Source organism: Salimicrobium jeotgali (assembly GCF_001685435.2).
GTDB classification, from domain to species: Bacteria; Bacillota; Bacilli; order Bacillales; family Halobacillaceae; genus Salimicrobium; species Salimicrobium album.
On sequence record NZ_CP011361.2, the window covers coordinates 2187788 to 2418473 of the forward strand.

The window sequence follows — 230686 nt, forward strand, 5'->3', positions numbered from 1 at the left end:
GCTACCATTATTCGCCTGCGGGCACCGGGGCTTACGTTGTCGAGGATGCCGCTTTTCCCCTGGGCTACGCTGATTACTTCTTTCTTAATTTTGATCGCTTTTCCTGTGCTGGCGATTGCTTTACTGCTGCTTCAGTTCGACCGGCTTTACGACGCGACTTTCTTCCTCGGGGAACTCGGCCATCCGGTCTACTGGCAGCACCTGTTCTGGATATTCGGGCACCCGGAAGTTTATATTATCGCTCTTCCGGCTTTCGGAATCTTTTCGGACATCATCTCCAACTTTTCAAGAAAAAATGTGTTCGGCTATACGTCCATGGTCTTTTCCCTGACGTTAATCGGTCTGCTCGCCCTGATGGTGTGGGTGCACCATATGTTCACCGTGGGGCTCGGGGCATTTTCGAACACCTTCTTCGCAATCACTTCCATGCTTATCGCCGTGCCGACAGGAATTAAAGTGTTCAACTGGCTCTTCACGATGAGACGCGGCGTCATAAGTATGAAAGCTCCTATGATGTTCGCTTTGGGCTTCATTCCCACCTTTGTCATGGGCGGGGTGACGGGGGTCATGCTCAGTTCGGCAGCTGCGGATATGCAGTTCCATGATTCCTACTTCGTAGTCGCCCATCTGCACTACGTTATCATCGGCTCCACCATACTGGCAGCATTCGCCGCTATTTACTACTGGTATCCGATCATGACCGGGAAAATACTGGACGACACACTCGGGAAGTGGCATTTCTGGCTGTTTCTTATCGGCTTCCACCTCACTTTCTTCCTGCAGCACTTAGCCGGCCTCGACGGTATGCCGAGACGTGTCTATGAATACACCCAGGAAGACGGAGTGTGGTCCTACAATTTCATCAGCAGTATCGGAGCCTATCTTATGGCTGTATCTATGCTGTTTTTCCTTTGGAATATCATTAAGACCCATCGCAGCGGCGCCAAAGCCGGAGACGACCCGTGGGACGGGAGGACCCTGGAGTGGAGCGTCCCTTCCCCTCCTCCGGAACACCCGTTTGAAAGAATGCCGGTCATCGACCGCAGAGACATGTTCTGGTGGTCGAAAATCAATAACAAGCCGTTACCGGTGGCAAAAAACCCCCGTCCTTCTCCCATTGCGAGAAGAACGTTCCAGCCGATGTTTCTTGCCGGGAGCTTATTCATCTTAAGTTTCGGCTTCATTTACGGATGGGTGTGGGTGCAAACCCTCGGCGGCATCCTGTCGTTAAGCACTTTCGTCATCAGAGCGTTTTCCGATGAACGCACGGAGGCATATAAGAGAGAGGAGGAGGAAAATGAGCAGTAAGCTAATGTCCGAAGAGTTATTTGCCGACAAAAAAACGGGTTTCTTCATATATCTCTTTGTGGAAGCGATTATGTTCACGACACTGTTCGCCACTTACCTCATTTACACTCCACCACAGACAGGGCCGTACCCGGGTGAACTGTTCGAATGGCAGACGACACTGTTCGCTTCTCTCTTCCTGATATCGAGCAGTGGCACTCTGCTCCTCTCGGAAAAAGGACTGAAGGAGAGGAAGATGAAGCTGATAGTGGCAGGTGTGGTCATCACGTTTCTGCTCGGAGCCGGCTTCATGTACTTCGAGATAGAAGAATTCCGCAAATTCATTGCCGAAGGACACGTCGTCTCAACGAACAACTTCCTGTCTGCATACTATGTATTAGTCGGTCTTCACGCCGTCCATGTAACGTTCGGGCTGGGCTGGATGATCGTGCTGCTTGTTCAGGGCAGACTTCTGCCTTTCAACCTGTTTAAGGAGAAACATAAAATATTCAATTACTACTGGCATTTCGTAGACGCCCTCTGGATAATCATTCTGCTCGTTGTTTATATTCCCTACCTCTTCTGATCCTTAAAATGAGTACAGAAAAGCAACTAAAAAATCTTCGCCGGCTTACTATTCCCAGTAAACGGCGAAGATTTTCTTTCCTCTAAATATTCACGCCTCCCTGCCAAGGTATTCATTCTTCACTTTCTGTAACAAATTCGCTGAGCATAACAACTCGACTCCTGTCAGAGCCAACGCTTTCGCTCCTTTCAATAAGGCTGCGTCACCGTCTCCCGAGCGGGCTGCTTCCCTGAATTCCTTCGTATGAGGAACGAGGTCCTCTTCACCGATTTTGATGTAAGGATGGATAGTCGGTACCACCTGGCTGATGTTCCCGGCGTCCGTTGAGCCGAGTCCTTTCTTCAGCGGCCGATAATCTTCCCCGAGCCCTTTGATCTTTTCTTTGAAAATCTCCTCAAATGCGGGCGTCACGTTGAAGTTATCCACCCCGTTCTGAATTTTCGTCATAGTATAGGAAGAACCTGTTGTCGCAGCAGCTCCTTCAGCGACCTTTTTTACTCTGGCAGTGAGCCGGTCACAGTCCTCTCTCGTCTTCGCCCTTAAGTAAAACCGGGCCCGTGCGTATTCCGGTACTATGTTCGGGGCTTCTCCCCCATCCAGAATCACTCCGTGCATCCGTACGTCTTCAGATACGTGCTGCCTGAGAGCATTAATGCCGTTGAATAACTGAAGCACAGCGTCCAGAGCATTGATCCCATCTTCCGGGTTACTGGCAGCATGGGCAGCTGCCCCGAAAAATTCAAAATCCACCGGATCCACCGCCAGCGTCGGGGCGGAACCTGATGTAGTTCCGAGCGGATGGACCATCATACAGACGTCTATGTCCCGGAGGTACCCATGTCTTACAAACGTACCCTTAGCGCTTCCGTTCGGCCCTCCTTCCTCTGCCGGAGTTCCAAGAACTACCACTTCCCCACCTGTTTCCTCTATCACTTCTCCGAGAGCAATCGCTGCCGCTGTTGATGCCGTACCGATGATATTGTGCCCGCACGCATGCCCAAGGCCGGGAAGGGCATCGTATTCCGCTAAATATCCGATAACAGGGCCCGGCCGGCTCGATTTCTTACGTGCCAAAAAGGCGGTTTCGTGGTCCGGAATTTGCCTGTCAATAGTGAACCCGGCTTCTTCAAGGAGAGAAGTAAGCAACCCTGAAGCGAAAAATTCTTCATTTCCTATTTCCGGATTGTCATGAATCGCATGACTCGTCGTAATATAAGTTTCTTTCCTGTTTTCAATAAAACTGGCGATGTGTTCCTGTAAGTCGTGTGCTGTCGTCAAAGTCATAATTACTCTCCTTTACCATCCTATTTTTTCGAGAGGGACGAACGTCGGTATCAATGAATCATCGAACACTTCACGAATGTGTTCTGCCACATCTTCCTGCTGGTATATATCGACAATTTTCTGATACACTTCTTTATCCGCTTCCTCGGCCTGCGCTGCGATAATGTTTATATAAGGTTCAGCTGTCTCATCTTCTATGAAAATAGCGTCGTCCACCGGAACAAACCCTGCCTCTACGGCTACCCCGTTGTTGATAACAGACGCTGCTACATCAGTCAGTACACGCGGCGTCTGGGCAGCTGCGACCGGTTCAAATTGCAGATTCTTAGGATTGTCCGTTATTTTATCCAGCGAACCGTTCCCGTCAAAATCTTCCGGCAGACCGATCAGTTCTGCTTTCTCCAACAGAAGAAGGGCACGCCCCATATTTGTAGCTTCTTTCGGTAAGGCAATAGAACTCCCTTCCGGAATATTTTTTACATCTTCATATTCTTCCGAGTACACACCCATCGGCGCAATGATTGTAGTAGCGATAGGTTCGAGATCGAGGTTCCGTTCTTCAATAAAAGAGTCGAAGTAGGAAACGGTCTGAAAGGCATTCAAATCGATATCCCCGTCCGCCAGAGCCATGTTGGGACGAACGTAATCCGAAAACTCCACGAGCTCTATTTCAATTCCTTCTTCGGCTGCTTTTTCCTTCACTTTCTCCCAGATAGGTACGCCGGATCCATTCAGACCTACTTTAACGACTTCGTCACTTCCCGAAGCCCCACTTTCCTTACTGCATCCTGCGAATAATGTCCCGGCCGCTATTACCAGACCAAGTAGTACAATTAATTTTCTCATTTTAATAAATCCTCCCGCCTATTGTCTTCTCATTTTTTTGGATAACACGTTTCCCAATGTCTGCACGATTTGTACAAGCAGTACGAGCAGCAGAACCGTAACGATCATAATATCCGTTTCGAACCGCTGATATCCGTAGGCTATCGCCAGGTCTCCAAGACCTCCTCCTCCGACGAAGCCGGCCATGGCAGATGCCCCAACTAAGCCGATCGTCGCTATCGTCAGGTTCAGCACGATCGCACTCAAGGCTTCCGGTACATATACTCGTAATATAATCTGCCAAGGAGAGGCTCCCATCGCTTCTGCCGCCTCCACGACGCCGGGTTTCACTTCCATAAGACTGCTTTCCACCAGCCTTGCTATATAAGGTCCTGAAAATAGTACGAGCGGTACGACAGCCGCTGCAGTTCCAATAGACGTGCCGACCAGAAACCTTGTAAGAGGGAGGATCGCTACAAGAAGAATAATGAACGGGATGGATCGGAAGAAGTTGATCACTACGCTCAACCCTTTGAAAAATGCGCTATTTTGGAGAAGCCCGCCCTGTCTCGTAACGACAAGTGCGATTCCAAGCGGGATACCGATGAGTGCCGCTACCACCAGTGACACCCCTACCATAATCAATGTTTCGTTGATGGCCTGCAAAATCTTTGGCCAGAATTCCAGTAAATTAACCTGCATCAGCTTCCACCTCCTGGACGCTTACTGTCCGCTGTATATAATCCAGTGCTCTGACAATCTCCCTGTCTTCCCCAAGCAGTTCCACTACCAGCTGGCCAAACGGGATCCCCTGCAGTTCCGTAATTTGTCCGAAAAGAACGTTCACTTCGACCTGATAGTTTTTGGCTACCTGCGAAAAGATGGGCTGAGCAGCCTTCTCCCGGACGAATGTGACCCGGTATACGTGACGTCCTCCCCCGCGTTCTTCAATACCCGAGAGGATGGAAGGCGGGATATCGCTCTCCATCACCGACTGGATAAAGTTTTTCGTCGTCGGGTGCTGAGGATTCGAGAACAGTTCGAAAATGGACCCCTGTTCAATGACCTGGCCGTTTTCCATGACAGCGACACGGTCGCACACTTCCCGGACTGCGTTCATTTCGTGAGTAATCATCAATATCGTAAGATTATACTCGTCGCGTACTCTTTTCAGTAACTGAAGGATCGACTTCGTCGTCTCCGGATCAAGTGCCGAAGTCGCTTCGTCACATAATAAAATGTCCGGTGATGTAACAAGCGCCCGGGCAATACCTACCCGCTGTTTCTGACCACCCGAGAGTTCTTCCGGATACTGATGTGCTTTATCCGAAAGTCCTACGAAATCAAGGACCTCTTCCACTCTGGCTTTTATTTTTTTCTTGGGAGTGCCGGAAATGATCAGCGGGAAGGCGACATTATGTAAAACCGTTTTAGACTCCAGTAAGTTAAAGTGCTGGAAGATCATCCCGATACGCTTGCGCATTTTCCTGAGTCCGGGCTTGGACAACCGGGACAAATCATCCTCCTCCACTAATATATTGCCCCCGGAAGGCTGCTCCAGCAGATTCACCAACCGGACAAGCGTACTTTTCCCGGCTCCACTGAACCCGATCACTCCGAAAATTTCACCTTTCTCGATAGATATGTCTACGCCATCCACCGCCCGCAACTCTTTTCCGTTGTGCTCATACACTTTCGAAACGTTCTCGAACTGAATCATGCTCCATCCTCCTTACTTAAACGAAAAGACCCCTCTTCCAGAAAAATGGAAGAGGGGTCTTCTAATAAAATTTAGAAAACCGTCTCTTCTCATCTTTCAAGTGCGATGCACCTGCTGGAATTGGCACGGTTTCCGATGGAATTCCATCAGTTCCGCTGCCGAGGTTTCAAAGGGCCAGTCCCTCCACCTCTCTGGATAAGAAGATACGTTTATAGTTTTTTGTGATGTAGACTATATTAATATACTCGCGTCTTTACCGTCAATCATTTTTTGAAAATTATTTATTCTCTTACCATTGTAATGAAAGAGGAAGTATCGGTAAGGAAAGAACTTCTGAGCTCAAATCCTGAATTTTTGTACAGACGAATTGCCCGCTCGTTAAAAACAGCTACGGACAATCTTATACACACCTTTCCGTAATGTTCTCTTATGTATTCCACAATAAAGGACATAAACTTAAACCCGTGCCCCTTCCCTGTTTTTTCGGGCTTCATACCGACTCCGAGATCCACGCATTCCTCGTCATATACCCCGTGCTGGTGCCCCGCCGGGATGCGGGCCGACTCCCCCAGGCAAAAAAACCCAAAAACTTCTTCCGAGTATTCATCGACAACGACTTTGTATGAACCATCCAGTCTTTCATTTATCTCTTTTTCATTAAATATACAATTGTAAAAATCGTAAGGTTCTCTGTACTTCCACTTCAACGTCCGTATAGCTGATTCTTCAGTCATACTTTCTATTCCAAAATTCATAAACCGTCCCTGCTTTCATTATAAAATGCCGGTCATTCCACTCCACTTTCCAGAATGGAAAAAGTTTTTTCACTGCAATTAATTTCCGCCTGCGCTCCATAAGGAAGGAGAAATTTCGGCTCCGTATGGCCAAAATTCAAGTTATAAAGCACAGGAAGATTCTCGAGGTCATACTCTTTCATTACCCGGGAAATAACTTCTTTATATTCCTCATAATATGTCTCATCTTTCGGCTTACCGAATATGATGCCGCCGGCCTTCTGAAGAATCCCCTGGGTTGCGTAATTACGAAGCCAGCGTTTTATATCCTCAGGCGGAGTTTTTTCTTCGGAAGTTTCGAAGAAGATGATCCCTCCCGTCCACGCATCCTTCTTCGGCCAGAGTTCCGTTCCTTTTACCATTTCCAGAACATCGATACAACCGCCGATGAGTCTGCCCCGCGCTATGCCGGAGCCCTGCAGAACTTCATATCCTGAGTTTGTCTGCATTTTACGGCGGATGTTTTTGTTCGCCTCCTCCCACTCCAAATGTTCACTCGTCCACTCTTTGGCGGGAGGAATGTTACCGATAGTTTCTTCGGAGAAAAGTGTGCGGTTCAGCATATTCACTGTATATGCGTCCATCTCCACATTTTCCGCAAAGTCGGTCAAAATCGCAGGTCCATAAAACGAGGACAAGCCCGCCTTATGGCAAAAAAGATGAGAAACTGTTACATCCGAAAATCCCATAAAAACTTTAGGATTATTCCGGATGACTTCAAAGTCGATATACGGCAGCAGACGCACACTATCGTCCCCTCCGATATTGGCAATGATCCCTTTGATCGTCTCGTCTCTGAACGCCTCCATTAAATCTTCCGCACGTGCTTCCGGATGCTCGTAAATATATTCAGAGCCCTTTAGACTGTTAGGCATAGGAACGACTTCTAAATTGAACACTTCTTCAAGTCTTTTTACGCCCTGGTCATATCGCCATCGGATGTCCGGGTCACCGGCGATGCCTGAAGATGTACTTATTGTTGCCACTTTATCTCCTGCTTTCAGTTTTTGCGGTTTAATTAACAACGAAAACACTCCCTTTACCACTTTATTTCTTATCTTATCGGAGCTTCCTCTGTATTAAGAATCGAAATTTCCTTTAGGGTTATCTTTAGTGGGAAGATCCCCGACGAAAGGGAACAGTTCTTCTTCCGCTACCTGATGAATTCTGTACAGCTCCTTCACAGGGTCAGGATGCTCATCAACCCGAAGGTCGACTAAAGGGTACTCTTCAGTGTCCGAAACGCGCACGGCAGCTGACTGCCGGCCACGCTTGTCCCCTCCCTCATCCTGGCCGGCCTGCAAAGCCATAATAAGCCTTTCGGATAGTGGTTTACCTTCGGTTTCCAGAAAAGAGTCATACATCGCCTGGATCGTCTCGGGTCCGGTGAGCATATTTCCCGCTACCGCAAAATGATCTCCTTCCCGGTGTCCATACCATCCTTCGCATTAGTCTCCTGAAAAAGCGGCACTGTTTCCATCCTTGTCCACGATACAGAACTGCCGGATAGCTGGTTGTGCATCTTCTTTTAAAACCTTTTCTTTCGCTTTCTCTGCGGAAAAACCTTCCTCAAGATATCGGATACCGTTAATTCCGATGTAAGGATTGACGAAAGACTGGGTGGCTACGGCTCCGGTTTTTGGTGCGGTGAATGGACATAGAGCCCCCACCGCCGGTACTTTAGTGGATACTGCTACTCCAAACTGTCCGGTCTCTTTGCATTTTGCTGTAATAGAAAAAGTCATTTTTTTATCCTCCTTTGGATAGTGTTTTTATTTTAAATTCTACGTTATCGGATCTTTCCTGTATCCAGAAATCTTGTTTATAACCAGCAGGCATGCCTTATTTAAATGATTAGCAGACATTTTCTGCTTCTCAATTCCTGCGAGCTAAAAGGCTGTCATTTTTTAGGTTTAAGAATCGTCCTTTGGAGAGGCACACCGCCCATGGAAATATTCTGCTCCATGAAAATGTAGGACTGGCCATCTATAATAAACTTCCGGTTACCTTTATAACTGACTTGCCTTCCCTGTGAGGCGAGTTCCTGTTGTATAGCTTCTACGTACTTCTTGTGATTTACATATCTATCGTCAAAATCGATCGTGATGTTACCTTTTTTGTAACCCATCAGCCGGTTAAAACCGAAAAGTAGAAGTATTGCAAAAATTAACATCAAAAACACTTCCATATAGCCTGAGCCTCCCCTGTGAGAAAACGCTTTTCTTAGCATACGATTAAAAAGAGGACGCGTTTCAATTTATTTAAAGCTCATTATTTTCGCTTTTTATTTGCCTGTCATAATCTTTCGCGGACAACTCTACCAGAAAGTAAATGAAAAAACTTGCACATGCGCTCGCTATATTCTCCCCCCACGAAATCGCCGATTCAAAGCCCCACTGCCATATAGTGGTGACCGTAAAGAATATGATGCTGAACCGCAAACTTTTTTTCAGCATGAAAGCTCCCTCCCTGTCATCTTGCGCTCTTCAGGTTACGTTCCAATACTCTTCAACCATTGGTGCAGCTGAGCCTTCGGATAATAAATTTTATCGTTGATCGTAACGTGCGGAATATCCGGGTACTCCTGCAGCAGCGTTTTGGCATCTTCTTTTGATACACCTATGTAGTAATGTACATCTTTTTCCTTTATTAACTTGTAGTCTTCTTCCTCCCTGAAGATTTCACTGAACGAATCACCGGACTCGGGATTTTTGAAGTTTTTAAGACCTTCCCCGATAAAATATCCGGCAAAGGCTATCCCCACTGCTATCCAGAAAAAATCGAATTCCATTTTCGTTCCTCTCCTTTCTTCCTCCAGCTTTTTCATTAGTTACAATTATTTCAAATGAACAGGAGAAACTCAATTTCTTTTTCAAGAACCCCCCTGACTTTTGTAGGAATCGAAACAAAGCCCGGGATTTATTGTTTAAAATACCCATAAAAAGTAAAAACTTCTAAGTGGAAAGCGAATTATTCAATTAGAAAGGTGGAGGAATCATGCCAGAACTTAAGAATTATATGAATACCGAGGTAGTAGCTTGTGAGGCATCCGACACTTTGACAACTATAGCAAAACGCATGAAAGAAGAAGAGGTAGGCTTTGTCGTCATTACAGAGCAGGATAAGTACGCAGGTGTAATTACGGATCGTGACATCGTAGTGAACGGCCTGGCTAAAGGATCCGCGGAAAATGTAAAAGCTTCAGACATTATGACGGACAAAGTCGTTACGGCTACTTCCGATATGGAAGTACAGGAAGCGGCGCGTCTGATGCAGGATCACCAAATCCGCCGCCTTCTTGTAGTAGATGAAGATAAAGTGAGCGGTGTCGTAAGTATAGGTGATATCGGTTTGCAGGGGTCCGATGAGATTGCAGGCTATATTATGGGTGAACTATCCAAAGGCTCCGCCAACAACTGAGTTCAAACAAAAAGCTGAGACAGGGATCCCCCCTCGTCTCAGCTTTTTTACGTCTGCATCCGGCGTTTTGCTTCCCAGTACAGCATCTGAATAAATTTCTTCGTATCGACTCTTATTCTGTATCTCTTCTCTTTCTCAAGCTCCATCATTTTCTTCCGTACCTGTTCATAGTCAAAAAATGTCGAAGCGTATTTACTGAACACAGGATTGCTGAAATCATCCAGTCCGACCGAGGCGATGTGCGAAATACCCTGATGTACAGCCCGCCGGACGCGCTGTTCCGCCGCTTTCACTTCCCGCTGCAGACCTGGCTGCTTCGCTCCTTCTTTCATCTTGTCGGCAGCCGTCTTCTGATAGACATTCTTCAGGGAAGTTATTTCCTCTCCTCCCGTCATATTATTCTGATCCAGATAATAGATGATATCCAGCAGATCCCTGGAGCCGTTCTCCCCGACCATTCCGAGTTCCACCAGTACTTTGTATCCTTCTTCCTTAATGCTTCTGGAAGCAGCCGCACTCCCGGTTCCGGCGCTTTTTCCCGTTACCGCCTGCAGAGACTGCTGAATATTTTCTATGGATCGCTCCAGCACCAGTCTTTCCTTAACTTTTTTCAGAATGTTGACCACCTCGATCCGGTTCAACGGTTTCGTAATGTAGTATTCGATACCGAGTGAGTACGCTTCCCCTATCAGATCTTTACTTTCCATCTGGGATATCATCACCGTTTTTCCCGTATAGCTTCCGCTGATCTCCCGCATCGTCTCTATGCCGTCTCTTTCCTGCATCAGAAGATCAATCAGCAGAATATCCACCTGATGAGCCTCAAGCAGTGCAGTATCCACTTCCCGGCCGTCGGTTCTCTCCCCGGCCACCGTTCCGAGATCCGCATCCTCTATCATCTCGGCGAGCATGGCCCTCACCGATATATCATCATCCACGATGAAGTAATTCATTGTCACTCCCCATTTCCATTAATTTTTCCTCTGGAATCCGAATTAAAAAAGAAGCTCCCTGTACTGACGGAAGCAGCCGGATTCTCCCGTCCATTTTTTTCACGACTTCCCGTACGTAGGACAGCCCTATCCCTGTAGACGGGGCACCGGCAGAATCAAACTTGGACGTATAGCCTTCTTCAAAAACAATCTCCTCCATCCTTTCAGGAATCCCCGGACCATCATCGGAAACAGTCACTTCCAGATGTCTCCCTTTCCTTTCCACTATCAATTCCACGTTGCCTTCTGCGTCAATTGCTTCTACGGCATTAGAGATAAGGTTGTTCAGTACGGAAAGGAGTACGTAGGTCGGATAACGATTTTCCCCCGTTTTATTACGGAGAGTGAAACGTACGTCTTTCCGAAGAAGCTCAGCATAAGCTGCATTGGCCTTTTCCAGTATACTCCCTATCTCTTCCATACTCAGCCAGGAAGTGTCACTTTCCCTTGAAATCACGTTCGATAACCCGGCGTAGATCCGCTGGTTATCTTTTTTTATTTCGTGCACTTTATTCGCTATGACAAGCAGAGAGGAAGATTCCTCCCTTCCGCTTTCCTCTTTCATATTCCGGTAAAGCTCGTAACTCTCTTTCGTAACCGTTTCGGCATCCCGCATCGTTTTGGACAGATGAACGGCCTCCGTGTACAGACCGGACAGCACCATCATCATATGCTCCTTCTGCTTTTTCTGCTGCAGTTCTTCCGTTTTCGCCTGTTTATACAGCAGGATGTTGAAAAAACCAAGGACGAAAAAACTGCGGATAAAAGCGACCTCCAGCAACAGCCCTATCGTTCCGAAATTCACCGGCTGGTCCATGACTCCGCTTCGCAGCAATATCTCGGCCGTACTTGCCATAATCTCCAGGGAAACTCCTAACAGCCCGACCAGGACAGGTTTATGGTAGTACTTTGAAACCTTCAGGAAACGGAACAGCAGTCCGTAGGTGAGGTAATAAAAGAATACCGGAAAGTGGGTGGAGAACGCTTCCTCAAGCGGCACCGATCCCCCGTACACATCCAGTCCCGTCCGGAACAGCACGACCGACGTCGCTACTGCCAGTGTCAGGGTGACCTGGCGCAGATTCGCCCTCCATAGCAGAAAAAAGAAAAACAGGGGGGTGCCGAAACTTACCCGGAAGCTTCCCTCGAACGGATAAAATTTCAGCTCTCCGGCCAGCGGCACCATCACAATAACCATTATAACAATCAGCAGTTTCTTTTTAATCATCAGGGTCTCTCCTTCAAAAATTCACGGATTTATTTGTATGTATGCGTAGATTTCTGTATGTATCCGTAGGTATGCGCTTACATTGTGTATTACATATTGACTGGAGGGTTGTTATGAAAAATAATCTCGTATTCCAAATATTCATCGCTTTCTTTTTAGCAATTGTTCTCGGCATTTTCGTCGGACCTGACATACAAGTAGTACAGCCGCTCGGAGATCTTTTCCTCAGGCTTATTAAATTTATCATTGTTCCCCTCGTTCTGTCTTCCCTGGTAGTCGGAGTTGCCAGCACCGGGGATCTGAAAGAGCTCGGGAACCTGAGTTTCAAAACAGTTTCCTACTACATGGTGACGACAGCGGTCGCCATCTCCATCGGGCTTCTGAGCGGAAATCTGTTCTCTCCCGGAACCGGAGTTGATATTGAAGTTCCGGAAGGTGAACAGGTCGCTGCCCAGGAAACTCCCGGAATTAAAGAGACGCTGCTGAACATTGTGCCGACCAACCCGATTGCCGCACTTACGGAAGGTAACATGCTGCAGGTCATCTTCTTTGCCATCTTCCTCGGCATCGGTATCACGATGGCAGGTGAAAAAGCACGTACACTTTATCAAATATTCGATCAGCTGGCGGAAGTCATGTATAAAATCACCGGTGTCGTAATGAGATTCGCCCCCATCGGTATATTCGGCCTTATCGCACCTACCGTCGGGGAATACGGGGTGTCCGTACTGTGGCCTTTATTCAAGGTCATTCTCGCGCTGCTCGTCGGCTCACTCGTGCACGTTCTGCTCGTCTACTCGTTTTCCGTGAAAGTTTTCGGCAAGATGAGCCCCGTCACTTTCTTCAAGGAACTGATACCGGTCATTATGGTGGCTTTCAGTACGTCCAGCAGCTCGGGAACTTTACCTATGACGATCAAGTATTCCGAAGAAAAATTGAAAGTACCGCAAAAGATCAGCAGTTTCGTACTGCCGCTCGGCGCGACCATCAACATGAACGGTACAGCCCTGTATCAGGGGGTCTGCGTGCTGTTCGTCGCTCAGTACTTTGGAATGGAACTGACTTTCATCGATCAGCTTACCGTCGTGCTGACCGCTACACTGGCTTCCATCGGAACCGCCGGCGTCCCGAGTGCCGGACTTATTATGCTGTCGATGGTTATGACTTCCATCGGTCTGCCACTCGAAGGTATAGCACTGCTCGCAGGAATCGACCGTATTCTGGATATGATCAGAACTTCCGTGAACGTTCTCGGGGATGCATCAGCCGCAGTCGTTGTCAGCCCGTCTGACAGGAACCGCCCCGATGTTCTGGAAGACGAAGAAAACTACACAACCGCCCACTACGGGTAATAAGAATCCACAGGGAAAGGAAAGATACCATGAACCGTTTATATCGTACAGAAACAGACTCTATCGGAGAAAAAGAGATTCCCGCCGAAGCTTACTACGGCATCCAGACACTGCGTGCCAAAGAAAACTTCCCGATTACAGGGTACAACCTCGATGATTCCATGATTACGGCCGTGGCTATGGTCAAAAAAGCGGCAGCTATGGCGAACAGGGACGCCGGCCACCTCCCTCTTCACATAAGCGAAGCTATCATCGGGGCTGCCGATGAACTGCTGGAAGGCTATTACCATGACCAGTTTCTTGTAGATCCTATCCAGGGCGGAGCCGGTACTTCCGTGAATATGAATGCGAACGAAGTTATCGCAAATCGGGCTCTTGAAATCGCAGGACGGGACAAAGGCGACTACGATTATATCAATCCGAATAACCATGTGAATATGGCACAGTCGACCAACGACGTCTTCCCTACCACAATGCATATCGCTGCTGTAACCGGGATGACCCGGCTGGAACAGACGATGGAAACGATGGCTGATACATTCGGTAAAAAGGCGGCTGATTTCGATCACATCATCAAAGTCGGACGTACGCACCTGCAGGACGCCGTTCCGATCCGGCTCGGACAGGAACTGAAAAGCTACCAGCGTGTGATCGAACGCGACCTCAACCGGATTAGACGCTCCAAAGATAATCTGTTCGAAATCAACATGGGGGCAACAGCGGTCGGTACCGGTCTGAACGCCGATCCGGTATACACGAAGCTCGTAGTGGAGTATCTGGCCGACATCAGCGGACTTCCGCTCAGGGCAGCAGAGAACCTGGTAGACACTACCCAGAACACCGATGCTTACACGGAAGTTTCTTCCGCTTTGAAAAACACTATGACGAGCATGTCCAAAATAGCGAATGATTTTCGTCTGATGGCCTCCGGGCCGAGAACCGGACTGAGCGAAATCACTCTCCCGGCCCGACAGCCGGGCTCGTCCATTATGCCCGGGAAAGTGAACCCGGTCATGCCGGAAGTTATTAACCAGATCGCTTTTCAAGTTATGGGAAACGACCACACGGTGAGCATGGCTTCAGAAGCCGGACAGTTGGAGCTGAACGTCATGGAACCGGTCATGATTTTCAATCTGCTTGAATCCATCACTGTTATGAACAACGGGTTCGGCGTTTTCACGGATCTGTGCCTGAAAGATCTGCAGGCGAACGAAGAAGTACTCCGGGAGAACGTGGAGAAAAGCCTTGGAATCATTACGGCTTTAAGCCCGCACATCGGTTACGAACGCTCTTCACAAATCGCCCAGGAAGGCATAAGAACGGGCAAAACGGTGCGTACCCTCTGTATGGAGTATGAGGTTTTGAATTATGAAGACCTGGAAATTATTCTCGACAGTTATGAAATGACCTACCCGGGTATTGCAGGAGCACACCTGAAGGAAGAAATGACAGTCTGATACAGCAGCTTTAAAGGGACGCCCTTCGGCGTCCCTTTTTTTGAGAACGAAATACAGTCCTGTCTTTTCTATTTTTCGAAATTTCTAAAAAATCATTGACATTCCTTTTCTTCCCCCGGTAGAATGAACGTTAATTTCATACACATCTTATCAAGAGCGGTGGAGGAATCTGGTCCTGTGATCCCGCGGCAACCTGTTCGTAAAGAACAAGGTGCTTCTTCCAGCAGACACTATCTGTCTGAAAGATAAGAGCAGGGACGTTCAGGAGAACCCTTCTATTTTTCTTACGGAAAAGTGGAAGGGTTCTTTTTGTATGTACAGATATGTAAAGGAGGAGAGGAAATGAATTCTTACGGAGTATGGGTCATTACACTGGCGCTGTTATATACGCTCGCGTTAATCATCGTCGGCAACGTGGCAAAGCGGAAAGCCGGCCGGGGCGAGCAATATTTTATAGGGGGACGGACGTTCCGGTGGTGGACGGTCGCTTTCTGTATTACAGGTCTTTTTTCGGGTTCAACGTACATATCGATTGTGGAGCTTTCGTATCTTACGGGGATCTCAGCTATATGGTACGGGGTCGCAGAAACACTGCAGGTTCTCCTGATCGCCCTTCTGCTTATAAAATCGTTCCGGGAGAAATTGATCGTCACCATCACCGGATTGATCGGTGATCAGTTCGGCAGACGTGCCAAAGCTTTATCCGGCGCCATTACGGCCTTCGCTTTCCCGATGTGGTCGGTGGCCACGGCCATTGCATTCGCTTCTGCCTTCCACGTCTTCACCGGCGTGTCTCTGTCTTTATCCGTGGCGTTCACAGCCCTTCTTTTATTCGTCTATTTACAGTCGGGCGGCATGTAGGCGGTCGCCTTTACACAAACGATGAACACTATCATTTTCGCCCTCATGTTCATAATCGGTGCAGCAGCGTTCTTCATTAAACCCGGCATTTCCGGTCTGCAGCAGCTGGCAGTCGAACAGCCCGGGATGTTCGACTGGGACGGAGCCGGTCTTCAGGTCATTCTCGTATGGTTTGCCACATTTCTTGTGAACGTCATTTTAGCTCAGGCTGCTTTCCAGATGGCTCTGTCCTGCAGAACACCGGAAGAAGGGCAAAAAGGACTGATTGTGGCAGAAGTGATGAGCATCCCCTTCATTCTTTTCGGGATCCTCTTCGGACTCTCGGCGGCTGCGGTTGTCCCCGATGCAAGTCTCGGTCTCATAGCACTGCCCCGGTACCTGATGGGAGTCCTCCCCGCTCCGCTGGTCGGGATGTTCTTCCTCGGTATCTGGGCCTGTGCTCTCGGGTGGGGTGCCCCGTGTCAGTTCTCAGGCGCTACAAGTCTCGGAAAAGATGTGGGGAGCGCTATCTTCCCTGACGCTTCTCCCGAAAAGCTGGTCACGTATACGAAATGGTCACTGCTGCTCCTTACAGGCCTGATGATTGTCTTCGGCTTCCTGCGTACGGAACAGTCGGCCTGGTGGAACGTACTCGCCTGGACGATGAGAAATTCCGCAACCTTCGCTCCTGTAGTTGCTGCGCTGTTCTGGCCGCTCGTTACAAAAAGAGCTGTTCTCGGTTCTCTGTTCGGAGGCTTCACAGCAGGCTTGCTCTGGTATCATTTGAGCAACTGGCACCCGTCGGATTTCTTTCTCAATATCCATCCGGTCTGGGTGGGGATGAGCGTCAATATTCTTACCATGATAGTATTCACTGTCGTTTTCAGTTACGGCACCTGGAAAATATCTGCTGCCAGCCCTGTAAAAAGCAGTATAATACTCGGAACAGTCGTCGTCCTTTTGGCAGTTAACGGTTATTTTTACGAGACGCTTCACGCCGCCGGAGTCATCGGACTTACGTTATTTCTGAATGTATTAGCCGTGTTCATCGGGAGTATCATGTTCATTAAACCGAAATCGGCCACAATGGTTGCTAAGAAGGAAGTGGTATCTTAAAAATCATTGAGACCTTCGTCGTCACTAAACAGAAACATCCTCCGATACGAACAAAATCCCCGTCCCGAGTCAACGCTCCGGGCGGGGATTCTCTGTTTTCAGAAAAATGATCGTATCTAGTTCGAATTTTCGTCGAAATGGACGGTGTCTTTCAGTTTATTCTTGTCGTCCATGGAATTGCTGCTGGCCATCTTTTTCACGAATTCTTTAACGGTTTTGACGTTCACACCTGCTTCCCAGTATTCAGCAACGTCAGGAGTCACTTTTACAAGCACAACGTTCGGGTCTTCGGCCGAAGCATTCAGTACTTTTTCGACAATTTTATTCCAGTACTCTTTCTTCTTCTCCACGTCCTGCACGAATTCAGCCGTTCCACTGATAGACACGTAGGAACTGCCGGCGTAGGCCAGGTTCACCGAAGGGTTATTACCGATATCCCTGTATTTATCTGTATCTTTCTCCGTGATAAACCAGAATTCTTCCTCGTCCAGCAATACTTCCTGGGTGTGCATCGGACGGGAACTCAGTCTGCCCTCCGGAGATACGGTCGTCAGCATCGCCACTTTTTCATCTTTGATGAGTTCTTTGATCTGCTTAAGGGTTTCTTCATTTTCCGAATGTTTATCAGTCATCATATCTTCCTCCTTCTGGTGCCAGGCATGTTTTGATATCCACCCTTACTATTCCCTGTTGTAGAAGCAGTTACACTTGCTGCCCGAACTTGTACATGACGCTTTTACAGCTTCGGTATGTGAAAGCTATGAAAAACAGGAGTAACTATAAAAATGAATGTTAAAAAACACACTGTTGACAATACTTGTACAAATGTTAGAATTTACTTACAATTTAATATAAATCACTAGGGGTGCCTTTTCAAAAGGCTGAGATCAGAGTAATCGACTTTGAGACCCTCGGAACCTGATACGGTTGATACCGGCGAAGGGAAGTGTGCGGACGATATTTTTGCTATTTTTTGTTTAATCATACGTTCAAAGTCACTTTTCTTTTACCAGGAAAGTGACTTTTTTAATTTCAAAAAACGATAAAGGGGGGGTCTCAGTGAAACTTGAGCAACCAGGTCAGGACAGTATAGGAAAACTTCATGTCATCTCCACTGGTCAGCAGCCTGGTGAAGAGCTGATGAGAATAATAGGTCAGGTGCTCCCCTATGTGGATTCTGTACATCTCCGGGAAAAAGAATGGAGCGATAGACAGATGATATGTTTTACCCAGCAGCTTTATTCCGTGGGAATGCCCATGCATAAACTTATTCTTAACCACCGGGCGACCATCGCCGACAAGGTAAAGGCTAAAGGGGTACAACTCACTCATGCAAGCATGAATCAGGTGAAAGTTCGTCGCCTTTATCCGGATTTGACGATCGGCTGCTCCGTACACTCCGTACAGGAAGCCGTCAGAGCCTGGCACGATGGCGCTGATTATTTAATCTTCGGTCACGTTTTCACCAGCAGTTCGAAACCCGGATTGTCCCCTAAAGGTATAAGAGAACTGAAAAAAGTCGTGCAGCATGTAAGAGTGCCTGTTTTAGCAATTGGTGGAATTACTCCGGAAAATACCAACGTCGTGATGGAAGCCGGTGCCAGTGGAGTTGCCGTTCTGTCCGGTGTGCTGCTAGCTGATGATCCCGTTGAAAAAGCTGTGGCCTACAGAGAAGCGATACGCAAAGGAGGCGCAGGAAATGTATGACGTTATTATTGCAGGCGGAGGTGTTATCGGTAGCTCGATCGCTTTTCAACTCTCTAAAAGAAACTATCGCGTGCTCATAATAGAAAAGGAGGAAATCGGACAAAAAGCCTCCAGAGCTGCAGCCGGAATGCTGGGGGCGCAGAACGAAGTGGGTCCTGACAGCCCGCTCTCCCGGCTCGCTCGTGAAAGCAGAGAAATGTTCCCTTCTTTAGCAGAAGAACTGGAATCTGTCAGCGGCATAGACATTGAACTGATTCAGAATGGCATAGTCAGAGTCGCCCGTACCGAAGAAGAAGCGAAACAGTTAAAACGGGAGAATGAACGTCAGCAACGTTCGGGAGATTGTTCGGAATGGCTTTCACGAAGCCGGTTACAGGAGAGAGAACCCCGTCTTTCCCACCTCTCCGTTACAGGGGGACTCTACATGCCCGGAGACGGCCAGGTCAATGCCCCATCGTTAACAAAAGCACTGGCACATGCATCCGTTGAATTCAGTACAGAGATTATGGAACATACGGAAGTGCTGGATGTTCTGACCGAAAACAGACACGTAACCGGAGTCAAAACAACCTCCGGAAATATTTTGGCACAAACGGTCATTTCTGCTGGTGGGACGTGGAGCCGGGAGCTTTTCGAAAAAACGGGCTACACATTGAACATGTATCCGGTAAAAGGCGAGTGTTTCTCCGTTTATCATAAAGAACATCTGACGACGGCAAGCATATTTTCACCTGGCTGTTATATCGTACCGAAGGCCGGCGGCAGGTTCATTGTCGGAGCTACACAAAAACCTGATGACCCGAATAATTCTGTAAGCATCGGAGGTCTGCGTTCTCTGATGGAACGTGCTATCCGTTTAATTCCTGACCTGCAGCATGCGGAATGGGGCGAAGCTTGGAGCGGGCACAGGCCCAAGACACAGACAGGCCTCCCCTATATGGGGGAACACCCGGAAATCGATGGGTTGTGGGTAGCGGCCGGCCATTTTCGCAACGGTATTTTATTAGCTCCGATCACCGGGTCGCTCATGGCGGATTATATTGAAGGAAAACCTGTATATGAATCCTTTAAGATTCAGTGATAGATACGTTAAGGAGGCGATTCTATGGAACTTTTGATTAATGGTACAACGGTGCAATTATCAAATAACATTACAACTGTTTCCGACGTCATCGATTATTTCATACCCGACCGGCCGGCGGTCGTCGTTGAACACAACGGAAACATTCTGACTAAAGAAAATCACTCGACCGTAAATGTTAAAGACGGCGACAAAATAGAACTGGTTAATTTTGTAGGAGGTGGTTGACATGCTAACTATCGGTAATAAATCTTTTCACTCCCGCTTACTGCTCGGAACCGGCAAATATCCGGATGTCAATGTACAAAAACAGGCGGTAGATGCATCCGAAACAGAAATACTGACTTTCTCTGTCCGCCGAATGGATATTTTTGAATCTTCCCAACCCAATCTTTTGGAAAAAATCAGCACCAGCAACTACGACCTGTTACCGAACACGGCAGGGGCATATACAGCCGAAGAAGCTGTACGAACGGCCAAGCTGGCTTATGCCTCCGGTCTTTGCGACATGATTAAAGTGGAAGTGATCGGGGACAAAAAAACGCTGTTGCCGGACCCGGTGGAAACACTGAAAGCTACCGAAGAACTTTTGAAGGAAGGATTCATTGTCCTCCCTTATACATCCGACGATGTGGTTTTAGCCAGGAAGCTGGAAGAACTCGGGGCTCACGCTATCATGCCGGGAGCGTCACCAATCGGATCGGGGCAAGGCATTATCAACCCTCTGAACCTGAGTCTGATCATTGAGCAGTCACACGTACCGGTGATTGTGGATGCAGGTATAAGGTCTCCACAGGACGTGGTCACGGCTATGGAACTCGGAGCGGACGGTATTTTGCTGAACACAGCTGTATCTGGCTCTCCAGACCCCGTAAAAATGGCTGAGGCGATGAAACTGGCCGTGCAGTCAGGAAGACTCGGATTCGAGGCCGGAAAAATACCAAAAAAACGGTACGCTACCGCCAGCAGTCCGGAAGAGGGAATCAGTTTCTGATGGAACAGCGTTACTCGAGACAAACATTATTTTCCCCCATCGGCACTGACGGACAAAGAAAATTACAGCACGCCCATATCCTAATTATAGGGGCCGGGGCTCTCGGGACCAGTACAGCGGAAATGTTCACCCGTGCCGGTGCCGGCAAAATAACGATTGCAGATAGAGATTACGTGGAATGGAGCAATCTTCAGCGACAACAGCTGTACACTGAAGAAGATGCACAGAACCGCCTCCCGAAAGCTATTGCACTGAAGGAGAAGTTGGAAGCTATTAATCAGGATGTGAGAATCAAAGCTCACGTTACGGACGTGACGCCCTGGAATTTGGAAGAGCTCATCGGCGGAGTGGATCTGATGCTCGATGCTACAGACAATTTCGAAATCCGTATGATTATGAATGATATTTCCCAGAAGCACAATATCCCCTGGATTTATGGGGCAGTCGTCGGAAGTTACGGTATCAGTTACACAATCATCCCCGGTGAGACCTCATGCCTCCACTGCATGATGGAACAGGTTCCGCTCGGCGGTTTAACTTGTGATACGGCCGGTATCATCAGCCCCATCGTTCAACTGGTAACGGCACATCAGGGGGCAGAGGCACTGAAGATTTTAACCGGGAACCGGGATGCGTTACGTGAGAATCTCGTTTCTTTCGATCTATGGAGCAATCAGCACTCTTCTATTGATGTGCAAATGCTTAAAAACGATAATTGTTCATCGTGCGGCACCTCCCCTTCCTATCCGTTCCTGGATTATCAAAACCAGACCAGGACAGCTGTTCTGTGTGGGAGGGATACAGTCCAGATCCGTCCCTCCTCCACACGTAAACCGGATCTGAAGCGAACGGCCGAAGACCTTTCTCCATTAGGTGAGGTCGAACAAAACCCGTTTCTCCTTTCTTTCTCCACTGGTGCTAACCGGCTTGTCCTGTTTCAGGACGGACGCGTACTGGTGCATGGTACCAGTGATATTGCGGAAGCCAGGTCCCTGTATCACCGATATTTTGGTTAAAGTGGTGTAATGCCCGCTCTGTTAATCGAGTTCTTAGCAGTAACCTTACAGGTTTATCTGTAATGCTCCATGGTTTGGGGGTGTATCACCCCCCAGACTTTTTCATTTGGATAGTACGTATCGTTCTTATTATTTCAACTTTTGAATACGCAAATTCCTGTTCCGGATTACGCAAGTGGCAGATGGATTTTTCTTTCTTTGTTATAAATATCAAGCCAATTTTCTGTTTCCTCTTCGATCCAGTTCCCAAAACAATCCAGAAACTTCTTTATTTCTCCAGAATCGGATGAAGGATTTATTGCATACCAAAGAGCCGTCCTCATTTCTTTCTCTTTCTCGGGATAATGCTTCGAAAACAATTCATATGCCGGATACAAATCTCTCGTATACGCCTCTTCCTGAATTATAACAAGCGCTCCGCCGGCTCTCACTATGATCCGCATAATCCATGAACAGCAATCTTCAATATCCTCTGTATCTTCATTCCCTTCAAGCTCGTGTTTGGCTCTGTCGATCAAAGTAGACAAACGAAAGAGATGTTCATTTGCGAGTGAACTGTCAGGTTTGTAATCAGGAAGCTCACTGATAAGATTCTCCCCGTACACACAGACCCCGTAAGTTTTTAAAATGAACGGAATCATGGAGCAGTACTCGTGCTCTCTCACTTCCCCGAGAGGACTAAATCCTAATTCAACACCATTTATAAAAGAATACTTCTCATTGATGTATCGAGTCGTCTCTTCTGTCCAATCCAAATCAAGATTTTCAGGATTGAAATAGGTTACGACTATTAGGTCTACATCCGACACACCTTCCACCTCCGCCCCTCTTGGAACGGAACCTCTCAAATAAATGCTGTGGATTTCCCCCGGCAAAGCGGAGAGACAGCTTTTGTTAATGAGCTCGATGACTTCCAGAAATTTATTATCAATATATGCAGGCGCAGCCTGGTTGATGATGTACCCTTGAGTATCCAAAGGACACAACGTACCTATTTTTTTAATTTCATTCATTTGTAATTATTACCCCCATCTTTTTTTCTTCCCCATATTTCATTTATTCTTTCCTCCCCGAATACTCCTGCCCCTTTTACCTGGAAAATCATTTATTCTTCATCAAAGCGGAAAGGTATACAAACGGGTTTCAAAAGCTTAAAATATATAAGTCGTTACTTTAGAAAGAGGAGACTGGATTATACATGTTAAAGCTTATTCCTGGCTGGTTTTCTGCGTCGTCGTATGGGGCAGCAATTTCGTTTTCGGGAAAATACTGCTGCAGAGTTTCTCCCCGGCATTACTGACGTCTTTGCGGCTTTTCTTTATTGTGTTGCTGTTGCTCGGTCTGGCGTCCTTCACAAAGAAACGTGTGAATCGTTTAGGTAAAACAGAATGGATAGCGATTTCCGTCTTAGGGGTTATTGGTGTATTTATCAACCAATGGTCTTTTTTTGTTGGACTGGAAACGGCAGACCCGACAACGTCCGCTCTCATTCTTGCCACGACGCCTATTTTAGCCGGCGTTCTGGGGGCCACATTCCTGAAAGAGAGATTGACGGTCCGTATGCTGCTCGGGTCGGTAATTGCGATTACCGGTATCTTTCTCGTGGTTACGAAAGGAAGTTTTACGGTTTTACAGGTGGATAGAGGACTATTATGGATAGTAGTGACAATGATAACCTTCGCCATAATGATCATAATGACACGCGTGCTCTCGAAGCGCATAGACCCGCTCCCTATCACTCTCTATTCCAATATTATCGGCTTTCTCATATCCATCCCTTTCGTCTTTATGTGGGACGATCCGATACGATTCGGTGTCACGACTTTCGACTGGGCTTTCCTGATCGGAACCGCGATTACCGTTCACGGTATAGCTACACTCATATGGAATACGAATATCAGACAGGTGGATGCTTCCAAAGCTTCCATCTTATCGAACCTGGAACCCTTTGTGGCCATGATTACAGGACTCGTACTGCTTCACAAACCCATCACGGACGTGGAAATAGCCGGAGCTCTTCTGATAGTGGGCGGTGTTATATTCTCAACCTATCAGTGGAAGCGGCGTATCACCGGACAAAGACTTCCCACTCACTAAAACACGAAGACACCGTATACCGGGATGCCTTCGTGTTTTTTCTGTATCCATAAATATTTTTTGCAACGTTTCCCCTCTTATGTTCCCGATCTTTTCACTCTGCTCTCCAGCTCCTCCTCAACTTCGGGCTCATCCTCTCCACTCACCGGTTTCTTCGACCAGAAGGTGGCCAGAATGGGCCCTGAGATATTATGCCACACGGCCGCGACCACATTCGGTAAAGCTGCGAGAGGTCCGAAGTGTGCCGTAGCGAGCGCTACGCCGAGTCCGGAGTTTTGCATGCCCACTTCAATGGATATGGCACGCCGTTTACTTTCATCGAGTCGCATCAACACAGCCGCTCCGTAGCCGAGGATAAGGCCAATCAGATTGTGCAGCATCACAGCTGCAAAGATCTGCAGTCCGGAACTTGTAATACTCTCGACGTTTACAGCTACTACCGCACAGACGATGGTGATGATAGCCAGTACGGAAATGAGCGGCACAGCCGTGGCGCTTTTGTCCACCGTTTCCGGAAACAGTTTCCTGACGAGAAGTCCAAGCGTAATAGGAACGATGATGACCTGCACGATTGACAGAAACATGGACACAGGATCCACCGGCAGCCACTGGCCTGCAAGCATCAGTAAGATGGCAGGCGTCAGAATCGGGGCCAGCAGTGTAGAGAAAGAAGTCATCGCGACAGACAATGCCAGGTTCCCTTTGGCGAGATATACCATGACGTTCGACGCCGTGCCTCCCGGAACAGAACCGAGCAGGACCAGACCGGCCGCCAGTTCCGCAGGCAAGTTGAGCAAATAAGCGATTCCGAGTGCCGTCAGCGGCATAAGTACGTACTGGGCCGCCACACCGGCAATCACCGGGAGCGGTTTTTTCATGACCAGTTTAAAATCGACCGGCTGCATCGTAAGACCGATACCGAACATGACTACTCCAAGCAGAATGGTTATATACGCCCCGAGACCGAGAAAGACTTCCGGTACAAAAAAAGATATAAGAGCGGCTGCTATGACCCACAGCGCAAAATATTTTCCGGCGACGCGACTGACGGACTCGATCACCTTCATTGTCCGTTCCCCCTTCCGTTATGAATAAGCTTACCGGGATTCATAATTCCTTTAGGATCGAGCGCTTCTTTAATCGCCTGCATGACAGGAAGAGCTTTTCCGTGCTCTCTTTCCTGATACTTCATTTTCCCTTTTCCGACGCCGTGCTCCCCCGTACAGGTGCCTCCGCGGGCCAGGGCGTATTCCACAATCTCTTCATTGAACATTTCAGCTTTTCTGCGTTCTTCCTCTTTTTCCATATCAATCATGAGAAGAGCGTGATAGTTTCCGTCGCCGACATGACCGAGGATCCCTCCATCAAGACCCAGCTCCGTCATCTTCTCTCTGCCGTGCCGGATGGCCCCGCCGAGTTCCGATATCGGAAGACAGACGTCCGTAACCATCATCTTTTTGCCCGGGCTGTCATGGATGTAGGCATAGGCGAGATTGTGACGCGCTTCCCAGAGCTTCACGCGGGCCGCATTATCTTTCTCGAAATCAATAGCTTCACACTTATGACTCGATACGATCTCTTCCATAAAGGCGACGTCCTCCTGCAATCCTGCTTCGTTTCCGTGGAATTCAAGGAACAGCGTCGCCTTTTCTATGTAATCCGTATCATTGAACCGGTTCACCTGCCGTATCGATGCTTCATCCAGCAGTTCCACACGGGCGACCGGAACCCCTGCCTGCAACATGGAAATCACTGCTCCCACCGCATAATCGATGGTCGGGAAAGAAGCTCTCGCAGCCATGACATGTTCAGGGATGCCGTACACTCTTAGCGTAAGCTCCGTAATACAGCCAAGTGTCCCTTCGGAGCCTACATAAAGACTGGTGAGATCATAGCCGGACGAAGATTTTCTGGCAAGGCTTCCGGTATGAATGATATCTCCACCCGGTGTAACGACTTCAAGACTCTGGATCTGGTCTTTCATCACCCCATATTTCACGGAAGTCGTCCCGCTTGCGTTCGTGGCGGCCATCCCGCCGAGCGTAGCATCGGCTCCCGGGTCCACAGAGAAGAACAGCCCATATTTTTTCAGTTCTTTATTCAGCTGCGACCTCGTCACCCCGGGCTGCACTTTCACGAGGAAGTCCTTATCCCGCACTTCCGTTACTCTATTCATGGAGGAAAAGTCGATCGTAATCCCCTTATCATAAGCGATCACATTTCCCTCAAGACTCGAGCCCAGTCCGAACGGAATGACCGGGACCCCTGAAGTTTCAGCTGCTTTCATAATTTGACTAACTTCCTCCGCCTTCTCCGGAAAAACGACGAGATCAGGGGTGCTCCACTCGTGGTAAGATTCATCTTTGCTATGATTGGCGAGCACGGTATCGTTCGCACTCACCTGATCATTCCTCAAAAATTTCAGCAGCTCTTCCTGCAGCGTTGCCGGGTATGTAGTCATGTTCTCAGGCTCCTTTCACATTTTCAGATTAAACTGTTACATCAGATTATCACAATTATCTGAAAAAAGGAATGACACGATTATACTTTCCCAAGGTTTCAGTATAATGCTGGAAATTCCATAATTTTTTCCACAAAAAAACTTCCCATTCATAAAAAAATGAATGGGAAGTCTTCCTGTTCGTTTCAATAACCCACAGAACTGTATTACTTTTTACGTCTGATACCGATTACCCGTCCGGCTTCTTCGGGGGCCTCGGAAGGCGTGTGATATTCTGCGAATACCTTAAGCTGTGCAGACACCGCTTCCGGAAAAGGAGCTGGCCGTCCTTCACTCTGATCCATTCCCATCAGCATCTGCTCACTCGTAGCGGCTCTTTTGCCATTTTCCCCGTAAAGCTCAAGGAACGCATGCACACGCTTCGCATCGTAATCCAGAATATACATCTTCACCTCGTACGCTTCCTCATGATGCATTTCGTCGAGATAACATACGTGATTTTCCAGTGTATACATCGTATATTGGTGCTTCCTACGGGCTTCTTCGTCCAGCCCGATTACACTCATGAACTCATCCACACCGATACTGAAAGCACGAACGTAGTCGGCATCGTTCATGTGACCGTTGTAGTCGATCCAGTCGACAGGTACTTTTGACGTAATGAGGGGTTTGGCTTCACTCATGTCTTATCGCCTCCCTGCACGGCTTCTTTGCTGTCGCCGGTCGTTAAGTTGGCGCCCGGCCAGTATTTCTCCAGCAGCTGCTGAAGTTCCACGAGGAAGTCATCCCGACGCTCTTCCATTTTCTGCATATCCACACCCTCCGTCTGCGCTTCACAGCCGGTGATGACTTTCTCTGCCAGCTCATCCGTGAGTTCCGGCGCTTCCAGTTTGGTCCACGGTAGTTTCAAGGCCGGACCGAACTGATGCAGGAGATGACGCATACCGGCCTTACCGCCTCCCATATGGAGAGTCATGAACGGGCCCATCAGCGCCCAGCGAAGACCTGGACCGTAAACGATGGAGGCGTCCACTTCTTCGGTCGTCGCCACACCGTCATTAACGATATGCAGAGATTCACGCCAGACCGCTTCCATCAGACGATCGGCAATGTGTCCTTCAATTTCCTGATGAACGATGAGAGGTTTCATACCAAGACCTTCATAAAATTCCCGGGCTTTGTCAACGAAACTGTCCTCCGTTTTATTGCCGCCCACCAGTTCGACGAGTGGCATGAGATATACCGGGTTGAAAGGATGCCCGACGATGACCCTTTCCGGGTGATGTGCACAGTCCGCCTGAAGTACCGTCGGTAAAATCCCTGACGTGCTGGAAGAAATGACTGCATGCTTCGGTGCATGTTCGTCGATGGAGGCGATAACGCTCCTTTTCAGCTCTTCCCGTTCCGGCACGTTTTCCTGGACGAAGTCCGCATGAGCCAGAGCTTTCCCGAGATCCTCTTCAAACGTAAGGTTCTCCTCTGAAGAACCTTCTTTCAGTCCCAGCTTTCCGGCATAGTCCCAGGCACTACGCACCGCTTCCCTCGTTTTTTCCTCTGCACCGGGAGCAGGATCATAGGCCGTCACCTTATAGCCGTTAGTCAGGAAACGGGTGATCCAGCCGTTGCCGATGACACCTGTTCCTACAATTGTAATATTTGTGATCGATGACATACCCGTTACCCCCTCTTCGCATATGGATCAAGCAGATTAAGTTCTTTACGTGCTTCAGCCGGCGTCATCAAATCAGCGCCGAGTGTTTCCACGATTCCCGCTGCTTTATCGACAAGCTGTTCGTTCGTCGCAAGCTGACCCTTTTTCAAATACATATTGTCTTCCAGGCCGACACGGATGTGTCCTCCCTGCAATACAGACTCGGCGACCATAGGCATCTGCATCCGGCCAATACCAAAGGAAGCCCAGCGGCTGTTCTCCGGTATACGACTCTTCATGTACGCGAGCGTTTCCGCATCGGCTTCTGCGCCCCACGGGATACCCAGGCAGAACTGGAATAATGGATCTCCATCAATCAGTCCTTCCTTGATCAACTGGTTGGCAAAGCGCACGTGACCGGTGTCGAAACACTCAAGCTCAGGCTTCACACCGCTCTCCTGTACGAGTTTGGCCTGACGGCGCAGCCAGTCTGTCGGACCGACGTACAGCATGTTTCCGAAGTTGGTACTTCCGCAGTCCAGAGTGCACATTTCCGGAAGAAGTTTACCGATCGGCTCATGACGTTCTTCCGGCGTCTGCATGTCCGTCCCTTCTCCACCACGGGTAGGATCTGCATCACTCGGCACCCAGTCACCGCCGCCGCCGGAAGTGAGGTTGATGATAATATCCGTTTCCGATTCACGGATGCGTTCCACCGTTTCGCGGAACAGCTCCACATCATGACTGAGAGCTCCCGTTTTCGGATCACGCACGTGAATATGGGCTATAGTTGCCCCGGCTTTCGCCGATTCAATCGCCGAATCCGCAATTTCTTTTGGAGTTACGGGTACGGAAGGATTTTTCCCGGGAGTATCTCCTGCTCCTGTCAGTGCACACGACATCATAACTTTACGACTCATTTACATCGCCTCCTGTTGTTTTTGGTACATGTTTAAATATTTCGCCACTTTCGAAAAAGTAAGTAACACGACGGATCCAGTCATAATATTCGGTCCATCGATGAAGTTCTTCCAATAACTCATTGATCGCTTTTTCGTCATCTTCAGTCAGATCGGACTGCTCCCGTATTTCTTCTATCTTCCTGTTGATCCGCTCCTCAAAATGGCGGCTTCGGGTACTGGCTTTCTGCCAGGTCGATGTGAAAATCGAAATGAATGTTTCATAGTAGTCTTCTTCGACCTGATACAAATCTTTGCGTACCCCTTTCTGGAAGACCCGTTCCGCAATGTTCATGTCTATCATTTCGCGGACCACCTGACTCATCCTCGTCTTGCTCATCCCCATTTCCGCCGACAGTTCATCGAGCGTCATCGGTTCGTGATTCATATAGATAATTCCAAGCACACGGCCAAGACTTGTCGGGGCACCGAAAGCATTCATATTATCAGCTATCTTTTCTACGAACTGTGTTCTTATTTCCTCTATTTTCTTATTCTCGTTCTCCATTTTCCATCCACCCTTTTCACCTGTGTTAACTGAACAATACCACAGCCGGTGCCGTTTCCAAACAGATGCCGGTACCTGTTTAACGTTCAACAGGTAAATAGATGGCTGAAGCTCTTTCCGGCCCGCTATATATGAACTCGGTCGCCTTTTCCCCGTGGACGGCGGTCCTTGTCGTCTGACCGTTATTCAGATTTACGTCGTAATGAGGGGCGTTCGAGGCTGACAGGTCGATCCGTAACCGGTGCCCTGCCTTCACCTCATGAGCTGTGACCCCGACGCTCAGATTCATTTCGGCCGGTTCATGTGGTACGACGCGTTCCCGGTGATACGTCTCGGTGATATTCCAGGCCCGTCCTGACTCATCCACTTCGGACAGACGGATGAACACATCGAATAATTCGGAAGGTGCTTCTCCCCACAGTCGCGCTTCGACCTCTCCCATAATAAGCTTTTTCTCTTTAAGAGGTTCGCTCGTGTAAACGAGAACGTCCGGCCTTGTCTGCAGTCCGGAGATATCGAACATTCCGGACTCGTTGCCGGCAACGAGAGCACTCCCCCCGTAAGTGGGGACGGGCGCCCCGGGATCCAGAAGCATATGGTGAGGAAGGGGCTGCTGATCTTTTTCCTTACCAAGTCCGCCTCCCCCTTCAGCCGCTGACAGTTCATGAGATCCTTTCAGAAAAAATGTTTCTGCCTCTCTGCCATGCGGCATGGACGGAAAAGATTGCCACTTGTTGCTGCCCGTAATGTACAGATGTACCTTATCTTCCACTCCGGAAGGCTTCGATTTAAGCCAGTGATCGAACCATTTGATATGAAGCTCCGTCGTATCCTTAATACGCTCAGTTCCGATTTCTGTTTCCGCTCCTTCAAAAAAGACCTCACCGGCCCTTCCCGTCATCTCTTCGTGTGTCCAAGGGCCAATCCAGAACGATTTTTCTCCGTTATAGACCCGATAAGCCGAAAGAGTCGACGGAAGAAGGGCGTCATACCAGCCGCCCATGAATAAAGCGGGTACCGTAGCCGACTGCAGAGCCTGTCGCAGGTCAGCTTCCTTTACTACCCTGGACGGGACACGGCGCTGCATTATTTCAAAAAAATACGAGTCCGGATCAAGATCCTGCACAGGTCCCCATGTGTCAGCAGGGAAGTCACACAGATAATCCGGCAGGTTCTCGAGATAATGCTGAAGTTTTTCTTCATCCAGTGTACCTTTACGTTTCAGATGGTCCTCTATCATTGAACCGAGCACCCAGGTCTCGAATTTTCCGGTCGCGGACACTGTATCCGAATCATTCAGAAGCCCCTCCCAGGGATCAGCCATCGTCATGACGGGGGCTATCGCCCGCAAGGACGGAGGGTGCTGGGAAGCCGCTGCCAGTTGCGTATAACCGTGATAAGACATCCCGAACATTCCCACCCGGCCGTCGGAGAAAGGAAGGCGTGCCGCCCATTCCACCGCATCATATCCGTCTTTTCCTTCATGGACGAACGGGTAGAACTCTCCGCCGGAGGCGAATCGGCCGCGCACATCCTGCAGAATCACGACATACCCTGACTCCACCATTCGGGGTACAGACAAATATTCTTCAAAATACCTCGGCGTCTCTTTGTCATAGGGGAGGCGCATCATCAATACGGGATGCCGCTCCTCATCGTCAGGCCGGTAAACGTCGGCCCGCAGTACTTCCCCGTCCGAAAGCGTACATGCTGCGTTCTTCTCAATAATCATTGTCCGCCTCCTCACACTGCTTTTTTTCTCTATGAACCGTTCAAACTTCCGGGATCAATTGTTATTAGCCGGTTGAAGTTTCCGCTCGATTCCTCCGAGAATCAGGTCGGCTACGATGGCCATAACAGCTGTCGGTACAGCCCCGGCGAGAATGATCGCAGTGCCGTTGGTGGCGTTGGTTCCTGTAAGGATGATGGCTCCGAGGCCCCCGGCTCCTACGAAAGCTCCGATAGCTGCAATTCCGATTCCGATGATGAGAGCCGTCCGGAGACCGGCCATAATCACACTGATCGCCAGTGGCAGTTCGACCATCCGCAGCAGCTGAAAACGGGTCATACCGGAAGCATATCCGGCCTCGATGACTGTCTGATCGACATCTTTAATACCGACATATGTATTCTGGGTAATCGGCAGAATAGAATAAAGCATCAGCGTTACGATCGCAGTGTTAGTTCCAAGTCCCATAAAAATCATGAGAACCGCCATAGCCCCGAGTGCCGGAATGGTCTGGATCATACTGCCGACGGCCAGCACCCAGCTGCTGAGCCGGCCGTACCTGGCAATCAGAATACCAAGAGGGATGGAGAAAATTGCCGCAAACAGAACACCGTAGGCCGCCATCAGAAAGTGACGGTAAAACTGGGTCCAGATATATCCACTGTTCTGCAGGGTATAATTGATGAATTCAACAATCGTTTCCATATCAGTTCTCCTCCTTTGCCGCATCTTCAAAGTAATTGTTGTTTTCGAGGAACTGACGGGCAACTTTTCTCGGGTTCACGTGTTCAACGGCCGCATTAAAGTTGAGCTCCTGCATTTTTTCCGTAGTAATCTGTCCGGACAGTTTTTCCGTAATGGTCTTTATCTCCGGATACTTCTCCAGTGTATCGTTCGCGATTACCGGGGAAGCATCATAAGGCGGGAAGAACTGTTCGTTGTCCTCGAGCACTTTCAAATCGAAATCCTTGATGCGTCCGTCCGAGGAATAAGCCAGTACGACGTCCATATGACCGCTTGCAGCGGCTTCATATACGAGACCGGTGTCCATCGGGAATACATCTCCGAAGGAAAAATAGGTTTCCTGAAAACCGTCATACCCGTCCCCTTTCCGGTTGACCCAGGCGTTATCCACCCCGAAGCGCAGTTCATCGGCGTACGGCTCGAGGTCTGAGACATTTTCTATATTGTTTTCTTCCGCAAACTCTTTCGTCACAGCAACAGAGTAGCTGTTTTCAAATCCATAGCTCGGAGCCCACGTCTGATCGAAACGTTCCGGAAATTTTTCCTTCACCGTTTTCAGTGCTTTCTCCGGATCTTTGATGGGGTCCATACCGAGGGCCCCGGCAATGTCCGTCCCGGTATAACGGGTGGCAGAAATATCGATGTCCCCGCGTTCCATTCCCTGGTGCTGGACGATGGAGGAGCCCAGTTTACTGACAAGCTCCGTTCCCGCCTCCGTATTGCGTTCAATCATAATCGACAGCATCTCCGCCAGAATTTCCGATTCCGACGTAGCCAGCGAACTGATTTTAATCGTATCTTTCCCTCCGCTGGCAAGCCCGGGCAGCGTACAGCCCGTAAGCATTACCAGAACAACTGCAATCAGCAGCAGTTTGGTCGTTTTCTCCTTCACGTGCAGTCACCTCCAAAATTTAAGCAGCTTTATACGAGTCTTTCAGTCCATCCGAGGTCAATTTTCCTTCCGCAAAAGCCAGTCCACGATCAGCGATAATGGCCAGGATCGTAGCCGGAACGGTACCGGCGACAATCAGCACAGGCTGATACAGGTTCAGGCCGTCAAAGATGAAGTCACCGAGACCGCCACCGCCGATGAAGGCTGCCAGCGTAGCCCAGCCGATAAGATAGACAGTGGACAGTCGTACGCCCGCCAAAATCACGGGTACCGCCAGCGGCAGTTCCACTTTCACGATGGACTGCCAGTTACTCATACCCATCCCGGATCCGGCTTCGAGTACGTTTTTGTCGACATCACGAAGTCCGATGTATGTGTTACGCAAAATCGGCAGCAGTGAATATACGAACAAAGCAATGATCGCCGGCACTTTCCCGATACCTACGAGCGGAATGAAAAACGCCAGTATGGCGAGACTCGGAATCGTCTGCAAAACCCCGATCACCGAGATGAATTTATCCGCAAACTTAGGCATTCTCGAGAAAAGAATCCCCAGTGGAATGGCGACCAGTACCCCGAGTACGACCGCGGTGAACGATATATATAAGTGCTCCCACGTCTTCACGAGTAATTCTGTTCCGTGTTCAGTAAAAAATGTCTGCATCATTTCCTCCCCCTATCATGTAGTAGCAGTCAGACTGTCGAGCTCCTGACCTTCTCCCCAGATGGTGTCGTATACGATATTCGCCATCGTGGCCCGGGTAACGATTCCGGTAAGGTGATGATTCCCATCGGTAACGGGGATGTATTTGGCACCGCGACGCAGAATCTTATGCGTAGTATCCTTCAGAAGGCTGTCTTCGGACACGGAAAACAGGTCCGTTTCCATAACGTCCTCCACGTAAGCCGCTTTTTTATAATTGAGGTTGATCGCCTCCACATCAAGAAAGCCCTGAAGCGTACCGTCACGATCGACGACAAGCAGGGTATCGACGTGGCGCTCGCGCATCGTTGCGATAGCGTCCTTGAGGCTGGTACCGCAAGTCACCGTAATCGGATCCGTGTCCATGATCTGACCCACCGTCGTGACGTCCGGACGTGCCTGAATGAGACGATCTTTACCGAGGAACGTTTCCACGAACTCATTGGCCGGATTGCGCAGAATTTCTTCCGGTGTATCTGCCTGCACCACTTCCCCATCTTTCATAATGACTATCCGATCTCCGAGTTTCAGAGCTTCATCCATGTCGTGAGTAACGAATACGATCGTCTTATTCAATTCCTTCTGAAGTTTTTTGAACTCTTCCTGCAGGGAGTCACGCGTGATCGGGTCCAGCGCTCCGAAAGGTTCATCCATTAGAATCAACGGCGGATTGGCTGCCAGAGCACGAAGTACGCCGATCCTCTGCTGCTGCCCGCCGCTTAACTCGTGAGGGTACTTATCAAGGTACTCCTCCGGCATGTCGACGAGTGCCAGAAGTTCTTTAGCGCGTTTCTCTTTACGGTCGGAAGGCCACTTCAGGAGCGTTCCTACAAGAGAAATATTTTCCTTGATCGTCATATGCGGCATCAGCCCTACCTGCTGGATGACGTATCCGATCGAACGCCTCAGTTCCACAGCGTTCTGGGACTTTATATCTTTACCGTTTATGTAAATCGTTCCTTCCGTAATATCAATCAGTCTGTTGACCATCTTCATCGTCGTAGTCTTTCCGCAGCCACTCGGCCCGATGAAACAGACGAATTCCCCTTCCTCAATGTTCAGATTCAGATTACTGACAGCAGGCGTCCCGTCAGCGTACTTCTTCATTACACGTTCAAATTGCAACAAACTCGCCACCTCCAAATTTTTCTCTCCTTCAATCTGTGTGAAAGTATAAGCCCTGGCAGCTGATAAACAAACTTCCAAATAAACGCGTAAACTTTTGGATTTCTATACAATTTAAATTGTATAAAGTTTACGTCCGTATATCGTACAATTCCTTCGTTATAATGACTTATCTGATGGTTGCTAAATTATATTGAAGGGTCCCACGTGATTCTGCCAGGGTTACACACACTTTCTTCTTTTATCCTTTGGGCTGTATAATACTTCACATTTCACTTTCGCCGATGAGAAGATTTAATCGATTAGTTGAATGAAATATAGTAAAAAGGGTGTACGGGTTGGATATCAGAACTTTCAAAGATATCATTTATTACAAGTTCTCCCGGTTCAGTAAATATCGAAGAGCTCGGACGCAGTCGATTTGTTCTCCATAAAATCCTTAGACGCAGACCGGACTACTCATATCTTTCTTTTGCGTGAAGACTTCATTACAGAATCAGAAGAGATCGACAGGAAAGTGGCGGCTTATTGCCGGGGCCGCAGCAGAATCCGGCCGGTCGTAAAGGAAATTTTCATGCACGAATATAGATATATGAAATCCGATGCAGTTTTGAAAAGGAGAGAAGAAGCGTGGAAAAAGTTCAGGTAGGAATCAGATAAAACATTGTGCAATTTGTAATGCTCGTAATCATTAACCTGTTCGTCGGGTCCATGGTCGGTCTGGAAAGAACCGTGCTTCCGATGATAGGAGAAGAGCGTTTCGGCCTGCTGTCGACCAGTGCTGCGCTCTCCTTTATCGTCAGCTTCGGTTTCTCGAAAGCTCTGGTCAATTTATTCGCAGGAAACCTAGCGGATCGTGCCGGCAGAAAAAGAGTCCTCCTTTTCGGCTGGGGCATCGGTTTATTTGTACCGATCATGGTCATCTTCGCCCAAGCCTGGTGGATGATCATCGTCGCGAACGTCTTTCTTGGCGTTAACCAGGGGCTTACCTGGTCGATGACGGTCAATATGAAAGTAGATCTCGCAAAGTCGACGCAGCGGGGACTGGCTGTAGGTTTCAACGAATTCGCAGGGTACCTCGGACTTGCAGTTATGGCCTCGGTTTCCGGGTACGTGGCTTCCACTTACTCCCTCAGCCCGGAACCTTTTTATATAGGAATTGTACTCGTCGTCCTCGGGTTCCTCCTCTCTCTTGCCGTACGGAATACAGAAGAACACGTAAAAACGCAGTCCAGCGAACAGGGAGATGCGGAGCACGTGTCCGGGTGGGAGATTTTCAAACGTACCTCCTGGAAAAACTCTGACCTCGCAAGTGGCAGCTTCGCCGGGCTGACGACCAACTTAAAAGACGGGATGGCCTGGGGGCTATTCCCAATTTTTCTTACGGCCGGAGGATTAAGTGTCGTACAGACCGGTACGGTCGTGGCAGTATATCCGACAGCGTGGGGAATATTCCAGTTGTTCACCGGAGTGTGGAGCGATAAAATAGGACGGAAAAAACTGATCGTACCCGGCATGATTGTTCAGGCTTTATCCTTATGGTTCATCTTGCTCGTGGATACCTATCCGTTATGGATAGCCGGAGCGGCTCTGCTCGGAATAGGGACCGCCATGGTCTACCCGACCATCCTCGCTTCCATAAGCGATGTCGCTCACCCCGAATGGAGGGCGACATCCATGGGTATCTACCGGTTCTTCAGAGACAGCGGCTACGCTTTCAGGGCTCTGATTGCAGGTATTTTAGCAGATATCTTAAGCGTTACCTGGGCCATCGGTCTCGTCGCGTTCCTTCCGCTTTTGTCCGGTATCATCGTCTGGGTGAAAATGAAAGAAACCCTGCAGCCGGACCGCACTTAGGAAAGCAGAAAGCTCCCGCATCAGAATGTGCGGGAGCTTTCTTTTAATACAGATTTCCAAATTTGTGAAAATGGTATAGTATAAATTGTATCGGTTTCATAATTCAGCTGCAGAAACATGGGGTGACTGTATGATGTTAAAAGAGTTAACGTCTAACCTGGCCATTTTGATCACCTGCCTGTTCATTTACTCCCAGCTTACCAACGATTCCTCATTGAGGACCTCCTCTTCGTTAAGAAAAAAAGTTATTACCGGGGCACTCGCAGGAGTTTTAAGTAATATTTTAATGCAGTACAGTATGCATTTCGATCAGACTATCATCGACCTGAGGCATATCCCTCTCGTTCTCGTTACATACTACGGGGGTGGTATTCCGAGTCTCGTAGCCTTATTGTTTATTATAATCGGCCGCTTCTTCATCAGTTTCGGTGAATCGTCCCTGCTGGCGATCATTTTCATCGTGCTTATCGCTCTCGCTGCGCTTGGCGCGAGAAAACTTAATAGAGGGAGACGGGTCAAGATATTTCTGTCCCTCACCGCTTCCAACATACTGTTTACTATGCTGATCCTTTATCTGATCAGTGATACGGGTATCCTTCTCCCGATGATCCCTTCTTACTGGACCATTTCCTATATAGCGGGCTTCAGCTCCTTCTATGTCATTGAGTACGCCCGGGAAAATCAAAGGATGATGATTCAGTTCAAGGCCGAATCTTCCACTGATGCATTGACCGGGCTGAACAACGTCAGGAAATTTGACCAGATCTTCAATTCGGTAAGCGAAGAAGCACGAAAGAAAGACGAAAGACTTTCTTTTCTCTTCATTGATATCGACCATTTCAAAAGCATTAATGACACGTACGGTCATAAAGAAGGAGACGAGGTATTAATAGAGCTTGGCAATTTGTTGAAAAATGCGGTGCGTTCTTTTGATATCGTGAGCCGGAACGGCGGGGAGGAATTCACGGTGATTCTTCTCGACTGTCCTACCGACCGTGCCGTACAAATAGGAGAAAGAATCCGCGAAAGCGTCGAGAATCATTCCTTTTTACTGACCACCGGTGAAACCATCAGTGTAACCGTCTCTGTCGGTGTCGCCTGTTATGGAGAAACGACCAAATCACCCGAAGCGCTTCTGAACGATGCAGACGAAGCGCTTTACGAAGCTAAACGGACGGGAAGAAACAAAGTATGCGTAGCATAAAAAGAGGGAGGTCCTTCCGATTTAAACAGGACCTTCCTCTTTTTTAATAAAGCAGGATTGTGCAACCGAGTTTTAACGTGAATAGCCCCTCTACACTTATACGTAAGAAAACTCCAAACTAACGGAACAGGTTACTGTATATTCAATTTTTCTGCTTTTTTATAAAGCGTTTCTCCTTCTTTAATAGTTTCTTCCACCTGAATATCTCTTAACTCTATGGGATCAATCTCCAAAGGATTACGGTCAAGAATAACCAGATCCGCCCACTTCCCTTCTTTGATACTCCCTTTTGTGTCTTCCTCCCCGTATTGATAAGCAGCGTGAATCGTGACGGCCTGGAGTGCCTCCTTCACACTGATCCGCTGCTCCGGACCGATTATTACTCCTCCTCTTGTCTGCCGGTTCACCGCACTCCAGATCGTCTGAAGCATGTCCGGCCTGATCACTGGAGAATCCTGATGCAGATTAACCGGCAGCCCTCTGTCTATAGCGGATCTGGCAGGGCTGATTCTGCTTCCCCGCGCTTCTCCGAGATTTCTTAAGTGGACATCTCCCCAGTAATACGTATGATCGACGAATATAGAAGGAATCATCTGTATTTCCTTCATTACATCCAGCTGGTCATCACGAACTGTCTGACAGTGGATCATAACCGGACGCAACTCTTCTTTCCCGGACTGCTGTGATTCTCCCATGGATTTCTTATAATTTCTGAGCAGCTGATCCGCGGCAGCGTCTCCGTTGCAGTGGGTCAATAGTTGAACATTATTCCGAACAGCCTCATCCGTCACTTTTTTTACCTTTTCGTCTTTGTACCAGGACGTTCCTCTGTACTCCTCGTCTCCTTCGTAAGGTTCGGTGAGCCATGCCGTTTTTCCCTGAGGAGTCCCGTCCAGCAACATTTTGTATCCACCGAGTTTGAATCTGTTATGATACCGTTTTACATAAGGCGCATTCGCTTCAAATATTTTCCCCGGGTCATTATCGACTAGCGGGTATGAGATAACGTCGACATTCAGTTTCCCCTGGTCGGCCAGGGCTTTGCACAATTCCACCGTCAGCATGGAGGCCGCTCCATCCTGGACAGTCGTTATTCCATTCTGTACATATACTTTCTGACCTTCTTCCAGTAACTTTAAGTATTCATGTTCCGATCCGCCTGCTATGTACTGCTGGACGAGTGTCAGACACGTTTCTTCCAGATAGCCGTCCGGTTCCATACTGCCTGTCATTCTTCCTATCGTTCCGCCTTCCACCTCTTCCGTACGGGAGTCGATACCCGCCATGTCCAGAAGGGCATCATTAGCGCATCCCATATGGGCGGACGCATGGAACACGAAGAGAGGGCGATCCGTTATTTCGTTCAGCACCTCTTTTACAGGGTGACGCTGTTCTTTCAGCATCGTATGATCGTACCCGAATCCTAGGACCACTTCGTTTTTTTCAAACTCATTCCGTTCCACATACTTACGAAGAACGTCTGCAATCTCCTCGAAACTTCCGCATCCACTCAAGTCCGCCATACGGGACACCGGCCCTACGAAGGGGAAGTGACTGTGAGGATCAATAAAAGAAGGCATAAGCGTTTTCCCGTTCAGATGTACTTGTTCTGTGCCCTTTGTTTCGGCTGCCGCTTCCACCTCCTGCAGATTCCCCTTCTTCTTAATAACACCGTCTTCCACCAGAATGGCTTCTACGGGAACCTCCTCTCCTTCCATTGTGAGAATGTCCCCACCATAGTAGATGGTCTGCATAGTAATTACTCCCTTCATTAAAATGATTTCTGACTTCACTATGTACACATGAACCATTTTTTTCCTATTCAAAGAAAAACCTATCGTAACATTTGAAAGGAACTGCATAAAAATGTTTGCATTCCAATAGGGAATCAATTTACAAAAACGGGTCCGGGATATTGCTGAGGCACAGACTTATAACAGCAAGAATCAGGTCACATTCCGTCACAAATTTGTCTAAAATTTCCCTATGCGTTTCATGTGACATTGCACAGAACAATATGTAAGATAGATATGGTATGACCTTTACTATTACTATTTAGGAGGATATTAAATGTCTTTAATCGGAAAAGAAATAGCACCATTCAGCGCACAAGCTTTCAGAGAAGGCGATGATTTTATCGAGGTTACTGATGAGGATCTGAAAGGGAAATGGAGCATCGTCTGCTTCTATCCTGCGGACTTTTCGTTCGTATGCCCGACAGAACTTGAAGACCTGCAAAATCAGTACGCTAAACTTCAGGAGCTTGGAGTGGAAGTATACTCTGTATCTACAGATACTCATTTCGTTCACAAAGCATGGCACGATCATTCAGAAGCCATCAATAAAATTACCTACACAATGATCGGGGACCCTTCCCACGAAATTTCCCGTAACTTCGACGTTCTTATCGAAGAAAAAGGTGTAGCGGACCGCGGTACATTCATCATCGATCCTGACGGTGTCGTACAGGCTGCCGAAATCAACGCAGACGGTATCGGACGTGACGCAAGTACGCTTATCGATAAAGTGAAAGCTGCTCAGTACGTTCGTAAAAACCCTGGTGAAGTTTGCCCGGCCAAATGGGAAGAAGGCGAAGAAACGCTTAAACCAAGCCTTGATCTTGTAGGTAAAATCTAAGGAGTAGGATAAAATATGCTAGACAAAGATATTAAAGCACAGCTTGAACAATATCTTCAGCTGCTTGAAGGCGACATCGTCCTGAAAGTAAGTGCAGGCTCGGATGACGTATCCAAAGAGATGCTCGAGCTGGTGGATGAACTGTCCACCATGTCTTCCCGCATAAACGTAGAGAAGACAGAGCTGAAACGCACGCCAAGTTTCAGTGTCAATCGTCCGGATGAAGAGACCGGCATCACATTCGCCGGGGTTCCTCTCGGACACGAATTCACGTCTCTCGTCATGGCGCTCGTTCAGGTGAGCGGTCGTCCGCCGAAGGTTGAACAGAGCGTGATTGATCGCATCAAAGCGATTGATGAAGACTATCATTTCGAAACGTACGTCAGCTTAAGCTGTAACAACTGTCCTGTCGTCGTTCAGGCATTGAACATCATGAGCGTGGTCAACCCGCGTATTTCCCACACCATGATCGAAGGCGGCGCTTTCAAGGACGAAGTCGACAGCAAAAACATTATGGGCGTACCGACCGTCTTCCTGAACAATGAAGAATGGGGCGGCGGCCGCATGGAGCTGGAAGAGATTCTCTCTGCTCTCGGAAGCGGTCCCGACTCCTCTGAATTCGAAGGGAAAGACCCGTTTGATGTTCTTGTCGTAGGCGGAGGCCCGGCCGGCGGAAGTGCCGCTATCTATGCTGCACGTAAAGGCATCCGTACAGGACTGCTTACCGACCGTGTCGGCGGCCAGGTTCTCGATACGAACGCTATCGAAAACTTTATCAGCGTCCAGGAAACAGACGGACCGAAGCTTTCCTCCAATCTTCACGAACACGTCGGAGGTTACAATGTGGACGTGATGAATCAGGTAAAAGCTGCGAATATCGAACGTAAAGATAACCACATCGAAGTGGAGCTGGAAAACGGAGCTGTTCTGCAAAGTAAAACAGCCATTCTCTCCACAGGCGCCCGCTGGCGTAATATCGGCGTTCCCGGCGAACAGGAATTCAAGAACAAAGGAGTAGCCTATTGCCCGCACTGTGACGGACCGATGTTCGAAGGAAAAGACATTGCGGTCATCGGCGGCGGCAACTCCGGTGTGGAGGCAGCCATCGACCTTGCAGGCGTGGTTAAACACGTCACAGTCCTTGAGTTCTCTTCCGCATCGAAAGCGGACTCCGTACTGCTGGATCGTCTTCACAGTCTTCCGAACGTAACGTTTATTACAAACGCACAGACGACGGAAATTACAGGAGACGAGACAGTGAACGGCCTGACTTACACAGACCGCGTAAGCGGGGAAGAACGCCACTTGGAACTCGAAGGTGTCTTCGTCCAGATCGGTCTCGTACCGAACACTGAATGGCTCGATGATTCCATTGAGCGTACGAAAACCGGTGAAATCGTAGTCGATAAAAAAGGTGCAACAAACGTACCCGGAATTTTTGCGGCAGGCGACTGTACAGACAGTGCCTATAAGCAGATCATCATTTCCATGGGTCAGGGTGCAACATCTGCCCTCGGTGCTTTCGACTATCTGATTCGCAACACGGCTCCTGCCGAAAGCGAAGCAGTCACTTCATAAACATTCAAAAAAGCCGCTTTACCATTATGGTAAGGCGGCTTTTGTTATGGCAGACGAAAGCTATTGCCCGCTCTGCTGCTTATCGTATTCTTCTCCGTAATGACGTCGTGCATGGAACTCGTGGACGAGACGGATCGAAGGTCTGAGAAGAAATTGAAAACTCCCCACCACGAATAGAGTAACCCCTATTACACGCCAGGGCTCCTCAAAATAAAAACAGACACTCCCGAGGAAAAACCACAGCCCCAGCAGAAAATCGTTGATCGTATATAGGGTATGGTATATTTTCCTGAAAAATGGCGAGTGTTTCTGCATCTGGTCATTGATATACGTTTCTCTGGAAGAATTACCCTCACTACGGTTCTCCTGTTCGTTGGTATCAACGGCCATAGTTCCGCTCCTTTCTTTCCGGCAGGTATTTCGTAAAATAGGCACCTGCGATTAGTAAAATAACAGTAAGAGACCAGGATACTAGTCCCAACATATCAAACCAGTAGGCCACGAGATTCGTCACGGTAATAAGATAGAAACAAATGGAAGTTAGGGCACTTTTGATTCCGTCAGCGCCCTCTTCCCTTCTTTTCCTGATAGTAATTAGTATGGAAACAATAAGAGCTGCTGTCATAATAATAGATAAGATTGTTAACCCACTCACGTTATTTCCCTCCTTCCCCTCTTCGAAACATCGCATTCTGCTTTATATCCTCTAATGAAAAATTTTCGTTCCAGTGAACAAAATGTCCGCCCTTTACAGCATGCCAGGTCACGGGAAGACGACGGTCCCTGAGTTTTTTTACATAATGTTCCGTTCTTCTCCGTTCTCTATCATCCAGCTCGGCGAATGTTGCATAGTATACGCGGGTAGGCACAGCAATATTATTAAGGAGACCGGGGATATCAAGGTTGTAGTACCCGAACATCAAGTTCAGCCCGCGGGCGGAAAAGTCGGTTTGAGATCGTAAAGCCGTACGCACGTACCGAGTTTCTTCTACATTTACATGTGCACAAAAATTGGTAACCTGCCTATCAAAATCACCGTTTCCACTCTCTTTAAAAAATGTTTCCAGTCTTTTTAACAGACGCTCTCCGAACAGCTTCACTCCCGCATTCAGTAATGGAAAAGCGTAAGCGAAAATTCCGAATTCCGAAGTCGGCACTTTCGGGAAAGGTTTGTGTCCCTGATCCAATAAAATCAGGGTACGCACCCGCTCTGGATAGTGTCTGGCGAAAGACAGAGCGACAGCCCCGCCTAACGAGTGTCCGATTACCACCGCGTTCTTCATTTCCCTCCGGTCCATGTATTCTTTCACCCAGTCCGCCAGCACAATGGATGTCACCTTTCCACTGATGCCGCTACTTCTGCCGATATCCGGCAAATCAATCATATGAGTCTCAAAATCAACCTGTAGGTATTCGGCTATATTCAAACCTTCATTACCGGAAAATCCTCCGGCAGGAAGAAAAATCACCGATTCCCCTGCCCCGACTTTTTCTGCGAAGTATTCATAAGTAGTGCTGAGCATTTTACTCACCTCTTTGCTGCAGACAATTTAAAAAGACGTACCTTCTGTTCAGTCTCTATTGACTAATCCTCTTAGTTGATTCCTGCTAAGCACAGTTTTTTTCTTATGAACTATATTATCACATTACATTTTTTGATTTTTTGAGCTTTTCAAAAAATACTTCAAAAAGACACAAAATTACTATCAGCTAACATGACCTGATATGAAACAAATAAGGCTTCATGTTAAAATATGGTTGTGCTATTCGCGAACTATTTGGAAAATACCTACTGCGATTTTTTTCAGCAGCAAAGGAGGTCAGCATTATGAAACGAAGAGTGGTCATTACAGGAACAGGGACCATCTCCCCTCTCGGAAATGATACGGAGACCCTGTGGAATAACATTAAACGCGGAAATTCCGGGATTCAACAACTTACTTCGAGCGATTTCGATCAGGTAAACACACGTATTGCAGGCTGTGTAGAAGATTTCCGGGGTGAGGAATATCTTGAACCCAAAGAAACGAAGCGACACGATTTATTCGTTCAGTATGCCTACGCGGCAGCCGTACAGGCCCTGGAAGAGTCGGACCTTCCGCTTAAAAAGTTGGATAAGGACCGCGCGGGCATCTACATAGGCTCCGGTGCCGGCGGATTGAATACTTTAATGGAGAACTATCAAACGATGCTTGATAAGGGAGCGAAACGCGTCTCCCCTTTCATGCTGCCCACTTCCATCACTAATATGGCGAGCGGTCTGACTGCAATCAAAACAGGCTTTACAGGGCCAAGTTTCTCCCCGTCCTCCGCCTGCGCCACAGGTAACCATGCCATTGGAGAGGCTTACCACACCATTGCTCACGGCTATGCGGACGTTATGATTGCTGGTGGATCAGAGGCACCGATCAACCCGCTTTATTTTGCCGGTTTTGCAAAAATGGGGGCCATGTCCACGAAAAACGAAACACCCGGACAGGCTTCTCAGCCGTTCAACCGGGACCGGGACGGATTCGTTATGGCTGAAGGAGCCGGGGTATTGCTCCTGGAAGATTACGACTACGCTAAACAGCGCGGCGCAGAAATTGTCGGCGAAATCATCGGGTACGGAAGTACAACAGATGCTTACCATATGACCAGCCCTTCTCCACTCGGTGCACAAAAAGCTATGAAACTTGCACTGGAGCGGTCCGGTCTCTCTACAAAAGATGTCGATTACATCAACGCCCACGGAACGGGGACTCCTACGGGTGACATATCTGAAACAGAAGCTATCCAGGGGCTCTTCGGTAACGATGCAGGCGGGTTGAAAGTAAGCTCTACCAAATCGATGACTGGACACTTGTTCGGAGCGGCTGGTGGTGTTGAGAGTATCATCACACTAAAAAGTCTGCAGAACGATACTTTTCCTCCCACAATTAATCTGCATCACCCCGATCCCGACTGTACGTTGGATTATGTATCGAACGAAGCAGAGAAAGGATCAGTGGAAGTGGCTTTATCCAACGGTTTTGGTTTCGGTGGTCATAATGCCGTATTAACTTTTAAAAAATATCATTAACGGAGCACTTCGGACAGAGGAAGGAGAATCATTTTGGCAAATTCTATAGCGGAACGTGTGGAAGAACGCAGAAATCGAATCGAAGAACAATTCCCTGTATGGCCCCGGGACACCGTAGCCCGCCATTTTGAGAAAGCGGTTCATACCTATGCCGACCGTCCCTACCTGTACATTCACGATAATGAATATACATACCGGGAGATATGGGAGCAGGCACTCACTTATGCGAAAGGGTTCCTGAACCTGGGAGTCAAACGAAGAGAGCATATAGCTGTTTTAATGGACAATAATGAACACTTTCCTTCGCTTATGATCGCCACATCCATGATTGGTGCTGTACTTATCCCGATCAATTCTATGTTAACCAAAAACGAACTGGGGTACATTTTAACACAGTCGGACTCCCATTATTTAATTGTTCAGGAGCAGATTAAAGACAAGCACCACGGCGAGGCCGTGAAAGAACTATTCTCCACTCCTTCTTTTAAAAAACAGAGCAGTCTTAAACAAGTCATCAGTTTCGGCCCGGAACGAGAAGAACCGGTCGATGAACACTTCCTGTCCTGGGGTGGTTTTTTGGAAGGCGCCGGGACGGTGACCACTTCGGCACTGAGTAAACAGCGGGCGTTATCCCTCTATCCCGAGGAAGTAGCTATTATTATGTACACCTCAGGGTCCACTGGGAATCCTAAAGGAGTTATGCTGACAGATGACATGCTCCTCCGGTGTTCCTACGGCACTGTTTTAAGTCGGGCCATTGAGAATGGAAGAGTTACTTTTGCTCCCCTGCCTTTCTATCATTGTTTTGCGATTATCGAAGCTTTGTTCGCTATGTCTTTTGTCGGCGGCTCTATTGTTTCCGCATTAGGGGCTTCCCCTTTACGTTCACTGGAATTAATGGAAAGGTACAGGGCCAACGATTATCTCTGCGTTCCTTCGATGCTGACACCCGTATTGAACCATCCACAGGTGGAAGAATTTGATCTGTCTTCATTGTTTGCTATGTGGTGTGGAGCAGCCGCTGCTCCCGTGTCGACGTGGCAACAAGCCGTGGATGTACTCGATATCACTGAAATAATTACGGGTTACGGTCAGACGGAAGTCGTCTCTTCAGGCGTAACTACTGAAATCGGAGACCCTCTGGAGCGTGTTGCCACTCGCGTCGGCCGTCCCAAACTAAACGGTGTGAGCGGACTTCCCGAATTTAACGGGAGCAGCGTTCAGTATAAAACCGTTCACCGGGACACGGGGGAAGATTTACCCCACGGGGAAATGGGAGAACTGGCGGTCAGAGGCGCCACCGTGACCCACGGCTATTACAAGAAACCCGAGGAAACAGCACAGGCCATCGACAAAGACGGCTGGCTGAAAACGGGGGACGTCGGAAGGATCGACGAGAACGGTTATATCCAAATGCTTGGCAGAAGCAAGGAAATGTTTAAAGTCTCCGGGGAACTCGTTTCTCCGAGAGAAGTGGAAATTGCAATTTCCCATCTATCGGAAGTGAAAGAAGTACAGGTCGTCGGCGTTAAAGATAAACTCACAACGGAAGCCGGAGCGGCTTTCGTCGAATTAAAGGAAGGGGCAACATTGAGAAGGAAAGATATTACCCGCTGGTGTGCCGAACGACTCGCTAAATTTAAAGTACCGCGACACGTCTTTTTTATCGATTCGTCGGAATGGCCTATGACCAGTACGGGGAAAGTCCAGAAATTCCGCCTTCAGGAATTGGCAAAAGAGCGGTTGGATCATAAGTAGCGAGGCACAAATAAAGGAAGGGGGTCATCCATTGACCGCGCAATGGCATAAAACAAATTACCGTGTCCCTTACAAGGACACAGACCGGATGGGAATAGTCCATCACGGAAATTACATCAACTGGTTTGAAATCGCCCGCACTGAATTCATGCGACATTACGGCATCGCCTATAAAGAAATTGAATCCAAAGGCTTCTCGCTACCTGTGGCAAATGTGGACTGCCGATATAAAAGTTCCGCTACTTTTGATGATTGTATTGTCCTTTTCACTAAAATTGCGGACTATTCCCCGCTGAAACTGAAATTCGTCTACGAAGCGCGGAAATTATCGGAAGAAGCAGAGAGTGATCACCTGGACAAAATTGTTTCCCGGCCCAGCGGTGAACTCATTGCCTCCGGGAGCACGGAACATACGTGGGTCAACGAAAACTTTAAGCCGATCCGCCTTAACCGATCAGCTCCCGAGATTTATGAAATCATCAGGGAGTACGGGGAACAGGCATAAGAAGAAACCCCGGCAATCCAAAGATGAACGTTTCCATAACCCGTAACCTTTGCGGGAGCTGGAAACGTTTTTCAAAGTGCCGGAGGCTTTTGTATATTATCGGTTATATCACTTAGATACTGTCCCCTGGTGAAAATACAGTTGCCATCTGTTGTTTATCCGTTTCCATATTGAACTTCTCAAGGTGTTTCTTTCCCTCGTTTCATCCTTAATATAGTAAGTGGCAAGTACAATGTCAGGGGCTAACTGTTCCACCTCATAATTATGTATACTCATTTCTGACAAAACTACACCGTCCACCAGACAATCTTCTTTATTAAGCATTATTCCTGAACTGCCTATTTCTCGAAAATCATCAGCCAGAATTTCACCAAGTCTTTCTGCAGATGCTCTTACTTCGATATTCACATGTGCTTGTTCCAACTCTTTCAGTTCTGCTTTAAGATCTTCAATCATATTCTTCCTTCCCCTCTGAAGTCGTTTCATCTATATATTCCTCCGGGTTTTTATCTACTTTTAAATTAATTACTTGTAAGGATTACTGTATATTAAGATTCTATTTCCAACTCTAATAAAATACTATTCACCAGATCAGCAATCGGTAAAGTCCCATCCACAATGAGATCCGCATCTGATTTTATCGTATTTTCCATTTCCACGTAGGCTTCTCTGCCATACTCTAGATAGAATCTTAAAGCACTCAAAATTTCGCTTGACGTTTCTACGGAATAGTCCCTGGTCAGCCGCCTTGCCATAGCTATATCCAAAGGAGTATCGATGTATATCGAAAAATCGATGTAACCTTTAATCACATCGTGCTTATAGGAAAACGGGTAATCTAATATTATGTACTCAGGAGAATGCACGTCTTTTATTAGCAAATTCAAATCTTCGGCTAAAGGTTTTAAGTTCCATCGATTGTAATCAGTTCCTTCCTTCACCCACTGAACCACGTCACTTGGACTTCCAGGAAAATCATAGTTATCAAAAGACAGAATTTCAGCTGAACTCACCCTGGCTTTTAGTGCTCTGGCTACCGCTGTTTTTCCTCCCCCTGAAACTGAACTGACGGCCATTACTACTGGTTTATACAAGTGACCATCCCCCTTCCTTTTTAGATATAATAGGTGGTCTTTCCACTGATAGCAAGTCTGATTCACTCGTTATTGAAAACGGTTTCCATTCCTGCTATGGTAATAAAAACTGCAGAATACATATTGAGAGGTGATATATTTGCAAACGTCATTAATATCCCCGGATAATACGTGGGCCCTCTGGGCGTTTCTTACGGGCTGGGCAGCCATAAGTATTTATCTGGAACAGAAATATACGTGGGCATCGAAAATCTCCGGTGCCATCATCGCCCTGATTGGAGCAATGGCTCTCGCTAACTTCAACGTAATCCCTCTGGAATCGAGTGTATATGATGCGGTCTGGGGCTACGTAGTGCCTCTTGCCATCCCCCTCTTGTTGTTTCAGGCCAATATCAAAAAAATCTGGCAGGAAAGCAGACGGATGCTGGCAATATTCCTCCTCAGCACTATCGGTACAGTAGCTGGCGCAATTCTCTCATTTATGCTGCTGAAAGACATAATTCCGCACCTGGATAAAATTGGTGCGATGATGGCCGGCTCCTACACAGGTGGTGGCGTCAATTTTGCAGCAATGTCCGCTAAATTCGAAGCTCCCGGTGATCTTGTCTCGGCCACAGTCGTGGCTGATAATGCCATGATGGCTCTTTTCTTCTTTGTCCTGATGGGAATCCCTGCCGTCAATTTCTTTCGGAAAAATTATAAAACGCCGCACATGGAAGAAGTCGAAAAAAATGCCGCCGGAGACGACGAAACCCAGGCAGCTTCCTTCTGGAAACGAAAGGAGATTTCTTTGAAAGACATCGCTTCCAGTATTGCGACGGCATTCACCCTCGTCGCCGTCTCGTTCCAGCTGGCGGACTTCTTTGCCGGCGTTATCCCGAGCGGGGAAAATGCAAATATATTTTATGATCTGCTCAGAGGCATTATTGGTGATCAGTATCTCATGCTTACTACGTTGACCGTCATCGCCGTGCTTCTGGCTCCTGATTATTTCGAAAATCTGCAGGGGACCCAGGAGCTCGGAACGTTCCTGATTTATTTATTTTTCGTAGTTATCGGGGTCCCGGCTTCTATTGCACTGGTAGTCACCACCTCGCCGCTCCTGCTCGTTTTTGTGCTCATTATTGTATTAATGAACCTGTTCTTCTCCCTGACACTTGGTAAACTGTTCAGATTTAACCTGGAGGAAATCCTGCTTGCCAGCAATGCCAACCTCGGTGGTCCTACAACAGCTGCCGCGATGGCGATTGCCAAAGGATGGAACAGACTGATCGTTCCCATTCTGCTCGTCGGTACTCTCGGGTATATTATCGGGAACTACATCGGAACAGGTCTCGGCGCCTGGTTCCAGACACTGCTGTAACAGGGAGAGGGGCTTAACAGGATACGTCCCTGCCCCCTCTCCATGCTTCAACAGTTTTTCTCACGAATTCTTCAAGCCTGCTTTTATCCAGATCGACCGACTTCTTAATGCGGATACACCCTTTTCCATAATCCAAACCTTTCAGCAATTCCTCGTCTCCCGTGATTTTTTCGATATCTCCTACATAGAGACTTACATAAGATTTCTGGGCATTTAAATGAAAAACGATGGATGAGTCCGATCCGAAGCTCAGCATTTTGTACTGAATACCCTCTTTCAGTTCCGGTCCATGTGTCAAAATATATTCTCTGACTTTCAACAACCTTTCTTTTCTCCAATCTTCCTCCATCGCTTTGTAATAGTCCTCCGGAGTTTCGACATCATATTGCATGATTGTTCCTCCTATCTATTCATGATCAATCGATTCATTTGTTTATGTAATACGCTCTCACAGATGCTTGAGGTTTATAGTGAACTTCCTTAATTTCCTCTTTTACAGGACCAAAATTCTGAGCTGATTTTTCCATTGTTAAGACTTATCATGCCCTATTCCTTCTTTAACAGCTTCAAAGCTTATTTTTATAAGCAAAGGAAAACATGGTGATCACAACTACGGTCGAAGTTATTTAAATTAAGATATTTATCAAAGTTACCTCCTTTTACCACGTCCTTGTCACCTATCTGTTTAATCAGCTGATCTTTTTAAGTATTTTTCACTAAATCCATTATTAAACTGAATATTCCTGCAACTGAAAAAAATACTCCAAATATATACAAATCAGGATAATCAGCTATTACTAAATACCCTCCATATATAATAATCACAATTGATAAAAATACATTTAAGTAATCTATTTCCTGCATGCTCACCTCTCCCCAATAAAAACAACTGTAAGACCCTAGCCTGCAAATAGGAAGTGAATCCGATATAAAATCCAGTGTTTTATGCTGACGTACCCTTCCATTCCACTCTATGCATTGAATATATCCCCTTATATAAATCCTTAGCCCTATTGGACTCTTTTTATTACCTACGATTCCAACTTAGTTCCGTTTCGAAATAGTACAGAATGTTTCGATTTCTTTTTCTGCATTCACTTCTTATAATAAAAAGAGCGATCGCTCGCAGTTGAACAATCGCCCTATCCGCATTATACAGTTGTCATAAATAAAATGTGCCCCGCCGGCCCTCTATACAATCAATATTCGTTTCATACGGAAGCGGCAAACCTTCAATAATTACGCTCCATCCTTCTGCTTTTTAGCTGCCTTCTCACGTGAAGGCTTCATGTACTTAATATTATAGTATCTGTCGGCACCCAGACCCCCTTCACTGATCATCATTGAAATCTCTTTAGTCCGGGTCTGCTTTTTCTTGTTTACAGTGAATTTCTCCTGCTTTTCCATTAGCCCTCCCTCCCTTCCAGTCTATTTACTCACTTATATAATAGCATGATTCAGCAAATATGTCTGATTATTTGATTTATTCAGATAAATTTTTCTTTTGTTTAATTCATAAAAAAACCCTTTCCTCAGGCAAACTAAGCCACAGAGACAGGGTTTTCTATAGTTTCGCGGGAAAGATTTATCTACCTTTAAACATCTCCTCTACCTTTTGATGCCTATACCTGAAAATTTCCTCCAGCTTCTTCCTTATATTCAAGCGATGAGCTATTCTTCCGACCTTAGAGAAAGGGAGTGCGTAGTGAACAATATCCGTCATCTCCACGCCGTTTTCCACTTCTTTAAAATGATGCTGGTGATGCCAGAACCGAAATGGACCGTGACGCTGTTCGTCGACGAACATCTTATTCTCCTCCACGTGAGTGATTTCCGTCATCCAGCTCAGTGTAATCCCGAGCACCGGCTGCAGATGATAAGTGGCAATCATTCCGGGATACATGTGTTCAGGGAGCTCTCCGGTAACTTCGAATTTCATCCATGGGGGCGTAATTCTGGATAAGTTCCCTGCACTCGAAAAAAACGACCACGCTTCATCTAAGCTTATTGGAAGCTGCTGGGTTCTTTCAATTTTATATATTTTCAATTGCTTTCACCTCTGAGTAGTCCTTACCACTTTTCATCGCAAGTTAATCCCTCTTTGTATTTTTTCAGGTACCATGGTCAGCTGTCATTCACGTTAAATGGTTTCTGCACTTCTCTCCTGAATTAATTACTTTCCAGCAGAATATGCGATTGCGAATCGTTTCCACATGGAAATTAACGTATGTTCCCGTACCACCGAAGCGCTTTTCTTTCTAACTCTTTAACAAACTTATCTTTTCCATCCGCATAACCGCTGATATTTTCAGGGAATTTCTTTGCGAGTCTTTCTTTTAAATCTCCATAACGCTCTGCTTCTTCCTTGTGCGCACAGAGATAGTCTCTTACGGCTAAATGACGTTTAATGTCCTGTTCATTATCTGCCTGGAAGATGTGCACCTGATGTGTTCTGTGCTCTCTGCCTTTTCTGAAATATCGTCTGCCCTCTATACCGAACTCCCCCATGGGTTCATAACCGATCCTTTCCATCTGTTCATTGAAAATCGCTACTTTTTCAATATTTCCTACTACCGGCATAATATCTATGATCGGCTTGGCTTTTAAACCGAAGACGGAAGTACTGCCGATGTGATGAATGTTGAAAAGTTCTTCCCCAAAAATAGCTTCAATCCTCCGTGCTTCCTCTTCGAACAGTTCCTTCCATCGTCCTTCGTATCTTCTCACTTCGACTCTCATACCAATTCCACCTTTTCGAACGTTATATAACCTCATAATACTATCCCTAAGTTCCCTATGAACAGCACAACTGATCCAATTTCTTCTTTGGAATGTATTCTGAATAACTCATGAAAATGAGGTGTTACTTATGAATAAAAGAATGGAATGGGGCCTGCTCGCAGGAAGAATGGTTCTCGGTGTTATTATGCTAGCACATGGTCTCCAGAAAGCTGGAGCGATAGATAATACAATCGCTACGTTCGATAAAATCGGCCAGCCGGCGCTGCTTGCCTATATTACTGTATTGATTGAAATTGGGGGAGGTCTGGCCCTGATACTCGGGATATTCGTCGTGCCATCCTCTATTCTGCTCGGATTAACGATGATAGGAGCTATTGTATTAGCGAAACTGCCTGCAGGACTCATCGGAGGTTTTGAATTCCCTCTTTCCCTGCTCGCTCTATCCATCGTACTGGCCGCTACAGGAAGCAGAAAACTGGCGATCTCCGAAGTGATTACGAAATATAGAAAGAACGAGAACTAAATTGCGGAAGGATTACGTGGATTAGCTCGGAAACGCCGCACAAAAAAGACGTTACCCATCTACTTCAGAATTTGAGTAAATTTTTAATTTTTTAAAATGAAAAATTACAGCCACCACCATCTTGCACATAAAGAAAACAGCAATGGTCACCCATTACTGCTCTCCATCAGATTATTATTCAAGATTAGCGTGTTTGCCGTACATCTTATCCGTGTCCAGCCCCTTTTTCTCCATGACTCTAAGAATTATAGCGTCGTAAAAGAGGAGCAGGGTCTGCTCAAACAGGGAGCCCATCGGCTGGATAGTCGAATGGTTGCTATCGCTTCTGTCCTTTGTGGCACCAGGAAGAGTAACCGTGAAGTCAGCGATTTTGCCGATTGTGGAGTCCGGAACCAGCGTAACAGCAGCGATGACTCCACCGATACTTCTTGCTTTTTCGGCGACAGAAACCAGTCCCTTCGTCTCCCCCGAACCTGAACCGATGAGCAGAATGTCATCAGCTTCAAAATTCGGTGTCACCGTCTCTCCTAAAACGTAAGCATCGATTCCCATGTGCATAAGCCGCATAGCGAAGGATTTCGCCATAAATCCGGATCTTCCGGCTCCGGTTACAAAGACTTTTCCGGCTGCCAGAATCTCTTCTGCTGCTCTTTCCGCTTCCTCATCCGGAATTACATCGGCGGAGTGCTGTAATTCCTGGATAATCTGTTGCAAAAATTCTACAGTTCTCAAGCTGTAGACCCCTGACGGATCATTTCCTGCATTTTTGCAGCGACAGCTTTTTTATCTTCCTGACCGGCAATTCCGCTGCCTACGATGACGAGATCCGGCTGAACTTTGATTACCTCTTCCAGCTGATCCAGTTTAATTCCGCCGGCGATAGCTGTTTTCGCATTTTTAACTACGTTTTTGATCGTCTGCAGGTCTTCGAAAGAGTTCTTTCCGACAGCCTGAAGATCGTAGCCCGTGTGTACGCAGATGTAGTCCACGTCCAGTTCATCAAGTTCTTTGGCACGCGTTTCTATATCCTTCACCGCAATCAGATCGACTAGTACTTCTTTCCCCTGGTTCCGCGCTTCTTCCACGGCCCCTTTGATGGACTCGTCTTCAGCCGCACCGAGTACTGTTACGATATCAGCATTCGCTTCGGATGCTTTTTGTACTTCATATGCTGCCGCATCCATCGTTTTCAGGTCAGCCAGCACCTCAAGATTCGGAAACGCTTCTTTCATTTCCCGTACTGCTTTCAGTCCTTCTATTTTTATGATCGGGGTGCCGATTTCCACCACATCAATGTGGTCTTCTACTTCTTTCACCAATTCCTTCGCTTCCGGGATATTTACAAGGTCCAGTGCTAATTGTAATTTCATTAAAAGTTCCTCCTGCTGTTAGTCTGATTTTTCTCCTGTGTACAGAGAATGAATCTTTCTGCTTCACCCGTAATAGTAAAGGGGAATCCTATTTTATGTAAGTAGGCACTTTTTTCTGATATAGTATCCTAAAACAGACTAATGCGTGAAAGAGGGATAGAATGATCAATAAAAATCTCAAAGGATTTTATCCTGAAAAAGAAATAACGCTGGCCGTGCTCGAAGGAAAGTGGAAGCTCACTCTTTTATGTCACCTCGGGTTACAGGGAACGAAACGCTTTGGGGAGCTGAAACAACTGACCCCCGGGATCACCCAGCAGATGCTGACGAACCAGCTCAAAGAATTGGAAGAAACCGGGCTTGTGCACCGGGAAGTGTATCGTGTAGTGCCGCCGAAAGTGGAATACTCCCTGACCGCGGAAGGGGAAAGTCTCTTGCCTATTCTGGATATGCTGTATGAGTGGGGGAGTAACCATCCGGTACATGCGGACGCAGAGCAGAGTATGTATGCGGAGAAACTTCGGACCCTTTCTGTAATCGAAGGGAAATGGAAGCTCATTATTTTGTGCCACGTCGGTCTGAAAGGGACGAAGCGGTTCGGGGAACTGAGAAAACTGATCCCGTCCATCACGAAAAAAATGCTGGCGGCTCAGCTCAGAGAAATGGAAGAAGACGGGCTTATGCACCGGGAAGTGTATCCGGTCGTCCCTCCCAAAGTGGAGTATTCACTGACGGACCAGGGGATGAGCTTATTTCCAATCTTAACAGCCCTGGAAGAATGGGGTAGCCGCTATATAGCCCGGCATGGTGAAGTATAGAAATTGTCGCTTCGAGCGATAGGATTATTCATTTCCAAGAGAATAAAATAGTAAAGCGTCTAACAATTCAAACATAAACTCCAAAAAACCTGTCGCTTCAGTAAACAACAGGTTCTTTTAAAAAGTTTTCTTTTTTTACGCTTATGCTATTATTATTCCAAACATTTTCCAACGAAACGAACATTTAAAAAAAGGCCTACCAACGTTCACGGTAGGCCATTACGTATATTCCCCTGTTAATTAGTTTGGTAATTGTGTCAAAGTATTGCTAACAGAAATTAACGTAACAACTATGGCAATAATTATTCCTCCTAGGTAAGGATTCAAGCTTGCTTTGAAAATCTTCCTTGAGATTATCGCAGCCACAGGTAATATGACTAGAAAACTAATCAGCCAAATACCTACAATAGCGGATACGTTTTCAAAAAATACATGTCCCGTAACAAAGAAATTGGTGTATTGGATAGCGAGCACCACTATCGGCCCGAGTGCGTTAAAAAGAGCTAGCAAAGCAGTGTTTACCCACTCTTTTTTTCCGTTCCTATAATAGTTGAAACTGTTTACTACTATGGAATTAGCCACGAAATATATTAAGAAAAACGGCAGGTATTTTAATCCAATAATGAGTTTGTCCGGCGTAAAGTCCGTAACCGCCAGGAACCAGATTCGAAAGTCTGTATTAAATAAATAGTCGCTGACAAAAACCAAACCAAATGCAGCAGCACTTACAATGAGAGCCAACAACGCCGTTTTACCAAGCGTTCTCAGGCTAACAGATACTCCTACATCCTTTAACTTGGATTTGTGCTCACTATCTGTAAATTTGCGGGACAGGAACACTAACAATATAGCAAATAATCCATTTAATGCTGCCCATGTCCCCACATAAAATGTATATGCCTGAGGAAAGAAATCCGGGCGATTCACCGCCGTCCAGTTAAACAAGGCGATATAAGAAACTCCTGAAAAGATTGCACTGGCTACAAGCCCTCCCCAAAACCACGCTTTTTGCTTCTTCGTTGCTAATTCAGCTGGTGATGGCTCTTGTGGTGCACGTAGTTCTGAAAATGGTCCTGTAAACAATAGCGTCTTCGTAAAACTTACGAGGAACATTCCAAAACCGATAAGGCCTAATAAGTTAAAAAATTCTTTGAACTGCCACACTTGTTCCTCTGCTGGTATATCTTCCGGATTCCCCAATGTTTCATCAAAAAAGTTTATACTCTGTGTCGCTACATGACCAGAAAAATGGTTCCACGGATGTGTCTGAGACGGATTGTAAATTACACGTGTAGTCGATTCTCCATTAATTTCTTTTTCATACATTTCATAACTGGAACGAGTGGATTCAATATTTTCAGGTGATTCACCGAAATGTAGAAACGACTGGGCGTTATCCGTATCTATAAAATCTCTCGGGGCAGTCATTGTACCATCAGGATTTTCAGTTCGGAAAAAGAATTCATCATATTGAGCTGCCACGATCCCCACGTCTCTGTTCCCGTATTTATTATAGTATTCCTCAGTGTCCGGATTTATATAGTCCGCGTCGTTTGCTACCAATAGTACTGAATCTATCAATTGGTTCTCTTTTTCATTGTCCAGGTCAATAGACCAATTGGCAGCTCGAGCGCCGTTAGAATGACCTGTTATTCCAATCCTGGAAGTGTCTATGTATGGTAGGTCTGTCATTAGTTCTACAGCATCATACATGCCTGTCCCTCGTTCTGGCCACTCATCGGGACTGACAGCTTCAGATTCTCCATGGCCATACATATCTATGGACATAACAACATATCCTCTTCTGGAATATTCAACGAAGTTCATATCCTGCATTTCTTTGTTATTATACCAGCCATGACTAGTAACTATACCTGGCGCAGGGTTATCTTCAGACACACCTTCAGGCGTAAATAAAAACGCACTCATCCTATGCCCGGAAGGCGTCTCCCACTTCATTTCTTTAACCTCCACTTCACCACCAGAAGTCTGGACCAAAGATGCACCGATAACACCACCAACTACTAATATTAACGATATTATTAAATATAATTTAGATTTTCTTTTTGTATTTTTCATCTTACTCTTTTACCTCCCATTTGTAATTAATCCCATAATCCCTCCACCATTCGAACGTGAACCACCTCCGTTTCATTTAATTGCTATATAATCAAACAGGTATGTAAAAACACAAAAACCCACACTGTAATAGACATACTTCACTGAAGAAGTACTATTCCAGCATGGGTCTCCATTTCTCCACCACTACTTTAACTTGTTAAATCGATTATAATGGTTCATGAAAGCGTTGTCAAATTATAGTAAAATTAAGCGTTATATTTTATAATTCAATAATGTTTCTTTTCGCATCACTAAGCATTATGTATGTATCAGTTATCTTCGGTTGATAGACATTTATCAAGGTTTCTTCCGGTGCCCCTTCGATCAAAAGCTCTTCCTCCAAGGATTTACCGTTTGAATAATAAATGTTTTCTCCCCATTGGTAAACCGCTCCATTTTCAAGAGGGATGATTTCTGTCCATTTAGTATAGGGAATGTCATAGTTTCTTTAATCAACTAACTCTAAAGAATTACTGTAATCCCTACTCTCTAACCCGTCAGCAGTAAAATAAGAAAAATCATAGTCTCCGTTAGCCCTTCGTTTCGATAGAATATCGGATTGAACAGGTGTAGTAGCAAGCTCTATCTCTCTAGCCCACGAATCAGAAGGCACAGCTTTTGCATCTTTATAGTTGTTAAATACAAGTATAGAAAGCCCTACCATTATCATTATTGCTGGAAGTATCCAGTAAGCTTTTTTCAGGATTAATCTCCTCCTTCACCACACACTATCATTTCAAAATTCTTAATTTAAAACAATCTTTTTTAAACTACATCAACCACCAGAAATCTGCCTCTATACCATAGGTATACATTCCGCCACTCCTTTAGTAATAGAATTCAAATACGTGAAACAGGTCACCGTTTTTTCCGAAATTCAGTGACCATCCTTCCTTTTTTTCAGAACAGAAGTGTAAACGCTTTCCGTGCTGAGTAGATTTATCGAACTAACAAGTTCTTTTGATTAAGTAAAAGGAATATCTGGCGAAAACAATCGATATCTCTATCACATATTCAGCCGCTTATTCGCCGTGTTGTTATATCGCTTGAGCAATCTTCCGAACGTCTCCTGTTCCTCTTCCGTCCATCCCTCGAGCATCTCGTTCAGACGCTGGAACCGTTCACGCCGATTGCTTTCGAGTTCTTCCGATCCGAGTTCCGTGATTTTGTAAAAATACGACCGTTTATCATCCGGATTCGGAAGTTTCTCTACGTAATTTTTCTCCACTAAGGAAGAAGCCTGGCGACTCACAGTAGAAATGTCCAACTGAAGGTGATTTGCCAGTGCTTTCACTCCGGCCGGACCGTATGTGTAGAGCTGTCTCAATAAAATATAAGCCGAGCGCTCCATTCGCCCTTCTCTCTGTTCCGTCATCACTATTCTTCGTACAAAATCTGTTATTTGTCTCTCGATTAATTCAACAGAGTCTTCCTTCATTCTGTACACCTCCCTCTGCCTGCTTTTTCGTTCAAGCATAACATATTCCCGCACTCGTCTTGACATGAAAAAGATTATAGTTGTATTATACAAGTTATTAATTGTACAATACAAACAGTTTAAAGGAGAATGCCTGATGTCTACAAAACCGAACCCGGTTCCTCCGATTACGATTACTGAAGAACCGGGTATTTTAAAACAACCGAAAGCCGTTTGGGCGGTCTTTTTCGCCTGTATCATCGCCTTTATGGGGCTCGGCCTGGTAGATCCGATCCTTCCAGCCATTGCCACCCAGCTTGATGCGGCTCCAAGCGAAGTGACACTCCTGTTCACCAGCTACAATGCCGTCATGGCCGTGGCGATGCTCGTGACTGGAGTAATCACATCCCGGATCGGTATGAAAAAAACACTTCTATCCGGTATTGTGATCATCGCCCTGTTTTCCGGACTCGGCGGACTGTCGAATGGCATCTGGGAGCTGATCTTCCTCCGTGGAGGCTGGGGTCTCGGCAACGCCTTGTTCGTAGCGACTGCCCTCACTGCCATCGTCACGCTTTCCAACAGCGGTAATGCTAAAGCAATTATTTTATACGAAGCAGCAATCGGCCTCGGCATCTCCGTCGGCCCACTTCTCGGTGGGTGGCTCGGTGCTTTCTCCTGGAGAGGACCCTTTCTCGGTGTGGCCGTTCTCATGGTGATCGCTTTCGTCGGTCTTATGACAATGATGCCAAAAGCACCGGCGAGCAGTCAGGTAAACAATAAGAAAGCCTCACTCGTCGACCCGTTCCGTGCTTTAAAACACCGACCTTTATTCGTACTGGGCTTCACAGCTGCTCTCTATAATTACGGATTTTTCACCCTGTTGGCCTTTTCCCCGTTCGTCCTCGGACTGGACGAACACGGACTCGGAGTGGTTTTCCTCGGCTGGGGGATTTTACTTGCAGTTACATCCGTCTTTACAGCACCGAAACTTCAGAAGTGGTTCGGTACGGTCAAAGCTATAGCTCTAATGCTAGTACTTTTCGCACTAGCCTTGGCCGCAATGGGCATCTGGACATCTACCCAGTGGGTCGTCATCACTGCCGTCGTCATCGCCGGAGCTTTACTTGGCAACAACAACACGCTGATTACGACAGCCGTCATGAATTCCACCCCCGTCAACAGATCGACAGCATCCGCCGCCTACAGTTTTCTGCGCTTCCTTGGTGGTGCACTTGCCCCCTTCCTCGCAGGGAAATTGTCCGAAATCTATAATCCAAGCGTCCCTTTCTATACGGGTGCTACGGTTGTTCTTCTATCCGTGGTGTTTATACTGATGAATCAGAAGCATATTCATCATGTGGATGAAGCAGAAGGTCACTGAAGCTGATATTATCTGATGGCGAACGGATGCGTCATTTTTTTCACAAAACAGAGAGAAAATTCGTAGTGATAAGTTATAATAATGTTATCTCTGAAGCATTATATTTATTCTTCATTCTGTGCTTTATATAAACAATGACGGAAGGTGGGTTCTAGTGAACAGCATTTTTGAAGTCGCACATGCAGATAAAATACTAAACCGTATAGATAAGTTAACCACTAATTCACAACCACTATGGGGAAAGATGAATGTATCGCAGATGCTCGCCCATTGCTCCTATTTTCAGGATGTAGCAATGGGTTACTCAACCCCCTCAAGAAGCTGGTCAGGTATATTCTTCGGCAGATTTGCAAAACCCCTTTTTTATAACGACAAACCTTTGAGCCGAAATATGCCTACAATTCCTGATATATTGATCACCAGTCAAAAAGATTTTGAAACGGAGAAGGAAAATCTTAAAGCAAAACTGATAACATTTCAGAAAAAGGGCCCAACGCCTTGTACAGAGCGACCGCACCCTTTTTTCGGAAAGCTCACACCCGAGCAATGGGGGAAAGGGATATACAAGCATCTGGACCACCACTTGCAACAATTTGGTGTATAAGTACTTAGTTTATCAATAGCACGTACAAGCTATGGTTCGTTCTCTATCCGCCCGACTACATCAGCCCCCAGAAATTCGTCGTCGCTAATGTGACGTATAATATTATAGCGAACACGGTATTACTGATTGTCACTTTATACGCGTTATGATTTTCGGCATACTTATACTGCATGAAAGCTCTCACTATTTCCCCGATAAAAAGAAAGAATAAACCGATAAACCACGGCTGCAGAAACCAATACCACTCTGAAGGAGGTCTCGTTGAATTTATCGCAAACCCTGCCAATATGCTGAAGATAGATAAACTTCTGAGGAACCAATCGATCTTTTTATGTCTTTCATTAACATAGGTATTGGTTAAGATTTTACCCCTTTTAACCCTCCACCATTTTCTCGCCACTGTACCGAAAGCGAATAACAGCAGGGAAAAGATAACTATCAAAAGAAGTAATCTCCACCAGAAATCTGCCTCCAGGCCATAGTTATACATCCCGCCACTCCTTCAATAATTCAGTTAGATTGCGTGTAAGAATAACTATATTATTTCAAAATTCACAATTCAAAACAATCTTTCCTTTTTTTAGAACAGGAAGCTAATTACACAAAATAAATTATAAATCAGATGCTGCATAGCCTAAGAAGACCGCCAGCCCTTTTCCAAACGACAAAAAACTCCGACCATCTTTTGTGATGATCGGAATTTTTGATGAAGCCGCAGGACATAACCATTCAGTATCCGGTTGGTTCCTTAATAATGGATAGGAGAACCTGGTCCGAGGTCTATGCCAAGCAGCATCCAGACGATTAGCATGATAGTCCACGATACAAGGAAGAAGATCGTGTACGGGAACATAACAGAAATGAGCGTCCCGATTCCCATGTTTTTATCGTATTTCTGAGCGAATGCAATAATGATGGCAAAATAAGTCATCAGAGGCGTAATGATATTCGTTGTGGAATCTGCCACACGATAGGCCATCTGCGTCAATTCAGGTGAATAGCCGAGCTGCATCAGGATCGGTACAAATACCGGTGCCATCATTGCCCATTTTGCAGATGCACTTCCTATGAATAGGTTGATAAAAGCGGCTACCAGAATAAATCCTAAGATTAGCGGAATCCCTGATAAGTTGGCCGATCCCAATAACTCCGCTCCGTACACACCGATCACAAGCCCCATATTCGTTTCCGAAAAGTAGGCTACGAATTGACCGGCAGTGAAAGCAAGTACAATGAACATCCCCATGGAAGCCATCGTTTCGGACAGCTGATTGGCGACGTCTTTATCATTCTTGATGTTTTTGACGGCAATACCGTAAAAGACTCCGGGAATAAAGAACAGAATAGTGATGACCGGCACGAGTGAGCTCATGAACGGTGACTGTATAATGCCCCCGTCTTCCCCTCTTAAAGGAGCTCCGGATGGAAGAATCAATAGAGCGATAAGTACGGTCGCTATAACGACAGAGATACCTGCCCAAAGAAGCCCTTTCTTTTCTGCAGCATCCAGTCCTTCCAATTTTTCGCGGAACTCGCCTTTATACTCTCCGAGTCGAGGTTCGACGATTTTCTCCGTAACCCATCCCCCTACAAATGTCAGCAGGAATACGGAAACGAAGATGAAGTAGTAGTTCATCGCTATGTTCATAGTCTCCGCGTAAGCAGGGTCGATAATAGCAGCAGCATCAATCGTCAACTCTCCCAGTAAGGGATCTGTCGCCGATAAGAACAGGTTGGCGCTGAATCCTGCAGAAACACCCGCAAATGCACCGGCAAGCCCTGCTAACGGGTGACGGCCAAGCGCTGCGAAAATGACGGCACCTAACGGCGGTAACACGACATAACCGGCATCAGAAGCGACACTTGACATGATACCTGCGAATACAAGTCCGTATGTAATTAATGATTTAGGAACTGAGAGCACAAAGCCGCGTAAGCATGCACTGATCAGCCCTGTTCTTTCGGCTACTCCGATTCCGAGCATCGTTACCAGCACTACACCTAACGGAGCGAATCCGATAAAGTTCTCAGTCATACTGGAGAAGATATATTCAATGCCATCCGCACTGAGAAGGTTGTTTACTTCAACTATCTTCCCTTCTTCTCCGGGATGCTCAACACTCAATCCGAAACTGGAAACGATTGCGGACAGCACGACCACCAGTAGTGCCAGAATCGCAAACAGCGTAATCGGATGGGGCAGCTTGTTTCCTATGTATTCAATACCATCTAAACCTTTTTGAAACATTCCTTTGCGTTTTTCAGCCAATTCTATTTCCCCCTCTCTTGTTATATAGATAAAACCGGGAGTGAGCACTCCTGCTGAAAACGTTTTTATCTATTGCCATAGTTTTCAGTATAAAGCATCTCGGACAAAATTGAAGATGCTTCCGAAAATACGTAAAATTACTATTATTCTTAATCTTTTAACAAAAAACAGGCGCCATGAATGGTCGCCTGTTTTCGACAGTAACATTTTCATATTTCCTTGTTGAAACAGCTCAATCGATCTCCACGAAGGAATCCACTTTCAGCTCATCGTCTTCTTCTATGACTGTATAGGTCGCCTCCAGGTTCGGTTCCTTGTAGTCCCCGTCCGAGTAATTGATAATATAATCTTCACTCATCGTTACTTCGTATTTATCATCGCTCACTTCTTTCAGATCTATCAGCGTCCCATCAAGCAGCGTCTCGTTATTCACCCGACCTGATTCAATAAAATCACGGGATTCTTCCTTGCCGGTACCATACGTACTGAAATATGGTTCCACAATCGAAAAATCTTTGGCGTTCAAAGCGGCTACGCTCTGCCATAGGAACTGCATCATAAACGCTTCCACTGTCTCTTCGTTGAACAGCTCATCCTCACTGCTTTCCGTATCTGCGGAAGTATATGCAGCGGTATCGGTTTCAGGCTCTTCGAAATACAAAGATACGGAGCTCCATGGCTCGGAATGTGCCTCCACCTTGTCCGTCTTATGCGTCTTGCCTTCCTCGTCTTTCCATTCAGCGTGAACCGTCACTTCTTCTCCTTCAGGAAATGGGCCGATTTCCGCGTATTCGGACAGAGGTTTACCGGTGCTTTTCCCATTGAGAAACAGGATAGCCTCTTCTTCATTCGTATCAATCGTGTAGGAGTCCCCCGGGAAATCGATCGCCCATTCGGATTCATTGGATTCGTTCGGCTGCACGCTCAATATATCTTTGGACTCGAAAGATCCGAACTCGGATTTGGCCTTCGCCTCTACCTCGTACTCTCCCGGATAAGCCAGAGTGAGATCTTCGTATTCAGGCTCCCCCTTCATTTTCTTCGTTTTACCTTCAACGGAAATACTCGTATTTTCCATATTTGAAGAAGCTGTCACCTGATGAGGCACCGCTTCAATCTCGTAATCAGAATACAAGCCGAACAGGACAGGATTCTCTTTTACGGTGAACGCTTCACCGCCGCTATCATCGTATATAGCGAAATCGAACATTTGACCTTCCTCATTTTCGAATTCTTCGGTCAGCTTGACTCGCATGTTTTCCCAGCCCGAAGAGTGAATGTAAGCCAAATAGCCCTTCTCATCAAGTAAGGCTTCTTCGTTTACGCCGACTTCATTGAAGAAAGCTTTCTCATCCTGCTCCGTTACAGCCCGGTCCATAGCCTGTACCGTTTTTAACGGATCGTTCATCGATGAAAAAATAAAGTGCGCCCCCGTCGCAACTACGAAGAGGGTCACAAGAGAGAGTACTCCCGCCTTTTTCTTCTTCGACATCGGTTTCCTCGAAGTCCGATGCTGACCGGGGGGCTGACTTGCTTCCTGCTTCGCTCCACAGGAAGTACAGAATGTCTGATTTTCTCCAAGACTCTCGCCACATTTCGTACAATATTTCAATAGTATTCCTCCTTTACTCTATGAGCAGTGATTTCCTGATATCAGAAATAAGACAGAAACGAATCCAGTTCCTCCCACATATCCGAAAGCATAATGTTCCAAAGTAAGTATGAAATGAACATAATCAGCAGACCGGTGCCTATGCTCCAGTAGAACACATTCCGCTCCGGCATGAGCGCAAGTCCCAAATGGTAAATGTATAAAACCGGCACCACCATAAGCACGAAAGCACCGGAAATGCCGAGCAGTAAAAACGTCATAACTACTGCTCCGCTGAGACCGGTGACGATAGCAAGTACGTTAACAACAGCAAAAGGAGTAACCAGATTGCCATATTGGGCGACCAGCTGCTTTATGCTTAATTGTAGTTTCATTGCCTTTGCTATAATAAACAGGGAAACGAAACAAATAGCCATCCCCACCAGGGAAGCTGCAAACAATCTCGAATTGACGCTGAAGAACGGCAGGGAAGAAGGTTCACCATAACCCAGACCCATCAGTTGAAATAGGGAATTAGCAAGAAAATATATACTTAAGGAAAAAGCTGCCATGTATACGATCAGCGTGATAAGACCCTGGACGAAATCCGATTCCCCGGCACGGAAAGCCAGCGAAGGCTGCTTCAGAAAACGGAGAGCTCCCTGCCCGTAGTCTCCGGACATTTTTTTGACTCTTTCCACCGAGTGCTTTCCAGATTCTGCTGAAGGATTTTCTGTAGCGATTGTTGCGGTTTCGCCGGTATTTTCTATCGAAGCAGCTGATTGCTCCATTGGTGCTCCGCAGTTTCCGCAGAACTTCCCGGTTACCTGTTCATGGTCACATTGTGGACATTTCATTGAACCACCCTTTTTATTTAATTTTTATTTACTGTAATAATTTGAATATGTAGGCAGTAAGCTTCAGACGATTAGAATGTTATAAGTACTTTTTTCTGGTTTATACTCCTTTCCAAGGATGAATAACTATTTTCTTTTTACTAATAAAAATTTCTAGTCCTATTATAGCAAAAAAATCAATAAGTCTAGTCATTTTTACTTATATTTTTTACATTCCCATCATAATATGTAAAATGAAGAAGTGACTCCTTAAAAAAACCGTACGATTTGAAATCGTACGGCTGGACAACAGGTTCTCTTCCCTTAGGTTTATATGATTTTTTCATTACAGCAAATGTATTTATTTAATCAGGAGGCATGATGAATCGTGACGAGGAAGGTATTTTTCACCGCAGGTATGTTCTTATTTATACTCTTCCTCATTGTTTCGGTAATTCCTTTACTGACGGGAATCAAGAATTTCAACTATAATAGTTTACTGTTCTTGTCACTATCCGCCTTGTCTTTTTCGCAGTATCAGCTGTATCCCCAGTTAAAGGAGAAAGACGAACGGGCGAAAACAATACACTCAAAATCCGTTTTCTACTCCAGTTTCGCTTTTATTCTTATGAGGGGAGTATTATTGGTAACAGTTTCATTGAACCCGGCTTCACTTAATACGGTGAACCTTCTTAAAGTGCTTGTAACGTTGTTTATTGTATTTTATTCACTTGCACTGATAATAGCAGCTAAAAAATTTGAGGGGTGATGGCCGAATCGGTTTCGGCGCTCATCCTTCAGTCCGTTTCAATCGCTGTTCGGGACTTGAACCCTAGAATCTATATCTATGTCGACCACACTAAAACGAGGAGGAACTGCTTAGAAACAGTTTCTCCTCGTTTTGTTTCAATTATACATATTTTCACTACAGCACATGATTATAACTTGCCATACATCGGTTCAATAAAGTCATATAGCTCTTCCAGTAGCAAATCAATACATTCATTCGTCTTAAACTTATCGTCTGTAGCAACGTAAACGGCGAAATCCTCAGCTTGATTATTGGAGAAAGCAAGCTCGTAGCCATTCATGTTCAAATAAGTCTCAAGAACCGTAAGAGCAGTCCTTTTGTTTCCATTATGGAAAATATGACCACCTCTCACAATTGAATGAAAGTAACAGCAAGCCTTTTGAAAGATAGTAGGGAATTGTTCTTTACCGAATAATTCCGTTTTTGGTCTTTCCACCATTGCTTTAAAGGCTTCGATTGATTTTACACCAGCCTGCTCAGAGTCTTCGTAATACTCCATAATAGTGTAATGTAAGAACTCTATTTCTTCTTCATTTAAATAGCTCATTCTTTAAACAAAACCACCTTACCTGTCTTTTAAGTTACGAAGTGCCTGATCATATTTACCGACGGCTCTGTTCATAGCTTTCAACATTTCTGGACGAATCCCCTCTGGAACCCAGTTAGCTTTTTTAACTACGATTTCACCTTCATCTTCATTATAAGTTATTTGAAGTTCCTCCCCTTTTGTAATCTCAAGCAAGTCTGTGAGTTCTTTAGGAAGGTTAAGGGAAAGGCTATTTCCAACTTGGCTCACTTTACGGGTGTAATTTTTCTTATCTATTTTCTTTACGCTCATTTCCTCAGCACTCCTTCCTACGTTAGACAAGAAAAGAAATACCTTAACCTCTTGTCAATATAGTTATTATTGTTATTACTATATTAACACAACTTTCTTTATACATCTATATATCGAACTAAACAGAATTCATTTCCTTCTATCTATTTCATTTTCAATTGAGTTAATTAGAGACTATGAAGACCACCACTTTAGATAAATTTGAAGACCGCAAAAAAAGACGAATAGTAAAGATATTGCTTTAAACTGGGCACTTTATTTCCATTTAGCAACCTTGCATACTTCCATTAAAGGACGTGGTTATCTAATAAACCAATAGCGACTGCTGCCCTTCTTATTTGAAGATGGGAAAGTATGAAATTTTAGCTTTGGTGAACGTGCATCATTCGCTTAAGGGCGCGGATATTCCGGAAGAGACGCTGGAGAAACTCAGTGAACAAGCTCATGCAAAATGGCCTAAACCGTGGGTATCTGCAACACTACAAGCTATTCGAACGCGTGATCTCACCGGCATACCAATAAAAGAATACATCCCCGACAATCTTGTCAAGGAACGGATTGCTTTGATTGGCGATGCTGCTCATGTGCCGGCACCGATAACCGCCAGTGGCTTTAACGAATCACTGCAGGATGCTGCTGAATTAGGTAAGTGTGTTGCGAAAGGTGTAAAGGGAGATGCGGCAGTGGAGGCCCTGGATAAATATGAGTCGCTTCGTTTAAATAACGTACGGCAAATGGTTCAATCCGGAAAATCGTTCAGCTACTCTTATGGACGCTCGTGATACTGATATTGTGTATCTGGATGGGGCAGTCTGTTATTTATACAGTACCAGGAAGCCTGCTACTGATTAGCTTTCAGCCGCGCCCTGATTTTTAGAGTGCGCTTTTTTATTCTCGGAGTTCCAATAAACCTAAAAGATATAGTACAGGCTGAAAAACAGGAAAACTATGACCAACAAAACATTTCCGAGGCCCTACCCTTTTTCCTGAATATATGTTATGCTAAATTTCGCGATGAGCTGATTTGCATAGGACAAGATTGACACGCCTTTTGGCAAAGCACTATGTGGAGTGCTGTCTCTTGCCGCAAATATACGAAAAGACGTCCTTTTGAGGACGTCTCAGGCTGTCGAGAAAGTCTCGGCAGCTTTTATTTTTTCTGTTTTTTTAATAGATCACCGCGTTAATTTGTTATAATAGCTGTAACTTATCAACGAAAGGTGATTGGATGTTTCAATCTAAAACTGAACGACAAAATGAAATCGAAATGGTTACCATTGAAGAGCTTGTCCCTGAAGATCATCTCCTACGCAAAATTGACCAATACATAGATTTTTCTTTCATTCCTGAAAAAGTCCGTCCTTACTATTCAGAAGATAATGGCCGTCCCTCTTTGGATCCTCTTGTTTTATTCAAAATGATGTTCATTGGTTATATTTATGGCGTTCGTTCCGAACGCGAATTGGAGCGACAAATTCAAACGAATGTTGCTTATCGTTGGTTCTTAGGGTTGAATCTTACAGACAAAGTCCCCCATCATTCCACTATTAGTTGGAACCGCCGCACTCGTTTCAAAGACACGGATATCTTTCAAGAAGTTTTTGATGAAATCGTGCTCCAAGCGATGAACCACCGTATGGTCTCCGGCCGTGTATTATTCACAGATTCCACGCACTTGAAAGCCAACGCTAATAAGAAGAAATTCTCAAAACAAGAAGTTGAAGTAGAAACGGTAGACTACCTCAAAGATTTGGAAGAAACCGTAAGAAAAGATCGTGAAGATCATGAAAAAAAGCCTCTGAAGGAAAAGGAGGGGGTAAAAAAGACAAAGGAAATTAAGGTTAGCGACACGGATAGCGAGAGTGGTTATCTTTACCGGGAGAATAAGCCGGAAGGCTTCTTTTATCTTGATCACCGTACCACAGATTTAAAACATAACATCATTACTGATGTTCATGTAACGCCAGGAAATATTCATGATTCCAGACCTTACTTACAACGTTTGGACCGCCAAATCGAACGATTCGGCTTTGAGGTGGAAGCTGTAGGTCTAGATGCCGGCTATCTGACGAACCCTATATGTCATGGGCTTATAATGGAAAGAGGAATATTTGGAGTTATTGCTCATCGAAGGTACCAGTCAAAGAAAGGGCTTCTTCCGAAATGGAAATATGCATATGATGAAGAGCGGGATGAATATGTGTGCCCCCAGGGTGAAGTTTTAAGCTATTCGACCACCGATCGTGAGGGGTATCGGCATTACAAATCAAACCCTGAAAATTGTGCAGATTGCCCTCTTCTAGCGAAGTGTACCCAAAATAAGAAGTATCAAAAAACGATCACTCGCCATGTATGGGAAAGCTCGAAGGAGAAGGTTCGGTTGAACCGGCTTTCTAATGAAGGCAAGTGGATCTATCGCATGAGAAAAGAGAAAGTTGAACGTAGCTTCGCAGATTCAAAAGAACTGCACGGGCTGCGTTATTGTCGCTTGCGCGGAAAAGAGAATGTACGCGAACAAGCGTTACTGACGGCGGCCTGCCAAAACATGAAAAAGATTGCCCTCCACCTATCCAGGGTGAGATAGGTGAAGGAGAGTCTTTTTCGGTGAGGGGAAGGCGAATACCAGGAGACTCCTGCGGAAAAACGGGCGATTCGAGACCCCGGAGTGTGGGTTTTCACGAGGGAGGCTCGGGCGTTCGTCCGCGGAAAGCGAGTGGTATTCGCCCGCACGAACTGCACAAAAAAAGCTTGCAGAAAAACACGGGGTTTCTCTACAAGCTGAGACGTCCTTTTGAGGACGTCTTTTTCAGTTTGTTGAGAAAGATAGATAATTGATTTGTTCAAACCACCGTGGAACGTGTCTTTCTTACCTATGTAGATATTTGTAAGGAAAAATGAGCTTTCTTACGCTCGTTTTTTCTCCAGGGTAGTGATTTTTTTGATATTTTGAGCCGTAGCGGTCATGTATGCCTGTTCCTGGACACACGTATGCCCTCGGCCTCTTGCGTATCGATAGCCATGTCGTTCCTTGGCATCCGCGAAACTTCGTTCCACGGTCCAGCTCCGGGATTTATAGAGACGTTTGCCGGTAGCTGTTCGCTTATTCGCTTTGAGTTTTTCTTTCTCTTCCTCCCAGACATGCCGGGTAATGGTTCGCCGGTCGGCTTTTGCGGAAAAACAGTCGCCCCGTAAGGGGCACCCCTGACAGTCTTCAGGACGACTTTTGTACTGACGATATCCCTGACGATCGGTGGTTACATAGGAAAGTTTACAGCCCATCGGGCAGGCGTAAACATCCAGGGTGTCCACGTACGAAAACTTACGTTTCGGTACTTTCACATTGCCACCCTTAAAACGCCGATAGCCAACAACGGCAAAGATTTTTTCTTTATTCAACGTTTTTGCGATATGGCCGGTGGCGTACCCGGCATCCAAAGCGACAGCTTCTACGCAGAAACCGAACGTCCGGGTCTGCGCCCGAAGTCGGTCCAGATAGGGCACGGAATCATGAACATTGGCGGGAGTAATATACGTATCCGTAATGATATTGTACTTAGCATCCACGGTACGGTGATCAAGATAGAAAAACCCTCGAGGCTTATGATCACGCATAAGAAAACCGCTATCGGGATCGGTGATGCTCTCCCTGGTCATCGCGATTTTCTTTGAAGCTGTTCCGCGAGCCTTTTTGGATTTTAAAGCTTTTTTCCGTGGGTTCTCCCATCTTCCTGAACATCTTCTTCCAGCTCTTCAAGATAATGAGCAATCTTTTCCTGTTTAACCTTACGGACATAGCGGTTCTTATTGGCATTCGCTTTGATATGGGTGGAATCCGTGATCAGGATACGGCCGTCCACCAGACGCTTTTCCTGGGCCTGACGTACGATTTCCTGAAAAATTTCTTCAAAAACGGTCGTATCCTTGAATCGTTTGTGACGATTGAAACTGATGGTAGAGTGATCGGGGATAGGGTCCCGAAGGGAAAAACCGAGAAACCAGCGATACACGATGTTCGCTTTCAGCTCTTTCTCCAGCTGGCGTTCGGAACGAACGCCATAAAAGAAACCGATGAAAAGCATCTTGAATAGGGTGATAGGAGGGATGGAGGTTCGACCATTATCGTGGCAATAGTAAGGGGAAACAATGGTTTCGATAAAGGAAAAATCAATGATTTCATCCACAGCTCGAAGAAAATGATCAGAAGGAACGAATTCTTCTGTAGAGACAGAAACGACGTCACGACGATGATTCACAGGGGTACCCATCATGAGAAATCTCTCCCTTATTCCTTTTCTTTATTATACAACGAAACCATCAAAGAAAGTAGAAAAAAACAAGCTGTCGAGGATAGTTCCTCAACAGCCTGAAAATAGGGTCTACTATAAGTAGACCCTATTAACCTAATTAATAAAAAAAGAGAGGAAAACATATGCCTGTATGCAAAAACTGTAGAAATAAATGGACTTGGACACAATCAGTAATGAAACAATTCACCCTTCGTAATGGTATGATTTGCGATTATTGTAAGGAAAGACAGTACCTTTCTAGTAAATCACGTTATAAAAATTCAATTCTCACAGCTCTTATAGCTATTTTATTAATAGTGACTATCAGTCTCTTTAACCTTGCTATATTCCCAATTTTTATATTAATTGCAATGGGTGTGCTGTTAACTTTAATAATCACTCCCTTTACCATGGAACTTTATGAACAGTATCCAGTCATAATCCAGTCCTCTATAGTGGAATAATAGACGCAATTCAATACCTTTGAATTATGCAGTTTTTGAATAGGCGGTAAAATTATTTTTTAGAATAAAAATAAGAATTTTATTTTATGACCAACACACTTCGTCGATCTCATAATCTTCTGAGCCATCCGCTTCCCCAGTTATACAAGAAAAACACCCCTGGTAAGCAATTGCACTACCAATAGCCCAAGTTTCCTGACCACAGTTGAAGCAGCTCGCCCCATTTTTCTTATTATTAACCGCCTCTTTAAGCCTTTTCTTTAATTTGTTTGGTTCTTCACCAGGATTACTCTTACAATGCTTATTCACGTAGGAGTCTATAGAAATAGGTACCATAAATGATTTCCTTTCTTATACTTTTTTATTATTTTATCGTAATTCTTTTATTCACTAAAGGGCTATAATTTCTTTTCAATACTTACTGAGGAATGTTTTAATCTTTTGTAAGGAATGGTAGACTCTTCGATTTGCTTAATCAGTTCATTCAGTTCATTCCATTTAAAAGGAGAGATCGAGGGATTTTGAAATTCATTCATGTATGTTAAAATCAATCCCACCCACTATATATTCTATCAAAATAACTTCATCTGCTGCCCGCTGCTATTTTCTTCACCACCTTGAACTTTATAACCCATCGATTTATATCCCTGCATGCGCTTTTCATACATGTTCTTCAACTCGGGAACCTGATAATCAACATAATCGTATACTTTTACAACATTCTTATCTGTATGAACGCGATGTATTCTACCGACATATTGCTGGAGCGTGCCTTTCCAGGCGATTGGCATGGCAAGAAACAGAGTGTCCAGCCTAGCATTGTCAAATCCTTCTCCTATATACTTACCGGTGGCAATAATAAGCCTCTCTTCATTATCTGGAAGATTTTCTAATAGCTTTAATCGGTCTTTCTCTTCTTGCTTACTCAGCTTGCCTGTTAATACGATTATATTCTTTGCAAATCCTTCAAAGAGTTTCTTCAATTCATTCACATGTTCTATACGCTCTGTCAAAATAATTGGATATGCATTATTCTCAAGTTCTCTTAATACATCATTGAATATCAGCTTGTTCCGTTGTTCATTAATAGCCAAATTTGTATAAACCTTCTGAATGCTGTCATCGTTATTTTTAAAACTAGTAAACCGGGTAATAAGCACATGGTCAAACGGATGGAGTTTTGCCTGGCTTTTGGCAGTAACTTTATAACAAATTTCCCCGCATTGCATAGCAACTATCTTTTGCAGCCCGTCTTTTCTAGTTGGGGTTGCAGTTAGTCCGTGAACGTAAGCAGCCTCTACTTCCCTTAGTACTTTTTCGAAACCTACCGCTGAAATATGGTGGCATTCATCGACAATCACCTGTCCATAGCCTTTGGCTTTTTCGCGCATATCCTCTGATCTGCTCAAAGTTTGAATCATAGCAATGTCTACTTTACCTGTTGGTTTCTTTTTACCTCCACCGATTTGACCAACCTGGTTTCCATCCAACTTAAGAAAGGACTTCAAACTTTCTTTCCACTGGGTAAGTAGCTGCTTGGTGTGCACGATGATTAATGTGTTGATATTTCTCTCTGCAATCAGTGCTGCCGCCACCACAGTTTTACCAAAACCAGTTGCCGCTGATAGGACACCACAACTACTTATCTTCATAGCGTAGACCGCTTCATTTTGTTTCGGCAGAAGACTTCCAAGAAAATGAATATTGTGACTGCTACCTTTGTTGGTTTGATCATCAATGTAGAATTTAATTTTGTTCCTAGATAATATAGCTTTTATATCTCCCAGACAGCCGCGCGGGATAACCACCGAGTCATCCATCTCATAACTACAATCAATTTTTCTAGGTATCCTGTGTGTAGACAGCCTTTTGGATTGTGCTTTATAAAATTCAGGGTTATTGATGACGGCTAGCTTGATTAACTCGTTCATAATATTTGATGGAAGCTTATTTTTGGGAATATATATGCCGTTTTTTCTTATGAGGGTTATTTCAGAAGGTATATTTACGTCATATGATGTTGGTTCACTTTTCACAGTGAAATTGCTGGAATTATTGTGCTCTACCAGAATTGATTCAACCTTTTTTTTACTGACTTTTTTTACAGACTCCAGATACGTCCATTGATCCATATATGGCTCAAATTTTTCATTAACAAAGACGCTATAGCCATTTTTCCTGGGGAATTGCTGTAAAGGTAGTGCAATCAGGTTTCCAAACCCGCCTTTTGGCATTGTATCCTGATTGGGAAAAAACCGATCAAACGAGTCAACACCTGTCTCATAACGCTTTTCCAGGGTTCGGTTCATAAGAAGATTCCCTAATCTACGAGCAATTTTCGCCTCGATTTTATCACTGAAAAAAATCCAGACATGACAGCCATCTCCGGATCTGGAGATTTCCATGCTTGCAGGTACACCTACATCGTTACAAACACCAATGAACGTGATAGCGTCCTTTTGCCAGTCTTTTTTATCAAAATCAACGGCCAAAAACCAGCACGTTTCATCTTTTAATAAAGGATAGATGCCAATAGTTTTATTGCCACGCAAGTGATCCTCAATGACATTGTCCGTTAGTGGCAACAACTCACGCTCTTTATATAATTTTCTGGGTTCATAAATACGTGCCGGTGCATAGTTTGACTCTCCATTCTCCCCCCAATGTACCGCATATACATCTGTTCGTCCTTTAAACAGACTTCTGAAGATAGTGATACGTTTCTGTAAAATTTCACTTCTCGCCATAGGTTGAATATGTTTGTCTTGATTGTTAGAGACCGGAATTTTATGCTTTGCCAGCAATTCTTTCAATTTTTGATTTTCATCTTTTAGTCGGGTGATTTCCTTTAATGCACTTTCCAATTTTCGTTCTAAATTGTTCATGAATTATCCCTCTTCATGCAGTTTGTTCTCAGTTTTAAAATATATTGCTGTGCCTAACAAATCGTCTAACATCACCAATTTGCTTATGGATTACTATCCCTAAATACTTCTAAATCATATTTCGACCTTAATGATAGTTCCTAAATTTATGTAATAATGGAGAATATTCTTCAAGCATTACCCCCTCATACATTTTTAATTTCTAGATATTATAAAAACTGCCTTAGTTTTAGACAGTTTTATGAGGTTCAGTATTTATCTTTTCAATTGTTCTTTAATGGGAAGAACCCATTTAGGTAGCTCACTGCTTTCATATGCAATGTAGTTATCATAAGCCTCTAAGACGATTTCACCATTAAAGTTACTATTGTCCATTACTACTAAATTATCTATGAATGGCAAGTTTTTAATCAAATTTTCTTTTGACTTCACATGCCTATTAAGGATGTCTTCCGTGGGAATATGATGTCCTCCGTTTTTCACTCGCAAAGCAACTCGTTCAATATTCTGTTGAACATCTTCTAATCCAAGATAAAACATCGTTATTTCGAAACCATTTTCTCGAGCTGTTTTGATTCTTTGCAGAAATGTCCTTCCTGAAAGTGTCGTTTCTATAGAGAAACTCCTCTTATTTTTGATACAATCTTTGGCTAATTTAATGGCTGACCGGCCTGCTTCTGCCCTCTTGGACTCCGGATTAGATAGATCTAAATGTCTTGCAATGCCGTCTGGATCTATATTCGTCTCAATACCAATCTTATCTATAATTAGATTTCGTATTGTGCTTTTCCCGCTTCCATTATTACCTGCAAAGACGTACATTATTGGTTTGTCACTAGAGCTCATTTGATTTTTCCTGTCCCTCTTCAATATATGGCTTTACTTCACCATTAGGGAACTCTTTGACTAAACCGTCTTTTGTAGCATAAACAATGTAGGTATTATTTACTTTAGCATCTATTTTGGCTCTTTCGCCCGTCATTTTAGCCCATTGATTAACCCAACCATACTTTCTTTTAATTGAGTGTTCATTGTTTTCAAGCATAATAAATCCACCACCTAAATCAAGGTTATTCTTATTTGTATTATATCATACGATAAAGCAATACATTTAACCCCCATTAACATAAATAAGAGCATATTTTCACACTTTATCTCGAAACTAACCCTTCCAGATAACTCCCTTTACTTGAAGACTCAGTTTTGAGATTAATCTTCCTGTCACTTAATAACCATTATTACAAAACCATCCCTTTGCCACATACTCCTCTTACAATTTAAGAATAAAAAAAGCCTCTCAAGAGTTTTTTGAAACTCTTGAGAGGCTTTTAGATTTAGTGAACGATTTTAAAAACCAGTCAAAATCCAGTCAATTTGGTCTCAAACCCTATGATGAAAGGTTTTTGGGCGCTATCACATCATGCCGCCCATACCCTTTTTGATAAAAATAGCTATGAATATAAAATGAACCCCCCTATATATAAGCCTTTTCAGCTAAAACATGTTAATTTTTTGATAAATAACACATGGATGGATATGAGTGTTATCCAGTCAAAATCCAGTCATTTAAACAGTTGCCTTTTAGAATTTTGGAGTTTAGTTATATGACCTCTACACTGCCAGTCACGATTACCTACTTGGATTAACTATGATCAATCCTTATAGACACTAATAGTATAGGCTTTTCTGAATTCGTTATATGATTAAAGATGATGCAAATGTATGATTGTTGACGAGTTTGGTCAACAATAGATATCTATCCATCAAACTCCTTTGAAGGTTTTATTGCGTTTCCAAAATGTGTTTACTAACTTTACGAATAAAATTAAGACGATTCTTATAATTGAAAAATCGTCCCAATAGGTGAAGGCTTAGGTCCACGATATTATAGAATTAGATTCAAGATTTTATTTGATCTCTTACAAGGTATCATATTCACTATTAATTGACTGTCAATGAGCTGTCTCAGACTTTAATTATCAGCAACTAGATTTTTCTCAAAGCGACTTATATCTTTATCAGATCCGATTACAATTAAAATGTCAGTTTCTTCTATTTTTTCGTTTGCTTTTGGAGATACAATAACGTCTTTATTCCTTTTTATGGCTACTACATTACACCCGTAATTTGCTCGGATATCTAGATCGATCAGTGTTTGATTCTTCATTTTTCTGCCTGCTTTAACTTCAACCACACTATGATCATCTGATAATTCAATGTAATCAAGAATGTTATTTGAAATAATGTGGTGCGCTATTCGTTTCCCCATATCTCTTTCAGGGTGGATGACATGGTCTGCCCCTATTCTATTCAGAATCTTCTCATGATAGTCATTTTGCGCTTTAACCGTTACGGTTTTAATTCCTAATTCTTTCAAAATTAAAGTGGTCAACATGCTGGCTTGAATATTGTCTCCAATCGCCACGATGACGTGATCAATATTACGTAATCCCAGTTCTCTTAATACGTTTTCATCCGTAGAGTCAGCCATCACTGTATGCGCAGCGATATCTCTGTACTCACTAACTTTTTGTTCATCAATATCTAAAGCAATGACCTGCATACCTTCACGACTTAACTCTCTACATATACTTCCACCAAACCTGCCTAAGCCAATGACTGCGAATTCTTTTTTCATAAAATTGCCTCCATAAATGTTGTGATATCTACCTTTATACTACCAAGCCGTTTAGGCAATACTCAAGAAGAGGAAAGATAAATTAATATAACCATACCCTCCTACGCTAAGAACTACGATGACGAAAAATAAAAGCTTTAGAAAACTCGGTAAGTGCTATAAAATATACACATCTGAATGAACTCTCTAAGATTGGTGGACTTTTGATGAATACTAATAAGCTAAACCCTCCGCAGATCATTATTTCCATATTCATAGGGTTGATAGCCATAGGTACTCTACTCCTATCCCTCCCTATTGCAAACACGGAGGGTATATCGTTCATTGACGCTTTATTTACAGCGACCTCAGCTATGACTGTTACAGGGTTAATTGTGGTAGATACGGGTACGGCTTATACCCTTTTTGGACAAATCGTTATTTTGGCACTCATTCAACTTGGCGGCCTTGGGATTATGACCTTTGCCGTATTAATCTATGTGGCTGTCGGTAAGAAAATAGGCATTAAACAGCGTCTTCTTCTTAAACAAGCGTTAAATCAATCAGCTATAGGAGGAGTCGTACGACTGGCGATAAGGTTACTCATCTTTTCCATTATTGTCGAAACGATTGCTGTAATTTTCCTTTCTCTTAAATGGATTCCTGAGATGGGATTGGGTCAAGGCATATACGCTAGTATCTTTCATTCAATATCCGCCTTTAACAATGCAGGGTTCTCTATTTGGTCAGATAGTTTATCTGCCTATGCAGTGAGTCCTGTAGTCAATATTGTAATATCCTTTCTTTTTATTATAGGAGGAATCGGATTTACTGTTGTATTTGATATGTGGAACAGTAAGGAGTTTACCCATTTAGCTTTACAAACAAAATTGATGATTGTAGGGACTTTAACCATAAACGTATTGAGTTTCTTCATCATATTCTTTTTAGAGTATAATAATCCAAATACACTTGCTAACCTTTCCAGTTTAGGAAAAATTCAGGCTGCCTATTTTCAGGCTGTTACACCACGAACAGCTGGATTCAACACGTTAGATATAGGGCAAATGGAAGAAGCTTCTCTATTCTTTATTATTACTCTTATGTTTATTGGAGGAGGCAGTGCTTCTACAGCTGGCGGGATAAAGTTAACCACTGCTTTAGCTATTCTTCTCGCTACGATATCTTTCTTCAAAGACAAAGAACGCGTGACAATCTACAGAAGAAGTTTAACTTACCATGTGATCCTAAAAGCGTTAGCGTTAACCGTCGGAAGTATGTGCGTGGTGATTATCACAATTTTCATTTTAGATTTAACGGAAAACGCACCTTTTTTAATGATTGTGTTCGAGAGTGTATCAGCCTTTGGGACAGTAGGACTTTCCATGGGCTTAACAGGTAGCTTGACCACTATAGGTAAATTCGTCATCATTCTTACTATGTTAATCGGCAAGCTAGGTCCATTAACATTTGCTTTTGCTTTTGCGAAGCAATCCCCCGATCCAATTAAATACCCTAGTGAAGAAATACTCACAGGATAATGCCCGCATTCGCGGGCTATTTTCTTGTCTTTGGAACAGACCTTACTCTAAATAAAAGACCTCTCACGATAAGATCTACAAAACATTCACGTCGCAAATAACGTCCAACTTAATAGTAATATCTTCCTTATTCTTTTGATCATATAATTCTCCCTTTACCATGGAACTTAGTAACCATAAAGAAACCATTTAGCTGTTGCACTCTAAATAAAATAAATTATTGTTATTCCACACTTATTAAAACAATACCATATCATTTATTTATACTAGTTGAGCGCACTGCACATGCTATAGCTTCTGCTCTAGTAACCGTTTCATTCGGTCTGAAAGTATCATCTGGAAAACCTTCTGTGATACCTAGCTTTTTACCCTTTCTGATTTCCTTAACTAGTTTACTTTCCGGATTCACATTTTCAAAACCTGTATTCTTCATATTGATGACCTCCTCTAATTTCGTTAGTGTACTTTGCCCTGCAATGCCATCGACCGCTAGATCATACCGATTTTGGAATATGTGAACAGCATTTTCCGTCTCTCTCCCGTAGTCTCCATCAGCACCGTACTTGTCTAAGTTCCGACCAGCTGCAAGGAGTTTCTCCTGCAGGGATTTAACGGCCTCCCCGCCTTCTCCCGGCTCCAGAATATCATCGGTAGTGCCAACGCCTTTGACCGCTGTGAGCAAATGATGGGGACGTTTGCCGGCTTTAAGTTCACGCGATCCTAATCCCCCGGTAAGCTCTAAACGTGAGTAGTCTCTAAAGCTCGTCCAGTCTCCGCCCCACGAAAAGTCTAATCCTTTTGGGACATCTGCTACCCGGCACCAGTCAGAGTTAACCGTCCCTATCGAATCATTACCATCGTAAGACACGAGGAAGTTATCAACAGTCAATCCATAATTTTACACTGATTAAAAGATGAACAGGCGAAAACGATATAGTCAAAATCAGTGTTCTACTCCAGTCACGCTTTTATTCTTGTAATAGAAATATTATTAGTATCAATTTCATTGAACCCCGCTTCACTCAACACAGCGAGCCTTCGGTCTGTTTCATTACACAGAAGAACTCTCCTGTATTTCTTTAATACCTTTTCCACTTAAAAAAGCGTGGCCCGTCTGCATAGTAAGAATCGTTTCGAAATTGCAGCGACGATATACTTTCTCCACGTCTTCGTTGATCGGGTGCACCCAAAGCTTTTCCAAGTGCAGGCCTTTGGCTTCCTTTTGTACATGTTGCAATATGTGGCCGATCAGTGCTTTTCCTCTGTACTCCTCAATCGTGGCCACACTCTCCACTCTCCCTTGAGTACCGTGCACGAACAGGCAAGCTGTAGAACAAGGCGTCCCTTCGTATTTCAGCAAATAATGGGTGTAACGCTGATCATTAAATTCAGATTGTAACGCCTTCTCGCGGACTTCTTTTCCACCGAATTCCTTGATCCGGCTCTCCACTTCCAGGGCTTCATGATAATTCTCTCCGGTCACTTCCTCAATGACGACATCTTCATCTGGTGGTAATTGCAGAAGCTCTTCGTTCCACAACTGAACCGGCTGAGAATAGCTTTCGTACCTGAACCCTCTCTTCTTCAACAGACCAACGAAGTTCTCCAATCGCTCGGCATTATCCAAATAAAACCTGGGAACAATATTCATGGTTCCGTAAAAGGATGTAACTTCATCGATTACCTGTTCAGGGTGATCCGGCTCTTCTTTCACATGAGCGTGATTCGCGTCATAATAATCCGGCTGGTCTTCGTTCCAGAACAAACTCCCCCACGGGCAATCCCGTTTATGTGAGAAGGACTGTAAGAGAGCAAATTCAAGTTCTTCTATCTGTTCCTTTAATTCCATCTATTTTCACCCATTCTTTGTTTCTTTTTTAAATCTCTGAATTGCATATAGCCTATTCCCCTGTTTTTATATCAATGATTTCAGGGAATTCTTTTTCTAATTCCTCCCATTCCTTTGTAATATCGTCTTCGGTAAGTATAAGAGTCTCGGATAAGGTAGCTGCGAGCCGCTTGCCCATCGGCTTCATCGTATAGTAAGTTACCCCTCCGGATACTACCCCGCCGAGAACCGGAACCACTTTGGACACACCTTTGGCAAAAGAGTTCTTAGTAACTTTCACCCCTATATAACCTGAAACTTTTTTTATAATAGGGTAATAAAGGGTGCGAGTCAGTGCTTTTTGAGGCAGTTTTTTTAATACTTGTTTTGATAAACCCGATGTGGTCACTTTGATAACTGACGCAGAGCCGCTGGCGCCGAACATCACACCTAAGTATAAAATCATGTTATCTCTGGCTTTTTCCGTATCAAGATGTTCCTCCAGCCATAAATTTTCATGACCATACAGGTAGGCTAATTCCTGGGCCAGCCTTAGAGCAAGACCGAAAAACTGGATAGTATCTGCCGGGATGGTTCCCGCCATAGCGAGTCCTCCAGGCAAACCTGTCCCGAATGATATGGAAGTACTCGTCAACGTTCTTTTCAATATGTACGAATTGGCAAGGTTATCAATTTCCTTTTTCTTTACTCCTGCATGATAAGGACCTTTTTCGATTATCTCCGCTAACTGTTCAGAACTTTTTCGCCCAGCGAAGATATTGGTTAAAAATTCGTCCCGAGAAACTTTTACTCCTGGAATTTGCATAGCTGTTTCTAAAATATTTTCAACGTTGCCCTGTTGTTTTAATTCTCCCAAAATCTCGTCCCCCACCTGTATAAGTTTAATTCGTACGTTTGTTATCTTCTGTGAACTTCCCGGAAAAATACAGCTTTTTCCCTTTCAGGCAGCCTAAATTCTATGCTTAGGTAAGTGAAAGGAAAGTGTGTCCCTGCGCTACCTTTCTCTTATTATACTTCAACTTGCTTATTTTCCAATCTTAACCGGAAACTTTTAAGTGGTAGTTATATAAGAGATGGAGGGAAGAAATGGAAAGGTGAATTTTCCTTTATCAATTCGCTTAGCCGAATTTTATTAGTGCCTCTCTGGGCTTCTGTATAAGGGATTAGGGGATCATCTGAAATATTAAAATATCCCTTGGCTATCAGATATTGACCAAAATGTGTGGCCAGTATGTACCCTTTTTCCTAAATATAATGCTAAGTTTCGCGATGAGCTGATTTGCATAAGACAAGATTGACACGCCTTTTGGCAAAGCACTATGTGGAGTGCTGTCTCTTGCCGCAAATATACGAAAAGACGTCCTTTTAAAGGCGTCTTTTTTATTGGTTTCATTTCAATTATGGAAGTGGAGGATCTTTTTCTACGTTCCTGTACTCTTTCATTACGTAGAAGAATTCTCTTGTATTTCTTTAATACCTTTTCCGCTTAAAAAAGCGTGGCCTGTCTGCATAGTAAAGATCGTGTCGAAATTGCAGCGACGATATACTTTCTCCACGTCTTCGCTGATCGGATGTACCCAAAGTTTTTCCAACTGCAAGCCTTTGGCTTCCTTTTGTACATGTTGCAATAACCTGCCGATTAGTCCGTTGCCCCTGTACTCCTCAATCATAGCTACGCTTTCTACTCTCCCTTGCATACCGTGCACGAACAGACAAGCCGTGGAACAAGGAGTTCCTTTGTATTTCAACAAATAATGTGTGTAGCGCTGGTTTTTGAATTCAGATTGTAACGCCTTCTCGCGGACTTCTTTTCCACCGAACTCCTTGATCTGGCACTCCACTTCCAGGGCTTCGTGATAATTCTCCCCGGTCACTTCCTCAATGACGTCTTCATTCGGTGGAAACTGCAGAAGTTCTTCGTTCCATAACTGAACCGGCTGAGAATAGCTTTCGTACCTGAACCCCCTCTTCTTCAACAGATCAACGAAGTTCGATAAACGTGATCATGATAACAAGAAGGGGAATAATCAGAGTAAATAAAAAATGACCCCGGAACAACACCGAGGTCTTCTGCCAGTATAGACGTTCTTTATAAACTCCTTTTTCTAAGTTTCATTTTGATTTTACTTTAATATAAATAGTTAACTTTAATAGATTATTAGTATCCAACGGTAGCCATTCCGAAAATCGTACCGAATATACCACAGGCTACTGCCGCAATCATTATAATAGTACCATGAGTTTGATCATTCTTCCTATGTAAGTAACCAAAAATAACCCCACCGGCTGCGAATAATATTGGAATAAACAGCAAAGAAATAACAGAGAAAACCCAGCCTAAAATTAAATATAAGTTTGAACTTTCATTGCTTACGTTATTGGTAGAAATATCATTAGCAGATGAAGTTGAATTGTTATCATTTTCAACTCTTGTGGCTTGATTTAATGAATTACCACATGAAACACAAAAATTAGCTTCTTGGTTATTTTCTGCTCCGCAAGCACTACAATAAATAATATCCTCCCCTTTTAAAATTATTTACAAAATAAGTATATCATATTTTAGGATAAATTACACTCATCTTAAATACCACAGTACGAACTTGAAATGCAGATGTGGAAACAAAAAAGAAAAATAGTCCAATCGGACGTTTATATACTCATCGAACATATTACCCGAGAACAATCATCATATGATTAATGATTATAATCTTTCCAATCCAGCTGTTATCGATTAGTTGTCGCATGAAAATTTCGTATTGAGCTTTAGAAAAAATTTACAGTCGAATTATGTCTTTGGCTAAACCTAATTGATTAATCTAAGGAAGGAGAGTTTATGATAAAGAAAGGAGTTCATTCAGAGGTACCGTCAATAAGTTTGTGTAAAACAGTAGGGTGATCTTCGGAGGAGGGGTTAGCTTTTCTCCTCTGTCTCAGTTTGAGACCCATACCATTCTTCGAACATGGTGTGCAGTTCAGGGCTTGCTTCCTTGAAGCCATGGAGTCTGCGTGTAGACCATTCGGTGTTGCATTCATCTGAAACCATATAGATCACCTTTTCTACGGCTTCTTCGGACGGCAGGCTGTTCATCGTCTTCAGCCGTTTCTTGAATTCCTTCATGATGCGCTCGATGATGTTTGTCGTGTAGATCATCGGGCGAATGGAGGAAGGATAGTTCAGGAACGTGGTCAGGACGTTGAAGTCTTCTCTCCAGGATTTAGCGATCTTCGTATACTTCTTCTGCCACGTGTCACAGAAAACCTCCAGTTGCTTTTCAGCTTCTTCGTTACTGTTGGACTGGTAGATAGCTTTCATATCTTCACTGATGGCGGAACGATCCTTCTTCCGGACCTTGTTCAGTGTGTTCCGTACTTTATGGATGACACAACGCTGGACATCAGCCTTCGGATAGACGGCTTTCATCGCTTCTTCCAGACCGGGAAGTCCGTCGAAGATTCCGAGAAGAACCTCCTCACAACCACGGCGGTAGATGTCCGAGAGAATTTCCTCCCAGCCAAGGGAGCTTTCCTGACCACCGACATAGAAACCGAGAATCTCGCGATACCCGTCTTCCGTAACGCCGATGACGACGTAGACGACCTCATTCGCCACATCGTCCCGGCGCAATTTCAGGTACGTGCCGTCGAGATAAAGAACGGCATATCTTTTCTGGAGAAGGCGCTCCTGCCAGGCACGGATATCTTCCATCACCACATCGGTGATGTTACTGATCGTGCCAGGGGCGTAAGCATGACCTAGGATGTGCTCGAGGAAGTTTCCGATTTCACGCGTGCTCATGCCTTTGTGATACATGGTGACAATCGTTTCCCCCAACCACTGTTCGTATCGCTGATAGGGCTGGAACATTTCTGTCTGAAATGCATTGTCCCGATCTCTCGGTACCTGGAGGTCTTCGATACGTCCGTACTTTGTATCCAATTGGCGGCCATAACTACCGTTTTTATAATTTTTCAGTTCCGGATTCTCTTCGAAGAACTGGTTCATTTCTTCCTTCATGACAGTCTCCAGCTTTTCCTGAACGAAGGAACGGACCATGTCCTCTAATTGATTTTCAAAGTTGTTTTGTCCTATACTTGTAGACATAGGTAGGGGATCCCCTTTCATGAGTTGATTTGGTCGTTAACTATGAGGATACCCTACCTCTTTTTTTGTCTTCAAGAGCTTTACACAAACTATTGTACGTCATCAGCTATGGTGTACGACAATGATTAACGTCTCCAAATTAGATATACAGTTACATATTTATAAATTTGAAGATTACATTTTCTATTAATGACACCAAATCAAAAATAATAATTTTTCCAACATCAGCCTCCCTCTTTTCTCAAACAAGCAATAAGACTTAGGTAAAAATACCTTTAAAAGTATTATGTAATCGTTAAATTATAGTATATTACTCTTAAGTTGCAGGTTTGAAAACAAATGTTGGTCATAGAAGTAAATATTGGAAATTATATCCAAAATCATCCGCCCGATGATTTTGTGGGTCAGGCCACGCGGTAGGCGTCATACACGCTTTCCAGGGTCGCGCCCGCCCGGGCGCGCTGATAAATATCCGCGATCTCTCGTCGCCGGTGGTCCAGATGACTGGCATGAAAGGCCTCGCTGATGGTGCCGGTAAATGCCCAGGCAAGCAGGAGCCAGGCCGTTTGAAGGAGAAGCAGATAGCGTCGGATGGCCGAGGCGCTCCGCAGTCGGTACCCGCCCATCGACAGTTTGCCCTTGGCTTCCTGGAAAAAGGTTTCAATGGCCCATCGATGCTGATACCAGGATAAGACCTCCCCGGCGGTCATCGAGGAATCGGTGGAAAAGAAAAACCGATACGCTTCGTTGGAAGCAGAAGCTCGGGAACCAACGACCACGCCGGACAGGCCCCCTTTCAACTGCCCCTGAAACCGAACCATCTCATAGGTGGTGGTCCGGACGGTCCCAAGGTCCGGATCTTCCGCCTGCCGGGCCCGTTGGGCCCAGTCTCTGGCCGGTAACGGCATGGGCGCCGTATGGAGCACGCGGTTGCTTTTGATCGCGCCAATAAAATGCCAGCCCCGGTCCCGAACGGCCCGGATCAGTTTTTCCGACGCATACCAGCTGTCGGCCAGGATATAGACGGGCCGATTCCCCACATCGATCGTCCAAAGCTGCTGAAGGGCCAGATCGATTTTGCTGGGGCCCTCCTTATCATATCGTTCGATATGATAAGGATACAGACGCTCGCTCGTCCCTGCCATGATGGTGAGCCATTGATGCCCGTAAACGGTCGTCCCGGTCTGATGATCAAAATGATATCCGCCGTCTTCGATCGGGTGGTGCGCCTGTGACGAAGGCTTCGATTTGGGAACGACGGTATCATCGATGGCAATAAGAACCGGATGGGTGCCGGAAGCCTGCCGCCGGACATGCTGCAGCACCAATCGCTGGAGCTTCCGCTCCAGGGCATCGTCGTCCACCCGGGAGGTGCGAAAAAACCGGGTGACCGATGAGTGGTGGGCGGAATGATTCGCAGCTTCTTGGAGGGCTTTCACGCTCCCATTGCGGTGCTCCCGGGTCCAGCCTTCCAGCAGCTGTTGCATGTGCCGGGCGGCCGGGGCCGACATAAAGAACCGGAGGTTCCATTGGTGAAAGATATTGGCGATCCAGGAGGAATATGATACGGTAGACATGAGGAAGAATCCTTTCTCGATGGTGTTTTCGTCGATGTCATCGTACCGTATCTACGGGGATTCTGTCTCTTTTTTATCGTTAATGGAAATAATTGTTAGTAAACCCGCAACAAAAGAGTTATATTATTATATATAAACCATGTACTGGAAAATAAGGGGGATTATATGAAGAAGATAGCGGCATTAATGGGGATTATGCTTACAGTTATTTTTCTTTCTGCATGCGGCAAATCTGATTTCTATGGAGAATACAGCTATGATGGGGAACCGCGGTATCAAATAAAAATCATGAACAATGACACCATGACTATCGATATCGATGGCTACATGAGCTTAGACTATGAGAAACAGGGCGATCAGCTTCATATCAGTCAGGATGATCTGCACTTCTACTATATTGATAGCATCACTGCCGCCTATGTGGAATTTAATGAGGCCGGCAACCTTTCCTACAATGTTTCCCGCGGGGGAGAAATTACAGAAATAGGCGAGTTTCAATATATTGAAGGTACAGACGGGGACAGTGGCACTCCCAATGTATTTTGGATGACGGTCCGTTATATGTTCTTTGGCTTTCTTATTTTTATCGGCATGTTTGCTTTTCAAGCAATGATACAGCGTCGCTAACATACTATTCTTTTATTGGGGGGGATTAGATGGAATGGAATAACTAGAAAACATGGAGCGGTATCGGAGTATTTTTTTGGTTCATCCTCTTTAGCTCTAGCTGCGGAATTATCACCAACATGAACAACGTTCCTCCGAATGGCCTCACACAAGACGAATACGATAACTCACTTGCCTGGTACAATCATTACCGGGATTTGGTGGCAGATGGCGATAATATCCATTACGCCAGCTCTTTAGATAATTCTTCCGAGCACATGGGATTCTTGGATGAAAAGTTAAACGGTGGCGACCTTACTGATAGCGGCCACGATGTGACCATTGCAGTGAAAACTATTGGCTATAACATTATATATGCTAGTGAAGACTTACAAGCTGAAAAGGGAGGGTTTACAGAGCAAGCTAAAACAGGGATGTATGAAGCTGAACAAACTATCATCGACACTCTCGAATTAGATGTGGAACCAGTTGCTTATAATATTGAAAGTTGGTGAAAGATAAGAACGTTGCTTATTTCATTTATTTGAAATTAATCCTTAGCCCTTTTTTGAAGGCCCGCTTTACTCCAATAAGGTTATTTCTATTTCAAAATAAAACCCTCGAGAAGCCATTTATGTAGTTCGAGGATTTTACTTTTCTGTTGAATTCAGCTAATGCATTTATAGACTGTATGCTACAAATAAGAAGCTTTTGCATATAAGAAGTTTATGCCGAGAAAACTTTTGGCTGTGAAGAGCCCCTCGTATATACTCGAAACGTAGACCCGTCAGGGCAGAAAGACCGGACGGGACACGATTTCGGGTGTATGAGGGGCGCAAGGTTCGCAGCCGAAAGGAAATTGGAATAAAAATATTGGAGGCATTCTATGTCAAACACTGATATTAAAGCGATATTCGAGAGAGACAAAGATTTATTATTTCAAGAAATTACTACCTTACGTTCATATTTCGATTTGCATATACATATTAGAAAAAGAAGAAACGATCGACTGGAAATATTAAATAAGGCGCCCGCTTTTTTTGGATTAGTTCAAGAATCCTTGCTACACAGTACAATTGTTGGTTTATCAAAGCTGTTTGAACAAAGAAATAAAAACGGAAAAACAATATACAAATTCTTAAATTTTTTAGAAGTTAATCACTCTAAAATTTTTTCAGAGAATGCCCATTTTTATGATAGTTTTCATAATATCGTCTATATATCGAGCGATCTCATAGAATCACATAAAGCGCAACTCAAAGAACAGAATCCTGTGTTAGATAATTTGTTCATTTGGAGAGATAAAAGCTTCGCCCATTCTGATAAAAAGTATTTCGAGGATCCGGAATCGCTCGGCGAAGATCACCCTATAACTTTTAAGCAGCTACGAGAATTGTTCGAGTTAGCAACTGGAATTTTAAACAGCTACGAGTCTGCCTATAATAACAGCTACCATTCAACCCAGGCTACTAACACTACAGACATAGACACTATTTTGGACTATTTGCATAAGATAGAACCCTATAAACGTGAAGTGAATCAATTGTTACGAGAAAAGAGAAGAAATGACGAAAATTAGCAGTCTTCATTTCTTTATATTATTTTTATTAAAATACATAAAAATACGCAAACATAAAAACGAGTCTGGGACATAACTAACTCGGACTCGTAGTAAAAAAACTCCGATCATCGTAAAAAGATGATCGGAGCTTTTTCGATATCGGTCTTTCCAGTCTCCAGAGGCAGAATTTGCGATGGTGGCGTTGTATTTCCGGAGGTTCACCGCCATCAGCGCAAATCCTAATTCATTTTCCACGTTTTCCGTGCCGCGCACGGAGAAACGTCGGAAACACAAACAAGCTTTCAGGAATCCAAAAACTGGTTCTACATCCACTTTACGTTGTTTGTAGATGTCCTTCGTTTCTGGTTCCGAAAGCTTTTCTCTCATATAGGACTTGTGATCTTCCCACGTCTCGTTATAATAAATCTTTCGATTATTCCCCTCTTTCGCTTTCGTACAGGAAGCTCGCAACGGGCAGCCGGTACAGTCGTCACACTCGTAGACCTTGAAGAAGCGCGTATAGCCATGCCGATCTGTCCGCCGGGAATCGTACTGGTATCTCAATGCCTGACCAGCCGGACACGTAAAGGTATCCGTTTCTTTATCATACGGCCAGTTCGCCACGTTGAAGGGATCTTCTTTGTATTTCTTCTTCTTCTCTTTCCGGTAGGTATTGTAAGTGATGAGTGGCGTTCGTTCCCGTTGGAAACGTACGTCTTCGTAGTTCGGTTCACTTCCATATCCGGCATCTCCGACGATGTAGGCAGGAAGATCAAAAAAATGATTTTCAATATGATCGAGAAACGGAATGAGCGTACGGGTATCCGTCGGATTCGGGAATACTTGATAAGCGAGCGAGTACTGTCCTTCGGTAGCGAGTTGCAGGTTATATCCAGGTTTGAGCTGTCCGTTACGCATATAGTCATCCTTCATACGCATGAATGTCGCATCATGATCCGTCTTCGAATAACTATTACGTCCCCTGAAGATCTCCATATCTTTCTGATACTTCTCTTTACGGGTGATCATGTCCTGGAACTGCTTCCGGTACTGCTTCGGTTCTTTCCGTTCGGAACGAAGCCTCTTCCGTTCCTGTGTATCCGTACTTTCTTCAATCTTCTGGTCATAAGAAGCTACCGTTTCATCCACCTGTTCCGTGATGGTTTGAAGTTCCTCGGTCGTGAGTTCATCAGCACTCTCGCGTTCAATGCCCGGAATGATCTCTTTGTCGAGGAGTTCCTCATAGAAACGGTTGGACTTCTCGATAAGCTGATCACTGTATCGTTCACTCATTCGTCGCCAGACGAAGGTGAATTTATTGGCGTTCGCTTCCAGTTTTGTGCCGTCGATAAACACAGCTTCATCATCAATGACGTCTTCCTGGACAAGCTGACAGCGAAACTGTACGAAGCACTGGCGAAGAAGTTCTTTTGTAAGAGGATTCACTCGGAATCGATTGATGGTGCGATAGCTCGGTTCGTAGCCTTGAGCGAGCCACATCATGCGGACGCTGTCTTTGAGGAGCGCTTCGATTTTCCGACCGGAAAAAACGGACTGGGTGTAAGCGCAGAGGATGATTTTCATCATCATTTTGGGGTGATAAGAGGGGCAACCGGTGTCACGAGCGAAGCCGTCAAAGGCTTCCTCAGGAATCTGTTCGACCATCTCGTGTACCGTGTAGGCAATATCATTTTCCTGCAATTTCATTTCAAAATCTAAAGGCAAAACCACTTGATTCATGTTATAATAAGTAAACATAAGGGATCCCTCCTTGGTTATTGTGTGGTGCTTTAATTATAGCAGAGGGATCTCTTTTTGTGTATAAACGTACAGAAACATCCATAGAGAAAGGGCGTCCCTTGCAATGAAAGTCATTGGAAGGGACGCCCTTTTTTACTAATATTTACTGGTTTTGTCCCAGACTCGAGTAATATTTATTGCAAGAGTTGAAGTACGGATTGTGGCTGTTGGTTCGCTTGAGCTAACATCGACTGGGATGCCTGTGAAAGGATGTTGTTTTTCGTCATTTCCATCATTTCTTTCGCCATATCAACGTCACGAATACGAGACTCAGCGGCCTGCAGGTTTTCTGCAGAAGTACCCAGATTGTTGATCGTGTGATCCAAGCGATTCTGGTATGAACCAAGTTTCGACCGCTCTGCTGATACGGTTTCGATGGCCGTGTCTAGTGTTTTAATAGCTTCATCTGCATTGGCTTGGTCGGAAATGTTAATTCCGCCCACCGAAATTGCTGTTCCGTCGGTAATCGCAGCGGAAGCTTTTAGCATCACTTTGCCATCAGCATCACTGTAACCACCATCACCAGCGTTGAAGGTTCCGATAACATTACCTTTAGCATCTTCTAAGTCATTACCATTAACGGTGTAAGAGCCGGCCTCTAATTTATGATCAGTAATGGTTTGCTCGCCTGCCGCTCCAGTAACAGTAGCGTTAGATGATGTGGTGTCAATGTCTACAGCATCCCCATCTGCCAAAGCTTGACCAAATGTGATACTGTCCATGGTACCATCACCATTTTGAACCCCTTCGAAGTCTGTACCATTAGTACTAGTGGCAACTGTGTTGCTGCTACTATCAACGAGGTTAAAACCACCAGAACCATCATCCTCTACGGTATAAGAAACTGTGGCAATTGCTGCTGTACTATTAGTAGTTGCGCTAGTGTTGTCAACTGCAGTATAGTTAGCGGTTACACTGCTACTAGAAGCGCCACTGTATGTTGCTGCCCCAGTTACATTCAGCGCATTGGAACGCATGTCGGAAATCTCAAGCTCAATGTTTTGACCTTGATTCGATCCGATTTGGAACGTCCCTTTGAATTCACCATCGATCAAGTTCTTCGTGTTGAATTCTGTATCGTTGCCGATCCGGGACAATTCTTTTGACAGTTCGTTTACCTCTTTTTGTAATTCTTCCCGATCCGCTGTGGTATTGGTATCGTTAGCAGATTGAACGGAAAGTTCACGCATACGCTGTAAAATGCTGTGCGTTTCGTTTAACGCTCCTTCTGCTGTTTGAATCATCGAGACACCATCCTGAGCGTTACGATTTGCTTGCTCGAGTCCACGAATCTGGCCACGCATTTTCTCACTAATCGCTAGTCCTGCAGCGTCGTCTCCGGCACGGTTGATGCGTAAACCAGATGAGAGTTTCTCCATCGAGTTGCTCATGTCATTCTGGTTGGCGCTCATTTGACGTTGTGCGTTCATGGCGCCGAGGTTGTGGTTAATAATCATTGTACATACACTCCCTCTTTAAATTAACGTTTTCTTAGAATTTCATCGTTTTTCGTCCATTTCCTTTTGACTTATAGAAGTATATGGTGGTGACCGGAACCTTTATATGAAAATAAAGGGGTTATTTGGAATTTGGGTGTGACACCAACCAGACATCCATGGATGTTTTCCATGAAATGGGTGTGAATCGTATAATCGCACCTTGGATCTCCACGTTACACATGGCGGTGGACCCTCCCACGTCTCTCGGCGTCTACGCGCGCAAATTCCTTCGTTCGACCTGACCATGGTGGATGCCGGAAATGCTCCTTTTGTGGGTCAATGCCCTAACGGTGAAAATATTGACCGGCTTCTCCGTGCTTCTATTGGTTGAAAGGGGACGTACAACGAATGATTCCGTTCTTCTTATACAGCTTCCTGTAAGCCTGAAATGCCGGGGATATCCCGGATCATGCGCGTTTCACTGAAGGTACACTTCCGTGTCCCTAAGACATAAAAGATTTTCACGAGCTTGCGACTCAGAGCGACAAACGACTGCTTCCCTGTGAGGGGATTGGTTGCCCGGTACCGATAGTGTTCATGGAGTTTCCGGAATGCTTCATTGTGACACGAGAGAGGACGCGCGACCTGGAATAATAAGCTCCGCAGTCGCTTTCTCCCGCGTTTCGTGATCGTCGTCTGGCCTTTGAACGTGCCGGACTGGTTCAATTTCAGATTGAGTCCCGCTAATTTAATGATTTGGCGTGGATCTCTGTAGTTGGCCAGGTCTCCGACTTCTGCGAAGAAACCGGCTACCGTCAAAGCACTGACTCCTTTGATCGCTATCATCTGATCGGCGCCAGGAACGTGAAGAACGAGTTCTTCGAGTTGTGCTTCAAGAGCAATGAGACGTTCTTCGATTCGCTTGTACTGATCGATCAGATAACGGAACTCCTCACGAGCCATGCGCAAGCCGACGGTGAGACCGACACTGGTTTCAGCCGCCTGCTTCAACGCCTGGATGCGCTTGATCCCAACCGCCCGTTTGGCAGCTGTCTTCACTTCTGCCAGTAACGCTTCTTCAGAAGCCTGACGAATGTCTTCCGGGAGGAAGCCTTTCTCCAACAGATGGAGCGCTGCTTTCCCGGTCCAATCCTTGAACACCTGGAGAAACTCCGGAAAGTAACGATCCAGGGCATTCTGCATCTGTGCTTTGATGGAAGAGAGATCTTCCTGCATGATGTCGTAAACTTTCATGCCTTCACGCAGTTCCGCATACACATCCTCGGGTAGCGTCGGTTCGTGGAACCGTCCGTCCCGGACGATTTGAGCGATGACTTTCGCATCTTTCGTATCGTTCTTCGTCGGGGAATCGTCGTCCATCTCTTTGAACCGTTTCACCTTCATCGGATTAACAACCACGGTGTGAATCCCGCGGGCTTTCAGGTGGTAAGCCAGGTTCAGCCAGTAATGACCGGTCGGCTCCATGCCGATCACGATATCGGGACGGTCATGTTCCTCGGAAAGATCTCTTACCCAGGACAATAGTTCCGAAAAACCGGGCATTGTGTTGGCAAAGACCAGCCGTTTAGCAAGGTCCCGGCCACGATCATCGACCACCCGCGCGACGTGTTTGTGTTTAGCTACATCGACGCCAATAATAAGGGTGCGATCATTCATTTGCGCTAAGCGCTGATTTTGTGTAAAATCCATAGGGAAGTCCTCCTTCGGTACTTAATTCGAGGTCATTGCAATGACACTCTCCATCGTACCAAGGGGGCTTCTTTTTTGCATCTGGCTTCTACTCCGATTTATCCTCACATTTTTCCCTTACAGGAATGCTCCTTTATCATTTAATGGGACCCCGTAAAGCGCTTCGCTGCCGGTGAGTCGCTTTCACGGGGCCTATATATACAAAAAAGCCGATGGGTATCCCCACCGGCTACTTTTATTATAATCGGGTGTATGTGCTGGCACAATAGCATTTGGAAAATATTACTATTGGTTATTAGGGCTTTATCACGGAGTTATTTATTATCGCAGTCTTTATTTAAGTGCGCTCCATTTAAGTAGCTTAATAGATTGGAGTGTATTTGTTCATTGTTATTCAAAGAGTTATTTGTATCACAAATGACTTTGATCATTTTATTTTGTTTTTCCTCATCGTTTAACTCTTCACCTTTTTTTGTTTCTTGTTTTATTATACTCCATTCTGTTTTTAATATAATTTGCATAGTAGTTTCGAGTTGATTAAACAATGTTTTTATATTGTCATCTCCACTACTGTTATTGCAATTATTTTCTTTTTCTGCCTTATTCTTATTTTTTACGTTATCATAAATTTCTTTCGTAAGTTTATGTAGTACTTTAACGTGTTCTTCTTTAGGATTAGTTAGCAATTTTAAATAAATTATTTTCTCATGTAATTGGTTTTCTATTTTTCTTTTCTCACAAGAAGGCATTACGTTTGAGTTAGTGTATAAATTTTCTGCAAGAAAATAATAATCTTTACAAGTAATGCGTAGATTATTTAGCCATTCACGTCTTTCTGTATTTATTGATTCAATATAGCGTTGAGAATGATACGCATCTAAACGATCAAATGCAATATAAGTAGCAATAGCAGCTACTAAACCAGTGATGAGAGCACCAGCTCCTCTTGGTGAAAGCGGAACATTAAATTCATTAATTATTTCAGAAAGGATTATTAACCCTAAAGGAACGATTGTTACAATCAACAACATAGTGATCAGCGTTATTCTTTTTTTCTTTTTTTTAAAATAATTCAACATTAGAACTTTCCAACTCCTATTATGTAAGTTTTTTATGCTCTCTAATAACTTCAGCTAAACTTAACAGCACTGTTAAGAGTTGATACATATCTACATCAGTCCATGTAGAAGGATTACTTTTGCCATGTACAACTAGGTGTCTGTTTAAGATACGTGTCGGGCGATGCGGTCTAGTGTCGCTTTTGAAAATATTATTGCGAATAGTTTTCTCAAACATTGCATCAAAATTTTTAAGAGTATATAGCTGAAATTCTTTTTTTTGCTTAGTAATTTGCTTCTCGAAAGAATTGATAACCTTTTTTTGAATTTTTTCTTGTAAATGAGCACGATCTAAATTAACCATCATGCGTTCGATTAGAATCATTATGAGCGGTATAGCTGGCTGATACTCTTTTTTAGAAACTAAATCCATCACATGCTCAGCAAGATATTCCCATTCTTCCCCTAACCCATCAACTAAAACTTCAGCTCCTAAACTTCCTGGATCGCCTTCATCTAAGTATTTAACAAAAAAATCATTCATATTGATCTGTTTTTCTTTATAACTTAAATCTTGCCTATCAACGATTTCCGCAGCTTCAATATATGTTTCGATATGAAAATCTCTTACAAAAGACCATCCGAAACGGTTACATTGTAGAATAGCTTCTTCTCCAACTGTAATATCTTCTTCTATTTCAGGAAATTTTAATATCAAGGATTTTTTCAATTCAGATATTAAATCCGCAAATACGGGGCTATTGTTTCTCGACATCCCAATAGCTTTCAAACGCAAAGATTCATTAACTGGGGCTATCAATGATTTATGTATGTCTTTATTTAATTCAATTTGATTGATATGAAATCTGGAGACAGCTTCTTGACCAGGCGAAATCATAGTACGATGGGCTAACTCGCTTCTTATTTTATTAAACTCAACCATTGGCTTGCTAATGGTTGAAAAAGGATCGTAAAAATTAATATTGATCTCTTCCTTTCTATATTATAATCATATGTACTTCCAGTCTTTATTTTAAAATTAATCTTAATCCTAACATAGATGGTAATATTTGTTTAATAAACGAGATAAATAAAAAGCTCTCTTCCTAATTATTTTAGGTTGAGAACTTCTTGGTGGTTCATTTATATCAAAAACTCCTGCGACACTCTCTCACCGCTCCTCAGCGTCTCTTCTCCTTCCTCCATCGTAAAGAGGTCTTCGCTCTCTTCTTCCCACTCGTCTTCGCCAAACGCTTCTGAGTCTTCCTCTTCATCCTTCGGCAGCAGACTCATCTGTGCGGTATCAATGGATACGTATACCATCTCATCCGGGCGGAATTTCCGAAGCGCCAGGAAGCTTTCATTATTCAGTTCTATGTCTCCTAAAATTATTCGCACTGACTGCTGCCATTCGTCTTTCTTTGTTTTGTTCACGATTTCAATCTTCTTAATGCTTGCCGTTAATTTGGATTCTCCCATTCTTATTCCTCCTCTATACGAGTTCAATTTCGATGCGGTCTGCTTTTCCGATCTGCTTTTTCACCTGCGAGACGATATTCGATTTCTTTTGGAAAGTGCCCACCTGCTCGTCATCGATGAGCACACGATACAGGCTCCCGCTTTTAGTTGTACTTTTAGGCTCCTTGAGTTCCTTAGGAGACAACTTTAAAAGCTTCATCAGCCCGTTTACATGCCCCTGGGCGATCGCTTTAATAACTGTGCTGTCTTTTAGCGATCGACTGTCTTCAGCGTTATCGATAAACAGGTTCTCTGTTAATACTGCCGGCATATTTGTTTTTCGAAGCACGGCAAAATTAGCTTTTTTCATGCCCCGGTCTTTGCCGTACAGGCGGCCGGTAATCTCTTCGTGCATTACTTTCTGGTACGATTTCGTTTTAGCACTCGTATTGGTGTATATGAACGATTCAAATCCGCTCCCTCCTCCCGCGTTAATATGAATGGACAGAAAGTAATCAGCGCCCCAGTCGTTGGCGAGTTTCGCCCGCTGCCCTAAAGTTACGAACCTATCGTCGTCGCGCGTCATGCGCACATCCACGTTATAATGTTCCACTAGCACCTGCTTGATGCGTCTTGCAATCGTCAATACGAGTGTCTTTTCCTCCAATCCGTTAGCAACCGCTCCCGGGTCTCTTCCACCGTGTCCTGGATCGATCATAATTTTCACTTTACTCATCTACTCATCTCCTTTAGTTAATAAACTGTTTTAAGCGGTAGTCGGATCCTTTAACAGTCACGACTTCCGTCTGGTGCATCATGCGTGAAAAGTTTCGCTGACCCATCTTCTTCTGCAGTTCCGCTGCATTCAAATTCGTCGTAAAGATTGTATGCTTACCGATGCGGCTGTCGACGATTTCAAACACTTTCGAAGTACTCCAGCTGCCGCTATGCTCGCTGCCATGCTCCGCTCCGATATCGTCCAGTACAAGACAATCCGTTTTCTCGAGAGCGGTCAACAGCTCGTCCTCGGAATGCTCACTGCTTTTGTTGTAGGTGGCTTTGAGCTTTGACAGCAGTTTTGGTACGGATGTAAAGATACCGGAGTGGCCAAGCGCAAGCACTTCTTTTAGAATGGCTGCCGCCAAGTGGGATTTTCCTAAACCGTAGGTGCCGGTGAACAGCAGGTTTTGCGGGGAATTTAAAGCGAAGGTGTGAACGAATCGCTCAGCGACTGCCTGGGCCGCTTCCTGTTCTTGATTTGCCGGCACGTAGGTTTCAAACCGGCTCTCTTTTAAATCGTTATTGATCAGACTGTTTTGATCGAACAGCTGCAGCAGTTTTTCTTTCTCCAGCCGTTCTTTGTTCCGGAGTACGTCTTCCGCTATTCGCAGATCTTCGCAGCGGCAGCCGTACGTAATTTCAGCAGCGGTTCCTTTTTTCGGACCAAAGGGAATGATCGTCCGGCGCACTACCACAGGGGAAGCACAGCCTTCGCACAAATACTTCCGCACAATGTTAGAATCCGAAATCATATTCCGAATGGCCGGCGGGAGCTGATCGCTGACTGGTTTCATGAGTATCACCTTCTTTCTGTTTCTGAGCGAATGGACTCGCCCGGCTCCGCCTCTGCAGCTGATCGGCCTGTATTGCTGCATCTGTGTACAGCTGTTTGTGATGCCAGTCCTGTAGAATCTTCGAAGCGTATCTCCAGTTGCGTACGTTCTGCATTAACGCTATTTTCATCGCTTCGATCATAATTTTTTCCGGTTCTTCAAATTTGCTGTTAGCAATCCATTCGGTCATATCATCGGTGATAAATGGCGAAAGCGTCCCAAAGCCGTTCGCTTCGTAAAACGTATACGGATTGTCTTTTTTATGTTTCGTGCTCTTATGTTTAATTAATGAGGAAACATTGCCTGCAGAAACTGGTACCGTTTTGTCTGCAAGAGTCTCTATCGGTTTGTCTGCAATACTGCGCGCATAAGGAATGGCGAGTGTATGTAATTGGTACACTGCTGCCTGGTTCCCTTTCCGGCTGGTAAACGTGACATAGCTTTTTTGCTTGAGTTCATTGCGGGCATTGTAGAACGACCGCTCCTTCAGCCCCGCTTTCAAGCAGATAACCGATGCAGCCACGGTGAAATCAGCCGGCCATCCTGCTTTGTTACAGATATGCATGAGTGCATGCCATACTGCAATCGCCGATGAGCTTAGCGGATTCGTTTCCTGCTGATCGTAAAAGGCGTTCAATTCTTTTAAATAATTCATGTGCCTCCTCGAATCGATGAGATTTTAATGATTAATAATTGTATTTGGGAAGAAAATTAAAGAATGGTGACAGCATGCGGGGAATGGTTGCTGCTGCCGTTTGCCTGGCTGGACAGCCATTGGAAGAATGCTTCGCGTTGGACTCGTTTAAGCCTGCCCATGCGAACGAGGGGAAAATTGGGGTGTTCCATCAGTTCGTAGGCGACTCGCTTGGAGCATCCTACAATTTCAGATACATGTTCGACTTTAAGCATAAGCGGGTAATTCTCGACGGTTTGTGCTTGCAAATACTTGTCCTCCTTGAGTAGTAGTTAATTCAAAGTCATCGTGCAGCTGTTCGTAAAACAGCCATTCGACCGATACACCCATGCGCTTTGCCAGCCGCAGCTTGTATATCCCTTTGGGCTCCTTCGTGCCAGATTCAATGTGTGCGATCATGCTCTGCGATAAACCTACCTCGTTACCTAAATCTTTTTGAGTGATTTTCAGCTCCTGGCGCAGGTCCATAAATCGCAAGTTCCTTGTGTCCATGTGTGACCCCCTTCGAGTACTTAAAGTGATAATGCAAAATTAGAATACAGTACAATTCACCCTCTGGCAATAAAATTATTGCAAATTGTACTTATTTTATTGAAAATATTACTTAAAGTGATATAATAGATGCGTGCTGATAACTGACAGTTATTTTGCTACTACATACGCATACGAAAGCGAGGACCAAAGATGGCAAACTTCGGCGAGCTTCTCAAAACCTTTCGCTTGGAAAAAGGGCTCTCCCAGATTGGGTTGGCAAATGAACTTGGTTTATCTCAAACCGCTATTGCCTCTTATGAACGTGGTGATCGTAAACCCCGACAGAACCGCATGGTTAAAATCGCACAATACTTCTCCGTCTCCCCTAATGAGCTGCTCGGTTATGAACCGCAAGTCGATAGCTATTCAATCGAAGGGCTAATAACTACTCCCGTACTAAATACGCTTCCTTTCCATATATCCATTGATGATGAATCCTATATTGTCCGCTACACGTATCTGCCGGACGATGGCCGTTACCGAGCAAGCAACGTCTTTGTCTTAATTGCCTGGGACGATGCAATGAGCGGCTACAGTCGAATCCAACAAAATGACGCATTGATTATTATGTCGGATAAAACTATTGAAGACGGTGATATCGTGGTCGTACACGTTCAGCAGGAAGACGCAATAGTACGTCGCGTCTATTATCCGGACGATACGCCTTACGTGCTGCTTGTAGCTGACAATGCTTATTACCGGCCTATTACCGTGTCTCGGGAAGACATCTCTATACGCGGGAAAGTTGAACAGGTGCTTTTTTATCCGGAATAAAATTATTAATGAAAGGGGGTGATATGAATTAGTTAGAAGAAATAAATTTAGACCCTGAAAGGAGCTCATTGAAGATGAAAGGGTATGTTAGAAAACGAGGGAAAACTTGGTCCTTTACCGTGGACCTAGGCATCGATCCAGCTACCGGCAGACGCAAGCAGAAAACTAAAAGTGGTTTTAAAACAAAAAAAGAGGCTCAGGCCGCCTGCAACAAAATACAGCAAGAAATTAATGAAGATAATTACGTTAATGAAAATGCGATTACATTCAAAAAATTTGCCGAAGAATGGCTTGATATGTACGCTAATTCAGTCAAAATCAGCTCTGTTCGTGTGCGCAGGATAGAAATGAGGCGACTGTGTAATTATTTTGCTTATGCAAAACTACAAGATATTAACAGTGTTCGTTACCAAAAAGTACTTCACGATCTTCACCAACAAGGTTACTCTTACTCCAGCATTGACGGTGTACATTCTACAGCACGAATGATTTTTAAAAAGGCTATGTGTATTTGGCAAGAGAAAAATGCATAAAACGGAAAACGTTTATGTAGCCACTCGCCTCCCTGGATTCCTTTCCTACATTGGCTGAAAAGCCATGGATTCTTTTAATCGATGACTGTCGTCATTGAATAGGACGAGGTGGGAGTGATGGATCAAGCGATCCACGACCGCCTCCGTTAAAATCGGGTCACCAAATACATGATTCCATTCCCCGAACTGAAGGTTTGTCGTAATGATAATACTCCTCTTTTCGTAACACAGGCTGATGACTTGGAATAATAGTTCAGCTCCCTGTTTATGCAACGGGATGTACCCAAGCTCATCCAGAATCAATAAATCAAGCTTCTCCATCTTCTTGAACACTTTGCTTAATGTCCCTTTCTCATTGGCATCCAATAGCTCATTGACCAACGAAGCGACGGTATAGAATTTCACGCGTTTCCCCTGGTGCTGAATGACGTTCAACCCTATGAGGGTTGATAGATAGGTCTTGCCGGCACCTACGCCACCGTAAAAGATCGCGTTCTCCTGGTTTTCGATAAATCTACCGTTGTACAGCGTTTCCTGGTCAAGATCTGCCCCCATACGAACTTCCTTCCAATCGAAAGGTTTGCCGGACGCCTTCGGCAAGGTTGCCGATTTTAATAATAAGTTGATTTTACGCTCTTCGCGTTGTTCAATCTCTTTCTCGAACAGCCGGAGGAGGAACTCCTCCTGGGATTCTGCTTGTATCTCCTGATAATGTTCACGCACCCAACTCAATTTTAGACGTTTGGCATACGCCTGAATCTGTTCATGCATGGTCGCTCACCCCTTCCGTTGCGAAGAAGGCATTGTACTGCTTCATGCCCCGATGGGCCTTCGGCATCGATGGGAGATGCTGAGGAACAGACACCGTCTCTCTGTAGCCCCGGCCATGCATTTGCTGATGGTACACTTGCTGAATCGCATCAGCCGAGGGATGACCATATTGGGATGCTGTCTTCAGTGCTTCTACAGCTTTATCCATTTGTTGATCCTTCATAAAAGTTTCAAGGCTTCTTTCTTTTCAGAAAGCGTACATTGGTCGAGATACGTTTGCCATGGATGAGGCAGCTGATCAAAGAACGTTGTATATTTTAGTGCGGTAGGCCGTTTGGCCATAAGAGATACATAAGGGACCCAGTCCATGGATTTCTTCTCCTGGCCATACATTCGTCGGTGCGAGACGATAACGTCATCACCCTGGAAAATGAAAATGCAGTCATACCTGACACCGACAGTCACCCGTTGTTTGGCGAAACGCGGCGAGGTCGAATACTTCTTTTGATCTACGGTAACGAAACCGTACTTATCAGCTTTCAATGACTCGTATCGAATCGTTTCATAAGAAGTTTCTGGCAAGTAATATAACGCATGAAGGTCTTCCTTATGCAGTTCGGCAATGCTTGCTTCTTTTTCATAGTGAGGACGATGACGGTCCTTCTCAGCTTCTTTCCACAACGATTCGTTAAGGGCTTCCAAATCATAAACCGTCTGTTCCGGAAGAAGAAAATTGTTTCTTACGTACTTCACCATCGCTTCCACATGCCCTTTTTCATTACCGGCTCCTGGGTTACAGAACTCATGATCGAATCCATAATGCAGGGCAAACGCTTCAAATCCTTCCGTCAATTCCCTTTCTCCATTCGCCAGTACTTTCTTAACGGCAGGAGAAAGATTATCAAATCGGATAGCACGGGGGACACCATTCATCTTATCGAAGAATCGTTTTAACCCCTCTAAAAAACAATCCTGATTTTGTGATTCGAAGACTTGAAAATAGAAACCGTTACCGTAAGGGAACGAGAGGACGAGATACGGAAGGTCGACGACCTTTCCTTCTCTTACAAAAGGCGCTTCTCCGAAATCAACTTGTGCCATTCCCGGTTTGCTTTCCAATGGTAAGGAAGCATCTTCTCCTTCCTCGATTAACTCCTTCTTCCTCCGCGACACGTAGGTACGTACGCTTCTCTCTGACCCTTTGAAACCATCATCCTTCAACAACTGCCATATACGTTTGGCAGTCCTTCGGTATTTTTTCTTTTTCTTCAAGTCATCCTTCAGCCATTCATCAATCGTCGGCTTTACGGGATCCATGACGGGGGCTGGTTGATTCTTTTTTGTTTTGTCCGAAGGACGAAATGTTTCCTGGTCTGCGTATTTCTTTACCGTGCGGACGTCCGTATTCGTCCTTCTGGCCACATCCGAGTAGCTGCACCCTTTTTCGTTAACTTCTTTCCTGATATACTTCATGTCAGTCACTTCTAACATCTCCTTAATGACCTCCTGTCCTTAAATGGTTGCACAACAGGAAGTCTATTGATTTAAGGGATCGTTAGCAAGTGGCTTTTTTTACGCTTTTCGCCTTCTTTGGCAACCTACATAGAAGGACTGCCGAACCTTACATTTTCATACTGCCATAAACAGGCTATGGAATTTGAATTAATAAAAAAGAATCCCACAGAATTTGCTAAAGTTCCTAAGAAGATAGATTCCATTCAAGATCTAGAAAATAACAAGGAAGCTATTAAATATTTAGAAAAGCATGAGCTTGCAGCGTTTCTTCATATGGCCAAAACTAAAGGCTTAACTTATGATGAACTTTTCTTTTCTCTGTTAGCTTACAGCGGTATGCGAATAGGAGAAATGCTTGCACTAAAGTGGAAAGATATTAATTTCAACGAAAGCACCATTAATATCACCAAAACGTTATACAATCCGAAAAACCGAGAAAAAGAATTTCAGCTTCTTACTCCTAAGACACGCGGATCTGTAAGAGAAATCAAAATGGACGAAGACATCATGTCTTTACTACGAAAGCATAAAAAAGAGCAAACCGAATGGAAAATGATGACCCGCGATGAATTCACCGACCTAAACTTTGTGATTACCCGCGCGAGCGGATATCCCGAAACAATAAAAAAGATTGCGACACGAATGCAGCGGCTGCTTCACCTGGCTGGCATCGAACGCAATCTCACTCCCCACTCCTTTCGCCATACTCACACCTCGCTCCTCATTGAAGCCGGAGTCGGCATAAAAGAAATTCAACAGCGACTCGGCCACACCGATGTAGACACCACGATGAATATCTATGCGCATATGACCAAAGAAATGGAAGAAAAAGCTTCCCACAAGTTCAGTGAACTCATGAGAAGCTTAAAATAACTCTATTAAAAATGTGGTCAAAATGTGGTCAAATCGTTAAATTCAACCTTTCATTTCGAGAAGCTCCCTTACTACATAAGGGCTGGGCGAGCGACATTACATCATGCCGCCCATGGTTTCACCTAAATAAATAAGAAACAATAGCATCCATAAAAACACGTTACGGAAGTTTCCTATTTACTCAAACCGGATTCTATTATGAATGGGATCTAAGTAATTATGAGAGGCAGTATGTCAAACAGTATGTCATTCCATCGTAAGTCAGAACCAACATTATCCTTCATCGATAAACCTCGACTAGTCAAATAATGTCATCAAAATCTTAAGGGTGCTCCTTCCTACTTTTGTTAGTCTTATTTTACCTTTTTAAACATAAAAATGATATAAATTCATCATTTCTTATCATTTTCTAAGTCTTTGTTCACTTCAAATCTAGTTAAACACAAATAAATGTGAATCACCAGAATCGTGTTGTATCTATTCAAATGCTCTGGCGATATTAGTCCATGAGCAATGCTATTACTAAGATTCAACCCCAATTGATTTACCAAGACAAAATTAATGTACTGTTGAAGATCGTCCCCTAAAACTTGCTTAACATCTTCTCTGTTTATAAACTCATTAAAGGTTTGTTCAAACTGTACTACCCCTGGCCTAATTACTGTTGTAGCATACCCTGCCTTGGCAAACATGTTTCTAATCGTAGCTTCCAATTGGGGCACAAGTATATGTAGAGCACTTATATAATCGCCTCCAAAATAATTTTTTACCCCTTGGTTTATAATTAATTCATTCCTAACATCTAAAAGATCCCACTCATTTAAAAATTGCATTATATCTTCAGCCTGTAAATCCTTACCTTCTAGTATGTCGGTAAAAATAGGTATTAATAATGTCTTGCCTATAACTTTCAATAAATAATCATAATACCTACTAAATTCAAATGCTTCCTTTTCTTCCGTAGTGTTAGCTTGAGTAGTAGCTATCATCTTTCCATCATCTACATAACTCTGTGGAACAAATTTAAGTAAAGATTCCATCCCATTTTCCATTATTTTCTTCATTTCCTTCATTTTTGGAATAAATTGATTTGAAATTGAAATGAATTTTAAGATGTCTCTTGCTTCGATTTGTTTTAATACATCGAAAACAACCTCCGGATCCGCATGGAGTGTCGTCCCCCAGCTTAGAAATATAAAGGAATCCTACGTTAGAGGAAGAAATCAACACATTTCACTGTGGAGAACCAATATTATAACATTTAAAACATTCTTTATTACTAAAAAAAGAGACCAAATAATTGGTCCCTTTGGGAATTTTTTATGATTTTTTCAAATGTATACAATATTGATGAAGGGTATTACTAACCCAATGGGTTCCTACGGCAAAAGGTTTAAGACCAATGTTATCCTGACACCAAAGTGTGGTGCCTAGATAGCTGTATTTATCATTCAAACCACATAATCGTTGGACAAGATCCCATGCTAATGGATAAACAGTATGGTTTTTCTTAACGTTTTTAACTACTATAGTTATAACGGAGCCTTCTCTTAATTTATCTGCTACTTTATTGTAAATAAGTTCTAGATTATCTAAAAATTCGCCATAGTTTTCTATATTACCTAAATCAGCTTCTTCTTCTGAGTAGTAAAGAGCAAGATCTTTCTTTCTTCTATTTCTTTGGTTTTCACTCCCTTTATTTCTTAGCATCGACCAATAAGGAGGACTGGTAATAGAATAATCGAATTTAATATCTTCAAATTCTTTCATTGAGTCTAGGTGAAAAGCATTCCCATGAACCACCTTGTACTCTGAGGATGGAAAGAACTCTTCAAATAAGGTAGGTTGAAACTCTTGTTCAGCTCTGTTTTGAGCAATATCTTTATACTCTTCACTTAATTCAATTCCATACCCATTTCTATCATTACGTAATGCAGCAACAATGGTGCTACCAGTACCTAACATAGGGTCAAACACTGAGTCACCTACATCTGTAAAATCTTTTAGAAATGATTCGACTAATGTTTCGGGGTATTTTGCAGGGTGCAATATTTCATTTTTCTTTCTAGGAGGAGTCCTTGGCAAGAGCCAGCCCTTTATATTTTCATCCAAACTTTCATATTTAATATTATCAGGCGTGATGTAATTACTGCTAAGGTTATCATCCTGATTTTGCATAAACAGGGTATAAAAATGTTTATTTTCTTCATTAATTAATGCAACTTTTTCGTCCCTTAGACGAACGTATTCCCTAGATGACATTGCTACTGACCAAGGTAATGGAAATCCACCGCCTCCACATCCTTCAACTCCCACTAAAACGCTGCAATACTTTTGTTCATATAAGACATTCTTTAGATTTGCAAAAAATTCTTGGGAATAAGAATCTAAAAACAAACGTAAATCTTCAGCATTGTTTAAATGTTGTCTTAAATCAATTAGGACGTAATCATATTTGTTCTCTGCAATTACTTTTTCTTTTAGGATCTCGTTTATAGCTTCTAAATTTTCTTGGCTATTATAACTTTCAATTATCCTTGGGCTAGGTATTTCATCTTTTTGAAAGTTATCTAACCCTATAAAAAGGGTTCTAGAAGAAATTTCTCCCTCCCATAGCGCCTTTGTAAAGAAATATATGTGTTCTTCAGCGAGTTTTTGCGTAGTTTCAAAATTAAAGAAACTTTTTTGGAACTTCATCCAAGTACTATAATCCAGGTCATTCATTCGGTTAGGAGGGCCTTTTCTTTTAGGCTTCTCTTCTTGTATCAAACTCTTCTCCTCAGTTGAGACAGATTTAGTAGACATAGCTTTCTCCTTTTAACTTATCTTTATTAGTTATTATAAACCAATAATAATTATTGATTAAGGGGATTTCCATAACTTTTCAAATTTATTCACATGTATTAAATCTAACAAAGAAGTTAATGTATTGAAAGCTTTATCCGATATAACTGGTTATCCAAGGTTATCCATGATATTTAAGTCCTGCGGTAATACATATAAGTTATTTTCTCTTATACCACCACCGCGACCAATATTAGGATACACATAACAATATGCTCCGCTTCCAAGCCCCGTAGTCTTCATGAACCCTGCATCTATCAACCGTGGATTTGATGATATATATCTTTCAAAACCAGTCTTCTTTAACATTTTTCTATCTTTTTCAGTAATCTGACTCCAAGGCTGATTTTTATACTTATCGACTCGATCATTCGGCCAAACCCAACCAGTGTATTTAGTACATGCAGCTAAATAGTCTTCTTTTGTGATCCAACCAAGAACAAATAAAGTATAATTTCTTGGCAAAATTAGATTACAGAAGTCATCTTTGCCAAAGGTTAGTGTAGAATCTGGTGGCACATTTATATTTCTTCTACTTGTATTTCTAACGGATGTAGTAAATTCATTTCTGCTTACTTCTACTTCAATGTTTCCCTCCAGATTTTCAAAACTGTCCTTTGGTATCTGGAAAGAAGCTATACATGAAAAAGGCCCGACTTCTACAGAATCACCACTTTTAAGAACGACCTCTTCTACCTTCATTTGGCCATCCCATTCCCCGAATACTTTTAAATCAATACAATCGTGTGTATTAAATAAAGACGGCTCTTTTGCATAATTGCAATTAATATATATTCCCTCTCCAGCTTCTTCTCTTTTTAAACAAAGCTTCTTTGAGCTTAAAAAAGGCAAGAATTCCTTATAGGGAAATGCTGTTATACAATAATCGTCCCTATCAGTAGTAACATCTTTCCTAAAATCAATGCTTGTACCTAGGGCAAAGCAGTATGCTTCCTTACTTTGTCCTATCTGAGTATGTGGTATTAACATAGGGAAGAATTTTCTCCAATCTGGACCACCATAACCTGAATTACTTACAATCAGCTCTTTTGATAGCTCTTCTCTCTCATCTCTTTGATAATTCGAAAAGTGATTAAATGTTTTTAAATCTAAACTTAATTCTTCACCATTAATATCTATCCTAAAATCAAAGAGGTCGTCTTCTCTATAACTTTTTCTTTGGACACGGGCTTTTATCCCCTTACTTTCAAATACTTTTTTTAGCATTTCTTGTGCTGCAATACCTTTTGCAATATTTAATGCTCTATTAATCTGGCCACTTGCTCCAGTATTATTCATCATCCGGTTGAATGTCCACGGTAATGTAATAGCAGCATACTTAGCCGCTTCAACTAAATCCTCTTTCTCAGGTTTTAAAATCCAAATATCGTCTTTATCAGATAGAGATAGATTCCCCATTAACAACTCCTCCTTGAACAAATGCTTCTTACATCACAAACTGCACAAGATTGATTACTTGGCGTTGGGAAGTATTCATTTTTTGAAATACCTTTAACGGCATTATCCAGACTATTATATAGATTCATAACACTTGATTGTGAGATATCTATATCTATGCTACTTAACTTCTTAGTTTTAGCTGTTTTTCCTACATCTACAATATCAGCAGCATGCACTTCTTTCCCTTGTTTCTTAAGTGCATAACTATAAAACTGTAATTGCTTTTCATATCGGTTAATTAGTTCATCATGAACATTTGATTTCCAATCTCTAATCTTGTAAGAAGCATTACTGTCACTTTCAATCCCATCCACAACACCTGTAATAATCCCCTCTGCTAACAGCACTTCTACTGTGACTTCAGACTCCACAGGATTATTAAATACACCTAACCTTTCTAGCTCAACCATTCTCTTCTCTGCAGCTTTTTTACTCTTTTCCTCTGATTCTTCAGACATGTAAGGTAGTGTCATATATTTTTCAATTTGTTCTCTAAGCTTTTCTATTGTCCAAGGATTATTATCTTCAAGTCTTCTTTGAATAATCTCGTGTAGACCTTTACCAAAACCTAACTCATCTCCAACTTGTGGTTGAATTCCAGCTTTTCTTCTTAAACCATATTGGTAAGGACATTCATCGTAAATTAGAACATCAGAGAGGCCCACGGTTACAGGTGAATTATCCTCATCTTGTATATCCTCTTGATTAAGTATCCAAGTAGATGGATCTAATGATGCTATATCTTTTTGCTCTATAAGTTGTTTTTCATCAAACTCTTTTAAAAATATAGAGCGAGATTTTGGTTTACTTTTACAAGGATCAAGTAAAAAGAGTCTTTCTTTTGCCCTAGTTAAAGCAACATAGAATAACCTTCTCTCATCCTCTAGTGTGGTAGCATAATTTTTTGTGTATTCTTCTGGAAAACTAGATTCATGAGGACGGCTATTAACAGGAAATCTCTTACTTTCCAACATAGGTAAAATAACAATTGGCCATTCTAGCCCTTTAGATTGGTGAACTGTAGTTACCAATATGCCTTCTTGTGTGGTATCAACAGTTGTACTCTCTCCAAAATTATTCTGATATCTAGATAAAGAAAAATACACTTCAGAAATAACTCCTCTTGCGCTCCTCCTATTAAATCCACTCAACCTTCTTCTATGTATCTCTTCGACACTTCTTATTATTTGTGTTCCAATCCCCATCCCAATCATAAGTTCATTATCTTCAGGCGCAACGTAAACATTGCATCTATCCAAAAATTCATAAAGATTTTTTCTCACATTGTAGGAATAATTCTTATTTTCGCTTAACTGATCAGCCCAATCGTGTATCCCATCCCAAAATTCATCTTCTAACTCAACTGGAACCCAATTACTTACTAGAGACCATAGTTCTTCAGTTTCTTTCTCTATTTCCGCTTCTTCTTCTTCATTTTTGGGTTCTGCAACTTCTGACTTTAACCAATTAAAAACGGGCAGTAAGAATTCATTAATAAATTGTCCACCTCTATTAAGTATAGGGCAGTTCACAGGTATGCCATTTTCTTTTAAATGATTTACTATAGATTGTCCTGAACCTACAACTGAACGAAGAAGTATTGCTATTTTATTATATGGGACTCCATTTTTATGATAATTTTCAACAATATTCAGTATTTTATCTGCCTGTTCATCTAAAGACTCTGAACTAAGCCAATTTACCGCTTCTGCATTAGGTTCTTCTCGCTTCCACAACATTTCTTTTTCAGGATCTTTCATTTCAACCCTTTCAGCAAGATTGTTAGCTAACCTTACAATTGGTGGTCTTGAACGATAGTTTGAAGATAACCTATGTACAGAAGTATCATTAAAATCTTCTTTAAAATTAATAATTCTTTCTACATCACTACCTCTCCAGTTATAGATACATTGTAGATCGTCTCCAACTACCGTTAATTTTGTTTTATTGTTAACCATGTTTTTAATCAATAAAACTTGGGAGGTGTTTACATCTTGAAATTCATCTACATAAAGCCTACTTAGATTAGGTAATGGACCGCTATTTTCTAGGTGGCTAATAGAATTTCTAATCATCCCTCCAAATGTAAGTAATTTATTCGTGTGTAGTATAGAGACAAACCGTTCTAGTCGTGCCTTTAGTGGAATAGGTACTTCAGAGTTCAAATTAAGGTTTTCATTGTAGAATACTTCAAGATCATTTAAAAATAAATCTATCCCCTTAGGATAAGGTTGTCCGTAACAGCCCTCTAAAGCTAAATCATCATACAACCTATTCACTAGCGTTTCTAAATGCAATTCATCTATGGGTGTAAAATTGTAATATTCACTTTGCTCACTTAAAAATTTTAGACACCATCCATGAATTGTTCCAATATACATTCCTTGTAAATCTACATCCGGGAGATGGTGCAGTGCTAAAAAATATATCCGTGATAACAGCTCTTTTGCTGCCTTTTCTGTAAATGTGAAGATTACTATATCCTTTGGATCCACTCCATTTTCTAAATCCTTCATTATTAAATGTGTAAGTGTTCTAGTTTTTCCAGATCCAGCAGCAGCTAAAATACTAGTGTTCTTTGTTAGTGACTTAAAAGGCTGATATTGTTCTTCTGATAAAGATTTTTCTATCCAATAAGACATTAGACCCCTCCTACAAACTTCACCAACTCAAAAAATTCCAATTTTAAAAATCATCTCATATTATCCAATAAATCTGAACCTTATATGATAAAATTTTATCACAAACAATATTGTGCTTCAGGGAGTATATACTATATCTAATGGTTTATTAAGTCAAAAAGCTTATTTCAATTGCAGGTTAAAGGAGGTTTACTAAAAATGTTAGACGAAATAGATTACTACGAGAAAAAAATCACATATTTAAGTGAAAAGTATTGGGATACCTCTAAATTTAAATGCCCTCCACAAATAGCAATTATTAAAATTATGCAGGAAAAAGATACAAGATTATTAGATCGGCTTGTAGATATAAGGAAAGATTACATAACAGGAAATGATGAATCCAATCCTTTATTATTAAGTACTTATTTTAATGAGTTGGATAGCAGTGTAAGGGCTGCTCTAATTCTGATTGGTACTGAAATTGAAGAGAGATTCCGCAAACGATTGTTCTTCAGGAATTTCGAAGATTATCATCGCCAACAACCTATCTTTCTTAGACATCCCGAATTGTTTGAACATACTCGCAAACGTCCTAATGGATCCAAAGATTTAGAATTAATACATCTAGAAAAACTAGATTACAAGCCTGCACCAATGGAAAAATATACAATAGCTAAATACCAAAATTCCTATTTACAACTTAATACAAATTTAAGTGGTATGATCCCTTACCTACTTATAAGTAAATATGGCGCTAATAAAATCTATGTTAGATTAAACCCCTATGATGTTTTTGATAAACACCCTGGATTTCCAATAGAAGAAGATTTATTAAAGCCACCAAACCCATATTGGATTGAAACTATTAAAATATATCCAAATCAAAATGAGGGTTGTGAATTTATTATTCCTCCAATATCAAATGAAGATATAGGTAATGAAAAAGATCAAAGAAAATATTGGGAATATCATATTAAAGGGATACGTTCACTACAGGTAACAGCGAACAGAAAATCTGGAGGACTTAATGATAGCGGTCATCTAAGTATGTCTTTAGAAGAACTTACATTTACAAATAACAATGAGGATATGTTGATTGGTCGTATGATCCATTTAGATAGCATTGATCCAATAGGCACTCATTTTAATGAAGTTAATCTGAACCATTTGGACTTAGCTATTAATGTTTACGTGGGGGAAGATATTAAACAAAGATTAGATAACTCCTTATCAAATGGAAAAAAAGTAACTAACGCTTCATTTAGAACCCATTTAATAAGGGCAGATAATATCGAATTTTCAGATCTATTAGATATAGCTCAACATTTCTTCTTATCCGAAATACTTGTGCAAGAATGGATTGAATACCAATTCAAATTCATAGAATAAAATTTGCAAGGCGATGATGCATCATACAACGCAACATACAGACACTCTTATAGTTGGAGAGCAGAAGACATTGAAGTACGCAACACAAGTTTTTCATATTAGTTTTCTTGCAATATTCGTGGCCGTCTTGTACTTCAATGTCCTTTTTATTTAACATAATTACTTCACATGAATCCCTTCTCTTTTTTATGTGTGGATTTTCGTGGTATCTCATAACATTTTCTAACGTCCGATCATATTAATCCTTTTATTCTATGGTCCGGTCCCTCTACACAAAAAACTTTAGAATTTTTAAACATTCGAGAAAGAATTCGTTCACCTTAAACTTCCCCATACTTCCTTTTTAATTCACTATTTGAGTAGGTTATGGGTCCTCTTATTTAAATAGTAATTATCACATCATTCATTAAAAACTTGAGATTCTAAATTCGCTTTGATTTCATTAAAACTTAAAATATTAAAGGGGTAATCTCTAAAGAAAGATCTAATATTTTTATTACTTACAAAATAGCTTTGAACGTCATAATACCCTTTTAATCCTAAATTCTGAAGAATTATATTTTTATTTTCTTCGAAATATTCGGCTCGTCTACTAAATTTCTTTGCTTTTGCTTTTTTTCCAGTGAAATATTCATTTTGGTCCCCCATCGAATCTTTCATGGTTTGACTAAGTCTCATATATTTTACTTCAAATAAAAATACTTTTTGGCTCAGTCCATCAATAACTATTAAGTCATAGTCACCCAAATTGCGTGGGTGGTTCCCCTTTTTATCCAATTTATATAATTCTTGATCTATATAGACAATGTATTTGGAATGATTAAATAACGCTGCTAAATCTCTCACTATTTTACTTTCATATTCTCTTTTCCATTGGTTCATTAATGCTACTGTGTTTTCCATGCCAATGTCATATGGAATAATAAAATTCATTATTCCTTGTACCCACGACTTACGTAACTCGTATATTGAAACTGGAGAGTACAATACCTTATCTCCAACATGTAAAATAGGCTGTGCTAACATTTTGCATTTTCTCTTTTTCTTCTCCCATATTGGAATTATGCCAGATTTATCTATTAATTCATTAGGATTTAAAGATATAAAAGACAAAGCACTATAGAAATCTTCTAAAGAATATACTCCTAAATTCACAAATTCTCTAGCAAGTATATTAGTAGGTGTTTCTACTATATTATTATGGTTCCTAGCTTCTTCATTCTCTATTAACTCAGAAATTAATTGATGGGACTCTAAAAAATACATAAGTGAAATAACAAGTTTAAATGATAATCCTGTATCTATTTTAAAATTATTTTCGATTTTTTTAAAAAAAATTTCGTCAATTGAGTCATCCCGCATTGAATAGTCACCATAGTCATATCTTAATCGTCTAATGTTATGAGCATCAGATAGATATTTTTCCGTTTCTTCAATTTCAATAACGTAATCTTCACGTATACTCAATTTGTTCCAGCCCACTGCTCCATAATTAACGGCATCAGACATGCTTTGAAAGTCAACAATCCATTTTGAAAAAGCAACTAATTCCTCAATATCTTCTGATGAAGCAATATAGTTATTTTTTCTATCTAATAAACTCAGATTCTCTTCCATTGTATATTCCAAAATAAACTTATAGGTTTTAGCCTCTTCCCTCATACTTATAGTTCGTTCTTTAAATTCTTTAATAGCAATATCTTTTAAGTAATTATCGGCTGCAAAGCTCGAAATTCTTTTTTGGTGTATATCAATTTGAAAGAGTACTGATGAGTATTGATCCAATAACTTTTTATGAGTTTGTAACCTGTCGAAATTACTTAAATTAATAAGCAATTCGTCTCTAATTTCATTTCTAAACTGACGAATAACACCAAGAATTTCATTTTCTTCATAATCATTCGGTTCCAATCCTATTTTCTTTAACGTTTCTGCCATTGTTTTCCTAACAGATTTAAATGCTGCATTATTAGGTGAAGAAAAATAAGAGTGTGGCTTTATATAGTAGGGTACTTCTACTTTGCTTATCTTAGAAGTTCTTTTCTCATTATCATTTTTTCTAATTTCCGAAAACAAACTAATAGAATCACCAAAACTTAAGCCCTCCATGAGACTTATCAAGAGTTCATTTTCGAACTTCTTCGTTGTACTTTTTATATTATTTTCTGCTATCTTATTCCAATAAGGATTGACTAAAACAATTGAAGGTTTATCTCTAAATTTGATTATTAATTTTTTGAAGTATTCTGTTTCAACAATAGAATTATGCAATGCATTTTGTTTAAGGATTCTCTCCGAAACTAATTTTAATTCCAAAAAATTTTCATCATATTGTGTCAATATTTTATCCTTATATTCATTTAATTCATTGATAATTATTTCTTGGAATGAATAAATGGTTTCAACTATCTCTTCTGTGATGTCTTCGATCATAAAATGAGTTTCATAGAGTGCTAGCTTTTTCTTCTCTGATTCAAATAAGTTAACTTCTCCAGAATGTTCTTTCCCCACTAAAGTTAAATCCGACTTGCTTTCTTTTTTTATATCCCATGAATGCACACTTGAAAAGGAAAAAGGATACTCAAAAGGATAACTTACCAATTCATTTTTAAACAGTTCAAAAGTTTTATGTACCGATTGATAAGGGGGAATGAAAATTGTTGGGTCTAGTGCTCCCTCATCCACTACATTATCCATGTCTTTCCAAATCTGAAAAAAACCAGTCATGCCTGAAGCATTAAATACATCATTTTGTTGTGGATTTCTATAATAATTTAGAAAGGATATTATCTCCTCAATACTAGAGGAAAAATTAAATATGCCAACTAGTCCCTTTGCATCAATAATACTTTCATCTGCTTCTATTGAACTGTAATAAGTAGCATTTGGGTTTAAATGATCATCGTCAATTTGTTGAAATGAAATATTTTTACCCTCGTTTGTATCAACATAAATATTATCACCTACGTTAGAAAATAACCCTCCTAACTTAACTGATCCACTATACAAACCTTCTAAGTAATACTTAGTATCAAAATCATAGGCATTAGAGATAAATATAATTGCATTACCCTTGTCAAATATTGCAAATGAGTAATCCAGTACCTTATGTTCTAATATAACCGGATACATTATCGTGATAGTTTCTTTTCTATCTACTAAAAAGTTTTCTCTTATAGAGTTAATAAGCTTTGACCAAACCCCAAACTTAATTTCATTAGAACTATAATCATTTATAAGTTTTTCTAGAAAGCATTCTTTCATCATTGGAAGAAAGACTGGCAATTCACCTTCTTTTGTATAAAACCTATATAATTCATCATTCACACTAACGAATTTATCAAAATAAGAAGATAGAATTTGGTTATTAAATGATGCAAAATTATCAAAAATATTCTTGAAATATTTCTCAGGAGGACATTCAAATTTATCATTTGTATTATGGTCGCCTTTATAAATTATTGATAGTATATAGTCTTCATAATTTAATATTTCTTTCCAGATATTTTTGACCTTTTCTTCATTAATACTGTTAATGATACTATCAATTAAAAAACACGTTTCATAGGTGTTTTCGGACCCATTACCAAGTAATACTTTATAAAAACGGTCATTACTGAAATACTTTATTTCTCCAGTATCAATCGGAAAATCCTCAACCATCATTTTATCAGTTGTAGAGAAAAAAACACTTAATTCTTCATAGAAATCTTGAAATTCTCGATAGCTTTTAATGCTTTGATAATAATTATCAGTGTCTTCTAAATCCAAAAACGTACGGTTAAGTTTATCTACAATTGCAAGGTACCTTCGATTGGAAACCCATGAAGTTATAGCATACAAAGCTTTGGCTAATGATTGTGAATCGTATTTTTTATATAGTTGCTCTAAACTCATTTTTCATCTCCTTATAGAAAAATTCTGAGGATATATTACATATGATCTAAAAATCACAGGATTTGTTTTAATTTACTCCACCACTCAACCTACCATTCTTATACCACTCATTTATTTATTCTACAAAAACGTGTTTATACCTCTCTCCCAATTAATAGTTCAAAAATATTAACTAAATTCTTTCGAACCCCATTTTATACCCATTTTCCTGTTACTTTTTTCACATACCCTCATATTATAATTATGAATCAACTCTTCATTCCAATCCTTGGCCTCGGGTAAATTGATGCATGAAAGTTGCTTTGGAAGTAGCTTGTAATATTTTTCACCAAACTCCCTCCCAACCTTATCGTTATCTGTACAAAAAGTTATCTGCTTCACCTTATTACCTTCCTTGCCCATTCGTTTGATTTCATCAATCATGGCCTGTCGCTTAAGTCCAGACATAGAAACTAAGCGAGTATCTTGTAACTTTTCTTTCTTAATACTCCAATAAGAAAGTGCATCAATCGGGCTCTCAAATAGATAAATGGAATTTGGTTTACCTATATCAACTGAGAACCCAGCCGAACCATGGCTGTTCCTATCAATACCTTTAAACATTCGTCCACCTTTCATTGGAGAGGTTCCTTGCCGATCCGCACCAACGATTTCTCCCTGCTGTTTCCACTTAAAAACTACATTTCCGAGCTTGTCCTGTGGGATTAAATCTTTATTATCCAGCCATTGAACAATCTTTGGATGGATTTTACGTTCATTCATAAGATAATCTTTAGCTTTTGTCCTATCGTTCACTTCATAATGAGTAGGATATTGATAAGGCTCCTTAGGCTTTTGCTCCTGGACATTGTCTTTCACTTTATAACCTTGTTCATTCAAATCGAGAAAAGCTTCTGGAAAGCTCATGCCATAAAACATTTTCGCAAAGTTAATGACTCCAGCTCCTTTTTCGCCTCTGGAATTCCAGGCATACATCTGATCTTTAATCACTAAACTGTCATGCGCTTGGTGTCGATAGTACCTCCCCTCTTTCTTTAATGGTTCTCCTTTACGCTCCAGATAGTCTATGAGATCCACATTCCGAGCAACCTCCACTTGGTCCGCGCTTACATGTTTGGCCATGCAGCACTTCCTCCTCTCTAAAATTAGATATAAAAAAAGACAGGGAGAAAACTCCCTGCCTATCGTTCAACCTCTACTTTTTCTTTTTGCTTATCCTTCTGCTGAAACGTCTCATTACGCCCCTTTCCATTCTTCATTTCCGATGTAGTGCTTTCTTTCTCTTCATGGAACTCTCGATCCAACTTATTCTCTATTTGAGACAGTCGCTGCTCCCCACGCTCCGTTAAAGGAAGTTCTTTTAATTCTTGAAGAGATTCCTTTTTGATTTGGTACACCTCTTCTTTACTATGAGTCTCTTGAAAAGCACGCATCTGATTTAAACGTTCTTGTCGGTCATTATTTTCTTCTTTATCCAATTCTTTTCCGACTGTTGGTTCAATAAAGTTCATAAGCTCCTTCTTATAAGCATCTTTGAAACCTTGAAGGGAATAATCCTCTTCGACCTTTTCTTCCTTAATAAATGGCCCGCTATCTTTTTCAACCTTGCCCACTTGGTTTCTGTACATTTCCCGAAGCTTTTCTGAAGGTAATATCTCTTTTTCTTGTTTCTCCTCTTCCATTTCATGTTTTGGTTCTTTACCACTCATATCTTTCTCCCCTTCCTTTTCTTGGCCCATAAATTCTTCAATGGTTGTAATAAATTCTTTAGCTGTTGACTGAACTTTCTGTAATAGGCTTTCATGGTCTTTAAATTCGTGATCCTTGGTCCAGTGATGCAGATAATCTAATGAGTAGTCACTGGTGTCAATATTGAAATAAGAAGCAACCGTATAAGCTGTCATTTCAGCTTGAAATTCTTTCTCCGGTTTGGTGTAGTCGCTCATATTTCCCTTCGTATGAAGCTTGGCGTGAGTCAGTTCATGTAACAGAGTTTTTGTATCTTGACGCTCAGAGTTACGCGGGTTAAGAGCGACTTCACCTCTTCCTGTGTAACTTACTCCTTTGGCTGCTCCTAACTCTTCATAAGGCTCTACAATTTGAATGTTATTTTTCTCTGCTATAGCTTCCATCCCTTGTCGAAGCTGGCTGTAGTTTTCTACCTCCCCATCAATCCATTTGTTAGGAAAAATTTGAGGTAGATCTTTTTGAGTGGCTGTTGTCTGAGAAACATCAAACACACTACCGGTAGAATAAACAAGACGGCCATCTCTTTTATCGAGTTGGCCGTCTTTGACTTGCTGCTTTTCTGTTTTCGTCGCATATTTCAAAGGTTTCCATTCGCCCTCTTCATCTTGAAACTGTTGGCCTAAACGATTAGGTACAAGAACCTTTAGACTTTTCTCTCCTTTGTTTACGGAAAACCCTTTGTCTTTCCAGAAGGCGTAAGAACCTACAGCTTCTGCTCCTGGAAACTGTGAATCAATTAATGCAGTATTCCGTGAAGAATACCGATGGAACTTTCCCATAAAATCTAGATATTCTTTCATTTGTTTAGGAGAATGAAAGTGCTGAGAAATACTTTCTTCCATCCCCTCTGTCAGTCGATTGATCTCTTCTTTGACCTTTTCCGGTGATTTCTGTTTATAGGATTGTTTAGTCTTCGCCATGATCTTCAGCTCCTTCACTGATGTTCATGAGTTCTTCCATTTCTTCCTCATCGTAATTGGGTTCAGTATTTAATATCAGTTCCTTTGTTTTCTTATGAAAAGGAATGAGTAGATTCTCTTGATTCACTAAATGTTGCTCAAGATCATCCATTTCCTCAGCACTTAACGTTAAGGTATATTCATGCTGGCCCACGTCCATCACGAGCTCATTATTTTCACTTAAACGCTTAAACACACCTACTTCATAATCGCTATTAAATAAAAGCATATCCTCACTCCTTTGTTGAAAAATTCCTCATTTATACCATTAGCTTGATGCTGGTTGAGTCTCTGTTGCGCTTATTCTCTTCTGACGCTGATGACTGATCCTTTCTTCCACCGCTTGTTTCGCATCCTTCATTGCTTGGCTTTCAAAGATTGGCGTGGTAACACAACTTTCTAAGTTCTGATCCATCGCAAAACCATTCATTAATTCTAGAAGGACTTGTGTATTTTTATCGCTTCGATTGGCTGCTAACCGCAACCGTTTCATCTCTTCAGAAAACACGTCTTGAAAACGTTGAGCCATCAAACTCATGAGATAATCTTGTGATTGTTCCTTCGCATTCTGTGCTTCCCATTCCTCAATCATACGATCCAAAGCTTCACCTGGATAACGAATATGGTGCTGTTCCTGATACTCTTTAATTAACGCAATTGTCTCTTCATGCAACGTGACATTTTGACGTTTTCTCATTCATGTACCCCTACCTTTCTCTTTCGATTTCTCGTTCCAACTTTTGATGATCCAAGTCATTGATAAACTGGTCATACGTTTGTCCCAACGAACGTTGAATGCTTCTCAAGGAATGTTGCAATTGCATCCCGGAAGGCATGGACTTATAAGGGGCATTTGTATTGGTAGTTTGTCTAGGATACTGTTGACGATCGTACCGTTTCATTTCTTGTAAGAAAGCATTGCCCATTCGCTTATAGAGGTCATCCAACTTGTTTTGTTTGTAATGCTGATATCGCTTCTTTTCCTTAGGTCCATCACCATAGGCTTGTTTTAATTCGTTGACTTCTTGATCCAATTTTTCATGTAGTTGGTTCATATCTTTGGCGTGATACTTATCTAAATACCTTGTCGTTAGTTCATCAATCTTCGGTCGAATAGGATTCAGCGTTTGGTAGCCATAGTGCCACTGACGCTTATCCTTAGGCAAGTGATTATACACATCGAGGAACAAAGGTTTCAGTTCACGATTGCTCCATTTCATGCTGCTATTCTCTTTCTTTTCATTCACCATATGGTCACGGATCAACGAGTTAATTTGATTTCGTTCTTGTGTTCGATCTAACAATCCATTCACGACTTCACTTTTCATCGCGTCTAGAGTTTTCGGCTTTCTCTTTCCACGTTCACGAGTCGGGTTTGGTTCGACTGTGGCCACATGAATATGAATGTTATCGGTGTTATAGTGAATGGCTGCCGACCAAACAGCACTCTCTTGTAATCCCTCTTTTTTCATCATCTCCTGCATGGATTTTCTTGTCACTTGCTTCAAAGCATCCTCATCTAAGGTATGTGTCTTTGAATCATAAACGCCTCGGTTTTGAAGCCAATCATTATCAAATGTAATGACGTCCTGCCACATGATACTGTGCTCCTTTTGAGCCTGTTCAAATAATGATTTAATCCCCTGCTTCCCTTCCACCGATAGATGGTCCGACTGCTGAGTAAACAAAGCAGATGTTTTATCCGGATCGTCCATATAGTGATTATACAAACTAAACATGGAACGATGAGCATCTCCCTTTCCTTTGGCTTCTTCACGGTCCACGTATTGCACATAATCTTGAAATCCTTTCTTATTCGCCGTCACGAATTTTGTTTTTAAAACCACTCCAGGCGTTACGGTTTCACTCATGCTTCTTCACCTGGTTCTTCTATTTGCAAGAGATCATTCATTTCTCGAATGGCCGTATAACAATGTGCCATCGTTTGGATGTTTCGATCGACTAATTGCTGGAGTCTTTGTTCACGATTGTTCTCTTCTCGAAAGACAGCCAACTGTTGCAACTGAGCATGCAAAAACTCTTGTCTGCTTAACCCTTTTTCATTCGCGAGTTCGTCAATTCGTTGGACGGTTTTCGGATCCATATAACGAATTCTTACTTCCATAAAAGTCCCTCCTTCTGATTAAGGTCCTAAAACTAGTGAATAAAGAGAAGAGCATAAGGGGTTTTTGTTCCCACTTGGCGTGTGAATCCCGGCAGAGCCGGGCAAAACGAGGGAACAAGAAAATCGCCAGATGTGCGGTCGATGTGCGGCTAAAATAGGAACGTTCATTCGTGGATTCATCGTGATGTGTGGTCCCTGCACAGGAGATGTGCGGTCCGTGTGTTGACCTTTTTCACAACCTACAACCCTATTTAGTTCGAAATCATCTCCCGTTTCTCTTCCAACATCTCAATCTTTTCAACGGTAGTTTGTATGGCTAGTTCATGTTCAGCTGCCTCTTGATTAATCTGATCTTTTTCATTTTCTAGCTGATGAATTCTAGCTTCCGTTTGCGTTTTCTCTTCCTCTGTTTCGTAAAGAAGTTCTGATTCTAATTCAACGGTTTTCTGATCAATTTCTTTAATTCGTTCATTGATCGTTTGAATGCTTTCTTTCTTCTCCTTTATAGTTTCTTTAGCCTCTTCGATCTCTTCAGATACAGCAGCTATTTCATATTTCTGCTCCGTTAAAATGGTTAGATTTTTGTCCATTTCCACTTTCCGTTGATCTGTATAAATACGTGCCAGCTCTTTCTTTTCCTCACCCCCTTTCAAGGAATTTTGAGTACTCGCTTTCGTTAAAAGCGTATTGGTATTTTCCTTATTTACATTTAAGGCCATAACATCAAAGGAAGGACTTACCTGTTGGATACTAATGACATATCTACTTTCATCGCTGTACTCTACGTGCGTTGGAAGATCACGTTTTGGATGCTCTTTTTCCTGAGCCGTGAAGCTTAACTTTTCATCCAATAAAGTGGTTGATTTATTAAGGTTTAAGGTGACAACCATCAACTTTTTCATTGGATTATAAACCCAGTCCTTTATGGTCAGTTCGCCTGATCCCTGTAAGTTCAAAGGTTCATTGACAGGCGTTTGTTGAACTTTACTCTGCTCTTCATCACCAAAGATAAAACCAGAAAACAAGAAAAAAAGAAGCGCCATAGCCATGACGCTTAATCCAATAAGATATTTTTTTGTGGTTCCTTCCGTGATGTGTTTCGTTTGTTTCTTCATGAATAGCCCTCCTCTTCTACGTCTTGAAAATCTGTTATTATCCAGTGCCCTTCTTCTCTATGAGCATTTATTCTGAGGAACACAGGAGACATCTGTTTTTGATCGCTCTGCAAAGAATAGAGTGTGTGTTTAAACTTAACTAATACGCTAGCTTGATTGTTTGTGAGATTTCCTGTTTTGATGAATATTTCTACTTCATCCACCTCCGTTTTCCTGTCTCCTTTATAGGTCTCTGTAGGAAAGAAGGTTGAAGCTAAATCGTTGCTCATCACCTTGTGAGCTTCTTTTTTCCTTTCTTGATAGGTCTCTTTATCCTGTTTAAAAGCAACCTCTATAAACGTAGAAACCTGCTTCACTAAAGCGTCATATCTCGCTTGAATGTCAGCAGGTTCCTGTTGTTGTAACGTCTCTTTTAATTCAGTTTTTTCTTCCATAGTCTTTTCGTTTTTCACTTTTGATTGAAGCAAGCTTTCCTGTAGATCATCACTCGATGCTGTGCGTGCAGCATATATATTAACCGATGTGAGAACGATTAACAGAACGACAAACAGGCCGAAAAGAACACGTCTATTCATCAATGTTCTCCTTTCTTAAAGTCCAAGATATGGGGCAGGATTTACATCAGAACGATACTGTTTTTTGGTCCTAACTTCGAAATGTAGATGGGGACCTGTAGAGTTTCCTGTCGAACCACACTTACCTACTTTTGTTCCTTTTTGAATCATCTCCCCGTTTTGTACACTTATCGTGTACAAATGAGCATAGTGACTATAAAGTCCCTCTTCATGTTTCACAAGAACGTTATTTCCATAGCCAGAGTTTTTTCTTACCACATCAACCACTTGACCGTTATCTACGCTTTGAATAGGCGTTACAGCATTCGTACAAGCAAAATCAATACCTCTATGCATGTCCGGTGTTCCATCAAAAGGATCTGAGCGCATTCCGTAATTAGATGTTTGTGTGAGTGCTCCTTCAACGGGCATAACCCAATCTCCCGTTGGTTGTAAATCTGCTTCAATTACTCCGCCTTTAAGATAACTTAAAACGGCCTCAACATAACCAATATCCCCATAACAAGCACCTGTTTCTGCCGATTCAGGTCTAATGCAGGAATACATGCCTGTATGCTTCAATTCCTGGTACTTCATCCTTGAAAATTCGATCGCTAAATCTTTGCTGTATTCTCCATTGTTGTGTTCGTTTGCGTAATCAATGAACCCTCCACCGAAGTTGTATGCTTGGAGGGTTAGCTTAATATCTCCCCCTGCTTTCTCCAGCATTTCAGAGAAGTATCGGATCCCGACATTAATACTTCTTTCAGGATCCTCTATCGTGTTTGGAGGTAGACCCAGAGACTCACTTGCTTGCATCACATCATCAAGACGTCCCCCAGATTCCTGCATCGTTTTGGCCAAGAGAAGCTCCACATACTTGGACACCCCATACTTTTCAGCATATTCTTCAAACAGAGGACGGTACTCTTCTAGTGCGGCTGAAACTTGCGCTGTTCCATTTACCACATCAACGGACCTCACATCCTCACTGGAGGAAGACTTTTGATAACCGATTAACCCTGTAATGACTGAAGCATACAAAAGCATTTGTAGAAGGAAAAGAGCTACCAGAATACCAATCAACCAAAGCCATACTTTCCGAGGGACTAACCCCAGGAGAAGGGACCAAGGCATCCTTATGCACCTCCTCCAAACAAGGCTAATTCTTCGTCCGATACCTCTACCTTGAAACGAATGTTTTCAACCGCACGGATGCTTAACATCGTCTCCCCTGTTTGTAGGTAAGGGATATCTTTTAATTCACTCTGGCTTAATTGCCCCATGAATATTTGCTGCATCATCTCTAAGTTGTTACTATCTTGCTGCATAATAATTTTGTATTGGGTCAGTTCAAAAAGCTTCTTTATTTCCTCTACCATACTCTGATCCGAACCCTCAGGAACAAAATCACGAATGGTGTGACTGGCATAGAGAAGAGCACCAAAATACTTCCTGGCCTCTCGGCTAAACTTTGTAAGAAAATCAAGAGCACTCTCACTTTTCTTCTTTGTATTAATGATGTGGTGAGCTTCATCCATCAAGATGAGATATCGTACAGCGTCTTCAAAAGCTAATTCTCCTCGATTATAAGCATCAAACTGAGGTGAACCGTTCGTTAGCATGGAGTCCCATAAGAGGTTGAGTACATTAAACAATTGCGCTTGGAAAACCTCTGCCCTCATTTGAGATAGGCCCCTCAGGGTAAAAGTAACGACCTGTTGCTCATCAAAGTGTTCGATGGTTGATACTCCATTGAAGAGATGCGCGTATGTCTCTACAAGGTTACGAATGTTTAATTCGATGCTTTCCAGGCGTCGTTTCCTTTCCTGACTCAACTTCTCCTTTTGCTTCCCTTCCTTGATATTTTCATAGAGTTGTTCTTCGATAAAAGCAAGAAAATCGGTAAAGATAGGGTACTCATGGACAGAAAGTTCAGTTATATTTGATTTTGAATCATCGTTCCATAAGCCAAGCTTTTCATAGAGCTTTCTTAATAGATTTTCATATTCTTTCAATTCACTATCATTCGCTTCAGGTGCTAAGAATTTATAGAATGTAGTCAACTTGGATAAATGCTGAGTAAATGATGTGTATTCGTCCTCTGCCGTTCGATACACCTGCAAAGGGTTAATGACCCCATCTGAACCATCGAGAGCAATCTGCTTCCCGCCTAAAGCTTCCGTTAACTCCACAAATTCTCCTGTGACATCAAACGTCCGGACCTTATATCCTTTAATCGCATTATCCAGCATAATTTTCTTAAGCGTAGTAGATTTCCCTGCCCCCATCGCTCCTACCATGACCCCGTTATAACTTTTACGCTGCTGATCTCTATGAAAAAGATCAAAGACGACGTTTCCTCCGGTGAGTGTCGTTCCATAGAATGTACCGTAAGGATCGTTTAAGCTAGTAAAATGAAAAGGAAAGCCACCAGCTAACCCTAATGCAGGTATCGGATGACCTTCCCTTTTGTTTCGATAAGTGGATTGTTCTGTATAATTCGTGAGTAGTGATTTCCATTCGAATTCCTGTTCGTTCAAGAAGATGGATCCTCGAAAATTCTCGTCCTGTAACGTCGATAAGACGACTTTCACTTTGTCTTCCAATTCTTCTCTTGTTGGTGCACTTACATAATGCCTAAGATGAACACGTTTTATGATTTCTCCTTCTTCAGAGACCTGATTATATAGCTGCCGCAAATCATCGTAGTTATTTTGCGCTTCAATAATGCCTGCATTATCTTTTTCATTAATCATTCTGGAACTCTGTTCAGCCATCCCTTTGTTTAAACCATCTCGGACTTTGTAACGATCATCCGAGACAATATCCATAGTAGTAATAACATTCTCCATATTAAATATAGGTTCTAGCCAAAAGTCTGAAACATTTTTAGGGAAGGAATACACATGGACACAAACTTCATAACCGTCTCCTTTTCGGGTAAAGGTTTCGTGAAATTTAATTCCTCCTTGCGGTTGAATATGGGCCAGTAAGAAAGGGTTATATCCTTTTTCTCGTGTTTCTTCGGCATCACTCTTCTTTTTTAAAAATGAAAACATTCCTTAACCCCTCTTTTCTAATTTAGAATTTTGATTATATAGCTTATAAAGCAAATCAAGCTTCTTTTCATCGGTTAACTCAATGACTGGAGCGACTCGTCCAAGATAACGCCGACAATTGTTTCTATACTCAGCAAGCTGTTTAAGGCTAGTCGCGTAAATATATAAATAAAATTCTCTATTCGTCCGGTAGGTCTCTAAAAAGTGCAGCTCCTCTCTTTTTCTAATTAAAAAGCGCTCATATAGAGGCGCTTTGTTTTGAGCAATCTTGTAATTAATCGCACCCAGTTGTTTTTTCATATTAACCGGAAAATTCATAGATACGATCTTGATATCCGGCGCATACGATTGAAAGAACTTAGCCATCTTCATGATGTCGTACTCGGTTTCCTGGGTAGATGGAGAATAAATATCCTTACTCTGAAGTTGCATCACGTCCATATAACCCGTGTCTCCTTTTAATTGAAAGGATCCTTCTTCGGTCATGTCCTGAATGGGGAGAATCTCAGCTATGGATGGAATGGCCACCTCTCTCTTTTTCTCTTTAGCGTGCGACCTTTGCTGCTTCTTGTTTTTCTCAGTAGTTTTTCGTTCATCAAAAAGAGCCATTTTTTCGGAACTGTCTTCTTTAAAGAAAGGGTGGTCTTTCTTATTCTTCTTCATTTAAAGTCCTCCCTTATTTTTCTTTCCTGCTACTTCATGAATCAGGTCAAAAAATACGCCGACCGTCTCATGCTCCCATCCAGACAACCATCGAATCTTCCGCGCTTCTATTTTTGTTAAGTCTCGTCCAAGCTGTTCTTCAAGAAGTGCCTTAAACTTTTGAAACGCATATTCTTCATCATTTAACTCTTCATATTTGATTCTCATCCTTACCATCCTCCCTCTCTTTTTTATCGATGGCACAATAAGCAATTCGGTCCCTTGTGACAGCTAAGAACAAGGCTTTGACCATACGCAGTTTAGGGTTCGTTTTGGGGCGGATCAACCAAGCAACCATCAATATGATCCAAAAAATCGCATAGTACCAAACGAATGAAGAATGAACGACATATCGGAATGTAAAGCCTATGCCGCCTAAGATAAGTACCACAAGTAAGTCTGTAAGATAAAATAGACGGTTGATCTTCAACTCACTTCCAATTTCGGATGGTATCTTGTATTGCAATAAAAACACTCCTTCATAACAAAACACGGACCAAGTTAAGACTCAGGCCCGCGTTTCTTAATTTTATTTATCCAGTTCTCCGTAGTGTTTCGAGATAAGTTATACGTCCGTTTTGCACTTTGAACCTTAGGATTATTAGTAAATCGCTCACCCAACCGATCTTTCATATATCCTCCTACAGTTCGCTGCTCTGTTCTATATTGATTAGGCATAGGAATATCATCTGTACTTTTTGGAGCTTTTACGTCTGGTGTTTCTAATTTGGCGCTTTCAGCCATTTGGTTTGTCTCTTCCTTAGGTTCATTATCGTTTGCATCTAAACGTGCGCTTCCTGTTTCACTACTACCTATATCTTTCTCTTGTTTTTTATCTTTCTTGGGTTGAGTATATATAGGTTGCTCATTGCTTTGGTTCGATGACGGTACGTCCAATCCTCCTGGGGAAACTTCTTTTGTAGTGTTCATAGAGGACCCTTTCTGAGAAGAAGGATGGGACTGACCCTGAGTTTCATAGCTGGATGAACGATTTCCTGCCTCCGGACTTCTAACTTCTTTTCCTCCCAACGAACCTTTTTGCCCTTCCTGATTGAATGTCATTGGACTTGGCTCTTGTTTTTTTCTGTTTCCTTGACTTCTATTTCCTTCAGTTGATGATGAATCACTTTTTCCATTTGTATTAGATTTCCTCTCATCCTTGCGTCCATAGATACCAGCGACCGCACCAGCTGTCCCGGCACCTGTATTCATCAAGGCTGATACACCACCACTTGTAATAGCTCCTGCAGCTTTCTTCACGGGAGGTCCGAGTGTTTTAGAAGCTAGGTAACCACCCATCGCCACATGCCAGGCATTTTTCAATCCAGCATCAATTCCAAAGAGTTTTTGCACGATATTAGGACCATCAATGACAGCCAAACTTCCTGCAATTAAAGCAATCAGATACCCTAGTCCTTCAAGATTATTATTTATAAAAGTTGTGTAATACATATACACACGTAGACTTAAGAAAATCATGATAAGTGAAGCAAAAATGCTTCCAATATTCTTAATGATCGCTTTCAATCGCTGGCCCGTCGAAATATCCGCATAGGCCATGATTAAGGCCACGATATGATTAAAGCCAAGTTCAAAACAGAGCTTGGCTACTTTAATCGATATTAGTATCATGGTAAAAGCCATAACGGAAAGAGTTACGATGGCAGTAAACCAATCCACATGCCACCTGTAATAATTTTCTGGCAGGAAATCAAACAGACCACTTTTTCCTAACTCAACAAGCCCTTCTTCGCCATTTGATTCCAACCCTACTTTGTTCATTACAAGCTTTTGTCCTTTATTTGATAGGCTATCGCCATTAGATTTTTCAAAACTATCGTCAATCGTTTCATTAATGGATATTTTATCAATTGAGTCTGGGCTTATATGATGTTGTTCTTCTACATCTGGATCTGTCCAGTCTGTTTCTTCATAAATGACTATGTCTGTAATATGGTCTTCCATTACTCGATCGGAGGTGGTAAAAGAATCTGTTTGTACTTTCGCTATGTCCATCGCATCTCCAGTAAAGTCATTCACTTTCCCCATTCCAAAAGACAACAGAGTAATCGTCATGATAGATATAAACAGGTTCATTGGAATGTCAGATCGATTCTTTTCTTTATTAAATATTAATCGAAAGCCGATCATTCCCAATGAGATGGCCAGCATAATGTAGAGAGCAGGCTGGATGGTTTCGAGAAAGTTAGTCACGGGATCGCTCGAAAAGAAATCCGTTAAGGTTAAGACCTGATCAACCATTCCTTCCAGACCATCAACAATCATTTTCAAGAATAATATCGTTCCCCACCCTACGATCCTTAACCCAGATGTAAAGATATTATTCGTTGATAAGACTTCGGAAAACCTTAACAATATCTCTAACAGTTCTTCATCGGACACTCCATCACCACCTTTATTATTTTTCCCTTTTTCATCCCTGCTCTACTGGTGTTTCCTGTTCTTCAATTAACTTATCTATTTGTTTGCGAATGTGACTATACACTTGTCGGTTAATTTCTTGGTGATCGCCTAAAAGCTTTAAGTTATAAAGAAAAGCTTCCATAGGTTCATCATTCATTTCCTCCTCACTGTGTTCTAAATGAGGAGCAATTTGTTGGTGGATCAGGGAGAATGTGCTTTTATCAAAGAACTCACCGACTTTTTCCTTCCTCCACCATTCCATAGGTTGTTCTGAATCACTGAATGGTCCATTTTGTGAGTGATTTTCCATATCCTCTACCGCCTCGTCTGTCTGTGCTTTATTAGAATAGCCAGTTTGAAAATCAATAACTAAGTCTGCTGGATGAACATGGCGGTGTGGGGTAGAAATCTCTTCTTCCGTAATTGATCTACCTGGACAGAATTCTGAACTAAGATACGTGTGAGCATATTTCATACTGTATTTTCCTGTATTATAAATAGGAAAGGCACGAATCTTTCTTCCTTTCTTATCACGACGTAATAGCACACGTCGCACTACCGTATCTCCTTCCTCCAATTCCTGCAGTTCATTGGCCGTTAGAAGGTCTCTTCCTTCCGTACTTTCCGTTTTCGACTTATCCAGGGAAAAGGTAGATCCAGACCGTGTTTGAGTATTTAACGTTTGCTTTCCTAACTTGGAAGAAAAATAGGAAGCAGAATCATAGTCCGCACTCAATATATAAATTTCATTTCCGCAGTTACCTCGGATTGTGGCTTGCCCATCTTCTCCATACAAATCTTTTAATTGAGCATAGGATTGAACAACTAAGTGAAAGCGAATGTTTCTTCCCAAACATACCGTAATTTTATTTTCCATATCTGCTATCGCAGGCATATTACCGAACTCATCTAACATGAAGACCACTTCTCGTAAGCACTTTTGTCCTTTGGCAATGGCTGCATTTTTTGATAATACATAATACAATTGGCTAACGAAAATAGACGGTATAGCATGAGTAGACGTATCATAATCCGGTGTAACCATAAACACAGCAATTGGCTTATTGGAGTAAATAATTTCTTTTACTTCAATAGTGCCTCTAGCAAAAATATAAGAGAAGGAAACCTTGCCCGTTTCCTCATCAACTTTGTCAATCCGGATTGTCATATTATCCTTTTGAACTTCTTTATCCTTTGAATTTCCAGGAACAGAATCCTGAGAAATTACTAAATGATCTCCAGCTTCTAATGAGGTATTAAAGTTAATGGTCCATGTCCCACTCTCTCCAGATTGATTGATTTCAGTGGTTCCATCCGGGAATGAAATTATTACTTTGGAAAAAGGGCGACCTCGCCCCTTAATACTTTGACCGAAGCCCACTCTTTTTAAATCCAAAGAGTTTTTTGCTGTCATTTTAGCTGTTTCACTCATTGTGAATTTCGTCAATCCATTCATCGCTGTCGTAAAAATGCTTGATCGAGTATTCCCTTTGGAAAAATTACTCGTTGCATATTGACCTTTCGCTACATGGGATTGGGGTAGTTCTTGGAAGAATTGATCCAATGCATTGTACTCTTGGCCATCTTCATCCATTTCATTTCTAGTCCCTAACTCTGAGAGCATGTTGGCGACCGTGTACATCGTAATTTTCTCTTCCATCCCTTCGGTTATGCTTTTCTCTGTAACCGCAAGGATCATAGCATTCACAAGTGATTTAGCTGAATCATCCCACATAGGTTCTTTAGCATTCGGATTGTGGTAAAGCATATGAGTAATGGTTTCGCAAAGAGTTTGAGCTGTAGAATAATCCCCATCCTTATAAGATTGTTTAACCAACTCTAGCAAATTGAAGCTCATGCTTTGCATTGGATTCATTAAGTTTAAAACCTCAACCTCATATCCTCTTCTCTCCAGCGTCTCCCGGCTAGAAGCAAATAACTCCCCTTTGGGGTCATTAATGACTAAAGAGGGCTGATGTTCGGCACGAGAGTAAGCATCTATGGTTGGAATCACATAGGTTTGGCCCTTACCACTCCTTGTCGTACCAATAATCAAATTATTGACAGGTGACGGATCAATAAAAGCTTTATCCCCTTTTCTAGATAAAACAGGGCCACCCTGTCCTTTATATGATTGTTTTCGATCAGGAATGGCCTTGTACTGTTGTTGAATTTCTTTTCTTGTTGCAAATCTCTGGGAACCTTTTTCGTCCGTACCTACGGGTTTAAAGTTACTTCTAAGTTTGTAAATCATATGGGCTATTCCGACAAAACCGATTAAGGCAGCTACTCCATAGTAGAGTGGTTGTTCCTGAATATGAAAATCCGTCAAAAATGAAGTTTTAATTTCTATTGGTTTACTGAATTCTGGGAAAGTCTTTAAGGTTGACCACATGGCATATCCCATATTCCATACGAAAGTACTAACCAGCATCGTGGAGATAAAAAAACAGATGCTTAGTAGAATAAGCACCTGTTTTTTTGCAATGACTGATTTCAAATGAATCACCCTCTTATATATTGTTCTTTTGGCTCTCCAGATCATCTTGTTGTTCTTTAAGCGAATCGATTTTAGATTGATTTTGATCTTCTGACTCTTTCTCTGTTTCTATTTGAATGTTTAACTTAGTCAACTGTTCTTCGATTTCTTGATACTCATTAATCTTTTTGTTCAGTTCATCATTTTTCGCTTCACTGGCCATCTTTTTTGCATCTTCCAATTGCCCAATCCTCAAATAAGCGATCCCCTTTTGTTTATACAGTTCAGGAGACATCGCCATATCTTGAATATCCACCGCCTGTTTGTATTCCCCACGATGAAAGTCTATTTTAAATTCACCCAAAGGACTTGGATAAGCTTCTTGAAAGGAAATCAATTCTTCCAGACCATGAACTTTCATGACTTGCTTAGCCAGTGAAGAAGTGTTTTCCTTTCCTACATATTGCAAAGCTTGATCATACTTTTTAAGTTCCACAAGAAAATGAAGCAATGTTTGGCGCTCCGATTCCGTTAAGGTTTCCATTCCTTGTAACTGATCAACAGCTTTTTTCTGCTCACCTGTCCAGTAACCTTCATAAGCCGTTTTTACATTCTCCATTTTTTCCAGCTCTTGTGTCGTGACTCTTAGATCTTTGCCTTGATTGCTTAGAAGTATAAATAGAGTAATGGATGTAACTATGGCTACCATTAATGTGGTGCTGATCACACTCACAAGAATCTTGCCACGGTGACCAAGTTGCTTCCAACTCGACTTTTGTACTTCCTTCTCTTTCAATACTTCTGTCACATCAATTTGATAAGATGCTGGTGTGCTAGAAGTTAATTGTTGAAGGAAGACATCCCTTTTTGTTTCCTCATTTTTATTTTCCATGGGTAGCTGTAAAAGCTTTTGACAAACATGGTCATAAATATTTGATGTCCCTTCTGCTCCCATTTCATATGAGCCGTTGTACAGCTTGTCTCCTTCTTCATTAAATATCATGAAATCTAGCAGAATTGGCTTAGCATTTTTCTTCTTTAATTTAGCATCCAATTCCGCCGTTAGAACGACAACTTCCTGGAAGGAATAAGGGTGAAAGCTCGAAATTTCACCATGCATTTTTGATGTGAATAATACCCTCATGGACCTACACTCCTTTAAAAGATCACCTGACTGTCAATATATTCGGCGATAGCTGTAGCCCCCATTAGAACGACAAGTCCAACGGCACCACCAATGAACCACACGATAGAGCTTTGGCGGCCTCTAACTCCACCCCATATAAGATGGTAGGCTCCTATACCAAAAGCAATGGAAGCCGAGATAATACCCAAAAGCTGCATGGCGGTTAAAATTGATGCCCCAGTAGATTGTAAATTACTAATGGCAACAAGCATGGAATGATCTGCAAAGTAATTCATTAAAATCTCCCCTTTTAAATATTTTTGTTCTTGTTTTCTTCATCCAACCCTTTGTAATGGAGCAATGACTTCATAACGACATCTTGGTTTTGTTGAATGTAGTCTTGGTGCTTTTCATGGAGCCACTCATTGTAAGAAATATCTTGGATTGTTAACAGTGTCTGGACTAAGTCTTTTGATTGCTTAAGTTCGCGATTAGTAACGCCCATTCACCTTCACCCCCTTTCAAGGTTTGTATTCATAAAAAAAGAAGCGATCTATAAAAGATCACTTCCATTAGGATGAAGTTTCGTTGATGAATTTTTGTATGGCTTTATCCCTATCTTCAAGGGTTTTGTATTTCTGTGTTTTTAAGGAGATACGATCATGTAATCGTCCATCCTCATAATAACTTAGAGATTGGAACAGTTCACTACCTTCTAAACCTATTTCATTCAGATCCATATCCCCATCAAGAATTTTTTGATTCTGAGCATTAATTTCTTTCACATTAATTTCTTCAATATTTTCTTCCACTACCTTGATATATTCATCTCTTTTTTCTTCCTCAGACGCATCAGTTACTAGGATATAAACATTGTCACTGTCTTGCAGAGTTTCTTTCATGCCACCTGGTGATAATGACTCGACTTGACCTGTGGCTCCTTGAGCTCCGCAACCAACCAAGATTAAAACTATAACAAATCCAGCCAAACCACCGACCCAACACTTTGCCATCAGATCCGTCTCCTCTCAAATGATTTGTATAACGATTCTAACACCTACTTAAATATTAATCCACATTATGGAAGATAGATCTTTATTATTAATGATTGTTTATGGCGAGATACAATCAACCCTATGTAGAATGATTATTTTTTCTACAATGCACAACGTTTCTAGCCTATACGAAGAACTTTATGTATCTAGGATTACCTATACAAAGCTTGTACCTCACTTTGTATAAGTTAACCATAAAAGATACAACGCTTACCCGGTCACAAGATGCGTTTCTTGTAACACGCACCAAACGTTCATCGACTGTCAGGAAAGTTCTGTGACCTTTCAATTTCCTAACATAGATATATAGTTTTCAATGTTCAATGTGTGCTATTTAAGCACATGTTAAAATCGTTATATTCACTTGACAGATTTCAGCTCACTCATAGGGTTTTTGCGTTTAGCAATGGTTTTAAAATGACTATCCTTCACAGTCCGGATTCGATAATAAATATTAGGTAGTTTTTCAGCTACACCATTTTTATCTATTACCCAGAAGCCACGAACGTTGTACACTTTTCCATCAAAAGTCTTCACATTATCTGCCTTTGATGGGATATCATAATAAGCTAAGCGATGTTTGTTAGATGTTTTCATAGTACAGCCTCCCTCTTATATAATGTTATCGATCTCCTGCAACTTCCAAGCTCGTTTTGTTTAATAAGATTTCTTTAGCTGAACTTTCCCCCTCCCGAATAGCTTGTAAGTCTCTTTCCGAAAGATCATATCTGTTATGAATAGCTTCGAGAATATTCTCCCTGGATCGTTTCAGCTTAATTCCTATTTCTATTGCTAAAGCTGCACCATCAATTGTTGGCTTTTTATTTTCATTTTGTTTTTTATCATTACGGTTTTTAAACCATTCTGGTATTACCTCCTGATTTGAAGGTACTTTAGAAAACTGGTGCTTGCGGTGAATTTTATTTCTATGTTCAACTTCTTCAGCCTCAGCTTGTTCAATGGTTTTAATTCCTTTATTCACCCAAGATTTTAGGATACTCTTCACATATCCCCATGAAACCTTATTTCGCTCCAAAGCACGTTTCATGGCTTCAATAGTTAAATCTTCACCAAGCTCCGCGATCCATCGAGCTATTTCATTAGAAATATGGGGATGTAGTATTCCGATATTGTTTTGATAAAATTGAACAGCCTCACTATTCATGGTTTCAGAAGTAGTTGTAGTAATAAATTCTTTTACATTCTTAACTTCTTTAAGTTCTCGTTCATTCTTGTATGTGTCTTTTTGCTGGCCCTTTGATGTCAGGGAACTGTCTTTTTGATGTCTATTTTCTGTTATTTTGTTGTCGTGTTCTTCATCGTTAGATTGATAAATCCCCCAGTTTTCAACGGTTATTACACTATATTTGTTGGTGGTATTTATACTAATGACACTGTCTTCCTGAAGTATTTTTATATAGTCACGAACGGTGGATTCATTCATACTTAATTCAGAAGCAGCTTTTTTACGGCCAAATATAAATTGTCCAGGTTTAAGAGTAACCTTTTGCCTCCCTACTCTCGATTCTGTACTTTTATGGCTTGCCTTCGTCAGACAATAAATGAACACTTTTAACAACTTCTCATTTTCGAAAATTTCACTATGAAGAATTTTACGATGCAGCTTTAACCACCCCTGCACAACCTCACCTCCTAATTTAATAATCTCTTAGAATATAGAGTTTGGTGATGATCCTTCCAAAGCTTTAGCCAATTGATTTCATATCTTTCACAAACAGTAGCTAAATACAGGGTAGAGAAATGAATAACACCAGTCATAATTTCAGCTGATTTCCGTATGTCATGAATCTTAATAGAGTGCTTATCATGTAATTTTGCAGTTAAATTTACATTAGCTAATACATTAATAGCCTTCTGTAGTTCTTCCTCTAATAGAAGTTGTAAGAGAAAATTATCCTCTTCTACTTCCGGTCCCTCTAAGCGAGAGATCCCCCACCCAACATATTCATTAACAGCTTCAAGTGCTAACCAAGGATTGTTATACTTCTCAATAAAATATTTAGTGGATACAGGAGGAATCTTCCGTTCTCCCCCTTCCTGTTTAGAGATATACTCTCTTGACTGAAACATATCTACAGCTAACTGTTGCTGGGTTTTATTTTTGTTTTTCCTTAAATCCTTCATTAACTGCGCTGATTTGCTTTTATTAATAGTTTCCCCCTCCTTACTTATTGATTTGTACCATTGATTGCTTTCTCAGAGGTATATACTAGATTCATAGAGTCAAACAACACCAAAGTTTCTTTCCGGAGCAATATCATCAGATACATCAACATGATTTCTAATCCATGTAATTACTAAATCCTTGGGGTAAAGTGTCCGGCCACCTACATGAACTTTTGGAAAGTCCTTGCGCTTTAATACGTGAGCATCAAGAGATTGTACACTTACATTAAACACACGCTCAGCTAATTTTGTTCGATCAAGTAAATAGGGTAATTCCATTTCTTTCTGAACATCTTCTTGTGCTTTTTTAGCAATATCATAAAAAATATCATAGACCTTGTTATTAAAATCAGATTCGGGTTGCAATTTAGCTTCAAACATCTACAACATCTCCTTATAAGTTTTTTGTTCCTTTAAGGAACATTGGCTTTCAAAAAAATTTGTCCACTTGAACTCTAGGGCAAAAGCTATGTCCTTCGCTGTTTCTACTGTAGGATTTTTAACTCCTGATTCAATATGGGTATAATAGCTTCTCGATATTTTTGATTTAATAGCTGTTTGTTCTTGCGTTAAATCCTTCTGAAGTCGAATCTCTTTTAACCACACCCTCAATTTATTCACCTCCTAAAGTTCCTTTAAGGAACATCTTATGTTGTATTATAAGTTCCTTTAGGTAACATTGTCAACAATATCCATAATATTTTTATACACTTTTAGGAACTTTTCTTTAAGTTACTATGAGAAACATTTATAATGGGAACATAACACACTATAATCTAGTGAAAAGCATGGTGGTATTAACATGAATTTTTCCGACAGGCTGAAAAAATGCCGACTAATAAAAAAAGAAGAAAATCCAAATTGGACTCAGGATTATATCGCGAAGCAAATTGGCGTAGCTCGAACAACCTACACAGCATACGAGAGAGGTACTAAAATTCCTACTTTAGATACTGTGAACAAAATAGCTGACCTTTTTGATGTATCCACCGATTACCTTTTAGGCCGATCAGATATTTCAGATTATCAAGTGGATAAAAACAATGAATTTGATTCTATAAAAGAAGTAAATAAGCTGATGGACCAGTACGGGATCGAAGATGCAGCTTTTTTTGACTTGGAAAAGTGGAAATCAATGAGTCCAGAGCAAATAAGGGAATTGGAAAGTTACTTTCAATATTTAGTGAAAAAATCTAAAGAAATCGAGGAAAATGAAAATAAATAAAAAGCAGGAACTTCACTTATAGGAAGTCCCTGTTTTTGTGTTTAATAAAACTGTAATCACTTCTTCCATTCAATATAGTTTCACTACTATATGAATAGTTATCCCCCTGTTTTTTTGAAACAAACTTTCACAATATTCACCATCCTCACACCTCCCACATAATCCCCATTCAAAAATTTGTGTCTGTTCTCAATAATATAAATTTTAAACTTATTTAAATATGAAGGAGAGTTTATTATGGATGTTCGAGATAAGGTAGTTTCTTATTGGCGAACTTGCCTTTCAGATATGTTAAGGCGAGACCTTGATGTTAACAAAACAGAGCAGGTTACTCTACCTCGTAAAGAATACAAGAATGGGAGAATAACTGAAGAAACATATGAGAAAGTAGGGAGGACAACAAAAAGTAAAAAGCAGCGAAGTATTGATTGTGTTATTGCTCCGTTTGTATTAAAACCTAGTCAACGATACTACAATGAAAATTATTTTATTTTCCCTATCCTTATTCCAGTCACACTTGATAAGGCGACACTAAAGTTTACATATGATGAAAAATTCCAGCCATGGATTCCGAGGATTTTATTGGAACCTCATAACATAACAAGTATGGATACATTAGGAACAATGTGGGATTATGAGAGGTATTTAACGAACAATGGGTTACTAAGACCGGATAATTGGGATCATCTACTTCACTATGTAGAGGAATTAGATGAAAACGTCCTTGATTATTCTGATGTAGAATATGTAATAGACAGAGAATGTAAGTTGTTTCTTGATGTGCAAAACAACCAGTATGCAACTCAGTCCTTATTGGATTTTTATGAACAGATGGAGAGAGATCAACCTCATATTCCATTATTCGATGAATACATAAGTCTCCAACAAAAGCAATTAACATCAAATCAAGCAAGTAGCTTTGAATTATCTAAGCAACATTTAGGTCAGATGAGTGATGAGCATTCACTATCCCCTTCTCAAAGAGAGACTCTCCACAATTTTATGATTCAAAAATCAGGTGATATTCTGGCTGTTAATGGACCGCCTGGGACCGGTAAAACAACTTTACTTCAATCGGTCGTGGCTACAAAATTCGTTGATTCAGTTCTACAAAATGATGAAACACCTCCAATTATTTTTGTCTCTTCCACAAATAATCAAGCCGTAACTAATGTTATAGATAGTTTTGGTAGTACGAATGAAATGATGGATATAGATGAAAAAGTAGGACTTGAGGGTAGATGGATTCCTAATGTTAAAAGCTATGGTCTCTATGTTCCTTCCAAAACTAAGTTCAAGAAGCTGCAAAAAGATGGGACTTCCTATTACATGCAAAGTCCTGATGGTGATGGATTTTTGAAAAAAGCTAATCAATCAATTATGAACCAAGAACATACATACCTTGAATATTTTGAAAAATATTCCGGTCTTGAAAATCAATCGTTAGAGGATGCTGCGGAGTGGTTACAGAGTCAAGTAAAAGAAACAATTCAAAACATGTGGAATGTCATAGATGTATTAGAAGAGATAGATCATTTAGATGTCATCGTCATAAAAAGACAGAATTATTTACAGCAAGCGCACCCCTCATTGCTATCAAGAGTTGTTAAATTTCTAACCAATATTGATATATATTTCAAGAATCTAAAAAGAAAGTCTCTTATCAAAAAGTTAAATGCCTTGTATGGTTACCAGCATACAAATAAAGAGTATAAGAGTATGTTCACTGATTTGGATAGGTATCACAGGTACATGGCCTTCAAATATTCTGTTCATTATTGGGAAGCAAAGTACCTCATCAATCAAAAGAGAAAGTCTGAAGAATATGAAGATACATTGAAGAAATGGAAGGATTCTGCACATTTATTTCCTTGTCATGTTTCTACATTGTATACATTGCCAAGTGCCTTTAACCAATCCAAAATAAAAGGGATAGAACCTAATTATAATGCTATCGACCTGTTAATTATTGATGAAGCAGGTCAAGTTTCCCCAGAAGTTGGTGGTCCTGCTTTTGCCTTGTCCAAATCTGCTTTGGTAGTTGGTGATGAGTTGCAAATAGAACCTATATGGAATCTTTTACCACCAATTGATGAAGCTAACATGGTTCGAAGTGGTATTGCTCGTAAACTGCATTCAAATAGTGACTACCATTTGTTGAAAAAGTTAGGTATAAGTACAACAGGTACTTCATTAATCAAAACTGCTCAAAAGGCAAGCTCTTTTCAAAAAATAGAAGGTATGAGAGGGATGTTCCTTTCAGAACATAGAAGATGTCAAGATGACATCATTCGCTATTGTAATGATCTCGCTTATAATGGAAAGTTAGAGCCAATGGCTACGAAAAAGAAGGATTATAAATTCTTGCCTTATTTAGGGTATGCAAACATTGAAGGGGAAGCACAGCTAAGGGGTGGTAGTAGATATAACCAAAATGAGGCTAAGGCTATTGCTCAATGGGTCAAAAACAACGAAGAACAACTAACTCAAGTAAGCGGCAAAACGATAAGTGAGACGATTGCCATCATCACACCTTTTACTCAACAGAAACTAGCAATAAAAAAAGCATTAGGCAACAATTATAGGAATGTTGTTGTTGGAACTGTCCATTCCTTACAAGGGGCAGAGAGGGATGTTATCATCTTTTCTTCTGTATATTCTAGCAATAATAGTTTCTTTTTTGATAAAGGTGTCAACATGCTAAATGTTGCAGTGTCAAGGGCAAAGCAATCTTTCTTAGTGTTTGGAAATATGAAGATTTTCCATAAGGAAGGTAATAAGCCGTCTAATTTACTTGCTAGATATATGTTCTCTGATATAAATAATAAGTTAAGAGGAGTGCAAAGACATCCATAGACACCTAACCAAATGTCTGGACTAAACTTACTTCATGCCTTTGACCCCCACCACGCTAATACTTTAGTACAGTGGGGATCAGGCACGAAATTAGATGGCATCCAATATAACTATTTGTAATAATTCTTATTCATTTCAGGGTTGGGGATAAAATCACGATACACAATCCTTATAATATCTGGCTCTATTTTGCTTTCAATATTCTCTCTTAATTCATTTATTGTATCGCAATCTTTTGGAAATAAATAAAATGCAAGTCTTTCTAGATTACGCATAGTTTGATTAAAAACTCTAATATCTACTTCTTCAGATTCGTTAACCTCTTGTAAATCTTTAATTAAATAATCAATCCAATGTCGAGGTATTCTTGGTTTTAAGTATGGGATTAGATTTATATGCCCGTCTTCCGATACTACAACAATTAGACACTCATCATTATCCCGTGTGTCTAAATATCTTATTGCAGAATTAAGTCTGGCTCCACGAGCAGAATCACCCTTATCTGTAGCCAATCCATCAAGTATTACTCCTAAAGCATGACATTTACCCTTCGGATCTAAGAGAACTGCGCCATCAATAGCAGTTACAAGCCGCATAATATCAGAACTAAAATTAATGGGCTCTACATTAATACATTGACTATTTAGCCTGTCTGCTTCTTCAGCAGCTTTATTAGATATTACTACCATTGTTCCATGCTTTTGTTCCGTCGCGGCTTGGATAATGTCCCAAACCGTATTAATATCATCATGTTTTATGCTTGAAAAAATCCTTATGAGATGATCTGAGAATAGTTCCTTTCCAATTCTTTCCCTTGGTAATTTAGGCTGAAAATATTCTACTATCATTAAAATCTCTTCAAGATGCTTTAATTCCCATTTGAAGTGTCCTTTGAACTCAATAATAAATAAATCTTCTTCTTTAAAATCGTAGTCTGCTACATACCCCATACCATATGCTTCATTGCCATTAGCTAATAAGCTTATAGAGTCACTAGTCATTTCCAGGAGTTTTCTTATAGCTTTATGATTTGATAAGTTAATAGGATCAATAAATTTCAAAGTGACATTAACCGCAGGATGTTCATTTTGTGAAATAATAATTCTCCCACTACTTTCCGCACCTTCATAATATTGTGATGAAATGAGGTTTATTAGCTCAAACAAATTGAAATGCTCTCCATGAAATTTTAATGCGAATGAATTGAGAAAAGTTTCGCCTCCACTTCTAATAAACTCAGGGCCATTGCGGTTAAATACATTCAGTTCTTCTCCTACATCCGGGATTTGCAGAGCGGTTGAACATGCGCTTAAATAATTCGAAATTGTAGCTTCAAGTAAAGACTTCTTAATTTCATACCTTCCTAATACATTTGATTTTTTTAAACTAGGAATAGATTTAACAGCTTCCTCTCTTAGTTTTAGGATAGTAAAAACCCAAAACCCACGGACTTTAACAGGCATAAGCAATAGCCACGATGATGCTATTGCCTCCTAAAATAGAAGGCTTGATTTCGAGATAATTAATCAGTTAGGCACTTAAATTAATCGGTAACCCTCTAATTTTAAAATCACGCTATTGAGAGCTTTTTCTATTCTGTTTCATGTATGCCGTAAATAAATAGTTCGCATAGTTGTAGAGTAACGACTAGAAACCTAAAGTATCAGTAGGTTTTATGCCTAACTCGTCGCATATCTCTTCATATTCTTCTCTCTCTCCTTCTCTTTGCGCAAAATAACTCTTTAGAGCTTCCTGCATTTTAAAAGGATATGGTCGAGATTCAAAAGTATTGTTGATTACTTCAACTACATGTTCATCTAAACCTATTTGATCAAGATGATCTCCAATACTAACATAAGCCTCATTTCCCCAATCAAAGCTATCGAGTAATGGATATTTTCTTGAAAACACCAAATCTTTGAAGACATTAAAATACCCAAAATCTTTTAAAGGTTTTATAGTCTCCTCAGTTAATTCTGTTCTTTTTATATTCTTAACCATATATTCGAGGGACTCACTCATATCTTCTTCAATTAATCCATTTCTAAGTAGACTAACAAATATTTCTAATCTAACCATTTTGCTGAACTCATTATGTATAGTCTGCCTCCATAGCTTTCTAACTTCTGGAGAATTCTTTTCGTAAAACAAAGAAGTTCTTTCTGGATATTGCTCTAAGAACTCTATTTCGAGACCTTTATTATCTTTGATAAACAATACTGCCTGCTTGCCTAATTGACCTTCAAGTCTTATAATGTCATTCCAAATTCCTAGTGGCTTTTCTTCAACTTCAGGATAAAAGAAAAAGTGCTTTTGAAATAGGTTGTGTAACCTTTCCAAGAAATCGATAATATCCTCTTCAAGGATAGTCTTAGGTAACTCATCGATATAAGTTTTATGGCTTGCCTTACTACTAGTAAAGTTTGGGTCTAGATGTTTATCTAATTTTAAGAGTAATGACTCCATGCTTCCACCTACCACAAACTTAGCAAGGTTAGAACGCAAAAACAGCCAAAACGATTCTACATGGGAGGAATCTATTTTATTGGGCTTTGAATGGGCGCAATCATTTCGCCTATATTTCCAATAGGTAGCTTGATTCCTCAAATCTTCTGAAATAACAAAAACCCTTTTCTTAACGTCATTCTTTTTTATGCATTCGTTGACTTCTTCGTCCCATGCTTCTTCTTTGCGTAACCTTTTTTTTATAGCTTCCCATGCTTTTTCGTGCAAGTTATCCGGTTTTGAAGACTCTAATACTCTATCCTTTAACACTATTTGAAACCCTAAATATGACATAAGTAGGGAAGCTCTATAAGCAGAGGCTTTGTAACATGTCACCGCCTCCTTGAATTGATTAGTGGCTTCTGGAGAAAAGTCTTGACTGTGAAGCCATTTTTCAAAATCTAATATCATCAAACCCCCCCCTGTCTTGACAATTTTTTCATTTTCATTCCATTCATAGGATATCATAAACTGTTATTAAACCATAAAAAACGTTCCTTTATTAGAGCGCTTTAGTGTCATCATGTTTTGTATCCTCTAACAAGCTAAACAGATTATCCAGTTGATATGTTTTTCCATTTACCAATACAATAGAAACAGTAATCAATGTTATTTGTGGTGGTGAAAAAATGAAAGTAAATTTATCTGCAATAGGTTATTGGAAGATTAACAATATAGGGGAAAAATATACAGGGGACTTATATTTAAATAAAGAGGAAGGAGGCATATTATTATATATTCGTATACCTAATAATGGTCCTATCATGAGTTACTTAGAACTTCCTCTTGAGATTCCTTTTATTACTGGTACTACAATTAATGGTGCTGAAATTACTCTTGTCAATTGCTCAAGAATTAGTACTAATAGTAGAGTAGGGTCAGAAGAAGTATTTGGGTATAATGCTCAATTCATGTTTAATGGTGTAAGTTTCAATAAAGAAGAGGATATCAAATTTTCTAAAATGACTATATGCATACCAGGGATAATTGAATGGGGGGATGTTTCAAACTATATAAGTCCTGATTTGGACAAAGAAGGCTCTCTTATAGATTTAAAAATTGTAGAGCCAGTCAGGATATACTCAAATGAAAATTACAGTATATCCTACTATTTAACTTTTAGTAATCCATTTCATCTTATGAAAGAGGAGATAACATTAAAGCAAACGCCTCATCTCATAATTGAAACTCAACCCATACAAACAATAGAATGGTTTATAAAAACAGCTAACCAAATGAAAAGACTTATAGAGATAGCTGTAGGTGTCCCTTTAAACTATGGCTCGATGATCGTTGAGAACCCCGAGGTTTATTATGAATTTGACGATGATGAAAAACGCATTCGACCGCTAGAAGTTTTTCACGCCTATAAACACGCTTTAAGTACTAAAAATAGTACTAAGAAAATAATAAAACATGATTATCTTTTTAGCCTGAGTGAACTAAGACAAGCAAATTTTTCACAATGGCAAGAAATAGCAGCTATAATGGAACCTATAATAGAACTCTATATTGACAGTTTATACAATCACAATTTGTCTATTAGTCGGCATTTTTTGAACATGGTACAAGCGTTGGAAACTTATCATTCTCGAAGAATTGCTTATTCTCTTCATGATTATAAAAAAAGAGTAGAAGAGTTAGTACAATTGAGACCAACACCCCTTCGCAAACAAGATAGAGAGTTCTTATTGGATGGATCCAAAGGTTTTGTTATATTAAGAAGCCGCCTGGCAGATTTATTACTAGCTGACTATAGATTCGTCTTTCATACTGGAGACTTCAAATTGGTAGAATTTCCACAGTTAATTGCTACAACAAGGAATTACTACACACACTATAATGAAAAACTAGAAGATAAAATTCTTAAAGGTGAAGATTTAATAATTGCTTTTCACATCCTTCGTAACATTTTAGAATTCTATTTACTAAAAGAATTAGGATTTGAAGAGGACTTTATCCATGAAAGAACAAGAGAAAGAATAAAACCTATTATAACAAGTAACGATTTACGAAAAGCCGATAAGAGAAAAAATCAATAATCCCTCGCGACTTTCAATTTTCGTAGAGGATTTAGAACAACACCGGAGAAATCTCTATAAAGTTTGTTGTGGTACCACCAGCAAAACATTGCCCCACATATATATTACCCCCCGCCGTATAAGAGGGGGGTATTTTTGCGCATAATCTGTTGCTGTATTGACTTTTTTCATACTTCTCCTACTGGCATCATATTTGTCCAGCTAATTTAAATGTCAACCAAAATTTTTCCATTATACCAATATGAAGTAAACAAATTAATTTCATCGTAATTTGATTTTCCACTCTTTAGAATTGATAGTAATGTTTCAAGCACAAAGTTAAAAAAGAGTGCGATACCTTATTTAACAATTAGTGCTAAATATAGTTTCAAATAAAACATTATCTCGAATTCAAGTCTTCCTTTATACTGCCCTTATCTGGAAGACTTGATTTCAAAGCAATCCCCTCGTTGGAAGAACAACAATAATTCTAACAACTCTTCATAACAAAACCCTCTAGTTACATAATAAAGGAAAATAACACCATATTGAACTATTCAAACCATTAATTGTTATTCTTAATTGATTTTAAGAACATATGTTCGTATAATTATTTTTAAGGAAGGTGATTGGTTTGGGATTTCCTATTTATTCAACTACAATTCTTGAAGACTTAGTTACACAATGGTATATAAATCACCGCTATAATAACCCGGAAGATTTAAACATCCAAGACATAGGATTGGAGTCGCAAATCTTTCTTCGCTGTAAACCGATGCAAGCAAGGTTTATGAAAGTAGGTAGATTCCAAGAAATAATAGTAGACAGCCGGTTGCCTACAATATATCAACGAGAACAGTTTTTCCATGAACTTTGCCATGCTTTAAGACACGCTGGACGACAAACGATGATGCCCAAAGCGTTTCATGAACTTCAGGAAAGAGACGCACGGCATTTTACCCTTTACGCATCTCTACCTGCTCATATGATCAACGAATACACTGTTACCAGCCCAGCGATAATTGATCAATTATCTCGGGATTTTAAAGTCCCTAGAAAGTTATGCATCGAACGTTTAGAAAAAATAAAAGGACGAATTGTACCATCCATTAAGATTTAATTAAATATGATTAAACAAGGGGGGATAATTGTGGCTAATTTCCGAAAACGAGGAGCAAAATGGTATTTTCAAATATATTTAGGGGACGACCCTATCACCGGAAAAAAGAAGTTTTCTTCAAAAGGTGGGTTTCAAACGAAAAAAGAAGCACAACTTGCTGCTGCAGAAATTGAAAAAGAAGTATATGAGAACAGCTATGTTAAAGAACAAGATACTAAATTCCAGGACTTCACTTTAGAATGGATTAAAATATATAGTGAGAGTGCCAAAGTCAGCTCTGTAAGGAATCGGAAGCATAATTTAGACCATTTAAATCGATTCTTTGGTCATAAGAAAATAAAAGAGATCAGTCGAAAACAGTATCAAGCTATGCTGACCTCTCTTCATAAAGAAGGTTATGCTTTTAACACGCTTGATGGTATCCATTCAACAGGTCGTATGGTATTTAAAAAAGCTGTGGAATTTCACATTATTAAAGATAGTCCATGTGAGTTTGCTAAAATCCCCCGGAAAGTGGAAACGGTTGAAGATGTTGAAAACAATAAAGGGGAAATTAAATTCATGGAGAAACCTGAACTCATTCGTTTTCTTAAAGCTGCGAAGGAAAATGGAATTGATAAAGACTTTCCTATGTTTTTAACCTTAGCTTATAGTGGACTGCGTATTGGAGAACTTATGGCATTAAAGTGGACAGATATCGATATGGCTAGAGAAACATTAAGAGTGACAAAGACCTACTATAATCCTTCCAATCGTACTAAAGAATACCAGCTACTTACCCCCAAAACTAAAGGATCTATTCGCACGATTAAAATGGATCCAGATGTGATAGAAGTATTAAAAAAGCACAAGGTGCACCAAGAGGAACTCATTTCTAATGGTTATTACAATCAATTTGATTTTGTTTTTGCTAAAGAAATCAATAATCCGGGATACCCTGAATTTTTAAAGACTGTAAACACAAGAATGCAGCGTTTGATGAAAATAATTGGAATAGATAAAAACCTTACTCCTCATTCCTTGCGACACACTCATACTTCTCTTCTCATTGAAGCTGGAGTAGGAATTAAAGAAATCCAACAACGGTTAGGTCATGGGGACATAAATACAACCATGAATATATACGCTCATATCACTGAAAACATGGAAGAAAAAGCCTCCCAAAAGTTCAGTGAACTCATGAGAGGCTCTTTGGATTTATAGTGTTTTCCACGCCGGGTATGTCAAAAGTATGTCATTTGAACTTTCATGGTGAATCTAAACCCTTGATATCAAGGGCTATGGGTGCATGATTACATCATGCCGCCCATACCGCCCATGCCACCCATATCTGGCATGCCGCCACCGCTGTTATCCTCTTCAGGGATGTCAGCGACGACTGCTTCTGTCGTCAAGAACATAGCTGCAACAGAACCGGCGTTTTGAAGCGCGGAACGCGTTACTTTGGTAGGGTCTACGATGCCTGCTTCTACCATGTTCACCCATTCGCCTGTTGCTGCGTTGTAGCCGACGCCTACGTCCTGCGTCTTCAGTTTCTCTACGATAATCGATCCTTCAAGTCCTGCGTTATGAACGATCTGGCGTACCGGCTCTTCGAGAGCACGAAGAACGATACTTGCGCCTGTCGCTTCGTCATCGGAAAGGTCGAGATTCTCAACAGCCGAGATGATGTTGACGAGTGCTGTTCCACCGCCGGCGACGATTCCTTCTTCCACTGCTGCACGAGTGGAGTTCAGGGCGTCTTCGATGCGCAGTTTACGCTCTTTCAGTTCTGTTTCTGTCGCCGCTCCGACTTTGATGACAGCTACGCCGCCTGCCAATTTCGCGAGACGTTCCTGAAGTTTCTCTTTGTCGAAGTCGGATGTCGTTTCTTCCGCTTGGGCACGAATCTGTGCTACGCGGGAGGCCATCTGTTCGGAGTCACCTTTTCCTTCAACAATTGTTGTGTTTTCTTTCGTAATGACCGCTTTGGAAGCACGTCCAAGCTGATCGATAGTCGTGTTCTTCAGATCAAGACCAAGGTCTTCTGTAATGACCTGACCGCCTGTCATAATTGCAATGTCTTCAAGCATCGCTTTACGACGGTCGCCGAAGCCTGGTGCTTTTACGCTTACCGCATTGAACGTTCCGCGGAGTTTGTTGACGACGAGTGTCGCGAGCGCTTCGCCTTCCATATCTTCGGAGATGATGAGAAGCGGTTTGGACTGCTGTACGACCTGCTCAAGTACCGGAAGTACTTCCTGGATGTTGTTGATCTTCTTATCCGTGATAAGGATGTACGGATCTTCAAGTTCCGCTTCCATCTTATCCTGATCGTTCACCATGTAAGGGGAAGCATAGCCGCGGTCGAACTGCATACCTTCGACTACTTCAAGTTCCGTATTGAAGCCTTTGGATTCTTCGATCGTGATGACGCCGTCGTTTCCTACACGCTCCATCGCTTCTGCAATCAGCTGTCCGACTTCATTGTCGGAAGAGGAGATGGAAGCGACCTGTGCGATCGATTCGCGTCCTTCGATCGGGTTGGAGATTTTGCGGAGTTCGTCTGTCGCTACTTCAACGGCTTTTTCGATACCGCGACGGATGCCGACAGGGTTCGCTCCGGATGTCACGTTCTTCAGCCCTTCACGGATCATGGACTGAGCGAGTACGGTCGCTGTCGTCGTACCGTCCCCGGCTACGTCATTCGTTTTGGAAGCTACTTCGGAAACGAGCTGAGCGCCCATGTTTTCGTAGCTGTCTTTCAGTTCGATTTCTTTTGCGATGGTCACACCATCGTTAGTGATAAGCGGGGACCCGTATTTCTTATCGAGGACGACGTTACGTCCTTTCGGTCCGAGTGTTACTTTTACTGCATCTGCTAATGTATCGACACCGCGAAGCATCGCTCTGCGGCCTTCTTCGCTGAATTTCAGTTCTTTTGCCATTTATAATGCCCTCCTTGTTTCTCTGTTTCGTATGTTTTTATTGAACGACAGCCAATACGTCGCTTTCGCGCAATACGAGATAGTCTTTTCCGTCATAGCTTACTTCCGTACCGGCGAACTTGGAATAGATCACCTGGTCTCCTTCAGCTACCTCCGGAGTGACAGTCTGTCCGCTATCGGTTACGCGGCCCGACCCTACGGCTACGACTTTGCCCTCCTGCGGCTTCTCTTTCGCCGAATCAGGCAGGACGATTCCGCTCTTGGTCGTTTCTTCCTGCTCAAGCACTTCAATAACAATACGATCTCCAAGTGGTTTTAACAATTAGGACACCCTCCTCGAATTCATTCATATTCATGTATTTTGTCGATTATTAGCACTCGTCATCAGTGAGTGCTAATACCAATTATTATAATAATCAATCCCGCTTCGTTTTTCAAGTAGTAAGGGGAGATTTTTTTCAAAATTTTTATAGCAATCGTTCTGTTTCCTTCCGCAATTCCAACTATGGTAAAATTGAAACTATCAGTATGAAAAAAGGAGATTCTTATGCCCAGACGCTATTGGTATATCATCATCATTTACTTAGCCACCCAGCTCAGCGGCATTGTCGGTGCCCGGATCCTTCTCGCGTTCGGCATGGGGGAGACGGATGCAATCGCTGTCTGGTCGATCATCAGCTTCACCATTGCGACTGTGTGGATGCTGTTGTTACTTAAACCGGAACTTGAAGAGAAATCGGACCGTTCCAAATCGGGCGTCATTATTCTGTGGGGGATCGCCGGGTTCTTCCTCGCTCTGTTCGCCCAGAACATCGCCGGTATGATTGAAATGTACTTATTCAATTCGTCTCCGGAATCGGAGAACACGGAAATGCTGACCAACATTGCCAGCCAGTCCCCGATCTTCATTCTTCTCCCGGTTATATTCGCACCGATTACGGAGGAGATCATTTTCCGGAAGATCATTTTCGGCTCCATCTATAAACGGACGAACTTCCTGTTGGCGGTGTTCATTTCTTCCCTTGCGTTCGCCGCGTTCCACTTCGACTTTACGCACCTGCTCGTCTACTTCGCAGCGGGCTCTGTGTTCGCTTTCCTCTACGTGAGGACGAAGTCGATCATTACGCCGATGATCACCCATATGATTCTGAACAGCCTGGTCATGGTCGTCCAGCTCTACCGGGAGGATCTGGAGAACTATATGGAACAGATGGAAACGATACTGTTGGGAGGGTTTTTCTGATATGAAAGCATCCCCCTTGCTGATGGCCTACCTGTACCTGTTCATCGGTGCCGGTTTCGTCTTCGTCGCCGTTCAGTCGATTGAAGGGTCGATCTGGAATGCGACGACGATGATTCTCGCACTGATTTCCACGTTCAACATCGGCGTCGGTATCCGCTTGATTGCTCTTCATTTCTACTTAAAGAATAACTCGAATAAAAAATAAGGCCGGGCATCATCAGCCGGCGGCTTCAAGTTTAGAAAAAGCGTTATGTCGGCACTGGCATAACGCTTTTTCATTTAGATTGTATATGGAGGGTCCTCGTCTTTAAAATCCTGTAGGCCAGTTCGCCAACCATCTTTTACTCATAGAGCCGTTTTTTGCGCAGGCGAATTCAAGTGTCTGACTTAAAAATGTCCTCGTTTCCCGCGGATCGATTACGTCATCAATCAAATGCTTACCGGCCGCTTTATACGGAGAACTGTCGAATCCCCACGTTTCCAGTAATTCCGAGCGCTTTTCCTCTATGTTCTCCGCATTTTTCAGCTCATTTCCGTACACAACGTTAATACCTACTTCCGGGCCGGTGAAATTGATTTCCGCTGTCGGCCAGGCCACCACAAAATCTGCTCCCATCGTCGGGCCGCACATGTTCCCGTAGGCGGCTCCGACACTTTTACGGATAACGATTGAAATTTTCGGTACCGTCGATTGAGCCAGTGCCTGGTTCCACATCATGATTTTCGTCGGCATCTTCAGCTTTTCGGCGTCGCTCGATACACGGAAACCGGGAATGTCATGCAGAAACACGAGTGGTATATGGTAGGAATCACAAAGGCAAATAAAGTCGGCAGCTTTCTCGCATTCTTTCGCGCCGGCGGCCCCGGCGAATTGCATCGGCTGGTTCGCAATCACCCCGACCACTCTTCCGTCTATTCTCGCGAGGACCGTAATCAATGCTTTGCCGTACTCCGCTTTCATTTCGAAGTAATCCTCTTCGTCGACGATCAGTCTGATCACTTTTTTCATGTCATAAGCACGCTTCGTCCTCGTCGGCACAATGTCCACAACTTCATCTAATTTACGATGTGGGTCGTCCGTCGTTTCCCTGTGTGCCGGTGCTTCCTCTGAATTTTGAGGCATATAGTCCAGGAATCGCTTCATATTGTCGATCGCTTCGTCTTCTGTTTTGGAGAAATGGTCCGCCTGTCCCGTATATTCGGCATGAACCTCCCATCCTCCCAGTTCTTCATTCGACACTTTTTCTCCTGTGGCCACTTCCAGCATCCGGGGTCCGGCTACTGCCATCGCCGTTCCTTTGACCTGGCTTACGAAATCCGAAGAAACGGCTGTCCACGTCGGCCCGCCAAAACTGTCACCGAGAATGGATGTGATCAGCGGCACCTGCCGGTGATGCTGTAGTAACTCTTGAGGAAACAGCATTTGACTTATTCCATCCGACCCCATTCCGTCCGGCATCCGGAGCCCTCCACCTTCCATCAGGTTAAACATGGGCAGTCCGCGCCTGACGGCCAGATTGTGCAGAGCCTGAGTTTTGCGGAAGTAGACCATCCCCTCCGTACCTGCGAACACTGTTTTATCGGCAGCCTGCACTGCAACGGGACGGCCGTTCACTTTCGCCAAGCCCGTAACGACTCCGTCCCCGGCACTGCCTTCTTCTTTCCCTTCCTGATCCGAATGTGCCAGTTGACCAAGTTCCAAAAATGAACCCTCATCCACCAGTTTTTCAATCCGCTCCCTGGCCGTATAGGCCCCCAGTTCATGCTGTTTCTCTATTTTCCGGGGTCCTCCTCCAAGTTTTGCTTTATCTTTTTTCTTTAACAGTTCGTCGATTATTTTATTCATTCCGGATCTCCTTCAAAGCTATGTTGGTTCGGTCATCCTACAATTTTTACTCTTTCAGGAATCTTCGCAGCACTTTCCCTGAGCTGGTAGACGGCATTTCCTCAATGAATTCAATTGCTCTCGGATATTTGTAAGCCGCCATTTTATCTCTGGCCCACTCCACTAATTCTTTTTCACTGATCGAGGTTTCGTATGAAGGGTTCAGCACGACGAACGCTTTCACAACCTCTCCTTTCTCAGCGTCCGGGACTCCGACACACGCAACCTGAGCCACCGCTTCGTGCTCACTCATCATCGCTTCCACGTCTCCCGGGAACACACTGAATCCTGAGGATTTAATCATTTCTTTCACCCGGCCGATAAAGTATAAATAACCATCCTCGTCGATCTTTCCGATGTCCCCCGTGAATACCCACCCTTCCCGGAGGGTTTCGTCCGTCTCCTCGGGCCGGTTAAGGTACCCTTTGAATACGCCCGGGTTTTTAACCGCGATTTCTCCCTGTTCCCCCGGCGGCAGGTCTTCCCCGGTTTCCGTGTCCACAATCCGGAACGACGTATCATATGTGGCGATGCCGCACGTGCCGAATTTAATATGTTCAATCGGCATGAACGTATCACACGTATGCGTTTCGCTTAACCCGTACGAAGCCTCAAGCAGGATGCATCCTTCTGTGATACGCTTCCATTTTTCCGCTAACGATTCATCCACCTGCATTCCGAAACTGGTGGCGAAATTAAGTTCAAGAGAGTTCAAATCTCTTTTTTCGATATCCGGGTAGTTTAAAATAGCGGCATTCATCATCGCAATCGTATACAATTTGTTGATTTTGTATTTCTCGATGGCCTGGATGGCCGCTTCCGGCTCGAAACGGGTAAGCAGAACGCTCTGGAGCGCACTGTAGACCGGGATATTCACTCCCATGACCATGCCCGCAATATGACTTAACGGGGCCGAAGCCAGCGTCCTGTCCTCCTGTTCCAGTCGGTAGCCTTGAGCCGTAGCGGCTGTTTTGAATAACGCATTCCCGTAGGTGAGCAGGGCTGCTTTAGGTCGGCCTGTGGTTCCCGAAGTGAACACCATAAGCCCTACGTCATTCCAAATATCGATCGGCTCGGTCTCGGGAAGAGGTTCGGCCGTTTCAGTCACTTCTTTCATGTCATAAGCCGTTCCGATGTTTTTTTCCATTAATAATTCAGCCGGTACAGGAAGCGTCGGCGAGTCCGGGAGATAATCTGCGTAATTGGTCGTGATTGAAAACTGCAAAGAAGGTGTAGTATCGCTCACGTTCTCAATCCGCTGATACAGTTCATCGCCTGAGACGATTGCTTTGATACCGGCTTCGTTGATGAAGTACTCCAGTTCACTTTCTTTATACATCGGGTTCAGGGGCACAACGACGGTTCCAAGCATTTGGGCGGCATAATGGGTAATAAGGTACTGCGGGCAATTTTGCATAAATACCCCGACGCATTCTCCTTTAGCTATCCCTTTGCTTTTAAGAAAGCCCGCAAAACGACGAGTGTCATATTCTAAGTCTTTCCATGTAATCGTGTTTCCATAGTATATATACGCAGGTTCCTCGGGCATTTCTTCGGCATTCTGAATCAGGTATTCATGCAGGGGTCGTTCGCCTGAACGATATTCCAGTTTCTTCGAAAGTCCTTCAGGCCAATTCTTCCTCAACACTTCTTCCATTACTTAACCTCCCTGGTATAGTGACCCGTTATTGTCCCGCTCCACACGGTAACTCAATTTCCTTTGAATTTCGGTGTCCGCTTTTCTTTAAACGCCTGCACCCCTTCTTTATGATCCTCCGTCGATACCATCGTAGCCTGTGTGGTCCGTTCCCGTTCGAGAATCGTTGCCAGATCGGCATCAAGCGCCTGATCGACGATTTTCTTCATGAAGCCGTAGGCCACCGCAGGACCGGATGCCAGCTTCACCGCGAATTCATGCACCTTCTGCTGCATCTCTTCCTGCCGATACACATGATTGACGATGCCGAGCTCCTGGGCTTTCGTTACGGACACGGGTTCGGCACTGAAGAGGAGTTCCTTCGTGCGGTAGGGCCCGATGAGCTTCGAGAGGAAGTAATGGCCGCCTCCGTCGGAGACCAGTCCTACTTTTGAGAAGCTCAGAATGAAATTGGTGTCCTCGGCAGCGAGAATGATGTCGCAGGCGAGGGCCAGGTTGAACCCGGCGCCCGCAGCAAAGCCGTGGACTGCCGCAACGATCGGTTTGTCCAGATCTTTCATGGTAAGAATCAACTCGTTCAGTTCTCCGATATGATCATAGATATCAAGAGGTGCGTTATCTCCCATCGTTTTGACGTCCCCGCCGGCACTGAACGCTCGTCCCGCTCCGGAGAGAACGACCGTGCGTACGTCCGCGTCATTCTGAGCCTTCCCGAGTGCTCCTTTCAGCCCCTGCATCATCGTCGGACTGAAGGCGTTCAAACTGTCCGGACGATTCATGGTAAGGTACAGCACTCCTTCCTTCGTCTCTGCCAGTACGTGCTCATTTCCTTCTATTGTCATAGTTCTTCCCCCTTCTATTTTTTCATTTTATATAGACTGCCCGACTTTCACGTTCCCTTTCAACAGGTTGCGGGAGATGATCAGCCGCTGGATTTCGTCGGTGCCGTCGTAAATCCTCCATAAACGCGCTTCGCGGTACCATCGTTCAATCGGCAGTTCCCTCGTGTAGCCCATGCCGCCGTGAATCTGCAGGACGCGGTCCACGACCCGGTTGCCCATGTTGGAGCCATACAGTTTGGCCATGGACGCCTGATGCCGGTTGTCCTCCCCTTCGTCCAGCGTAAAGGCGGCGTTCAGCACGAGCCATTTCGCGGCTTCTATTTCCACGGCCGAGTCCGCGATCTGCCACTGAATCGCCTGTCTGTCAGCAATCGGCCGGCCGAACGTTTCCCGTTCTTTCGAATAATCAATCGCCATCTGCAGCAGACGTTCGGAAGCGCCCACCGCCGTGGCTCCGACTACCCACCTGGCGAAGCCGATCCACTCAAGACCGAGTTCATATCCTCCGTCCACTTCGCCTAAAATATTCTCCTCCGGTACCCGGACGTTGTCGAAGACGAGGCTGGCCGGCCCCCATTCGCCCATCGTGTCGATGTACTCCGAGGTCCAGCCCATCTCCCTTTCCGCGATGAAACACGTCACGCCGTCCCTGCCTGACTTTTTGTGTTTCTCTTTATCGGTAAGAGCGATCACCATGACGAAATCCGCTTCGTTGCCGCCGGTGATGAACGTTTTCTCTCCGTTGATAATCCACTCATCGCCGTCTTTCACCGCAGTCGTCCGTATGTTCTGCGTATCGGAACCGGCACCCGGTTCGGTCATCGCGAAACAGGATTTCTTCTCGCCGTTGATGGTAGGAATCAAATACTTCTCTTTCTGCTCTTCGTTTCCGTAGTACAGAATGTTGTCCGCAAAGCCCCCGAACTGGAACGGTACGAACGTCTTCGACACTTCCATCAGTACGATCGCAAGCATCATCTGTCCGATATCAGCACCGCCGTATTCACTCGGAGTATTGATGCCCCAGAATCCGGCTTCCTTCGCTTTGGCCTGAAGCTCTTCCATTTTTTCAGGGGGAAGGCTCGGTTTTCCGGCCCGCTCGTTACGCAGCACTTCATTCTCAAGCGGCATAAGCTCCCGTTCCACAAATCTCCGTATTGTCGCCTGGACCATTTTCTGTTCTTCCGTCAAACGTAAATGCATTCCATCCACTCCTCTGGATCAGTTTCCGCACCCTGGTTTCACACCGGGGACGCAGGGCGTACCTTTTATTTCTTCACTTTTTTGTTTCCGGAATACTCGTACCAGCCTTTACCGGTCTTTCGCCCGAGATTCCCCGCTTTCACTTTTTCTTCCACCGATTTGGCCGGTTTGTCTTTCGGATCCCCTGTTTCCTCATACAGCTGCTTGTTCGCATAATAGCCGACGTCGATTCCTGATAAATCCATCAGTTCGAACGGGCCGAGCGGATGGCCGAGTGCTTTCTTCGTAATAATATCGATATCTTCAAAATCGGCGTAGCCGTTTTCGTATAAGTAGAGCGCCTCGTTTGAAATGGCGAACAACAGACGGTTGGCGATAAAGCCGTAAATTTCTTTCTCCAGCAGGACGGCCGTCCGTCCGAGCTGTTCACAAAATTTCACAGCCGCGTTGGCGGTTTCCTCCGATGTCTGATCGCTTTTCACCACTTCTACACAGTCCATGACGAGCGGCGGAAAGAAGAAATGCATATTGACGACTTTTTTGGGCCGCTCCGTCACCTCGGCAATTTTGGAGTTTACAATCGAGGAGCTGTTCGTCGCCAGAATGGCTTCTTTCGGGGCCAGTTTATCCAGTTCCGCAAATACTTCCTGCTTCACATCCAATTTTTCCACTACTGCTTCAATCACTATATCCGCACTCTGGACCGCCTCTTTCAGATCTGTGGTCATGTGGAGTTTGTCGAAGGCGGCCTGTTTTATTTCCCCGGAAATCTTTTCTTTTTTCACCCAGTCGTCCATGCGTGCTTCAAGCGACTGTCCGGCTTTAGAGAGTGATTCTCCATTAATGTCCTGCAGATACGTCGTGAACCCTCCAAGAGCAGAGAGCATGGCTATCTGCTGCCCCATCGACCCGGCGCCGAGGACGGCTACGTTTTGAATACTGTTCGTTTCCATATAAAATTCCTCCCTATTAACTGACTGTTCACTATGTCTGATTCACACTTCAAAAGATAACGCTTACATTTCTGCGGTTACACCATCTTCCTTCTTCCGGTTTTTAAAGCAGGGTCTATTCGTTCTCCTGCAGTTTCCTCCAGAGAATCTTACCGCTGCTCGTCATCGGAAAGCTGTCCCTGAACTCCACGATACGGGGGTATTTATAGGCGGCCATATGATTTTTCGACCACTCGATGATATCCTCTTCCTTAATATCTCCTTCGGCTTGATCATTCAGAATGACGAAAGCTTTCACCGTCTCCCCGCGTTTCTCGTCAGGTTCACTCACTACGCATGCCTGATGGATGGAGGGGTGTTTGTACAGAATAGACTCCACTTCCGTCGGCCATACTTTAAAACCGGAAGCATTGATCATGCGCTTCAGACGATCAACCAGGAAGAAATATCCTTCTTCGTCCATCTTCACAATATCTCCGGTCCGGAAAAAAGTTTTCCCATCCAGTTCGATGTGGGACTGCTCGTTCTCTTCCTCGCGATTGTGATACCCTTTGAACACCTGAGGACCGTTTACGACGAGTTCACCTTCCTCATAACCCGCAACTTTCTCCCCTGTGGCCACGTCGATCACCCGTGCATCCACATCGAAGGAAGGAATGCCGAGGCACTGCATTTTCGGACGATCCGGCGGATTAAAGTGCGTATGGGAAATCGTTTCCGACAGCCCGTAACCTTCCACGTACCGGAGACCGGTGCGCTCATACAGCTGTTCACCTACCGTCGCGGGAAGCGGGGCCCCGCCGCCGCCAATGACTTCCAGTGAGGAAATGTCATAGTTTTCAAGAGCAGGATTCGCAAGAAAATCGATAAGCATGGTGCTGATGTTGATCCAGTGGGTACATCCATATGCTTCGATCGCTTTCGCCGCGTAATCCCGGTCCCAGCGCGTCAGCATGATCATCGTACTGCCGGAGGCGATCGGAGCGAGTGCGCTGTGCACCAGCCCGGTGACGTGAAACAGAGGCAGCGTCGTCAGCGTAACCGTGTCCGCAACCATGCTCATCCAGGCGGAAGCACCATATGTATTCGCCTGAACGGTGTCGTTCGTATGCACGCACCCCTTCGGCAGTCCGGTCGTTCCCGAGGTATAAGGGATCATCGCGACATCTGCCCCGGTACCGTTGTAAGGAGACGGGTCCTTCGTGTTAGCAAGCACCTTTTCCCACGGTATTCCTTCCGTGAACGGTTCACCTGTACCAAGCACGGCATCCGGTATGTCTGCAGGTGCCTTCTCCCGGTCGATGTAATCCGCGTAGGAAGCGACAATGATATCGTCTACAGAAGTGCTCTCTTTCAACGGCGCCGCTTTACTGTATAGCTCCTCCCCCGTCAGTACATGACGTATATCGCAGTCTTTTACGTAAAAGGCGAGGTCCTCCGTCGTGCTCATCGGGTTGGCCGGAACGACTGTCGCCCGCAGTCGCAGAATAGCGAAGAAACTTATGACAAACTGGGGGGAGTTCTGCATGTACAAAAGCAGTTTATCGTTCGGCTCCACACCCAGTTCGTTCTCGAGATACCCCGCGAGCCGCTCCACTTCATCGGTAAGACTCCGATACGTCAGCGTACCGCCGTAATAATTGATGGCCGTCTTGGACGGATACTTTTTCGCAGACAGCACTAAATTATCGTACAGGGTCGTCTCGGGAATGGTTAACGTTTTCGGCAGACGTGCCGGCCAAAATCGAAAGTGCTCCGTGTTCATATAAAATGACTCCTTTCCGTTTTGCATTTATGATCCCCCGGCTTACAGATGATGCCGCTGTTTTTCAGCCGGGCCGTGTTCCGAAAAGGTATCCCCTTCATCCATCAGGACCGTCCCCGCCTCATTCAGCCGTGGGACAACGTCCATGATCCCACGCTGACTAACGTAGGCGACATCTTCATAAAACCCGTAATCCGACAGCATTTGTCCGACGCTCGATTGGGCCAGTACGCTCACTGCTTCCTCTTTCATGTTTTCATAAAATAATTGTGCCGACCTGGCGCTGTCCGTCAATTCAGCGTCATCCATCTCTCTTATAAGGCAGTGGATGAAATAACCGGCGCCGTAGTAGTCTTCCATGCAGAAATTGTTCCTTGATCCGGAACAGATCGCCACGATAGTTTCGTTATCATGTGTGTCGGCTATCCGCTTCCCTACCGCCTCCCCGTTCAGGAGAGAGGCGGTATATACTTTCTTCGCAGGTGCGGCCTTACGGATTGCGACTGTACCGTTTGTCGTTGATAAAATGATTGTTTTCCCGGCGACCTGGCTATTCAGAATGGAGGGGAGCGGATTTATGAAACCTTCCACCGGGAGACCGTCCGTCTCTCCGGCAAGCAGGGTATCTTCAGTTGCCGAATTCAGCTTATCCTTCATGCGGAACGCTTCCTCTGGGTTCAATACGGGTATGATCTGTCTGGCCCCGGAGGCAAGACACGAAGCTATCGTTGATGTAGCAAGCAGTACGTCAAACACGACGGCGATTTTGTCTTCGTTTATGTGACGTTCCTCGATTTCCTCCTTCTTCCACAGCAGATGGATTTTCACTGTTGTATCCCACGCCTTCGCTATTATTTATTGCCTGTTTACCCGGAAGTTCCGGGCGTGTCCATATAGAAATTATCTGTATCATACCTACTGGTTAGTATGTTCAAAATATTAAGATAATTGTAACAGAATATTGAAATTTTTCAAGTTAAAAGTCACCATCCGAAAACTGATTTATGGAAATTCTCTCCATAAAAAATAAGATGACTCCGCCGTGCTGGCGAAATCATCTTATGCAGGTATATTCTTAATCATCCTGTACGCCTTTCATGAAGAATGCGAACGGAAGAGCTATGAACAGTACGGCAGAAGAGACGAGGAACGCTTCATTCAGCGTCTGCAGCGTCGCTTCCTGCATGTTCGTACCGACAGCAATCTGAGCCCGGCGCACTTCGTAATAGATCGAGAAGAAAACGATACCGAGCGAAGAGGCGATCTGCCGGATGATGTTGTTCATGGCGGACCCCTGGGCGACGTATTCATCAGGAATCGCGTTCATCCCGGTCGTCGTAGCCGGCATGTTACTCATGCCCATCCCGGCTCCGCGGATCGCATTCAGAAGTAGGATCCACCAGAACGGACTGGACGTCTCGAGCATCCCGAGTCCAACGGTTGAAATCCCCATAATCGCAAGACCCGGAGGAAGAACATATTTCGGCCCTTTTTTATCAAGGAGTCTCCCCCCGAAGGACATAAACACCCCGCTCATGGCTGCCGCCGGTAAGAACAGGAGCCCCGTCCATACTTCGTTCAGACCGTATACGTTCTGTATGAGAAGCGGCAGCAGAAAAATGCCCGAGAAGAGACCGATGGAAGCCGACGACGTAATCAGTATCGATATGGCGTACGTCGGCACTTTGAACACCGACAGATTCAAAAGCGGCTGTTCCTGACGTATTTCATACCGGACGAACACGAAAATCAGTACCAGACCGGTTATAATGATACCCAGATTCAGCGGTTCAAAAAGAATTTCCGGTGTACGTCCCCGTCCGAGGGCGAACAGTATCCCCCCGATTGCGGAAGTGACGAGGAGAAAACCGATGAGATCAAACCGCTTCTCCGGGTCGCTCTCGGTCTGTTCCAGAAACTTCACGGATAATAGGAGCCCGATGAGACCGAACGGTATATTCACCGCAAACAGCCACGGCCACTCCAGCACCTGGATGAGCAGTCCGCCGACGGTCGGCCCGATCGCCGGCGCCACCATGGCCGCAACGCCGTAAATTCCGACGGCCAGTCCCCGCTCGTTTCTCGGGAACGAGTTGAATATAAGCGCCATCGCAATCGGCATCATAAGACCCCCGGCAGAGCCCTGGATCGCCCGGGAAGCGATGACCATGCCGAGGGAGCTGCTGAAGAAACCGGAAGTGGAACCGACGAGGAACAGAGTGAGACCGACGAGATAGACTTTCTTCTTCCCGAACCGATCTCCGAAATAGCCGGTGAGCGGCATCGTCATCCCCATCGACACCATGAAAATCGTCAATATCCACCCGGCTCCCACGGCGGTCGTATCGAATATTTCGATGAAGCGCGGCAGAACCGGATTTAACATACTATTGTTCAAAATGACGGTGAACGTCCCGAATAATACGGAGACGACGACCAGCCATTTTTCAGGTATTTTCGCCATAGTTTATCCTGACCTTTCGAATATCGAATTATTATTGACTATACCCTGCGTTTCACGAAAAGAAACTCTTCCAGGAAACGATAATAAAAAGCCCGGGGGAAGCCCCGGACCTCTCAATAGAGTAGTTGGTTACAGCGGATAATGCTTCAGAAAATAAGCAAGTGACTGCAGTTCGACAGACAAATCGATGTGATGCACGCGTACGGTAGGAGGAACGGAAATGCGTGCCGGTGTAAAGTTCAGAATCCCGGACACGCCCCGCTCCACCAGCCGATCCGTAATCCCCTGAGCTTCCTGGGACGGGACCGTCAGAATGGCCACCGACACGTTTCCCATCTTTTCTTCCAGATCATCGATATGAGCGACCGGCACACCGCCGATTTCCGTGCCGACGAGCCGGTCGTTCGCATCAAAAGCTACCACTATTTTCGTGTTGTTGTTTTTCATGAAGTTGTAGTTCAGAAACGCCGTTCCGAGATTCCCTACCCCGATCAGCGCGACTTCGGTCGTCTCGTCCTGGTCGAGCGTTCTTCTGAAAAACTGCAGCAGATGTTCCACATTGTAGCCGTAACCTTTCTTGCCGAGCGCTCCGAAATAAGAGAAATCCCGGCGTATCGTCGCAGAGTCCACTTTGACCGCGTCGCTCAGTTCCTTTGAAGAGACCCGCAGTTTCCCCTGTAAGTATAAGTTATTGATGAACCGGTAATATAAAGGCAGGCGTTTCGCCGTAGCCTGGGGGATCTTCATTTCATCACCCATGTCTCCTCCTCCTTCTTTCTCCTGTTCTATAGTTTATCAAAAAACGTGATAGATTTCACAAAGTTAGCACCTTTTGTTGCCCCTTCTGCTTTGTATGAGATACACTGAATAAGTCGAGGTGAAAAATTATGATACTAATGCAGCTGAATCAATTAACGAAGCGTTTTGGAGCTGAGTTAATTTTATCCGATATCGATTTGGAAGTACAAACAAACGACCGCATCGCCATCGTCGGAAGAAACGGAGCGGGGAAATCCACCCTGCTTAAAGTGATGGCCGGAGAGATGGGATATGAAGAGGGGAACATTTTCCAGTCCAAGGAGACAAGCGTCGGCTATCTGGAACAGCATAGCGGACTCGAGTCGAACGGAACGATCTGGGAGGAGTTCTCCCGCGTTTTCGATCATCTGAAGAATATGGAAGACAAACTGAGAAAAATGGAAAGTGAGATGGCGGACCCCGATCATTTCGCTTCTCCGGAGGAATACCAGGACTTTCTCGAAGAATACGACCGCAGGCAGAACGAATTCCAGATGGCCGGAGGGTACCGGTACGAAGCGGACATGAAAGCCGTACTGCAGGGACTCAGTTTCCCCGAATCCATGTGGGACCAGTCCATCACTACGCTGAGCGGCGGACAGAAGACGAGACTGGCACTCGGAAAACACCTGCTCACGAAACCGGACGTCCTCATTCTGGATGAGCCGACGAACCACCTGGATATCGACACGCTCACGTGGCTCGAGAACTATTTATCCTCCTACCCGGGTGCTGTCGTCATCGTCTCCCACGACCGCTATTTTCTCGATAAAATCGTAAACACTGTATACGAAGTCGCCCTGCAGCGGGTGAAGAAATACACCGGCAACTACAGCGACTATCTGAAGCAGAAGGAAGCGGACTTCGAACAGGAAATGAAGCAGTACGAGAAACAGCAGGGTGAAATCAAGAAGATGGAAGATTTCATTCAGAAGAATATCGTCCGGGCGACGACCAGTAAGCGGGCGCAGAGCCGGCGGAAACAACTCGAGAAAATGGAAAAAGTCGAAAAGCCGAAAGATGACGCGAAGTCGGCGAAATTCACTTTTCAGATCGACAGACGTAGCGGAAATGATGTACTGAAAACGGATAATCTCGGTTTCGGTTATCCGGACAGCGATTATCTGTTCCGGGACGTGAGTCTGGACGTTTCCCGCGGGGATTCCATCGCTCTGATCGGCCCGAACGGCGTCGGGAAATCGACGCTTCTCAAACTGCTTACGGAAAAACTCGGCCCGAGCCACGGCGATATTATGCTCGGTGCGAATGTACAGATCGGCTACTATGATCAGGAACAGAGCGAACTGAACCGGAAGAAGATGGTGCTCCATGAACTGTGGGACGACTACCCGATGGAAGATGAGAAGGATATCCGCACCATTCTCGGGAACTTCCTGTTCACGGGAGAGGACGTTCTGAAACCCGTGTCCGCACTAAGCGGCGGGGAAAAAGCCCGCCTGTCTCTCGCAAAACTTATGATGCAGAAAGCGAACCTGCTGATTCTCGACGAGCCGACGAACCACCTGGATCTCGACAGTAAAGAGGTCCTCGAAGTCGCTCTCGTCGACTATCCAGGAACGCTTATCTTCGTCTCTCACGACCGTTATTTCATCAACAAAATCGCCACGCAGATCGTGGAGATGCAGCCGGAGGAGACGCGCACGTTTCTCGGGGACTACGACTACTATCAGGAGAAAAAACGCGAGGAAGCGGAACTGAAGGCTATTGAAGAAAGAGAAAAAGGGAAACCGGAAGCAGCCGCTCCCACGGAAGGGAAACGCTCTTTTCAGGAAGACAAAGCCGCTAAACGGGAAGAACGGAAACGCCTCCGCCGTATTGAAGAGATAGAAACCGAAATCGAGAGCTGGGAACAGAAAATCTCGGACAACGATGATGAGCTCTGCAAACCCGAAGTATATCAGGATTCCGGGAAATCAGGAGAACTGACGGAAGAAAACAGACAAGCGGAGCAAAAAATTGAAGCACTTATGGAAGAATGGGAAGAATTGCAGATCGAAGAATAAAAACAGGCACCTGGGGAGAATTCCTGACTGATTCTCAACAGGTGCTTTTATTTTATGAATAACTTTATCCCGAATGTTATCCACAGATAAACAGTATTTACACCAGTTTTCAACAGGTTTATCAACACTATCCACAGGAAAAACGGCAGTTACCCACATTTTTTATCCACGTCACCATTCCCGATTTTACGGTTTTCCACTTCATTCATCCACACTCCCTGCACATTCCTGTGTATAAGTGTGCAGTCTATACGAAAAAAACCTGCAGAAACGTAGTGTCTCTGCAGGCAGACGGTTTTCTTCAGTTCCGTCCTCTTTTCCCGTATTCCTCAAGGTCCAGCCCCGGATGAGCGTTCAAATCCCACCCGGCCCGGTGCCCCTGTCTGTAAGCGACAGCCCCGGCCGCAGCGATCATCGCCGCATTATCCGTACAGAACTTCAACGGAGGGATAAGCAATTCCTGATCCGTTTCCTGGAATGTTTCCAAAAGTCGTGCGCGGAGGCCACTGTTGGCAGCCACCCCTCCGGCTACGATCACCTGTTTCACTCCGTAGGCTTCGGCTGCTTTTTTCGTTTTTGTGGATAACACTTCTACCACACTTTCCTGAAAGCTAGCTGCTACATCCTCCGGTCGAAATTCCTCGCCTTTCTGGCCTGCATTGTGAAGCTTGTTGGTTACTGCAGACTTCAGGCCGCTGAAACTGAAATCGAAAGATCCCTCTTCCAGCCAGGCTCTCGGGAAATCGATGACCGGCTCCCCGGCAGCTGCCAGTTTGTCGATTTCAGGACCCCCGGGATAAGGGAGCTTCAAAAGACGGGCCACTTTGTCGTACGCTTCCCCGGCAGCGTCGTCCCTTGTCTCACCGATGACTTCGAAGTCGTTGTGCCCTTTCATAAGGACGAGTTCGGTATGCCCCCCGGATACGACGAGTGCAAGCAGAGGAAATTCGAACTCTTTTTCAAGCCTGCTGGCATAAATATGACCGGCGATATGATGGACACCGACGAGCGGCTTCTGTCTGGCGAAAGCGATGCCTTTGGCCGCGTTCACTCCGACGAGAAGTGCACCCACGAGACCCGGGCCTTCCGTCACTCCGATCGCATCCATATCATCAAGAGTCATTCCGGCCTCCTGCAGTGCCTCCTCGAGGGTTACCGTAATCTGTTCAATATGATGCCTCGAAGCGATCTCAGGGACTACACCGCCGAAACGTTTATGACTTTCAATTTGGGAAGCCACCACGTTTGCCACGAGTTCTGTTTCATTTTTGATGACGGCTACTGCCGTTTCGTCACAGCTTGTTTCAATAGCCAGCAAATACTGATCGTTATTCATAATTTCACCCACATAACTAAAGCATCTTCCCCGTTATCCGGGTAATAGCTTTTTTTTATTGCGCCCGGTTTAAAACCGAAGCGGCGGTACATATGCTGAGCAGTAGTGTTCGTCACACGCACTTCAAGCGTAATTTGAAGGACTCCCGCCTGTTTTGCGCGGGCCATGACTTCTGCAAACAGTCTCTGCCCATATCTCTTCCCGCGGGACTCCGGATGAATGGCCAGGTTTGTAATGTGTGCTTCTTCATAAACGAGCCATATCCCGCAGTAGCCGATTACTTTTCCCTTATCCTCTATAAGAAAGTATACGGCGTAAGGATTGTATTCCAGTTCTTCCAAAAACGTATCTTCCGGCCACGGGTCCGGAAAAGTCGCCCGTTCCACCTGCACCACCCGACTTATGTCCTCCGTCGTCATTCTTCTGACGCCACCCACCTGCTACTTCTCCTTTTGGCTGAGCCATTTCTGTTCAGCTTCCGGCAGGCGCAGGTAGTTAGGCATAAGCGTATGGAGTGAAGAAGCCGGTTTTTTCATAGCTGACAGCGCCAGGTACGAGGGTCTCGCATAGCGGTGAGCCGCTCCCGGAAACACGGCGCGTTCCCCGAGTTCCTGTTCAATCATTTCACGGAAAGCGGATTCGTCCTGACTAATAAAAAGAACGGACTGTTTCATGTCGCGCAGCCGTTCAAGCCACGTCTTCATATCTATATTCTCTTCTTCCATCACTACATTCATCTCTTCATCATAAAGTCCCGTATACACGCGGCCCCGTCTGGCATCAAAGAACGGGCAGATAAGGCCTTTGAAAAAGGTCCCCTGCCTTGCCAGTACTTCAAGACTGGAAACGCCGACGACCGGGATATTGAGAGCAAAAGCCATCGATTTAGCTGTAGCCATCCCGATGCGCACGCCAGTGAAAGACCCCGGCCCGTGCGCTACGGCAATCTGATCCAGTTCATCCGGAGACGTGTCCGTTTCCCTCATCATCTGCTCAATTGCAGGCATAAGCCGTACGGAGTGATTCTTTTTCACGTTCGTCACCCATTCACCCACGACTTCGCGGTTTTTGATGACCGCTACTCCAAGCACGTAGTTCGAAGTATCAATCGCTAATATATTCATTAGTTATCTCCTCACAAATCGTTTCAAAATGGGAAGAGCGCGGGGTGAAGAAAAAGGATCGTGCGTCTTCCCCTTCATAACTGACTCTGATGTCCAGCCGCTCTTCGGGTAAAAAATCTTCTATATAGGAAGCCCATTCCACTACGGTTACGCCGGAGCCGAAAAAGTACTCCTCAAATCCGAGGTCCTCTTCCGTATCCTCCAGACGGTAAGCGTCCATGTGATAAAAAGGAAGGTCCCCGGCATATTCTTTAATAATGGTAAACGTCGGACTGTTAATTGTTTTTGTCACACCGAGTGCTGCTCCGAGAGCCTTAGTAAACGTCGTTTTTCCGGCACCGAGATCTCCTTCCAATGTGAGCACGTCCCCGGGCTGAAGTTTCCCCGCGAGAAAAGCAGCGAGTTCGCCCGTCGTTTCCGGGCTGTTCGATGTTATTTTCATAACCGTTTCCTTCTTTCCTTCAAATGAGTATAGCCTGTCGGCTGCAGCGTTTCTGTACCCTGAGGGCTGTGGAGAAGAACTTCCGGAAGGTCAGAAGCACTCACTGTACCGATGAACGTAAGGCGGATATCCAGTTCCCGGGCTTTCTCGAGGAGTGCTTCTTTCTCCCCGGGTGCCACCGTTCCAAGCAGTTCAAAGTCTTCACCGCCGCTAAGTGCCCATTCTCCCGCCTGGTCCGGATACCGATTCCTGAGTTCCTCACTCACCGGAACCTTTTCTTTCTGAAGGTGCAGTCTTACCCCGGAAGCAGTAGCAATTTCATTCGCCTCACTCGCTATCCCATCGCTGATATCGTTGAGACAGAGTCTGGAAAGAGAAGTGAGGCCAGCTGCAAATTCGGCTTTCGGTTCCGGATATCGATGGCGAGCGATAAGATGGCCGGACACGGATTCTCCGGGGTTCATCAGTTCTTCCAGTCCTCCGCGCGAGTCTCCGAGCGTCCCGGTGACGAAGATCACATCCCCGTCCTCCGCATCAGACCGGTAACGTCCTTTGTCCGGCGGAAGGTAGCCGTGAGCCGTAATAGCGACCACTGTCTGTGAGCCGCTCACCGTATCACCTCCGACCAGGTCCATGCTATGCTTTTCGGCAAGCTGTTCCATACCGTCATAGAGGGCGAGGATCTCCTCATCCGTCCAATCCGGTGTCAGTACCAGCGAAACACTGTAAAATGCCGGACGGCTCCCCATTGCGGCGAGATCCGACACGTTCGCAGCCAGCGCCCGGTACCCGACGGCGTGCGTATCCATCGTTTTTCTGGAGAAATGGACCTCTTCCACCATCGTATCAGTGGTAAATACGATATCCTCCGAAGAACGGAAGACGAATGCGTCATCTCCTACCCCCTTCACCACGGAAGGCTGCCTGTAGTATGTAGGAATGATTTTTCGTATCAGTTCAAATTCTTCCATCGCTGATCACCCGTCTTTTGTGGTTTATGTCGTTGTTTCATTATAACAGGGTGCTGTAAAAAAGAGAAAAAATCAGTAAAAAACCCCGGGCGCGTGGCTCGGGGCATTTGCATATAAAGTCATTTTATTTTTTTAAAAAATGGCGGTCCGGACGGGACTCGAACCCGCGACCTCCTGCGTGACAGGCAGGCATTCTAACCAACTGAACTACCGGACCAAAAATTGGTTGCGGGGGCAGGATTTGAACCTGCGACCTCCGGGTTATGAGCCCGACGAGCTGCCAGACTGCTCCACCCCGCGCTGATTAAAAAAAACGATGTGGCAGCGCCCTACTCTTGCGGGGGGTAACCCCGACTACCATCGGCGCGGAAGAACTTAACTTCTGTGTTCGGCATGGGAACAGGTGTGACCTCTTCGCTATTGCCACCACATCTTAGGAAGGAATGAACCTTCAAAACTGGATAAGAAACATACGACCAACGTATAGAGAAGATCTCGATGGATTAGTATCCGTCTGCTGCACGTGTCGCCACGCTTCCACACCGGACCTATCAACCTCTTCGTCTCAGAGGCATCTCTACAAAGGGAAATCTCATCTCAAGGGGGGCTTCATGCTTAGATGCTTTCAGCACTTATCCCGTCCACACGTAGCTACCCAGCAATGCTCCTGGCGGAACAACTGGTACACCAGCGGTGTGTCCATCCCGGTCCTCTCGTACTAAGGACAGCTCCTTTCAAATTTCCAACGCCCACGACGGATAGGGACCGAACTGTCTCACGACGTTCTGAACCCAGCTCGCGTACCGCTTTAATGGGCGAACAGCCCAACCCTTGGGACCGACTACAGCCCCAGGATGCGATGAGCCGACATCGAGGTGCCAAACCTCCCCGTCGATGTGGACTCTTGGGGGAGATAAGCCTGTTATCCCCGGGGTAGCTTTTATCCGTTGAGCGACGGCCCTTCCATGCGGTACCGCCGGATCACTAAGTCCGACTTTCGTCCCTGCTCGACTTGTAGGTCTCGCAGTCAAGCTCCCTTGTGCCTTTACACGCTGCGAATGATTTCCAACCATTCTGAGGGAACCTTTGAGCGCCTCCGTTACTTTTTGGGAGGCGACCGCCCCAGTCAAACTGCCCACCTGACACTGTCTCCGGACCGGATCACGGTCCTGGGTTAGAATGTCCGTACCGCCAGGGTGGTATCCCACGGGCGCCTCCACCGAAGCTTGCGCTCCGGTTTCGATGGCTCCCACCTATCCTGTACAAGCGATACCAACATTCAATATCAGGCTACAGTAAAGCTCCACGGGGTCTTTCCGTCCTGTCGCGGGTAATGCGCATCTTCACGCATCGTATAATTTCACCGGGTCTCTCGTTGAGACAGTGCCCAAGTCGTTGCACCTTTCGTGCGGGTCGGAACTTACCCGACAAGGAATTTCGCTACCTTAGGACCGTTATAGTTACGGCCGCCGTTTACTGGGGCTTCGGTTCAACGCTTCGCTTACGCTAACGCATCCCCTTAACCTTCCAGCACCGGGCAGGTGTCAGCCCCTATACTTCACCTTACGGTTTCGCAGAGACCTGTGTTTTTGGTAAACAGTCGCTTGGGCCTCTTCACTGCGGCTCCTCGGCAGAGGAGCACCCCTTCTCCCGAAGTTACGGGGTCATTTTGCCGAGTTCCTTAACGAGAGTTCTCCCGATCACCTTAGGATACTCTCCTCGCCTACCTGTGTTGGTTTGCGGTACGGGCACCCGCCATCCTCGCTAGAGGCTTTTCTTGGCAGTGTGAAATCAGGAGCTTCGATACTCATGTTCTCTCCCCATCACTGCTTGCACTTGCCGGACGGATTTGCCTATCCGACGCGCTCACAGCTTGGACGCACACATCCAATGGTGCGCTCTCCCTATCCTCCTGCGTCCCCCCGTTCGCTCGAACGGAGGCGGGTGGTACAGGAATCTCCACCTGTTGTCCATCGCCTACGCCTTTCGGCCTCGGCTTAGGTCCCGACTAACCCTGAGTGGACGAGCCTTCCTCAGGAACCCTTAGGCTTACGGTGAAAGAGATTCTCACTCTTTTTTCGCTACTTATACCGGCATTCTCACTTCCAGTCGCTCCACCAGTCCTCACGGTCTGACTTCACAGCTCCTGGAACGCTCTCCTACCACTTGCATCATCGATGCAAATCCGTAGCTTCGGTGGTGTGTTTAGCCCCGGTACATTTTCGGCGCAGCGTCACTCGACCAGTGAGCTATTACGCACTCTTTCAATGATAGCTGCTTCTAAGCTAACATCCTGGTTGTCTAAGCAACGCCACATCCTTTTCCACTTAACACACACTTAGGGACCTTAGCTGACGGTCTGGGCTGTTCCCCTCTTGACCATGAACCTTCTCACCCATGGTCTGACTCCTCGACGCGAGTCGCTGGCATTCGGAGTTTGACTGAACTCGGTAACCCGGTAGGGGCCCCTCATCCAATCAGTGCTCTACCTCCAGGACTCCTGGCCGAAGGCTAGCCCTAAAGCTATTTCGGAGAGAACCAGCTATCTCCGTGTTCGATTGGCATTTCACCCCTACCCACCCCTCATCCCCGTAATTTTCAACTTACGTGGGTTCGGGCCTCCAGTCAGTATTACCTGACCTTCACCCTGGAGATGGGTAGATCACACGGTTTCGGGTCTACGACCGTCTACTCGAGACGCCCTGTTCAGACTCGCTTTCGCTGCGGCTCCACACCTACGGTGCTTAACCTTGCAGCCGATCGTAACTCGCCGGTCCATTCTACAAAAGGTACGCCGTCACCCATTAACGGGCTCCGACTACTTGTAGGCACACGGTTTCAGGTTCTCTTTCACTCCCCTTCCGGGGTGCTTTTCACCTTTCCCTCACGGTACTGGTTCACTATCGGTTACCAGGGAGTATTTAGCCTTGGGAGATGGTCCTCCCGGATTCCGACGAAATTTCTCGTGTTTCGCCGTACTCAGGATCCACTCCGGAGGAGGGAGGATGTCGGCTACAGGGCTGTTACCTGCTATGGCTGGACGTTCCAGTCCGATTCGCCTATCCTCCCTCTTGGTAACTCCAATGGAGTGTCCTACAACCCCAGAGAGCAAGCTCTCTGGTTTGGGCTGGTTCCGTTTCGCTCGCCGCTACTCGGGAAATCGCATTTGCTTTCCTCTCCTCCGGGTACTGAGATGTTTCAGTTCCCCGGGTCTACCTCCGATCACCTATGTATTCAGTGATCGGTACTGTCCCATAACGGACAGTGGGTTCCCCCATTCGGACATCTTCGGATCAACGCCTACTTACGGCTCCCCGAAGCATTTCGGTGTTTGTCCCGTCCTTCATCGGCTCCTGGTACCAAGGCATCCACCGTGCGCCCTTCATTTCTTCACTATACTAGTGAAAAGACGCTTCATTCTAAAATAAAGATCGATGTTGGTCCAGATCAATATCTTACGATATTGTCTGTTTGTTTCTTATCCAGTTTTCAAGGTTCAAAGAGAGCATAGATCTCTCAAAACTGAACATGTTTTAGCCATGCGCCGGAGCGCTCCATAAGAGCGCCCGGTTCGTGCGGATCCTTCCCGTAAGGGGAAAGATCCGTTCCTATCCTTAGAAAGGAGGTGATCCAGCCGCACCTTCCGATACGGCTACCTTGTTACGACTTCACCCCAATCATTGGCCCCACCTTCGACGGCTGGCTCCTGTAAAGGTTACCTCACCGGCTTCGGGTGTTGCCAACTCTCGTGGTGTGACGGGCGGTGTGTACAAGGCCCGGGAACGTATTCACCGCAGCATGCTGATCTGCGATTACTAGCGATTCCGGCTTCATGCAGGCGAGTTGCAGCCTGCAATCCGAACTGAGAATGGGTTTCTCGGATTGGCTACCCCTCGCGGGTTCGCTTCCGTTTGTCCCATCCATTGTAGCACGTGTGTAGCCCAGGTCATAAGGGGCATGATGATTTGACGTCATCCCCGCCTTCCTCCGGTTTGTCACCGGCAGTCACCTTAGAGTGCCCAACTGAATGCTGGCAACTAAGATTAGGGGTTGCGCTCGTTGCGGGACTTAACCCAACATCTCACGACACGAGCTGACGACAACCATGCACCACCTGTCACTTGGTCCCCGAAGGGAACCTTCCATCTCTGGAAGTAGCCAAGGATGTCAAGACCTGGTAAGGTTCTTCGCGTTGCTTCGAATTAAACCACATGCTCCACCGCTTGTGCGGGCCCCCGTCAATTCCTTTGAGTTTCAGCCTTGCGGCCGTACTCCCCAGGCGGAGTGCTTAATGCGTTAACTTCAGCACTAAGGGGTGGAAGCCCCCTAACACCTAGCACTCAGCGTTTACGGCGTGGACTACCAGGGTATCTAATCCTGTTTGCTACCCACGCTTTCGCACCTCAGCGTCAGAAACCGACCAGAGAGTCGCCTTCGCCACTGGTGTTCCTCCACATATCTACGCATTTCACCGCTACACGTGGAATTCCACTCTCCTCTTCAGTTCTCAAGTTCCCCAGTTTCCAATGGCCATCCGTGGTTGAGCCACGGGCTTTCACATCAGACTTAAGGAACCGCCTGCGTGCCCTTTACGCCCAATAATTCCGGACAACGCTTGCCCCCTACGTATTACCGCGGCTGCTGGCACGTAGTTAGCCGGGGCTTCCTCGTGAGGTACCGTCAAGGGACCGCTCTGTTCGCACGATCCTTGTTCTTCCCTCACAACAGAATTTTACGATCCGAAGACCTTCATCATTCACGCGGCGTTGCTCCGTCAGACTTTCGTCCATTGCGGAAGATTCCCTACTGCTGCCTCCCGTAGGAGTCTGGGCCGTGTCTCAGTCCCAGTGTGGCCGATCACCCTCTCAGGTCGGCTACGCATCGTCGCCTTGGTGAGCCGTTACCTCACCAACCAGCTAATGCGCCGCGGGCCCATCTGTAAGCGATAGCCAAAAGGCCATCCTTTTACCATCGGTTCAGGAGAACCGTTGGGTTATCCGGCATTAGCCCCGGTTTCCCGGGGTTATTCCGGTCTTACAGGCAGGTTGCCCACGTGTTACTCACCCGTCCGCCGCTCGTTCCACGAGCGTCCGCCCCGAAGGGCTTCTGCTCGCTTCCCGCGCTCGACTTGCATGTATTAGGCACGCCGCCAGCGTTCGTCCTGAGCCAGGATCAAACTCTCCATAAAAGAGATTGATTAGCTCAATCATAATTCGTTCAAAAAATTGACGCATGGCATAAAACATTGTTCAGTTTTCAAAGATCTAATTCATGGTGGGCCTGAGTGGACTTGAACCACCGACCTCACGCTTATCAGGCGTGCGCTCTGACCAACTGAGCTACAGGCCCATTAGTTAAAATGGAGCGGGTGAGGGGAATCGAACCCCCGTCATCAGCTTGGAAGGCTGAGGTTTTACCACTAAACTACACCCGCATTAAGTTATTGGAAGTAACGATGGTCGGGAAGACAGGATTCGAACCTGCGACCCCTTGGTCCCAAACCAAGTGCTCTACCAAGCTGAGCTACTTCCCGTAAGAAGAAAACAGTGCGCCCGAGAGGACTTGAACCCCTAACCTTCTGATCCGTAGTCAGACGCTCTATCCAATTGAGCTACGGGCGCCTATATACTGATGAATGCGGTCGAGAGGACTTGAACCTCCACGGGATTAACTCCCACTAGGCCCTCAACCTAGCGCGTCTGCCGATTCCGCCACGACCGCATATAAAGAAATGAAATGGTGCGGGTGGAGGGACTTGAACCCCCACGTCGTAAGACACTAGATCCTAAATCTAGCGCGTCTGCCAATTCCGCCACACCCGCAGGGAAGTGAGCCATGGAGGGCTCGAACCTCCGACCCTCTGATTAAAAGTCAGATGCTCTACCAGCTGAGCTAATGGCTCCCTGTTAAAAACTTTCAATTATATCCGTTTTTCAAGCGCAAAAACTATTTTATAATTTCCATACTTGAAAGTCAAGAGAAAAATCAAAAAAGAAAAATGGCTGGGCTAGCTGGATTCGAACCAGCGCATGACGGTACCAAAAACCGTTGCCTTACCGCTTGGCTATAGCCCAATCATTTAAATAGTGGCGGTCCGGACGGGACTCGAACCCGCGACCTCCTGCGTGACAGGCAGGCATTCTAACCAACTGAACTACCGGACCGGACTAATGACCCGTACGGGATTCGAACCCGTGTTACCGCCGTGAAAGGGCGGTGTCTTAACCACTTGACCAACGGGCCATATAATGGCGGAGAAGGAGGGATTCGAACCCTCGCGCCGCTTACGCGACCTACACCCTTAGCAGGGGCGCCTCTTCAGCCAACTTGAGTACTTCTCCGTATATGGCTCCACCGGTAGGATTCGAACCTACGACAAATCGGTTAACAGCCGATTGCTCTACCACTGAGCTACGGTGGAATATGATGTCGCAATAACCAGCGACGTAAAACATCTTACATGATATGAAAGGTTATGTCAATCATATTTGCATGAAAATATGATTTTTCGCCGTTCCGCTTTCAACGGCTATACTAACTTAACACGCGGCTTCAAATTCGTCAATATCCATCATCCACCTTTTCTAAAATACCTTTGCATCTGCCACATCTGTATTTATCCGTATTCACACGGCGCTTCCGTCTGTACGTAACACCGCATCTCCGACATCTGTAATGGTGGAAGTCCTGTTTTTTTGAGGAGGGGAGCGGAGTGCAATGTCTTGGTGAACCCGTTTCTTCCATTAAACGACGGAAGTCTGCATCCCGGTGATGATATCCTTTTCCTTCTATATGGAGGTGATAATGACACAACTCGTGTTTTATGATCCCCTCCAGTTCTTCCGGACCGCATTCTTCCAGGTACAAACGATTGATTTCAATACGTCTTTCCTTCGGGATATATCTTCCGCCTGTAGTACGGAGACGGGGATTGAATCTTATGTCATCACGGAACTCGCGCGCAAAGTCTCTCCGCGATATCTCTTTCGTCCACTCCAGCAGCTGCTCATCCTCCATACATCCATCCCTCCTCTTTTCACAAATGATGGCAGACCTCCCGCGGAAGGCCTGCCCGTACTTAGCCGCACCCCAAACTCAGGATTTTTTCACCATAGTCAGAGCTACGCGCTGTTTTTTCAGATCGACTTCCTCGACCCAGACCGTCACTACGTCTCCGACCGAAACTACGTCCATCGGGTGCTTGACGAAACGTTGCGCCAGTTTGGATATATGGACGAGTCCGTCCTGTTTCACGCCGACGTCGACGAAAGCTCCGAAGTCCACGACGTTCCGCACCGTTCCTTCAAGTTCCATACCGGCTTCCAGATCCTCCATCGTCAGTACGTCCGTTTTCAGCAGAGGCTTCTGAAGATCATCCCGAAGGTCCCGCGACGGTTTCTTCAACGATTCAATTATGTCCGAGAGGGTCCACTCTCCGACATCAAGCTGCTCCGCCGTATGTTTCAGATCTATACCCGCGAGCTTCCCGGCGAGTACGTCAGACCCGGCGTCTTCTTTTTCCAGGTCAAGCTCTGCCAACAGCTTACGGACCGCCGGATAACTTTCCGGGTGGATCGGCGTCCGGTCCAGAGGATCCTCCCCTTCCGGCAGTCTTAAAAATCCGATACTTTGTTCATACGTTTTCGCTCCCAGCCTCGGTACGTTTTTCAAGTCTTTCCTGGTAGCGAACTTCCCGAGCTCTTCTCGTTTTTTCACGATGTTTCCGGCGACTGTCTTGTTCAGTCCGGAGACGTACTGCAAAAGAGAGGAAGAGGCGGTGTTGGCATTCACTCCTACCTGGTTCACTGCCGTTTCCACGACGAAAGTGAGCGATTCGTTCAGTCGCTTCTGGCTGACGTCATGCTGGTATTGTCCGACCCCGATCGATTTCGGGTCGATCTTCACCAGTTCGGCGAGCGGGTCCTGCACCCGTCTGGCAATCGAGACGGCACTTCTTTCTTCCACCTGAAAATCCGGAAATTCTTCGCGGGCAAGTTTCGATGCCGAATACACACTGGCCCCGGCTTCATTCACAATCATGTAAGGAGCGTCCCAGCTGTGTTTCTGAATCAGTCCTGCGAAAAACTGTTCCGTTTCCCGGGAAGCTGTTCCGTTACCGATGGCGAAAAGTTCAATATCGTGCTTTTTCATCAATTCCTGTACTTTCTTCTCCGCCCCCTGATAATCCTTACGGGGAGGAGTCGGAAAAATGACTGCAATATCAAGAACTTTACCGGTCTCATCCACGACGGCCAGTTTACACCCGGTTCTGTAAGCCGGATCGATGCCGAGAACTGTTTTTCCCTGGAGAGGAGGCTGCAGCAAAAGACTCCTCAAATTTTTCGAAAACACGTCAATCGCCTGTTCTTCCGCTTTTTCCGTCAGTTCATTCCGTATTTCCCTCTCCACGGAAGGTTTGATCAGCCGCTTGTACCCGTCCTCGACAGCTGCGTGAAGAATGCCCGTCTTCTCCCCGGCACTTCCTGTTTTCCGGTGGAGATAGTCGAGTATTCTCTCCTCCGGCGGCAGCACCGCCACTTTCAGTACATCTTCCTTCTCTCCACGGTTCAGGGCGAGCACGCGGTGGGAGGCTACCGCTTTAAGGGACTCCTGGAATTCGTAATACATTTCGTAAATCCCTTTTTCATCCTTCTCTTTCTTTTTAGCTTCGGAAGTAAGAGAGCCGTCATACGTTTTATTCCGTATATGATCACGGTATTCCGGCTCATCCGCCACCCACTCTGCCACGATATCCTGTATTCCCTGCTGTACCTCTTCAAGCGTATGTAAATCGTTCTCTTCGGAATAATACTTCCGGGCCTCTTCTTCGATGGATAAATCAGATTTGTTCCATACCAGTTCAGCGAGCGGCTCCAGCCCTTTTTCTTTCGCTACTGTTGCTCTCGTTCTGCGCTTTTGCTTATATGGACGGTAAAGGTCTTCGATCCGCTGCAGTTTCGAAGCTTCCTGAAGTTCCTTCTCAAGTTCCGGCGTCAGCTTGCCCTGCTCATCGATCAGGCGCGTTACTTCTTCTCTTCTTTTACGTACGTTCTGTTCATAAGTATAGTTGTCTTCAATATCTTTGATCTGGACTTCATCCAGACCGCCCGTCATGTCTTTCCGGTACCGGGCGATAAACGGTACCGTGAAGTCTTCCTCGAGTAAAGCCAGCACTTCCTTGACGGAAGATTCTTTGATGGATGTCTGTCCTGCTACCTTCTGAATCAATGTCTGTTCTGCCACTCATTCTTCCTCCCTAAACGTTCTTCTTTTCATTTTAACAGAAATCTACCGGCAGAAACCGGGAATCACGACGTTACGTGAAATACAAAATTCCCCATTCCCGCCTTCGGAAATGAGGAACTCAGCTATATTCCATTGCGATGAGGGTCGTGTCGTCCGAACGCGATTCCCCGAACTCGATATCGTACTGCTCGATAAGATCCTGAACAGTGTGGGCCCGGTAAAAGAGCTTGGATAATTTCCTCTCATCCACGCCATCCGAAAATACAAGGAACCGCATTCCCTTCTCGAGATCTCCGCGTTTCACCCTCAACTCTCTGGGGTAGCCGGCGAGAAAACCGGGGAGCGGGATATTCCTGCTTTTTTTGCCGGAGCCGTCGACAACGACAATACCTATATTCCCGATGGAAGAATAGGCATACGTTCCTTCTTTCTTATCAATACGAAGGATGCCGAGCACTACGCCTCTTTTTCCGTCAAGAACACGGTTACATTTCTCGATGAGTGATCGGATCGTATCGTCCGGATTCTCTTCTATCACCTGCATAACAGCTTTGGAAGCATCTTTGGCCAGTTCTCCGCTGCCCAGACCGTCTGCCAGTGCACAAATGAAATTATTTTCCGTTTCATTATAGATGAAACTGTCTCCACAGTAGTAATTCCCCTGCTTCGGTTTTTGATACGTTGCCACATTCAAAGCTGTATCCGACATCAGCGGAACGCCTCGGATGATTCGGACTGAAGAGCTTCTCTCAGTTTACGCAGGGCGCGGCGCTGCAGACGGGAAACGTGCATCTGTGAAATGCCGAGCTGTTCTCCGGTATCCTTCTGGCTCATATTCTTGAAATACGTGCACTGAAGAATCTCCTGCTCCCTTTCACTGAGAATAGGGAGTACTTTCTCCAACAGCATGCGCTGATCGATATTTTCATATCCATCTTCCTGATCACCGATGAGATCAAGGATTGTCACCGTACTTCCGTCAGAATCCGCTTCTATTTTACGATCGACAGATAGAGCTTTGTAGCTTTTGCCCATCTCCATCGTTTCCAGCACATCTTCCTCAGAAACTTCGAGATATTCGGAAATTTCCAGTACGGAAGGGGAACGCTGCAGATCACTCGTCAGTTCTTCCGATGCTTTTTTGATCTTCGGCCCGAGCTCCTTAATACGTCTTGGTACGTGTACACTCCACGTCTTATCCCGGATAAAACGTTTTATCTCTCCGATAATAGTAGGAATGGCGAACGATTCAAACGATTTCCCGAACGACGGGTCATATCTTCTGATAGCGGCCAGCAGTCCGAGCATTCCTACCTGTACAAGGTCTTCGTGGATAGTACTGTTTTTGCTGTACTTCCGTGCGATAGATTCCACAAGATCATTATAGGTGAGTACGATTTTCTCCTGTATTTCCTCATCACGCGGGTGTTCCTGAAGATACGCTATCCACTCATATACTTCATCATTGTGATGTTGAGACTTGGTCGCCATCACGGCCCACCTCGTTTTCATGGAGATACTTCGTCATAAGTACGATCACTCCATGCTCACTCTTGATTTCCACTTTATCCATCAAGGCATCAATAAGAAACAGACCGAATCCGCCTTCGCGGAGTTCTTCCACGTTATCTTCCTGCTGGTATGGTCCTATTTCTTCTTTGACGGCTTCCAGATTAAAGCTTCCTCCATGGTCGGCCACCATGATTTCCAGACGATCTTCATAAACCCCACAACCTATAGTCAACTCACCATCTTCATCACTTTTATACGCATGTTCCACACCGTTTGTAATCGCTTCTGATACCGCGACTTTCAGATCTTCGATGTCTTCGTAATTGAATCCCATGCGGCTTGCAATACCGGAGATACTAAGACGGACTACCCCGATATATTCCGGTTTTGCAGGAACTTTCACTTCAATGAAATCAAAAGCATTAACCATTACATTCCACCTCTGACTGATGTGTTGATATCCATTATTTCCGTAAGACCGGTTATCTTGAACAGCCGATACACCCGTTCGTGCATATGAATCAGTTTCATATCGGACCCGTGTTCTTTCGTGGACTTAAGGGCGCTGATGAAAATGCCGAGGCCGGTAGAATCCATATAGTTGACCGCACCAAGATCCACCTCTACCAGGGCACCTTCCGTTTCTGTAAGCGGAAGCAGTTCCTGTTTCAGTTTCGGAGCCGTAAAGGCGTCCACTTCCCCGTCCAGAGTCATAACCGAATGCTTCTCTTCGGGCTTTGTAACATCTATGCTCAAATTCACTTAAGACACTCCTCCCTGTGTTTCCTCAAAGTAACTAATCATCTTCATTCCCATACTCACGACCGGCTAAACATCCCTTTTCAGGACAATCAGTGTGAAATCATCCCGCAGTTGAAAATCCTGCAGCCGCTCGAAGTATTTATAAACACTTTCTACAATTTCCTGAGACGAAAGGTGTTTATACTCACGGATGACTTCAAGGATTTCTTCCTGTTCAATGAAGTCATCCCCCTTGCGGCATTCCGTGACCCCGTCCGTCAGCAGCACAAGCATATCGCCTTTGTTCATCTTTCTATCGTATTGTTCATACATGGCATCGGCCGATACACCCAGCACAAGTCCGGGAGCGGAGATCTCCTCGAACTCGTCTTTTTCTTTATGGTAATAAAAACCCGGTTCGTGCCCTGCGGAGGCGTACGTGAGGGTGCTGGATTCCGTGTTATACATACAGTACATCATCGTAATGAACATATTGGAATCCACGTTTCTTTCAACGACCCGGTTCAGGCTGCCGAGTATATACTTCGGATCCATACGCAACTCCGGAAAGCTGTCCATCGCGTATTTGATCATGGACATGCATAAAGCCGCAGGTACCCCTTTTCCTATTACGTCGGCTACTGCAACACCCAGCGAACCTTCATCATCCACGACGAAATGGTGGTAATCTCCGTTCATCTGTCTGGCAGGGACACTTAACGCTCCGATGTCCACCCCTTCCATTTCGGGTTTCACAGTAGATAATAAGGTTTTCTGCATATTGGCAGCGACGGCTATTTCAGACTTGAGCTCCAGCTGTTTTTCACGCAGAGCCTGAAATTCCTGATAAGCCAGACCATAGGACATCATCGTTTCCATTAAAAAATCGAAGGAATCAAGAATATAATCAGGCAGTTCAGGGTATAGTTCCTGCAACGAACGCAGATGCACGTTTATTATCTCTTCCGGAGAAATGTTCTGCTGCATCGACTGCTTACTGAACTGCTCCGCTTGATAAAGAGCACGCTCATCTTTCGTACGGATGTACTCATCGAGCAGATTCCGGTAGTTCTCGAGGTCCAGCTTTAACGTGTTCATTGTTCACCCTCCCTTGTTATCGGAGCCATTTCGTAGACTCGATTGTGGTTCCTTCGCCGGACTTCGAAATGATATCGAATTCATCCATCAGCCTCTTCACCCCGGGCAGACCTGCACCAAGGCCTCCGGAGGTGGAGTATCCATCTTCCATCACCTGGGCCAGATCACTGATTCCGGGTCCTTCATCGGTAGCTTTTATAGTTACCCCTTTCTTTTGAACGGTTTCAATAGCTTCAAAACAAATCTTACCGGCGCCGGCATACAGGTATATGTTACGGGCAAGCTCTGAGATGGCTGTTGCGATTCTGGCCTGATCCACCGTTTTGAAACCTACTTGTGTAGCGATATCCCGGCCCATCTGTCTTGCCGCCACGATATCCCATTCCTTTTTTATATATACACAGGACTGATCGCTCATACCTTACTCCTCCAATTCTTGACGCAACTTTATCAACCCTTGTTCAAGATCCAGCGCAGTCGGTACGTCTTGCAGATGAATGCCAAGATCGATCAGGGTCACTGCGACAGCTGGTTGTATACCGGTGAGTACGACTTTTGCCCCCATGAGGTCGGACATCGTTACGACATCGCCGAGCACTTTGGCGATGAAGGAGTCGACGATATCGACAGAAGTCAGATCAATGACTACCCCCGTGGCTCCACTTGAATGAATCTTTTCAAGCAGGTCTTCCTGAAACTGGATAGCCGTTTTGTCATCAAGTTCTGTCTGTATGGATATCAGCAGGTAATTGTGCAGTTTCAGAATTGGAATTCTCATTCTTCTTCACTCCTATCCAGGGACTCTATAAGATTTTCTATTTCTTCTTCACGGTTCATACCTTCGACTATTTCCCTGTTCGTAAGCTCAAGCGCTGTCTGGAAGCCTTTCCTCAAGGAACTCTTCGTCGGGAATTTTCCTAAGTCTATGCCCAGGTTGACGATTGTCTGGGCGATTTCCGGACGGATTCCGACGAGAATACAGCGGGAGCCGATCAAACGTACAGCTTCTGCCGCCTGGATGATATGGTGAGCCACCATCGTGTCGACCACCGGCACACCCGTAATATCGATCAGTACGACTTCGGCGTTGTGTTTGATCACTCCGTCCAGCAGGCTTTCCATAACCATTTTCGCCCTCTCGGTATCTATAGTACCGATCAGAGGCATGATCGTAATGTTATCCATTACCGGGATAAGCGGTGCAGAGAGCTCCTGGAGAGCCATCCGTTGAAGGGAGACGATGTTCTCCCAGCTGCCCGAGTATTCGGACACCAGTTCGTTCACCAGCGGGTCCACCCATTCATCCACTTTCTCAAGCACCCACGGGAAGTAATCGTCGCCGAGCTCGAAGTAATTATCGGCTTCAGAGAAATCAAAATCCTCCCATTTGTGGATAATGAACTTAACAACGCTCCTGCGGAAGACCTGCATCCCGTCTGTTAGATACGTAAGCGGCCAGCCGAGGTTAATCAGTTTCTCCGCAAACTCATCGAGCGGCGTTTTAGCTATCTTTCCTTTTTGGATGCCTTCGAAAATCGCGTTCGCAAACTCCCGGTTCGTATTTTCGAGTGCCTCATCGGAAAGCGACTGGTAAAAGGCCCCGCCCTGATTCTTCTTTACCTGTTCAATCCACATCCGTACTATTTCATCACTGTTATCCAATACTACGTCTTTTAAAATCTTCTCCATCTATCATTACCTCCACGCTATGGAAAGCTTCGTTTGAATTTATTACTGCCTTTATTTTAACAAAAATACTTTGTCAGGTGTACTAAACGGAATACATTAAGTATTATTGATGCCCGAAATGTATTATTTTGAATATTGTGTTAAAAATTTCCTTAATAAACAAGGAGACTGCCAGCAAGCAGTCTCCTAAAAATCGATAAGCCCCAAACTGATCTGTAAGGCTTTGTTCACACGAAGCATCATCGATTCATCCAGATGTGTAATCTTGTCTGTCAAACGCTGTTTATCGATCGTTCTGATTTGTTCCAGTAATATAACAGAATTCCGTTCAAATTGATACTTTTCTGCATTGATCTCTACGTGAGTAGGCAGTTTAGCTTTTTGTATTTGCGCTGTAATCGCCGCTACGATTACAGTGGGGCTGAAACGGTTCCCGATGTCGTTCTGCAGGACAAGCACAGGGCGGACTCCCCCTTGTTCAGAACCTACTACCGGTGACAAATCAGCGAAATAAACGTCTCCTCGTTTGACCATCAAAGGATTCACACCCCGCTCACTAATTGCTCGAGGGTGTGCTCCGCCTCCTCTTCAGCCTGGAAAGCTTCTGAAGCGATAGTTAGATTGATTTTAGCCATTTCCATATACCCCTGACACATAGATTCCCGAATCTGCCGTTCTTTTTTCTCACGCAAATACATCCTTATTGCCTGACAAAGAAAATCATTTCGATCGCACTCTTCTTCTATTGTGTAACTGTCCACTTCGTTCAGAAGGGTCTCCGGAACTCTAAGAACAATTTCCTCCATGCTCTCTGACAAACGATACACCTCCACGATTCTCTCTAAAAAATCCAGTCATCTGCTAATTATAATAGTACCATTGCAGAGGGGTGAATGCAAAGAGCTATTTGAAGATCAGACGAGAGGATGCTGGAGTCTGTGAGACGTGGAAATCACCTCATTATTTCTTTTGAAAATCCTCGGAACGCGACCGGTGATGAGGCACGGAATTTCGTAATTGATCGTGTCCACATAATCGGCGACCTCGTCCATCTCTATTTCCTCATCTTCCTGCCTGCCGATGAGGACCACTTCCGTTCCCGTCGGATAACATTCATCCAGACGCACCATGAACTGATCCATACAGATACGTCCCACGATTTCGCATCTCTTTCCGTTCACGAGCACTTCCATCCCCTGCAGTTTGCGGATCCATCCGTCCGCATACCCAAAGGGGACCGTTCCGATCCACTCACCCGGGTCAGTCCGGTAGGTGGCGCCGTAACTGATTGCTTCCCCTTCCTCGAGTTTTTTAACGTGGATGAGTGTACTGTGAAGGGAGAAGGCAGGTTGCAGATCTATCGGCCTCTCCTCTTTCACCTCTCCGGAGGGGTAAAGACCATACATGCCGATTCCGAACCTCACATATTGAAACATATGTCCAGGAAATCTCATGCCGGCTGCACTGTTCCCCGTATGTACGTCCACTTCCCCGCTCCAGGACTCACCGAAATATTCAAGAAGACGGGTAAGGCGTTCATTCTGTTCCCTGTAATGAGACAGATCTCCTTCATCCGCGGTGGCAAAGTGAGTGAATACGCCGGTAAGCTGCACGTTTTCTGTATTGCGAAGGGCGGAAAGCACACTCTCCATCTCCGCCTCCGAGCGGACTCCGATTCTTCCCATACCCGTATCGATTTTGAGATGGACGTGCAAGGGCGTCTCTCCCGTGTCTTTGACCCGTTCAATCCACTCTTTCTGGTACACGGTCACGGTGATGTTCTCCCTGGCAGCAAGCAAAGCATCTTCCGGGCGCGTATACCCCATGACCAGGATCGGCACGGTTATGCCGGCTTTTCTTAACCGGAACGCTTCATCCAGCAGTGCCACGGCAAGACGTTCAGCCCCCGCTTCGATAGCGGTCCGGGCCACCTGGATGTCCCCGTGTCCATATCCGTTCGCTTTCACAACTGCATAAACACCCGTCTTTTCAGGTAGACGCCCTCTCATTTGCCGGACGTTATAATGTATGGCATCCAAATCGACTTCCGCAAAAGAATCCCGGTAAAACTTCTCTTCCATCTCTTCCATCTCCCACTTTATTGGTTTCTTTCGTCGTTTATGCGCCTTTACCGTCTCAACCGGTAAATCAGCGCTTTTCCCCTATTCCTTAATATACGTACGAAAAACGGAGGACAACCCTTCCACAACGTCCGTCGGGAGCAGATCATACACCGTTCTCTCTCCCGCTGTCAGCAGTTCGGCCGATTTCCCGTGGAGAAAACAGCCGTTTGCAAGAGCTTCCAGAGGATGTTCATGCTGCATCAGCATCGTCAGCAGGATACCGGTGAGCACGTCGCCGCTCCCTCCTTTTGCCAGACCTTCATTTCCGGAGGATTCCACAATCTGCCGCCCCTCCGGAGCCGTTATGATCGTATGCGGCCCTTTCAGAACGACATACACTCCGTAGTCACGCGCGAATTTACTGCTTATCGAAAAAGGATTCCGTTTCACTTCTCCCGTACTTTCACCGGTAAGGTCGGCCATTTCTTTCACATGCGGAGTAACTACGGTCACTTCCTCCCTTTCTTTCAGCACGTCCAGCAGGAAGCGGAGGTGATACAGACCGTCCGCATCGATCAGAAGGGGCACCTTCGTCTCTTTAAGAAGTGTTTCTATGACAGCACGACCCGGTTCTTTTCGTCCCATGCCGATACCTGCAGCGACGCCGTCTTTTCCTGTGAGCGAGTCAGTATCTATACCGGATATAACGCCATCCGCCTCTTCTGTTCCCATAAACATCACTTCAGGCAGGGTTCCTGCCGCAGAGGGGATGTTGCCGGGCACAGTCGCCGCCGTCGTCAGACCGGCACCGGCTCTTATGGAAGCTTTCGCTGCCATTACGAGGGCACCGGGCATCATCTGTGCTCCTCCGATCAAAAGTCCTTTCCCCCGGGAACCTTTATGGGCAGAGGCAGGGAGTCGAGGGTAGCCTTCTTTCACATCTTCTTCCGCCTGCCATTCCCGTTCCGGGTCCGTGACTGACAGAGGCGGGAGACCGATATCCACCACTTCCGCCTCCCCGTAGTAACCCGAGGTATGTTCGGTGAAAAGAGAAAGCTTCGGTGCCTGGACGATGAACGTCGTGTCCGCTTTCACCGCTTCGAATTCCTCTTCCCCTTCATCCGCAGGCAAGCCGGATGGGATATCTATACTGACCCTGTGCATCCCGGACAGGTTCACGTCGCGGACGAGATCATCGAAAGGAGGCCGCAGAGGACCTCTCACCCCTATTCCGAGCATGGCATCAATAACTACTGTGCCTCGGTTCCATTCCTGTTCCGTGAGTTCAGCAAGATCATACCCGCTCTTCGTATACACATTTTTGTGATAAAGGGCGTCTCCTTCAATCTTCTCATCAGGCACTACCTGGACGGCTGTAACGCCAAATCCCTGATCTTTCAGAATTCTGGCGATAACGTAGCCGTCCCCTCCGTTGTTGCCTCCCCCGATCAGCACGAGGAATTTCTCGTCCTTCGGAAATTTCTCCCGGATTCTTCCGGCGAGGGCACGCCCCGCATTTTCCATCAGAATATAGCCTTCCCGTCCGTACTCATCCATTGCCCGTCTGTCCCACTCATACATTTCCTCTGCACGCACTATCTGCACATTCATCCCTCCCGGATCGTTTTTTTATTCGGACAAGCTAAAGAAAACTATATCCTCTCCACTACCACGTTCGCCACTGCATAGTGCTCACTGTGGGAAATGGAGACGAAAAAATTCACATCCTCCCGCCCCTTCACGGTAAGAACGGGTTTACCGTAACCGTCTGCATCTGTTTCAATCTGCCGGAAACCTATGCGTCCCACCCCGGTTCCGAGCGCTTTCCCGACAGCTTCTTTGACAGCGAATCGGCCCGCCATAAATTCTTTTTTTCTCTTTTCGGAAAGGGAGAAGTACCTCCTCTGCTCCTGGTCAGTCAATATTCGTTGAATAATCCGGGGGTTTCGCTTTATACTTTTTGTAATACGACCAATTTCCACAACGTCTATTCCGATGCCTGTAATCATTGTTCATCCTGTCCTTTACTTATAGTAATTTCCCCTCGTCCGGGGTGAGGGAAACGTGCTTTCCCCTAAAGCAGGCAGCACTTAAAAAGTACATGTTGTACACAAAGGAGACCGCCCATGTTTTTACGTACCGAAAGTTTCAATGATTTCCTCAAGCTTTATCCGGTCATCGCATTTCTCACCGGCCTGCACATCCTTCTGTGGCTGATAATGGATGTGTTCTCTTTCCCTTTTGCGGTAGAATGGAAGCAACTCGGGGTTGGAAACAACTTCCTGGTCAGTCAGGGGGAGTACTGGAGACTTCTTACTCCGATTTTCCTTCATGCCGGACTCTCCCATACGCTTTTCAACTCTTTCACTCTCGTACTGTTCGGGCCGGCGCTTGAGCGTATGCTCGGAAAAGTGAAATTCATCATCGCCTACCTGCTGGCAGGTATTGCCGGAAATATAGGAACGTATGCCGCAGACCCCGGGGCATTTCATTCCCATCTCGGGGCCTCTGGAGCCATCTTCGGGCTGTTCGGGATCTATGCTTACATGCTGTTTGCCCGGAAAGACCTTCTGGATCAGGCCAGTTCCCAGATAATCGGCGTATTCATCGTTCTCGGACTAATTATGACGTTTTTGCAACCGAACATCAACGTCCTCGGCCACTTATTCGGCTTCATAGGAGGGCTGGCACTGGCTCCTCCTTTGCTGAAAAACATCAAACCCGGATTCTTTTTCCGGTAAAAAACGTGGAAAAGCACTTTTTCTTTTCTTTTGAAGATAAATTGGAAAGGAGGCGCCTATGAAACTGTCAGCATCCAGGCGGTATCGTGAAGTTCTGAAAGTATTTTCGAGGCACGGACTGAGCCATGTTCTTGAAGGAGCCGGACTCAGAAAAGCCAGGAACCGGGCCACGACGGGCGTCCACCTGCGCCAGGCTTTTGAAGAGCTCGGCACGACGTTCATCAAATTCGGCCAGATTCTCTCCACTCGTCATGACCTGCTACCCGAAAAAATAACCGCTGAACTTGAAAAGCTTCAGACCGGTGTCTCTCCTCTGCCATTCGAAAGCATCCGGGGCGTCCTTGAAGAGGAACTGAAGGAGATTTCCCGGCATTTCAGACACATAGAAGAGGAACCACTGGCCTCCGCCTCTATAGGTCAGGTACACAAAGCCGTAACGATCGAAGGGACAGAAACAGTCGTGAAGGTGAGGCGGCCCGGAATCACCGAGCAGGTGGAGCTGGACCTCAAAATATTGTCGAGGCTCAGCCACCGGCTCGTGCATTTTCCGGGAATCGAAGAAACGAGACAGATTGAAGATCTGTACTACGAATTCGCAGGCACAATGCGGGCAGAGCTTGATTTTCTGAGGGAAGCCGAAAATATCAGTCAGATTTCCCGCAACTTCGAGGACTGGCCGGACGTCATCATCCCGTTCACCGACCCCGAACGGACCACTTCCCGCGTATTGACGATGGAATACATGGAGGGTCTGCGGTTCGGGGAGTTCCGTGAAAAACATGAAGAGGATCCCGGGTTTCAGAAAACGAGAAAAGAAATCGCCGAACTTTCCGCCGAGGTGCTGTTCAAAATGATTTTCGAGGACGGATTTTTCCATGCGGATGTCCATCAGGGAAATTTCCTTCTGAACGAAAATCACGAACTGATCGTTCTTGATTTCGGCATGGTAGGTTCCATTGATCAGCAAACCCGTCAGAAGCTTATGAATATCGCCCTTGCTTTCTCGTCGAACGACGCTGAACTTCTCACCGACGCTCTTCTCGATATTACAATCGAACCCGTCCAGGGCACGGACATAGATGCTCTCATCTCCGACATTAAGCGATTGCTGTACCGGACTTCCGGACGCGTACTTGAAGATATTTCGCTCGGAGAGGTGCTCGGCAAAATTTTCACCCTTCTCCGCCGCTATCACCTGAGACTTCCACCCACCTCCGCTCTGCTTTTCAAGACGCTCATCATGGCGGAGGGTACCGCCCGGGCAATCGATCCCGGATTCGAACTGCACAACACCATCGAAAAGCAGGGGAAGCGATGGATGAAAGAAAGGTATCGTCCGGATTATGTAAGCCGGGATATGTGGAGGTATGCAAAACTCTGGAAAGACATCGGAACGGAAACACCGCTCATGATCAAGCGTATGATGCGGAAAGGGATGAGCGTCGGAGTAGAACCGAAGGGGTGGGAGAATATAGTCGCCCATTTTCACATGATGGTAAACCGGATTGCAGTCACGCTGCTTCTCGCTTCCTTCATTATTGCTCTTTCCCTGCTTCTTTCCGTTTTCCGTCCGGATGAAGGGTACCAGCTGCTTTCATGGTTTCTGTGGGGTCTGTTCTTTCTTTCTCTTGTACTGGGCACTTCTCTCATTATTTCCATACTCAGCTCAAGACATAAATTTAAACATAAAAAACGCTGATATCTTCATTTACAGGCTGCCGGGGAATCATTATCCGGCAGTCTTTTCATATCCGGAAATAGCAGCAAAAAAAGAAGATACGCGAACCCGGCGCAAAGCCGAATCACGTATCTTCTATTTATCATTTACCTTTGTTGTTCTGGTTGAAGTTTTTACTTCTCCCTTTGTTGCCACCCTTATTGTAAGGGCGTTTGTTCGAATTACCCCGCTGGGAGGTACGGCCCTGGCCGCCTCCACCGCGCTTGTGTCTCCCGCCTTTGGCGCCTTTAGCGTTTCTCGTGCTGATCGGTTGTACCGATGACAGACGTACAGGCGTTTCCTGTCTTTCTTTAGTCAGCATTTTCAGAGCCGCCGCTACAAGATCCTGCGCCTCGTACTGATCCATAAGATCGCTGGCCGACTGTTTGTAGTCATTAATATCATCTGCGTTCATTTTTTCGATAAGCTTCGTGACTGCGATGTCCTGCTGTCCTTTTTGTGCTTCTTTATAAGAAGGCACACGGAGCTTCTCGATTTTTTTCTTCGTCAGCTTCTCAATCAGGTTCAGCTGATCTTTCTCACGCGGCGTGACGAAAGAAATGGATTCCCCTTTACGTCCGGCACGACCGGTACGGCCGATACGGTGCACGTAACTTTCAGGATCCTGTGGAATATCAAAGTTATAGACGTGTGTCACGTCCGAGATATCGAGACCACGCGCTGCCACATCGGTAGCGACGAGGATTTCAATCCGGCCCTCTTTGAATTTCTTCAATACGGACATACGTTTACCCTGAGTAAGGTCTCCGTGGATACCTTCTGCGCGGAATCCGCGAACCTGAAGGGCATCTGCCACTTCATCCACACGGCGTTTCGTACGACCGAAAACGATCGCAAGGTCCGGTGCATGAATATCGAGAAGGCGTGTCAATGCGTCGAATTTATGCTTCTCGGCAATTTCCACATAATACTGATCAATATTTGATACAGTCATTTCTTTTGACTTGGTCTTAACTTCTTTCGGCGTGTTCATGAGCGTTGTTGCAATATCACGGATCTCTTTCGGCATAGTAGCGGAGAAGAGAAGCGTCTGACGCTCTGTCGGGAGAGCTTTCAGAATGTCACGGATATCTTCGATGAAGCCCATGTTAAGCATTTCGTCTGCTTCATCAAGTACAGAAGTGTGTACCTGTTCAAGCTTAATTGTTTTCCTCCGGATATGATCGAGGAGACGTCCCGGCGTAGCAACAACGATTTCGTTGTTTTTAAGTGCACGGATCTGACGTTCCATGTTCGAACCGCCATACACTGGCAGTGACCGTACTCCTGCGTTTTTACCTAGACGGTTCAACTCTTCCGCTACTTGAATGGCAAGTTCGCGTGTCGGGGCAATTACAAGACCCTGTACGCCGCGCACCTGCTTGTCTACTTTTTCGATCATAGGGATTCCGAAAGCTGCTGTTTTACCAGTACCTGTCTGAGCCTGGCCGATAACATCATGACCCTCCATTCCAAGAGGGATCGTTTGTTCCTGAATGGGTGTCGTTTCTTCAAATCCCATATGATCTAAAGCTTTCAAAATCGGATCTGATAAACCTAATGAATTAAATTTAGTCACGTTCTTTGCATACTCCTTTTGTGTAAAAATCCTTTATCGCAATAAAAAAAGCCTTCTGCCACTTGTTTATTCTGGAGGGGCTTTTGTGGTCAAACGGATTCACTTGTTAATTGACTATTATCATTCTACACCCTTTCTCCTTATTTTTCAATCATATTATGTGGTAGAATGATAATACCTTTCATAAATAAAGGAGGAATCGCGTTGGAAAGACCTCCTACAGCTATATATGCCGTCCTTGCCGTAGCGGTCCTTTCCATTTCCGCTTCGGCTATATTCGTCAGGCTCGCAGGAGATGTACCCGCTGCTGTCATAGCCTTTTACCGGCTCGGCCTGGCCGTTGCGATCATGACACCATGGGTGCTTTTGAAACATCGGCATCACTTATCGTCCATTACAAGAAAAGATGCGTTATCTTCAATGCTGGCCGGTATTTTTCTGGCAGCTCATTTCATTTTATGGTTCGAATCGTTAAAATATACATCTGTCGCAAGCTCTGTCGTTCTGGTTTCCCTTCAGCCGATTTTCGCTTTCCTCGGAACATATTTCTTTTTCCGGGAACGTTTTTCGGCAGGGGCCGTCTTAAGTATGATGATCGCCATCACCGGGAGCGTCGTGATCGGCTGGGGAGATTTCCAGACAGGAGGAGGGGCTTTGTACGGGGATGTGCTTGCACTTCTCGGAGGAATGATGGTAACCGGGTACTTCCTGATCGGACAGAGCGTAAGAAAGCGTCTGACTCTCACTTCGTACACGTGGCTCGTCTACGGGATGGCTGCCGTGGCCTTACTTATTTACAACCTTCCCTCCCCCGCTTCCCTGGCGGGTTATGACGGGAATCAGTGGCTTGTCTTCCTGTCTCTTGCACTCATCCCTACCTTCCTCGGCCACTCTTTGCTGAACTGGTCATTAAAATGGGTGAGCACGTCCAAAATATCAATGGCCGTCCTGCTCGAGCCTGTCGGAGCTTCCATACTCGCTTACTTTCTCTTCGGAGAAAATCTGAGCTGGACGCAGCTCCTCGGCGGGGCCGTCGTCATCTTCGGACTGATGATTTTTCTGTTGAGCACGAGCGTAAAAAGAAAACCGACCCTGACGTATTCGGCGAGGAAACGGGGGTAAGTTTCTGTTACAATTATTATATTATCAACTTTAAGAGAGAGCAGGTGAACCGTTTTGACAGTTCAAATCGTTATCGACGGGGGAGCTGACGTTCCTTCCTCTTTCATTGAAAAACATGATATCAAAGTAGTTCCGCTCAACCTCCATTTCGGCGAAGAGGAATACAAGACCGGCGTCGACCTTGATCTCCCTGAATTTTACAGGAAACTGAAGGCTGCCGATGAACTCCCGCGCTCTTCGTCTCCGAGCCCCAACGATTTCTACGAAGCGTTCAAAGCCGTCCAATCTGACGTGCCGATTCTGAACCTGGCCCTGACGCAGGGGCTGAGCAGTACGTACGAGCATGCGGAAATGGGCAAAAAAATGCTTCTGGAGGAGGAACCGGACCGTACGATCGCCGTCATCAACACGAAGACCGCTTCCTGCGGTGTGGCTCTTCTGGCAGACGATGCCGTGAAAAGGATTAATGAAGAGATGTCTTTTCCGGACCTTGTCGCCCATATGGAAGAGCGTCTGGAGAAAGCGACGACCCTCTTCGTTCTGAAGACGCTCGAGAACGTCATCAAAGGCGGACGACTGGACCGTGTGAAAGGGGCCATCGCCAAAACCCTCAATATCAAACTTCTCATGAAAGCGACCGAAGAAGTGGGGGACATCGACGTTACGGAAAAGGTGCGCGGAAGCAAAAAAGCGGTACGTCGCCTTGTGGAACAGATCGGGGAGTATACGGGGGGCTTTGAAAACAAAACGATCGCCATTTCCCACTGTAATGATGAAGAGAATGCAAAAGCCCTGCTGGAAAAAATCCAGTCCGCCTATCCGTTCAAATCATCGATGATCACCGAAATGGGCCCTCTGATCTCCACGTATTCAGGAGAAGGCGGGCTCGTCGTGGCTTTTTACAAAGATTAGACAACTGCAGCATAAATAAAGCGGAAGGCCGGATGCACCCGGCCTTCCGCTTTTTTCAGCTTACGTTCCTTCCCCGCCGGTCACTCCGTATTGGAGAGGATCCGGTTTCGGAGACAATAGAGCGAGAATCACTGCCGTTACAGGGAAGATGAGGATAGCGAGTATCGCCTCCTGATAACCCCCGAACAGATCAAAGAATATACCAAAGGGAAGCGGGCCGAGGGCGGATCCTATAACCATGACCGTCTGCGCCAGACCTTTGATACTTCCGAGGTGCGTCCGGCCGAAATAATTGGGCCAGACGATATTAAGGGCTATCCTTTCAAATCCGTTCACCGCTCCCCACACCACCGCAAAAGAAAAGGCGAGAAGGGTGGAGCTTGTGAAAAACAGGAGGACGAGCGAAAGGATGTGCCCGAAAAAAGTGATGGCCAGTATGTAATGGATGGAAAAACGATCTGCCAGGTAACCGGTAAGAAAGGTCGTGGGAAAACCTACGATCGCCATCACGGTAAGTATGGTAGCCGCTATGCCGACCCCGAGACCCTTCATATCCATGATTGATACGACGTGGAAGGTGACGGCCGTGTTCACAAGAGCCGGTACCATAACACAGAAGAGAATAAACCAGAACGTCCTCGTCTGCATCGCCTGTTTCAATGTCCAGCTCACTTCGCTGATTTCACCGCTGATCTCCTCGTCCCCCGGTTTTTTATGCGGCGTCCCGTCCGGAAGGGCTCCCACATCTTTCGGCTGATTGCGAACCAGCCATACAGTTACCGGAATGAACAGCACCAGAATGGAGACACCGAGAATCACCCACGCACTTCGCCATCCGAAAGATTCGATGAGCCATGCGTTCAAAGGCGGAAACAGGGCAGAACTTGCGAACGTACCGACAGCCATTACGCTGAGGGCCCGCCCTCTCTTTTTGATGAACCACTGGGGGACCAGGGTATTCGGAACCAGCGTCATCGATCCCTGCCCGAGTAACCGGATCAGAAAGAAGCCGACGAACATCATAACCGGCCCGGTAATAGCCGAGTTCCAGAACAAAGCGAGTGCTAATCCGGAGCCCACCCCGATCATCATTACCCTCTGACCGAAACGATCGACCATTCTCCCTACCGTAAACAGAGTAATACCCGCTACCAGTGTAGCGGCTGAATACAGCCCGGAAACTGTGGAGCGGCTGAAACCGAAGTCTTCAATATAATAGTCGATAAAAATGGAATTTGAATAGGTCTGTCCCGGCCCGGAAAAGAACACGCTTAATGCGGCCACGAAGACGATCACCCAGCCGTAATAAAATTTCGTATGTATCGGCGGTTTATTACTCATAGACTCCTCCTCTTTTCCTGTCTATCCGCGACAAGTTTTCCGTTTTCCTTCAGACCACCATTATATTCCTTTTCAATGATAAAACAAACCTTTCTGTCGCATAAAAAAAGAGACAGAGCTTCGTCCGTCCCTTTCCTATGCGCCCACTTTTTTCTTCAGTTTGTTTTCCTGTACACCGAGCACCCGGTCGTCTCCTATAAACGTAACCGGCGTGCCGTAGATTCCTGCTTCCTGCAGTGTTTTCAAATACCCGGGGTCTTCGGAAAGCATTCTTTCTTCGTAGACCACCTCCCAGGAATCGAGCAATTCCCTCACTTTGTCACACTGTCCGCACGGTCTGCTCGTGTACAGTACAATACTTCCCTCACTCATTATTTAACCCTCCAGATCGTCCCATTTTTTTCTGTATCAGTGACGAAACAAATCTTCTACAAGTGTGTCGCCTTCCACTACGTCAAAACTTCTGTTTTCCGCTTTCGGCTGCATTAAAGCTTCAACAAGTACGGAGGCTACATCCTCTCTTGAAATGGAATTCCCTCCGTTCACGTGTTCATTAAGGAATACTTTTCCTGTCCCTGTCTCGCTGGTAAGCGGTCCCGGCCGCACGATAGTGTAAGGTACGCCTGACTTTTTCAGGTATTCATCAGCTCTATGCTTGGCAAACAGGTAGTGCTTGATTTCGCGGCTTCCCGCTTCCGGGCGGTCTGCTGCCATGGAACTGAGCATGACAAACCGCTGCACTCCGAAGTGTACGGCCCGGTCTACCGCTTTGATTGCACCTTCCTGGTCAATTATAATCGTCATCTCGGCCCCGGTATCCTGTCCGGACCCGGCTGCGAATATTACGGCATCCACATCCGCATAGGCAGATTCAAAATCTTTTTCCAGATCCCCCATAACGGCGGTTATACCCTTATTCTCAAACATTTCCTTCTGTTTTTTACTCCTGACCATAGCTACAGGTGTATAAGCCGTCCGGCTCAATTTATCCACTACCAGCTGGCCTACTTTCCCTGCGGCACCAATAATGAGTACATTCATCCACGTATACCTCCCGCCATATATCTATGCCTGTCCTTTCCCTTTCCCGAGGTTATAAAAACCCAAACAAAAAAGCAGGAGACCTTCCCTCCTACTTTTTCAATTCTTCGGCGTGCATCCCCAATTTTTTGATAAGAGGAATTATCTGTTCCTTCTCTTCAGTCGTAAGCCCTCCCATAACTGTTTCAAGGCGCTTCCAGTGGTCGGGGAAAATACGGTTCAGCAGCTCTTTTCCTTTTCCGGTGATTGCAGCATAAGTGATACGGCGGTCCGTAGGGCAGGGCACACGTTCAAGGTAGCCTTTCTTTTCGAGTTTGTCCACTACATACGTAATACTGCCGCTTGCGAGAAGAATCTTTTCTCCGATCTTCTGAAGCGGCTGCTCACCCTGGTGAAAAAGCAGTTCCATCACTCCGAACTCCGTAGGGTTCAAGCCATGTTTCTGAATGTCATCTTTAGCTAGATCGGCGACCGCTCTCTCCGCCTTCGCCAGCACTACGAACAATTTAAGAGAAGGGTCCTCTTTTTTCTTTCTGTAAAGTTCCTGTTCATCCATGGCCTTTCGTCCTCTCCTGTTATTATCGTTACTAGCAAGTATAGATATCCTTATTTACTATTGTCAAACCTGTTGCCTTGAGTGCGTATGTGTCATAATGAATATATACTCATTACGGGGGGAGGCGGTGGAAGGGCATGCTTAAAGATACGGGAGAAAGGGTCATACCGGAATTCACGAAACCCGAAAACAATATGCTTCTCGAACATATGGCACGTTATCAGTTTGCTCTCCGCTATATGTATGGAAGGGTATTGGACCTTTCCTGCGGGGCCGGGTACGGCACACACATGATTGCTAAAGGAAGAAAGCGAAAAGTGAGGGAAGTTATCGGAGTGGATATAAATGAAGAAATTATCCGCTATGCCAGGGGGAGATATTACCATCCGAATTCTTCCTTTCACGTCTATAACGCGACCGGGGAGACTCTGCCGGATGAACTCGGTACTTTCGACTGTATCGTCAGCTTTGAAACACTTGAACATATCGCGGAAGAGGAGAAGCTCCTCCGTAACTACTATCGTCTTCTGAAACCGGGAGGAACGCTTCTCGTCTCCACTCCCTTCGGTCAGGGAAGAGGGAAGCCGACCCGTTCCCCTTTCCATGTCCATCAGCTTACATCGGAAGAGTTCAGAGATTTGTTCACAGCATACGAACGGACTTCCTTTTACTATCAGGAAGGAGTGCTGATAGAACCGCCGCGCGAAAATGTGACCTATCCACTCGGAATCGCCGTCGCTTTCAAGCCTCACTCCTCAAAAGCTACGTGAGTCCCGCTCTCGCCGGTAAGGAAAGACAGGTGTTTCGGGAGGAGGGTAATTTCCGAAGGAGTCTCTCCTTCGATTTCCCCGTCCCGGTCCACCTCTTCCACCGGATCCGTCGTGACTTTTATGTGAGAAGCTTTTTTGTACTCCAGCTCCCGGAAGTTCTCTTCCTTCGTCCATGGACGATTCATCGTCATCAGTTCCCGGAACAGCCGGAAGTTCGAATCTTTGATGACCATTACGTTGAAATAACCGTCATCGAGTTTAACTTCGGGATCCGGAACCTGGCGGGTGCCAATAAAAGCACCGTTCATTACCATAAGCATCACGGCTTCGCCTTCCGTCTTACGGCCGTCGATTTCCAGCTGATACTCGAACGTCTCCGCCCCGCTCATCGTTTTGAAAGCACTTATGAAGTAGCTCAGTACTCCGAGACTGTCCTTCTGTTCCTCATCAATATTATACGACGTTCTCGTAACCAGACCTATTCCCCAGAAATTTGCAAAATAGCGACCGTCCGCTTTGCCAATGTCGACCGCTTTCGTTTCCCCGTTTACAATGGTCCGGGCGGCCTGGTTCAAATCCATCGGAATTCCGAGCATCCTCGCAAAATCGTTGCACGTCCCTGCCGGCAGCACGCCGAACCTGGGAGGGTTTTCTTCTTCTGCAAAGATATTCACACATTCATGGACCGTACCGTCCCCGCCCAGGATGAAAAATACGTCGATCTCATCTTTGTACCGTTTCGCCGTCTCGTGCAGATCTTCAATACTATCCGTCTGTACGGTGCTCAGTTCTTTCACCGCCTCTGCAAGTACCGGCAGCACCTGGGATAAATTATGTTCGATTTCGGCCTGACCGGCGTTCGCCTGATAGACCAGTAAGCCTCTGTCAAAACTAGCCATGTCATGTTCCTCCTTAAAGGTACGCTATGGATAGCATTTCCTTTCCTGCCCTTCTTTAAACAATAGATGGGGCCAAGACAGTTGTAAGGCAACTGGTAAGTTATAGTAAATTCAGTTAAAATGGTTTCATACTACACTTAGACGAAAAGGATGGACTCAATGGTATATTCTGTGAATTTATGGAAAATGTTTTTCAGGCATGATGATGAACTGTGGAAACTGAATGAAGCGAAGAAAATGCGGAAGGTGTGGCTCACCCTTATCTTCCTGCTTGCCGCTACCATCCTTACGTTCGTCTGGACAGCCTGGATCGGACTCGGAACAGCTCCTGTCTCGGCGAACATGACCGGCTTGAGCCTTTTTGAATATGAATGGCGGAAAGCCTGGTTCATGATCGGAAGAATCGGCTACTCCCTGCTGTTTTTCACTTTTATCCTTTTCTTTTCCACTCTGATTTTCTGGCTGTTCAACAGTGCTTCCTATAAAAAAATCCTGATCGTACAGATGAATGTTCTGCTTGTCATGCTTCTGGAGCGTATTACCTGGATACCTTTACTTACATATGCGGGACTGGACTGGTCCCTCTCCCCTCTTTCTTTCGGTATCATCGCTTCCTATTTTACAGAACTGACGTGGATCATCAGCTTTGCCGGGGCCGCTTCTCTTTTCCAGCTGTTCATCATCTGGTTTCAGGCTTCCTCCCTGAAAAAGATTTCCGCCACCCGCCCGGTATGGATCTGGACCGGTATCATCCTGTGGCACCTTCTATTGTGGAGCGGAGCGGCAGCCTTGAGTTTTTATGACCTGGAACTTGTTTACCTGCTGAGATAAAGAGAAAAGAAAGAGGTGTACATATGAAGAGAAAGAAGAAAATCCAAAGACGTATAGCCGGGACTGCAGTAATACTGCTCATCGCAGCTAACATCCTGCTTATCTTTTTCGACCATCAGAACAGAGTAGCCGAGAAATCCTATGTGAAAGAGTGGTCGCGCAGTTTCACTGCAGACATTTCCGAATACGTAGAAACAAAAGGAGTATTTTCCTCCGCTGACCGGCAGGAAGTGTACTTCGATAAAGAGAAAGGAAGTTTCAGCGGCTTTCTCGTACAAAAAGGGGATAAAGTCGAAAAAGGGGAAGAACTGTACGAGTATGAAGTGAAAAATTATGAAGCGGAACGGCGGGAACTGGAGTCGGAGATTACGCTTTTGGAAGAGGAGATCAGGGCTATCGAAGATTACCTCAGAGACGTAAGGTTCTACAACATCGAAGAGCCGGACACCGACATAGAAGATGAGAGTTACGATTACCCTGCTCCTTCCACTTACGTAGAAACTGAATTCGAAAAGGAAGAACAGACAGCAGAAAAAGAAATGGAGCTCACCCGGAAAGAGGCCGAACTGGCCATGTTCGAAGACCGGCTGAATCAGCTGGAGCAGGGCGGCGAGACTATAGCCGTCACCAGTACATTCGAAGGGACAGTCTCCGACGTAGCCGAAACTCTCAAAAATCCTGTACTTACCATCCAGTCCAGCGAACTGCTTATTCAGGGGGAACTTTCAGAATCCGATAGAGCAGATGTGACAGAGGGAATGTCCATACTGGCAAAAACACCGGAGGATGACAAAATCGCAGAAGGGAAGGTCTCACTTCTCCACGAATTCCCAGAAGATTCCGGTCTGCATGAAGAAAGCAGCTACGGATTCGAAGCAGCTATCACGACAGATACCGACGAACTCCTTGCCGGCTATCACACTAATTTGGACATCATAACAGCCAGCTCCCCGGAGACGACCGCTGTTTTCGAAAAGACTCTCGTTACAGAATCTCCTCCGTTTGTCTGGATAATGAATGAAGAGGGGAGTTTAGAGAAAAGGCCGGTGACGACCGGGTTAAGTGAGGGAGAAAAAACAGAAATCACGGAAGGAGTGCAGCCGGATGAGTGGCTGGCGCTAAAGAACAAAGGGACGCTCACCGCCGGCACCCCGTTCGTCTCTCCTCTCGACGCCGAAAATCTGGACTTGAAACGTCTCTTTACCGGGGATTCGGAAACGATGTTCACTTACGGTCTGCTCGGTCTTATAAACAGATGACTGAAGGCGTGCCTGTATCGTTTATATTTTCGCACCCCACCCTCCCTTCCCGTCCGGGGAGGGTCTTTTGTTTGCATTTCCCGGTTTCCGGTGCCACGATTAAAGTAACGCTTTTCCTACAGGGAAAGTCAGCTATTTATTACGTTTTACACAAATGAAAGGAACGATACTTATGAAACTGAGTGTATTAGATCAGTCACCGATATTATCAGACTCGAATCCACAGGAAGCTATGAGACAGACGACGGAACTCGCCTCTCACGTCGACCGGCTCGGCTATCACCGTCTCTGGGTCTCTGAACACCATAGTACGAATAGTCTGGCGGGCTCCGCCCCTGAGATTCTGGCGACCCATCTCGCCGCACATACAAAACGCATCCGCGTCGGGACGGGAGGAGTCCTCCTCCCTCACTACAGCGCCTACAAAGTAGCGGAAAGTTTCCGCGTTCTTGAGACGCTCCACCCCGGTCGTATCGATCTTGGTGTCGGGCGTGCACCAGGCGGCATGCCGAATGTCAACCTGGCACTGAACCGCGGTAAACTCCCAAGGGTCGAGGATTACCCGAAACAGGTGGAGCAGCTCATGAGTTACCTGCACGGGGAAGACCCTGCAGGAATGAATATTTACGCTACTCCAAAAGGAGATACGTCCCCCGAACTCTGGATGCTCGGATCCAGTGGAACGAGTGCCCGCCTGGCAGCGGACCTCGGTACTTCCTACTCTTTCGCCCATTTCATCAACGGGCACGGAGGCATGGGCGCGATGGACAGGTATAACAACCATTTCACCTCCTCCATCCAGCAGACGGAACCTAAAGGGAACGTCTCCGTATTCGCTGTTTGTGCGGATACACAGGAGAGGGCCGAATATCTTGCTTCCAGCCTTGATCTGGCTCTTTTGCTGATTGAACAGGGAGGCGTACGTCATCACTTCCCGACACCGGAAGAAGCGTTCAACTACTCCTACTCTTTCTTCCAGCAGGAAAGAATCAGGGAAAACCGGAAACGGATGGTAGTAGGAGATAAAGAAACAGTGAAACAGGAACTGGAATCTCTTGCCGATACCTACGGAGTAGATGAAATAATGGTGAACACCATCGTCCACCCGTTCGAAGAGAGGCTCCACTCTTACAAACTGCTTGCAGATGCTTTTAACCTGACACAGGAGGGATAGTACTATGCTTGCAATCGACCATATCGTCATTACTACACCCGATACCGAAAAAGAGAGGCTTTCCTTCACTTCCCGCTACGGTCTCCAGGGAAAAGAGGGAGGGTCACATCCGGGCTGGGGGACGCATAACGACCTCTGCTTTTTCGATAATCGTTTCTATATCGAGTGGCTCGGAGTTAACGATACTCAGAAAGCCGGAAAGTCCGAAAACCCTCTCATACGTCAGATGCTTCAGGAGCCTACCGGAGGCACTATCCAGATTGCTCTCTGCACCGACGCTATGGATGATTTTCTGGAGATGTACAATCGTCAGGGAATCGACTACGAAGGCCCTTTCCCCGGTTCCCGGGAGCAGGAAGACGGGTCACTGCTTGAGTGGCGTATGCTTTTTCCTGCCCACCCGTCCGTACCGCTGCCGTTTCTGATCGAATGGAAAGGGGATAATTTTCCTCAGGATTCCGTCTACATCAACCCTCTGGCTGATACGACGGTCGAATACGGGACCGGACTTGACCGTAAGAAGAGTGCGGAAGTGTTCAGGAAAATGTTCGGCTTCCCCGATGACGGTTCGGAATCATTCCATTTATCGAACGGTCAGCTCTTCGTTACGGAGCAGACTTCCATTACCACCTATCTCGATCACATCATGCTGTAGCTGCAGGAATTTTTCCTGCAGCTTTTTGTTACCGGCATTATCCCGATTCAGGCCAAAAAAAGACCCGGGTGTTTCCACCGCGGGTCCTTTCTCTATTATTAAAGAGTTTCCTGGAGAAAACTTTCCACTTCCTCCGGAGTCTTTGCATTGGCGCTGTGCAAGTGACCGATTTTTTTGCCTTTCTGGAAAATGAGGATGCTCGGAATCCCCATTACTTCATACTTCTCGGCAATGTCCGGCACCTGATCACGATCGACTACGAACCATTCGTACGTGTTGTATTCTTCCAGGATATCCCCGATAAACATATCCATCCGTTTGCAGTCCGGGCACCAGTCCGCCTCGAATTTCAAAATAACGGGCTCTTCCGATTCGATTGCAGCCTGAAACTGTTCTGTAGTATTAAGTTCTTTCATAATTATCCCCTTTCCTCTCTCTGTTATTTATACTCTACACGACCAAGTCCCCACGCGGCAAGCAAACCGCCCAAGAACGCAAGGATACTGATAAGCACCGGAACAGCACCGGCGGGCACTCCCGGAAAGATGACCGTCACCGATCCGAGCACAAGCCCGATAATCACCCCGTACGTTCCGGAAGGATAGTGATCGAGGAAGAACTTCACGATTTTACTCATGACAATGATACCGACCACGATACCCGCTCCGACGACGGCCATAACGTCCAGCTGGAAGTTTGAAATCCCTTCGATAACCGTGGAGTATACTCCGATGATCAGGAGAAGGAAAGAGCCGCTGATCCCCGGCAGAATCATCGCACTGCTCGCAATCATCCCCGAGAAGAACAGAAGAATATAAGCACCTGACGACAGATTACTCATCGCTCCAGACTCTTCAGGCTGAAAGAAGGCGAGCGAACTGACGAGCACGACCCCTATAAGCATCAGGATATAGTGCTTCGTTTTGAACTTATGTTTCACATCCGCTTTATGGCTGAGAAACGGAAGAACTCCGATAATCAGACCCAGAAAGAAAAACTTCGTCTGAGCCGGATAGTGCTCGAACAGCCATTCGATCAGATTCGCAAGCATGAGGATGGAAGTTATGATTCCAAGCCCCAGGGGCAGAAGAAATTTCAGGTGACGTTTCCATTCTTTACTGAAAAAACCGTTCACCGCTTCGATCAGACGGTCATATATCCCCAAAACTACGGCTATCGTGCCTCCGCTCACCCCGGGAACAACGTCGCTCGCTCCCATCATGAGGCCTCTGTATATATTTTTCCATTCCCACATACGCCAATACTCCTTCATATTCATTTATAGTTGCCTGTTTCATTGTACCAAACTATTCTACAAAGCCAACAGTAAGTACCATACATTTACAATTACGAGAAGAAAGGTAAGAATTTTTTCGACGATAGATCCCGTTCTGAACGTAATGAAAAAAGAATAGTGAGTTTTACTGAAAGGGTAGAAAAGAGGGATGCCCCGCTTCGTAATATAGTCGGCGAACAAATGGGAAGCACTCCCCGTGATCAGACCACCGAAATAATACCATGGCAGACCGAGCAGCCACTGGACGAAATAGCTGTACACAACGAGAAACAGAAGGAAGAATAGAGAGTGAGTCATCTTCCGGTGTCCACGTATCATGAGAAGCACAGGAAGCAGCAGCATCACGAACGTCTTCAGCGGTTCTCTATATGTATCAAAAAAGGAAGGAGCGAACAGGTAGACGATAAGGGTAATCGTGAAAATGGTGATAAGAATTCTCCAGAACTTCTGCCCGAGTTTTGAACGGGGAGTATCGATATCGGGTACGAGAGCCCCGAACAGCACAAACAGAAAAAACGCTATTACTTCCAGCGGTCGCTCGGGAAGGAACGGAAGAGCGGGCAGCATAGTTACGGCTGCTACGCCGAACGTGAACCCTACGACCTGGTGGCCTGGTGCCATCATATTAAAAAACCTCTTTCCCCAAAACATACATTCGCCCTTTATCATACCTTATTTTTTGCACATAAAAAAGTCCGGACGCAGAAAACGCCCGGACCTTTACAGCATACTATTCAGCTTTTACGTTCAATTCCACGTTAATGTTACCGCTTGTCGCTTTGGAGTAAGGGCAGACTTTGTGAGCTTCATTAACAAGCTCTTCCGCTTCCTCCTGGGATACACCTTTCACTGTAACGTTAAGGACGACCCCGATTTTAAGTCCTCCATCCGAAGAATCTTTCATCAGGCTGACGTCACCTGTGATTTCGGAATCGATATCTTTTTTCTTCTTGTCCGCTACCAAATTCAGCGCACCGTCAAAGCATGCAGAATAACCCGCTGCAAAGAGCTGTTCCGGGTTGGATCCTGTTTCATTACTTTCTCCCGGCTGTGCCAGATTAAGATCGATCAGACCGTCATCGGATTTTACGTGACCGTTCCGGCCGCCTTTTACCGTTGCGTGAGCTGTGAACATTACATCGCTCATAAATGAATCACTCCTTGAATTTGATAATTTCTCTTCCCTTCTGTTGTATACCTTATAAACGGAGGGGTTAAACATCCACTCATAACTTATAGTCTTCTTTCAGGGAAGCGGGAGCCATCTGTACGATCCGCTGAAGGATGAACGTCAGTACCGTCACGTCATCGATCACCCCGAAAAATATCAGGAAGTCGGGGATCACATCCCAGGGAAACAGAAAATATAACGTCACGAACAGTAAAGCCCCTGCTTTCTTCGCTCCCCTCACTTCCCCGGAGCGGAAAAAGGAAAGCAGAAACGGAATCGACTTCCGGAAATTGAAAAGAAACCTGATCCTTCTCCACATCTTCATAAATTTCACCACCATTTTTCTTAATTGCCTATGAAAGTTGTATGCTTTACTATATTAAGTAGAAGTGTGTCTCTCGCGAAGGAGGAACGAACGTGAATATTGTATTACTGAACGGTACGCTTACCGGTACGAAAACGGAGCGGATGCTGTCCCCTGTGGAAACCTATTTAAAAGAAAACGTATCGGGCATAACGATAAATAATATAAATCTGAAACACTATAACCTTCAGTTCGTCGATGGCCGTCCCCCCGAGGAGTACAACGATGATATGAAGGAACTGATCTCTTCCATCGAACGGGCCGATGGCTATGTCATAGCCACCCCTGTGTTTCAGGGAGGAATACCAGGAGCACTGAAGAACGTGTTTGATGCTATTTCCCCGCTCGCCATGCGTTACAAACCTGTTTCCATCATTGCTGTTGGCGGCACACTGCAGCACCACCTCGTCATTGAGAACCAGCTCAAACCGGTTCTGGACTATTTCCGGTGCCTTATCACGCCAAACTATGTCTATGCCCACCCCGGACATTTCACGGAAGATAAACAGCTGGAGAATGAAGAAGTAAAAAACAGGCTCATTGAAATGTCGCAGATTTTTCTCCGTTATCTCGAGATGGGACGGGACCTCTCCCCTTACAGAGTGGACATAAAGAAAGCCTGAAAGAGTGTTGTGAGGCAAAGTTCCGGCTTGAAGCACTCCGGACGTCCGTCGCTTGACCTCAGGACACAAAGAAACCCGAATAACTTTTATTCGGGTTTCTTTGCATCCAGTATTTTCGCTGATTACACGATATTCAGAACCTTATTTACGTAATTTTTCGTTTCCTGAAAGGGAGGGGTTCCGCCATATTTATCCACGTTGCCGGGGCCGGCGTTATAGGCTGCAAGAGCCAGCTGCTCATTTCCATCATAGCGGGTAAGCATATCACGTAAGTATTTAGTGCCTCCCATAACGTTTTCTTCCGGGTTCATCGGATCCCTGACCCCGAGAGCATCAGCCGTGCCGGGCATCAGCTGCATAAGCCCCTGTGCTCCTGCATGACTTACAGCTTCCGGGTTGAAATTCGATTCGGCCTGTATTACGGAACGTATGAGATCTTCCCGCACCCCGAAACGTTCGGAAGCTTCACGGATCAAACCGTCCACGTCGCTCTTTTCGCTTTCCTCTTCACCGGAGATTTCCGTAATAGGAGGTGCCTGGACACCGATAAAAATCTGAACCGGAGTCTGTGCTTCTTTCTCCTCCGCTGAAGACAGCAGCGTGTCCATAGAAGCCTTCAATATATTTTGAAACAACATCTGCTGCAGCCCGGCTCCCGGACTTTCCACCCCTCTGTTTCCCTGAAAGTTCTTCGTCGCCTGCATCTGCATCATGGGTTGGAAATCATTCATGTTGATCAATAGCCATACCTCCGCTGTATAGTGTTTCTTCTATCATACTCGAGCGACAGGAATTGGACAACTGTTTTCAGGAATTAACTTCCATTCTCACTTCCCGAAAAAAAGGTCGAACACGTTATAATCCTCCGAGACGTCTCTATTGAAAAATTCCGAGTACCCGCAGTTTTCGCAGGAAACTACGATAAAATCGTTACTTTCCGTATCGAACATCTTTGAAACACCCGGACCGTTCATAGTCACTTCCTTCATCCCGGCTTTCGTACTCCCGCATTTCACACAGCCTTTTTCAGCCATTGCTGTCTTCCTCCTTCCGATTTTATTTCACGCGTCTTGCCGCCTGCTGCAAAGCATCCCATACACTATTGTAAGGAGGTGCGTAAGCAAGGTCGAGATCGAGCAGGTCTTCTGCAGTCATTTCATTATAAAGAGCGGTAGCCATAACATCAATCCGTTTATCCACGCCGTAAGGTCCTATGATCTGTACTCCCAGAAGCTTTCCGGTCTCCGGTTCTGTGAGCATCTTTATCGACATCGGTTCTTCATCGGAATAATATCCGGCAGCGTTTGTTGCTTCAACGTACACTTTTTCCACCGGTATATTTTCTTCCTCCGCTTCCTTTTCCGAAAGGCCGGTCTTGCCTATCGTAAGATCGAAGAACTTCAGAATGGACGTCCCCACGATCCCTTTAAATGATTTACGGTGGCCGCTCAACACCAGTCCGGCAATTCGTCCCTGTTTATTGGCATGAGTGCCGAGGGGGATAAAGTCATTTCTTTTCTTCAGTCGGTGGTACTGCACAGCGCAGTCTCCCGCTGCGTAAACGTGCGGAAGATTCGTTTCCATGAAACGGTTCACTTCGATAGCTTCGTTCTTCGCAGTGTAAATACCCGTCCCTTTCATAAAGCTTGTGTTAGGTGTGACGCCCGTAGCCACAACAACGAGGTCGGTTTCAAATTCTCCCTGTTCCGTCACGACTTTCTGCACATACTCTTCCCCTTCAAGTCTTTCCACCGAGCTGTTCCGGGTTATTCTCACACCCTGCTTTTCGGCTTCTTCTTGTATCAGTTTGCCCATATCACCATCGACCATGGAACCCGGATAATCACTCCGGGTAATGATGTGGACATCTTTGCCGATTTCTCTGAAGTTCTCGGCTACTTCAAGACCTATATAACCACTGCCTATTACCGTCACTTTCTCCACATCTTCGGAAAGATCCGCCATAATCTCTTTCGCATCCGGTATCGTCTTCAGGGCGTGCACTCCTTGGAGATCTTTTCCTTTCCACGGAGGGAGCATGGGACTGACCCCCGAAGCCACGAGAAGTTCATCATAACTTTCTTCGAACTTTTCACCGTCCTGATTGATACCATACACTTTGCGTTTACTGCAATCCACAGAAGTGACCTCATGATTCACTCTTGCATCGATACCGTATTTATCTCTGAACGTTTCCACGTCCCTGGCGATCAGGTCGTCCGTCGAAGGTACGGTCCCGCTGATGACGTAGGGAAGACCGCACTGACCGTAAGAGTAGACCTCCCCTTTTTCGAGCACTACCACCTCGGGGTTTTCCGTGTTACGCACTACCTGCATCGCTGCACTCATCCCGGCAGCATCCCCGCCAATTATAACTAATTTCACAACGTAACCCCCTAAGTATAAAAGTGAAACCACCCGCAATGGGAAGCACGGCCCGAGGAGAGAGGACTCACCGTCTGGAACCGCGGACTTCCGGATGGTTTTTAAAAACAGTATGACTCTTTAAAACGGAAATTCGCGGTACCCGTTCATGACACCGATCCATTTCACTGTCGTGAACTTATCCAGGGCCCATTCTCCACCGAAACGGCCAATACCGGACTGTTTCTCACCGCCGAATGCTACGTGTGCTTCGTCGTTTACAGACTGGTCGTTGATGTGGATCATACCTGTTTTCACCTGTTTGGCTACTTCCACGCCCCGGTTCACATCTTTTGTGAATACTGAACCGGACAGCCCGTAAGGAGTACCGTTCGCGACTTCTATCGCTTCTTTTTCACCGGAGACTTTAATAACCGACGCTACAGGACCGAACACTTCTTCTTTCGCCAGTGCTTTTTCGTTATCCATATCAGTCAGTATGGTCGGAAGCAGTACATTTCCTTCCGCTTTACCTCCGGTCAGCAGTTTTCCGCCTTCCTGTACCGACTGATCGATGCCTTCAAGAATACGATCCACCTCGTCTTTGGCGATCAGAGGTCCTACCATCGTCTTCTCGTCCTGAGGATCACCGTACGGGAGACTTTCCACTTTTTCCTTGAATTTCTGAACAAATTCATCGTGTACATCTTCATGCACAACGAGACGATTCAGGGACATGCAGATCTGGCCCTGGTGTAAATATTTGCCGAACACGGCGGCTTCGACAGCTCTGTCCACGTCCGCATCCTCCAGCACGATCATAGCGTTGTTACCACCGAGTTCAAGAGCTGTATCCTTGATGTTTTTCCCGGCCAGTTCCCCGATGTGACTTCCTACTTCCGTGGAACCGGTGAACGAGAACATTTCAGGAATCGGATGAGTGATGAATTCATCACCGATTTCAGAACCTCTTCCGACTACTACGTTGACAAGTCCCTTAGGGAAACCTGCTTCTTCCGAAAGCTCCGCAAGCAGAAGACCGGAAGTGACCGGAGTATGGGAGGCCGGTTTAATGACTACGCCGTTCCCGCTGGCGAGCGCAGGGGCAAGGGAACGGGCTGTTAAGTGGAACGGGAAGTTCCATGGCCCTATTACACCGATTACGCCTTTCGGATCACGATACACCCTGTTTTCTTTTCCGGGAGTGTTGGAAGGGATGATTTCCCCTTTCATGCGTGTCGGAAAAGAAGCTGATTCCGTAATGATATCGAGAGCCGCGCTGTATTCGACTTCCGCTTTCACCCGCGTGCTTCCGGCTTCCGTGATCAGCCACTCCACGATTTCTTCTTTTCTTTCTTTGACCAGATCGATCCATTTCAAAAAAATGTCCCGCTTCTCTGCAGGAGTTTTCTCTTTCCACTGCTGTTGGGCCTGTGCTGCAGCTTTGTAGGCTTTATCCAGATCTCCGGCACTTGCGGACGGAATAGTTGCAATTACTTCATCATTGTAAGGGTTTTTATTTTCAATAGTTTTGTCGCTCGAACCTTTGACCCATTCTCCATTTATATATTGATTAGTGTATGTCTTCATAATTGTTATCTCCTCCGTAAACATATTCAGTCTGTTTATTCACTTTTATAGATACTCTCAAACATCCCCCCTGGGATGAGCAGCTGGAACGTTTGTATGATCCGTAATGTATGTTACTATATGAACATATAGTCATATAAGGAGGCACCTCAATGTCACACCACCACCATCATCATGAGACCACCGGAAATATTAAGGTCGCTTTTTTCCTTAACTTTTTCTTTACGATCATAGAACTGATCGGTGGTCTTCTCACAAACAGTATCGCTATCATCTCGGATGCTCTGCACGACCTGGGGGACTCTCTTTCGCTTGGTCTCGCCTGGTTTCTTCAGAGATACTCGAATAAGGACCAGTCAAACAACTATTCTTTCGGTTATAAACGCTTTTCCCTGCTGGCGGCCCTGACTAACAGTGTCGTACTGATCACGGGCTCTATTTTCATCCTGACGGAAGCCGTACCGAGGCTGTGGAATCCGGAGACACCGAGTACCCTCGGAATGATAGGTCTCGCCGTCCTCGGTATCATCGTTAACGGTGCAGCTGTCTTCCGGCTCCGTGGCGGAGATTCCATGAACCAGAAGGTGATGTCATGGCACATGCTCGAAGACGTTCTCGGCTGGGCAGCCGTGCTGGTCGTCGGAATTGTAATGACTTTCTTCGACCTGCCTATCCTGGACCCGCTTGCTTCCATCGGTATTACGCTGTTCATCCTTTACAACATCGTAATCAATCTTATCAAAACGATGCGACTTTTCCTTGAAGCAGTACCGGAATCAGTGGACTTTGACAGGATAACTAGAGAGATCCGCAACGTTCCCGAAGTCAAATCCGCCCATCATACCCATCTGTGGTCTTTGGACGGGGAAAACCATGCCTTTTCCACTCACGCTGTAGTAGCTGCGGAAGCGACGAAGGAGGAAGTGTGCAGGGCGAAAAAAGCGATCACTTCCATCCTTGAAGATATCCGGCTGGATCACATTACCATTGAAATAGAATACGAAGATGAACTATGCAGTATGGCTGAGGAGGATGAGTATGAGTGAATCTGTCACACAAGAGACGATACAGAAAACGGCCGACACTTTTAAAGTGCTTTCCGATCCGACGAGGATCCGGATCCTGCATTATCTCTGTCAGAAAGAAGCCTCGGTCTCCGACATAGCTTCCGGGCTCGACCTGAAACAGTCTACAGTTTCTCATCAGCTGCGCACCCTCAAGCTCTACCGGCTGGTGACACATCGCCGGGAAGGGACAAGTATTTACTATACGTTCAAAGACGATCACGTTATGCAGACGCTTGAACAGATGATCGACCATATTGAAGAATGACAGGGGAGATGAGTATGGAATTCAGAAAAGCAGCCGCGGAAGACGTCGCAGAAATCATGCCTATTATACAGGAAGCCCAGCAGCAGTTCCGGGAACGGAACATCAGCCAGTGGACGAACGGTTATCCCGATGAAGCAACTATATCGGAAGACATCGGGCTCGGAGAAAGTTACGTACTTACTCAATCCGGAGTTATTATAGCGAGTACAGTCATCTCTCCCCGTGAGGAAATGACTTACCGTACCATTTACGAGGGGGAATGGATGAGCCGGGGAGACTATCTCGTCATACACCGGCTTGCAGTGAAGAACGATATGAAAAAACAGGGCCTTGCCTCTCTTCTGTTAAAAGAGACAGAAAAGATGGCCCGTGACCGTGCTATTCCGAGCGTGAAAGTGGATACGCATGAACGGAACGTACCGATGCAGCAACTGCTTCTGAGCCACGGCTATACCTACTGCGGAGTTATTTATTTAACGGAAGGCAGCAAACGGCTGGCCTACGAAAAACTGGTGCAATAAAAATCAAAAAAGCGCGACGACAAAGTCGCCGCACGCATTTTCTTTACATATCCAGCTGTTGTGGAGTTTCATCACTTTCATTCATGAGGCGGATCGTTTCAGGAAAAATCTCAAGTACGATGTAGTCGGGATCTTCTTTTCCGCCGAGCCAATGTTTCATATGGTCGTTCCACACGCGGTCCTTGATGTCCTGGTCATCACGAATGTTGGCCTGACCCTGGATTTCAAGGAATCCGTCTCCGTAGCCTTCCCCTTCATATCCGAGAAGGATGTGGACGAACGGGTTCTCGTCGATTTCTTCCGCTTTGTACGTCTCTCTGTCCGTCGGAGTGAATAACGTCAGATTCTCGTCGTGCTGAAACGTCATATAACGGGTATGAGGCTTATTATTTTTAACAGTGGCCAGCGTACCTACATTATTATCCTTCATAATACTACTGATATGCTGTTTCAATTCTTCCTGGTTCATATTACATTCCCCTTTCGACTGCTTTGAATTCTTTACCCACTATTACCTTTCTCCTTTCTTTCTAAACTTTGGAAATTCGCGGGAGTTTTTTTTCGTCAAAAAATTCGCTATAATTAAATGGCAATCGGGTAAACGTTATAAACAAGGAGGAATTATCAATGTCATTTGCTACTTCAATTAACTGTATGGACGGCAGAGTCCAGCTTCCGGTCATCAACTGGATGAAAGATACATACGGGGTGGAATACATCGATATGATTACGGAAGCCGGTCCCAACAAGGTCCTGCTCGAAGGCAGTGCCGGTCAGCTTGAAGAGATTAAGAAAAAAGTTCTTGTTTCTACAGAGAAACATGGATCAGGAACAATCACAATCGCGGGGCATCACGACTGCGCCGGGAATCCGGCGGACCGCTCTCAGAAGGAAAAAGAAATAAAACGCGCCGTGGAACTGATTGAAACGTGGGACCTCGGAGCCGAAGTCGTCGGCCTTTATGTTAACGAAAACTGGGAAGTGGAAGTCGTAACTGAGTAACTCTTATCCAAAAAGGAGGGGTATTGTGGAAGAATTCGTCGGCTACTGCGCTTCCTGCGGAAAAGAAGTTTATTGTAAGGACGGATTCCTGGACGGCATCGTTACGGAAGATAAACAGCTGTACTGCTTTACGTGCGGAGAAGACAAATAAAATACCGTCCTCTGTTTCAAGAACCTCCGATGAGCAATTCATCAGAGGTTCTTTTAAGTGACCGGCGGTTTTCCGAATCCTTATTCTCATAACTGTAACGAACTGGTAAGATGGAAAGAACTATTATTTATTAGCGCGGGAGGCGGTTACCATGAGCAGAAACATGTCTATGATCTCCATCGCAGCCGGGGCTGCTCTGTGGGGGATTATCGGTCTGTTCGTCACATTTCTGTACGACTACGGCTTCACGCCTGTCCAGGTGGTGGCCGTCCGGGTAAGCAGTGCCGCTCTGCTGCTGCTCATTTATACATATTTTAACGGGAAGAAAGACCTCCGGATTAACTGGAAAGACAGTCACTATTTTATCGGCACCGGTATCATCAGCATCGTGTTCTTCAATCTCTGTCTATTTATAGCTATGGAGGAAACTTCCATAGCTGTCGCTGTTACCCTGTTGTACACCGCCCCCGCCTTCGTTACGATATTCTCCCGGTTCCTGTTCGGAGAACTGTTTACCGGGAACAAAATTCTCGCACTCGCCATCACGCTCATCGGCTGCTCACTCGTCGTCGGACTGATTCCGTTTTCCGGTTTCAGCCTTTCCCTGTATGGAGTACTGGCAGGGCTCGGGTCCGGATTCTTTTATGCGTTGTACAGCATATTTGCAACGTATGCCCTGCGGAAGTATTCCTCGGTAACGGTGACGGTGTATACATTCGTATTCGCAAGTATAGCCATTCTCCCATTCGCCGGACTTGGTGATATAAAAAGCACTTTCACTCTTCCCGCTGTCTGGCTGAATATCGGCGGCATAGGTCTCTTTTCCACCACTCTTGCCTTCCTGCTGTACACGAAAGGGCTTGAGAAAATCGAGTCGAGCCGGGCTTCGATTATAGCCACCATCGAACCGGTGGCGGCCACGCTCCTAAGTTTTTTCGTGTTCCGCGAAATTCTGACTTCGTGGCAGCTGGCCGGTTTCATTCTTGTAGTAACAGCGGTCATCCTTGTTCAGAGACGTCCCCGTTCGCCTTTCGCAAAGCGAAAAGCGTCATGAAGGACACCGCCTGTTCCAGCATCGGCGTGGAGAGATTCTCCGGAGCTCCTTCTTTAGGTACGGAAGACATCCCCTCAACCGTCCACCCGTGAGTGCCGGCCAGACGTTCGAATTCCCATGGCATCATCGTATTGCATACGATGTCTTCCCCTTCAAGTCTCGGATAACTGTTACTTCTCGGACCGGCAGCAGGACCAAGAATACCTGCGACCATTATCCCTCCAGGCTTTACGACACGGTGGATTTCATTCAAGCCGTGCAGGGGTGATGCCACCCATTCCAGACAGTTGATGGCCATCACGCTGTCGAAGGTCGCATCTTCAAAAGGGAGTTCGGCAAGATCGGCCTGCTGGAAGTGGATACCGCTCCAGCGCTCTTTTGCCATTTCAATCATTTTCGACGAAATATCGATACCGGTCACCTCATACCCCGAGCGTCTCAGCATCTCGCTCCCCTCTCCATCGCCACATCCAATATCAAGAACCGTAGATCCTTCAGATACGAAGGACTGCATAAATGGAAGAACCGTTTTTCTGCTTCCTTCTTTCCACATTTTTTCACTTCTCTGACCCCAGTTTCCAGAAAAATTATCCCACTTCTCTTCCGCTTTCTCATGCCATCTTTTATCGATCATTATTTTTTCCTCCTTGTTATTTCATTTAATCTTATGTATGATAGAATCAATATATAGTAATTATATTTTAAAAAACACAATATATAGATCGAAAAACAGATGCTCACAGAGCTTAATAGGGAATCCGGTAAGAAACCGGAGCTGCCCCCGCAACTGTAAGTATCCGCGAAACAGCATCTCCACTGTAGATTACTACGGGAAGGGCTGGAGTAAGATCGGGTACGAGCCAGGAAACCTGTCTGTTTTTCATCGGAAAGTTTCACCTTTTTCGGGGTTGGAGAAGATGAAACGATGATGCGTACATATACCCGTATCATGGTTTCATCCGCTCCTGTCCAGGGGGCGGATTTTTTTATTTTTTATAAAGGTACTTGAAGGAGGACTTACTTATGTCAGCAACCGTAACAGCGGACTGGAAATATTGGCTCGAACAGCTTCAGAGCACGTTCCCTCATCTCGATTTTTCAAAAGTCTACCCGAAAATCACAGACGGCACTTCCGTCGTTCTGGAAACACTCGCGGAGATGGACGAAACCGAACCGGAATGGACCTATGTCGCCGCCCGGGCACATCTGGAGACGATGTACACCGAAGCGAAGAAAAACCGGCGGACGGAGAGTCCGTATACCGACCTTTACGGGCTGATGGAAGCTCTCGTCCAGGAAGGGATTTACGACCCGTCCCTGCTCACCCATTATACCAAAAAAGAAGTGGAGGAGCTTGAATCTCTGCTCGACCGGAACAAAGACCTCCAGTTTACTTACATCGGTCTGAAGACACTGGATGACCGCTATCTCGCAAAAATGAAAGATGGAAAAACGATGGAACTGCCTCAGGAAAGATGGTTGATCATTGCAATGAATCTTATGGCCGGGGAGAGCTCTTCCTCACGCCTTCATTACATCAAAGAGGCCTACTGGGCGCTCAGCAACCTTTACATGACTGTGGCCACACCGACTCTGGCGAACGCCGGGAAATCCCACGGCCAGCTCAGTTCCTGCTTTATCGAAACGGTGGACGACAGTCTGCAGTCGATCTATGACAGCAATACATCCATTGCGAATTTGAGCAAGCATGGCGGCGGTATAGGTGTCTATCTTGGCAAAATACGTTCGCGGGGCAGTGATATACGAGGCTTCAAAGGCGTCTCCTCCGGTATCCTCCCGTGGATGAAGCAACTGAATAATACGGCGGTTAGTGTCGACCAGCTCGGACAGAGGCAAGGAGCCGTCGCCGTCTACCTGGACGTCTGGCATAAAGATATCTTCTCTTTTCTCGACAGTCGCCTGAATAATGGAGACGAACGTCAGAGAACCCACGATCTGTTCACCGGAATTTCCGTGCCTGATCTTTTCATGGAAGCCGTCCGGGACAGACAGGACTGGTATTTGTTCGACCCTCACGAAGTGAGAACGAAGATGGGCTTCTCTCTGGAAGACTCTTTCGATGAACAAAAAGGGGAAGGGACGTTCCGCGACCGGTACGAAGCCTGCGTGCGTGAGCCGGAATTGTCCAAAGAGAAGGTGCCGGCCATTGACATTATGAAGCGCGTCATGATCGGACAGCTCGAAACCGGCACGCCGTATATGTTTTACCGGGATGAAGTGAACAGGAAGAACCCGAATAACCACGCAGGCATGATTTACTGCAGTAACCTGTGTACGGAAATAACCCAGAACCAGAGTGCCACGACTCAGACTGCCCAGTACACGGAAAACGGACAAATCATTACCGTGCACAACCCTGGAGACTTTGTCGTCTGCAACCTTTCGAGCATCAACCTCGGCAAAGCCGTACCGGCGAATGCTCTTGAAAGACTCGTTCCGATCCAGGTGCGGATGCTCGATAACGTTATCGAAGAGAATCACATCCCCGTGCTCGAAGCGGAACGGACAAACAAGCGCTACCGCGGCATCGGCCTTGGTACGTTCGGATGGGCTCATCTATTGGCACAGAATAAAATCGCCTGGGAGTCGGGGGAAGCCGTCCAGTACGCCGATGACCTTTACGAAAAAATCGCCTATCTGACTATCGGGGCGAGTGCTGAGCTCGCCGGGGAAAAAGGAAGTTATCCTCTGTTCGAAGGTTCCGACTGGGAAACAGGTTCCTTTTTCGAAAAACGCGGACTGGCATCAGACGAGTGGAAAACACTCGCTTCCAAGGTGAACAGGAACGGACTGAGAAACGGCTATCTTATGGCGGTCGCTCCGAACTCGAGCACTTCTCTTATTGCAGGAAGCTCTGCCAGTATCGATCCGATTTTCAAAAAATTCTATTCGGAGGAGAAAAAAGATTTCAAGATTCCTGTGACGGCACCGGATCTGAACCCGGAAAACTACTGGTACTATAAATCAGCCCATGACATCGACCAGCATACGAGCATTGCTCAGAATGCCCGGAGACAGAAGTATATCGATCAGTCCATATCATTTAACCTGTACGTACAAAATGACATCCAAGCCAAAGAATTGCTGAATCTTCACCTCGACGCCTGGGCTCAGGGATTGAAAACGACGTATTACACACGCTCCACCTCCGGCAGCACCTATGACGAATGCGAAAGCTGCTCTTCATAAACAAAAGCGGAACCACCCGTTCAGGAGTTCCGGGCTAAGTGGGAGATTCGTTTTTCAGGAGGCTTTTCCTGAAAAAGAAGCTACTGCTTAGACAGCGGACTCCTGGGTGGTGCAGCTGGCCAAACAAAAGCGGAGCCATTCGCTTAGAAGCTCTAAGATAAGCGGGCACTCCGGGGTTCGGATGAACTGTTCCGAACGAGGAGGGGCCACTTATCTTATGGGCTTTTGAATGGCGCAGCTGGATAAAACAAAAGCGGAAACTTCCGGGTAGAAGCGCTGACATAAGTCGGAAGCTTACTTTTCGGGTGTGGCCTTCCCCGAAAATAAGATTACGGCTTATGGCGGGAGCTTCTGGAAGTTGAAGCTGGAAAAACAAAAGCGGAGCCACCCGTTCAGGGGTTCCGGGCTAAGCGGGAGATTCGTTTTTCAGGGGACTTTTCCTGAAAAAGAAGCTACTGCTTAGACAGCGGACTCCTGGGTGGTGCAGCTGGCCAAATAAAAGCGGAGCCATTCGCTTAGAAGCTCTAAGATAAGCGGGCGCTCCGGGGTTCGGATGAACTGTTCCGAACGAGGAGAGACCACTTATCTTATGGGCTTCTGAATGGCGCAGCTGGATAAAACAAAAGCGGAACCACCCGTTCAGGGGTTCCAGGCTAAGCGGGAGGCTCAGGGGGATCCCCCCATTCCCTTAGCCTTCCGCTTAGCCTTATCACTTTGAATTTTGAAAGGAGTCTATACTTATGACTATAGAAAAAAGGACACTCGTCGATTACGATGCTCCAAACCGTTCCACCGGTATTATAAACGGGAAAACATCCAACGTTCTTAATTGGGACGACACCAGATTCGCCTGGGCTTACCCTATGTATAAAAACATGCTGCAAAATTTCTGGATTCCGGACGAAATCAATATGAGCAACGATCTGAAGCAGTGGCCGGAGCTTTCCGACCGCGAACAACAGTCTTTCAAAAAGATCATCGGCCTTCTCGCTTTTCTCGACTCTATTCAGACGGATTACTCAGGGAAAATCGCGGACTATCTTACGGACTCGAGTCTCGCGGCACTGATGCAGGTGCTTTCTTTTCAGGAAGTCGTACACAACCAGTCTTACTCTTATATCCTCTCCACTCTCGTTCCTTCGGCGGAACAGGAGGAGATTTTCGATTACTGGAAACACGATCCCATTTTGCAGAAAAGGAACCAGTTCATCACGGACGGGTATCAGGATTTTATCGATGACCCCTCACCGGAGAATTTCCTGAAATCCTGCGTCTACGACGTCGTTCTGGAAGGACTGTTCTTCTATGCCGGGTTCGCGTTTTTCTACAACCTGGCCCGCAACCAGAAAATGGTTTCCACTTCCACGATGATCAACTACATCAACAGGGACGAACAGATTCACGTCCACCTGTTCTCACGTATCTTTAACGAAACGCTTAAAGAACAGACGCAGCTGGATGACGAGGAATTCCGTCAGTTCACGACAGAAACCTTCCGGCAGGCGGCCGAACTTGAGATTGAATGGGCTCACCACATTATCGGAGAAGACTTCCCGGGTATTCCAATGATGGATCTCGACAGCTATATCCGATTTACAGCCAACACAAGAGCCCAGCAGATGGGAGCCGAACGACCGTTTCCAGAGCACAGGAAAAACCCGATGCGCTGGATACGTGCCTATCAGAACGTTGATGAAGGAAAGTCGGATTTCTTCGAACAGAAATCGAGGCAGTACACGAAAGTTTCAGAAGATAATGGATTCGATGATCTCTGATTCTATCCCCTTAAAATCCTGAACCCCCCTCCTCTTTCTTGTGGAAGATGGGAGGGGGGTTGTATTACAAATAACTTTTCAAACGGTCGAGAGAATCATAAATGGAGTCTCGTATTCCCGGGTTATAAAACACGGCCGCCGGATGATACAACGGAATGACGATATATTTCTCGTCGGAAGGAATGTACGTATCCTGTTCCCGGTCGTACTTCAAAATCGGTGTCTCCAGTTTTTCTCCAATCACTTCGGAAATTTTTCCTTTTTCGTCCACAAGTCTCTGATACGCCACTCCCCCAAGCAGAAGAATCACTTTCGGTTCGGCTGTCTTTATCTGCAAATCGAGAAGTTCCGCATGAGCTTTCACTTCTTTTTTGTTCGGTTTCCGGTTCGCTTTCCGCTTTTCTTCCGAGTTCGGCCGTTTTTCCCACTTGTAGGGTCTGCTTCTCACCGCACTCGTAATGTAAACGTCCTCCCTTGTCCAGCCAAGATAGGACAGCTGTTTATCCAGTTCTTTTCCGGCTCTTCCGGTGAAAGGCTCCCCGTCATATACTTCATTTTCCCCCGGGGCTTCCCCCACCATCATAATATCCGCGGGGACCGGGCCTTTGCCAAGCACGAATCCCTCCGTATCAAAAGGCTCGATATTCCGTTTCGCTCTTTCTACTACTTCTTCAGGTAAATCCATAACTATCACCTCTCCTCTCACCTTTCCCCGATTTCTCATGCCGGTAACTCTTTATATTTTATTTCTTTTCTTCAGATGAGTACAATTAAGGAGAGGAGTCTAAGAAAAAAGGAGTAACTTTTATGAAAAAATTAGCTCATGGCATCGTGAAGCTTCGGGCCTTATTACTGACCCTTTGGCTGATAGCTTTTGTTGTACTTGGATATTTCGCCCTGGACCTCCCCTCGCTCCTTGAAGGAGACGGGTTCCGCACAGACGGAGAATATGAAGAAGTTCAGGAAATACTTACAGATGATTTCGACCGTCCCGAATCAACCATCCTCGTGTTATTCGAGCAGGCGGACGACGGAAAAATTGAAGATACACTTAACAGCATAGAGGATTTGAACATAGCATCCTCTATTCAGTCGCCTCTCGACGTGGAGGATATGTATAAGGACGACACTGCTTACGCTGCCGTCAATTTTAATGAAGAAAGTACGGAACTCACCGAAGAAATCTCCGAAATCCGTTCTATTACGGAAGATACGTCCGGAGTAACGCTGACCGGGGAGCCGGTCATATCGGAGGACATCAATAAAGCCAGTCAGACGGATTTGAAAAATGCTGAACTGATCGGTCTGCCTTTCGCTTTACTGATTCTTCTTATAGCTTTCGGAACGTTGACCGCTTCAGTGCTTCCACTGATTATCGGAGGAGTAACAGTAGTTTCAGGATTCGGATTTCTGGCGCTTGCCGGGGAAAGTATTTCCCTATCCGTATTCATACTGAACATCGCTCCGATGATCGGACTTGCGCTAAGTATCGACTTCGCACTGCTGTTCATCAACCGTTACCGGGAAGAACTGGCCCGTCAGTCCATTGATGACGCTATTGTGACGACGATCCGCACGGCCGGCCGTTCCATCATCTTTTCTGCGGTCTGTGTATTCATCGGACTCGGGGCCATGAGTATCATTAATGTAGACATCTTCCTGAACATAGCGCTCGGAGGAACTATAGTGATCACTCTCGCCGTGTTCACGTCACTTACTCTTCTCCCCGGTCTCCTGCGGCTGCTCGGACCGAGAATCAACAAGCTGCGCGTCCTTCCTGCAGAGAAAGACACCGTACCACGCTGGAGAGCTTTCGCTAAACGTATTATGAAGCGTCCTGTAATGACTGCGCTCTTATCTCTCATTGTTCTTCTTATCGGTATTATTCCGATCTCGAACATGAGCGTCTCTATTCCGACGATTGACGCACTGCCCGAAAGCTACGATTCGAGGAGTGCCTATGAAACGATCGAAGACACTTTCCTCAGCGACTCCGACAGTACGATTCAGGTAGTCGTCAACGAAGAAAGAGACTGGCTCAGCAAAGAAGGACTCGAAGAGATGAAAGAGAAGATCGATGCTTATTCGGACCCTGGGATTGTGGATAGCGTAGACTCCCTGTATTCGGCGGCCGATGTCGGATCATCGGAGGAATTGTACGCTGCCCTTCAGAACCCGCAGACGAAAAGCGCCCTCGAACCGGCTATTGAACAGTTCATCGCCGGTGATAAGCTTCTCCTTCCGGTGAATCTTTCCGTAGCCGACAATTCGGAAGAAGCTCAAAGTCTTGTCAGAGAGTGGAAAGATGAGAAAGATGCACGCATCGGCGGCTCCCCTGCTTTCAACCAGGAAATATACGATGAAATATTCGATAAACTGCCGCTCGTCCTGACCATTATTATCGTTTCCACCTTCTTTATTCTGATGCTTGCCTTCCGGTCCATTTTAATTCCGATCAAAGCGATTCTGATGAATATCTTAGGACTTGCTTCCACGTTCGGTATTCTCGTGTGGCTTTTCCAGGGAGGCCATCTCGGTTTGAACGAGTCAGACATTGCTCTGATTCTCCCGGTCATCGTATTCAGCCTTGTATTCGGTCTGAGTATGGACTATGAAGTATTCCTCATATCAAGAATGAGAGAATTTTATCTGGAAACGAAAGACAACCACTACTCCACCGTGGAAGGCGTGGCGAACACGAGTAAAATCATAACGTCCGCTGCCCTGATCATGATTGTGATTACAGGAGCTTTCGCCTTCACAGGTGTGGTTCCCGTCAAGCAGATCGGCATCGGGATAGCCATCGCTATCTTCATCGATGCTACGATTATCCGGCTGCTGCTTGTACCAAGCCTCATGAAACTTTTCGGACACTGGAACTGGTGGTTCCCGTTCGGCAGGAAGAAATAGATTTATAGAGGGCGGATTTCAGGCTGCAGTGTTTCCGACGGGCAGCCCGACGAGATCCGTCCTTTGTTTTGAAGAAAATGACGACCATTATGCAGGAATCGTTCCCTTTGCACGAAGCAAGGCTGTACGAAAGTAAGGATTATGCCGAAAACGTGACTTTCACTGCCGATTTCTTCCCTCCAAAGGCAGGAAAAGCAGGTTTTCGTTACCTTCGGATCGTCCTTTGTTTTCTGAAGGGAAGGAAAAACAGAAATGCCTACAGCCTGCCATATAAAAAGCAAAAAACCGAACCCCTGATTAAAGGGTTCGGTTTTTTATGCTGTTTCATACTTCCCTATTTCATCTGGAACGAAAAGAACGTTACGGCAAAGTAAAGAATTATGATCAAAAAAGAAGGGATCATGTACGTAAATTGATACTTCGGGTTCTTCCTGGAAATACTGATCAGGAATAGAAGTACAAATACGACCGATGCTACAGCTACAATTACATTGACCCGGCTCGATTCACTGAAAAGATTTCCCCGGAAATACATTACATCGGTAATGGCCAGGATGAGGATATTAAAGGCATTACTGCCGATCAGAGAACTGATAGCAAGATTGTAGTTCCGCATCTTCAAAGCGGTCCCTACACTCGACGCATCCGGCAAAGAGGTGCTGATTGCAACGAGAAATGCACCGATGAACGAAGAGCCGAGTCCGGTGATTTGTGCTATCTCCTCAGCCGTAATCGTTAAAATACTCCCCATCACCATAATGGCAACGCTGAGACTTATAAAGCGGGTGAGTACCTGCTTTTTGGTATAGTCCCGGTATCTTTCCTGCTTCTTTTCGTTCTTCACTTTACGTCCTTTGTATTCCGTACGCTTATTAATGAATCGGGCTCCGACTGCATAAAATAATACGAGAGCGACCGAAGAATAACTTACGTGAAGAAAGGGGGTGGGCAACGGAAAAGCCACGGCAACTATAACGATCATCGTCAGAAAAATGACGAGATAGGCGTACAGTTTACTTTCCACCGTAGTCCGGGTCATAATTTCATGTTTCCGGTAAATGATATCGAACACTGCCAGACCCAGAAGGTTAAAGAGATTACTACCTATCAGGTTACCGACTGCAAGACCCGGCGTATCGATAAAAACTGCCGTCACACTCGAGGTGAGTTCCGGAAGAGAAATAGCTATGCCGATTACAGCTCCCACAAAAGTAGAGGTCGCTTTTGTTTTCTCCTTTACTGCATCGCCGAACACTGCAAGATTGGAAGCTATGAAAAAAGTGGCGATTGCAGAAACAAAAAACCCTAAAAATATGAGGACTGCCATAAACTTGAACTCCTAACTATCGTTGTTTGCTTTTGATTAAATCCGCCGTCAACTGGCCGGACAGCGTTACCATCGGCACTCCGCCTCCCGGGTGCGTGGAACCTCCGGCAAAGTAGAGGTTATCGTAAAGAGCGCTCTGAGCCGGTACTTTAAAGCCGCCGTTCGACTTCTTGTCCGCTACGACACCATAAATCGAACCGCCGTTTGCCCCGTACAGGGATTCGAGATCTTCCGGTGCGAACTGGTATTCAAAATCGATGGAGTCTTCCAGGCCTTCGAGCCCCATACGTTCAAGTTTCTCAATGACCGTCTTTCTGTATGCTTCCCAGTCCCAGCCTTTTCTTTTCTTATTTTCGAGAGGTGGAACGTGAGTAAGGACGAACAGATTATCTTTCCCATCCGGGGCCTGGGTTTCATCCGATCTGGCCGACACACCTATATAGACAGTCGGGTCTTCGGCCGGCTTCCCTTTATCGAAAATTTCCTTGAATTCCTTCTCGGGGTCGTCGGAGAAGAAGAAATTGTGGTGTTCGAGCTGTTCGAACTTTTTGTTCGTCCCCAGTAATAATACAAGCCCCGAAACTGTCGGTTCGTACTTTTTCTCGAGCTGCTTCGCTTCTTTCTTCCCTTTCTTCGTGCCATCAAGGTACCGGTACGTAGGAATCGCCTCCAGGTTGGAAACGACGACATCCGCTTCCATCGTACCACTGGCAGTAGCTACACCGGTCACTTCTTCTCCCTTTGTCACTATGTGAGAGACAGATGTCTCAAGATGAACGTCTATTTTCAGTTCTTCCATCACTTTACCCATTGCTTCCGCAATCTGATACATGCCTCCTTCGACATAATGGATGCCGAGCCCCAGCTGCACATACGCCAGCTGGTTCAAAATTGCGGGTGCGGAGTAGGGATTGGAACCGACGTACATTACGAGGAAATTGAACAACTGTTCCAGATGCTTGTTGTCCAGATGCTCCTGGTTCGCTTTAGCCACCGTTTTCATGGGATCCATCTGCATGAGCTCTTTGAAAGAATGATGTTTTCTGAGATCGCCAAGACCCGAGATGCTGTATTTGTAGAAGCTTTTCAGGCAAAGATCATACATATCCTGACTGTACGATAAGAAACTTGTCAGTGAACTGTTCGGGCGGTCCGTCACCTTGGCCATCTCCTGAAGCATCGTAGGCAGATCACCTGTTACGTCAAGCTGTTTGCCATCTTCAAAAAAAGTCCGCCACTGAGGTTCGACCCTTTTTATAGTTATGTAATCGTGGATGTCACGATGCACGCTTTCGAACAGCTGCTCGAGGACCCAGGGCATAGTGAGGATGGAAGGACCCGTGTCAAAAGTGAAACCTTTCCCGGATCTCTGGTTCAGTTTTCCGCCGGTATTTTCGTTTTTCTCGAGAACCGTTACATCATAACCGTCCGCCTTCAATCGTATAGCTGCCGACATACCGCCTAGACCTGCTCCTACTACTATCGCTTTCTGATTCGCCATACTTAGCACCTCCATATTAATAAAGAAAAGGGATCAGCCGATATCTTATCCTGCACCACTGAGCGTACTCATCTCCGTACTGGCTCGTAAGCATCGCCTCTTCCAGTTTAATTCTGTATATAAGACTTGCGGCTATAAGAACGCTTCCGACGAGAAGTCCGAACAGACTGCCGTTACTGAGCGCAAAACCGATGACAATACTTAACAGCCCGGTGTATAGCGGATGACGCAATATGCGATACGGGCCGCTGCTGACCAGATGATCACCTTCTCTTACGCTTACGTTCCTTGTGAACTGTTCTTTCAAATGCATAATACCCGAAAGACGCAGCGTTACGCCGACTCCGTAAAAAAAGAGACCCGTCCATTTCACTGCCGGGATTTCCACTTTCCACATATCGACTCCAAGAATCACTGCCACTGCTACGAGCATGGCTGAAAAGATATACCAGAAAGATACTTTCTCCGATTGCCGGGACGCGGGCGAGGAGTATACGAGGAACTCCATCAGCCACACCAGGGAAACAGCTCCAAACAACAATTCGATCATGGCCCACGCTCCTGACTGTAGCCGGTTCCTTCCCGTTTCCCTAAAGCGGACAGCTGCAAACCTTTCCTTTGCAACAATAGAAATACCTACGTATATTCATACAGGAGAGGGGACATCCATATGGCACTGCTTTATTCGCTGGGCATTATTTTAACCGTACTGGCGACTTTCTTCATCATTTTTAAAAAGCTGACAAAATTAAGCTATATCGTTTTTTCTGTAATTTTAATATTTTATCTTCTGCTGCTTGTACTAAGCCCCTGGTTTCTTTTGTAACATAAATATACCAAAGAAAAAGCGAGCCGTCTGAACGGACTCGCTTAGCGGTTGCGGGAGCGGTTGATCGCTTCCCGGATGTGATACAGTTCCGCAAACATTGCTGCAGCAAATACGAGAAGCATGCTGAGCAGTACGGAAATGATGAAGATGGACCCATCCAGATCAAATCCCAGTACTCCTGCAAAACCGATTAATCCACCTATAATAAGACCTATTGCTGCGAACAGAACAATCTTTTGAAACGTCAGCGAATAAAACATGACTTCACCCCATTTTGTAAACTGGACTCTTACCTGTCCTTTCCCCTAAATAACCAGATGCAAAACCGGTGCTTTTCTTCTTAATCCGGCAGAAATATACTTTTTTTCGAGCCCAGTCGCAGTATGCAGGCCTATGACTTGCCTGCAGCCGCCCTGTCCGTCGCCTTCTCAATCGATTCATCCAGGTCATTGATGATATCCTTCACCGATTCGATACCTACGGACAAACGAATCAGTTCTTCTGACACTCCGCTCGCCGCCAGTTCTTCCACGGAGAGCTGCTGATGGGTAGTGGATGCCGGGTGAATGATCAGAGACTTCGCATCTCCCACGTTCGCAACGTGAGACCAGAGAGAGACGTTATCGATCAGCTTCCTCCCGGCGTCTCTTCCCCCTTTAATACCGAAGTTAACGATAGCCCCGTAGCCGACTTGCAAATATTTATCGGCAAGTTCATGCGCCGGATGCTCCTGAAGGCCCGGATAGGATACCCACTCCACATCCGGGTGCGCCTGCAGATGCTTAGCAACTTTCAGGGAATTTTCCGCATGACGTTCAATGCGTAAAGACAGTGTCTCCAGCCCCTGAATAAGAAGGAAAGCGTTTTGAGGACTGAGGCACGCTCCCATATCCCTGAGAAGCTGCACCCGGAATTTAGTAGCAAATGCCACTTCCCCGAGGTCTCTCGAATAAACGAGACCGTTGTAGCTGTCATCCGGCTCCGTGAAGCCGGGGAATTTCCCGTTCGCCCAGTCGAAGGTACCTCCGTCCACGACTACCCCGGCTATAGCTGTCCCGTGACCGCCGATCCATTTTGTCGCCGAGTGGACGACGATGTCCGCCCCCCACTGCAGCGGTTTGCACTGGACCGGACTCGCGAACGTATTGTCTATAATCAGAGGCACTCCCTGTTCATGGGCAATTTCGGATACTTTTTCAATATCAAGCACGTGCAGGCTCGGGTTACCGATCGTCTCCGCAAAGACCGCCTTCGTTTTCTCCGTAATCGCCTTTTTGAAGTTCGCGGGATCTTCCGGATCGACGAATTTCACCTCAATACCGTAACGCGGCAGCGTTTTTGCAAATAAGTTATACGTTCCTCCGTACAGGTTACTTGCCGCCACAATCTCATCACCTGCTCCGGCGACGTTCAGTATGGAATACGCAATAGCGGACATTCCGGAAGCGGTAGCCACAGCAGCCGTACCGCCTTCTAAAAGAGCGATTCTTTTCTCGAAAACATCTACGGTCGGGTTGCCGATTCTTGAATAAATGTTTCCGGGCTCCTCGAGACCGAACAGGTTCCTGGCGTGCTCGGTATCATCAAATACGTAGGATGTCGTCTGATAGATCGGTACGGCTCTCGAACCCGTTGCCGGATCGACCTCCTGTCCCCCGTGCAGGGCAAGCGTGTCCAAATCGTAATTCTTAAATTGCTCAGTCATGAAAAATCCCTCCTGTATAATATATGACAGAGGGTCCGAGTGAGGAGATATAAACAAAAACCCCTTCGATAAGAAGAGGTTTACGTTAAATATATTTACATCCTCCCCTTATCTCTCAGACCTCTAAGATCTGTAGGAATTGGCACCTTTTCAAACCGATGTTTGAAGGTTGCCGGGCTTCGCAGGGCCTAGTCCCTCAGCCGCTCTTGATAAGAGTCGCTATTCAATTAAATGGTATGCTTTGCATTATATACGGAAGCATCCGAAAAAGTCAACAATTTTTAGAAAATTCTTATTTAGAGGCTTCGATCGCCTGTTCCAACTGAGCGGAGATATCGTCCGAACTCTCAATCCCGACAGAGACCCGGACAACGTGGTCGTCGATTCCGAATCTTTCTTTATCTTTAGCGGAAAGGGCACGATGAGACGTCCGGGAAGGAACGGAAACGGTCGTTTCAACTCCGGCAAGACTCGGCACAATTTTGATCCAGCCGAGCGTCCGGTAGAAGGTGTTCATCTCTATAGATTTATTCAGAGCTATCGTAACGATGGCGCCGTTGCCTTCTGCCGATACGTTTTCCGGGTAATAAACCTTCTCCACATCTGCATTTCTCTGCATGGCATCTGCAAGAGCCTGGGCGTTCCGGGACTGTTTTTCCATACGGATTCCTAACGTTTTCGTACCGCGATACGTCAGCCATGCTTCAAACGGACTCAGGTTAGAGCCGAGGGAGACAATTTTTTGGCGTGCTTTCTCTACGAGCTCCCTTTCTCCCGTAAGCACTCCTGCTGTCGCATCACTGTGACCGCCCAGATATTTCGTAGCGCTGTGTACGACGAGGTCGGCGCCCTGCTTCAGTGGCCTCAGCAGGTACGGCGTGGCAAACGTATTATCTATCATGATTTTCAAATCATTTTTACCGGCGATTTCCTGAAGAACTGTCATATCCTCCACCCGGAGGAACGGGTTCGTCACTGATTCTGAATAAAGCAATTTCGTGTTCGGACGTATTTCCCCTTTTATGCTTTCCTGGTCACGGAAAGATGTGAGCGTTACTTCAATGCCGAGAGAGGGCAATTCGTGAGAGAGAAGATTGTGCGTCCCGCCATACACATCCTCAGCAGCTAAGATATGATCTCCGGGCTTTACGACGGAAAGAATTCCCGCAAATATAGCTGCCATGCCTGAAGCTGCTGCAACTCCCGCGCTTCCTTCTTCAAGAGCAGCAACACCCTCGGCCAGCTCTTCCGGATTCGGGTTTCTTTCCCTGGAATAAAGGTAGGATGTCTCTCCTTCATAGTACTTCTCCAGATCATCCAGGTCCTTGAACGTAAAGGCTGAAGTCTGATAAATAGGCGTCGCCTTACTGTGGACCGCCGCCGTCTGGTCAGCTTTATGATGGACAACTTTAGTAAAAAATGATGAATCTCTCATGAATAAACCCCTCCGCTTCTCGTTTCGTAACAGTATATCTGCACATCGAACAGGTGTAAAGAAAAGCGGAAACTTCCGTTTAGAAGCGCTGGCGTAAGCAGGAGACTTACTTTTCGGGTGCCCTATCCCGAAAATAAGGGTACTGCTTAGGTCACAAGCTTCTGGAAGTTGCAGCTGGACAAAGAAAAGCGGAAGCGTCCGATTAGAAATGAAGGCACAAGCAGACCGGTCACGTGAAAGACGACCTTTCCTTTCACTGGTCCGAGCTGCTTGTGACATGAATTTCTGGACGCTGCAGCTGGATCATGAAAAGCGGAAACTTCCGTTTAGAAGCGCTGGCCTAAGCAGGGGGAGGAGAGCATATGGAGAAAAAGTGAAAGTTCTCAATTTGTTCATTGTACATCGCCACGCGAGTAGTTACACTAATAAAAGATACATACGGAAAGGAGCTTCACCCTCGTTGAAAAAACTATGGATTCTTATATTATTCACTTTGTTTCTTGCAGCATGCGGCCAAAAAGAACTTGAGGACCCGGTGGACTGGGAAACCGGGAGTTTTGAAGCCACTACCCAGGCCAAGGAGTCCTTCAGTATGGAAAGTATGGAAGGGAAAGTGTGGATTGCCGATTTCGTATTCACCTCCTGTAACACTGTCTGTCCGCCTATGACGAGAAATATGGCGCAGCTTCAGAAGAAGATGGAAGAAGAAGGGGTGGACGTGGAATTCGTCTCCTTCAGTATCGACCCGACCGTCGATGATCCGAAAAAGTTGAAGTCCTTCGGTAAAGAGCAGGGAGTGGATTTCTCTAACTGGACCTTCGTCACCGGTTACGATCAGCAGACCATCGAATCGTTCGCCAAAGAAAGTTTCCATATTATCGTAGATAAGCCGGAAGGTCAGGACCAGGTGACACACGGCACCCAGTTCTTTCTTGTAGATGAAAAAGGCACGATTAAGAAATATTATGACGGGGTACAGGACGTGCCTTATGAACAAATTGTAGAAGATGCAAAAATAGTGAAAAACTAAAAAAGGGAAGCGCCTGTGGAGCGCTTCTCTTTACTCTGTCAATTCAGAACTGAATCTATGAAGTTGCGCAGGGAACGGAGGAAGTCCTGAACGGCTGTCTTAATGTTATTCCAGAACCCTTCGTCATTGATAAGATCCTGGAACCCACTGGCCAAGTCATCGAGCTGACTCTGCATTTCATCGAAATTTATATTCAGATTTCGCATCTGGTCAAACAAATCGGTCAACCTTTTTCTGTCCTCCGGGCTGAGCTCGATCTGCAGCGAGTCAAGCTGCGTTTCTACAATCTGCTCCACCTCTTCCCGGGTGGCAGGGTTCTGCTCGGCAATAGCTTTTTTGATTTCCGTAAGCAGACTGCTGATTTCATCCTTACTTATTCCTTCTTTCTCCCCGATGGAAGTGGCTACATCCAGTTCTTCGCTTGCCACCTGCATCCGGTCTTTATCGAGAGAAGCACCTTTCGCATCGTACGCTTTGTAAATGCCTGTCAGTGCCGAATGGCCACTCACAGCGACTGATGAAGCTACAAGCACCTCAGCGTTTTCCACTCCCGCCGTCAGCAGGGCGTTTTCATACATCTCCCGGGTAACTTCTGTAATGTTGTCGGGACTCACAATATCAACATTCAGCCCGCCGCTGTCCTGATGAATGATTTTTACCGAGGAGTACATGTTGGAGTTGGGATTGCCGCCGATATATTCAGCTATATCCTGGCCTGTCACTGTAAATTCGTCCAGCTGCTCATGTTTCGAAGTCTCCAGCAGGTCACTGACGTCCGACCTCTGGCTTTCAGATAAGGCATCTCCGTACACTACAATAGGCAGACCGAGTTTCTCATTAATACTGTTGGAATTCGAAGCCTGTACAGAAACGGCGGCAGAAAGGAACATCACCAGCGCAACGCCCGTAAGCAGCCAGTATTTCATTAGTTTCATCGTTAATCTTCTCCTTAAAAAAATGTAATAGACCTATACTTATTATAACCGAACTGAATGAATAACAGTAATATAAATCCAACACGAAAGGATTGTCTTCAATGATTAAAACGATCGGCCTTTACTTATTTGCAGGTGCGCTATTCTCCGCAGGAATTCTTCACTTTATTTATGACAGCGGATTTGCGGCGATGATCCCCGAGTTTCTCCCTTTCCGCTACGAGCTCGTTTATATTACAGGAATTACGGAATGGCTGCTCTCCCTTCTGCTTATTTTCCCTCATACGAGAAAAGCGGCGGGACTCGCAACAGCCGTATTCCTCGTCGTAGTTCTGCCGGCTAACATTTACGCAGCCATCCAGAAGGTGCCAGCCCCGTGGACGGAAAACACCAGTCTCACTGCTCTCTGGCTGCGCCCGCTTTTCCAACCTCTCCTTATATGGTGGGTCATATACGTAACGAAAGATTCTCCGTGGCGCCGTACGTACGATACACTGGAGAAAAACGTCGAAAGAGAGTAAGCGCGAACAAAAGAGGGCCTCCGCAGGCCCTCTTTTATTTTATGAACAGCTATACATTTCTGGCGAGCATGCTGATGACAGCATCGTCCATCGGCGGATTATGAAGACCTGCCCTTACATCTCTGTAATATTTTTCGAACGGCTGACGCCTGGAGAGGCCGCGGCCTCCGGTGATTCTCATAGCGAGATCCACCACTTCCTGGGCGGCATTGGTGACCGCCAGCTTCACGGCCCCTAATTCCTCCGCCCATTCGTTTCTCCGCTCCGGATATTCATCCCATTTTCTTGCTGTATCATAGAGAAAACTGTGAGCCTGCAGAAGTTTCCACTCCATCGTACCGATTTTGTCCTGAATATGAGGCACTTCGCTGATTGGGGTATCGAGACTGTTCGGCTGAAAATTTTTCGCAAATTCCACAGCTTCGTTCCGGGCTCCTACAGCGATACCGAGATAACAGGCCGGTATGTGAAGCAGCCATCCTTTCGGTACGGGAGGCTTCGAGGACTTCGTTTCCACCAGAGCGTCCACCGGAAGTGTCACATCTTTCATCAGCAGATCGTCGCTCTCCGTACCTCTCATACCGAGTGTGTCCCATGTTTTCTCGACGGACACGCCCGCTGTCTGTTTCGGGATAAGGAACCAGCCTATCGTATCGATGTCTTCCACATAAGAAGAAACAAGATAATAATCAAGATGATCGGCAAGAGAAGCGAACGTTTTCCTTCCGGTCAGTATATAACTGTTCTCTTCCCTTCTGGCCGTAGTCTCCGGCATGCCGCCACGCGTCGGGCTTCCGGTAGCCGGTTCGGAGGCGATACGGTTGAGTACTTTCTGTTCCCCGGCCACTTCTTTCATTAACCGGTCCAGCCTTTCTTCCTGCCACGGTCTTTCATCACGCAGTTCCATCATGACTCCCATGTGCCAACCGATGGAAAGAGCGACAGAACCGTCCCCTTCGGCGATCTTCTCCTGCATCAGCAAAAATTCGTACAAAGTTATGTTTTCTCCTCCCAGGTTCTGTATCAGAGGCAGAGAAGGGTACTGTTCCTCTTTGATTTTGTCCATGACCTCGTCCGGAAAGGAAGCATTTTCGTCCGCTTCTTCGGCATGTGCATAAGCCGTTTCTTTAATTCGTTCCGCTTTTTCGATGAGACTAGCCTGTCTTTCTGTAAATACCCATTTCGTAAGCACTATATCTGTCTCCTCTCCTTTTTCGTGTATTCATAAACCGAAACCTATCCAAATAAAGACGCTCGTGATGAGCGTCTTTATTTCCCCTCTGAGAGCTTGTATACTTTTTCCACTTCCACACCTATGTTACGCAAATCGTGAATCAATTCATCCAGTTTTTTCACCGTTGCCTCACCTCATCCAAAAAAAGTATGACCGTGACCTCTCTACTGTGTATACGAAAAGCAGACCTGAACGTTTCAAATTTACCTTTATTTTCTTTCCCTCTTCTTCTGCTGTTAAATCTTTTTTTCGGAAAAAAGACGATTTTTTTGAAACTAAAGGTCGTATTTATCGTTTCCGACAGCAAATTTGTTATAACGTCTCTGAAACCAGTGGAACAGGTGGGAAACGATAACCTTTAGAATGGCATATCCCGGAATGGCCAGTATAATACCGATAATACCGAATAGATGACCGGCAGTCAGCAGTACAAAAATGATCGTGACGGGATGGACGTGAAGCCGTTTTCCCATAATCTGCGGGGAAATGAATTTCCCTTCCAGCAGCTGAACAACAGTCCATACGAGTACAAGTTTTACAAGCATAAACGGAGAAGTAACGAGCGCAATGATGAGTGCAGGTAAGATCGCGATCGTAGGGCCGAGATAGGGAACGACACTCGTCACGCTGGCGATACCCGCAAGAACTACCGGGTAATCGATGCCGATGATCAAAAATCCGATGTACAGCATGAGACCGATACAGAAGCTGACGATAATCTGCCCCTGGATATAGGCAGCCAGTTGCCGATCGATGTCCCGGAACATCTCTTTCATTTCCGGCCGTGTACGGGGCGGAAGAAGGCGCAGCATTGCACCCGGAAGCTTATGGTCATCCTTGAGCAGGTAAAACAGAATGAAAGGCAGTGTAATAATAGCGATGACTATAGTAGTGACCGCCGATATAATGCTCGTAATCCCGGAAAGCGCATCCCCGATATACGTACTCAAGTTTTCCGGCAGATTATTCAGCGTCTGTGAGAAATCACCGAACAGATCATTATAGTAGGAGGCGAATATGGAATTTTTGAGCCATTCGTCCAGCCCTTCCGCCACCTGCATAACGTAATCAGGCAATTCCTCCACCATTTTCATGAACTGTTGCTCAAAAAACGGAATGACGAGGAAGACGAGCAGGGTGATGAGACCCGCAACGATTATGGTGGTAATCAGTATGCCCCAGATACGGGGGATACCGGTTTTTTCGAGCAGAGTGATGACAGGGCGGAGCAGATAGTATACGACGGCGGCCAGAATGATCGGTAGTGCTACCGTCTCTATAAAAACGAACAGCGGATCGAATATAAAAGATATATTCGAATACACGGCGATGTTCACCCCAATGAGCAGAAGTACTCCAAGTATGTAAAGAAGTCCCCGGCCCCCGAAAAAGCGGACTACTCTCGATTTATCCCATTCTTCCAAAACTCTCCCCCCTTTTGTCTATTTTCTGTCTACAAGTATAGCAAAAGTCATCGGTGGATACTAAAAAAGCCTGCAGTATAAAATAAAATAAGCGCCGGATCCACGCTTAT

General features: G+C 45.0%; 226 protein-coding genes, 14 tRNA genes, 3 rRNA genes, 1 pseudogene and 5 riboswitches (1 of these 249 only partly in view). Of the genes and pseudogenes, 66 read left to right on the plus strand and 178 right to left on the minus strand.

What is annotated here, in order from left to right; translation table 11 throughout:
- Both AAV35_RS10935 and AAV35_RS10940 read left to right on the plus strand, forming a co-directional pair.
- A protein-coding gene (locus tag AAV35_RS10935; protein WP_008588150.1) for a cytochrome c oxidase subunit I crosses the window boundary here: on the plus strand, positions 1–1308 show its 3' portion. 618 nt of this gene lie to the left of the window's left edge; 1308 of the gene's 1926 nt are visible here — the last part of the coding sequence; its start codon lies off the left edge, out of view; the stop codon is at positions 1306–1308.
- Complete coding sequence (locus AAV35_RS10940; protein ID WP_008588148.1) at positions 1298–1873, plus strand: cytochrome c oxidase subunit 3; 576 nt, start codon at positions 1298–1300, stop codon at positions 1871–1873. The genes AAV35_RS10935 and AAV35_RS10940 overlap by 11 nt, the downstream gene beginning before the upstream one ends.
- A gap of 90 nt (positions 1874–1963) precedes the next feature.
- Here AAV35_RS10940 and AAV35_RS10945 read toward each other — a convergent pair whose 3' ends face one another.
- The 10 genes and pseudogenes from AAV35_RS10945 to AAV35_RS10990 all read right to left on the minus strand — a co-directional run bounded on the left by AAV35_RS10945 (position 1964) and on the right by AAV35_RS10990 (position 9287).
- Positions 1964–3157, minus strand: coding sequence for a M20 family metallopeptidase (locus AAV35_RS10945; RefSeq protein ID WP_008588146.1), 1194 nt, complete (start codon positions 3155–3157; stop codon positions 1964–1966).
- Between the two features lie 12 nt (positions 3158–3169).
- The gene (locus tag AAV35_RS10950; RefSeq protein ID WP_008588144.1) at positions 3170–4003 is read right to left on the minus strand and encodes a MetQ/NlpA family ABC transporter substrate-binding protein; all 834 of its coding nucleotides are present in this window, start codon (positions 4001–4003) and stop codon (positions 3170–3172) included.
- Between the two features lie 18 nt (positions 4004–4021).
- On the minus strand, positions 4022–4684 hold the full coding sequence (locus tag AAV35_RS10955; RefSeq protein ID WP_008588142.1) for a methionine ABC transporter permease: 663 nt from the start codon (positions 4682–4684) through the stop codon (positions 4022–4024).
- Positions 4674–5702 (minus strand): methionine ABC transporter ATP-binding protein, encoded by a 1029-nt coding sequence (locus tag AAV35_RS10960; RefSeq protein ID WP_008588141.1) that lies wholly within the window; start codon positions 5700–5702, stop codon positions 4674–4676. The genes AAV35_RS10955 and AAV35_RS10960 overlap by 11 nt, the downstream gene beginning before the upstream one ends.
- Positions 5703–5788: 86 nt before the next feature.
- A riboswitch (SAM riboswitch) is annotated at positions 5789–5904 on the minus strand.
- Between the two features lie 79 nt (positions 5905–5983).
- Positions 5984–6457: a GNAT family N-acetyltransferase gene (locus AAV35_RS10965; RefSeq protein ID WP_008588139.1), complete on the minus strand. Its 474-nt coding sequence runs from the start codon at positions 6455–6457 to the stop codon at positions 5984–5986.
- A 32-nt stretch (positions 6458–6489) separates the two neighbouring features.
- A complete protein-coding gene (locus tag AAV35_RS10970) occupies positions 6490–7521 on the minus strand; it encodes a S66 family peptidase (RefSeq protein ID WP_008588137.1) in 1032 nt (343 codons plus the stop codon).
- A gap of 54 nt (positions 7522–7575) precedes the next feature.
- Positions 7576–8241 (minus strand): annotated as a pseudogene (locus AAV35_RS14565) (DUF1028 domain-containing protein).
- Between the two features lie 155 nt (positions 8242–8396).
- Complete coding sequence (locus tag AAV35_RS10980; RefSeq protein ID WP_008588135.1) at positions 8397–8684, minus strand: hypothetical protein; 288 nt, start codon at positions 8682–8684, stop codon at positions 8397–8399.
- A 73-nt stretch (positions 8685–8757) separates the two neighbouring features.
- Positions 8758–8952 carry a hypothetical protein gene (locus AAV35_RS10985; protein ID WP_008588133.1) on the minus strand — a complete coding sequence of 65 codons (195 nt, stop codon included), beginning with the start codon at positions 8950–8952 and terminating at the stop codon, positions 8758–8760.
- A gap of 35 nt (positions 8953–8987) precedes the next feature.
- Positions 8988–9287, minus strand: a complete 300-nt coding sequence (locus AAV35_RS10990; RefSeq protein ID WP_008588131.1) for a hypothetical protein — start codon at positions 9285–9287, stop codon at positions 8988–8990.
- Positions 9288–9493: 206 nt separating this feature from the next.
- Here AAV35_RS10990 and AAV35_RS10995 point away from each other — a divergent pair, with 206 nt between their 5' ends.
- Complete coding sequence (locus AAV35_RS10995; protein WP_008588128.1) at positions 9494–9916, plus strand: CBS domain-containing protein; 423 nt, start codon at positions 9494–9496, stop codon at positions 9914–9916.
- A gap of 47 nt (positions 9917–9963) precedes the next feature.
- Here the strand turns inward: AAV35_RS10995 and AAV35_RS11000 are convergent, their stop codons facing one another.
- Both AAV35_RS11000 and AAV35_RS11005 read right to left on the minus strand, forming a co-directional pair.
- The gene (locus tag AAV35_RS11000) at positions 9964–10869 is read right to left on the minus strand and encodes a response regulator (protein ID WP_008588126.1); all 906 of its coding nucleotides are present in this window, start codon (positions 10867–10869) and stop codon (positions 9964–9966) included.
- On the minus strand, positions 10847–12136 hold the full coding sequence (locus tag AAV35_RS11005) for an ATP-binding protein (RefSeq protein ID WP_008588124.1): 1290 nt from the start codon (positions 12134–12136) through the stop codon (positions 10847–10849). Before AAV35_RS11005 ends, AAV35_RS11000 begins: the two co-directional genes overlap by 23 nt.
- A 113-nt stretch (positions 12137–12249) precedes the next feature.
- On the opposite strand from AAV35_RS11005, the gene AAV35_RS11010 reads away from it, so the two are divergent.
- From AAV35_RS11010 to AAV35_RS11020, 4 genes are all read left to right on the plus strand, one after another.
- A complete protein-coding gene (locus AAV35_RS11010) occupies positions 12250–13488 on the plus strand; it encodes a dicarboxylate/amino acid:cation symporter (protein ID WP_008588122.1) in 1239 nt (412 codons plus the stop codon).
- A 29-nt stretch (positions 13489–13517) separates the two neighbouring features.
- The gene (gene aspA, locus AAV35_RS11015) at positions 13518–14945 is read left to right on the plus strand and encodes an aspartate ammonia-lyase (RefSeq protein WP_008588120.1); all 1428 of its coding nucleotides are present in this window, start codon (positions 13518–13520) and stop codon (positions 14943–14945) included.
- A 144-nt stretch (positions 14946–15089) separates the two neighbouring features.
- Positions 15090–15197: riboswitch (SAM riboswitch) on the plus strand.
- Between the two features lie 90 nt (positions 15198–15287).
- The gene (locus tag AAV35_RS14570; RefSeq protein ID WP_237757019.1) at positions 15288–15806 is read left to right on the plus strand and encodes a sodium:solute symporter family transporter; all 519 of its coding nucleotides are present in this window, start codon (positions 15288–15290) and stop codon (positions 15804–15806) included.
- A gap of 21 nt (positions 15807–15827) precedes the next feature.
- A complete protein-coding gene (locus tag AAV35_RS11020) occupies positions 15828–16901 on the plus strand; it encodes an SLC5/6 family protein (RefSeq protein WP_237757018.1) in 1074 nt (357 codons plus the stop codon).
- 116 nt (positions 16902–17017) lie between these two features.
- On the opposite strand, the gene AAV35_RS11025 is transcribed toward AAV35_RS11020, so the two are convergent.
- Positions 17018–17533 carry a pyridoxamine 5'-phosphate oxidase family protein gene (locus AAV35_RS11025; protein ID WP_008588118.1) on the minus strand — a complete coding sequence of 172 codons (516 nt, stop codon included), beginning with the start codon at positions 17531–17533 and terminating at the stop codon, positions 17018–17020.
- Positions 17534–17752: 219 nt separating this feature from the next.
- Positions 17753–17863, plus strand: a riboswitch (TPP riboswitch).
- A 97-nt stretch (positions 17864–17960) separates the two neighbouring features.
- Between AAV35_RS11025 and AAV35_RS11030 the strand changes: the two genes are divergently transcribed.
- Genes AAV35_RS11030 through AAV35_RS11050 form a run of 5 tightly spaced genes read left to right on the plus strand, consistent with a single transcriptional unit; the run spans position 17961 to position 21699 of the window.
- The gene (locus tag AAV35_RS11030; protein ID WP_008588115.1) at positions 17961–18608 is read left to right on the plus strand and encodes a thiamine phosphate synthase; all 648 of its coding nucleotides are present in this window, start codon (positions 17961–17963) and stop codon (positions 18606–18608) included.
- Positions 18601–19689, plus strand: coding sequence for a glycine oxidase ThiO (gene thiO / locus AAV35_RS11035; RefSeq protein WP_008588113.1), 1089 nt, complete (start codon positions 18601–18603; stop codon positions 19687–19689). Before AAV35_RS11030 ends, thiO begins: the two co-directional genes overlap by 8 nt.
- Before the next feature lie 24 nt (positions 19690–19713).
- Positions 19714–19917: a sulfur carrier protein ThiS gene (thiS, locus tag AAV35_RS11040; protein WP_008588111.1), complete on the plus strand. Its 204-nt coding sequence runs from the start codon at positions 19714–19716 to the stop codon at positions 19915–19917.
- Position 19918: 1 nt separating this feature from the next.
- On the plus strand, positions 19919–20683 hold the full coding sequence (locus AAV35_RS11045) for a thiazole synthase (RefSeq protein WP_008588108.1): 765 nt from the start codon (positions 19919–19921) through the stop codon (positions 20681–20683).
- Positions 20683–21699, plus strand: a complete 1017-nt coding sequence (locus AAV35_RS11050; RefSeq protein WP_008588105.1) for a thiazole biosynthesis adenylyltransferase ThiF — start codon at positions 20683–20685, stop codon at positions 21697–21699. Before AAV35_RS11045 ends, AAV35_RS11050 begins: the two co-directional genes overlap by 1 nt.
- A 167-nt stretch (positions 21700–21866) precedes the next feature.
- Here the strand turns inward: AAV35_RS11050 and AAV35_RS11055 are convergent, their stop codons facing one another.
- Positions 21867–22712 carry a nucleotidyltransferase domain-containing protein gene (locus AAV35_RS11055; RefSeq protein WP_008588103.1) on the minus strand — a complete coding sequence of 282 codons (846 nt, stop codon included), beginning with the start codon at positions 22710–22712 and terminating at the stop codon, positions 21867–21869.
- Positions 22713–22893: 181 nt separating this feature from the next.
- On the opposite strand from AAV35_RS11055, the gene AAV35_RS11060 reads away from it, so the two are divergent.
- Positions 22894–23796 carry a DMT family transporter gene (locus tag AAV35_RS11060; RefSeq protein ID WP_040609118.1) on the plus strand — a complete coding sequence of 301 codons (903 nt, stop codon included), beginning with the start codon at positions 22894–22896 and terminating at the stop codon, positions 23794–23796.
- 77 nt (positions 23797–23873) lie between these two features.
- Here AAV35_RS11060 and AAV35_RS11065 read toward each other — a convergent pair whose 3' ends face one another.
- The 11 genes from AAV35_RS11065 to AAV35_RS11115 form a co-directional block, all read right to left on the minus strand.
- Positions 23874–24863, minus strand: coding sequence for a bile acid:sodium symporter family protein (locus tag AAV35_RS11065; RefSeq protein ID WP_008588098.1), 990 nt, complete (start codon positions 24861–24863; stop codon positions 23874–23876).
- The gene (locus tag AAV35_RS11070) at positions 24860–26257 is read right to left on the minus strand and encodes an FAD-binding oxidoreductase (protein ID WP_008588096.1); all 1398 of its coding nucleotides are present in this window, start codon (positions 26255–26257) and stop codon (positions 24860–24862) included. The genes AAV35_RS11065 and AAV35_RS11070 overlap by 4 nt, the downstream gene beginning before the upstream one ends.
- A gap of 206 nt (positions 26258–26463) precedes the next feature.
- Positions 26464–26940, minus strand: coding sequence for a thioesterase family protein (locus tag AAV35_RS11075; RefSeq protein ID WP_008588093.1), 477 nt, complete (start codon positions 26938–26940; stop codon positions 26464–26466).
- Positions 26937–27929 carry a 3-hydroxyacyl-CoA dehydrogenase NAD-binding domain-containing protein gene (locus AAV35_RS11080; protein WP_008588091.1) on the minus strand — a complete coding sequence of 331 codons (993 nt, stop codon included), beginning with the start codon at positions 27927–27929 and terminating at the stop codon, positions 26937–26939. Before AAV35_RS11080 ends, AAV35_RS11075 begins: the two co-directional genes overlap by 4 nt.
- A 5-nt stretch (positions 27930–27934) precedes the next feature.
- Positions 27935–28828, minus strand: coding sequence for a beta-keto acid cleavage family enzyme (locus AAV35_RS11085; protein WP_008588089.1), 894 nt, complete (start codon positions 28826–28828; stop codon positions 27935–27937).
- Positions 28818–29375 carry a GbsR/MarR family transcriptional regulator gene (locus tag AAV35_RS11090; RefSeq protein ID WP_008588087.1) on the minus strand — a complete coding sequence of 186 codons (558 nt, stop codon included), beginning with the start codon at positions 29373–29375 and terminating at the stop codon, positions 28818–28820. The genes AAV35_RS11085 and AAV35_RS11090 overlap by 11 nt, the downstream gene beginning before the upstream one ends.
- 79 nt (positions 29376–29454) lie before the next feature.
- Positions 29455–31107 carry a CocE/NonD family hydrolase gene (locus AAV35_RS11095; RefSeq protein ID WP_008588084.1) on the minus strand — a complete coding sequence of 551 codons (1653 nt, stop codon included), beginning with the start codon at positions 31105–31107 and terminating at the stop codon, positions 29455–29457.
- Between the two features lie 54 nt (positions 31108–31161).
- On the minus strand, positions 31162–31809 hold the full coding sequence (locus tag AAV35_RS11100) for an ABC transporter permease (RefSeq protein ID WP_008588082.1): 648 nt from the start codon (positions 31807–31809) through the stop codon (positions 31162–31164).
- Between the two features lies 1 nt (position 31810).
- Positions 31811–32692, minus strand: a complete 882-nt coding sequence (locus AAV35_RS11105) for an osmoprotectant ABC transporter substrate-binding protein (protein ID WP_052034734.1) — start codon at positions 32690–32692, stop codon at positions 31811–31813.
- A gap of 67 nt (positions 32693–32759) precedes the next feature.
- Positions 32760–33404 (minus strand): ABC transporter permease, encoded by a 645-nt coding sequence (locus AAV35_RS11110; protein WP_008588078.1) that lies wholly within the window; start codon positions 33402–33404, stop codon positions 32760–32762.
- Positions 33405–33419: 15 nt separating this feature from the next.
- Positions 33420–34571, minus strand: coding sequence for a betaine/proline/choline family ABC transporter ATP-binding protein (locus AAV35_RS11115; protein WP_008588075.1), 1152 nt, complete (start codon positions 34569–34571; stop codon positions 33420–33422).
- A 675-nt stretch (positions 34572–35246) separates the two neighbouring features.
- On the opposite strand from AAV35_RS11115, the gene AAV35_RS11125 reads away from it, so the two are divergent.
- Both AAV35_RS11125 and AAV35_RS11130 read left to right on the plus strand, forming a co-directional pair.
- Positions 35247–36425, plus strand: coding sequence for an MFS transporter (locus AAV35_RS11125; RefSeq protein WP_082409500.1), 1179 nt, complete (start codon positions 35247–35249; stop codon positions 36423–36425).
- Positions 36426–36558: 133 nt separating this feature from the next.
- Positions 36559–37629: a GGDEF domain-containing protein gene (locus AAV35_RS11130; RefSeq protein WP_008588068.1), complete on the plus strand. Its 1071-nt coding sequence runs from the start codon at positions 36559–36561 to the stop codon at positions 37627–37629.
- A 131-nt stretch (positions 37630–37760) separates the two neighbouring features.
- Here the strand turns inward: AAV35_RS11130 and AAV35_RS11135 are convergent, their stop codons facing one another.
- On the minus strand, positions 37761–39383 hold the full coding sequence (locus AAV35_RS11135) for an amidohydrolase (protein WP_008588066.1): 1623 nt from the start codon (positions 39381–39383) through the stop codon (positions 37761–37763).
- A gap of 316 nt (positions 39384–39699) precedes the next feature.
- On the opposite strand from AAV35_RS11135, the gene ahpC reads away from it, so the two are divergent.
- Together ahpC and ahpF are read left to right on the plus strand one after the other, a co-directional pair.
- The gene (ahpC, locus tag AAV35_RS11140; protein ID WP_008588064.1) at positions 39700–40266 is read left to right on the plus strand and encodes an alkyl hydroperoxide reductase subunit C; all 567 of its coding nucleotides are present in this window, start codon (positions 39700–39702) and stop codon (positions 40264–40266) included.
- Positions 40267–40281: 15 nt separating this feature from the next.
- On the plus strand, positions 40282–41844 hold the full coding sequence (gene ahpF / locus AAV35_RS11145; protein ID WP_008588062.1) for an alkyl hydroperoxide reductase subunit F: 1563 nt from the start codon (positions 40282–40284) through the stop codon (positions 41842–41844).
- Between the two features lie 60 nt (positions 41845–41904).
- Here the strand turns inward: ahpF and AAV35_RS11150 are convergent, their stop codons facing one another.
- From AAV35_RS11150 to AAV35_RS11160, 3 genes are read right to left on the minus strand one after another with little or no spacing between them, the layout of a single operon-like run.
- Entirely contained in the window at positions 41905–42234 is a 330-nt protein-coding gene (locus AAV35_RS11150) for a YrhK family protein (protein WP_008588060.1), read from the minus strand.
- Positions 42224–42499: a hypothetical protein gene (locus AAV35_RS11155; RefSeq protein WP_008588059.1), complete on the minus strand. Its 276-nt coding sequence runs from the start codon at positions 42497–42499 to the stop codon at positions 42224–42226. Before AAV35_RS11155 ends, AAV35_RS11150 begins: the two co-directional genes overlap by 11 nt.
- 1 nt (position 42500) lies before the next feature.
- Complete coding sequence (locus AAV35_RS11160) at positions 42501–43367, minus strand: alpha/beta hydrolase (RefSeq protein WP_008588056.1); 867 nt, start codon at positions 43365–43367, stop codon at positions 42501–42503.
- A gap of 305 nt (positions 43368–43672) precedes the next feature.
- Between AAV35_RS11160 and fabF the strand changes: the two genes are divergently transcribed.
- From fabF to AAV35_RS11175, 3 genes are read left to right on the plus strand one after another with little or no spacing between them, the layout of a single operon-like run.
- Positions 43673–44905, plus strand: coding sequence for a beta-ketoacyl-ACP synthase II (gene fabF / locus AAV35_RS11165; protein ID WP_008588053.1), 1233 nt, complete (start codon positions 43673–43675; stop codon positions 44903–44905).
- A 33-nt stretch (positions 44906–44938) separates the two neighbouring features.
- A complete protein-coding gene (locus AAV35_RS11170) occupies positions 44939–46663 on the plus strand; it encodes a class I adenylate-forming enzyme family protein (protein ID WP_008588051.1) in 1725 nt (574 codons plus the stop codon).
- A 31-nt stretch (positions 46664–46694) separates the two neighbouring features.
- The gene (locus AAV35_RS11175; RefSeq protein WP_008588049.1) at positions 46695–47168 is read left to right on the plus strand and encodes an acyl-CoA thioesterase; all 474 of its coding nucleotides are present in this window, start codon (positions 46695–46697) and stop codon (positions 47166–47168) included.
- Positions 47169–47276: 108 nt separating this feature from the next.
- Here AAV35_RS11175 and AAV35_RS11180 read toward each other — a convergent pair whose 3' ends face one another.
- Both AAV35_RS11180 and AAV35_RS11185 read right to left on the minus strand, forming a co-directional pair.
- A complete protein-coding gene (locus tag AAV35_RS11180) occupies positions 47277–47624 on the minus strand; it encodes a nuclear transport factor 2 family protein (protein ID WP_040609136.1) in 348 nt (115 codons plus the stop codon).
- A 92-nt stretch (positions 47625–47716) separates the two neighbouring features.
- Positions 47717–48262 (minus strand): nucleoside/nucleotide kinase family protein, encoded by a 546-nt coding sequence (locus AAV35_RS11185; protein WP_008588046.1) that lies wholly within the window; start codon positions 48260–48262, stop codon positions 47717–47719.
- Between the two features lie 139 nt (positions 48263–48401).
- On the opposite strand from AAV35_RS11185, the gene AAV35_RS11190 reads away from it, so the two are divergent.
- Positions 48402–49625: a DUF819 family protein gene (locus AAV35_RS11190; protein WP_008588044.1), complete on the plus strand. Its 1224-nt coding sequence runs from the start codon at positions 48402–48404 to the stop codon at positions 49623–49625.
- 13 nt (positions 49626–49638) lie between these two features.
- On the opposite strand, the gene AAV35_RS11195 is transcribed toward AAV35_RS11190, so the two are convergent.
- From AAV35_RS11195 to AAV35_RS11205, 5 genes are all read right to left on the minus strand, one after another.
- Positions 49639–50016, minus strand: a complete 378-nt coding sequence (locus tag AAV35_RS11195) for an iron chaperone (protein WP_008588042.1) — start codon at positions 50014–50016, stop codon at positions 49639–49641.
- Positions 50017–50327: 311 nt separating this feature from the next.
- A complete protein-coding gene (locus tag AAV35_RS14395) occupies positions 50328–50489 on the minus strand; it encodes a hypothetical protein (protein ID WP_156330848.1) in 162 nt (53 codons plus the stop codon).
- Positions 50490–50864: 375 nt separating this feature from the next.
- Positions 50865–51032 (minus strand): hypothetical protein, encoded by a 168-nt coding sequence (locus AAV35_RS14400; RefSeq protein WP_156330847.1) that lies wholly within the window; start codon positions 51030–51032, stop codon positions 50865–50867.
- 178 nt (positions 51033–51210) lie between these two features.
- On the minus strand, positions 51211–51672 hold the full coding sequence (locus AAV35_RS11200) for an SRPBCC family protein (RefSeq protein ID WP_008588040.1): 462 nt from the start codon (positions 51670–51672) through the stop codon (positions 51211–51213).
- A 173-nt stretch (positions 51673–51845) separates the two neighbouring features.
- On the minus strand, positions 51846–52364 hold the full coding sequence (locus tag AAV35_RS11205; protein WP_008588038.1) for a GrpB family protein: 519 nt from the start codon (positions 52362–52364) through the stop codon (positions 51846–51848).
- Between the two features lie 130 nt (positions 52365–52494).
- Between AAV35_RS11205 and AAV35_RS11210 the strand changes: the two genes are divergently transcribed.
- A complete protein-coding gene (locus AAV35_RS11210) occupies positions 52495–52890 on the plus strand; it encodes a DoxX family protein (protein ID WP_008588036.1) in 396 nt (131 codons plus the stop codon).
- A gap of 174 nt (positions 52891–53064) precedes the next feature.
- Here the strand turns inward: AAV35_RS11210 and hxlB are convergent, their stop codons facing one another.
- Positions 53065–53622: a 6-phospho-3-hexuloisomerase gene (gene hxlB, locus AAV35_RS11215; protein WP_008588033.1), complete on the minus strand. Its 558-nt coding sequence runs from the start codon at positions 53620–53622 to the stop codon at positions 53065–53067.
- A complete protein-coding gene (gene hxlA, locus AAV35_RS11220; protein ID WP_008588031.1) occupies positions 53619–54260 on the minus strand; it encodes a 3-hexulose-6-phosphate synthase in 642 nt (213 codons plus the stop codon). The genes hxlB and hxlA overlap by 4 nt, the downstream gene beginning before the upstream one ends.
- Before the next feature lie 161 nt (positions 54261–54421).
- Between hxlA and AAV35_RS14670 the strand changes: the two genes are divergently transcribed.
- Complete coding sequence (locus AAV35_RS14670) at positions 54422–55078, plus strand: winged helix-turn-helix transcriptional regulator (protein ID WP_008588029.1); 657 nt, start codon at positions 54422–54424, stop codon at positions 55076–55078.
- Positions 55079–55318: 240 nt separating this feature from the next.
- On the opposite strand, the gene AAV35_RS11230 is transcribed toward AAV35_RS14670, so the two are convergent.
- Positions 55319–57157, minus strand: a complete 1839-nt coding sequence (locus tag AAV35_RS11230) for a CocE/NonD family hydrolase (protein WP_008588027.1) — start codon at positions 57155–57157, stop codon at positions 55319–55321.
- Positions 57158–58205: 1048 nt separating this feature from the next.
- Entirely contained in the window at positions 58206–58637 is a 432-nt protein-coding gene (locus AAV35_RS11235) for a MarR family winged helix-turn-helix transcriptional regulator (protein WP_008588026.1), read from the minus strand.
- Between the two features lie 136 nt (positions 58638–58773).
- On the opposite strand from AAV35_RS11235, the gene AAV35_RS11240 reads away from it, so the two are divergent.
- Both AAV35_RS11240 and AAV35_RS11245 read left to right on the plus strand, forming a co-directional pair.
- Complete coding sequence (locus AAV35_RS11240) at positions 58774–60000, plus strand: MFS transporter (protein WP_008588024.1); 1227 nt, start codon at positions 58774–58776, stop codon at positions 59998–60000.
- A 154-nt stretch (positions 60001–60154) separates the two neighbouring features.
- Complete coding sequence (locus AAV35_RS11245) at positions 60155–60604, plus strand: DUF1569 domain-containing protein (RefSeq protein WP_008588022.1); 450 nt, start codon at positions 60155–60157, stop codon at positions 60602–60604.
- Between the two features lie 55 nt (positions 60605–60659).
- Here the strand turns inward: AAV35_RS11245 and AAV35_RS11250 are convergent, their stop codons facing one another.
- The 4 genes from AAV35_RS11250 to AAV35_RS11265 all read right to left on the minus strand — a co-directional run bounded on the left by AAV35_RS11250 (position 60660) and on the right by AAV35_RS11265 (position 65321).
- Entirely contained in the window at positions 60660–61094 is a 435-nt protein-coding gene (locus AAV35_RS11250) for a DUF4181 domain-containing protein (protein ID WP_008588019.1), read from the minus strand.
- 258 nt (positions 61095–61352) lie between these two features.
- Positions 61353–62873, minus strand: a complete 1521-nt coding sequence (locus AAV35_RS11255) for an AbgT family transporter (RefSeq protein ID WP_008588017.1) — start codon at positions 62871–62873, stop codon at positions 61353–61355.
- A 232-nt stretch (positions 62874–63105) separates the two neighbouring features.
- Positions 63106–64485 (minus strand): TcaA 3rd/4th domain-containing protein, encoded by a 1380-nt coding sequence (locus AAV35_RS11260; protein ID WP_008588016.1) that lies wholly within the window; start codon positions 64483–64485, stop codon positions 63106–63108.
- Between the two features lie 41 nt (positions 64486–64526).
- Positions 64527–65321 carry a zinc ribbon domain-containing protein gene (locus tag AAV35_RS11265; RefSeq protein ID WP_169819464.1) on the minus strand — a complete coding sequence of 265 codons (795 nt, stop codon included), beginning with the start codon at positions 65319–65321 and terminating at the stop codon, positions 64527–64529.
- Positions 65322–65688: 367 nt separating this feature from the next.
- On the opposite strand from AAV35_RS11265, the gene AAV35_RS11270 reads away from it, so the two are divergent.
- A complete protein-coding gene (locus AAV35_RS11270; RefSeq protein WP_008588011.1) occupies positions 65689–66069 on the plus strand; it encodes a hypothetical protein in 381 nt (126 codons plus the stop codon).
- Positions 66070–66238: 169 nt separating this feature from the next.
- Here the strand turns inward: AAV35_RS11270 and AAV35_RS11275 are convergent, their stop codons facing one another.
- Positions 66239–66658, minus strand: coding sequence for a type II toxin-antitoxin system death-on-curing family toxin (locus tag AAV35_RS11275; RefSeq protein ID WP_008588010.1), 420 nt, complete (start codon positions 66656–66658; stop codon positions 66239–66241).
- Positions 66659–66676: 18 nt separating this feature from the next.
- Positions 66677–66949 carry an AbrB/MazE/SpoVT family DNA-binding domain-containing protein gene (locus AAV35_RS11280; protein WP_008588008.1) on the minus strand — a complete coding sequence of 91 codons (273 nt, stop codon included), beginning with the start codon at positions 66947–66949 and terminating at the stop codon, positions 66677–66679.
- A gap of 371 nt (positions 66950–67320) precedes the next feature.
- Here AAV35_RS11280 and AAV35_RS11285 point away from each other — a divergent pair, with 371 nt between their 5' ends.
- Positions 67321–67731 (plus strand): FAD-dependent oxidoreductase, encoded by a 411-nt coding sequence (locus AAV35_RS11285; RefSeq protein WP_237757020.1) that lies wholly within the window; start codon positions 67321–67323, stop codon positions 67729–67731.
- A gap of 446 nt (positions 67732–68177) precedes the next feature.
- Complete coding sequence (locus AAV35_RS11290) at positions 68178–69533, plus strand: IS1182 family transposase (RefSeq protein WP_065757354.1); 1356 nt, start codon at positions 68178–68180, stop codon at positions 69531–69533.
- A 320-nt stretch (positions 69534–69853) separates the two neighbouring features.
- On the opposite strand, the gene AAV35_RS14230 is transcribed toward AAV35_RS11290, so the two are convergent.
- Positions 69854–71217 (minus strand): IS1182 family transposase gene (locus AAV35_RS14230; RefSeq protein WP_156330883.1). Its coding sequence is split into 2 segments (ribosomal slippage): positions 69854–70650 and positions 70650–71217, totalling 1365 coding nucleotides; the frame shifts between segments, so codons are not numbered across the junction.
- 161 nt (positions 71218–71378) lie between these two features.
- Between AAV35_RS14230 and AAV35_RS14705 the strand changes: the two genes are divergently transcribed.
- Positions 71379–71699 (plus strand): TIGR04104 family putative zinc finger protein, encoded by a 321-nt coding sequence (locus AAV35_RS14705; RefSeq protein ID WP_008591688.1) that lies wholly within the window; start codon positions 71379–71381, stop codon positions 71697–71699.
- An 84-nt stretch (positions 71700–71783) separates the two neighbouring features.
- Here AAV35_RS14705 and AAV35_RS11310 read toward each other — a convergent pair whose 3' ends face one another.
- The 5 genes from AAV35_RS11310 to AAV35_RS11330 all read right to left on the minus strand — a co-directional run bounded on the left by AAV35_RS11310 (position 71784) and on the right by AAV35_RS11330 (position 77222).
- Entirely contained in the window at positions 71784–72035 is a 252-nt protein-coding gene (locus tag AAV35_RS11310; protein ID WP_008591686.1) for a hypothetical protein, read from the minus strand.
- Between the two features lie 236 nt (positions 72036–72271).
- On the minus strand, positions 72272–74584 hold the full coding sequence (locus tag AAV35_RS11315) for a TOTE conflict system archaeo-eukaryotic primase domain-containing protein (protein ID WP_008591684.1): 2313 nt from the start codon (positions 74582–74584) through the stop codon (positions 72272–72274).
- A 255-nt stretch (positions 74585–74839) separates the two neighbouring features.
- Positions 74840–75430 (minus strand): ATPase, encoded by a 591-nt coding sequence (locus AAV35_RS11320; RefSeq protein WP_008591682.1) that lies wholly within the window; start codon positions 75428–75430, stop codon positions 74840–74842.
- The gene (locus tag AAV35_RS11325; RefSeq protein ID WP_008591680.1) at positions 75420–75629 is read right to left on the minus strand and encodes a hypothetical protein; all 210 of its coding nucleotides are present in this window, start codon (positions 75627–75629) and stop codon (positions 75420–75422) included. The genes AAV35_RS11320 and AAV35_RS11325 overlap by 11 nt, the downstream gene beginning before the upstream one ends.
- 927 nt (positions 75630–76556) lie before the next feature.
- Positions 76557–77222 carry a potassium channel family protein gene (locus AAV35_RS11330; protein ID WP_008591678.1) on the minus strand — a complete coding sequence of 222 codons (666 nt, stop codon included), beginning with the start codon at positions 77220–77222 and terminating at the stop codon, positions 76557–76559.
- A gap of 206 nt (positions 77223–77428) precedes the next feature.
- Between AAV35_RS11330 and AAV35_RS11335 the strand changes: the two genes are divergently transcribed.
- A complete protein-coding gene (locus AAV35_RS11335; RefSeq protein ID WP_008591676.1) occupies positions 77429–78742 on the plus strand; it encodes a TrkH family potassium uptake protein in 1314 nt (437 codons plus the stop codon).
- 253 nt (positions 78743–78995) lie between these two features.
- On the opposite strand, the gene AAV35_RS11340 is transcribed toward AAV35_RS11335, so the two are convergent.
- From AAV35_RS11340 to AAV35_RS11370, 7 genes are all read right to left on the minus strand, one after another.
- The gene (locus AAV35_RS11340; protein ID WP_008591673.1) at positions 78996–79631 is read right to left on the minus strand and encodes a peptidoglycan-binding protein; all 636 of its coding nucleotides are present in this window, start codon (positions 79629–79631) and stop codon (positions 78996–78998) included.
- A gap of 162 nt (positions 79632–79793) precedes the next feature.
- Positions 79794–80591, minus strand: a complete 798-nt coding sequence (locus AAV35_RS11345; RefSeq protein WP_008591671.1) for a GNAT family N-acetyltransferase — start codon at positions 80589–80591, stop codon at positions 79794–79796.
- A gap of 52 nt (positions 80592–80643) precedes the next feature.
- Positions 80644–81447, minus strand: coding sequence for an EcsC family protein (locus tag AAV35_RS11350; RefSeq protein WP_008591669.1), 804 nt, complete (start codon positions 81445–81447; stop codon positions 80644–80646).
- A 586-nt stretch (positions 81448–82033) separates the two neighbouring features.
- Positions 82034–82567, minus strand: a complete 534-nt coding sequence (locus AAV35_RS11355; RefSeq protein WP_008591667.1) for a GNAT family N-acetyltransferase — start codon at positions 82565–82567, stop codon at positions 82034–82036.
- Positions 82568–82749: 182 nt separating this feature from the next.
- A complete protein-coding gene (locus tag AAV35_RS14710) occupies positions 82750–83130 on the minus strand; it encodes a zinc-ribbon domain-containing protein (protein WP_420877630.1) in 381 nt (126 codons plus the stop codon).
- A gap of 375 nt (positions 83131–83505) precedes the next feature.
- Positions 83506–84696 (minus strand): IS256 family transposase, encoded by a 1191-nt coding sequence (locus AAV35_RS11365; RefSeq protein WP_065757355.1) that lies wholly within the window; start codon positions 84694–84696, stop codon positions 83506–83508.
- Positions 84697–85100: 404 nt separating this feature from the next.
- Entirely contained in the window at positions 85101–86273 is a 1173-nt protein-coding gene (locus tag AAV35_RS11370) for an IS701 family transposase (protein WP_008591791.1), read from the minus strand.
- Between the two features lie 165 nt (positions 86274–86438).
- Here AAV35_RS11370 and AAV35_RS11375 point away from each other — a divergent pair, with 165 nt between their 5' ends.
- The 3 genes from AAV35_RS11375 to AAV35_RS11385 all read left to right on the plus strand — a co-directional run bounded on the left by AAV35_RS11375 (position 86439) and on the right by AAV35_RS11385 (position 88458).
- The gene (locus tag AAV35_RS11375) at positions 86439–86900 is read left to right on the plus strand and encodes a hypothetical protein (RefSeq protein WP_008591788.1); all 462 of its coding nucleotides are present in this window, start codon (positions 86439–86441) and stop codon (positions 86898–86900) included.
- 119 nt (positions 86901–87019) lie between these two features.
- On the plus strand, positions 87020–87394 hold the full coding sequence (locus tag AAV35_RS11380) for a hypothetical protein (RefSeq protein ID WP_008591786.1): 375 nt from the start codon (positions 87020–87022) through the stop codon (positions 87392–87394).
- Positions 87395–87765: 371 nt separating this feature from the next.
- Entirely contained in the window at positions 87766–88458 is a 693-nt protein-coding gene (locus AAV35_RS11385; RefSeq protein WP_008591784.1) for an AbiU2 domain-containing protein, read from the plus strand.
- A 6-nt stretch (positions 88459–88464) separates the two neighbouring features.
- On the opposite strand, the gene AAV35_RS11390 is transcribed toward AAV35_RS11385, so the two are convergent.
- The 10 genes from AAV35_RS11390 to AAV35_RS11440 all read right to left on the minus strand — a co-directional run bounded on the left by AAV35_RS11390 (position 88465) and on the right by AAV35_RS11440 (position 98704).
- On the minus strand, positions 88465–90198 hold the full coding sequence (locus tag AAV35_RS11390; RefSeq protein WP_065757356.1) for an IS1182 family transposase: 1734 nt from the start codon (positions 90196–90198) through the stop codon (positions 88465–88467).
- 176 nt (positions 90199–90374) lie between these two features.
- Positions 90375–91697 carry a flagellin N-terminal helical domain-containing protein gene (locus AAV35_RS11395; protein ID WP_008591840.1) on the minus strand — a complete coding sequence of 441 codons (1323 nt, stop codon included), beginning with the start codon at positions 91695–91697 and terminating at the stop codon, positions 90375–90377.
- Positions 91698–92102: 405 nt separating this feature from the next.
- The gene (locus AAV35_RS11400; RefSeq protein WP_065757357.1) at positions 92103–93389 is read right to left on the minus strand and encodes an IS110 family RNA-guided transposase; all 1287 of its coding nucleotides are present in this window, start codon (positions 93387–93389) and stop codon (positions 92103–92105) included.
- 314 nt (positions 93390–93703) lie between these two features.
- Entirely contained in the window at positions 93704–94468 is a 765-nt protein-coding gene (locus tag AAV35_RS11405) for a hypothetical protein (RefSeq protein WP_008590530.1), read from the minus strand.
- 19 nt (positions 94469–94487) lie between these two features.
- Positions 94488–95390, minus strand: coding sequence for a hypothetical protein (locus AAV35_RS11410; RefSeq protein WP_040609450.1), 903 nt, complete (start codon positions 95388–95390; stop codon positions 94488–94490).
- A 200-nt stretch (positions 95391–95590) separates the two neighbouring features.
- Positions 95591–95926 carry a hypothetical protein gene (locus tag AAV35_RS11415; protein ID WP_008590534.1) on the minus strand — a complete coding sequence of 112 codons (336 nt, stop codon included), beginning with the start codon at positions 95924–95926 and terminating at the stop codon, positions 95591–95593.
- A gap of 13 nt (positions 95927–95939) precedes the next feature.
- The gene (locus AAV35_RS11420; protein WP_008590537.1) at positions 95940–96641 is read right to left on the minus strand and encodes an N-acetylmuramoyl-L-alanine amidase; all 702 of its coding nucleotides are present in this window, start codon (positions 96639–96641) and stop codon (positions 95940–95942) included.
- Positions 96642–96654: 13 nt separating this feature from the next.
- Positions 96655–97479, minus strand: coding sequence for an ATP-binding protein (locus tag AAV35_RS11425; RefSeq protein ID WP_008590540.1), 825 nt, complete (start codon positions 97477–97479; stop codon positions 96655–96657).
- Complete coding sequence (locus tag AAV35_RS11430; RefSeq protein WP_008590543.1) at positions 97421–98173, minus strand: DnaD domain-containing protein; 753 nt, start codon at positions 98171–98173, stop codon at positions 97421–97423. Before AAV35_RS11430 ends, AAV35_RS11425 begins: the two co-directional genes overlap by 59 nt.
- A gap of 246 nt (positions 98174–98419) precedes the next feature.
- Entirely contained in the window at positions 98420–98704 is a 285-nt protein-coding gene (locus AAV35_RS11440; RefSeq protein WP_008590547.1) for a helix-turn-helix transcriptional regulator, read from the minus strand.
- Between the two features lie 192 nt (positions 98705–98896).
- Here AAV35_RS11440 and AAV35_RS11445 point away from each other — a divergent pair, with 192 nt between their 5' ends.
- Both AAV35_RS11445 and AAV35_RS11450 read left to right on the plus strand, forming a co-directional pair.
- Positions 98897–99520 (plus strand): helix-turn-helix domain-containing protein, encoded by a 624-nt coding sequence (locus AAV35_RS11445; protein WP_008590549.1) that lies wholly within the window; start codon positions 98897–98899, stop codon positions 99518–99520.
- A gap of 74 nt (positions 99521–99594) precedes the next feature.
- Complete coding sequence (locus tag AAV35_RS11450; RefSeq protein WP_008590551.1) at positions 99595–100053, plus strand: Arm DNA-binding domain-containing protein; 459 nt, start codon at positions 99595–99597, stop codon at positions 100051–100053.
- Positions 100054–100098: 45 nt separating this feature from the next.
- On the opposite strand, the gene istB is transcribed toward AAV35_RS11450, so the two are convergent.
- From istB to istA, 3 genes are read right to left on the minus strand one after another with little or no spacing between them, the layout of a single operon-like run.
- A complete protein-coding gene (gene istB / locus AAV35_RS11455; protein ID WP_008590553.1) occupies positions 100099–100824 on the minus strand; it encodes an IS21-like element helper ATPase IstB in 726 nt (241 codons plus the stop codon).
- A complete protein-coding gene (locus AAV35_RS14675) occupies positions 100817–101032 on the minus strand; it encodes a hypothetical protein (protein ID WP_337589701.1) in 216 nt (71 codons plus the stop codon). The genes istB and AAV35_RS14675 overlap by 8 nt, the downstream gene beginning before the upstream one ends.
- A gap of 11 nt (positions 101033–101043) precedes the next feature.
- Complete coding sequence (istA, locus tag AAV35_RS11460) at positions 101044–102315, minus strand: IS21 family transposase (RefSeq protein ID WP_337589702.1); 1272 nt, start codon at positions 102313–102315, stop codon at positions 101044–101046.
- Between the two features lie 159 nt (positions 102316–102474).
- Here istA and AAV35_RS11465 point away from each other — a divergent pair, with 159 nt between their 5' ends.
- Complete coding sequence (locus AAV35_RS11465) at positions 102475–103212, plus strand: site-specific integrase (protein ID WP_008590554.1); 738 nt, start codon at positions 102475–102477, stop codon at positions 103210–103212.
- A gap of 392 nt (positions 103213–103604) precedes the next feature.
- Here the strand turns inward: AAV35_RS11465 and AAV35_RS11470 are convergent, their stop codons facing one another.
- The 4 genes from AAV35_RS11470 to AAV35_RS11485 form a co-directional block, all read right to left on the minus strand.
- The gene (locus AAV35_RS11470; RefSeq protein WP_008590556.1) at positions 103605–104264 is read right to left on the minus strand and encodes a DUF4209 domain-containing protein; all 660 of its coding nucleotides are present in this window, start codon (positions 104262–104264) and stop codon (positions 103605–103607) included.
- A gap of 268 nt (positions 104265–104532) precedes the next feature.
- Positions 104533–106017, minus strand: coding sequence for a DNA methyltransferase (locus tag AAV35_RS11475; RefSeq protein WP_008590558.1), 1485 nt, complete (start codon positions 106015–106017; stop codon positions 104533–104535).
- Between the two features lie 150 nt (positions 106018–106167).
- Positions 106168–107475 (minus strand): hypothetical protein, encoded by a 1308-nt coding sequence (locus AAV35_RS11480; RefSeq protein ID WP_008590560.1) that lies wholly within the window; start codon positions 107473–107475, stop codon positions 106168–106170.
- Positions 107475–110159 (minus strand): ATP-dependent helicase, encoded by a 2685-nt coding sequence (locus AAV35_RS11485; protein ID WP_008590562.1) that lies wholly within the window; start codon positions 110157–110159, stop codon positions 107475–107477. The genes AAV35_RS11480 and AAV35_RS11485 overlap by 1 nt, the downstream gene beginning before the upstream one ends.
- 198 nt (positions 110160–110357) lie before the next feature.
- Here AAV35_RS11485 and AAV35_RS11490 point away from each other — a divergent pair, with 198 nt between their 5' ends.
- Positions 110358–111530 (plus strand): hypothetical protein, encoded by a 1173-nt coding sequence (locus AAV35_RS11490; RefSeq protein ID WP_008590564.1) that lies wholly within the window; start codon positions 110358–110360, stop codon positions 111528–111530.
- A 399-nt stretch (positions 111531–111929) separates the two neighbouring features.
- On the opposite strand, the gene AAV35_RS11495 is transcribed toward AAV35_RS11490, so the two are convergent.
- The 25 genes from AAV35_RS11495 to AAV35_RS11615 all read right to left on the minus strand — a co-directional run bounded on the left by AAV35_RS11495 (position 111930) and on the right by AAV35_RS11615 (position 135576).
- Positions 111930–115427 carry a hypothetical protein gene (locus tag AAV35_RS11495; protein ID WP_008590566.1) on the minus strand — a complete coding sequence of 1166 codons (3498 nt, stop codon included), beginning with the start codon at positions 115425–115427 and terminating at the stop codon, positions 111930–111932.
- 168 nt (positions 115428–115595) lie between these two features.
- The gene (locus AAV35_RS11500; RefSeq protein WP_008590567.1) at positions 115596–116549 is read right to left on the minus strand and encodes a toprim domain-containing protein; all 954 of its coding nucleotides are present in this window, start codon (positions 116547–116549) and stop codon (positions 115596–115598) included.
- Positions 116550–116608: 59 nt separating this feature from the next.
- Positions 116609–118096 (minus strand): ImmA/IrrE family metallo-endopeptidase, encoded by a 1488-nt coding sequence (locus AAV35_RS11505; protein WP_008590570.1) that lies wholly within the window; start codon positions 118094–118096, stop codon positions 116609–116611.
- The gene (locus AAV35_RS11510) at positions 118083–118364 is read right to left on the minus strand and encodes a hypothetical protein (RefSeq protein ID WP_008590571.1); all 282 of its coding nucleotides are present in this window, start codon (positions 118362–118364) and stop codon (positions 118083–118085) included. The genes AAV35_RS11505 and AAV35_RS11510 overlap by 14 nt, the downstream gene beginning before the upstream one ends.
- 39 nt (positions 118365–118403) lie before the next feature.
- Positions 118404–118832, minus strand: a complete 429-nt coding sequence (locus AAV35_RS11515; RefSeq protein WP_008590574.1) for a hypothetical protein — start codon at positions 118830–118832, stop codon at positions 118404–118406.
- 10 nt (positions 118833–118842) lie between these two features.
- Complete coding sequence (mobP2, locus tag AAV35_RS11520) at positions 118843–120006, minus strand: MobP2 family relaxase (protein ID WP_008590576.1); 1164 nt, start codon at positions 120004–120006, stop codon at positions 118843–118845.
- The gene (locus AAV35_RS11525; protein WP_008590578.1) at positions 120003–120260 is read right to left on the minus strand and encodes a hypothetical protein; all 258 of its coding nucleotides are present in this window, start codon (positions 120258–120260) and stop codon (positions 120003–120005) included. Before AAV35_RS11525 ends, mobP2 begins: the two co-directional genes overlap by 4 nt.
- A 251-nt stretch (positions 120261–120511) precedes the next feature.
- A complete protein-coding gene (locus AAV35_RS11530; protein ID WP_008590580.1) occupies positions 120512–121375 on the minus strand; it encodes a hypothetical protein in 864 nt (287 codons plus the stop codon).
- On the minus strand, positions 121372–121950 hold the full coding sequence (locus tag AAV35_RS11535; RefSeq protein WP_008590581.1) for a hypothetical protein: 579 nt from the start codon (positions 121948–121950) through the stop codon (positions 121372–121374). Before AAV35_RS11535 ends, AAV35_RS11530 begins: the two co-directional genes overlap by 4 nt.
- A gap of 15 nt (positions 121951–121965) precedes the next feature.
- Positions 121966–123066, minus strand: coding sequence for a lysozyme family protein (locus tag AAV35_RS11540; protein WP_008590584.1), 1101 nt, complete (start codon positions 123064–123066; stop codon positions 121966–121968).
- A gap of 2 nt (positions 123067–123068) precedes the next feature.
- Entirely contained in the window at positions 123069–124991 is a 1923-nt protein-coding gene (locus AAV35_RS11545) for a VirB4 family type IV secretion system protein (RefSeq protein WP_008590586.1), read from the minus strand.
- Positions 124992–124994: 3 nt separating this feature from the next.
- A complete protein-coding gene (locus tag AAV35_RS11550; RefSeq protein ID WP_008590587.1) occupies positions 124995–125654 on the minus strand; it encodes a hypothetical protein in 660 nt (219 codons plus the stop codon).
- Positions 125655–125861, minus strand: a complete 207-nt coding sequence (locus AAV35_RS11555; protein ID WP_008590589.1) for a hypothetical protein — start codon at positions 125859–125861, stop codon at positions 125655–125657.
- On the minus strand, positions 125845–126168 hold the full coding sequence (locus AAV35_RS11560; protein ID WP_237757033.1) for a DUF5592 family protein: 324 nt from the start codon (positions 126166–126168) through the stop codon (positions 125845–125847). Before AAV35_RS11560 ends, AAV35_RS11555 begins: the two co-directional genes overlap by 17 nt.
- A gap of 26 nt (positions 126169–126194) precedes the next feature.
- Positions 126195–128096 carry a pLS20_p028 family conjugation system transmembrane protein gene (locus tag AAV35_RS11565; RefSeq protein WP_008590593.1) on the minus strand — a complete coding sequence of 634 codons (1902 nt, stop codon included), beginning with the start codon at positions 128094–128096 and terminating at the stop codon, positions 126195–126197.
- 31 nt (positions 128097–128127) lie between these two features.
- Positions 128128–130617: a VirD4-like conjugal transfer protein, CD1115 family gene (locus AAV35_RS11570; protein ID WP_008590595.1), complete on the minus strand. Its 2490-nt coding sequence runs from the start codon at positions 130615–130617 to the stop codon at positions 128128–128130.
- A 13-nt stretch (positions 130618–130630) separates the two neighbouring features.
- Entirely contained in the window at positions 130631–131740 is a 1110-nt protein-coding gene (locus AAV35_RS11575) for a hypothetical protein (RefSeq protein WP_008590597.1), read from the minus strand.
- Positions 131741–131754: 14 nt separating this feature from the next.
- Positions 131755–132018, minus strand: coding sequence for a hypothetical protein (locus tag AAV35_RS11580; protein WP_008590600.1), 264 nt, complete (start codon positions 132016–132018; stop codon positions 131755–131757).
- Between the two features lie 14 nt (positions 132019–132032).
- Complete coding sequence (locus AAV35_RS11585) at positions 132033–132227, minus strand: hypothetical protein (protein WP_008590602.1); 195 nt, start codon at positions 132225–132227, stop codon at positions 132033–132035.
- Between the two features lie 67 nt (positions 132228–132294).
- Positions 132295–132735 (minus strand): hypothetical protein, encoded by a 441-nt coding sequence (locus AAV35_RS11590; protein WP_008590604.1) that lies wholly within the window; start codon positions 132733–132735, stop codon positions 132295–132297.
- A 402-nt stretch (positions 132736–133137) separates the two neighbouring features.
- Positions 133138–133374, minus strand: a complete 237-nt coding sequence (locus AAV35_RS11595; protein ID WP_008590607.1) for a hypothetical protein — start codon at positions 133372–133374, stop codon at positions 133138–133140.
- A gap of 25 nt (positions 133375–133399) precedes the next feature.
- A complete protein-coding gene (locus AAV35_RS11600; protein WP_008590608.1) occupies positions 133400–134419 on the minus strand; it encodes a DnaD domain-containing protein in 1020 nt (339 codons plus the stop codon).
- An 11-nt stretch (positions 134420–134430) separates the two neighbouring features.
- Complete coding sequence (locus tag AAV35_RS11605) at positions 134431–134922, minus strand: helix-turn-helix domain-containing protein (protein ID WP_008590611.1); 492 nt, start codon at positions 134920–134922, stop codon at positions 134431–134433.
- 99 nt (positions 134923–135021) lie between these two features.
- Complete coding sequence (locus AAV35_RS11610) at positions 135022–135345, minus strand: hypothetical protein (protein WP_008590613.1); 324 nt, start codon at positions 135343–135345, stop codon at positions 135022–135024.
- The gene (locus AAV35_RS11615) at positions 135346–135576 is read right to left on the minus strand and encodes a helix-turn-helix transcriptional regulator (RefSeq protein ID WP_008590615.1); all 231 of its coding nucleotides are present in this window, start codon (positions 135574–135576) and stop codon (positions 135346–135348) included. It lies immediately after the preceding gene.
- Positions 135577–135766: 190 nt separating this feature from the next.
- On the opposite strand from AAV35_RS11615, the gene AAV35_RS11620 reads away from it, so the two are divergent.
- Entirely contained in the window at positions 135767–136189 is a 423-nt protein-coding gene (locus tag AAV35_RS11620; protein WP_008590617.1) for a helix-turn-helix domain-containing protein, read from the plus strand.
- A gap of 237 nt (positions 136190–136426) precedes the next feature.
- Positions 136427–139045: a DEAD/DEAH box helicase gene (locus AAV35_RS11625; RefSeq protein ID WP_008590619.1), complete on the plus strand. Its 2619-nt coding sequence runs from the start codon at positions 136427–136429 to the stop codon at positions 139043–139045.
- Positions 139046–139155: 110 nt separating this feature from the next.
- Here AAV35_RS11625 and AAV35_RS11630 read toward each other — a convergent pair whose 3' ends face one another.
- Together AAV35_RS11630 and AAV35_RS11635 are read right to left on the minus strand one after the other, a co-directional pair.
- Complete coding sequence (locus tag AAV35_RS11630) at positions 139156–140508, minus strand: DNA integrity scanning protein DisA nucleotide-binding domain protein (RefSeq protein ID WP_156330885.1); 1353 nt, start codon at positions 140506–140508, stop codon at positions 139156–139158.
- A gap of 184 nt (positions 140509–140692) precedes the next feature.
- Complete coding sequence (locus AAV35_RS11635; RefSeq protein ID WP_008590622.1) at positions 140693–141961, minus strand: hypothetical protein; 1269 nt, start codon at positions 141959–141961, stop codon at positions 140693–140695.
- Positions 141962–142179: 218 nt separating this feature from the next.
- Between AAV35_RS11635 and AAV35_RS11640 the strand changes: the two genes are divergently transcribed.
- The 3 genes from AAV35_RS11640 to AAV35_RS11650 all read left to right on the plus strand — a co-directional run bounded on the left by AAV35_RS11640 (position 142180) and on the right by AAV35_RS11650 (position 145894).
- The gene (locus AAV35_RS11640; RefSeq protein WP_008590625.1) at positions 142180–143592 is read left to right on the plus strand and encodes an ApeA N-terminal domain 1-containing protein; all 1413 of its coding nucleotides are present in this window, start codon (positions 142180–142182) and stop codon (positions 143590–143592) included.
- 604 nt (positions 143593–144196) lie between these two features.
- Complete coding sequence (locus AAV35_RS11645) at positions 144197–144691, plus strand: ImmA/IrrE family metallo-endopeptidase (RefSeq protein ID WP_420329556.1); 495 nt, start codon at positions 144197–144199, stop codon at positions 144689–144691.
- Between the two features lie 30 nt (positions 144692–144721).
- On the plus strand, positions 144722–145894 hold the full coding sequence (locus tag AAV35_RS11650) for a site-specific integrase (RefSeq protein WP_008590629.1): 1173 nt from the start codon (positions 144722–144724) through the stop codon (positions 145892–145894).
- A gap of 89 nt (positions 145895–145983) precedes the next feature.
- Here AAV35_RS11650 and groL read toward each other — a convergent pair whose 3' ends face one another.
- Both groL and groES read right to left on the minus strand, forming a co-directional pair.
- A complete protein-coding gene (groL, locus tag AAV35_RS11655) occupies positions 145984–147618 on the minus strand; it encodes a chaperonin GroEL (RefSeq protein WP_008590632.1) in 1635 nt (544 codons plus the stop codon).
- A gap of 37 nt (positions 147619–147655) precedes the next feature.
- Positions 147656–147940, minus strand: a complete 285-nt coding sequence (gene groES / locus AAV35_RS11660) for a co-chaperone GroES (RefSeq protein WP_008590633.1) — start codon at positions 147938–147940, stop codon at positions 147656–147658.
- A gap of 225 nt (positions 147941–148165) precedes the next feature.
- On the opposite strand from groES, the gene AAV35_RS11665 reads away from it, so the two are divergent.
- Together AAV35_RS11665 and AAV35_RS11670 are read left to right on the plus strand one after the other, a co-directional pair.
- A complete protein-coding gene (locus tag AAV35_RS11665; RefSeq protein WP_008590635.1) occupies positions 148166–148861 on the plus strand; it encodes a CPBP family intramembrane glutamic endopeptidase in 696 nt (231 codons plus the stop codon).
- Position 148862: 1 nt separating this feature from the next.
- On the plus strand, positions 148863–149066 hold the full coding sequence (locus tag AAV35_RS11670; RefSeq protein ID WP_008590637.1) for a YdiK family protein: 204 nt from the start codon (positions 148863–148865) through the stop codon (positions 149064–149066).
- Between the two features lie 102 nt (positions 149067–149168).
- Here AAV35_RS11670 and AAV35_RS11675 read toward each other — a convergent pair whose 3' ends face one another.
- The 9 genes from AAV35_RS11675 to AAV35_RS11715 all read right to left on the minus strand — a co-directional run bounded on the left by AAV35_RS11675 (position 149169) and on the right by AAV35_RS11715 (position 160389).
- Positions 149169–150707 (minus strand): acyl-CoA carboxylase subunit beta, encoded by a 1539-nt coding sequence (locus AAV35_RS11675; protein WP_008590639.1) that lies wholly within the window; start codon positions 150705–150707, stop codon positions 149169–149171.
- Positions 150708–150753: 46 nt separating this feature from the next.
- Positions 150754–152403 carry a class I adenylate-forming enzyme family protein gene (locus tag AAV35_RS11680; RefSeq protein WP_008590641.1) on the minus strand — a complete coding sequence of 550 codons (1650 nt, stop codon included), beginning with the start codon at positions 152401–152403 and terminating at the stop codon, positions 150754–150756.
- A gap of 53 nt (positions 152404–152456) precedes the next feature.
- Entirely contained in the window at positions 152457–153245 is a 789-nt protein-coding gene (locus AAV35_RS11685; RefSeq protein ID WP_008590643.1) for an enoyl-CoA hydratase/isomerase family protein, read from the minus strand.
- A 27-nt stretch (positions 153246–153272) separates the two neighbouring features.
- A complete protein-coding gene (locus AAV35_RS11690; RefSeq protein ID WP_008590645.1) occupies positions 153273–154448 on the minus strand; it encodes an acyl-CoA dehydrogenase family protein in 1176 nt (391 codons plus the stop codon).
- 65 nt (positions 154449–154513) lie between these two features.
- The gene (locus AAV35_RS11695; protein WP_008590647.1) at positions 154514–155401 is read right to left on the minus strand and encodes a 3-hydroxyacyl-CoA dehydrogenase family protein; all 888 of its coding nucleotides are present in this window, start codon (positions 155399–155401) and stop codon (positions 154514–154516) included.
- A gap of 115 nt (positions 155402–155516) precedes the next feature.
- The gene (locus AAV35_RS11700; protein WP_008590649.1) at positions 155517–157166 is read right to left on the minus strand and encodes a long-chain-fatty-acid--CoA ligase; all 1650 of its coding nucleotides are present in this window, start codon (positions 157164–157166) and stop codon (positions 155517–155519) included.
- Positions 157167–157208: 42 nt separating this feature from the next.
- Entirely contained in the window at positions 157209–157994 is a 786-nt protein-coding gene (locus AAV35_RS11705; RefSeq protein ID WP_008590651.1) for a 2-phosphosulfolactate phosphatase, read from the minus strand.
- 247 nt (positions 157995–158241) lie between these two features.
- A complete protein-coding gene (locus tag AAV35_RS11710; RefSeq protein ID WP_008590653.1) occupies positions 158242–159630 on the minus strand; it encodes an MDR family MFS transporter in 1389 nt (462 codons plus the stop codon).
- Between the two features lie 129 nt (positions 159631–159759).
- Positions 159760–160389: a redox-sensing transcriptional repressor Rex gene (locus tag AAV35_RS11715; protein ID WP_008590655.1), complete on the minus strand. Its 630-nt coding sequence runs from the start codon at positions 160387–160389 to the stop codon at positions 159760–159762.
- Between the two features lie 128 nt (positions 160390–160517).
- Between AAV35_RS11715 and AAV35_RS11720 the strand changes: the two genes are divergently transcribed.
- Positions 160518–162452 carry an ABC-F family ATP-binding cassette domain-containing protein gene (locus AAV35_RS11720; RefSeq protein WP_008590657.1) on the plus strand — a complete coding sequence of 645 codons (1935 nt, stop codon included), beginning with the start codon at positions 160518–160520 and terminating at the stop codon, positions 162450–162452.
- A gap of 301 nt (positions 162453–162753) precedes the next feature.
- Here the strand turns inward: AAV35_RS11720 and tsaD are convergent, their stop codons facing one another.
- The 37 genes from tsaD to acpS all read right to left on the minus strand — a co-directional run bounded on the left by tsaD (position 162754) and on the right by acpS (position 184683).
- Complete coding sequence (gene tsaD, locus AAV35_RS11725; protein WP_040609456.1) at positions 162754–163788, minus strand: tRNA (adenosine(37)-N6)-threonylcarbamoyltransferase complex transferase subunit TsaD; 1035 nt, start codon at positions 163786–163788, stop codon at positions 162754–162756.
- Positions 163785–164225 carry a ribosomal protein S18-alanine N-acetyltransferase gene (gene rimI / locus AAV35_RS11730; protein ID WP_008590660.1) on the minus strand — a complete coding sequence of 147 codons (441 nt, stop codon included), beginning with the start codon at positions 164223–164225 and terminating at the stop codon, positions 163785–163787. The genes tsaD and rimI overlap by 4 nt, the downstream gene beginning before the upstream one ends.
- 3 nt (positions 164226–164228) lie before the next feature.
- Positions 164229–164912, minus strand: a complete 684-nt coding sequence (gene tsaB / locus AAV35_RS11735) for a tRNA (adenosine(37)-N6)-threonylcarbamoyltransferase complex dimerization subunit type 1 TsaB (protein WP_008590662.1) — start codon at positions 164910–164912, stop codon at positions 164229–164231.
- The gene (gene tsaE, locus AAV35_RS11740) at positions 164893–165354 is read right to left on the minus strand and encodes a tRNA (adenosine(37)-N6)-threonylcarbamoyltransferase complex ATPase subunit type 1 TsaE (protein WP_008590664.1); all 462 of its coding nucleotides are present in this window, start codon (positions 165352–165354) and stop codon (positions 164893–164895) included. The genes tsaB and tsaE overlap by 20 nt, the downstream gene beginning before the upstream one ends.
- Complete coding sequence (gene thiL / locus AAV35_RS11745; protein WP_008590666.1) at positions 165351–166325, minus strand: thiamine-phosphate kinase; 975 nt, start codon at positions 166323–166325, stop codon at positions 165351–165353. Before thiL ends, tsaE begins: the two co-directional genes overlap by 4 nt.
- A 140-nt stretch (positions 166326–166465) precedes the next feature.
- Positions 166466–166542 (minus strand) — tRNA-Asp (locus AAV35_RS11750).
- A 6-nt stretch (positions 166543–166548) separates the two neighbouring features.
- Positions 166549–166625: transfer RNA gene (locus AAV35_RS11755), tRNA-Met, on the minus strand.
- Between the two features lie 16 nt (positions 166626–166641).
- A 5S ribosomal RNA gene (rrf, locus tag AAV35_RS11760) occupies positions 166642–166756 on the minus strand.
- A 52-nt stretch (positions 166757–166808) separates the two neighbouring features.
- Positions 166809–169720, minus strand: a 23S ribosomal RNA gene (locus AAV35_RS11765).
- A gap of 223 nt (positions 169721–169943) precedes the next feature.
- Positions 169944–171513 (minus strand): 16S ribosomal RNA (locus tag AAV35_RS11770).
- Together the 16S, 23S and 5S rRNA genes with 14 tRNA genes alongside form the textbook arrangement of a ribosomal RNA operon.
- 84 nt (positions 171514–171597) lie before the next feature.
- Positions 171598–171674 (minus strand) — tRNA-Ile (locus AAV35_RS11775).
- A gap of 11 nt (positions 171675–171685) precedes the next feature.
- Positions 171686–171759 (minus strand) — tRNA-Gly (locus AAV35_RS11780).
- A gap of 22 nt (positions 171760–171781) precedes the next feature.
- Positions 171782–171858, minus strand: a tRNA-Pro gene (locus tag AAV35_RS11785).
- Between the two features lie 14 nt (positions 171859–171872).
- A tRNA-Arg gene (locus AAV35_RS11790) sits at positions 171873–171946 on the minus strand.
- A 15-nt stretch (positions 171947–171961) separates the two neighbouring features.
- Positions 171962–172046: transfer RNA gene (locus AAV35_RS11795), tRNA-Leu, on the minus strand.
- Between the two features lie 16 nt (positions 172047–172062).
- Positions 172063–172147 (minus strand) — tRNA-Leu (locus AAV35_RS11800).
- Positions 172148–172154: 7 nt separating this feature from the next.
- Positions 172155–172227 (minus strand) — tRNA-Lys (locus tag AAV35_RS11805).
- 97 nt (positions 172228–172324) lie between these two features.
- Positions 172325–172399, minus strand: a tRNA-Gln gene (locus AAV35_RS11810).
- 13 nt (positions 172400–172412) lie between these two features.
- Positions 172413–172489 (minus strand) — tRNA-Asp (locus AAV35_RS11815).
- A 7-nt stretch (positions 172490–172496) separates the two neighbouring features.
- A tRNA-Glu gene (locus AAV35_RS11820) sits at positions 172497–172568 on the minus strand.
- A gap of 6 nt (positions 172569–172574) precedes the next feature.
- A tRNA-Ser gene (locus AAV35_RS11825) sits at positions 172575–172666 on the minus strand.
- A gap of 5 nt (positions 172667–172671) precedes the next feature.
- Positions 172672–172746 (minus strand) — tRNA-Asn (locus tag AAV35_RS11830).
- A 140-nt stretch (positions 172747–172886) separates the two neighbouring features.
- Positions 172887–173342 carry a SprT family protein gene (locus tag AAV35_RS11835; RefSeq protein ID WP_008591086.1) on the minus strand — a complete coding sequence of 152 codons (456 nt, stop codon included), beginning with the start codon at positions 173340–173342 and terminating at the stop codon, positions 172887–172889.
- A gap of 78 nt (positions 173343–173420) precedes the next feature.
- Positions 173421–175568 (minus strand): Tex family protein, encoded by a 2148-nt coding sequence (locus tag AAV35_RS11840; protein WP_008591084.1) that lies wholly within the window; start codon positions 175566–175568, stop codon positions 173421–173423.
- A 121-nt stretch (positions 175569–175689) separates the two neighbouring features.
- Complete coding sequence (locus AAV35_RS11845; RefSeq protein ID WP_008591081.1) at positions 175690–176280, minus strand: SpoIIE family protein phosphatase; 591 nt, start codon at positions 176278–176280, stop codon at positions 175690–175692.
- Positions 176280–177062 carry an RNA polymerase sigma factor SigB gene (gene sigB, locus AAV35_RS11850; protein WP_008591080.1) on the minus strand — a complete coding sequence of 261 codons (783 nt, stop codon included), beginning with the start codon at positions 177060–177062 and terminating at the stop codon, positions 176280–176282. The genes AAV35_RS11845 and sigB overlap by 1 nt, the downstream gene beginning before the upstream one ends.
- A complete protein-coding gene (gene rsbW / locus AAV35_RS11855; protein WP_008591078.1) occupies positions 177034–177513 on the minus strand; it encodes an anti-sigma B factor RsbW in 480 nt (159 codons plus the stop codon). Before rsbW ends, sigB begins: the two co-directional genes overlap by 29 nt.
- Positions 177513–177845: an STAS domain-containing protein gene (locus AAV35_RS11860; protein WP_008591075.1), complete on the minus strand. Its 333-nt coding sequence runs from the start codon at positions 177843–177845 to the stop codon at positions 177513–177515. The genes rsbW and AAV35_RS11860 overlap by 1 nt, the downstream gene beginning before the upstream one ends.
- Positions 177846–177911: 66 nt before the next feature.
- Positions 177912–178922 (minus strand): PP2C family protein-serine/threonine phosphatase, encoded by a 1011-nt coding sequence (locus AAV35_RS11865; RefSeq protein ID WP_008591073.1) that lies wholly within the window; start codon positions 178920–178922, stop codon positions 177912–177914.
- A gap of 16 nt (positions 178923–178938) precedes the next feature.
- Entirely contained in the window at positions 178939–179340 is a 402-nt protein-coding gene (locus AAV35_RS11870) for an anti-sigma regulatory factor (RefSeq protein ID WP_008591070.1), read from the minus strand.
- A 3-nt stretch (positions 179341–179343) separates the two neighbouring features.
- A complete protein-coding gene (locus AAV35_RS11875; protein WP_008591068.1) occupies positions 179344–179700 on the minus strand; it encodes an STAS domain-containing protein in 357 nt (118 codons plus the stop codon).
- The gene (locus AAV35_RS11880; protein WP_008591065.1) at positions 179697–180611 is read right to left on the minus strand and encodes an RsbT co-antagonist protein RsbRA; all 915 of its coding nucleotides are present in this window, start codon (positions 180609–180611) and stop codon (positions 179697–179699) included. The genes AAV35_RS11875 and AAV35_RS11880 overlap by 4 nt, the downstream gene beginning before the upstream one ends.
- A 186-nt stretch (positions 180612–180797) precedes the next feature.
- A complete protein-coding gene (locus tag AAV35_RS11885; protein ID WP_008591062.1) occupies positions 180798–181148 on the minus strand; it encodes a type II toxin-antitoxin system PemK/MazF family toxin in 351 nt (116 codons plus the stop codon).
- Between the two features lie 5 nt (positions 181149–181153).
- Positions 181154–181417: a CopG family ribbon-helix-helix protein gene (locus tag AAV35_RS11890; protein ID WP_040609582.1), complete on the minus strand. Its 264-nt coding sequence runs from the start codon at positions 181415–181417 to the stop codon at positions 181154–181156.
- A gap of 108 nt (positions 181418–181525) precedes the next feature.
- On the minus strand, positions 181526–182692 hold the full coding sequence (gene alr, locus AAV35_RS11895; protein ID WP_008591058.1) for an alanine racemase: 1167 nt from the start codon (positions 182690–182692) through the stop codon (positions 181526–181528).
- A gap of 81 nt (positions 182693–182773) precedes the next feature.
- Positions 182774–184279, minus strand: a complete 1506-nt coding sequence (locus AAV35_RS11900) for an NAD(P)H-hydrate dehydratase (RefSeq protein ID WP_008591056.1) — start codon at positions 184277–184279, stop codon at positions 182774–182776.
- Between the two features lie 47 nt (positions 184280–184326).
- A complete protein-coding gene (acpS, locus tag AAV35_RS11905) occupies positions 184327–184683 on the minus strand; it encodes a holo-ACP synthase (protein WP_008591053.1) in 357 nt (118 codons plus the stop codon).
- A gap of 117 nt (positions 184684–184800) precedes the next feature.
- On the opposite strand from acpS, the gene AAV35_RS11910 reads away from it, so the two are divergent.
- Positions 184801–185415, plus strand: coding sequence for a rhomboid family intramembrane serine protease (locus AAV35_RS11910; RefSeq protein ID WP_008591051.1), 615 nt, complete (start codon positions 184801–184803; stop codon positions 185413–185415).
- Between the two features lie 58 nt (positions 185416–185473).
- Entirely contained in the window at positions 185474–187114 is a 1641-nt protein-coding gene (locus AAV35_RS11915; protein ID WP_008591049.1) for an ABC1 kinase family protein, read from the plus strand.
- 121 nt (positions 187115–187235) lie between these two features.
- Here the strand turns inward: AAV35_RS11915 and cshA are convergent, their stop codons facing one another.
- Positions 187236–188711 carry a degradosome RNA helicase CshA gene (cshA, locus tag AAV35_RS11920; RefSeq protein ID WP_008591048.1) on the minus strand — a complete coding sequence of 492 codons (1476 nt, stop codon included), beginning with the start codon at positions 188709–188711 and terminating at the stop codon, positions 187236–187238.
- 204 nt (positions 188712–188915) lie between these two features.
- Between cshA and AAV35_RS11925 the strand changes: the two genes are divergently transcribed.
- A complete protein-coding gene (locus AAV35_RS11925; RefSeq protein WP_008591046.1) occupies positions 188916–189833 on the plus strand; it encodes a DMT family transporter in 918 nt (305 codons plus the stop codon).
- Between the two features lie 54 nt (positions 189834–189887).
- Entirely contained in the window at positions 189888–190745 is an 858-nt protein-coding gene (locus tag AAV35_RS11930; protein ID WP_008591044.1) for a DegV family protein, read from the plus strand.
- 60 nt (positions 190746–190805) lie between these two features.
- On the opposite strand, the gene AAV35_RS11935 is transcribed toward AAV35_RS11930, so the two are convergent.
- The 4 genes from AAV35_RS11935 to AAV35_RS11950 all read right to left on the minus strand — a co-directional run bounded on the left by AAV35_RS11935 (position 190806) and on the right by AAV35_RS11950 (position 193683).
- On the minus strand, positions 190806–192086 hold the full coding sequence (locus AAV35_RS11935; protein ID WP_008591042.1) for an MFS transporter: 1281 nt from the start codon (positions 192084–192086) through the stop codon (positions 190806–190808).
- A 135-nt stretch (positions 192087–192221) separates the two neighbouring features.
- On the minus strand, positions 192222–192458 hold the full coding sequence (locus tag AAV35_RS11940; protein WP_008591041.1) for a glutaredoxin family protein: 237 nt from the start codon (positions 192456–192458) through the stop codon (positions 192222–192224).
- A gap of 36 nt (positions 192459–192494) precedes the next feature.
- A complete protein-coding gene (locus tag AAV35_RS11945; protein WP_008591040.1) occupies positions 192495–193127 on the minus strand; it encodes an SDR family oxidoreductase in 633 nt (210 codons plus the stop codon).
- Between the two features lie 91 nt (positions 193128–193218).
- The gene (locus AAV35_RS11950; RefSeq protein WP_008591038.1) at positions 193219–193683 is read right to left on the minus strand and encodes a MarR family winged helix-turn-helix transcriptional regulator; all 465 of its coding nucleotides are present in this window, start codon (positions 193681–193683) and stop codon (positions 193219–193221) included.
- A gap of 137 nt (positions 193684–193820) precedes the next feature.
- Here AAV35_RS11950 and AAV35_RS11955 point away from each other — a divergent pair, with 137 nt between their 5' ends.
- A complete protein-coding gene (locus AAV35_RS11955; RefSeq protein WP_008591036.1) occupies positions 193821–194453 on the plus strand; it encodes a class I SAM-dependent methyltransferase in 633 nt (210 codons plus the stop codon).
- Here the strand turns inward: AAV35_RS11955 and AAV35_RS11960 are convergent.
- A complete protein-coding gene (locus AAV35_RS11960) occupies positions 194432–195352 on the minus strand; it encodes a diacylglycerol/lipid kinase family protein (protein ID WP_008591033.1) in 921 nt (306 codons plus the stop codon). The genes AAV35_RS11955 and AAV35_RS11960 overlap by 22 nt on opposite strands.
- Positions 195353–195511: 159 nt before the next feature.
- Between AAV35_RS11960 and AAV35_RS11965 the strand changes: the two genes are divergently transcribed.
- The 4 genes from AAV35_RS11965 to AAV35_RS11980 all read left to right on the plus strand — a co-directional run bounded on the left by AAV35_RS11965 (position 195512) and on the right by AAV35_RS11980 (position 199271).
- Entirely contained in the window at positions 195512–196183 is a 672-nt protein-coding gene (locus tag AAV35_RS11965; protein WP_008591031.1) for a hypothetical protein, read from the plus strand.
- A gap of 23 nt (positions 196184–196206) precedes the next feature.
- Positions 196207–197442 (plus strand): efflux RND transporter periplasmic adaptor subunit, encoded by a 1236-nt coding sequence (locus AAV35_RS11970; RefSeq protein WP_008591030.1) that lies wholly within the window; start codon positions 196207–196209, stop codon positions 197440–197442.
- A 172-nt stretch (positions 197443–197614) separates the two neighbouring features.
- Entirely contained in the window at positions 197615–198616 is a 1002-nt protein-coding gene (locus tag AAV35_RS11975) for an LLM class flavin-dependent oxidoreductase (RefSeq protein ID WP_008591028.1), read from the plus strand.
- A 4-nt stretch (positions 198617–198620) separates the two neighbouring features.
- Positions 198621–199271, plus strand: a complete 651-nt coding sequence (locus AAV35_RS11980) for a VOC family protein (RefSeq protein ID WP_008591025.1) — start codon at positions 198621–198623, stop codon at positions 199269–199271.
- Between the two features lie 98 nt (positions 199272–199369).
- Here AAV35_RS11980 and AAV35_RS11985 read toward each other — a convergent pair whose 3' ends face one another.
- The 5 genes from AAV35_RS11985 to AAV35_RS12005 form a co-directional block, all read right to left on the minus strand.
- Positions 199370–199687 carry a thioredoxin family protein gene (locus AAV35_RS11985; protein ID WP_008591023.1) on the minus strand — a complete coding sequence of 106 codons (318 nt, stop codon included), beginning with the start codon at positions 199685–199687 and terminating at the stop codon, positions 199370–199372.
- Between the two features lie 23 nt (positions 199688–199710).
- Positions 199711–200526 carry a DUF368 domain-containing protein gene (locus AAV35_RS11990; RefSeq protein WP_008591020.1) on the minus strand — a complete coding sequence of 272 codons (816 nt, stop codon included), beginning with the start codon at positions 200524–200526 and terminating at the stop codon, positions 199711–199713.
- 57 nt (positions 200527–200583) lie between these two features.
- A complete protein-coding gene (locus AAV35_RS11995; protein WP_008591018.1) occupies positions 200584–201192 on the minus strand; it encodes a metal-dependent hydrolase in 609 nt (202 codons plus the stop codon).
- Between the two features lie 106 nt (positions 201193–201298).
- The gene (locus tag AAV35_RS12000; protein WP_008591016.1) at positions 201299–201715 is read right to left on the minus strand and encodes an organic hydroperoxide resistance protein; all 417 of its coding nucleotides are present in this window, start codon (positions 201713–201715) and stop codon (positions 201299–201301) included.
- A 79-nt stretch (positions 201716–201794) separates the two neighbouring features.
- Positions 201795–202064, minus strand: a complete 270-nt coding sequence (locus AAV35_RS12005) for a YkvA family protein (protein WP_008591014.1) — start codon at positions 202062–202064, stop codon at positions 201795–201797.
- Positions 202065–202156: 92 nt separating this feature from the next.
- Between AAV35_RS12005 and AAV35_RS12010 the strand changes: the two genes are divergently transcribed.
- A complete protein-coding gene (locus AAV35_RS12010; protein WP_008591012.1) occupies positions 202157–202726 on the plus strand; it encodes an NADPH-dependent FMN reductase in 570 nt (189 codons plus the stop codon).
- Between the two features lie 122 nt (positions 202727–202848).
- Here AAV35_RS12010 and AAV35_RS14630 read toward each other — a convergent pair whose 3' ends face one another.
- The 4 genes from AAV35_RS14630 to AAV35_RS12030 form a co-directional block, all read right to left on the minus strand.
- Positions 202849–203457 (minus strand): lytic transglycosylase domain-containing protein, encoded by a 609-nt coding sequence (locus tag AAV35_RS14630; RefSeq protein ID WP_065757373.1) that lies wholly within the window; start codon positions 203455–203457, stop codon positions 202849–202851.
- Between the two features lie 96 nt (positions 203458–203553).
- Positions 203554–203760, minus strand: coding sequence for a zinc ribbon domain-containing protein (locus AAV35_RS12020; protein ID WP_008591009.1), 207 nt, complete (start codon positions 203758–203760; stop codon positions 203554–203556).
- A 22-nt stretch (positions 203761–203782) separates the two neighbouring features.
- Complete coding sequence (locus AAV35_RS12025) at positions 203783–205111, minus strand: FAD-dependent oxidoreductase (protein WP_008591007.1); 1329 nt, start codon at positions 205109–205111, stop codon at positions 203783–203785.
- Between the two features lie 120 nt (positions 205112–205231).
- On the minus strand, positions 205232–206680 hold the full coding sequence (locus AAV35_RS12030; RefSeq protein WP_008591006.1) for an aldehyde dehydrogenase family protein: 1449 nt from the start codon (positions 206678–206680) through the stop codon (positions 205232–205234).
- A gap of 152 nt (positions 206681–206832) precedes the next feature.
- On the opposite strand from AAV35_RS12030, the gene AAV35_RS12035 reads away from it, so the two are divergent.
- The 3 genes from AAV35_RS12035 to AAV35_RS12045 are packed head-to-tail and all read left to right on the plus strand — an operon-like array spanning position 206833 to position 208533.
- Positions 206833–207726 carry a cation diffusion facilitator family transporter gene (locus tag AAV35_RS12035; protein ID WP_008591004.1) on the plus strand — a complete coding sequence of 298 codons (894 nt, stop codon included), beginning with the start codon at positions 206833–206835 and terminating at the stop codon, positions 207724–207726.
- The gene (locus tag AAV35_RS12040; protein ID WP_008591002.1) at positions 207719–208012 is read left to right on the plus strand and encodes an ArsR/SmtB family transcription factor; all 294 of its coding nucleotides are present in this window, start codon (positions 207719–207721) and stop codon (positions 208010–208012) included. The genes AAV35_RS12035 and AAV35_RS12040 overlap by 8 nt, the downstream gene beginning before the upstream one ends.
- A gap of 14 nt (positions 208013–208026) precedes the next feature.
- Complete coding sequence (locus AAV35_RS12045) at positions 208027–208533, plus strand: GNAT family N-acetyltransferase (protein ID WP_008591000.1); 507 nt, start codon at positions 208027–208029, stop codon at positions 208531–208533.
- Between the two features lie 43 nt (positions 208534–208576).
- Here the strand turns inward: AAV35_RS12045 and AAV35_RS12050 are convergent, their stop codons facing one another.
- On the minus strand, positions 208577–209002 hold the full coding sequence (locus AAV35_RS12050) for a pyridoxamine 5'-phosphate oxidase family protein (RefSeq protein WP_008590999.1): 426 nt from the start codon (positions 209000–209002) through the stop codon (positions 208577–208579).
- A 158-nt stretch (positions 209003–209160) separates the two neighbouring features.
- Between AAV35_RS12050 and AAV35_RS12055 the strand changes: the two genes are divergently transcribed.
- From AAV35_RS12055 to AAV35_RS12060, 3 genes are all read left to right on the plus strand, one after another.
- A complete protein-coding gene (locus AAV35_RS12055; protein WP_008590997.1) occupies positions 209161–209535 on the plus strand; it encodes a carbonic anhydrase in 375 nt (124 codons plus the stop codon).
- Between the two features lie 25 nt (positions 209536–209560).
- Positions 209561–209686 carry a hypothetical protein gene (locus AAV35_RS14635; RefSeq protein WP_008590996.1) on the plus strand — a complete coding sequence of 42 codons (126 nt, stop codon included), beginning with the start codon at positions 209561–209563 and terminating at the stop codon, positions 209684–209686.
- 151 nt (positions 209687–209837) lie between these two features.
- Complete coding sequence (locus AAV35_RS12060) at positions 209838–210740, plus strand: DMT family transporter (protein WP_008590994.1); 903 nt, start codon at positions 209838–209840, stop codon at positions 210738–210740.
- On the opposite strand, the gene AAV35_RS12065 is transcribed toward AAV35_RS12060, so the two are convergent.
- Positions 210685–211374: a class I SAM-dependent methyltransferase gene (locus AAV35_RS12065; protein WP_008590993.1), complete on the minus strand. Its 690-nt coding sequence runs from the start codon at positions 211372–211374 to the stop codon at positions 210685–210687. The genes AAV35_RS12060 and AAV35_RS12065 overlap by 56 nt on opposite strands.
- A gap of 80 nt (positions 211375–211454) precedes the next feature.
- Positions 211455–211631: riboswitch (cobalamin riboswitch) on the plus strand.
- A gap of 132 nt (positions 211632–211763) precedes the next feature.
- Here AAV35_RS12065 and AAV35_RS12070 point away from each other — a divergent pair.
- A complete protein-coding gene (locus AAV35_RS12070; protein WP_008590991.1) occupies positions 211764–213950 on the plus strand; it encodes a ribonucleoside-diphosphate reductase subunit alpha in 2187 nt (728 codons plus the stop codon).
- A gap of 740 nt (positions 213951–214690) precedes the next feature.
- On the plus strand, positions 214691–215725 hold the full coding sequence (locus AAV35_RS12075; protein WP_008590990.1) for a ribonucleotide-diphosphate reductase subunit beta: 1035 nt from the start codon (positions 214691–214693) through the stop codon (positions 215723–215725).
- Positions 215726–215789: 64 nt separating this feature from the next.
- On the opposite strand, the gene AAV35_RS12080 is transcribed toward AAV35_RS12075, so the two are convergent.
- Positions 215790–216410: a uracil-DNA glycosylase gene (locus AAV35_RS12080; protein ID WP_008590987.1), complete on the minus strand. Its 621-nt coding sequence runs from the start codon at positions 216408–216410 to the stop codon at positions 215790–215792.
- A gap of 122 nt (positions 216411–216532) precedes the next feature.
- On the opposite strand from AAV35_RS12080, the gene AAV35_RS12085 reads away from it, so the two are divergent.
- A complete protein-coding gene (locus AAV35_RS12085; protein WP_008590984.1) occupies positions 216533–218635 on the plus strand; it encodes an MMPL family transporter in 2103 nt (700 codons plus the stop codon).
- A gap of 334 nt (positions 218636–218969) precedes the next feature.
- On the opposite strand, the gene AAV35_RS12095 is transcribed toward AAV35_RS12085, so the two are convergent.
- From AAV35_RS12095 to AAV35_RS12120, 6 genes are all read right to left on the minus strand, one after another.
- Positions 218970–219962, minus strand: coding sequence for a sodium:calcium antiporter (locus tag AAV35_RS12095; RefSeq protein WP_008590979.1), 993 nt, complete (start codon positions 219960–219962; stop codon positions 218970–218972).
- 16 nt (positions 219963–219978) lie between these two features.
- A complete protein-coding gene (locus tag AAV35_RS12100; RefSeq protein ID WP_008590977.1) occupies positions 219979–221463 on the minus strand; it encodes a phytoene desaturase family protein in 1485 nt (494 codons plus the stop codon).
- A gap of 16 nt (positions 221464–221479) precedes the next feature.
- The gene (locus AAV35_RS12105; RefSeq protein WP_008590975.1) at positions 221480–222013 is read right to left on the minus strand and encodes a methyltransferase family protein; all 534 of its coding nucleotides are present in this window, start codon (positions 222011–222013) and stop codon (positions 221480–221482) included.
- A gap of 320 nt (positions 222014–222333) precedes the next feature.
- A complete protein-coding gene (locus AAV35_RS12110) occupies positions 222334–222552 on the minus strand; it encodes a hypothetical protein (RefSeq protein WP_008590973.1) in 219 nt (72 codons plus the stop codon).
- A gap of 131 nt (positions 222553–222683) precedes the next feature.
- Positions 222684–223997 (minus strand): O-acetylhomoserine aminocarboxypropyltransferase/cysteine synthase family protein, encoded by a 1314-nt coding sequence (locus AAV35_RS12115; protein ID WP_008590972.1) that lies wholly within the window; start codon positions 223995–223997, stop codon positions 222684–222686.
- Positions 223998–224102: 105 nt separating this feature from the next.
- A riboswitch (SAM riboswitch) is annotated at positions 224103–224213 on the minus strand.
- 76 nt (positions 224214–224289) lie between these two features.
- The gene (locus AAV35_RS12120) at positions 224290–225432 is read right to left on the minus strand and encodes a trans-sulfuration enzyme family protein (RefSeq protein ID WP_008590970.1); all 1143 of its coding nucleotides are present in this window, start codon (positions 225430–225432) and stop codon (positions 224290–224292) included.
- Positions 225433–225892: 460 nt separating this feature from the next.
- On the opposite strand from AAV35_RS12120, the gene AAV35_RS12125 reads away from it, so the two are divergent.
- On the plus strand, positions 225893–226462 hold the full coding sequence (locus tag AAV35_RS12125) for an SCO family protein (RefSeq protein ID WP_008590968.1): 570 nt from the start codon (positions 225893–225895) through the stop codon (positions 226460–226462).
- A gap of 38 nt (positions 226463–226500) precedes the next feature.
- Here the strand turns inward: AAV35_RS12125 and AAV35_RS12130 are convergent, their stop codons facing one another.
- Positions 226501–227397 (minus strand): DUF1002 domain-containing protein, encoded by an 897-nt coding sequence (locus AAV35_RS12130; protein ID WP_008590966.1) that lies wholly within the window; start codon positions 227395–227397, stop codon positions 226501–226503.
- Between the two features lie 101 nt (positions 227398–227498).
- On the opposite strand from AAV35_RS12130, the gene AAV35_RS12135 reads away from it, so the two are divergent.
- Positions 227499–227918, plus strand: coding sequence for a DoxX family protein (locus tag AAV35_RS12135; RefSeq protein ID WP_008590963.1), 420 nt, complete (start codon positions 227499–227501; stop codon positions 227916–227918).
- Between the two features lie 49 nt (positions 227919–227967).
- Here AAV35_RS12135 and AAV35_RS12140 read toward each other — a convergent pair whose 3' ends face one another.
- Complete coding sequence (locus AAV35_RS12140; protein WP_008590961.1) at positions 227968–229110, minus strand: acyl-CoA dehydrogenase family protein; 1143 nt, start codon at positions 229108–229110, stop codon at positions 227968–227970.
- Between the two features lie 317 nt (positions 229111–229427).
- Positions 229428–230576 (minus strand): AI-2E family transporter, encoded by a 1149-nt coding sequence (locus AAV35_RS12145; RefSeq protein WP_008590959.1) that lies wholly within the window; start codon positions 230574–230576, stop codon positions 229428–229430.
- Positions 230577–230686: the final 110 nt, after the last annotated feature.

Coding starts and splice junctions, on each gene's coding strand:
- AAV35_RS10940 (WP_008588148.1), top strand. CDS start 1,298: ATGAGCAGTAAGCTAATGTCCGAAGAGTTATTTGCCGACAAAAAAACG.
- AAV35_RS10945 (WP_008588146.1), bottom strand. CDS start 3,157: ATGACTTTGACGACAGCACACGACTTACAGGAACACATCGCCAGTTTT.
- AAV35_RS10950 (WP_008588144.1), bottom strand. CDS start 4,003: ATGAGAAAATTAATTGTACTACTTGGTCTGGTAATAGCGGCCGGGACA.
- AAV35_RS10955 (WP_008588142.1), bottom strand. CDS start 4,684: ATGCAGGTTAATTTACTGGAATTCTGGCCAAAGATTTTGCAGGCCATC.
- AAV35_RS10960 (WP_008588141.1), bottom strand. CDS start 5,702: ATGATTCAGTTCGAGAACGTTTCGAAAGTGTATGAGCACAACGGAAAA.
- AAV35_RS10965 (WP_008588139.1), bottom strand. CDS start 6,457: ATGAATTTTGGAATAGAAAGTATGACTGAAGAATCAGCTATACGGACG.
- AAV35_RS10980 (WP_008588135.1), bottom strand. CDS start 8,684: ATGGAAGTGTTTTTGATGTTAATTTTTGCAATACTTCTACTTTTCGGT.
- AAV35_RS10985 (WP_008588133.1), bottom strand. CDS start 8,952: ATGCTGAAAAAAAGTTTGCGGTTCAGCATCATATTCTTTACGGTCACC.
- AAV35_RS10990 (WP_008588131.1), bottom strand. CDS start 9,287: ATGGAATTCGATTTTTTCTGGATAGCAGTGGGGATAGCCTTTGCCGGA.
- AAV35_RS10995 (WP_008588128.1), top strand. CDS start 9,494: ATGCCAGAACTTAAGAATTATATGAATACCGAGGTAGTAGCTTGTGAG.
- AAV35_RS11000 (WP_008588126.1), bottom strand. CDS start 10,869: ATGAATTACTTCATCGTGGATGATGATATATCGGTGAGGGCCATGCTC.
- AAV35_RS11005 (WP_008588124.1), bottom strand. CDS start 12,136: ATGATTAAAAAGAAACTGCTGATTGTTATAATGGTTATTGTGATGGTG.
- AAV35_RS11010 (WP_008588122.1), top strand. CDS start 12,250: ATGAAAAATAATCTCGTATTCCAAATATTCATCGCTTTCTTTTTAGCA.
- aspA (WP_008588120.1), top strand. CDS start 13,518: ATGAACCGTTTATATCGTACAGAAACAGACTCTATCGGAGAAAAAGAG.
- AAV35_RS14570 (WP_237757019.1), top strand. CDS start 15,288: ATGAATTCTTACGGAGTATGGGTCATTACACTGGCGCTGTTATATACG.
- AAV35_RS11020 (WP_237757018.1), top strand. CDS start 15,828: ATGAACACTATCATTTTCGCCCTCATGTTCATAATCGGTGCAGCAGCG.
- AAV35_RS11025 (WP_008588118.1), bottom strand. CDS start 17,533: ATGACTGATAAACATTCGGAAAATGAAGAAACCCTTAAGCAGATCAAA.
- thiO (WP_008588113.1), top strand. CDS start 18,601: ATGTATGACGTTATTATTGCAGGCGGAGGTGTTATCGGTAGCTCGATC.
- thiS (WP_008588111.1), top strand. CDS start 19,714: ATGGAACTTTTGATTAATGGTACAACGGTGCAATTATCAAATAACATT.
- AAV35_RS11045 (WP_008588108.1), top strand. CDS start 19,919: ATGCTAACTATCGGTAATAAATCTTTTCACTCCCGCTTACTGCTCGGA.
- AAV35_RS11050 (WP_008588105.1), top strand. CDS start 20,683: ATGGAACAGCGTTACTCGAGACAAACATTATTTTCCCCCATCGGCACT.
- AAV35_RS11055 (WP_008588103.1), bottom strand. CDS start 22,712: ATGAATGAAATTAAAAAAATAGGTACGTTGTGTCCTTTGGATACTCAA.
- AAV35_RS11065 (WP_008588098.1), bottom strand. CDS start 24,863: ATGAAGGTGATCGAGTCCGTCAGTCGCGTCGCCGGAAAATATTTTGCG.
- AAV35_RS11070 (WP_008588096.1), bottom strand. CDS start 26,257: ATGACTACATACCCGGCAACGCTGCAGGAAGAGCTGCTGAAATTTTTG.
- AAV35_RS11075 (WP_008588093.1), bottom strand. CDS start 26,940: ATGAGTGAAGCCAAACCCCTCATTACGTCAAAAGTACCTGTCGACTGG.
- AAV35_RS11080 (WP_008588091.1), bottom strand. CDS start 27,929: ATGTCATCGATCACAAATATTACAATTGTAGGAACAGGTGTCATCGGC.
- AAV35_RS11085 (WP_008588089.1), bottom strand. CDS start 28,828: ATGAGTCGTAAAGTTATGATGTCGTGTGCACTGACAGGAGCAGGAGAT.
- AAV35_RS11090 (WP_008588087.1), bottom strand. CDS start 29,375: ATGGAGAACGAGAATAAGAAAATAGAGGAAATAAGAACACAGTTCGTA.
- AAV35_RS11095 (WP_008588084.1), bottom strand. CDS start 31,107: ATGATTATTGAGAAGAACGCAGCATGTACGCTTTCGGACGGGGAAGTA.
- AAV35_RS11100 (WP_008588082.1), bottom strand. CDS start 31,809: ATGGAAACGATTGTTGAATTCATCAATTATACCCTGCAGAACAGTGGA.
- AAV35_RS11105 (WP_052034734.1), bottom strand. CDS start 32,692: ATGCTTACGGGCTGTACGCTGCCCGGGCTTGCCAGCGGAGGGAAAGAT.
- AAV35_RS11110 (WP_008588078.1), bottom strand. CDS start 33,404: ATGCAGACATTTTTTACTGAACACGGAACAGAATTACTCGTGAAGACG.
- AAV35_RS11125 (WP_082409500.1), top strand. CDS start 35,247: ATGCTCGTAATCATTAACCTGTTCGTCGGGTCCATGGTCGGTCTGGAA.
- AAV35_RS11130 (WP_008588068.1), top strand. CDS start 36,559: ATGTTAAAAGAGTTAACGTCTAACCTGGCCATTTTGATCACCTGCCTG.
- AAV35_RS11135 (WP_008588066.1), bottom strand. CDS start 39,383: ATGCAGACCATCTACTATGGTGGGGACATTCTCACAATGGAAGGAGAG.
- ahpC (WP_008588064.1), top strand. CDS start 39,700: ATGTCTTTAATCGGAAAAGAAATAGCACCATTCAGCGCACAAGCTTTC.
- ahpF (WP_008588062.1), top strand. CDS start 40,282: ATGCTAGACAAAGATATTAAAGCACAGCTTGAACAATATCTTCAGCTG.
- AAV35_RS11150 (WP_008588060.1), bottom strand. CDS start 42,234: ATGGCCGTTGATACCAACGAACAGGAGAACCGTAGTGAGGGTAATTCT.
- AAV35_RS11160 (WP_008588056.1), bottom strand. CDS start 43,367: ATGCTCAGCACTACTTATGAATACTTCGCAGAAAAAGTCGGGGCAGGG.
- fabF (WP_008588053.1), top strand. CDS start 43,673: ATGAAACGAAGAGTGGTCATTACAGGAACAGGGACCATCTCCCCTCTC.
- AAV35_RS11180 (WP_040609136.1), bottom strand. CDS start 47,624: ATGATTGAAGATCTTAAAGCAGAACTGAAAGAGTTGGAACAAGCACAT.
- AAV35_RS11195 (WP_008588042.1), bottom strand. CDS start 50,016: ATGCAATATGATGTCGAAACTCCGGAGGACTATTACAAAGCGATGGAG.
- AAV35_RS14395 (WP_156330848.1), bottom strand. CDS start 50,489: ATGCAGGAAATAGATTACTTAAATGTATTTTTATCAATTGTGATTATT.
- AAV35_RS14400 (WP_156330847.1), bottom strand. CDS start 51,032: ATGGAAAAGCAGGAGAAATTCACTGTAAACAAGAAAAAGCAGACCCGG.
- AAV35_RS11205 (WP_008588038.1), bottom strand. CDS start 52,364: ATGAGAGTCGAAGTGAGAAGATACGAAGGACGATGGAAGGAACTGTTC.
- AAV35_RS11210 (WP_008588036.1), top strand. CDS start 52,495: ATGAATAAAAGAATGGAATGGGGCCTGCTCGCAGGAAGAATGGTTCTC.
- hxlA (WP_008588031.1), bottom strand. CDS start 54,260: ATGAAATTACAATTAGCACTGGACCTTGTAAATATCCCGGAAGCGAAG.
- AAV35_RS14670 (WP_008588029.1), top strand. CDS start 54,422: ATGATCAATAAAAATCTCAAAGGATTTTATCCTGAAAAAGAAATAACG.
- AAV35_RS11230 (WP_008588027.1), bottom strand. CDS start 57,157: ATGAAAAATACAAAAAGAAAATCTAAATTATATTTAATAATATCGTTA.
- AAV35_RS11235 (WP_008588026.1), bottom strand. CDS start 58,637: ATGAAGGAAGACTCTGTTGAATTAATCGAGAGACAAATAACAGATTTT.
- AAV35_RS11240 (WP_008588024.1), top strand. CDS start 58,774: ATGTCTACAAAACCGAACCCGGTTCCTCCGATTACGATTACTGAAGAA.
- AAV35_RS11250 (WP_008588019.1), bottom strand. CDS start 61,094: ATGTATAACTATGGCCTGGAGGCAGATTTCTGGTGGAGATTACTTCTT.
- AAV35_RS11265 (WP_169819464.1), bottom strand. CDS start 65,321: ATGAAATGTCCACAATGTGACCATGAACAGGTAACCGGGAAGTTCTGC.
- AAV35_RS11275 (WP_008588010.1), bottom strand. CDS start 66,658: ATGAGCTATTTAAATGAAGAAGAAATAGAGTTCTTACATTACACTATT.
- AAV35_RS11280 (WP_008588008.1), bottom strand. CDS start 66,949: ATGAGCGTAAAGAAAATAGATAAGAAAAATTACACCCGTAAAGTGAGC.
- AAV35_RS11290 (WP_065757354.1), top strand. CDS start 68,178: ATGTTTCAATCTAAAACTGAACGACAAAATGAAATCGAAATGGTTACC.
- AAV35_RS14705 (WP_008591688.1), top strand. CDS start 71,379: ATGCCTGTATGCAAAAACTGTAGAAATAAATGGACTTGGACACAATCA.
- AAV35_RS11310 (WP_008591686.1), bottom strand. CDS start 72,035: ATGGTACCTATTTCTATAGACTCCTACGTGAATAAGCATTGTAAGAGT.
- AAV35_RS11315 (WP_008591684.1), bottom strand. CDS start 74,584: ATGAACAATTTAGAACGAAAATTGGAAAGTGCATTAAAGGAAATCACC.
- AAV35_RS11320 (WP_008591682.1), bottom strand. CDS start 75,430: ATGAGCTCTAGTGACAAACCAATAATGTACGTCTTTGCAGGTAATAAT.
- AAV35_RS11325 (WP_008591680.1), bottom strand. CDS start 75,629: ATGCTTGAAAACAATGAACACTCAATTAAAAGAAAGTATGGTTGGGTT.
- AAV35_RS11330 (WP_008591678.1), bottom strand. CDS start 77,222: ATGAAAAAAGAATTCGCAGTCATTGGCTTAGGCAGGTTTGGTGGAAGT.
- AAV35_RS11335 (WP_008591676.1), top strand. CDS start 77,429: ATGAATACTAATAAGCTAAACCCTCCGCAGATCATTATTTCCATATTC.
- AAV35_RS11345 (WP_008591671.1), bottom strand. CDS start 80,591: ATGGAATTAAAGGAACAGATAGAAGAACTTGAATTTGCTCTCTTACAG.
- AAV35_RS11365 (WP_065757355.1), bottom strand. CDS start 84,696: ATGTCTACAAGTATAGGACAAAACAACTTTGAAAATCAATTAGAGGAC.
- AAV35_RS11370 (WP_008591791.1), bottom strand. CDS start 86,273: ATGTCTACCGTATCATATTCCTCCTGGATCGCCAATATCTTTCACCAA.
- AAV35_RS11375 (WP_008591788.1), top strand. CDS start 86,439: ATGAAGAAGATAGCGGCATTAATGGGGATTATGCTTACAGTTATTTTT.
- AAV35_RS11380 (WP_008591786.1), top strand. CDS start 87,020: ATGAACAACGTTCCTCCGAATGGCCTCACACAAGACGAATACGATAAC.
- AAV35_RS11385 (WP_008591784.1), top strand. CDS start 87,766: ATGTCAAACACTGATATTAAAGCGATATTCGAGAGAGACAAAGATTTA.
- AAV35_RS11390 (WP_065757356.1), bottom strand. CDS start 90,198: ATGTTTACTTATTATAACATGAATCAAGTGGTTTTGCCTTTAGATTTT.
- AAV35_RS11395 (WP_008591840.1), bottom strand. CDS start 91,697: ATGATTATTAACCACAACCTCGGCGCCATGAACGCACAACGTCAAATG.
- AAV35_RS11400 (WP_065757357.1), bottom strand. CDS start 93,389: ATGGATTTTACACAAAATCAGCGCTTAGCGCAAATGAATGATCGCACC.
- AAV35_RS11405 (WP_008590530.1), bottom strand. CDS start 94,468: ATGTTGAATTATTTTAAAAAAAAGAAAAAAAGAATAACGCTGATCACT.
- AAV35_RS11410 (WP_040609450.1), bottom strand. CDS start 95,390: ATGGTTGAGTTTAATAAAATAAGAAGCGAGTTAGCCCATCGTACTATG.
- AAV35_RS11415 (WP_008590534.1), bottom strand. CDS start 95,926: ATGGGAGAATCCAAATTAACGGCAAGCATTAAGAAGATTGAAATCGTG.
- AAV35_RS11420 (WP_008590537.1), bottom strand. CDS start 96,641: ATGAGTAAAGTGAAAATTATGATCGATCCAGGACACGGTGGAAGAGAC.
- AAV35_RS11425 (WP_008590540.1), bottom strand. CDS start 97,479: ATGAAACCAGTCAGCGATCAGCTCCCGCCGGCCATTCGGAATATGATT.
- AAV35_RS11430 (WP_008590543.1), bottom strand. CDS start 98,173: ATGAATTATTTAAAAGAATTGAACGCCTTTTACGATCAGCAGGAAACG.
- AAV35_RS11440 (WP_008590547.1), bottom strand. CDS start 98,704: ATGGACACAAGGAACTTGCGATTTATGGACCTGCGCCAGGAGCTGAAA.
- AAV35_RS11445 (WP_008590549.1), top strand. CDS start 98,897: ATGGCAAACTTCGGCGAGCTTCTCAAAACCTTTCGCTTGGAAAAAGGG.
- AAV35_RS11450 (WP_008590551.1), top strand. CDS start 99,595: ATGAAAGGGTATGTTAGAAAACGAGGGAAAACTTGGTCCTTTACCGTG.
- istB (WP_008590553.1), bottom strand. CDS start 100,824: ATGCATGAACAGATTCAGGCGTATGCCAAACGTCTAAAATTGAGTTGG.
- AAV35_RS14675 (WP_337589701.1), bottom strand. CDS start 101,032: ATGGATAAAGCTGTAGAAGCACTGAAGACAGCATCCCAATATGGTCAT.
- istA (WP_337589702.1), bottom strand. CDS start 102,315: ATGTTAGAAGTGACTGACATGAAGTATATCAGGAAAGAAGTTAACGAA.
- AAV35_RS11465 (WP_008590554.1), top strand. CDS start 102,475: ATGGAATTTGAATTAATAAAAAAGAATCCCACAGAATTTGCTAAAGTT.
- AAV35_RS11470 (WP_008590556.1), bottom strand. CDS start 104,264: ATGGAAAATGGGATGGAATCTTTACTTAAATTTGTTCCACAGAGTTAT.
- AAV35_RS11475 (WP_008590558.1), bottom strand. CDS start 106,017: ATGTCTACTAAATCTGTCTCAACTGAGGAGAAGAGTTTGATACAAGAA.
- AAV35_RS11480 (WP_008590560.1), bottom strand. CDS start 107,475: ATGGGGAATCTATCTCTATCTGATAAAGACGATATTTGGATTTTAAAA.
- AAV35_RS11485 (WP_008590562.1), bottom strand. CDS start 110,159: ATGTCTTATTGGATAGAAAAATCTTTATCAGAAGAACAATATCAGCCT.
- AAV35_RS11490 (WP_008590564.1), top strand. CDS start 110,358: ATGTTAGACGAAATAGATTACTACGAGAAAAAAATCACATATTTAAGT.
- AAV35_RS11495 (WP_008590566.1), bottom strand. CDS start 115,427: ATGAGTTTAGAGCAACTATATAAAAAATACGATTCACAATCATTAGCC.
- AAV35_RS11500 (WP_008590567.1), bottom strand. CDS start 116,549: ATGGCCAAACATGTAAGCGCGGACCAAGTGGAGGTTGCTCGGAATGTG.
- AAV35_RS11505 (WP_008590570.1), bottom strand. CDS start 118,096: ATGGCGAAGACTAAACAATCCTATAAACAGAAATCACCGGAAAAGGTC.
- AAV35_RS11510 (WP_008590571.1), bottom strand. CDS start 118,364: ATGCTTTTATTTAATAGCGATTATGAAGTAGGTGTGTTTAAGCGTTTA.
- AAV35_RS11515 (WP_008590574.1), bottom strand. CDS start 118,832: ATGAGAAAACGTCAAAATGTCACGTTGCATGAAGAGACAATTGCGTTA.
- mobP2 (WP_008590576.1), bottom strand. CDS start 120,006: ATGAGTGAAACCGTAACGCCTGGAGTGGTTTTAAAAACAAAATTCGTG.
- AAV35_RS11525 (WP_008590578.1), bottom strand. CDS start 120,260: ATGGAAGTAAGAATTCGTTATATGGATCCGAAAACCGTCCAACGAATT.
- AAV35_RS11530 (WP_008590580.1), bottom strand. CDS start 121,375: ATGAAGAAACAAACGAAACACATCACGGAAGGAACCACAAAAAAATAT.
- AAV35_RS11535 (WP_008590581.1), bottom strand. CDS start 121,950: ATGAATAGACGTGTTCTTTTCGGCCTGTTTGTCGTTCTGTTAATCGTT.
- AAV35_RS11540 (WP_008590584.1), bottom strand. CDS start 123,066: ATGCCTTGGTCCCTTCTCCTGGGGTTAGTCCCTCGGAAAGTATGGCTT.
- AAV35_RS11545 (WP_008590586.1), bottom strand. CDS start 124,991: ATGTTTTCATTTTTAAAAAAGAAGAGTGATGCCGAAGAAACACGAGAA.
- AAV35_RS11550 (WP_008590587.1), bottom strand. CDS start 125,654: ATGAAGAAGAATAAGAAAGACCACCCTTTCTTTAAAGAAGACAGTTCC.
- AAV35_RS11555 (WP_008590589.1), bottom strand. CDS start 125,861: ATGAGAATCAAATATGAAGAGTTAAATGATGAAGAATATGCGTTTCAA.
- AAV35_RS11575 (WP_008590597.1), bottom strand. CDS start 131,740: ATGAGGGTATTATTCACATCAAAAATGCATGGTGAAATTTCGAGCTTT.
- AAV35_RS11580 (WP_008590600.1), bottom strand. CDS start 132,018: ATGAATTACTTTGCAGATCATTCCATGCTTGTTGCCATTAGTAATTTA.
- AAV35_RS11585 (WP_008590602.1), bottom strand. CDS start 132,227: ATGGGCGTTACTAATCGCGAACTTAAGCAATCAAAAGACTTAGTCCAG.
- AAV35_RS11590 (WP_008590604.1), bottom strand. CDS start 132,735: ATGGCAAAGTGTTGGGTCGGTGGTTTGGCTGGATTTGTTATAGTTTTA.
- AAV35_RS11595 (WP_008590607.1), bottom strand. CDS start 133,374: ATGAAAACATCTAACAAACATCGCTTAGCTTATTATGATATCCCATCA.
- AAV35_RS11605 (WP_008590611.1), bottom strand. CDS start 134,922: ATGAAGGATTTAAGGAAAAACAAAAATAAAACCCAGCAACAGTTAGCT.
- AAV35_RS11610 (WP_008590613.1), bottom strand. CDS start 135,345: ATGTTTGAAGCTAAATTGCAACCCGAATCTGATTTTAATAACAAGGTC.
- AAV35_RS11620 (WP_008590617.1), top strand. CDS start 135,767: ATGAATTTTTCCGACAGGCTGAAAAAATGCCGACTAATAAAAAAAGAA.
- AAV35_RS11625 (WP_008590619.1), top strand. CDS start 136,427: ATGGATGTTCGAGATAAGGTAGTTTCTTATTGGCGAACTTGCCTTTCA.
- AAV35_RS11630 (WP_156330885.1), bottom strand. CDS start 140,508: ATGCCTGTTAAAGTCCGTGGGTTTTGGGTTTTTACTATCCTAAAACTA.
- AAV35_RS11635 (WP_008590622.1), bottom strand. CDS start 141,961: ATGATATTAGATTTTGAAAAATGGCTTCACAGTCAAGACTTTTCTCCA.
- AAV35_RS11640 (WP_008590625.1), top strand. CDS start 142,180: ATGAAAGTAAATTTATCTGCAATAGGTTATTGGAAGATTAACAATATA.
- groL (WP_008590632.1), bottom strand. CDS start 147,618: ATGGCAAAAGAACTGAAATTCAGCGAAGAAGGCCGCAGAGCGATGCTT.
- AAV35_RS11665 (WP_008590635.1), top strand. CDS start 148,166: ATGCCCAGACGCTATTGGTATATCATCATCATTTACTTAGCCACCCAG.
- AAV35_RS11670 (WP_008590637.1), top strand. CDS start 148,863: ATGAAAGCATCCCCCTTGCTGATGGCCTACCTGTACCTGTTCATCGGT.
- AAV35_RS11675 (WP_008590639.1), bottom strand. CDS start 150,707: ATGAATAAAATAATCGACGAACTGTTAAAGAAAAAAGATAAAGCAAAA.
- AAV35_RS11680 (WP_008590641.1), bottom strand. CDS start 152,403: ATGGAAGAAGTGTTGAGGAAGAATTGGCCTGAAGGACTTTCGAAGAAA.
- AAV35_RS11685 (WP_008590643.1), bottom strand. CDS start 153,245: ATGACAATAGAAGGAAATGAGCACGTACTGGCAGAGACGAAGGAAGGA.
- AAV35_RS11690 (WP_008590645.1), bottom strand. CDS start 154,448: ATGCATTTACGTTTGACGGAAGAACAGAAAATGGTCCAGGCGACAATA.
- AAV35_RS11695 (WP_008590647.1), bottom strand. CDS start 155,401: ATGGAAACGAACAGTATTCAAAACGTAGCCGTCCTCGGCGCCGGGTCG.
- AAV35_RS11700 (WP_008590649.1), bottom strand. CDS start 157,166: ATGAACACGGAGCACTTTCGATTTTGGCCGGCACGTCTGCCGAAAACG.
- AAV35_RS11710 (WP_008590653.1), bottom strand. CDS start 159,630: ATGGCGAAAATACCTGAAAAATGGCTGGTCGTCGTCTCCGTATTATTC.
- AAV35_RS11715 (WP_008590655.1), bottom strand. CDS start 160,389: ATGGGTGATGAAATGAAGATCCCCCAGGCTACGGCGAAACGCCTGCCT.
- AAV35_RS11720 (WP_008590657.1), top strand. CDS start 160,518: ATGATACTAATGCAGCTGAATCAATTAACGAAGCGTTTTGGAGCTGAG.
- tsaD (WP_040609456.1), bottom strand. CDS start 163,788: ATGAATAACGATCAGTATTTGCTGGCTATTGAAACAAGCTGTGACGAA.
- tsaB (WP_008590662.1), bottom strand. CDS start 164,912: ATGAATATATTAGCGATTGATACTTCGAACTACGTGCTTGGAGTAGCG.
- tsaE (WP_008590664.1), bottom strand. CDS start 165,354: ATGAAAATAACATCGAACAGCCCGGAAACGACGGGCGAACTCGCTGCT.
- thiL (WP_008590666.1), bottom strand. CDS start 166,325: ATGGAAGAATTTGAACTGATACGAAAAATCATTCCTACATACTACAGG.
- AAV35_RS11835 (WP_008591086.1), bottom strand. CDS start 173,342: ATGGAGGATGAGCAGCTGCTGGAGTGGACGAAAGAGATATCGCGGAGA.
- AAV35_RS11845 (WP_008591081.1), bottom strand. CDS start 176,280: ATGTCGGATACAGCTTTGAATGTGGCAACGTATCAAAAACCGAAGCAG.
- sigB (WP_008591080.1), bottom strand. CDS start 177,062: ATGGCGACCAAGTCTCAACATCACAATGATGAAGTATATGAGTGGATA.
- rsbW (WP_008591078.1), bottom strand. CDS start 177,513: ATGGTTAATGCTTTTGATTTCATTGAAGTGAAAGTTCCTGCAAAACCG.
- AAV35_RS11865 (WP_008591073.1), bottom strand. CDS start 178,922: ATGAACACGTTAAAGCTGGACCTCGAGAACTACCGGAATCTGCTCGAT.
- AAV35_RS11870 (WP_008591070.1), bottom strand. CDS start 179,340: ATGAGCGATCAGTCCTGTGTATATATAAAAAAGGAATGGGATATCGTG.
- AAV35_RS11875 (WP_008591068.1), bottom strand. CDS start 179,700: ATGAGAATTCCAATTCTGAAACTGCACAATTACCTGCTGATATCCATA.
- AAV35_RS11880 (WP_008591065.1), bottom strand. CDS start 180,611: ATGGAGAAGATTTTAAAAGACGTAGTATTGGATAACAGTGATGAAATA.
- AAV35_RS11890 (WP_040609582.1), bottom strand. CDS start 181,417: ATGGAGGAAATTGTTCTTAGAGTTCCGGAGACCCTTCTGAACGAAGTG.
- alr (WP_008591058.1), bottom strand. CDS start 182,692: ATGGAAGAGAAGTTTTACCGGGATTCTTTTGCGGAAGTCGATTTGGAT.
- acpS (WP_008591053.1), bottom strand. CDS start 184,683: ATGATTACAGGCATCGGAATAGACGTTGTGGAAATTGGTCGTATTACA.
- AAV35_RS11910 (WP_008591051.1), top strand. CDS start 184,801: ATGTTTTTACGTACCGAAAGTTTCAATGATTTCCTCAAGCTTTATCCG.
- AAV35_RS11915 (WP_008591049.1), top strand. CDS start 185,474: ATGAAACTGTCAGCATCCAGGCGGTATCGTGAAGTTCTGAAAGTATTT.
- AAV35_RS11935 (WP_008591042.1), bottom strand. CDS start 192,086: ATGAGTAATAAACCGCCGATACATACGAAATTTTATTACGGCTGGGTG.
- AAV35_RS11940 (WP_008591041.1), bottom strand. CDS start 192,458: ATGAGTGAGGGAAGTATTGTACTGTACACGAGCAGACCGTGCGGACAG.
- AAV35_RS11945 (WP_008591040.1), bottom strand. CDS start 193,127: ATGAATGTACTCATTATTGGTGCCGCAGGGAAAGTAGGCCAGCTGGTA.
- AAV35_RS11950 (WP_008591038.1), bottom strand. CDS start 193,683: ATGGATGAACAGGAACTTTACAGAAAGAAAAAAGAGGACCCTTCTCTT.
- AAV35_RS11955 (WP_008591036.1), top strand. CDS start 193,821: ATGCTTAAAGATACGGGAGAAAGGGTCATACCGGAATTCACGAAACCC.
- AAV35_RS11960 (WP_008591033.1), bottom strand. CDS start 195,352: ATGGCTAGTTTTGACAGAGGCTTACTGGTCTATCAGGCGAACGCCGGT.
- AAV35_RS11965 (WP_008591031.1), top strand. CDS start 195,512: ATGGTATATTCTGTGAATTTATGGAAAATGTTTTTCAGGCATGATGAT.
- AAV35_RS11970 (WP_008591030.1), top strand. CDS start 196,207: ATGAAGAGAAAGAAGAAAATCCAAAGACGTATAGCCGGGACTGCAGTA.
- AAV35_RS11975 (WP_008591028.1), top strand. CDS start 197,615: ATGAAACTGAGTGTATTAGATCAGTCACCGATATTATCAGACTCGAAT.
- AAV35_RS11980 (WP_008591025.1), top strand. CDS start 198,621: ATGCTTGCAATCGACCATATCGTCATTACTACACCCGATACCGAAAAA.
- AAV35_RS11985 (WP_008591023.1), bottom strand. CDS start 199,687: ATGAAAGAACTTAATACTACAGAACAGTTTCAGGCTGCAATCGAATCG.
- AAV35_RS11990 (WP_008591020.1), bottom strand. CDS start 200,526: ATGTGGGAATGGAAAAATATATACAGAGGCCTCATGATGGGAGCGAGC.
- AAV35_RS11995 (WP_008591018.1), bottom strand. CDS start 201,192: ATGATGGCACCAGGCCACCAGGTCGTAGGGTTCACGTTCGGCGTAGCA.
- AAV35_RS12000 (WP_008591016.1), bottom strand. CDS start 201,715: ATGAGCGATGTAATGTTCACAGCTCACGCAACGGTAAAAGGCGGCCGG.
- AAV35_RS12005 (WP_008591014.1), bottom strand. CDS start 202,064: ATGAAGATGTGGAGAAGGATCAGGTTTCTTTTCAATTTCCGGAAGTCG.
- AAV35_RS14630 (WP_065757373.1), bottom strand. CDS start 203,457: ATGAATGATTTCCAACCCATGATGCAGATGCAGGCGACGAAGAACTTT.
- AAV35_RS12020 (WP_008591009.1), bottom strand. CDS start 203,760: ATGGCTGAAAAAGGCTGTGTGAAATGCGGGAGTACGAAAGCCGGGATG.
- AAV35_RS12030 (WP_008591006.1), bottom strand. CDS start 206,680: ATGAAGACATACACTAATCAATATATAAATGGAGAATGGGTCAAAGGT.
- AAV35_RS12035 (WP_008591004.1), top strand. CDS start 206,833: ATGTCACACCACCACCATCATCATGAGACCACCGGAAATATTAAGGTC.
- AAV35_RS12040 (WP_008591002.1), top strand. CDS start 207,719: ATGAGTGAATCTGTCACACAAGAGACGATACAGAAAACGGCCGACACT.
- AAV35_RS12045 (WP_008591000.1), top strand. CDS start 208,027: ATGGAATTCAGAAAAGCAGCCGCGGAAGACGTCGCAGAAATCATGCCT.
- AAV35_RS12050 (WP_008590999.1), bottom strand. CDS start 209,002: ATGAACCAGGAAGAATTGAAACAGCATATCAGTAGTATTATGAAGGAT.
- AAV35_RS12055 (WP_008590997.1), top strand. CDS start 209,161: ATGTCATTTGCTACTTCAATTAACTGTATGGACGGCAGAGTCCAGCTT.
- AAV35_RS12060 (WP_008590994.1), top strand. CDS start 209,838: ATGAGCAGAAACATGTCTATGATCTCCATCGCAGCCGGGGCTGCTCTG.
- AAV35_RS12065 (WP_008590993.1), bottom strand. CDS start 211,374: ATGATCGATAAAAGATGGCATGAGAAAGCGGAAGAGAAGTGGGATAAT.
- AAV35_RS12070 (WP_008590991.1), top strand. CDS start 211,764: ATGTCAGCAACCGTAACAGCGGACTGGAAATATTGGCTCGAACAGCTT.
- AAV35_RS12075 (WP_008590990.1), top strand. CDS start 214,691: ATGACTATAGAAAAAAGGACACTCGTCGATTACGATGCTCCAAACCGT.
- AAV35_RS12080 (WP_008590987.1), bottom strand. CDS start 216,410: ATGGATTTACCTGAAGAAGTAGTAGAAAGAGCGAAACGGAATATCGAG.
- AAV35_RS12085 (WP_008590984.1), top strand. CDS start 216,533: ATGAAAAAATTAGCTCATGGCATCGTGAAGCTTCGGGCCTTATTACTG.
- AAV35_RS12095 (WP_008590979.1), bottom strand. CDS start 219,962: ATGGCAGTCCTCATATTTTTAGGGTTTTTTGTTTCTGCAATCGCCACT.
- AAV35_RS12100 (WP_008590977.1), bottom strand. CDS start 221,463: ATGGCGAATCAGAAAGCGATAGTAGTAGGAGCAGGTCTAGGCGGTATG.
- AAV35_RS12105 (WP_008590975.1), bottom strand. CDS start 222,013: ATGATCGAATTGTTGTTTGGAGCTGTTTCCCTGGTGTGGCTGATGGAG.
- AAV35_RS12110 (WP_008590973.1), bottom strand. CDS start 222,552: ATGTTTTATTCGCTGACGTTTCAAAAGATTGTTCTGTTCGCAGCAATA.
- AAV35_RS12115 (WP_008590972.1), bottom strand. CDS start 223,997: ATGACTGAGCAATTTAAGAATTACGATTTGGACACGCTTGCCCTGCAC.
- AAV35_RS12120 (WP_008590970.1), bottom strand. CDS start 225,432: ATGAGAGATTCATCATTTTTTACTAAAGTTGTCCATCATAAAGCTGAC.
- AAV35_RS12130 (WP_008590966.1), bottom strand. CDS start 227,397: ATGAAACTAATGAAATACTGGCTGCTTACGGGCGTTGCGCTGGTGATG.
- AAV35_RS12135 (WP_008590963.1), top strand. CDS start 227,499: ATGATTAAAACGATCGGCCTTTACTTATTTGCAGGTGCGCTATTCTCC.